The organism is Nocardia caishijiensis NBRC 108228, from assembly GCF_001612825.1.
GTDB lineage: Bacteria > Actinomycetota > Actinomycetes > Mycobacteriales > Mycobacteriaceae > Nocardia > Nocardia caishijiensis.
Window position 1 is genome coordinate 115344 of the sequence record NZ_BDBE01000029.1, and the last position, 230686, is coordinate 346029.

Genomic DNA, 230686 nt, shown 5'->3' on the forward strand with positions numbered 1-230686 from the left:
CGCACCACGAGCACCGACGCCGTGCTCACCGGATACGCCGCCCAGGTGGCACCGCTCGGCCGCATGTACGACCAGATCCTCGGCCCGCTGCCCGCCATCGCGCAGCGCACCATGTGGATCGTGCTCCGCCTGGACCCCCTGGCCAACGCCGAGGCCATCGCCAACCGGGGCAGCGGCCACGAGGGCACGCTGCGCGCGGCGATCATCGCCACCCTGCGCGTGACCAACCGCCTCGCGACCAACGGCATCAAGGCCGCGATCCTGACCTCGGCCGACATGAGCGTCGCGATCAGGGAACTCAGTCGCGGCATCGCGATCGACCAGTTCGACGAACGACCCGACTCCCTGGAACAAGCAGACGTCTATCTGACGAGCTACCAGATCGGCGACGAACTCATCACCGCCGACGGCTTCGCGCGGGTGTGGGCGGTGCCGAGCCTGGCGACGACGGTGATGGTGCGGCTGCTGTCCGGTGACGACACCCGTGGCCGACTCGGTCAGCGGCGCAAGATGATCGAAGTCGACGCGCGAGTCCGCTACGACACCTACACCGAATTCGAGGAAACACCGCTGGCCGGGTTGCGACCGCTGCCCCGACGCCAACTCTGGGCCTTGGCCGACAGCCTGCCGATCGGCAGCCGCGACACCGGGGCGGTCGGCTATCGCGGTGGCCTCGACGCCCTCGCCGACCTCAGCATCCCCACCACCGGTTGCGGGCAGCTGATCGGTGCCGACCGCTCGGGCCGGGGCGTGGCCATTCCGCTGGTCGGTGTCGGCAGTCGCCGGATCGAGATCGTCGGCAATCTCTACCTCGCCCAGCAGGTGATCCTGCGGGCCATCGCGCTCGGGGCCGGGGCGATCGTCCACACCGATCGCCCCGCCGCCTGGCACACCATGGTCGCCAATGTCGGTGCGCCGAGCGCGCTGACCGTGGCCCCGCGCAATGCGGGCGCCCGGGTCACGCCCGCGGGCGGCGGACCGCAGGCGCCCGCGATCGTCATCGTGTTCGACGGTGTTCCCGCCTCCGCACCGCCCGGATCCGCGACCGTGGTGAACATCGCCCGCGAATTCACGTCCGCACCCCGGCCGGAAGTCGACGTCACGATCATCCAGGATCCGCAGTCGCCCACCACGATCACCGTGCACACCCCGACTTCCACGGCGACCGCCACCCTCGTCACCACCCCCACCGAGCAGCACTACCTCGGAGTCTGAGCCGGTTACCCAGAGACGACAGAGCCCGTCCGGCCTGATCGGCCGGACGGGCTCTGGCTGTCGGACGATTCAGCTACCGGTGGGCAGCGAGTCGTACTTCGTGAGGGCCGCTTGCTTGGACAGCGTCGCCCCCGGCACCAGCTGGCCGACGATCTCCCACGGCGCCAGCTTCGGGGTGCGTCCCAGGCCGAGTACCTCCGCGGTGTCCAGATCCGGTATGCCATACCGGATTCCGTTGTCGGCCACATAGAACAGGCTGCCCCGCCGTGGGCTGCCCGAGCTGATGCCGGTGATCTGGATGAACTCCCCTGACGACGGCGGGATGTAGGCGCCGTCGATCCGGTCGCCGGTGCCGTCCGAGGTGGCCACAGTGACGGCCTTCGCCGAATCCGGCAGCGGCAACCGGGTTCCGGCCAGCAGCGTGACGACCGCCCGGTCGGCGGGTGCCTCGGTGGCGTCCGGCGCTTTGGTCGGAATCGCTTTCGTCTTCGTCCACGACAGGCACGCCACCGGGGCGTCCTCACCCGTGAGGATGTTCGGGATCTCGTCGGGGAACTCGTTGATCGGCAGACCCGACACCGTCGCCATTCCATCCAGAATGTCCGGTGGCATCGACTTGATCTCCGACATCCCCTGAGAATTCGCGTTCCGGATCACCTGCGCCGTGAACGGCGAAATCCGCTGCACGCCACCGGCCTGCACGACATACAGTGCGTCTCCCTCGGCGGTGGACACCTTGATCACGCCGCCGATCGGCACCTCACTCAACCGTCCGGGCCCCGGCTGGCCCGCCAGCGGAATAGTCGGCGGGGTCAATACCGGAACCTCGCGCGCGGAATCGAGCAGACCGGCGCTCACCGCCCGCGGCTGATACTCCGAAAGCCGCAGCGTCCGTGCGACCGCCGTGTTTTTCGTGTCGATCTCGGCCCGCTTGCCGTCATAGATCAGGTAGGTCTTCTCGCCCCTGTTCACCAGCAGTGCCGCCGCCGGTTCGGCCTCTCGGATCACCGCGTTCAAGTGCGGCCGACCGGCAACCATCGTGGTCACCACACCGGGCGACGAGATCGCACTACCCGACTTCGACAGCTGCACCGTGTCACACAGCGTCCAATCGGATCGTTCGCTCTGCTTCGAGGCAGGCAGCGCGCCCGGCGCGCCGGGCAAACCGAGAATGGGCCCCCGTGGCGCCGAATCCAGCTTGCGATCCTTCACCGAAGTAGGCGACTCACTGCTACCGGTGATCAACCGCGCCGACGCCAGGTTCAGCACCGGATGCAGCGCGGTGATGTTCTTGTTGTTGTTGTCACGCACCACGACATAGAGCGCACCACTGTCTTTCCCCATGACGATATTCGCGTCACCGATCGCCCCCTGCGGGCGCAGAAACGCCATGATCGCCGCCCCGGCGACGATCAACAACGCGAGGATCGCACCGGCAACCAGCGAACGCAACTGAGAACGCATGGGGTCGTGCAGCATTCGCACGTCACGCCGGATCAGGGCGTGGTCGAGCCTGCGCAACAAGAAGCGATAGCCGTTGACCTGCGCGCGGGTGGTCAGCTGGGCAGGCACTGTTCCTCCCTACCTTCAGACGAACGCACCCCTTCCGGAGTACCCGGGAGGGGTGCGCTGGTCGCAGAATTCTTACCCGATACCGGCGAATCCGTCGCCGATCTTTCCGTCGGTCCCCAGAGCGCGGTTCAGACCCGACTCCACGGCCTTGGCGACCTGGTTCAGGACCACCTTGGTGTTACTGAACTCCTCCGCCCACGACGCGTAGACCGCATTGAAACTCCCGATCGCAGCGCCTTCGTCGCCCTGACCAGCCCAACCAGCCTGCATCTGCGCACGGCCCTTCTCCATGAGGTCCGCACCGGCTTCCAGCTTCGCCCACTCCTGGTTGAGAGTGTCGTACAGTGCAGAAATTTGCGCCGGGTTGTACAGCATTACATCTGACATATTATTCTCCGTTTCAGGTCGAATGGATTGGATTAGGCTTTGTTACCGGGGTTGAGGTGCACGTAGTTGGAATTCGCCGTCGGCCCCTTGTAGTCGTCGGCGTTATCAGTGTCGGCAAGCGAGTACTGCTTCTGGCCGTCCTCTACGTTCTGGTGAACCGCATCGAGCTTCTGGTTCAAACGCACCGACTCCTCGTGCCATGCGAAGGCCGCGTCATAGAACGCATTGGCCGCAGTACCCTGCCAACCGCCGCCCACGCTTTCGACCGCGTCGGTGATCCGCTTCAGCGTGCCGCGGATGTCGGAGATCGCGCCCTCCATCGTGTTCGCTGCCGCGGCGGCTGCCGCCGGATCCTGAAAAACGATTCCCATTGTTCATACCCTTCTCATGCTGTTTCCGGAAATTCCGGACGGTGCTGCGCACCGAGAGTGTTCCGACCAAATTGGCTCCAGCTGTCACCAGGTTGGAAGCCAACTCCCCCCCGGCAACGAATCAACCAACCCCGAAATCGCCTGAGCGATCCGGTGATCGGTCCCCGATGTGACTGTGGACCACACCCGCTGGTCCGGGGCTGAACCGGGAGCGGCCGCGATGCGACCGTGCGCGGTGTCGTAAACGACAACGGCTCCCGGGGAGCTTGTAGTGACGCCGTCCTCGTGCGCATAAGCGACGATTTCGGCGAATGAGCGGCACGAACCGAACGCCAGTCCGTACGCTGTGGCGTCACGCGATTGCACACCGAGGGCATACACCGCGTCGGCGTAGTCGGATGACTCCGTCGCGCCGTCGAGTCGTTCGGCGATCTCGGCCGCCGGGGCGCTGAAACTGACCACCTGGGCGGCCTCACAGCGCCCGAGCGCCTCGAGGATCGGGCGCGCCAGCGCGGCGCCTGATCCGTCGTTCCACATGGATGTGATCTCGAAGTGTTCGCCGCGTCGAACAGCGAAAGCGTGTTGCTCACCACGCCGGACCAGGCTCATCCGCACGATTTCGCCGCCGCCGTATACACGGACGACCAACTCACGTTCGGGATTAGCGAGCGCGACCAGCGAGTCGCTCAGCTCGGGCGAGACCTCGCCGAAGTCGTCCACCGAACCAGCGGATTCCAATGCGGCCAACGTCTTCGCCTGTGCTTGCCGCAGCTCGTCGTATGTCTCCCACTGCGGCCACACCGCGAGCACGGTCGGCAACGTCTGCACGCCGAGCCGCTCGGTCAACGTCAGCAACCCATCGGTGGTCAGAGTTGTCACGGAGTCGCCTCCTCGACCTGGGTGACGACCTGCACGCTTGCCGAGGAACCGCCGAGCACGGCGGGCGCGGCCTGCACTCCCGCATCGTCGAAATCGGCCTCGCCCACGGAAAGCAAGCCTGCTCGACTCGTGTGCTCATCGTCCGTCTTCGACACCAGAACACCGCCCGGCGACATCGGCACGGCTCCGTGGGGCACGGACACCGGCGGTGCGGTCGTCGCGATCGGTGTCGCGACAGTCGTAACCCCGGTCGTCACCACGCGACCCCGATAAGCCGTCTGCCGCACCGGAACCGACAGCGCGCCGATGCCGAGCGGCATGCCGACGCTCCCGACCGGAACCGCCGCAGGCGCCGGCGTCTGCGCTGATGTTTCGGCGTTCAGCGCATCAGCCGTCGCGATCACCGGTGGCTGGGGTTGTTCCCAAGGTGTCGCCAACGGTTCGGTGACGACCTCGTAAGTTCGCATCACCCGCGCGGCTGTCGCCTTCGCGAGATCCGATTCGCCATCTATCTGCGCGGCTTTGGCCAACATCGGCGCACCGAGCGAGGCGCTCACCGCTTCGAGTGCCTGCTGTGCCGACTGGATCGCGGCGATCGCACCGGCGTCGGGCATCGCCAACCTGGCCACCTGATACGCGGCGGCGTGCGCTTCGGCCTGTGCCGCGTTGGAAGCGGCGGCCGTGGCCATGTCGAGGAACCAATGCCGCAGTGCCGAGATCTTTTCGACCGCGGCCCTGGCGCCGTCGGACTGCCAGGCACCATCGATGCCACCGAGGATCTTCTCGAATTCCACCACCGCGAGTCCGAAACTGGCTCCGAGCCGCGCCCACGCCAGCCCGGTCTCGGCCGACGGCTGCGCACCGGGACCGGTGGTCAGGTCCCGGGACAGGTCCTGGGGGGCTTTGGCCTCCCAGACCTGACCGGTGAAACCCGGAGGTGCAGGTTCGAGCATCAGCGAATTCCCGTCAGGCGTTCCGCGAACGGAGCTCGTCGGCAGTGATGTCCTCGTTCTGGGTGACCTGATCGGATTGCGCGCGCAGGTTCGCGGCGATCTTGCGTAGCTCCAGCACACCCTCGGTGACGTTGCGATGAAACGATTCGCCGACGGTGGTCAGCGTCTGCGCGGCGCGCACAGACACCGCGTCGCTTCCCGCCGGGGCGGGAGAGAGGGTGTGCTCCTCGAGCCGCAGGTCGTTTTCCAGTCGCTGAGCGAGCGTGTCGAGCTGCGCCGCAGCATGGACCGCCGCGACCGAATCGAACCGGATTCCGCTCGACTCGCCCCCGACAGACGCGTTTGTGTCAGTCCCCATTGCCACTGCTCCTAATTGCGAACAAAACTCCGCCGCGAAATTGTTCGCAGCGGTAACGAATACGATCGAACGTCAGCGAACCCTCTGGGCATCCATTACAGCGGCGCCGACCTGTTCATCGAGCTGGATCGCGCCGACGGCTTGTGCGGAAACAAGCGCAGTACCCGCGTGCACGGCCGCGATCTCGGTGACCGACGCCAGGTTATTACCCTGCGCCACAGCGAACGCGGCAAGAAAATCCTGCCCGATCAAACCGAAGATCGGGACCGCGGCAGCCATCGAAGCGCCGGCATCGGCGGCTCCGGCAGCAGCTACCTGCGTAGCCATCGCGGCATTGGTCGCGCCGTAGTTGGAAATTACACTGGCGTCGGTACGAATCAAAGCGGCCATCGTCCCCTCCGAAATATCTGATGGTCGAGATCAGCATACATCGCTGAATTATGTTGCGCTACTGGGCTTTAAGGGAATCATATGCGGCTCGAAAGTTAACGAGACATTACCGCGCGACCTCGGCGTTGAACTCCTCGATCAACCGCGCCCGGCGCGCGAAGGCACTGGCCGCGGCTGCGGCGGCGGTAGCGACAAGGGTCGACTCGAAGCCGCCCGGCGTCATACCGTTGACCGCGTCCGAGAAGTCCAGCGCCGTCATGGCACCATTTCCGTCGACCTCGACCGTCATCGCCTCGTCCTCGGAGGCCTCACGCGCCCTGATCCGCGCGAGTTGGTCATGCAGATCGCGCATACGATAGACCTGTCGCTGCACCCGATCGACCAACTCGTCCATGGAATCGACCACGATTCCCCCCTTCCATCTCGTCATCTACCGACGAGACTCCAAACCTGTTGTTACAAGTACCATCTCATCCCCGAAAGCGCCATAGATCATCGCTTTTCTGTCACGATCGGCGGCAAACCGTTCAGCCTGATCGGTCGAAATATGCGTACAGAGTTCCCGTATTTCGATATGCGCCGAACGAGGACCTGTCAATCAGGAATCACATTTCGCCGTCGATATTTCGATCCCCGCACAGCGAGTCATTCACTTCGCGAGCTCCCCGGCGACCACTCGCGTCAACCAGACCCGCCAGTGACAGCTGATACCACGCACCATCGATGTCGGCTCGTGAACCGAACGCCTCCGTCAAAAGATCGCGGGTCACCGCGCCCCCCTCCGCTGCCGAGACCAACACGGCCGCAGCCGGCCGCCGCACCGCGCCGAAACCAGAAGCGGCACCCGCACACACGGCATCAACTACCGCCTCGGCAGTTCGGATCCCTGGCATCGCCATCGTCAACTGCTCGACCTCGGCCGACTCACCTCGATACCACCGCCCGCGATCCCACCAGAAGCAGAACGAGAGCAGCCCGTTCGCAGCACGAGGATTGAGCACCTGGTTCGCCACCCACTCGGGCGCACCAGCGTAGTAGTCGGGTAGCACCCCTGTGCCGTTGTAGGCCGCCTCCAAATCCGGAGCGTTCCAAACACCGCCGGACAGCACGGCCCGGTCGCCAGGCAACAGGTACAACGTCGACCCGCTACGCCGATCCCCCTCGAAGATCCCCATCGATGGGAACACCCGAGGGCCCCACTCCAACCCACCCGCAACGAAAGCGGCCGAGAGAGCAGCCCAACGCGCCCACATCACCGCCAATTCGGGCAGCCCGTCCGCGGCCCGCGCCGCAGCCACCCCAGTCGCACGCGCCCGCGCGGCCGCCTGCCGCGCTGAGCGCCGCTGCGACTGTTCCTGCCGAACGTAGGCAGCCAGCCATACCGGCACTCGTGCGCGCGGAAAAGCTTGCAGGTCAGCCAGATACGCCTGCGGCAAGAGCAACTGATCGTCCGGAAACGGTTCCTCGCCGTAGTCATACTCGAACTCGGATCCCCCCTCGGCTGTTGCCCGTACTATCAACCGCCACCACGGCCCCCGCACGTGCTCGGATTCGCGAACCCGTTGTTCACGAACAAGATCGAGCACATCCTCGGGCAGGTCGGACCGCAGTGACTCACCCTGCCTGTCGTACCAATCGACCCGAGCGACGCCACTACCGACCGCCAGCGCAATGACCGCCTCACACCGCACCCATCCACGCGGGCCGAACCTGGCCAGCGCACCGATCACGGCATCCCTCCAAGCATCGGCGCGCGGCGCGAGCACGCGTTGTGTCTCTTGCGCTACCTCATCCGCGAATCGATCCGGCGACACCGATACTTCCACCGGTGCACCCTCGGAAGCTGTGTTTCCACGCGGCGCATTTTCGATCCCATCGGCACTCATTGTGAACTTGATATCCGATGATCCGAGGCCTTCGATAGCGCGCCCCGTTTCGTCCCGAGCAACCTGTACCTTTGGATTCGACATCCCGGTCATCGCCGCTCATCCCTGATCACTCTCACTATTGATGCAATATGCGCATTGAGCATCGATACGAATTGCCCAGAATCGACAGGAACCGCAACGGGCGGACGACCGTCTCTGATGATATATCGGCCATCGTCTTCCAAATCGCGCCAACTGAAACGCCGTCGGGTAATCCCTCGCGGGCCGAAGACCGACCGACCCTGAATAACCTCGATCTCACCTTCACCACTGGTCTTCGAGCGCAAAAATTGTGCTGAACGACGACTGTCCGGTTCGTCGAAGGAGTCGATCACCGCCGAGCGACCGACATCGAATTCCCGGTCTGCCGATGCCGAATAGGCAGTCAGCGGCACCTCCCCGACCCGGCCGGCATCGTTCACCGGCAAACCGTCCACAATCATATCTGCCAATCCAACTGCTTCACACCATACGATGGAGTATCCAGCACTGCGCCAAAACGAATCTCCGGGCAGTTGAGTGATGACATAGCCGTCGGACTCACGCCGCGCGGCCAACATACGGAGGTGCTTTCGCCCGGCGTCAGGACAGTTGACTGATCCCTGAACAACCACGGAAAGATCCGGATCTGCTGCGAGGCCGAGTATCTGGCGCATCTTAGTCGCGCCCCTTAGCCGATCACGCACCTTGATTACTTCCCGTTCGAGATCGTCCTGAGTTTTGATGTCACTGACAAACAGAAACGGGTCAGGAAGCACATCCTTCGTCATGTCCGTCCACAGCACATAAAATTCCAGTTCGGAGAGGCTCCAGGTTCGCATCACCGCTCCACAACCGGCCTCACCACGACGGGTGCTTCCCCGAGAACCTCATCCAAGTTTTCCGAGGAGCGCAGATACTCAGGCCGCTTGTGCTCCTTGCTCTGCCCCTGCCCCGCGCCTGCGGCACCGGGACCCATAGCTCCGGGAGTCCCTGGCGTACCGACACCAGCGATTCCAGCTCGGGATACAGCAGACCCGACATCGGCTGCCACGACCGCAGACCTGGGGAACAATCGCGACTGGTTGCCATCACGCGCAACCATCGGTAAGCCGCTCGCCGCGCCCTTTGCACCTCCACCTCCACCGGCGCCGCCAGCTTTGGCCGCCATTTCCGTCGAGCTCAGTCCAGGGATTCCGGCCAGTGGCATCGCCGATTGCTGGAGCGTCTCCTCGGACGATTGCAGTCCCTGTTCGAGAGCTTCCTGCGCGGCCTGCAACCCTTGTGACAGTGCATCTGGACCTTGCGATAGAGCATCCTGCGCAGCCGCAGAGCTGTCCTCCGCAGCCGCTTCAAGGGAATCGAGACCAGTCGACGCTTCCTCCGCCGACGACTGCAGACTTTCGACCGCTTGTTGGGCTGTATCCAGTGCCTGTTCGGCCGCTTCCTGCAGTGCTTCCTGTGCATCCTCCGCAGCCTGCGCCGCCGCCTCCTTGGCAGCGTCCTCCTCAGCCTTCCGCTGGGCTTCCTCGATTGCTTTTTGTTGATCTTCCAGCGCCTTCTGAGCCGCCGCCGCCTGCGACGTATCTCCGCCGCCGCCAGCGCCGGTGCCGTTGGTACCTGCGCCACTCCCATTTGGATTCACCACGGGTAGTTGCGGCGGCTGCGCGTTCACCGGACTTGCGGCTTGCCGGAGAAACGGGATGGAGTCGCTGGAATCCCGGACACTCTTTACATATATTTCATCCCACGCCGACTGATACAACTTTGTGTTCTTGGTAATTACGGATTCCTGCTTACCGGCGCTCGGCTCCCGTGGTGTCCGCATCTGAAGATTTGCGATCCAGGTGCACGCATTCGCCAGATTCTCGTTGATGAGACGCATTGAGTTTGCCATCGCCTTTGCATCCCCGATGTAGGCATTGATGGCGTTTAACGCACGAGTAGGAGCCTCTCCTTTCCATAATTCACTGTCATTCGACAACAGCGTCGTCATTCCGTTTTCAAATTTTCCGATTTCCGAGGAGAACAACCGTTCCGCACCACCCCAAACGAAGGTGCGATCGCGGATCATCTGCGCATTTCCCTCCATCAGCAGATGATTGTAATAGAAATCGTCCCAGAGGAACGAGACTCCAGCTTCCGGAGCAACCGGGTCGGTATACTTCCCATCCTGCTTTGCTGCAACAGCCTTGAGCCCGTCCCCAGGTGCGCGATACCCGTCCTTCACGTTACTCGAGACAGTGACATTGGCCGGGGAAACACCACCCCCGGCGAACTTTATCTCGTCCTTCAGTCTGGAGTCGAGTCCGGTGCGTATCCGAGCGAAAGCAGCCGTGCTACCCTGTTCGTTGCTTTGAATCAGCTTACCAGCCGAGACGAACGCTTCTCCGAGATCATTGACGATTGCCTTGTGTTCTTTGAGTCGATCGAGAAGATCGCGCCCCGCACGACTGAATTTGGCAGCCAATGCCTCACCCGACGGTTGGTTACTGAACCAATGCATCTGACGCACCGAGTCTGCGGACGTTTCAATCTTTTCGATTCCGTAGAGCAAGGAAGCGCACATAGTCGCAAGCTTCCCCGACACCACGGGATCAAATTTGAAGACATTGGCGGCCGCGTCATTCTTCAATCGGCCGACATCATCGGAAATTCCCAACTCTATCTCTCCAACCAATGGCTAGGTGACGACGAATTCGGATCGAGTCGTGAGCTATCGGACGCCTCGGTATCCAATTTCGCGGTGACAATCGGTGTGCGACAGTCGGTCGTCGATCAGCCTGTTCGAATGGTGACGACCGAAGCCGTGCATGTCGCCAAGATCGGCGGGCCCGCATCGGAATCCGACCGAGCCACAACCCCTCCCCCCTTGAAGTCCTACCCCTCACAGCATTCCGCAAGGGTGCCGTGTAGGCAACTGAGGCAGGTGGCTTCAGTCAGCATCGGCGGGGCCAGCCGCTTGGCCTGCTGTCTGCCCGGCAGGCCGCGACGAGTCCGTCTCACAACCGAAGGTCCTGCTCCATGTGAACGGTTGTCCCTTCGTTTCTTTTGTGGCACAGTCGACTCGACGAGGTTGCGCGATACATAGGTGTCGACAGCTGGCGGGGTAACGACCCCTGGACCACTTTGCAACCGGTTCGAACGAAGTGGGGGAATCCAATGACAGGACCGGTCGAAGTCAATACGACCAAGCTGGCGCAGGTCATCCACGACATCGCCGCGATCGCGGACCAGCTGAATACGATCGCCACCGCCGGTAAGACTGCTGTCGCACCGGGATCAGCAGCGTGGGGCGACGACCGTTTCGGCAGCAAGTTCGCCGACGGTGCGGACGGTTTCAAAGCCGGGGCGGACAACATTGTCGAGAGCACGAGCACCCTGTCGACGTCGATGGGCAACCTGTCCAGTGGGATCTTGGCGAGTAGCAAACGCAGCGATGAGGGTGAGCAGGCAAACGCCGACGGCTTCCGAAGGTAGACCACGATGGACAACAACGAGGCTGAAACCGCCGCGCTCCTCGATGCTTTCAGTCAGCAGATCAGCGCTATCGCGGAAGTGGCGCAGAAGCGTGCGCTACTGACCGGCACGGGGTTCACCGGTGACAAACGTGTCACTGTGACGGTGAACGCCGACGGTGCGGTGATCGAGACGAAGTTCTCCTCCGACATCGATGAACTCACCTACGACGAGATCGCCAAGGGTGTGACGACTGCCGCGCAACGTGCCCTCGAGGATGTCGGTCGGCAGTCGCAGGAGCTGATGCAACCGGTCACCGATCAGCGCGCGGCGATGCCGAAGCTGCACGAGCTCATCGACAACCTTCCCGACCTCGACAGTCAGGCGCCTACGCTGCCTGCCGCCTCACTGGCACCACCCAACTCCCCGGAGCGCACCGGCACCGAGGATGCGGCGCCGACCTTCGATGATGCCGAGGATCACGCCAGGTGGACTGCCGAACGGCGCACGGGCGTGACGGATTCGGGCTGGTAGCTGAACTGTTGTCGCAAGGTGCGGTGTCCTACAGTCGACCGCGAACCGTTCCCACCACCGAGTCGGCGCCGAGAGGACAGCAGTGATCGACGAAGACGAGGCGTGCCGCTTCTGCGGCCGATTCGTGTTGGAGGTGGACGGGTGGGCGGAGATCATCCAGCCGTACCACCAGATCCGCGCCTCGTGGGACGCGAACACGAACTTCTTCTGGGGTCCGTTCCACCTCGGGTGCGTTCGAAACTTCCCCGAACGGGACATGTTCCGGAGTGAGGCAGCCACCTGGGTCTCGACGGTCGAGGATCTTGTGCAGATCCGAGGCGGCGACGGGGTGCTGCGCGAGGTACCTCGGCGCGGCCTCGGCTATACGGATCTGGTGGCACAGCTGCCCAGCGGTGTGGTCTACGAGAATCCGCGATTCGACGAATGGGCCTATGTCGAGGAATCCGGGCCCCTGCACTTCATCGATATGAATCGCGCTCAGGCGCTCCGTCGAGGTGAACGTGTGCGTGGCAGCGATGGTGGGCGGTCCATTCTCTTGAGCGGTGATCCCCAGGTCGATGTGTCGAAGTGGGATCTGCCGCAGCTCTTGGACTTTCTCGATGTGCGAGATCTGTACCAGGACATGCTGGATACGCTCGAGCCGAGGTACCGCTACCTGGACTCCGGACGGAATCGCTTCGGCCTGGTGCTCGATTACACGCTGTCCTGCGTTCAGCCGTACCCGCCGGATCTCGTGCGCTTCTTCGGCGAATACCTGGCCGCCTATGTACCGAAGCGGCTAGAAGACGCTTGAGCTCGCCAGGGTCCGCCCGTGACCCGGCGCCTCAGCTGTACCCCTCCACCTCGACGAGCGCGAACCGTCGCTGATGACGTCTGGACATCTCCGCTGAATCGTGCGTGATGATGCAAGCAGCTCGAATCACTCGGAAACAACGCCGAATAGCTGTGTTGTGGTTCGTATCAACTTGTGGCACAGTCGAACTCGCGACGACATTACAGCGTCGGCAATGTGAACGTTTGGTTGCGTCAGCCGTGGGGGGCTTCGATGACAAGGGCTGTCGCCTACCCATATCTGCCGTTGGTCGCGCGGGTGTCCCGCATCGAATTCCGGTAGGCCGTCATGGCTTTGGGATTTCCCTCCTGGCTCGAACCCGTCGAATGGCTCGTCGGAGCCGACTGGCCACACGGCAACGAAGACCTCATGTGGCAAATGGGCAAAGACCTCCAAACCGCCGCCGACGACGCCCAAGCCCTCGTCCCCGAACTCGAAGCCATCGTGACAACCGTCAACGCCGCCTACCCCCAAGGCCGCGGCGGCGAATCCATCCTCCAATGGATCCAACCCCTCATCGACGGCCAAGGCCCCGACAAAAACGGCTCCCTGGCCCACCTCGCCAACCACTGGACCAAACTCGCCACCGCCGCCGACTCCGGCGGCGACCAACTCCAAGCCGCCAAACTCAACTTCTACATCGCAGGCGCCTGGCTCCTCACAGAACTCGCCTGGGCCGCCGCCGCCGGACCCGGCGCACCACTAGCCCACGCCATCGTCATCTCCCAAGCCCGCACCCTGTTCCAGTGGATGGGCAAAAAGCTCATCAACGCGATCGGCCGCACCGTCGCCCGCAACGTCACCGACGAAGTCCGCGAACGTATCGCCGTCAAACTCGTCTACGAAATCGTCCAAGAAGCCCTCGTCGAAACCGGACAAGGCACCAGCCAAGAACTCGCCGTCCAATACATCCAGAACCAAACCGGACACATCAACGGATACGACTGGAAAGCCGTCGGACTCAACGCCGGTATCTCCGCCATCGCCGGTGGCGTCGGCGGCGGCACCGGTTTCGGACTCGGCCGCAAACTCCCCACCACCAACGGCAAATGGGAAGGCGCCCGCAACGGCGCCCTCACCGGCGCAGGCGCAGGCCTCGCCGGAGCAACCGCCGCCTACCTCGCCACCGGCGCCTTCACCGGCCAATGGGACTTCGACCCCCGCTCCTTCACCGGCGGCGCCGCCTCCGGCGCCGGACCCTCCGCCATCCACGGCTACCGAGGACACACCGACCGCGCCGGACCCATGAACTACACCGGCGACACCCCGCGCGCAGGTACCCCCAGCGAAACAAACACCTCCGAAACGAATGCGGCTTCGAACAACCGAGCCGGGGACAGCCAGAACAACGGCGCGAATACCGGGAGCGACACCGAGGGCGGTACAACCGCTACGGACCAGAACACAGGAGCAGCCGACACCACAACCCAGGAAGCCGAAGCCGCTACCTCGGAGCATTCGCCCAGCACACATGAGGCGAATCAACCCGCTGAACAAGCCGATCCCGGGGCCGAGGCCCCCACCACACAATCCACGAGCGACCTCAGCTCCGCGAATACGACCGTCGACACCGCGAATAATCCAGCGGGCACCGCGATCGATGCGGCATCGACAGGCGTGGAAGCCCCCTCGAGCACTGCGAACGAGAGCTCTCCTTCGCCTACCACCGAATCCACCGCGCAGGCCGACCCGACGACGCCTCAGCGCGGCGGCACCGAAACCGATGCGGCTGTGCCGCAGTCGGATACCGCTCGGGAGTCGCAACCTGGGGTCGGCGATCCGGCCACAGTCGTGCCAACCACACCCACTTCTTCGCCTGCAGTGGATACCGCGACATCGGCGGACCAGACCACGACCTCTCCAGCAGCCAACGCGCAGGCGGCTCCATCGACCCCAGCACCCGTCACAGCGACACCCGTCACAGCAGCAGGCGCCACGCCAACGGCTACGCCACCGACGCAGGCGTCCACTCCGGCCACCACCCAGCGAACCCCCGCGGAGCCAACCGATTCCGAACGGCGGGCACCGGCAACCGAGAACGCCGCGCCCACACCACGAGCAGGCCAACCCGGGCCGTCGGCCCCACCGGCAACCGGCCCGCGGGCCGCCGTGGACTCTCATTCACCGGCGACGACCGCGTCGGTCCAGGCGGCCAGCACGAATGTCGCCGCGCCGACGACGAATACGGCGGCGGACACTTCGCGCCGTCAGCAGACGGCTCAGCCCCTGGACACCGCAGCCGACGACACCCGGGAGATGGCCAAGAACTACAAGGCCAACTCGCGGATGCCCGGCGGAGAGATCGCCTTCGGCGAGCTGTCACCGAAGGCCAAACAGCTGGCCAACGCCTTGGCCACGAACGAGAGCGTCCCGATCCGGCCGGGCGAGGTGAATATCAGCCACCTCGCCGAGCTGCAGAAGTTCGCGGACAACGAACACGCGGTCATCCAGAACGCCGACGGCGAATTGCGGCTCTTCCGGGGTGGCAGGGTGCGTACGGTGATCCCGCCGAGTTTGGCGTCCACCTACAAATTCATCCTGCACACGCATCCGGAAGATCGGCTACCCGGTCCGCCGTCGCCGGAGGAGCGTCGGCTCCGTCCCGACTGCGTCAACAGCATGCACCAGGATCTCCGGAACAAACGGACCCCGCATGTGGAAGCCGTAGTGAGCCGGGACGGCCAGGTTCGCTTCTTCGACAACGAAGGCGTCTTCGACCTGCCCCCTGGGCAGTATCCGAGCGGTGGCCCGATCAACGACCGCGGCTACGTTGTCCCCGTCGCAGGTTTGGCGCCACCGACCACAACCGGCCCCGGCAGAGCCATCTCCGGGGATCCCGACCAGGAGGTCCACGATGACAGACAACAGCGTTCCACCCCTGACGCAGGCTCAGCGCCAAGCGTTCTGGCGGCGGCGGGGCTGGAAACCGGACCTACCGACAGACAAGCGGACAGCGATCGAGCAGTACTGGACGGACGAGATGATCGAGGAAGCGCAGGCCCACGGGTTCTGACCGATCCCGGCGAGGTCGGTCCGCTACAGATCAATGGGCGCGAGATCACTCCACTCGGAGTGAGCACGCTGTCCACCGCCGACGCGGAGCGCCTCACCGAGCTCGGACACAGCACACCGGACCTGTACGAGCTGGCCCCGGCCGACGCCGACTTCTTCCGCCAGCAGATGGTCCTGCTCACCGAGAACAATCGTTTCGCGGCATCGGTGCACGTCTACAGCACCGAGGAATACGGCGCCATGCGGTTGTTCGTCACCGATGACGGTAAAGCGGGCATCGCGCTGAAGGGCGACGAGATCGTTTCGGTCTTCGCCCACCGCGACACCCGCTACCCGGGTGTGTCGATGGCGATGCTGACCATCGCGATCGATCAGGGCGGTCGAAGGCTGGATTGCTTCGACACGGTCTTGCCCCGGCTCTACGCGGAGGCTGGATTCGTTCCGGTGGCCCGCCTCGCCTGGGACGACGAATACGCGCCGCCCGGTTGGGATTACGACACATTCGCCAAACACAACGGTGGTCGGCCCGACGTGGTTTTCATGGCCTACGATCCGGCGGCGGTCGGGTCGGAATACCGCCCCGGCGCAGGTCGAACGGTCACCGATTACGACGCGGGCATCGACGCGGCACGCAACCACGCGCGGACCGACCAGACGACCGACAGCGATCCGCCGGTCGAAGACGACGCGCGCGCCGCTGAGCACGGCGTCGATGCCGAGTTGCCGGTCCGGCACCACCCGCACAGCACCACCCTCGGCACCGACCCGACCTCGCACCGTGTCACCGAGAACCTTCGCAACGAGGGTGCGCACGACGTCGTAGTCCACGGCAACGACATCGGCCGCCCGATCGACGACCTGGGCAACCCTGTCGATCCGCAACGGGTGGTCGAGGCCGTTCGCGCCAATCCCGACTACGTCCCGGGTACTCCGATCCGCCTGGTTTCCTGCCACAGCGGCAACGACGCCGGATGGGCACAACACATCGCGAACGAACTCGGTGTGCCCGTCCACGCACCGACCGATGTGGTCGGCGTCCGGCAACGCCCCGACTCCCCCGCCGTGGTTCAGAACGATGGCCATTGGCGCACTTTCCACCCGGCGGACGCCGACGGCAATAATCGGGCACCGACCGCGCTCCCGGTCGATTCGGCACACGCGGACACCAGCACGCACGGCGACTTGGACCTCATGGCCGACGAGTCATCGGCCGCGGAGCCACTCACACCCGCCGACATCGAATCGGTCTACGGCATTCCGATCCGGAACCAACGCCGTATCCAGGGATTCATCGACAGGTTCAACCTGATCATCCAGGTCCGGCCGACCAATCCCGATTCGGTGCCGCACCTGAAAGCCGGTTCCGCGCCCAAGCCGATGGCGATCAAAGACAAGACGATCAACGATCTCGATGTCGCGTTGGGCGCCCCGGCCTCCGCCAAGGGGCTGGTCGGGCGGTTCGGTCCGGGGATGTTGCGCATGCCCGACACCACCGGCATGTCGGACGCGCGCGTCGAAGCGCTCGAGCAGCGGCTTCGCGCCCGTGCGAGAGACTTCGACGAGTATGCGGCGGATATGGCCAAGCTCGGCGACAGGTTCGTGGTGACCGACGGCATCGTCCACCAACTGATCGATGGTCGCGAGGTGCCGGTCACCGGTGACCACGACATGTTCGAAATCCTGCACGCGGACGGTACTCGCTTGACCCCGGCCGAACTCAGCCTCTACGAGAGTCGACTCGCCGCGATCGGTGCCGGAATCATGCACGGGCCGCACGTCTACTGGGATCCGCAGAGTTCCTTCCAACGGGCACGCAATTACGAAAGCATCATCGACCAGCACCAGTTCGACCCGACGCCGAACTCGAAGAACGAGCCGCTCATCGAGTTCAAGCCGGGTTCACAACCGACCGTCACCTGGGCGTCGAAGACCCTGCGGGAAGTCGATCACGAGATGACACCGTGGCACGTGGCCGCGGTCATCGACGGCATGGAAGGTGCTCGGCGGGCGAGCATTCCCGGGTTGATCGACGCACATTTCGGCGATTCGGAAGTCGACGTCCAAGACCGCGAACGGTACGCCGAACAGCTGCGTCGACAGATCGAGACCGAAGCCGACAATCTGCGACAGCGCGCCACCGAACTCACCACCGACCCCGACTTCGACCTCGCGATATTCCACGCCTGGGCCGATCAGAACACGAAGACGCCCGCCCCGGACGGGCCGGACGGTCAGCCGATGACGGCCATCCGCACCGAGCCGGATCGCCCGCCGGTGGTCGTGCCGACCCAGTCGCCCGAACACGAGTTGGCGGTGATCAAGAAGCAAGCCGCCGCCCTACACCAGCTCGCCGATCGGCGAGACGAGACCTTCACTCGCAGTGAGCAACTCGCCGCCGAACGCGGCGAACGGACGCGCGCGGGCATCGCCCATCACACCGACGACCCGGCTCGCGCCGACCATGCTCGCCAGGTACCCGCGGTGCCCGGCTACTTCACCGCCGACGTGCGGCTGTCCGACGACGGCCACGCGCTCGTCGGCGACCACGCCTACACCCCCACCGAATACGGTGACCTGTTGCGGGCCCACGGCTGGGACCACGCCACCCCGATCCGCCTCATGGCCGACAACGCGTCCACCAGCGGCTTCGCCACCCACCTCGCCCAGCACCTTCGTGTCGGTGTCCTGGCTCCCACCGCACCGATACGCATCGATGCCGACGGAAACTGGAACACACACCACCCCGACGGCAATGTCACTTCGCTCCCCTGGGACGAACAGGTCGGCGCGCAGAGCCCGTCGGCGACAACCACTACCGCGGAAACCCGCCAGGCTCCGACCACGAGCGGACCACAGAATCTGCCCCAGCCGTGGCCGACCGACCCGGTGACCGGCTATGTCATCCAGGCTCGTGACCTGGAGTTCCTCGGTCTGACCGAGGAACAGGTCCGCCAGTGGATGGCACGGGAAGCCCCGCTGGGCATGACCCCGCAGCTGTACCAGCAATGGCGCGACTCATTCCTGCAGGCGCTACGACGCGACGGTGTCTCCGTCGATCAGGTCGATATCAGGCTGCGAGGATCGGCGGCCGACTTCTTCTCCGGCGTCCACAAACAGCTACCCACCCTCGAGCAACTCGCCGACCAGCCCGAAGCTCAGGCAAGGCTGCGCGACTGGCTCGGCGACGACCCCGACCGACCGCTGAGCCGCCCCTTCGACTCGATGCACCGGCTGGGGGTGGAGGAGCCGAGCGACTTCGACATCAACATCTCGTCGGCGCAGATGTTCGAACAAGCCGCTGCCGCATGGGATCCGGAAGTGTACGACGGCGTCCTCACCAAGGACCACGGATACCTGAACAAGTCCGTCGTCGCGCACGAGTACCCACACCTGCGCCAATGGGCAGCAGAGTGGAACGCACGTACCGGCCGCGACATGTCGTATGCCGTGTTCGACGCCACCGGGCCGAAAGACTCGTCCGCACAAGGCTTTTACGTTCATTTCCGAGACTCTGATTGGATCGTTCACGGGCCCGTCCCGGACTCCGGGCACACGACGACCCAGCCGAGCCATCAACCGCTGCCGCCGGGACCGGCCGAGGCCATCGCACCCGAAGCGGTCGCCGAGCGAGCCTGGTCGCAGGACGTGAGCAACAAGATCATGACCGCGGATGGGACGATCACTCGCTCGGAGACGGCCAAGACCAATGTCATCCGGTCGATCACCGACCAGATGACCGCACCGCTCGACCGGCTGATGGAAGCGGGCCGGATGCCGTTCGTCGATCCGGCGATGGCCACGCACCTCGGCGATCCCGACTATGTAGTCGCACTGCGCAATCCGGAGTACCCGTCCATGGGTGGCGTGCTTCTGCCCCGATCGCAGATCGACCCGAGCAACCCCGCGCATGCGCCGGATCACCTGCTGTCCATGGATTCTCCGGTGGCGGAACGCACGCTGCGCGAAATGGCGGTGAGCGAGCTCGTCATGTCCTGGGCACACACCTCCAACGGAACCAATGTGAAGTCCCTCGCGATTCAAGAGGCGGCCATCACCGAGTTCGGGCTCCAGGATGTGCAGTCCTGGCGGATGACGCCCGAATTGCGCGCGGAGGTGGAGCAGGAGGTTGCCCGCTACGGCGACATCCATCGGGAACTGCTCCGCATCCAGTACGACCAGACGCAACGATGGCTCGCCGCCGAAGGCGTGAACAACATCGTGTTGTACCGCGGCTACTCATGGGCCGAAAACGAGTTCCCCGACTGGGCGCGGGGCACTTCGGGTACCACCATGGAAATGCCGTCGCAGCGGCCACTGTCGTCCTGGACGGGTGAGCGGCGGATCGCGTCGGACTGGCTGACCGAACACGAGTTGCCGGGCGTGATCATCGCGTCCCGATTCCCTCGGGAAGCCGTGGTGGCCTTCCCGCAGACCGGCATCGGCTGCCTGTGGCAGGTCGAATTCGTGGCGCTGGCGGGTTCGGGAACGACCACCCTCGATGTCGTCCACCGTCCCGAAGCGACTTCGGTCGTTCCGGCGGTCGACCCCGACCCGATTCCGGCCGACACCGGGCCCACCCAGACCCCCGCGACGATCAGCACCGCACGCTACGACTTCCGGCAGACCGTCGACGAGGACGGGCGTCGGACGACGGAGGTGACGGTTCGTGCGTATCTCGAGCAGACGCCGGGTGTCACGGCGGCGCAGATGCAGGCGGTCGCGCGGACCATGATCGAGGCGAGTGCCCAGCTTTTCGGTGACCCGGCGAAGGCGCCTCCGGCTGCCCTGTTCCCTGAGAAGTCCGGGCAGAACAGGCCGTCCGCACCGCGACACGCCTTGCTCAACGGTGACGCCTTGCGCGTGGATATCGAATTCGTCAACGATCCGGACCAGGCGCACCTGCGGGCGGCTGTAGCGCCGACCACCGAGGACGACGGACGGCGTTGGGCGCCGGATGTGGCGGCCGAGACGGTGATTCGGGCCATCGGTGAACACGTCGGCCTCACCGACGCGACCACCGGTGTGGAATCGGCGGATATCCAGCGGATCAGCCACGACCTCGCCGAGGCGATCGCCGCGACGCCACCGTCGCCGCTGGCAGGTGTCACCATCTCGCACGGTACGCACAGCACCACGATCGGTTCCGATCCCGCGACGCGACGCGTCACCGAGAATCTGCGCAACGAAGGCGCGCACGATGTGATCCTGCACGGGGACGAATCCGGGCACCCGATCGACGACAACGGTGCCCCGCTGTCGCCTCAGCAGGTCGCCGACGCGATTCTCATCAATCCGAATTATGTTCCCGGAACGCCGGTTCGACTCGTGTCCTGCTTCAGTGGCAGTGCGGTCGGCTGGGCTCAGCAGATCGCCGATCGGCTCGGTGTCCCGGTCCACGCGCCCACCGATATCGTCGGTGTCCGGCAGCGGCCGAACTCTCCGGCGGTGGTCCACAACGACGGCACGTGGCTCACCTTCACCCCGGGAAGCGACACGCCGGGACAGCCCGAGACGACGCCGGGTGAACGCACATCGGACCGAGCCACCACAGACGGGCTCGACGGCTGGGACTTCATGGCCGACGCATCCAGCGACCCGCCCGCGATCGAGGGTCTGTACGCGATACCCGACACAACCATCGATGCCCGCGGCTCGAGTCCAACTTTGCCGGATCCGCACGTGGGACCGGTACCGACCGGCATGGTCCTCGGCAACGACGGACTGCTCCACAAGCCCGGTGATCGAGCCGACAGCTACCGCACCGAAGACGGGCGCTGGCACCATCACCATGACGATCCGGGGACCTTTCGGGACAAGAATTTCGCGCTCCACGGGGGCAACCGTTTCATCGACGATCACCTGACCGCACAGGATCTCGTGCACAAAGCGCAGAAGGAGGCCACCGAGATCTACGAGGTTCGCGACGAGACTGTTCGCGAAGCACTGGAGCAACATGCACTCGAACGCCAAGCGCAGCAGGTCGAAAGAGACGCGGCGGGCGCTGTGGTCAAGGGTCACATGGCGGAGTTCGCGATCGACCGGATCCACGACCTGAAAGCCGCCGAACTCGACAAGGTCATCGAGGCCAAACGTGCGGCCGTGCTCGCCGACAGCCGTCTCAGCGACGCGCAGATCGATGCGAAACTCGATCGCCTCGATGAACTGCGCGACAACGCCGAAATCTACAACCGCCTGGGCAACGAGATGGTCGCCACGTCCAAGGCGATGGGCGAGCTGGGCGGAAGAACGTACGCGGTCGACAGCGAACTGCGCCCCGGCGCCGTGCTGTTCACATCCTTCGTCGGCGCCTTCGATGGAAGCAAGGTTGTCGACGAGCTCGCTTTTGTACCCGGTACCGAGAACACCCCTCCGACAGCGTTGGCTGTCGAGAGCAAGGGCGTCGGCTCGCCATTGGGTGACGCGCTCACGGAGTATGGAAAAGCAGAGCAGGGTTCGACCGAATACGGGCTGCACACGCTGTACATCGACCAGAATCTCGGACGCGTCCTGAGCGAGACCCGCGATGAGATGCATGCGCGGGGGGTTGACCCCGACAGCCCGGAGGGCAAACGGTTCATCGAGGCTCGCGAGGACCTCACCCGCGCGCTGCACGACGGAACACTGCGCATGGAATACCACTATGTGCATGCCCGTATGGACGGCACCATCGAGGTGGCGAGGTTCATCGTCGACGGTGGCCCGAATACCTCCATCGCGGCGATCGGTGGAATGGTGCGCGATGCCGAGTACCCGTTCCGCAGTCGCACCGAGTTGGAGCACGTGCTCGCCAGGGAACTCGACCGGGCGAAGGATGGACTGCTACGCGGTCTCGACAGCCCTGACCTGCTACGCGCGGTCGAAGAAGCCGTGGGTTTCAGTCACGGAGCGCGCGACGACAGCACCATCGGCAAGTACGTGGAGATGGCAGCCCAGCTTTCTGCTCAACAGGCCGAGATCGGCCGCGCCCTGGAACTCGGATCACCCCCGGATGCGGTCAGCCGAATGATCGTCGCCGCTCAGGAACAGGCTGCCCGCCTGCGGGAAATGGAAATCCAGAGCAGAATAGCGGTATTCAAGGATGTCGAACTCGGGCAGTACCGCGACATTGTCGAGCAATTGATCCGCCTCGATGTCGACAGTCGGGCGATACCGCTGACCACCGAGATCAAATACAACGAACGCATGATGCTGCGGGACGCGAAGGCTCTCGCGATCAGATTCCGTGAACACGAGGACCCCGCACGGGCGAAATTCATCGAGCACATGCTCGATCTGACCCGCGAGATATCCGCGGCCCGAGGCAAGGGCATTGATCTCGAACTCTCCGAACTGGCCAAGGAATACAACGCGCTCGAACAGGTGATCCAGATCGAGCGAGCCGCCGAGGCTCGCGTTGTCGAGAGTCTCGGTCTCGATCCGAGGCATGCCGAACAGCTGGCCAAGTTGCTCGATATGGACCGGGCGAACGACTTCGGCCGTCCGCTGGAGACACTGGGTCGCGAGATCGTCAGGCAGGGCACCGCCCGGGCCGTCGAGGCCCGCGAGCTGCCCGCACTGGAGCGAGGGCGCGTGGCCGAATTGGCACTGACCCGGGTTCAGGAGATCGAGCGCACGCTGGAGCAAGGCCGCGAACCCGATCCGCAGCTGGTGCGCGAAACCATGGACACGCTCAGCGGACTCGTGCGAGACGAGCGGGCAGCCGAATCCCGCTCGCTCGAAGCACTCGGACTGAGTCGCGAGCACCGAGAAGAAATCGGGAAAACCCTCGAGCTGGAACGCACCGAACTTCTCGGTCGTTCGATGGAAGTACTGGACAAAGAATTGGTTCGGCAGGACCACAACCGAACCGTAGGGGACTCCCAATTCCGGATCGGACCGGAACTCGCGAAGAATTTCGATGCCCGCGCCTACCGGCAGGTATCCAATGGTATGGGGCGCGCAGTGGAGGATAGAACACTTGATGTCGGCGATAAATCACGACAACCACCCGTTCTCGAATTCGATTCTCATGAACGTCGATTGGCGATCGCCGCAGCACTGCTCAGCAAGGGGGTTTCGCTCGAGCTGACGGAGGTGAGGATGCTGGTGGAAATGGGCCAAGGTATTTCTCCGGATCGCGCCATCCGGTTGCAAAGTGAGACGCAACACAGGACGCTGGTGCGCGAGCGGGAACGCGCCCGCGAGCGTGAGGCACGGGGAATGGAACGTGGCCGGTGAGCTACTCTGACCGAATGCGCAGGCAGGGGAGGAACAGGACGCGGATATGAAACGCTGGGAAACACTGTCGGAGAACGAAATCGCCGAGCTGGCCACCCGCCTGCGGAACCTGGACTGGTCCTGGCAGATGACCGACGTCGACGCGCTCGCCGCGGATTTCGGCTGGGAAGTCCAGGCCACCCGCCCGGACTCGGTGCGCCTCGACGTCGGCTTCGGACGAGGCAGCGGATCGGTGCGTGGCTATCGCGGTGCGGCGACCAAGATCGACCTGGCCGTCACCGCGTTCATCGGCGAGACCACCGACACCCGAACAGCTGTCCGGGACACCTTCGCCGCGATGGTCACCGCGATCACCGGCGCGATCGGCGCACCGACGAGCAGGTTTCCCGGCGAGTACGCCGAAGTCCGCTGGGCGGGTCAGGACACCACGCTCCGACTGGTCGAGATGACGAGCAACATCCACCTGTATCTGCACACCAACACCGACTTGGCCGCTCACGACGAAACCGTGCGGCACCAAGAGCAGGGATTGCCGTGACCGACTGGACCGACTTCGCCGACGGTCTCGCACAGCAACTGATGCTGCTACCGGCTGGTGCTTTCCTCGTGATCTGCGCACCACATCCACCCCACGATGCCCGCGAGTTCGTGCAGTTCGCACAGACCGATGACGAGCTCTACGGCCAGCTCGCGGGCGACGAGTGGCTCGACGAGAGCGACCGCCGCACTCCCGACGAACGTCGGCTGCTCATCGAAACCGGTTGGCAGCAACCCCATCCCGATCATGTCGACAACTGGTGGGTCGAACTTCCGTGGCCCGCGCCCTCGACCGGCTATCGGAAACTGGCATCCATGGCGGTTGTCGGCTTACGCGATGTCTTCGGCATCACCGCACCGGAACTGCTCACCTACCGGGCGTGGAACGGCAGGGCGGGCAACAGGGCGCTCGACCTTCCGCTGCTCGGTCTGGACTCCACGAACTCGGGCGACGACGCAGAGGATTCATCGCGACAATGAACGACGGCACTTTCGAGTCGGAGCGTAGAAATCTCCTCGACGCGGGAAACCGGATAGTCGAGCTGTACAAATCCGCACCCGACACCGAAGAAGGCGACGCGATCATCTACGACGCCTTCGAATACTTCGAACGATACGTCGAACTGCTCCCCGAAGTGGTCATCTCGCGGTGCCCGTTCACCAGGGCGACCGTCCGCTGGCCGATGGACGACGTCGATCTCGACGGCTGGTACTGGGAGTACGACAAGCCCCACCGCCGACGGCTCAGCAGCGTGCCACGCACGTGGCTCGCCATGGGCGGTGCGGTCCGTCTCGCCGAACCCATTGCCCCCGCGCCCTTCACCCGCAGGCCCGGCCCCGACGTTCCGTACGTCCTCCCCCCGATCCTGAACCGCCCGACGGTCCGTGCCGTGGTCACCCAGATCGCCATCGGTCCACACACCGGGTGGGCGACCACTTACTACAGCACCACCCGCGATCTGGGAATTCCACTCGAAAATACTTGGGGCACCGATAGATACGACACGTACGACGAGAGCGGGAGCTGGCGCGGCTGGGATGAACACACCTGGGCGGACAGTGATCACGACTTCGACCTACGCCCCTGGCTCAACATCGGCAAGTTGCTCTGGATCGCCCCCGACGACCCCACCGCGACACTGCGCGAAGGGGTAGCCGACTGCCCCTACCTCGACCTTGGGGGAACCCGGCGGCGTCAGCGGATCGACGGTGGGACCGTCACCAGATACTGACCACCGCTACAACAGTTCGCGATCACCGCGACTGATCATGGGCGAGGAAGGCTTCGGCTTCTTCGCGAAGACCGGTCGGGGCAGGCTCCCAGGTCGGACTCGCCATGAATTTCCTGAGTGCTTCCCGTTTCTCATCGTCGGATGCGGTGGTGACCTGCAGGACCGACCACAGCTCGGGCAGCGTTCGGGCCGGTAGATCCCACCGCATCGTGCGCAACCAGTCCTCGTTGCGCGTTTCGGTGGCAACACTGGGACGTTGCGCGTGGAACACCCGGCGCTCCACGACGTCGAAACCCACGGCGCGGGCCGCTTCCTCGGCGAGTTCCTGCCAGTGGGAGATCTCGGCGGAGGTCAGTTCGGTATCGGCGGAGGTATCGAGGTAGATGGACCACTGGTCCTGCTCGATCCGCCACAGTTCGAGCTGGGCGGCCCGGCCCTCGGCCAAGCGCACCTCCCGAACTCCGAACTCCGCGTCCTCACGATCGGTCAACCGGCCGACCCGGCTCAGCCGCAACGTGGCTCGTAAGGTCTCGAGACCTGCCTGGTCCAGGCGCCCCGCCAGCCGAAGCCGCAGATGCCGTGTGCGTTTGCGCATCAGTCTCCGATCCTCTCGAACGAATCCCACCGGGCGCGGATCAGACCACGAGGCTGCCCGACGATTCGTCGAACGTCTCCTCGTCCGCGCCGATCACCGGCATCGACGTACCGCTCACAGCACCGACGAGCTCGTCGCCGTGTGAACCGGCGACCAATCCCGTGCGTTCGGGGTCGTGTGTTCCGGCGTCACCCGCGCGACGTGCGGCGCCCGCGCCTGGAACCATACCGCCCGGTGCACCGGCCGTCGTCTGGCGTGCGGAGTCCGCGGCCTGGCCTGCTGCTGCCACGTCGATGCTCTGTCGGGCGGCGAGCGGGGTGCTGCTGAGCGGGGAGCTGCTCGGTGGCATGCCGCCGAGTCCGCCCATGCCTCCCATACCGACCATGCCCATGCCGCCGCCACCGCCGCCCGCCCCGGCGGACGCGGCGCTCGGGTCGGTGGCCGGCGCGGTGGTGCTGCCGTCGTCGGCGCCCGTGCTCGCGCCGAGGTTCTCGGTGAGACTGTTGGCTTCGGACAGTTCGGAGGACACCGTTTCGCCGAGTTGGGTGGCCGCGTCGGTCAGGGAGCTCACCACATCGGCGCCGGTCGACACCGCTTCGGTCGCGGCGTCGACGCCTTCGCTGACCGCGCTGGTCGCGCTGCTCGCCAGACCCGACAGCGCTTCCACGCCGGTCGAGGCCATGCTCAACAGCGGGGTCGCCACATTGAGCGCGGTGGTCAGACCGGAGATGACGTTGGGCGCCTCGGTGACGGCGATCTTCTGGCCCGCGGCCGTCATCTCACCGGCCTTGGTGGTCAGCGCCGCTTGGGTTTTCGTGACGATCGCGACGCCCTCGGCGATGCTCTCGTTGGCCAGCGCGATCGCGGCGGCCTGCCCGGGCGGAGTCCACAGAACCGGTGCGAGCGCCGTGATACCAGCGACGAAACGGGCGATGACGGCGTTGATCTCGGCCAGGCCCGTGCTGACATCGGCGGCGCCCGCCGCGACCAGCTGGTTCATCTTCTCCGCCTGGGCGGCGGTATCGGTGGTGTTCTGGGCGACCTCGGTGGACTTGGTCGCCGCGGCATCGGCGCCGGTGCCCTCCCACAGCGCGGTCGCCGCCGACAGCGCGTCCTTGGCCAGGTCGACCACTGTCGAGAGGGTGTCGGTGATGCCGGACAGCGCCGAGGTGGGATCACTGCTCGAACCGCCGGTGGAACCACCACCGGACCCGCCGCTCGAGCTGCCGCCGGACCCACCGGTGTTGCCGGTGCCGAACGCGGACGCCAATTCCAGCACCGGCTCGATCAGGCTCGACAAGGGGATCGCGGAGGCGGCCTCGGCCACCGAGGACAGGTCGGGCAGCTGGGGAAGCTGCAACGAACTGAGCGCGTCCGGGACCGACATGTCGAGCAGCGATCCCAGCCCGTGGGCTTCCAGCAGCTCGCGGATGATCTCTTCGACGGTCTGTGGTGTCTCGCCCTCGGCGGTCTGGGTGGCCGCGGCGGGATCGGCGACCATCCCTTCCGCGGGCGCGCTGTCTTCGGTCGCCATGGCTACGGCATGACCGTGGTGAAATCGGCCGCCGAGGAGACTTCGGTGGTCTGGTACGCCCCGGCGGCGCTGAGCGCGGCGGCCGAGGTGGCGGCGTGCACCGCCGCGATCTCGCCGATGGTGCTCAGGTGGTTGCCGGAGGCGACCGCGAACGAGGCGAGGAAGTCCTGGCCGATGAGGCCGAAGATCGGCACCGCCGCGGCGACCATGCCCGCGGCACCGGCACCGGCGCTCGCGACCTGACCGGCGAGAGCGGCGTGCTCACTGCCGAATTGGGTGATGGCGGCCTGCGAGGTCTGCAGCACCTGGTCCATGGAATTCTCCTTCAAGCGTGGATGAACAAAGTCGACAAGGTCAGGATGTGGTCGCCTCGGTGAATTCGGCGATGATCCGGTTGTGTTGTTCGAGTGCGCGTTTCGCGCCTGCCTCCGCCGCCGCGACAATCGCGGTTTCGAACTCGGCGGCCGTCAGCGTGGAAATGTCCTCGGTCAATTCGAGATCGACCAGCGCGCCGGTGCCGTCCATCACGACGATCACCGCGCCGTCGGCGGCGCCGACGCGGACCCGGATCGCCGCGAGCTGATCACTCAGGTCTTGCAGCCGGTAGGCCTTGCGCATGACCCGATCCATCAATTCGTCCATCGAACGAACCATGATCGCTCTCCTCAGTTCGCCGGGGACCAGATCTGCGGATCGGCACCGTATCGCTGTTCGTACTCGAATTCGGCCCGGGCGACCTGCTCGCGCGTCGGCATACCGATGACCGCGAGCGCTTGCGCACTCATTCCCGCGGCTTCCAGCTGCGCCCGCCTGGCGAGGGCACCCCGGTCGGCGGCGCGACGGCACAGCGCGACGATCTCGGCGGCGAGGTCGTCGGGCTGTCGATAGAGTTCGTCCTGACGGATCCGTAACCGCACCGGCTGGCCGCGTTCGGTGGTCCGCACCGCGATCGCTCCCGACGCGGAGGTCGCGGTGAAAGTCGGCAGATCGGACTCCGGCGCGCCGGAATCTGGCTGAACCACGAGATTTCCCCCCTGAAAGATCTTGCTCTGTACAGCATTCCGCATATTTCCCGAATGGGCAACCTTTGCCGCGACATCGAGCGACCTCGCCCGTGCGCCCCGAAATGGTGGCTACGAAAATGCAAGACCCGAACTGCCACAACGGGTTCGAGCCCGGAGCGAGTTATGCTCACGAACGCATCGACGATCGCCGGAGCAACCACGGACTTCCACCGTGGAAACAATGGGGAAATTGCTCCGTGAAAGGAAGCACATGCTGGAACTCAAGCCGGTCGGCATCTACCGCGAAATGTATCGCAGCGGTCATGCCGACCTACCGTCGCTGCGCGAGGCAGGGGCCACCGGGCCCCTCGACGACCGTGGCCGGATCATCGAATACATGACGGCGGCCACGCCGGTCTTCGACGTCATGGGCAGCGTCACCGACCTGTTCGACGCGAATGCTTCGATCACCAGCGGACAATCCCTGATCTCGGACGGCACCTGGCTGTGGCGGGTCGACTCGATCCATTATCTGACGCGGTACGACCTGGAGATTCCGGCGGAATTCGTCGACCATGTGCGCGCACGGAACTACCGGCCCGCGGCGGATGTCGATCTCGCCGACGAGATCTACGACGCGGCCATCACCGCCTACTTCTGACCCGGCGACGGTGCCGGTTCACACCACCCTCTGGATGGCGAACCGGCACCGAGACAGCATCACACGGAGAGGTCGACCTGCGTCGATCGGGGTGCGCGCTGCGCGGCGGCGCCGACCACCGGCTGGGCCGTATCGGCGATGTCGCCGATGACCTCGTCACCGTGTTCGCCGGTGACGAGGTTGGTGCGCAGGTCGAGACCACTGCTCGCATCGCCCGCCCGGGCCGCGTTGGCCATGCCTGCGAGCGGCATCATGCCGGGACCACTGGTGACAGCGCCGCGACCGCCGCTCGACGCACTGGCGGTGGCCGCCTCGGTAGCGGCACCGGTGGTGGTGGTACCGCTGGTGGAGCTACGGCCACCGTTCCACGCGCCGAGAGCCGGTGCGACCGCGCCCAGCCCGCCGATACCGCCGACCGCGCCACCGCCTGCGCCCATACCACCGGCACCCGCCGAGACACTCGAATCCTGCTCGAGCACTGGTTCTTCCACCGTGGTGGTGTCGGTGGTCGTCTCACCCGTCAGCGCGGAGGTGAGCTGTTCGGACACGGTGGTAGCCAGGGAGAACAGCGGCGTGATGAGGCTGGACAGCTGCGACAGCAGATCCGAGGAATCCATGCCGGACGGTGCGCTCGTGACATCCACCTTGGTGCCTGCCGCGTTCATCGATGCGGTGTGCGCGGTCAGTTCCGCCCGGGTCTGCGCGACGACCGCCAGCGCTTCGGCACCGGCCTCGGCGGCCAGACCGAGCAACGCGGCCTGACCACCGGGGGTGGCCACCAGCGGAGCCGCGGCCGTCGCGGTGGCGATGAACCTCGCGGTGATGGCCGTCAACTGGGCGAGTCCCTTGGCAACCGAGGCCGCCGCCTGGGTGACGACCGACTTCTGTTCGGCGCTCTGCGCCGCGACCTCGGTCGAGTCCTGCTGCACCGCCTGGGCTTTCGAGGACGCGGCGTCGGCGCCCTCACCTTCCCACTCCTGCATGAGCGTCTGTAAGGCGCTCACCCCGACTTCCAGCGCCGCCTGCACGATGGTGCCCGCGTTCGACAACGCCTCGGTGGGATCGAAGGCCGTGCCGGTCCCGATCTGCCCGGTGCCGAAACCGGCGGCCAGGTCGGTGAGCGGTTGGACGAGCGCCGACATGTCGATCAGGGGCAGCGCGGGCAGATCCGGCAACGCGGGCAACGCCGGAAGTTGCGGCAGGGCAGGCACTCCCATGTTCGCGAGAGCCGAACTCACCGGGAGATCGAGCGCCGGACCGATCGCGCTCGCACGCAACAGCTCCATGGCCGAAGGCTCGGTGGCTACCGTATTCATGACAATCTCCTAGTGATAGATCACACCGACCGCAGCCAGCTGTCCGGCTCGGTGTCGTAGTCCTGCTCGGCGACGACCTCCGCAGCCGCCACCGACTCCGGCGTCGGCAGACCCAACGAAGTGAGGACATCCGAGCTCACCCCGGCGGCGGACAACTCCGCCCGCCGCGCCAGGGCCGCGCGACCGGCCGACTGCTTGCACAACCGCAAGACCTCGGCGGCCAGCTCACCCGGCGGACGACGCAACTCGTCCGCTTCGATGGTTACCCCGAGCGGCAACCCCTGTTCGGTGGTACGCACCTCGATCGCCCCCGTTCGCGACAGCGCGAAGAACACACCTGCGTGCGACGTCGACTCCCCATGTGCTGACATCGATCCTGCTCCCCTTCGAATCCCCACCCGAGCACTGTTACGCACAGCGTTTCACGCCGACGATACCGCGATTATGAGCCGTAACATAGTGCGTGGCAGAAGATTTCATCTACTCCTCGAGCAGCGGGGTCGCGCGCGGCGTGATCAGAGTGGTGGCAGGTCGGCGATCTGCACGAGTTCGACACCGAGACTGCGCGAGACGAGGGTGCCTCGCCCGGGTGGCATCTTGCTCGGGCGCACGTCGCCGATCAGCTTCCCCTCGTCGCGTGAGCCGCTCATGATGAGCGTCTGCACCGACATGTTCTTCATGCCGCCGAGTACCGAGTCGAACAGCGCGCGCGAGGCGCCGCCGATGCGCCGGGCCACGATCAGGTGCAAACCGATGTCGCGGGCCTGGGGCAGGTATTCGAGCAGGGGTGAGAAGGGGTTGGTCGAACCGGTGACCACCATGTCGTAGTCGTCGACCACGACGAAGATCTCCGGGCCCGACCACCAACTGCGGTCGCGCAACTGCTGCTGAGTGATGTCGGCACCGGGGATGCGCTTGCTCAGATAGCCCGCCACCTCCGAGATCATCGGCCCACAGGTCTGCGACGAGGTGGAGTACCCGGCGAGCTGGTCGCCCTCGAGCACACCGAGCATGGTGCGCCGGTAGTCGATGAGGATCACCCGCGCCTCCTCGGCGGTGGACTGTTCGGCGATGCTCATCACGATGTTGCGCAGCAGGGTTGTCTTGCCGCATTCCACGTCGGCGAACGCCATGAAGTGCGGTTCGACGGCGAAATCCAGGACCAGCGGCTGCAATTCGGATTCGCCGAGCCCGACGACGACCTTGCCGCGGTCGAGGGTGACGCCCTCGGCCCTTGCGGCGGCGACCACCTGGTCGCGGGGCACGCTCAGGGGGAGCATGCGCACCTCCGGCGCCCGCCTGCCCGGATACAGGGCGGTGAGTTCCTCGCGGGCGCGGGTGACACCGTCGGCGATGGTCGTCGGGTCGGAGTCGGAATCGAGCCGGGGCAGGGCGATCAGCATGTGCAACTGCTCGGGCGTGAGACCTCGGCCCGGCCTGCCGACCGGAACCTGATGGGCGGTACGCCGATTCATCTCCGAGTCGCCGGGGTCACCCAGGCGCAGCTCGAGTCGGGTGCCGATCTGGTCCTTGACGACCGGGCGGATCTCGGCCCAGCGGGACGCACCGATCATCAGGTGGATACCGAAGGAAAGACCCTGGGTGGCAATGGCGTTGATCTGCGGTTCGAGTGCCTCGAACTCCTCGCGGATGGCGCTCCAGCCGTCGACGACGAGGAACACGTCGCCGAACAGGTCCGCGGCCAGCGGATCGCCCGCCGGGGCCTTCGTCCCGTTGATCTGGCGGGCCTCGAGCGCGGAGAATTTGCGCCTGCGGAACTCGGCCATGGATTCGATGCCGAGTTCGGCGAAGCGCTCCTCACGCTGACGCATCAGCGAGGTGAGTTCGGCGACGGTGCGGCGCACCCGGTCGCTGTCGAGTCGACCGGCGACCGAACCGACATGCGGAACGCCGACCAGACCGGCCATACTGCCGCCACCGAAGTCGAGGCAGTAGAACTGCACCTGTTCGGGGGTGTGGGTCGCGGCGGCGGCCATGATGATGGTGCGCAGCGTCGTCGACTTGCCCGACTGCGGACCACCGACCACGGCCACATTGCCCTGGGCACCGGCGAGACTGATGGTGAGCACGTCGCGACGCTGCTCGTAGGGCTTGTCGACCACGCCGATCGGCATCCACAGCTGACCGTGCCGGTTCACCGGCGACCGCCAATCGGGGTCGGGCAGCAGCATGTCGGCGGTGGGCGACTCGTCCAGCGGCGGCAACCACACCTCGTGGGCGGGGCGGCCGTGGCCGGTGAGCCGCTTGACGACGACGTCGAGCAGCGAATCGGGGATGCCTTCCTCACCGGTGGCGGCGCCGCTCGGCGGCGGGGGCGGCAGTTCGGGCATGCCCTGCTGCGCCGGTGCGTCGACGTCCTCGATCGCGGCCTCGGCGACCTCGACCGGCGCGGCGGTGAACTCGACCAGCCGTTGCCGACCGACCGGGGCGCCGTCGTCGTCCACCACGGTGCCCGCGGGTGCGACGTAAGGGCCCGACACATAGCTCGCGTTGAACCGGAGTGGTTCGGACGCATCGCTTTTCAGGTAACCGGCGCCGGGCACGCTCGGCAGGTGGTAGGCGTCGGTGATGCCGAGCACCGCGCGGGATTCGTTGGCCGAGAAGGTGCGCAGGCCGATCCGGTAGGACAGGTGCGACTCCAGGCCGCGCAGTTTGTTCTCCTCGAGCCGCTGCGAAGCCAGCAGCAGGTGCACGTGCAGCGAGCGGCCGAGGCGGCCGATCATCACGAACAGTTCGGCGAAATCCGGTTTCTGCGAGAGCAGTTCGGAGAACTCGTCGACGACCACGAACAACGCCGGTAGCGGATCGAGCGGAACGCCCGCGGCCCGCGCCTTCTCGTAGTCGGTGACGTTGGCGTAGTTGCCCGCCGAGCGCAACAGTTCCTGGCGGCGGTTCATCTCACCGGCCAGGGCGTCCTTCATCCGGTCGACCAGCGAGAGTTCTTCCTCGAGGTTGGTGATGACCGCCGCCACGTGCGGCAGCGAGTCGAGGCCGAGGAAGGTCGCGCCACCCTTGAAGTCGACGAGTACCAGGTTCAGCGCGTCGGGCGAATGCGTGGTGACCAGCGAAAGAACCAGGGTGCGAAGGAATTCCGACTTGCCCGAGCCCGTGGCGCCGATGCACAGACCGTGCGGGCCCATGCCGTTCTCGGCGGATTCCTTGATGTCGATCTCGACGGGTGTGCCGTCGGGAGTGATGCCGATGGGCACCCGGAGACGTTCGCGCGCCGTGCGCGGCCGCCACACCTTCGACGGGTCGATCTGCGCGGCATCGGGAATCTTGAGCAAGGCCATCAGCCCGGGGTCGGCGGTGGTCCCCTCCCCCAGGCTCACGATCTGGGCCGCCGTGGCCAGCCGGTACCTGGCCAGGGTGCGCGCGAAGGACTCGGCCTCGGCGATGCTGACGGCATCGGCGGTGGCGAACCGCTCCACGCCGGAGGCGCTGCGCGCCGACACCTCGCCCGCCTCGGCGACCAACTGCAGGCCGCGGCGCGCGGCCAAGCCGTTCTCGGGGGCGGTGAGGTCGAGGACGGTCACCGAGTCCAGGCCGGATTCGCTGATGAGGCGTTCGTTGCCGCTGACGTACCCGTCGTCGATGATGACGACCAGATGCAACCGTCCCTGGGTCGGTTGCGGATTGCGCATGAAGCGGCCGCGTTCCATCAGCTCCGAGGCGAGCGCGGTCTCGAGTTCACCGAGCGAGGTGTACATCATCCGGGCCGAGCCGAGACCGTCACGCTGATTCGGATGTTGCAGGTGCGGCAGCCATTTCGCCCACGCCCACGGCCCGTCGGGGTCGGCGCAGACGATGGCGACGGCGAGGTGGTCGGGGCCGTGGAAGGTGGCCAGCTCCATCAGCATGGAGCGCACGAGCATCCGCGAATCCTCGGTGGGACCAGCGATATTGATGGCCGGGAAGGCGCGCAACGACACCGCGGTCGGCAGCTCGTGCACCACGGAGTGGGTGCGCACGAAGCGACGAAGGGCCACGGTGGAGACGGGTTCGAGGTCTTCGAGGGGGCCGGTCTCGGGGCGGGCCAGTTTGGTGGCGAGCCGATGGCTGCCGACCCCGACCCGGACGTGGCCGAAATCCGGATCGGCCGGTCGGCGCTCCCACATCCGGCGGCCACCGATCAGCGAGGGCAGGTCGGCGGGCTCCGGATGACTCCAGCCCAGCGCCTCGAGCTGCTTGCCGCCCGTGCGCCGCACATCCTTGCGCACCTGGTCGAGGTAGCGGAAGTAGTCCTTGCGCTCCTCGTTCAGTTCGACGGCCCGCTTGCCGCCGCCACCGCGAACACCGGCCATCATGCCCGCCATCGACATGATCATCATCATCGGGAACATCATCGACATGGGGTTGGCGAGCATGTTGCGCCCCATGGTCGCCATCATCGCGATCATGCCGATCACCGCGACGATCATCACTACCGGCATGATCTTCATCATCAGCGGCGCGGGCAGCGCGCGCGGCACTTCGGGCGGCGCGGTGAGTGCCACCTCGCCACCCGGCGCGCGCGGCGGCGCGATCCGTGGGCGACGGACGAAACCTTCGGTAGCCATGGTTCCTTTCGATTACGGCTCGAGCTCGAGCTCGGCCCGCTTTCGTCGGTAGGGGTAGGCGAGGCCGAGCCCGATGACCAGGCCACCGAGCGCCACGGTCGTGCCGATCACGGCGATGCGGCGCGCGCGGGGGTCGGGGCCGGGCGGCAGCACCGGCGCGGCGACCAGGTGCGGTACGTCGGCGCCCGCGGCGACCGGCTGGTCGGGCAGTTGCGCGGTGAGGGCGGCCAGCGGGTCGATCAGGCCGTGGCCGATGCCGTCGTCGCGGCCGTTGCCCGGTCCGTGCGCGGTGCGGGTGATGCGGTCCATCACCTGCTGGGCGGTGAGCTCGGGAAAGCGTGCACGGACCAGTGCGGCAAGCCCGGCCACGTACGGCGCGGCGAAGCTGGTGCCCTCGATGGGCCGGATGCCCTCGGTGGTCTGTACGCCGTCGACCAGCCCGGTTCCGCCCGGCTTGCTGTCGAGGGAGACGATGTTGCGCCCGATCGCGGCGACGCTCACCCACGGTCCGCGCAGCGACAATTCCGACGGCCCGCCGTCGGCGTCGACCGAGCCGACCGTCATCACATAGGGCGCGAACCAGGCGGGGCTGGCGACGGTACTCACCGACGACCACCCCGACGACTTGTTCTGCTCTTTGCACGCCCCGTCGGTCTGGACATTGCCCGCCGCCGCCACGACGACGACATTGCGGTCGTAGGCGTATTTCACGGCGGCACCGAGCGAGGCGTCGGCGGTGTCGGAACCCGCTGGGCTGCACGCTACTTCGGAGATGTTGATGACGGTCGCGCCCATGTCGACGGCGCGGACGACGGCGGCGGCGAGGGTGAGCACACTGCCGTACCCGTCGTTGCTGATCTCACCGGGGTCCTGGCCGCCCTGTTTGTTCACCGGCTCGAAGGCGAGGCTGAGCTGGCGGATGGACAGGATCTTGGCATCGGGCGCCACGCCGACGAAGGCGTCGTCGGGGCTGGGGTCGGCGGCGATGATCCCGGCGACCAGGGTGCCGTGCCCGTCGCAGTCCTCGGTGCCGTCGGAGCCGGAGACGTAGTCGCCGCCCGCCTCCAAATCGGGTAGTCGCGGATGGCGTTGCACGCCGGTGTCGATCACCGCGACCTTCTGCCCCGCACCTCGGCTGAACTTCCACGCCGAGGCCAGGTTGAGCACCTGCTGGGAGATGGGCGGTTCCGACGGCGCCGGACCGGTGAGCAGCGGTTCACTGCACAGCGCCGACGGTTCGGTGGGTTCCAGCGGCGCCGGGCGACCGCTGAGGGCCGCGGCCGCACCGAGCGCGCCACCGTCGATCTGCGGCGGCGAAACGGCCCGGGCCGGACCAGCGAAGCCGAGGCTGGCACCGAGAATCAGACTGGCACAACCGAATCGGAGCGCCCGGCGACCGGAGCCACTCATATGTTCCTGGCCATGGAGTACACCCCCATGATCCACAGCACGAGCGGAATCAGCGCGATGATGAGGATGTACTCGAAGATCTCGATGGCGCGCCTGGTCACCGGCGACACCTCGATCGTCGGTCCGATGACGCCGAAGCCGATCGTGCCCGCCGCGAAGGCCAGCAGGCCGACGGCGAAGATCTCGATGCTGCCGCCACCGAGCGCGAGTCCGACGATCAGCGCGACGAACGCGACACAACCGCCCGCGATCAGGGTGGCCGCCTGCACCAGGTCGGCGAAGGAGCGCCCGCGCAAGCACAGGATTATCGCGGTGGCGATCGCCAGCACGATCCCCTGCCAGCGGGCCGAACCGAGCGGGTCGGCGGCACCGAACGCGCCGAGGGCGGCGGTGGCGGCGCAGGCGATGACGAGCCCGGACTGGTACTGGTTGGCCGCGCGCGCCCGTTCGCCGAGGCCGCTGGCCGACGGCAACGCGGTGGCACCGATCGCGCCGATGCCCTCGATGGTCGGGCGCGGTTCGTGGTCGGCCGGGTCGATCGCCGCACCCGCGGTCGGCACCGGCGGCACCGGGAGCCGACCGAGCAGGGCGGACATTCTCGGTGCCATGGACAGGATCGCGATGCCCGCGAACAGCAGGGCGGCCGAGAGTTTCGGCAGCGCCGGATGCCAGATCAGGTACACCGCGCCCGCGACACAGCCGATGATGCCGAGCGAGGCCGCGGCGGTGAACACGGTGAGCCCGCTGGCGGTGACCCGGTAGCCGACCACGGCGGCGACGATCGTCACGGCCGCGCCGAGCAGCAGGTGCGGACCGCCGAGCGTGCCGGGTACGAAAAGGGCCGCGCCGCCGAACAACAGCAGTAGGGCGTCGAGCGACAACCAGTCGGCGGTGAGCCGGTCACCGTACTTGCGCGCGGCGATACCGGCGACGGCGAGCGCGAGCACACCGAACCCGGTGAGTCCGAAGGCGGGGGCGAGCGGGTCGCCGTCGCCGCGCGCGATCACCAGCAGCACCAGTGCGGTGAGCACGGTGACGGTCGACGCGACCAGGCCGAGCCAGCGGGCCGCTACTCCGGTCCAGCCCCGGAACTCCTCGGTGGTCAGGCGCGAGACCGCGTCGATCACGTCGTCGAACAGCGCGGGCGCTTCCTTGGCCGACACCGAGCGGAGCACGAGCAGTTCGCCGTCGTAGACGTCGGCCTCGGAGAGGGTGCGGCTCGGGGCGATGGCGTCGCGGCCGATCCGGGCCAGGGTCCAGTGCTTGGCCCGCAGGGCGCCGGGTTCGTCCTCGGAGTCGGTGGGGTCGGGGTTGCGCGACTCGATGAGCTCGACGAGGTCGCCGATGAACCCCGCGATCGGAACCGTCACGGGCAGACCGACATCCACCTGGGTGTTGCCGCCGATCACCGACACCCGGCACAGATCGGGTTCGAGTGAACGCTGATTCGCCGCCGGTGCGTCAATCACGGTGCGCACCCACCGTCCACGAGTTGCCGTTCGCCCGTTCGATCCCGAAACACCGCACGAGGCGGAACACCCCCTGAGTGAACAACTCTGACACCAGCCAAGAACTCTCACACGTAGAAGACAGTTTGCGTTGCGACCTCTCGGCAGCTGAACCTAATGTAACGGACAGACCAGACCCCCGCGATCGGTAGTCTGGGTAATAAGTGAACAGCGCAGAAACCACAAACCAAGACTTCGGGGACTCGACAGAAATGACCGGCAATCGCCAAGCTCAGCGTGCCTTCGACGCCGGAATCCTGTCGTTGGGTCTGTCCATCGAGGGACAGGAATCCAAACGTGATGTGGAGTACGCGAAACTCGCGTTCCAGCGGGCGACGGAGTGGGATCCCACGATGTCGGACGCCTGGCTCGGCCGAGCCGCCGCGGGCGAGGTGACCAAGGACGTCCTGTTCAACCTGTACAAGACCGCTGGCAGCAGTCTGTACCGCGAGCAGCGCAGGCTCGGGCTGGCGCCGCGCGCGCTCGCCGGTCGCTTCCTGCCCGGTCTCTACATCGACTATCCGCTGGCCAGTTACACCGAGGTCGCGCTGGCCTGGGCCGCGCAGCTGATCGCCGACAAGGACTACGACGAGGCCGAGCGCACCCTCGACGAGCTCGCCGCCCACCGCGCCGGGCTGCTCTCGGACCCCGACAAGGACGTCGACAACCGGATCAGCGCCTACATCCGTGGCGTGCTGCACTACAACACGCAGCGCTGGCCCGATGTGATGACGGTGCTGGCCGGTTCGGCCGAATGGGACGACCCGTATCTGGCGGCGGGCGCGCACGTGATGGTCGGTACCGCCTGCGCGCAGCTCGGGCTGTTCGGCGAGGCCATCCGCCGGATGGAGGCCGCCGAGCAGGGCCCGATCCCGATGGCCCGCTCCACCGCCATGTTCTGCCGCGGCTTGTGCCTGCGCGAGACCGGCAGCGAGGACGACGCACAGGCGCTGTTCGAGAAGGTGTATTCGCAGGCACCGGATTTCAGTGCCAACACCGCCGCCATGCGCGACCGCACCTACCGCATCACCGTCACCAGCCGCGAGTCCATCGACGCCCGCACCGACAAGTGGGATCCCGCGACCGCGCCGTCGCTGCAGGCCATCGAGCAGGCCGAGACCGAGGACCGGGCCAAGCGGGTACTGGCCGAGGCGCGCGCCGAACTCGACAACCAGATCGGTCTGGTCTCGGTGAAAACCCAGGTGGCCAAGCTGCAGTCCTCGGCGCAGCTGGCCAAGATCCGCGCCGAGAAGGGACTGGCGTCGGCGGCTCGCGGCCAGCACCTGGCCTTCACCGGTCCGCCGGGAACGGGTAAGACCACCATCGCCCGGGTGGTCGCCAAGATCTATTGCGGTGTCGGCCTGCTCAAGACCGACAAGGTCGTCGAGGCCAAGCGGGTGGACTTCGTGAGCCAGAACCTCGGCGGCACCGCCATCAAGACCGAGAAACTGATCGACACGGCCATGGACGGTGTGCTGTTCATCGACGAGGCCTACACGCTGATCCAGACCGGCCTGTCCGGCGGCGACGCCTTCGGCCGCGAAGCCGTCGACACCCTGCTGGCCAGGATGGAGAACGACCGCGACCGCCTGGTGGTGATCATCGCCGGATACGACGGCGAGATCGACCGCCTGCTCGCCGCCAACGACGGTCTGGCCTCACGGTTCTCCAAACGCCTGCAGTTCCCGTCCTACACCCCGGAGGAGCTCGGCCAGATCGGGCAGGTGATCGCGAAGAAGCGTGACTCGCAACTGTCCGACGACGCCGCCGCGCTGCTCGTCGAGGCCTGCGGGCACCTCTACGCGCAGGAGAGCACCGATCAGAGCGGGCAGCCGCGCCGTGGCGTCGACCTCGCCGGTAACGGTCGCTTCATCCGTAATGTCATCGAGGCGGCCGAGGAGGAACGCGAATTCCGGCTCGCCAACGACGATTCGATCGATCTCTCGGCGGTGGACGAATCGGTGCTGATGCGCATCGAGGAACCTGACATGCGTACCGCGCTCACCAGCCTGTTGAGCACATTGAATGTGAATTGGCCTGCCTGACAGGCGAATTCAGGGCCGGGTGCGAGGCATCCGGCCCTGTTCGTTTCAGCGACCGGACGGCAGCGAGTCGTAGGAGGAGAGCGCTTCGGTCGGCGAGAGCGTCGGGCCGGGAACCAGCTGGCCGATGACCGACCACGGCGCGAGTCGAGGGCTGCTCCCCAGGCCGATGGCCGTCGCCACCGCCATGTCGGGCACGCCGTAGCGCACCCCGCTGTCACCGACGTAGAACAGGCTCCCCCGGCGGGGGCTGCCCGGTTCCATGCCCGTCACCTGAACGAATTCGCCGGTGCCCGGGGGCACGTAGACCCCGTCGACCCGGTCGCCGGTGCCGTCACCGGTCGACAGTTCGACGACCTTCGCCGATTCCGGGATGGGCAGCCGGGTGCCTGCCAGCAGCGACACCACCGCGCGTTCGTTGGGTCCGTCGCCCGCTTCCGATTTGCGTTCGGTCGGGCTGGTTCCCGGCGTCTTGGTCCACGACACGCACGCGACGGGCGCGTCCTCGGCGGCCAGGATCTCCGGGGTCTGCACCGGGAAGTCGTCGACGGGCAGCGGGCGCACCACGGCGACCTGGTGGAGCACGTCGGGCGGAAGCGTCGGAATCTCGCTCACCCCATGGGAATCCGCGTTGCGGATCACCCGCGCGGTGAACGGGCTCACCGGCTGCACGCCGTCGGCGAGCACCACATACGTCTCGGCTTTGGCCGTGCGGTCGGAACTGGCCACCTCGACGACGGCGCCCACCGGGAGCTTGGCCAGGGGGCCCGGGCCGGGCTGGCCCGCGTGGGGGATGACCGGCGGCGCGAGCGCGGGCACTTCGGCGGTCGCACCGAGCAGACCGGGACCGATCGGGCGCGGGCGATGCGTGGACAGCCCGAGCGAACGCGCCAGCACCTTGTCCTCGGGGTCGACCTCGGCGTGCTTGCCGTCGTAGACGAGGTAGGTCTTGTTCTCGTGACGCACGAACAGCGCGGCGGCAGGGTCGGCCGTGCGGATGCGCTCCCCCAGTTCCGGTTTGCCCGCGACCACCGCGGTGGTCGCGCCGCTCGCCGAGGCCGCGCTGCCGCCCTGGGACAGCTGGATGGTCTCGCACAGCGACCAGGTGGAGCTGTCGCCCTGACCGGAACCCGGCAGCGCGCTCGGCGCACCGGGGATACCGAGCATCGGGCCGCGCGGCAGGTCGTTGAGCTTGCTGTCCTTCACCGCGTGCGGTTCGGCGTTGCTCTGGGTGATGAGCCGGGCCGAGGCCAGATTGAGCACCGGGTGCAGCACCTTGTCGCCCTCGGCGGTGTGGCGGACCACGTACAGGGCGCCCGTATCCTTGCCGGACACGATCAGGGCATCCCCGATCGCGCCCTGGGGCCGCAGGAATCCCAGAATCGCCGCACCGGCGACCACCAGCAGACCAAGGGCCGCCCCCACCCACAGTGAGCGAACCTGCGAACGCATCGGATCGTGCAGCATCCGGACGTCTCGGCGCACCAGCGCGTGATCGAGACGACGCAGCAGGAAGCGGTAGCCGTTGACCTGGGCCCGGGTTGTCAGCTGTGCCGGCACTCGGCCTCCATCGAGCTATCCATCACCATCTCAGCCGACACGGTACCTTAAATCCGACATTGCCCTGAACCAACTTTCGAACGCACGCCGAGCTGGGACAACGATGGGGAACGACACGATGAACGGCCGGACAACCGGCGCCGGAACCCTTCCCGAGCGGGAACGGAATCAGGCCGAGGAGCGCGACACCGGGCAGCCGAAACCCGTGTCGCCGTACGACACTCTGCGCGACCCCGAGTTCTGGCTGTTCCGGATCTTCCCGCTGCCCGCGGTGGTCGGCGTCGTATTGGTCGCGGCGACGGTGGCCTGGGTGGTGCTCGTGCTGTCGGACTCGGTGTGGGGTGCCGTCGGCGCGGGTGCGCTGATCGGGCTCATCGGGCTGGTGCCGGTCCGTGGGACGACCTTGGCGGGGCGGATGGCGACCGGCTTCGGCAGGGGGCGCGGGCGGGGCGCCACCGAGCGGCTCGCCCAGGCGCCCGCCTTCGACGTCCCCTTGGCCGAGGGCGGCAACTGTGGCGTGCGTTGGGACGGCGATCTGCTGCTGACCATGCTGCGGATCGACCCGCCGCCGGACACGTTGACCCTGCTGCGGCACGGCTCGCTCAGCACTGACCAACTGCTGCCGCTCACCGAGATCGCCCGCTGTCTGGACCAATTCGACATCACCCTCGCGGGCATCGACCTGGTGTCGACCGGTGCGCGCACGGCCGGTACCGGTGTCGCGTCCTACCTCTACGACCGCATCCTCGGCCCGCTACCCGCCGTCGCGCACCGGACTCTGTGGCTGGTGCTGCGCATGGACCCGCTGACCAATGCCGAGGCGGTCGACAAACGCGGCGGCGGCGCCGAGGGTGCGCTACGGACCGCGATCATCGCCACCCGCCGGGTGGCCAACCGGCTGGCGGCCCGCGACATCGCCGCGTCCGTACTCACCTCGGCCGAGATGAACAGCGCGGTGCGCCAACTCACCCACGGCTTCGAGATCGATCAGCTCGAGGAGACGCCGACCGCGCTCACCACGCCGAGCCGTTGCCTGACCCACTACCAGGTGGGCGCCGAGCTCATCACGCCGCGTGGACTGGCCGACATCTGGGCCGTGCCGAGCCTGTCGACCACGCTCACGCTGCGGTTGCGCCCGGGAGCACCACGTCACGACCAGCGCAGCGACCACGCGGGCACCGTGGTGCTCAACGCGGTGGTGCGTTTCGACACCCTGGTCGAACCGACCGAGATTCCGATCCGCGGTCTGCGTGACATCACCGGCGGGCATCTGCGCACGCTGCTCGACACGCTCCCGGTGGCCTCGCTCGGTCGCTGGTCCGACGACGACGGGTACCGGGGCACCCTGGCGGCGCTCACCGACATCGCGGTGCCGACGGCGGGCTGCGGCCAGCTGATCGGCGCCGACGAACGCGGCCAGGGCATCGCGGTGTCGCTCATCGGTGACGGCACCCGCCACCTCGAGGTGATCGGCAATCTCGACCTCGCCCAGCAGGTCATCCTGCGCGCCACCGCGCTCGGGGCCCACGCCATCGTGCACACCGCACGGCCCGAGGCATGGCATTCGATGATGGCCAATCTCAACGCACCGCAAGTGCTTTCACTCGCACCACGCTCCGCGGGCGCCAGCTACCACCCACCCGGGCCGCCCCCGATGCCCGCCGCGCCCTACCCGAGCACGACGGTGCTGGTGTTCGACGGGATCGAACCGACCACCCATGCCGGTGGCGCCACCATCGTGCACGTGCGCGCACCGCACGAGCAGAGCGGCGGGATCGACGCCGACGTCACCCTCATCCAGGATCCCGCCGCACCCAACCGGATCACGGTCCGGACACCAGCCGCGACAGCGACGGTGAACATGGTGACCACCCCGGAAGAAATGCACTACATCGGCGAATCCCTAGCCGCCCGCTGACAACCCCACAAAACGACGAACGGCCCGACACAAACCGTCGGGCCGTTCGCCTGATCCAGCAAGAACATGGGTAACTCACCGGGAACGGGCAAACGCTCCCAGCCCCCAAAGTCTTACCGCGTCAACAACTCCCCCCCGCACCTGAGTCTGGCCAAAAGACCCGGAGAGGCGGGAAAGCTCAGAAGTCGGCGAAGCCGTCGCCGACCTTGCCGTCGGCCTCGATGGCACGACCCAGCGCGTTCTCGACCTTCTTGCCGAGGTTGTCGAGCTTGACCAGGGTGTCGTCGAGCTCGTTGGTGACGTTCGTGTGCGCGGTGTTGAAGTTCTGCACCGCCGAATCACCGTGCAGGCTCTCGCGGAAGGCGTTGGCGGCGTTGTTGAGCTCATCGATCTGAGCCCGCATATTCGAGCCGTAGGTGTTGAGGTCCGAGACCATCTCGGTGATCTTCGGCGAGTTGTACTGAATCGTCATGATCTGTTCCTTGTCTGTCGTGAACGGCTACTCAGCGCGGCGGGCTACAGGCCCTCGGAGTCGGAGGCGACGATCGTCTGCTTGCCGGAGGTGACGGCCTGCGACAGACGGTCCAGCTTCTCGTTGAGCCGGGTGACCTCGTCGTGCCATTCGGTGGCAGCGGTCTTGAACTGACCGTGCGCCTCGCCCGACCAGCCGGCGGCGACGGCCTGCACGGAGTCATCGATCTGGTTGATGGAGGTCTTGAGCGTGGAGATCGCGTCCTCCATCCGGCTCACGACATTGTTGATGCCGCCTTCGTCGACACCGTAGTCGCCCGAGCCGCCACCGAGGTTGGTAAGAGACATATTTCAGAACCTTTCATCAGAACTTGTGTGTGCGCGAGGATCCGATCGATCGATCTCGCTGAGCTGGACGCAGACCGACGCTGCGACGCGGAACTACGGCGGCATCCACCTCCCCCCGGGCAGTCCCTCGATCAGCGCCGCGACCGCTTGGGTCACCCGGTGATCGGTACCCGTGGTGAGCGTCGACCAGATCTGTCGATCCGGCGAGATCGTCGGGGCGGCGACGATGCGCCCGCGCCCCGTGTCGTAGACGGCGACCGCACCCGGCGCGCGGGTGGTCGAGCCGTCCTCGTGGCTGTAGGCGACGATTTCCGCGTGCCCCGTGCAGGAGGCGAAGGCGGCGCCGAGCACGGTGGCGTCGCGCTCGGTGGCGTCGAGCGCGTAGAGGCCGTCGGCGAATTCCGCGGCAGTCGCGGCACCGTCGAGTCGTCGGGTCAGTTCGTCGGCGGGCGCGTTGAAGCCGCCGAACTGGGCGGGCTCGCGGTGGCCGAGCGCGGCGAGGACCGGACGGGCCAGCTCCTCGGCCGAACCGTCGCACCACACCGAGTTCACCTCGAAGGTGTCGTCGGTGCGCACGGCGACCGCGTGTGCGCGGCCCCGGCGGACCACGCAGACCCGCTTACCGCCTTCTTCGCTGTGAATCCGCACGGCCAGTTCACAATCCGGTTGCGCCAGGACGAAAAGCGCGTCGGCGAGGTCGGGGTCGACCTCACCCTCGGCATCGATCAGACCGCTGTCACGCAGCCCGGCGAGCGCCAGTTCGTTGGCGCGGCGCCACTGTTCGTAGGAGTCCTGCTGCGGGCCGACGCGCAGGGTGAGCGGCAGGGTCTGCACGCCGAGCCGGTCGGCCACGGCGAGCAGGGCGTCGTTGGTCAACGTCGTCACGACTCACCTCCCGGCTCCGCACCGGCCTGTTCGGTGCTCGCGGCCCTGGCCGCTTGGGCGTGATCGCCAAGCACCGCTGGCGCGGCCCGGATCTCGCCGTCGAGGCCGAATTCCTCGGTGTGCTCGGGCAGGCTCGCGCGGGGGAACCGCGCGGTGTCCTGGGTGGCGGCCTGACCGACCGGGCCCGGCGCGATCGGCGCGGCCTGTGTGCCCGTTGCGGGTGTGACCACCGGATTCGGTCGGGCGGCGACCTCGGCGGTCGTGGCCGACTGCGCGTACACCGGCGCGTTGTAACTGGTCAATGTGCGCGGAATCGAGTGCAGCACAGGCATTCCCGGAATTCCGCCGAGACCGGGAACGGCACCGGGCGACGTCGCGCCCGGTTGCGGGACCGCGGCCCGCTCCGCGGCCAGCGCCGTGGCGGGGGCGATCGGCGGCGGCTCCTGGTGCTGCCAGGCCGTGGCCAGGGGCTCGGTGGCCTTCTCGTAGTTCTCCATCACGCGCGAGGCGACGGCCTTGGCGACATCGTGCTCGGCGTCGGTGTCGGCGGCGACAGCCTTGATCGGCGCGCCGAGCATGCCGCTCACCGACTCGAGCGTGCGCTGCACCTGTTGGATGGCCTCGATGTCAGCGGTATTCGGCATCGCCAACCGCGCCACCTCGTAGGCGGCGACCTGCGCCTGGAATTTCGCGGCGTTCGCGGCCGCGGCCGTCGAGGTCTCGAGCAGCCACTCGCGCAGCGCCGTGACCCGTTGCACCACTTCGTCACTGCGCCCGGACTGCCAGGCACCACGCAGGTCGGCGAGCACCTTCTCGTATTCCAGTACGGCCGCGCCGAACGACGCGGCCAGTTGCGTCCACGCGCCGATCGCCTCAGCCATGGGGACAGACCCCGCCCCCGTGGTGAGGTCACGCGCCAGCTGCTCCGGCGGACGCGCCGACCACACCACGCCGGTGAACCCTGGCTGTGGTGGTTCGATCATTGCGGCGGAGTACCTCCGAAGTCCGCCGTGTTGTCGCTTTCCATCCCGCTGAAGCGGTTCGCCTGCAGGCGAAGCGTCGCGGCGAGCTTGCGCATCTCCTCGACACCCGACTGCGCGCGGGTCAGGTACGACGAGGCCACCTCGTTGGCGGTCTGCGCCGAGCGGCCCGACACCTCGTCGGCGCCCGCGGGGGCGACGGTCAGCGCGTGCTCGGCCGCCTGCAGGTCGGCCGCGAGGCGGTCGGCCAGCGCGTCGAGCCCGGACGAGGCCTGGCTTGCGGTGGCGACGTCGAACTGCACGCCGTCGTAGATCTCACCTGTCACGTCGGCCATGGTGAACCTCCTGTGTGCGAACGCGAATCCTGTGTCATAGCGTGAGTTCCTTGTCGGGCGGCGCCTCCGAGGTCGAGGTGTCGGCCGCGCCGACCACCGGCAGCGAGACGCCCTCGATCTGGCCGATCACCTCGTCACCGTGTGAACCGGTGACGAGCTGACCGCGCACCGCGTCGTCGGTGGACGACTCGCCGTCGCGCGCGAGACCGGCACCCATCGGGCCGCCCATCGGCATCGCGCCGGTGCCGGTCGCCGCGGACCCGCCCGAGGTGACCGCCGCGGCCGACGTGGTCGACGCGGCCGCCGCGCCCATCGCGCCGGGTAGCGTGCTCAGCGCGCCGCCGACCGAACGGGTGTTGGGGAACGGGCTCAGCGGTGCGCTCGCGGCGGCGATCGCACCGACGGCGCCACCGGCTCCACCGCCGATCCCGCCGCCACCCGCGCCGCCCGCCTCGGCACCGTCGACGGTTTCCCTCGCGGCGGTGGTGTCACCCTCGGTCGTGGTCTTCGGCGCCGTCAGCGAGGTGTTCGCCGCGGCCAGCTCACCGAGCGACTGCGCCACGGTGGTCGCCGTTGACATCAGCGGGGTGATCATGCTCATCAGCTGGGTGAGCTGTTCGGTCGAGTTCACCCCGGTGGGGGCGTTGGTGATCGGCACCTTCTCGCCCGCCGCGGTCATGCTCGCGCTGTGCCCGACCAGCTCGGTCTTGGTCTTGGCGGTGATCGCCAGCGCCTCGGCGGTGGACGAGGCGGCCGAGGCGACCAGGAAGGCCGCACCGGCGCCCGAGCCCATCAGCAGCGGCGCCATCGCCATGGTCGCGGAGAATTTCGCGATCACCACCGACATCAGCCCCGCGCCGGTGGCGACGCTGACTGCCCCGTTGGCGAGAACCGCCTTCTCCTGGGTGCTCTGGGCCGCGAGCTTGCCCGCGTCGGTCTGCGCCTCGCTCGCCTTCTGCGCCGCTTCCATCGCCGCGATGCCCTGCCACACCGACATCACCGTCTGGATGGCCGTCGAGCCGAGCGACATCACCGTCTGCATCACGGTGCTCACGTTCGACAGCATTTCCGTGGGGTCCGTCGTGGTTCCCGTGCTGTCGCCGGTGGAGTTGGTACCGAGCTGGCCGGTGCCGAACGCCGACGCCAGATCGGTGAGCGGACGCATCAGGGCGCTCAGGTCGATCGTCGGCAGCGGCGGCAGTTCGGGCAGCTGCACGAACTCCGGCAGCTGCGGCAGGGCAGGCAGCCCCATCGAGCCGAGGACGTCGTTCACCGGCATGTCGAGCATGGGGGCAAGCGAACTGCCGCGCAGCAGTTCCAGCACGGTCGGATCCAGTGGATCCGCGCCGGGCGGCGGGGTCGCTCCTGGGAAACTCATGACTGGGTGCGAACCGAACCGATGTCCATGCCCGAGGCGCCGTCGACACCCTCATACGTGGCGGCACCCTGGTGCGCGGTCAGCGCGGTGCCCGCGTGCACCGCGGCCAGTTCGGCGACCGAGGACAGGTGGTTGGCCTGCGCGAAGGCGTACGAGGCGAGCAGCTCCTGACCGATCAGTCCGAATACCGGCACCACGGCGGCGACGGTCGCGGCCTGATCGACCGCAGCGGCCGAGGCGACACCCGAGGCCATCGCCGCGGACGCGCTCCCGTAGGCGCGCAACGCATCGGGAACAACTTCGAAGTGGCTCATGTCAATCGTCCAATCTCGAAACATACCTGGATGTTTCGTAGTCAACCTTAACCAGCCGAGGCAGCGCGAGACGATCGCGCGAGGGTAAACAGTCGGTGACTAACCCGCACTCTCCTCATTGAACGCGGTGATGAGCTCACCGCGTTGCGCGAAGGCGCGGTGCGCGGCGGTGCGCGCGGTATTCACGACCGTCTGTTCGAATTCGGCGGGCGTCATCTTCTCGATGCCCGGCGCGAGACTCAGGCCGACCAGTGCCGCGTTGGCGTCGACCTCGACGGTCACCGTGCCGTCCTCGGACGTCTCGGTCACCAGGATGGCCTTGGTGGCGTCCTGGAGGTCGGTGAGCCGGTAGAGCTGTTTCTGTACCCGAGCGATCAGCTCGTCCATCGTTTCGACCATGTCGCCTCCCCAATCCGCGTGCCGCTCAGACCGATCGCAGCCAGCTCTGCGGTTCGGTGTCGTAGTCCTGCTCGTCGAGGATCTCCTGGCGTGCCACCTCTGCCTCGGTCGGCAGGCCGGTGAGTGCCAGCATCTCCGGGGTCATGCCCGCCGCGCGGAACTGTTCGCGCCGCGCCATGCCCGCCCGATTGGCCGACTGCTTGCACAGTCGCAGCAGCTCGGCGGCCAGCGCCGCCGGATCGCGACGCAGCTGGTCTGGCTCGACCCGAAGACCGAGTGGCAGACCGTTTTCCGTGGTCCGCACCGAGATCGCGCCCGTCACCGACGTGGACACGAACTCGGTGGGGAATTCGTCCTGTTGCGCTGTCATCGTCTCGCCCCCTCAGACTCGTTCATCTTTGATGGCCCGCACCACTTCCACGATGCGCTGATTGATCAGGTCGGTGAAGCGCTTCGCGTCCGCCGCCACCGCGACCCGCGGCACCTCCTCGGCGATCACATAGCGACCGTCGTCGACCACGTCACGCCAGGTCAGCTTGTGCCGGGTGACACCGCGCGGGCCGAAGCGCGAGCGACCCTGGATCACCTCGACCTCACCGGCGCGCAGCAGGGGCGCCGCTTCGAACTGCTTGGCGCGCAACGGAGCCGGGTCGTGGAAGGAGTCGTGGACGGAGGAGACGGAGTAGGAGTAGTCGAGCTGTGCCGTCCGGTCGGCTGATTCGAGCACCAGGTCGGCTTCGCGGCCGGGTTCGTTCGCCGGGAGCTCACGGACCACGTAGTCGGCCAGACTCACCGCGTCGCACTCGGTGACGACGTAACCGCCGCTGTCCCAATAGGTGTCGCCCGGCTTCTGCCGCACCACGTAGCCCCGGTCGCCGCGCCTGCAACCCATCACCCGCACCAGCGCGTCGACCTTCATATCGTCCGCGCCGTCGTGGCCGTGGACGATGATCTTGATGTCGGGGTCGAGCAGCGCTTCGAGCACGAAGCTGACGAACTCCGGCTCGTCGCGCCGCAACCCCGCGAGCGCGTCGGCCTTCTGCCGGTCCAGTTCATCGGCGTCGAGGGTCCTGGTCCGGCAGAAGAACGGCCACGGCACGAAGTCGGAGGTGGCCCACTCCCAGAGGGTGAACATCTCCAGTTCCGTCAGGTTCCACGTGCGGTTCATTGCTCGACGACCGGCCTCACCACGGTCTGCGCCTCGCCGATCGCTTCTTCCAGGTGCTCGACCGAATCCAGGTAGTCGGCCCGCTTGTGGTCCTTCTGCTGACCACCGGCACCGGCGCCCGCGCCACCGCCGCCCATGGGTCCACCCATCGGCATGCCCGCTCCGGCACCAGCGGCACTGGCCAGACCGGCCCGGCTCGCCATGGCGGCGAGATCGGTGGTTGCCGTCGCGCGGGGGAACAGTTTCGACGCCTTCTCGAGGTTCTGACCCTCGGCCTTGGCGCCGAGCCCACCCCCCGCACCGCCGCCACCGCCGCCCTTGGCACCGGCGAGGCCCATCTTCTTGGCTGCTTCGTCCAATGCCGCAGCGCTGGTGGGGATGCCACTCAGCCCGGCCATACTCGCCTGCTGGGCAGCCTGGGCCGCGGCCTGCTCGGCAGCGGCGGAGATCTGCTCGCCGATTTGCGAGGCTTGCGAGGCGGCCTGGGTGGCGAGCTGCTGCAAGGCCTGGGAAGCCGTCTCCTGCGCTTGCTGCTGTTGCTGCTGCGCGGCCTTCTGCGCGGCAGCGCGTTCGGCGTCCTTGGCGGCCTGCTCCTGGGCTTTGCGCTGCGCCTCGGCCTGCTGCAGGGCAGCGAGCTGTTGCTGGTGTGCGGCGTCCTGCTGGGCTTTCAGCTGCGCGGCCGTCGCCGCGTCGTTGTTCTGCGACCCGCCGCCGCCACCCGCGGGATTTCCGGGACTACCGGGGTTGGTGGGTTTGCCGGGCGGCTCCTCGGTGACCCTCGCGGTGCCCGCTGGTCCGGGCAGTGCAGGCAGGGCACCGATCGCCGCCGCGTACCCCGGGCGGTACCAGTTGTTGAAGACGGTGCGCGCGTGGTCTTCCCACGTCTTGCGCTCGTGGGCATTGAGTTGGTCGGCCGGTTTGTCCGGCATGTTCGCCTGGGTCGTCTGGGCCCAGTTGTAGGCGTCGAGCAGCAGTTCACTGACTCGGTACATGGTGCGGGTCAACTCGAGACCCCGCCCGGTGTACCGGTGGACGGCGTCGCGCGCGTCCCCGGCGCCGCGGCCGGTCCAGCGTTCCTTGCTGTCGACCAGAGACCTGATTCTGGTGTCGTAGTCGCTGAAGCCGCGGCTCATCTGCGAGGCCATCCGGTGCCAGTCCGACGACATGTCGCGCAACCAGCTCGATCGCCGCAACGAAATGCCGAGGTTGTAGAAGTCCGTGTAGTTCAGCGTCGATCCCGGCTCCGCGGTGTGCGAGGCCGACACCGTCTTCAGGCTCTCCTTCGGGGTGTTGGCACCCGACGGAAGGCCGCCGTACTGACCACTCTTGTCCGTATCGGTCTTCTTGTACTCCCCTGGTTCCCGACCACGTGTGTTGTCGATCCAGGCGGTGTCACGCGGATTGATCTGTCCCACGTGCTGTTCGGCGTGGACGATGCCCTCGGCCGGATTCCGGGTGGACAGAATCCGGCTCAACTCATCTTTCGAATCCTGGTCCTTGTTCTTGTAGTTGTTCCCGGCGATGAGGAACGACAAGGCCATGTCGTTGAGGACTTGCTTGTGGTCCTTCAAGACGTCGTCGCGGAACTCGCGCCCCAGTGTGTAGAACTCCTGTGTGAGCGCGCGACCTGAGGTGAGGTGACCGAGGAGGTTCTCGGTTTGACCGGCCCCGGTCGTGTCGGGCGAGATGATCTCACCGACCTTGCCCTCGACCAAGGCGATGATGTCGAGCACATCCGCGCAGTATTCGGCGGCTTCCGTCGCCGCGCCGTCCTCGAGCTTGAGCGACCCCGAGTTGCGGTATCCCCGCCAGTCGTCCATCGGTGTGCCCACGAGGTCACACTCCCACTGTCTCGACGGTGCGGTTCCTCATCCGTAGACGCCCCTCCTCATCGCTGGCACACCGGCCGGTCGTGCCCCAGCAAACATGGCAGCCGAGTCTTACAACGCGGCAACACCATTCTTAAATCACGCTAACGAGTATAGGGTTACCGGTGCGTATCCGCATCAGGACGAGATGACCGAACGGTGCCGTTCGTAGAAACTTTCCGCGAACTCGGCCGCGAAAACCTCGGGTGCCACCGCCGACGAAGAGCGATGCAGCACACCGTCATCGGCGACGTAGAAGGTCGCCCGACCGACCGCGATCTCACCCGGTAGCACGGGAACGAACACCATCCAGCCGACGTCGATGCGATCGGCGTGCAGCTGGTCGAGCGGGTAGAGCTCGGGGTCGGCGGCAGTCTCCATCAGGTGCGCGCGCACCATCGCGACGGCGTCCGCGCGCGGCATCGGGTCGGGGGTGCGGGCGGTCACCCCGGCCATGGTGAGCTGGAAGTACGCGGCGTCGGCGTCGAAAAGCTCGGCGTCGTCGAAGACTTCGACAACGGTGTCGCGAGTGACCACACCGGCCTGCGCCGCCTCGACCAGGACGGCGGCGCCCGCGCGCTGATGCTCGGAGGCGCGGTCTCCGAGCAGATCGGTCACGATCCGCGCGACCGTCTCGGCACTCCAGAAGCCGGGCACGGCCGCGGCGATGGCGTCGGCGTCCGGTGAATCACCGTGGTACCAACGGCCGTTGGACCACCAGTAGCAGAACGAGAGCATCCCACCGGCCGCACGGTGATTGAGTACCTGTGCCGAAACCCAGGACGGCGCACCCGCGTACAGCCCGAGCGGCGGTTCGCCCTCGGCGTAGGCCGCCGCGAGCTCCGGCGCGTTCCACACACCACCCGAGAGCACCGCGCGATTGCCGGGCAGCAGATACAGCGAACTGCCGCTGCGGCGCGACCCCTCGAACCAATTCAGCGAAGGCAACGAGCGCGGGCCGACCTCCGAACCGACGGCGACGAAGGCCGCCGACAGCACCGCCCAGCGCGCCACCATCAGCGGCAGCGGTGGCAGGCCGACGTCGGAATCGTCGGCGCGCAGACCTCGGCGCCGATCGGCGAGTTCCTGGGCGGCGGCGGCACGCGGCGCGCGGATCTGCTTGTCGTCGTGCGCGACATACGCCGCCAACCACACCGGCACCGACCGGCGCGGGAACGCCGCCAGATCGGCACGATAGGAGTCCTGGGCGAGCAGGTGCTCGTCGGGGAACGGCTCGTCACCGTAGTCGTAGTCGACGTCGATCTCGCCCGCGCGCGACAGACTCAGCACCAGGCGCCACCACGGGCCGTCACCGAGTTCGGCCGACAGCGTCCGGTGTTCCCACACCAGGTCGACGATCTCCTGCGGCGGTGTCACCTGCACAGGTTCGATGGTGTCGCCGGAGAACACGGCGAGCGAGGAATGCTCGAGAACCGTGAGCGCGAAGGCCGCGTGCAGACGCTGCCAATCCGGCGGGGCGAGCGAGGCCAGATCGCGCGCCACCTGGTGCATGATCTTGCGTGCCCGTTCGGTTGGGTCATCGGGCTCGGGTTCGTCGTCGGCCAAGGTGAAACCGACGTCGGGCTCTTCCTCGGCGACCGCTTCCACCTCGGCCGGTACGGAATCCGGTTCGGCGGGAACAGATTCGGTGGATTCGTCGTGGTCCGGTTCGGTGGTGTGCTCGTCGAGCCGGTCGCCTCCGCTGGTCATGTCGGGCGGAAATCCCCTCATCTGGTTCATCGGTTGATCGGTCAGGTCGCCAGGGGCAGCCCGAGCTGTGGCAGCTCGATCAGGCTGTTGCCCCGGCGTTCGTTCCAGGCGTCGTAGGTGAACGAATCCGGGGTGGCCACGCCGAATCCGTCGCGCAGTCCCGCGACGACCATGTCGGCCAGGCGCCGGTAGTCGGCGGCGGGCGCGGGCCAGGGCAGGTGGGTCCACCAGTTCTCGTGATGGCGGTCGCGCGGCTGCCAGCCGAGCTCGCGGATCACCGCGTTACCCGCCCGGCCCGCGCGAAGTTCGGCGGCCAGGTGGTCGTCGTCGATGAGCTCGGCCGTCAGTTCGGCATCGGTCTGCAGGAACTGGGCGAACCTGGACGGGCGTTCCGCGCGTGCTTCCACGAGTTTCACGATCGCGCCCGCGGGCAGGGCGGCCAGTTCCCCGGCCAGTGCCGTCGCGACATCGTCCCAGGTCACCGGGACTCCTCCGCGGCCAAGGCGTCGGCTTGATCGCCGAGCGCGAGCCAGCGGTTGTCCATCAGGGTGAGCTGTAGTGAACCGGCCACGTCGCGCAGGATCAATGTGTCGGCCTCGCCCGCCCAGCGCAGTGCGGACACTTCGCCCGGAATGCGTGCGGTCGGCGGGCCGAACAGATCGGTCAGCAGGGCCGCCAGCCGGGCGAAGGTGTCGCGCGCCCAGGCGCGACCTTCGTCGTCAGCGGGCACGCCCTTGGTGAGCCACAGGGTGATGTCGACGATGCGGCCGTCCTCGGCGAACACGCGACCACTGGTCGGGCCGAAGCCGATATCGAGGCGGGCGCGGTCCGCGCGCGGACTCAGTACCCGCCAGCCGAAGCGGGCGGCCAGGTCGGGCAGCGAATCCATCGGCTCGGCACCGCCGAGCGCGCGCAGGCCGGTGGCGATCTCGGTGAGCTGTTCGTCGGTGAGGATCCGACGGCGGTCCTCGCTCACGCCCGCACCTCCTCGCTCATCGACGCTTCTTCGCCAGCTCGGCGAGCCTGCGCTGCCGGGCCAGGTCCGCTTCGCGCGCGTTCGACCCGTCGAGTTGCCCGGCGAACGCCGACCGCGCGGCCCGGACCAGGTCGTCCGAGGCGTTCGGGTAGGCGCGGGCCACCTGCCACAGCGCGTCCTCGGTCTTCATGTCCAGCCCGGTCTCGGAATGGATACCGCCACCGCTGAGTACCGAAGCGAGCATCTTGTCGAAGTTCTGCCGAATCTCGGCCTCGGTCGGTTCGGTCTCTCGCACCGCCTGCCTCCTCACATCGTCGCGGCCTGAGCGTCATCAGGTGAAAATCGTGGTCCGGCGCTGATCGTCGTGCACCACCGCACGGATGTGGGCACCGAGGTCGAGCTCCGGTGGCAGCGCCCGATACATCAGCTCACAGACGACAGTATCGCCGATGACGATGGCGAACCGATTCGTCCGCCAGGCGACGGTCCCCCAGTCGACCCGGGTGTCGTCCTCGAGCGAGAACGTCCGGTCACCCACCCGCACGGCCAGCCCGTCCATCGATCGGTAGAAGACCATCTTCACCCCGTTCAGCTCACCGTAGACACCGCTGTCACGGCCCGCCGACTGCCCGGCTTGCAGGGCGCCGGTGATCGGGTCGAACAGAGAACGGACACCGTAACCGGCGAAGGGTCGTACGACCAGGCCGTCGGTGATGGTGCCGCGCGAGTAGCCGCGGGCGGAGTGCCCGTTCGTTCCGGCGGCGGGCGGGGGCGCCGCCATCGGCATGCCAGGTGGGACGCCGAACGTGGGCTCTTGGGTGTGGGTCGGGTGGGACGGCAGCTGGTTCACCGTTGGGGCGGCGGGTGGCTGTCCGACGCCCGGGTACTGGGCGAGCGGGGGTTGCGTCACGGGGTACCGGGGTCGCGGCCCTGATTCCTGTGGACCCGGAGCCGCAGGAGGCTGTCCTTGCGGGCCCGATTCCTGAGGATGCTGCCCGTACATGGGTTGTGCGGTCGGGTGGTTTCCGTTCCCTGACGGGTACCCCCCTTGCGGACTCTGGGCAGTCGGGTACTCGGGCGACGTGCTCTGTGATGACCCGTGCACGTTCGGGTGCAGCCCTGTCTGACCGTTCGCCGGAAGGCCGGATCGGTCCTGACCGGCCGGGTACTGGAACTGACCTTGATCGGCGCCGAGCTGCGGGGAAGCAGGGTACTGCGCGGACGCGGGTCCGGCGTCACCCGAACGTGCTCCGAACGACCCGTTCGTTTCGTACCCCGGTTGTACCCACGGGTTCGGCGAACCATCCACCCGGAAGGACGGACTCTGAAGTCCCCGAAGGAAATCCGGCGCGTCAGCGGCGCCAGAACTTCCGGACTGCCACGGCCGCAATGCATTCGAACCATCCGAGGTCGCCGGATCAGGAAGGTGCGACCCATCGGATGACCCCGGAACGCCAGGCGGAACCTCGAACCCAGGCGTCGGAACACCGGGCAGCACAGGCTGATCCGGCGCGTCCGGGGGCATCGGAATCTGAGGCGTCGGCGTATGCGGAGGCGCCGGTATCCCAGGCGGGTCCGAAGCATCCGGAGGTCCCGGAAGATCTGGCTGCGAGGGACTACCCATTCCCGGCGGCATCGGGAAGTCAGGTCGGCCCGGAACACCCGGCGGCACCGGCATATCCGGCGCCGTCGGAAAGTTCGGCGGCACCGGCAAATCCGGCAGAGTCGGCGCACTGGGCGGTGCGGGGACACCCGGAGGGATGGGAAGGAGCGGCGGGGTCGGCGCATCCGGCGGAACCGGCACACCAGGCGGCGTCGGCACGCCCGGCGGCACCGGCACGCCCGGCGGAACCGGAACGCCCGGCGGCGTCGGCACACCAGGCGGCGTCGGCACACCAGGCGGCGTCGGCACATCCGGCGGGGTCGGCACGCCCGGCGGGGTCGGCACGCCCGGCGGGGTCGGCACGCCCGGCGGAACCGGCACGCCCGGCGGAACCGGCACGCCCGGCGGAACCGGCACGCCCGGCGGAACCGGCACGCCCGGCGGCGTCGGCACACCCGGCGGCGTCGGCACACCCGGCGGGGTCGGGGTCGGCGGCGCAGGAGGGGTTGGGGGCGCAGGTGGGGTGGGGTCGGAGGGGGTTACGTCGAAGTCGAGGGGTGGGGTCGGGGAGATGGGTGGGGGGACGGGGAAGTCGAAGTCGTAGTCCTTCGGGGGGTGCGGGATTCGGGAGCGGGTGGGGCCGACCGGGCGGTTGGTCGGCTGGCGTGCCGAGGGAGGTGTGGGGGTCGGGTCGGTCGGCGTGGCATCGGCCGAGTGGCCGCCGTCGCCTGGGGAGCGGGTTGCGCCGTCAGCCGGGTTGTTTCCGGCACCGTTGGTGCTGGACTGCCGGTTGCCGGGGTCGTTCGAGCTCGGGTCTGTGGCGCCGGTCTCACGCGAACCACCCGCGTCGGAGTCGTGGTCGACGGACGCATCCCTGGCAATGCCACCGAGCGGCCGATTCGCGCCTGCACCATCGTCGACGGACTCAACTTCGCTGGGATCGCCGTTGTCCGGAACATTTGCATCGGGGTCGGCAGTAGACCCGTCATCACTGCGGGCGTCGGCCTCGGACCCCTCCGCACCGGAGTCGATGTCGACAGGCCGATTCGCAACACCCGGTCGGCCCGCAGTGTCTGAACCGGACTCGTTCGTGGCGGAATCACGCCCGTTCTCCACCGGCACAGTGCCCACGTCACCGTTGCCGGTGCCATCAGCCTCACGGCCGTCCACAACCAGACTCGTAGGCCCGTCTACCTGCCCGTTCTCCACAGGAGCGCGGTCGGTGGGACCGACTGCTTCCGCTGAGTTCGTGCTGTCGTCCCGCTCGACCTGCCCATCCGGTGCGGCCGCCGTTTTGTCGGGGTCGCCTGCGCCCAACTCGTTGGCGGGAGGTTGAGCGGAACTTCCGGGGAGCGTCCCGAGCGGCAGGTGAGCGGAGGGGGCGTGGGCCGTGTTGTCGGGGTCGCCTGCGCCCAGCTCGTTCGCGGGCGGGGCGGAGCGCCCGGGGAGCGTCCCGGGTGGCAGGTGAGCGGGGGTGGTGAGCGCGGTGTCGAGGTCGGCCAGGGTGTCGCGTGCCTCGTCGACGCGTCGGCCCGCTTGTTCCAGTGCGGTGAGCCGATCTTGCCAAGGCTGTTGTTCGTCGACACGCATTGTGCGGGAGCGCAGTTCGGCGATGGCGTCGGCGCGGGTTCGGGGGTCGACCAGGTCGGACTCGTTGATCGGGAGGCCCCGGCGCGCCTGTCCGAGCGCGGTTTCGGCTTCGGCCAGTTCCCTGGTGACCTCGGCCCTGTGCGCGAGGAGACGTTCCATCTCGAGGTCGGCGGCACGGTTCAGCAGATCGGTGAGGTCGGTGAGGTCGGCGGCTCGGCGTGTCACTTCACCGCGCAGCTCGGCCTGTACCTCGGCGAGTTGCTCGGGGGTCAGGCGTTCGTGCTGGTCGATCTTGCCGTCGCGGTAGATCTCGTAGACCTCGGCCCAGCGCTGGGCGGTGGCGTCGGTGAGGTCGAGACCGAGGATGCGGACGAAGTCGCGGCTCGCACCACGATCCGGGCCGGGCGCGATCTCGGTGCGACCGTCCAGCAGCCCGAGCAATTCGGGCACGTCGACCAGCGCGGAGGGATCGCCGACCAGGTCGAGAAGATGCCGAACCGCCTTGTCGTGCACGGGGAATTCGGCGTCGGGCACCCGCGGGTCCACGGCGTCGTCGCCATGGGCGCGCGGATCGAAATGGTCGATGTCGGCGAGTTCGTCCGCGTAGTCGGTGAGGGCGTCGACCAGTTCGTCACGAACAGTGTCGCGATGCACCAGATCAGCCACCGCCTCGCCCAGCTGCTTGATCGAGGTCACCACCGGCTCGTCGGTACCCGGCGGCCTGCGCAGCGCGTCGAGCCGTCGGACGAGCCGGTCGTCCGCCGCGGCGACCCGGTCGGCATCGACACCGCTGAGTTGCTTCGCGTACTTCACCAGCGCCTCGGCCTGCTGCTGCCTGCGCGCGTTGCGCTGCCGCTGGTCGGCGAATTCCTCGGCGAGCCTGCGCGGTGTCATCGCCTCGGCGTCGAGACCGAGCCGGTGCGACACCAGGTGTCGCGCGGCCTCGACCTGATGGAACGTATCGATGTCCCAGGCGGTGCGGGCGTAGTCGATGATCGCTTCGATCTGGCCGGCGCGCACCGCGTTCTCGGCCCGCAGGGCGGCGAGCTTGTCCGCCAGCGCCTGCGGCGAGGACAGGTCGGCCTCGGTGATACCGAGACGATCCACGAGATCGTCGACAGCCGTGCGGATCTCCTCGGGCGAGCGAGGTTCGGCCCCACGATCGGGATCGATCGCCGCGACCGCGTTGTCGACCGGTTCGTCGGGGACCACCCGCCACCCGGCACCGTCGTTCACGGCGGTCACCTCGACCGAGCGGCCGTCGACCACGCCGCTGTAGTGCCGCACGTCGCGCGGCCCTCGGTCGAGCACGAGGATGCGTTCGGGAGTCACCTGCCCGTCGGCGTGGGTCCGCCCGGGCCGCACATCGGTGCCGAGGTAGCGCACATCGACCACACCGTCGTTGACGGCCTGCGCGAGATCCGGGTAGCGGCCGAGCGCATCGGCGAGCACCCGATCGTGTCCCGTCGGCCCGTCGAGCACGACCAACCGCAGCGAACCCTCGGAATCGCCTGGGATGAGCCCGATTCCGGTGCCGTCGTCGAGCATCGCACCACCGCGTGAGAGCACCCAATCTCGGGCTGCCATGTCACCGATCAGGTCGGCGAGTTCGGCCGCCTCGCTGTGCGCGCGCAGGAACGCTTCGGCGTTGCGGGCGAAATCTGTTGCCAGCGCGTCGTGTTCACGAATGCGATCCATTTCCGCGGTGAAGACGTCGCGCAGGTCACCCGCGTCCAAGTCGGCCAGGTCGGTCTGCAGCAACTGTGCCCACACCGAGCGCTCGTCGCGAATCTGGTCGCGCCGCAACGCATTCTCGAAGTACTCACGCAGGCCCTGGTCGAGGCCCGGCTGATCGGAGTAGGCGAGGTCGCCCCAGTCGCGGCCTGGCTCACCACCGTTGTTCACGCCCTGCCAGTTCAGCAGGGTCGGGTCGCCCTGGTTGGCGCGGACCACTTCGATCAGGAACCGAGTCATCGGGTCGGCGTCGAAGAAGTTGATCTCGTCACTGAACGGGATGCGCTGGTGTTCGGCGGCGAAGCGGCGGGCGGCCTCGGCCATACCGGTGAGCGCACCGATGCGGCGCAGCTGCTGGTAGCGGATCTGGTCGAGCGCGCGGCGCACATTCTCCGGCGTCGGGTCGCCGAGGGTGACCTCCAGGTCGTCGGCCGCGTCGGTGAGCAGGTCGGCCAGGTCGTCGCGCACCGCCGCCGCTTCGCGGAGTTCTCTTGTCCAGCTGTCGATCTCGGCGGTCGAGCGAGCGACTTCCGCGCCCTCGGGGAGGGTTTCCGGCTGCGCCGTCAACTCCGGGGTCTGCCTGCCCGCGGCGAGTTCACGGGCCTCGGCATCGGCTTGCCGCTTCAGATCCTCGAGTTCGACACCGAGTTCCCGGCGGACCAGATCCGGGTCGGCTTCGTCGAGGGCGTACCGGTATTCGGAGCCGTCACGCAGGGTCGGCGGACGGTTGTCCGGGGCCGCCTGGTCGGCGATCCGCGACGTGAGGCGCTTGAAGAACGGCACCAGCTCGCGGCTGCGCCACATCGTGATGGCTTCTTTGAGGATGCGCACCGGGCTGAACTTGGTGCTCAGGACATCGTATTCGTCACCCGGCGCCGGACTCGGATCGCGCTGGCTGGTGAGCGGCAGACCCGCCTGGTGGCCGAGCACCGACTGTCCCGCGCTGTCGATGCCGGAACCGGACGGGTACTTGGGCGTATGGCCCTCGTATCCGAAGTTCACGGCGTCCCACAGGCGGCGCAGCAGCGACTTGCGCGGGGCGGGTTCGTCGGCGGTGCGGGCAGGGGACGCGGCGGGCGGGTCCAGGCGTTCGGCCTCTTCGACCCGCCAGCGCGAGTCACCGTCGGGCACGAGCCGCGCGGGCACCCGGTCGCCGTCGACCCGGATGTTGTAGCGGCTGTCGTCGGTGACCCGCACCGCGTCGGCGAGGTCGAGGATGTCGTTCGCCTCGCGGCGGACCTCGGCGCGGGCATCGGCGATCGCGCTGTCCGGGTCGCGGGCGAGCGTGTCGGGATCGACGCGAAGCCTGCGAGCCCAGCCGTCTCGCGCGCCTTCGGCTTGGGCGCGCAAGGCGGGATCGCTGATTCCGGCGACGCGGTCGGCCGCCGCCGTCATCGCCTCGACCATGGCCGCGCGCAACACGTTTCGATACCGCAGGTGGGCTACGGTGTCGCCGAGGCGAGCGAGATCGGCGTCGCCGAGACCGAACTGGCGGACCAGTCGTTCCCGGGTCTGCTCGACCGATTCGGGCGTGGGCACCTGGTCGGCCGTGCGGGTCGGGGCCGACGCGAGGATCGGCGCGCCCTCGACGGGCGGCAGCTGCGGTGTCGGCGTGGACGGCTCGTCCACCGGCAGACCCGCGCGCCGCAGATCGTCCTGAACCTCGCTCAACGCGGCGTCGTCGGCCTCGGTGAGCCAGTACTGCTCGTCACCGTAGACCTCGGTGTCCGACAGCGGACCGAAGTCGGCGGGGTACCGCATGGACGGCCCGTCGACGTCGTCGAGGAACCCACGGGCCCGCGCCAACTCGGCGAGGTCGGCCAACGCCGCCAACGGCTGACGCAACCCGGAGAACCGCTCCCCCAGCCCCAGCGCCTCCCCCAGCGCCCGCGCATACGAAGCCGCCTCTTCCGACAACGGCGCCGCATCCCGCTGCCCCGGAAGATCGCGCTGCTCGCGCAGGAACTCGGCCACATCACGCAACGGATCGCCACTGCGCGCCGCGGAGCTGTCCCCCGAATCCGAGGTGCCCGCAGACGGAGTCGGCGGTGGCGGCGGGGATGCCGGAGCGTCAGGCGTCGAGGGTGACTCCGGTGACGACGGCCCATCTGGTACGGAAGGCGCTCGAGACGGTGAAGAAGGTACCTGCGGCACAGGCGAGGTCGGCGAGGACGCCGGTGTCGATGGAGCCGGGGGTGCCGATGGCATCGGCGGAGCGGACGGCATCGGCGGTGCCGACGGCATCGGGGGCGCCGACGGCATCGGCGGAGCGGACGGCATCGGCGGAGCGGACGGCATCGGCGGAGCGGACGGCATCGGGGGTGCCGATGGCATCGGGGGTGCCGATGGCATCGGCGGTGCCGACGGCATCGGCGGAGCGGACGGCATCGGGGGCGCCGACGGCATCGGCGGAGCTGGGCTGGGGGTCGGTTGGTGAACCGCGCCGGGGGTGGACGGGGGTTTGGAGGGGGTGGGGTCGGGGGACGCTGGGAGGCCGTCTTCGTCGGGGCCGTCTTCGTCGCGGCGGTCCAGTTCGTCGAACTTGGCGGCGATTTCCTGGCGGGTTCGGTCCAGGAGTTGTTCCAGGTGCAGGGTTCTGGCCTTGGCCAGGAGGTCGGCGGCGAGTTGTTCGCGGTCCAGTTCGGTGTCGACGGAGCGATCGTCGAGTTCGCGGCGCAGTTGGGTGATCTCGTCGAGGATGTCGCGGATGCGGCTGTCCGCCGTCGGCCGGGTTTGCGGCTCGGGTGTGGGAGCGGACTCGTCGGGTCGCGGTGCGGAGGACTCGTCCAGTGCCTGCTCGAGTTCCCGCTGAATCTCGGTCAACCGCTCGAGCGTCTCCGCGAGGCGCGCATCGGCGGCCTCGTCGTGGCGATCGAACACCGCATCCGTTGCCGCGAATTCTCGGCGGCCCGCGTCGTCGAACGGATCGTCCTCGCGCCCGGCATCTTCCGGCTCATCGGACGACGTCCGAGGCGGCCGCCCGGGCGGCTTCCCCGCCCCACCGTTCTCGGGACCAGGCCCCTCCGACGGCTCATCGGAATTGCGTTGTCCGGGCTCGCTCTCGCCCGGCACCACCACATCCGGCCGTTGTGGCTGCGCGCCCTCGCCGGGCGGCTGGGTGCGCGGTGGCGGCGTAGTGTCGCCCGGCGCCCCGCCGAGGTGGTTGTCGAACGAACCGAAGTAGTCGTGCACCAACTGGCGCAACGCCGTGAGTTTGGCTGCGCGCTCGGCGATCTCGTTGCGCAAGGCCCGGACCTCCGCGGCCATCTGCGCAGGCTTGAGACCTTCGTGCTTTTCGATCTTGCCGTCGCGGAAGGCCTCGTAGATCTTGGCGTAGGTCGCGCCGTTCGCACCGGCCAGGTCGACACCGACGAGTCGCGCCCAATCGCGGCTCGCCGAGGGCCGGTTCGTATTCCCGACGTCACCGGGAACGGTCAGATCGAGGGTGCCGGCAGCCTCGGCGACCGCGCGAGCGAAGTCCGCCACGTCGACACTGCCGAGCGCGTCGGCGATCACCCGGCGCATGGCGTTGATGCTGTCGGGCCCTTGCAGCGGCATCGACTCGCGGACGAGCCTCGGGTCGGCGATCTCGTTGCCGTCCGACCGCGTGTCATCCGACAGGACGACATTCTTGCTGTCCTTCGGCGCGACCGAATAGTGGTCGATGTCGCGCAGCGCCCTGGCGAATTCGGTGAGCGCCTCGCGAACCAACTCGCCGTTGCCCTGCTTTTCGTGCATCCGCACCAGCTCGAGCAGCTTCTTCGCGCTCAAACCCTTGGGGTCGAGGGCGAAGACCTTGTCGTCGTCCGGGTGCCCGCCCGGCCGCGGCACCCTGCCCGGCGGCAGCAACGCCGCGACCCGATGATCCACCCCGGCGAGATCGGCGAACCGCGCGAGTCGCTTCTGCTTACGGGTCGGCCGCTCGGTCGTCGCCGGACGTTCGTCGGCGGGCAGCGAGTCGTGCCGGTGCGCCGGATGGATATGACTGTCGGGCACGAGGCGGTCGGCCAGCCGCTGACGCGCGGCGTCGATCGCCTTGGTGTCGATTTCGCGAAGGCTGCCGACGTAGCGCTCGAGGTCGTCGAAATTCTGCGCGCGCAGGGCGCGCCGCCGAGACGGGTCGGCGAGCAGCTCGCCGAGCGTGCCCGCGGTCATCTGTTCCTGGGTCAGGCCGAGTGCGGTGGCGAGTCGACCGCGCGCGTTGGTGACGGTGTGGAAGTCCTCGACGAGGTTTCCGGTGCGCAGGAAGTCGGCGAGACCCTCGACCTGCGCGGCGCGCACCGCGTTGTCGAGTTTGAGTTCGGCGATCCGCTCATCGATATCGGCTGGCAGCAGGTCGCCGGGCCCGAGGTGGAGGTCGCGAGCCAGGTCGACCAGGTCGGCGAGCATCTGCTCGCGGGTGCGGCGCACCGTCACACCGTCGCCGGGAACCACCTCCGAACCGATGATCGGGCGCCACGCGCCGTCGCCGTCACGCAGCAGGGTGATCCGCACATCGCGTCCGTCGACGGTTTCGGTGTGGTCGCGGACCCGCGGTGTGTCGACCGGTTCGAGGTGGGTCTGCCCACGGAAGTCGGTGAGCACCTTGCGGTAGTCGACCACCAGATGCCCGTCGCGGATCTGCGCGGCCAGATCCGGCTGGGAGGCAAGCACATCGGCGAGAACCTGGTCGCGATCGCGCGCACCGTCGGTGATGACGAGCCGGTCGGGCGCACCGTCACCGCCGGGCAGCCGCGCGACCTGGTCGCGAACCGGCTCGCCGAGGGTCGGCCCGTCGGTGTCCGGCGGTGGCAGCCGATCCTGCACCGCCGCGACCAGTTCGGCGAGCCGCTCGGCCCGGATCTGATTGATCTCGAACAGCCGCTGGACGAACGCGTCCACGGTGTCCGGCGTGAGCTGGTGCGGCCCGAGCCCGAATGTGCCTGCCCACGTGTCCAATTCGTGGGCCAGTTGATCACGACGCAGCGCGTGCACGAAGAAGTCGCGCAGACCTTGATCGCGTCCGAGCGCCTCGGCGTCGCCGAACATCGGCAGTGGTTCGGCGCCGTTGTCGATCCGAGTGGAGTCGAGCAGGCTGGGGTCGCGACCGAACGCGGTGAGGAATTCGATGAGGAATCGGCCCATCGGGTTCTGGTCGATCATGCTCACCCGTCCGCTGAACCGGACCGGAGCTTGCGATCGGCCATCGGCGGCGGTGTAGGGCGCGTTCTGCTCGGTGTGCGCACGGATGAAGGCGTCGCCGAGTCCGACGATGGCCGCGGTCTGCCGCATCACCATGTACTGCTGCCGGTCGATTTCCCGGTGCAGCGCGCCAGGTTCGTCGGCGACGTCGACACCGAGCAGCCGATCGAACATCTCGCGCAGCGTTTCGCCGCCGGGCGGTGGCGGATCGACGGGCGGCGGCAGCGGCGGCAGCGGATCGGGCTGCGGCCGGTTTCGCAGTTCGTCGGTTTCGCTCTGGGTGAGCAGGTCGTTGGCGACCATGTCGCGCAGGATGCGCGCGCGCTGGCCACGTCCGGCGTGCTCGAAAGCCTCGAGCAGATCGTTGCGTGCGTCCTCGGGGGTGATGCGATCGACCCGCAGGTCGCTGATGATCTGCCTGCGCACCAGGTCGGCGTCGGCGTCGCTGAGCTCGGGACGATATTCGGACCCGTCCTCGTTGCGCATCGCCGGATACGCGCCACCCGAACTCCGCACTCGTCCAGACATCCTGCCGAAAAGCGGAATGTGCTCGCGGTTCTGGATCCAGACCGGGAGTTGCTGGCCGATCCGCAGGAAAGTGGGGTCGGGACCGGGCTCGGCGGTCGGACCAGGGTTGGTCGACGGCGGCGAAGCGGGGTTGGTGATCATGTCGGCGATACCGACAACCCCGTCACGGATCGCGGCCTGGCCCGCGCTGTCGCCGATATTCGGTGCGCCGGACGGCTGCTTGAGGATCGGGAAATGGTTGTTCAGCTGGTGGAGCGCGCGCTTCAGGAACGACCTCGGCTCGGCCTGGCGCAGGGAGTCCTGTTGCGGAGCCACCCGCCAGACACCGTCGTCACCGCGATACAGCGGGACGAGCACCTGTTCGCCGTCGATGTCGACGAACACACGGCGTTCCGGTTCAGCCGGGAGGGCCGGTTGCTCCGAACGCCACCACCGGCGTCGCCGGGGCGGCTCCTCGGGGGTGTTGTTCGTACGCGACGAATCCGACGGGGGGTCGGTGCGTGGTTGACCCGTGTGCACACCGTCGCGCGCGGCGGGCAGCTCGCTCTCCGGGCGCGAACGGTCCGGCTGCCCAGCCTCCGGTTCGGAACGATCCGGCTGCCCAGCCTCCGGCTCCGAGCGGTCGGGTCGCCCTGGTTTCGGTTCCGCTGGGTCGGGCTGTCCCGCCTCCGACTGTGAGCGGTCCGGCTCGGAGCCGTCCGGGTCCGACCGGTCTGAATTCCCCTCGCCGGGTAGTTCCATGTGGTCGGAGCCCTGTTCGGGCAGTTGGTGCACGTAGTCGCCGGTCGGGTTCCGCGCCTCCCGCATCAATACGTCGTAGAGCGCGCGGGCGGGCCCGCTGGCCTGGTCGCGGCCGACCATGAGCACCTGCGTGAACGCCTCGGCGAGTGCTTCGCCCGGGTTCAATCTCCCGTCGGGGCCACTGCGGCTGTAGCCGGAGAGCTGGCGACGCCACGAGTCCGGATCGGGGTACCCGTCCGGGTTGTCGTGGAACGCGTGGTCGAGCGTCTCGTCGGCCTCTCGCCGAGCCGCGAGCCGCCCGGCCGCGTCGAGGGCATGACCGTATTCGTGCGCGGCGATCGCGTACACGGGCCGGTCGAGCACGCTCGGGTGGAAGTGGCCGGTGCCGACCGACTCCTGCATGGCCGCCCGCAACCGCGCGGCACTGACCGCGTAGTCGTAGCCGAGGGTGATGGCGGTGTAGGGCAGCCCCGTGGCCGGGTCAGGAGTCCGCGCCGTCTGGCCGAGCACACCCGGGTCCAGATCGTCGATACCGACCGCACGCAGGTCGGTATGGGGGAACGCGGTGTACAGCTCGATCATCGACCGCGCGTATTCGCGGACCACCGAGGGGTCGAGGCCGACCAGGTCGAAGCCGAACACGTCGAAGTCCTGGTTGCCGGTGGCGTCGCGGAGCACGTCGCGCAGGCGATCGCCCACCTGTTCGGGCGAGAGATTCGACCATTCGTCGTCTTTCGGCGCACCGAGGTCGTAGGGGTCGGGGGCGTCGTCCTCCCACGGTGGACGCAATTGCATGTCGTCGGCGCCGCGGTCCACCGTCATCGCGTCGGCACGGGGCACGCCCGCCGCGTCGGCCAGCAGGTTGTACATCACCCGAACGGCTGGGCTCACCCGTTCCGGATGCAGCGTGCCGTTCGCGTCGCGGGTCGCTTCCATCTCCCGGAACGCTTCCGCGAGCGCCTCACCGGGATTGAGCACGGGCGGCCTGCCCGTCATGCTGTAACCGCTGAGTTCGCCCGCGAGCCAGCGGTTGTAGGACGCGGTGTCGGGTGCGCCGAGGTCGTTGCGGAAGTAGTGGTTGAACAGGTCGACCCCCGCGCGCTTACGGGTGCGGTCGGCGTCGCCCGCGTAATCGAGGGCGTGTCCGAACTCGTGCACCGCGAACCCGTAGACCGGCCGCTCCCACATGCTCGGCGTGTAGAAACCGGGTTTGCTGTTGCGCACCAGGTTCTCGAACAGTCCGGGATTGTTCGCGAAGTACTGACGGCTGAACGTGATCGACGCCGTGCGCCTGCCGCCCCTCGGGTCGGGTTCGGAGGCCGCGCGGGCGATCTCACCCGGCCCGGTCTCGCCGATCCCGACGCTGCGCACATCCACCTGTGGGTAGCGCGTGTGCATGTCGACCATGGCGCGAGCCAGTTCGCGAGCCATCGCCGGATGCACACCGGGCTGGTCGAACCCGAATGTGCGGAAATCGCGCCCGGTGATCTCGCGGATCCGCTCGGCCAGGCGCTCGCCGACTTCGGCCGGGGAACGATCGGACCATTCGTCCTCGATCGGGTCGACGAGGATGTCGCGGTCGGCGCGGTCGGGTATGTCGTCGGGTTCGGCGGCGCGCTCGGCGTCCTCCGACAGCGGCCAGGTGACCGATTCCGGTGGGCGCGCGGCGATGTCGGTGACCAGATCGTGCAGGGCGCGGACCGGTTCCGGACTGGTGTCGTCGCCGCCGAGGGTGCGCAGCATCTGCGCCGCGAAAGCCTCCGGCACGGCCTCCCCGGGACGCAATCTGCCGTCGCCGTCGAAGCTGTAGCCGCTGAGTTGCCGCAGCCAGTCCTCGTAGGACTGGGCCGGGTCGCGGGTGGTGTCGTCGGCGTAGCGCTGGGTGAGCACGTCCTCGGCCTGATGGCGGGCACTCTGCTGACCGGCGTAGTCGAGCGCGTGCCCGTACTCGTGGGCGAGCACCGCGTACACCGGTCGCCGCAGCACCTCGGGCGCGAAGCGGTTGTTGTCGACACCGATCTGCATCCGCTGCCGGAAGTACTCCGCGCTCTGCGCGTGGTCACGGCTGAGCACGATGGATTCGGTGTAGAGCCGACCCGTCGCCGGGTCGATCCTCGGCTGCGACAGGCCGATCACCCCCGCAGGCAACTCGCCGATGCCGACCCGGCGCAGGTCGACGGTGGGGTTGCGGTCGAACAGGTCGACCATCGCGCGGGCGTACTCGCGCGCCACCTCCGGGTTCACGACGTCGGAGTCGAAGCCGAACACCTCGAACTCGGGATTGCCGGTGACCTGGCGCAGATGATCCCGCAGGCGTTCACCGACCTCCTCGGGGCTGCGATTCGACCATTCGTCGGCATCGGGGGCACCGAGTTGATCGGCGTCGAAGCGCGCGGCCTCGTCCGGATCGGTGGGACGGACCGGCGCGTCGTCCTCGCCGCGCGGCACGCTGTCGTCGGCATCGGATCGCAGTGTGGGCGAATCGAATCCCCCGATGTTGTCCATCCGGACGAGGGTGCCGTCGCGCACCAGATCGAACTCGCTGACCGTCACCTTGCCGTTCCGGTCGGCGTGCACATGGTGGTACTCCAAACGCAGCGTGCCCGCACGGTGGGCCTCGAGCAGGTCGTTCCTGGCGCGGATCAGCGCCTGTCCCTCGACCGAATCTGGATCGATGTCGCGCTGACGCATCTGCTCGGGCGTCTCGGCGAGGATACGGTGCAGGTTGTTGTCGATGCGCAGGGTGCGACGGTAGTACTCGGGCGAACCCTGTTGCGCGCTGGCGACTTTCGAGCCGCCGAGTGTCGAGCCGACACCCTTGGCCTCGTGCGAGATCAGCGCGGGCGGCGCGCCGTCTGTTCCCGGCACGTAGACGACCACGTCGAGCACGTTCGCGCCGTCGATCACCGGGCGACCGTCGATATCCCCTTCGAACGGCGACAGCAGTACCGCACCGGGGAATTCGGTCGGGTCGAGACCGAACGCGCGGGCAGCGAGCTCGCCCAACGCCTTGGAGTGGGCCACGAGTTGGGGACGCAACCGATTGAATTCGGCCGCGGCTCGTTCGAATTCATCGAGCCGGTCGAGCTTTTCGATGATCTCGTTCTCGCGGTGCGCCAGCGCAGGATCGTCCGGGCGGTCCGCCAGGTCGCGCTGTAGGTCGTCGTAGGCGTCCTCGAGCTTGCGCCGCTGCTCGGCGACGACCTTGTCCAGCTTCTGCGAGCTGGCGATATCGCCGAGCTTGGCCACGCCGAACTCGCTCGACAGCCGGTTGACGATCTTCAGCGCGTCATCGCTGCGCTTCTGCACCACCGCGCGGTCGGCCGCGATATCGGCCATCTGCCGGGCGATCTCGGCATCGGCGACGGTGTAGGTGCGCTTGGGGCCCTCCTGGGCGAGATACCGGAACTCACTGCTGGTGAGCGGATCACGACAGAACCCGTTGGCATCGTGCAACCGGAAATTGACATCGCGGAAGGTCCCCGCCGGGTCGAGCACATGGTGCCACTTGCCGTCGGCCGACTGATAGACGTCGTTCTCCAGCCCTTCCTCGATGTCGTCGGACTCGGCGAGGAAGTCGGGGGTCTCGTCCAGCGGTGGACGCCGCGTGAGATCCCGAACGTCCTCCGGCCGCACCGAACCGTCGACCTCGCGATCGCGCCCCGTCGAATCCGAAGTCCTTGCCGGAGAATCGGTTCCGTCGGTTTCGGGACCGCGCCGCATGCGGTCCACGTCCGAATCGCGCTGCGGTGCGGTGTTGTCGGCTGCGCGCTGCGATTCGGTTTCCGGCGTGCGCTGCCGTTCGGCCCCGGGCGTGCGCTGAGCCGCGGCGGCGGGGGCATCGCGGCGCGGGACGGTGGATTCGCCGTCGAGCTGCCGGTTGGTGTCCACCTCGGGGCGACGCGGAGCCGCGTTGTCGGCATCCGCGATACGCGGGCGAGCATTGTCGGTGCCCCGGTTGCGCTGCTGCGCCGGATCCGATTCTGCGGTGCGCGGAGGAAGACCTGCGGCCTCGGGTGTCCGCGCAAGGCCCACATCCCCATCAGCGGCGCGCGATGGAGTGGCATCGCTGACTGGCCTGCGTGGCGGTGACGCATCCGAGTCAGGCGCGGGCGTCGTATCGGAGTCCGGTCTGTGCAGCGGAGTTGTGTTCGCGTCCGAGGGGCGAACCGGCGGCTCCTCGGGCTCCGAGGAACGTACCGGCGGCACATCTGAATCCGAGGTGCGCGGCGGCGTAGCGTCCGAGTCCACGTTGGCCGGGGAGTCCGGGGTTCGCGCCTGAGTCGAGTCCGAGTCCGGCGTGCGCGCCGGAGTAAAGTCGGAGTCCGGCGTCCGAGGCTGTGTGGAGTCCGCGTCCGGCGTGCGTGCCGGAGCGGAATCGGAGTCCGGCGTCCGAGGCTGTGTGGAGTCCGAATCCGGCGTGCGTGCTGGAGCGGAGTTCGAATCCGGCGTGCGTACCGGAGTGGAGTCCGGCGTGCGGGGGGACGGGGTTTCGGGGCGGCCGCCGATGACCTTCCATTGGGCGTTGGCGTTCTTGCGGAAGTTGTTCGCGTCCCATTCGGCGCGTTTGGCCTCGCGGATGAGGTTCTTGCGGGTGTCCCTGTCGAGGGTGTCGCCACCGGCGGCGATGAGGGCGCGGAGGGCGGCGGCGCGGTCGGCTTCGCGGGTGGCGAGTTGGTCGGAGCGTTCGGCGCGGATGCGCCAGTTGTGCTGCTTGGGGGTCTCGCCGTCGCGACGGCCTTCGATCGTGCCCTCGCGGGTGTAGATCGTCCGCTCGTGGGCCGGGCGCACGCGGGAGTCGGAACCGCTGGGGCGCACGGCTTTTCCGTTGCCGTTGAACAGGACAGCCGTCACGTTGCGTGCTTCGCTCGGTACAACGGTATCCGGGCGGGTGCCGGAGGGGACCACATCGAAGCCGCCGTCGTCGTTGGGGCGCACGGTGAGAACGTAGGCATCGGCGCCGACACCGCGACCGTTCACCACGTGTTCGGCGACAACGAGGGCGCGTGGCAACTTCCCCTTCGCGATATCGCGCGCACTCAGCCCCTCGGCCATCCGCACCAACTCGTCGGCGACACCTTGGTGCCTCGGCTGGTCGGCAGTGCCCGCCGGGAACTCGTGCATCCGCCCACCGGCGGCGGCCTCGATATCGCGCAGCGACATCCCGGCCTCCCCGACCGGCCCCTTGGGCGGCTTGATCCGCCTCGTTCCCGTGGCCTCCTTGATCTCGCGCAACGCCTCCTGCGCGGGATTCTTCGGCCGATCGTCATCGGAATCTCGCTGCGGGGCATCCCCATCCGGATCCGGAGTCGAGTCACCGTCCGCATCCCGACGCCTCGAACCATCTCCATCCGCCGTCCGGCGCCCCGGCCGCCCGTCCCCGTCGCCCCCGACCAGAGGAACAACAAGCAGACCGTCATCCGACCGACTCGCATCCCCGTCCTCATCGGCCTCACCCGCCCGAGGTCTGGTGCCGTCACCCTCACCACCACGAGGAGCGGGCGCGTCCGCATCGGACTCTCCCACGCGCGGCCTGATGCCGTCTCCATCGCCAGCACGAGGTGTGGGCCCGTCCGCATCCGACTCACCTATACGCGGGCGTGCACCATCACCATCGGACTCATCCGCACGCGGCCGCGCATCGTCACCATCGGACTCACCTGCACGAGGCCTGGTCCCGTCACCCTCACCGTCGCCCGCGCGCGGAGCAGGAGCGCCCGCATCAGAATCACCCACACGCGGGCGAGCGCCGTCGGAATCGCCTGAACGGGGCCTGGTTCGGTCACCCTCACCATCACCCGCTCGAGGAGCGGGCGCGTCCGCATCCGCCTCGCCTGTACGCGGCCGTGCACCATCGCCATCGGCCTCATCCGCACGCGGCCGCGCACCGTCACCATCGAACTCACCCGCACGAGGCCTGGTCCCGTCCCCATCACCCGCGCGAGGAGCGGGCGCGTCCGCATCAGAATCACCCACACGCGGCCGCGCACCGTCGCCTTCGTCCGAGCGAGGGTGCATCGCGTCCGTGTCGGACTCATCCGCACGCGGCCGGGTGTCGGACTCACCCACGCGAGGCCGGGCACCATCACCATCGGACTCACCTGTACGAGGGGTAGTCCCGTCAGCGTCGGGCGTACCCGCGCGCGGCGGCGCACCGTTGCCCTCGGGCGAGCCGGTGCGCGGAGTGGCGTTGTCGGCATCCCCGGAGCGCGGCATGCCGGGCCCGTCCGGCGCGCCCGCCCGGGGTGCGGGTCCCGCGTCCGGAAGTCCCGGATCGCCCGTCACCTGCAGAGTGTCCGTCTCCGACTGGCGTGAATTAGCTTGGTGGACTTGCTCACCGGTGGGCGCGGCGTGGACCGTCGGATCGCCCGCGCTGGGCGCCGGGGTCGAATCCGCGACACCTGCGCGGCTGGGGGTGGCGTCCGGCTTGGCGCCCTGGGTGCGCGGTTCGCTGCCGCCCGCGGAGCGGGTGTCGCCGGAAGTGGGGCTGGACTGGGACGGCGAAGCGGCGGGAGCCGAGGCGGCGGGGGCACCTGCGGCGGGAGCAGCGGCAGTCGCCGGAGCGGCAGCCGTCGGGGCGCCTGCGGCAGGAGCGCCCGCGCCCACCGGAGCCGCTGCCTGCGGCGTGCCCGCGACACCGTCAGCACCGACGGGCGCACCACCCGACAGCGCACCATTCTGTTGTGCGGCAGCGATATTCGGATCGCCCGCAAAGGACGAACCGCCGTTCTGCGTGCCGTTCTCCCCGGCAATCCCGGCGCCACGATCGGACTCACCGGCAGAGGAACGGTCGCCGGACCCGCTCTCCCCGTTCGACGACTTGTCGCTCGACGACTCCCCCGAAGTCGAACGATCGCTCGACGAACTCTCACCCGACGAAGACCGATCACTCGACGCGGCACTATCCGACTCGGAGGAACTACCCTCCTGCGAACGGGCGCCGCCACCACCCGAACCGGACTCGCTCTGCGCCGAAGTACTCGAATTGCTCTGCGTCCCACCAGAACCCGACGACTGCGAAGCCGCCTGATTCCCACTGCTCGCGGCGGCAGGCCGAGTCTGCGAGCCGGGACTGCTCGACCCGTCTCCGGCCACGCCCGCCCGGCTCGGCGAGTTCGACCCACCACCGGTCCCGGCCCCGGGGTTCGCACCCGTCCCCGTGGGATCGGCACCGACCCTCGGCCCGCCCACATCACCGAACAGGCTGTTCATCCGGGTCGCGAGGTCGGGGCGACTCGACAGCACCGGCGCACCCTTTTGCCAGGCGTGACTACCGGAGGTCCGCGCCGCACCCGTCAACGAGCCGCTGAGGCCACCCGCCGTCAACATCCGGTAGTCGAACGGGCCCGCACCGAACGGAACGGTGACCGCGTACCCGGCGAGGGCACCCGCCAAACCGGCGGAGATACCGGTGATCTGGCTGTTCATGTACTGCCGCGCCCACGACGGATTGTCCACCCCGCGCATCAAACGCTTGTTGATGAGACCGGCCAACGGCCCCGCCACGGCGCCGCCTGCCGCCGAACTCAGCGCGGTGAGACCGACCTGGTTCCAATTGACCTTGTCGCGATGCCCCTGGTTCACCTGATGCTGCTGAATGGCGAATTCCTGCATCGTACCGATGACGGTATCGATCATGATGTGCCGGAATACGAATTTCACCACCGCATTCGCGGCAATCCTGCCGACCGCGCGAATAATCGAGGCGAGCAACCGATTCGCGATGAGGCGCACGGCGATACGAGTCGCACCGATTGCCAGCGCATCGAGTCCGAGTTTGAAAGGACCAGCCGCGAACGAGGCCGCCATCTCCGCCGCCAGCAATGCCAGCGACGAAATGTACATCAGCTTGGCGTATTCGATTTCGGTACCGGCGTCGTAGGTGCCGTCGCCGGTTTCCCGGAAATACTTGGCCAGCGTTTTCAGCGACCGGTCTTGTTTGGGATCACCACCGGAACGAAGCAGGCTGTCGAACGAATTGACCATCTCGGTATATCCGTCACCGGCCGGATACGCCTTGATGGAGGCGGCCTTCGCCGCCTCGACATCGCTGATGACCTTTTCCAGCTCGGCGGCGGCGGTACGCCAGTCCTCACCGAGCTGCCACATCTGGTCTTCGTTGCCCTCGGGCCATTCCATGCCCGCAAGGATTTCGAGGTGTTGGAGCCACCCCGGGATGGTGATCGCCATATCCGATTACCCGTGAAAGTCCGCGCTCACCAGCTCGAGTCGGTGACCGAGCCACCTCGATCGCGGCCGGGACCGGGGTCGACGGTCCCGGAGAACTCCATCGGCTTGTCCGCGTCGGCGACGCGCGTCGGCGAATTCGGGGCCGTGGTCGGCGCTTTCACCTGTTCCGGCACCGTGATTTCGGGCATGCCCTCCACCAGGTCGGACAGTTTCGGCATGCGGGCGCGCTGGGTGTTCAGCGGCTCGAGCAACTGGCTCGTCTGGCGCGCCATGTCGGCCGATGCCTGCTTGGCCGCCTCGGTGACCGCCTTGGCGATCTCGGCATAGCTCAGGTCTTCGACATCGGGGCCGAATTTCGTCTCGATCACCACGTTGTCCGCGTTCACCGTCACTGTGACGTGTCTGCGCACGGTGGCGGTCGCGGTCAGGGTCGCGCGTTCCTGCTGGAGCCGGGCGATGGTGCGCATCTGTTCCTGCACACCTTCGAGAATGTCGGCCATGTCGGCTCTGGCCTGCTCGTTCACCATTGTCGCGAATACCAGCTCAGCGCAGTCCGTAGCGGTTGTCGAGGTCCATATTGTGCAGGAACTCCGCGGTTTCGGTCTGCGACTGGGACATGTTGGCGAAACCGTCGGCCACCGCGTCACCGTTGTCGGTGAGCAGCTTGCTCGACTTGGTGTAACCGCCGGAGCCGTCCTGACCATTGGCGAAGGTGTTGCCGATGGTGTCGTGCCCCCAGCAACCGTGATGGCTGTCGACCGAGGCCTTGAGGGTGTCCATGATGCTGGTGACCCGGTCGTTCACCAGACCGGTCTTGGCAGCCGCACCGCGAAACAGATGCTCATCGAATTCGACCTTGTCTGCCATCTCGACGCTCCTCCACCCTCGGGTAATACCTCTCGAGTATGCCACGGCGAGCACCCGGATGCAGGCCTCCAGAACGACAGGCGCACACCGGCACTGGCCCTCTCCTGCGGTTTCGCACCCGCTTGTCACCAGGAGTTCATCACCTCGACAGTCACCTACACAGCTGAGCCACACGCCGGGGACAACTGTGGCAGACTCGGTAGACCACAACCTGGGTCGGTGCGCCGACCTGCGCAGCAACGATGATGGGGCTCGAGATTGACGTCGCGACGGAACCGCTCATGACCGACCTGAGCGGCCTCGAACGGCGCGTTGCCGCCGATCGCGCCAACAGCCGCAGCCAACAGGCCGAGGACTACCTCCGGCTGGCCGGTTCGCTCACCGAACTGGCACAGGGACTGCTCACCACCCGCGACGACCCGTCGGGTCGCGACCGCACAGCCGAGGCGCTCGAGCCCGCGCAGGAAGCGGTGGCCATCCGACTGCACTGGCTGGTCGAGGGTTTCGTCTCCTACGAGTACGCGGGCGCGCTCCAGGACGCGTTGCGACTGTTCGAGCAGGCCACGCGGTTGGTGGGGCACCGTCAGCTCGCGACCAACACCATCCGCAGTGCGTGTTCGGCGTATCGGCAAGTGGCACAGGACTATCCGGATGTGCAGGCGATGTGCGCGGACGGGTTGTCCAAGTGCGGTGTGTGGCTGATGCGGCTCGATCACGAGGCGGCGGTGGCGGCCACGGAGTCGGCGGTACGAATCCGGGCGGCGATGTACGCGCGGGCACCCGAGCAACCGGGCAAGTATCTGGCCAGCCTGAGCACGCTGTTGCGGACGCTGATGGTCGGACGTTCCCGCAAGCAGGCCATCGCCAGCTATCGCGCGCTGTACTCGCAGGTCACCACCACGGCGAGCACGGCTCAGCTGCGCGAAACCCGGATCGAGGACCTCGACCTCACCCTCAAGACCACCCAGGCACTGCACAAGCTCGGCGCTCCGACGCTCGAGCGCGCGGGCCGCTTGACGCAGCAGCAGATCCTGTACCAGTCGGGCGGTGACCTGGCGACCATCGACGAAATCAATTGGCGTCTGGCGCTTGTCGGGCTCAAGCCGCTCGCCGCGGGCGCCATGCCCGAACCGCCGTCACGGCCCGTCGAGATCACCGCGACCTACGGTGCGATAGCGGTGCGCTGCTCGGCGCCGGACGCACTCGAGCAGGTCCGTGCCGCTGTCGGCGCCGCCTACGCCACCCACGGTGCCACGCCGGTCGACGCGGGCCGGTTCGCCGGTGTGCACGAACGGCATTGGGGTGTCAAAGAGCCGAAGGTGAACCCCGACACCGAACTCGGCGCCGACGTCGTGCTCGTTGAAAGAGCTTCGGGCAGCTGGGTTTCGGTGAAGAGCCTGAACTGGGAGATCGGCGCCCTCGGCAAGCACCCGTTGGCTGTCGCCTTGTCGGCGAAGTGGCCGGTGCTCACCGTCGCCACCATCGAGAACATCTCCTACGAGCTGTGCCTCTACGACAACGGCGTGGCAACCCAGTACGCCGCCCTCGGCCGCCCCGCGGGCCAAGCACCCCTCGACGCGCCCCTGGCGCCCCTCGATTTCGCCACCCTGGCCGACTACGGCGCCGACTACGCCTCCGAGACCCAGGTGCGCGCAGCCTTCGGCAACGCGGCCATGTTCGCCAAGGTCACCGAACTCCCCGGCAGCGGCATCCGCCAAGCCGCCGAAAAACGCCCCCTCACCGACTACGGCCCCGACATCCTCTTCTTCGGCAAGGACTGACGCTGCCAGCGGCGGGTCGGTGGTCCGGAGATCACCGATTCGCCTCACCCGGCATGATGGACAGCTGTGCGAATATTGCTGCAGCGTGTGACCACCGCTCAGGTGACGGTCGACGGCCAGGTCGTCGGGCGGATCGATCCGGCCGCGGCCGGTGTGCCACACGGTCTGCTCGCCCTGGTCGGCGTCACCCACACCGACACCGAAGAAACCGCGAAGTCCCTGGCGGACAAGACTTTTCGTCTGCGCGTCCTGGACGGTGAGCGGTCGGCCGCCGATCTGAACGCGCCGATCCTCGTCGTCAGCCAGTTCACGCTCTACGCCAACACCGCCAAGGGCCGCCGCCCCTCGTGGAACGCCGCCGCGCCCGGCCCTGTCGCCGAACCGCTCATCGACGCCTTCGCCGGGGCGCTCCGTGACCTGGGCGCCACCGTGGCCACCGGGAAATTCGGGGCGCACATGCGCATCGATCTCACCAACGACGGGCCGGTCACCGTTCTGCTCGAGGGCTGACTAGTTGTCGCCCGGCCGGTACGGGATGCCGTCGGCGGCGGGGGCGACGGCTTTGCCGACGAATCCGGCGACCACGACGAGCGTCACCACGTAAGGCAACATGCCGAGGAATTCGGTGGGGATCGGATTGCCGGGCATGGTGTTGAGGAAACGTTCCAGGGCGCTGGAGAAGCCGAAGAGCAGGGCCGCGAGCAGGGCGCCGACAGGGTGCCACCGGCCGACGATCATCACCGCGAGTGCCACGAAGCCGAGCGCCGCGGTCATGTTCTTGCTGAAGGCCACATTGTTGGCGATGGTGAAGAAGGCGCCACCGAAACCCGACAGCGCGCCCGCGCACGTGACGTTCCAGAACCGCAGCCGGTTCACATCGATACCGGCGGCGTCGGCGGCCGCCGGGTGCTCGCCGACGGCCCGGGTCCGCAACCCCCACCGAGTGCGGAACAGCAGGTACGACAGCCCGAAAACGCAGGCGAGCGCCACGTAGACGAAGAGGTTCTGGTCGAAGAGCACCGGCCCGAGAATCGGAATGTCGGTGAGGAAGCCCAGACCGATGTCGTGCAGGAAGCCGCCGATGCGCGGCACCGTGCTCGGCTGGTTGAGCGAGTGGTCCATGCGCATGAGCCGCTCGAACAGGAACCCGGTGAGCCCGAGCGCGAGCAGATTCAAGATCACACCGGTGACCAGCTGGTTCACCTCGAATCGGGTGGCCAGCCAGGCCAGCAGCAGCGTGGACACCATGCCGCTGAGGGCCGCCGCGAGAATACCGACGTAGGGATTGCCGGTGATCGAGGCGAACAGCACGGCGGTGAAGGCACCGGCCAGGAACTGTCCCTCGATACCGAGGTTGATCACCCCGGACCGCTCACACACCACCCCGGACAGTGCGCCGAAGATGAACGGCAGTGCCAGGAACAGCGTGGTGGCCAGCACGAATTCCACCGGGAACCCGACACCGGGCGTCACCACCCACGACAGCGCCGCGATCACCAGCGCGGCCGCCGCCACCCCGATGATCACCCCGTGCGTGCGCGCGCTCACCGCTCGCGCGAGCAACGCCACGCCCGACAGGACGGTGACCAGTGCGAGCGTCACCACGATCCCGAAAGTGTTGATCGTCCAACTGTTCTCGACGGTCTGGTCGAGCCGGAAGGTGGTCGCCCGCCCGTCGGGCATCCACACCAGCGCCGCCCCGGCGAGCACCACACCGAGTACGACGAGTAGGACCCCACTTCTCGGGTGACGCGCGGTTTCGGTCCCGACGACCGGTTTCGTTACGGCGACAGCGGTACTCACCAGCCCCTCGCTTCCAGCGTGTTGAGCCCACCGCGCGGAGTGCGCAGGTGCAGCAGGGTTTTCACCAGGGCGGGCGCGGCGATGAACAGCACGATCACCGCCTGCAACAGCGTGGACATCTCGACCGGGATCGCGGGCTGCATGTGCAGCGTGCCCGACTTCAGCGCGCCGAACAGCAGCGCCGCCGCGACGATCCCGCCCGGATGGGCTCGCCCGAGCAACGCGACGGTGATGCCGTCGAACCCGAATTCGGCGACCGTTCCCGGATTCACCGTGTACGGATTCAGGCCGAGCACGAGCGCCCCGCCACCGATCCCGGCCAGCGCGCCCGACACCGCCATCGTGGTGATGAACGTACGGCCCATGTCGATCCCCGCCGTTTGCGCCGCGTGCGGATTCGCGCCGACCGCTCGGATCCGGTAGCCGAAGGTCGACCTGCGCAGCAGCCACCAGATCCCCGCCGCCAGCGCCACGGCGATCAGCAGGCCGACACTCACCCGCAGGCCCGACCCGGCCCAACCCAGGAGCCGTGGCAGCCGCGCCGAGATATCGGCCGGTTTGGACACCAGTTCCTGCGAGGTGAGCGAATGGATGAAGGCGGTGCTCAACGCCCACAGCAGGAAATAGGTGGCGATATTGTTCAGCATGATCGACGAGATCACTTCGTGCGCACCGGTTTTCGCCTTCAATACACCGGGGATCGCACCGAAGAGACCACCGGCGAGCGCACCGGCCAGCAACGCGAGCGGCACGTGCAACAGCGGTGGCAGGTCGAGGGCGAAACCGACGATCAAGGCACCGAGCATCCCGAAGATGAACTGCCCGTGCCCACCGATATTGAACAGTCCGGCCCGGAACGCCAACCCGACGGCGAGCCCGGTGAAGATCAACGGGGTGGCATAGGTGAGCGTCTCCGAGATCGGGCGAAGCACTTGGGCGAGGGTGGCCGTCCCGTCGAAGAACTCACCGAGGCGGCCGATGTCGAGGATGGCGCCTTCGAACAGATCACGGTAGGCCGTGCTCACCGCCTGCCAGGAGAAACTCAGCGCGTCGGCGGGCCGATTCAGGAAGTATCCCCAGGCCCGGCGCACCGACGGATCGGAGACGATGATGAGCAGCGCGCCGATCGCGAAGGCGAGCAGCAGCGAATAGACCGTCACCATCACGCTGTTGGCCTCGGTCAGGTACCTGGTGAAGGTGCGGCCGAAACCCGGCTTGTCGGGCCGGGATCCGGTCTCCGGCGCGGTGGTCGTACTCGGCATGGGAATCCTCGAGGATGTCGGCGCCAGTTCAGCTCGGGGTGGCGGAATCGGTGGGACGGTGACCTGCCATCAGCTGACCGATGACCTCGCGCGGGGTGTCCGGGCCGACCTCGCCGACGATCCGGCCGTTGTGGATCACCGCGATCCGGTCGGACAGCGCGAGGATCTCGTCCAGTTCGGCGGAGATGAGCAATACCCCTGTCCCGGAATCCCGTTCGGCGACCAGCCTGCTGTGAATGAATTCGATGGCACCGACGTCCACCCCACGGGTGGGTTGCGCGGCCACCAGCACCGCACGGGGACGGGAGAATTCCCGGGCGATCACCACCTTCTGCTGGTTGCCGCCCGACAGCGCGGACACCGGCTCGCCCGGGCCCCGCGTGCGGATGTCGAAGTCGGCGATGGCCTTGTCGGCCAGGGTGCGCACCGCGCCGTTGTCGAGCACGCCTCGGTGCGACAGCGGTGGGTCACGGTACTGGTTGAGCACGAGGTTCTCGGCCACGGTGAAGTCGGCGGCCAGCCCGTCGCGTCCCCGGTCCTCCGGGATGTAGCCGAGTCCGGCGACGATCCGCCGGTAGGGGTCCCACGAGGTCACCGGCACCCCACCCATCTCGACGGTCCCCCGGTCCGGGCGAACGGTTCCGAGCACGGCCCTGGCCAGTTCGGTCTGGCCGTTGCCCTCCACCCCGGCCAGCCCGACGATCTCGCCGGATCGCACGGTGAGGTCGAGTCCGTCGAGCACCGCCGTGCCCCGCTCGCCGAGCACCGTGAGATCGCGTACCGCCAGCGCGACCGCCCCCGGTTCGGCCGGGGTGCGCTCGACGGTCAGCGTCACCGATCGCCCGACCATCGCCGCTGCCAGCTCGGCCTCGCTGTCCTCGGGCGAGGCGTGGGCGACCACCTTGCCACGGCGCAGCACCGTGATGGTGTCGGCGATGGCCTTCACCTCCTTGAGCTTGTGGCTGATGAAGATCACCGACATGCCCGCGGCCGTGAGATTGCGAATGATGCCGAGCAGTTCCGCGACCTCCGGCGGGGTGAGGACGGCGGTCGGTTCGTCGAGAATCAGCAGGTCGGTGTCGCCGGAGAGCGCTTTGACGATCTCCACGCGCTGCTGCACACCGACCGGCAGATCCTCGCAGATGGCCGCCGGGTCGAGCGCGAGGCCGTATCGATCCGACACCGTGCGCACCGCGTCGCGCGCGGCGGCACGGTCGAGAATCCCCCGTCTGGCGTGCTCTCGACCCAGCTGCACATTGTCGGCGACGCTGAACGGGCCGACGAGTTTGAAATGCTGGTGCACCATGCCGATTCCGGCGGCGATCGCGTCACCGGGCGAGCGGAAACGCACGGGCTCGCCGTCGATGAGGATGTCGCCGCTGGTCGGCTCCACGATGCCGTAGAGCATGTTCATCAAGGTCGATTTGCCCGCGCCGTTCTCCCCGAGAATCGCGTGCACCTGGCCGGGTTCCACCACCAGGTCGACATCGTCGTCGGCGAGGAAGTCGCCGAAAGCCTTGGTCAGTCCCCGTACTTCGAGTCGCATGTCATGTCCTCAGGGCGTGGGGGCGGCCGGTGAATCGATCACGATCCGGCCCTCGACGATCTCGGTGCGCAGGGCCGTGAGCTCCTGTTTCAGTCGTTCGGGAACGGCACCGTCGAAATCGTGGAACGGCGCCAGCCCCACCCCGCCGTTGCCGAGCGTGCCGACATAGCGGCCGTCCGTCGGTCCCTCGGCGAACGCGTTGTCGATCGCCACCCGCACCGCGGCGGAAATGTCCTTCATCGACGACGACAGCATGATGTCCTGGTATTCGGGCACCGCCTCGTACCCGTCGGAATCGACCCAGACCATGCTCACGCCCGGCGAATCGCGCACCGCCGACGCCCCACCCATCCCGACGGGTCCGGCCACCGGGTGAATGATGTCGGCGCCCTGGGCGATGAAATTCTCCGTCAACGAGCGGCCCGCGCTGGTGTCGTCGAAATTGCCCGTGAACGAGCCACGTTGCTCGGCCACATTCCAGCCGAGCACCTCGGTGCCGGTTCGGTGGACCTGGTTGTATCTCGCCACCCCGGCCGCGAAACCGTCCATGAAGATCGTCACGGCCGGGATCTGCATGCCGCCCCAGGTGGCGACCCGCCCGGTCTTGGTCGTACCCGCCGCGAGATAGCCTGCGAGATAAGAGGATTGGGCGGCGTTGAACTCCATCGAATAGACGTTGTCCAACTCCACGTGCGCGTCGACGATGGCGAAACGCTGATCCGGGTACTCCCCCGCCACCTGCGCCACCGCCTCGGCCATCAGCCCGCCGACCCCGATCACCAGATCGCAGTCGTCATCGGCCGAGGCCCGCAGATTGGGCTCGTAGTCGGCGGAACTGTTGGACTGTCGGTAGGAGCCGTGGACACCGGGGTTGGCGTCGACCGCCGCCTTCACCCCGTTCCAGCCGGACTCGTTGAACGATTTGTCGTCCACCCCACCCGCGTCGGTCACCATGCAGGTCTCGAACCCCGCACTCGCCGAACCATAGGTATTGCCCGACCCCGTATAACGCGACTCCACGGGCGGCTCACCGCAACCGCCGAGCGACACCGCCGCCGCACACCCCGCGACGACGGCGATCACCGCGATGCCAGATCTCATCACTCAGAGATACAGGATCACCCCGGCTCCGAGCCGGATTCGAAACATTACTTCACCGAAAAGTCGCGAACGACTTTCCCGACATCATTCCGGGCGGAGGGTGAGGATGCGGGGGCCGTCTTCGGTGACGGCGACGCTGTGTTCCCAGTGGGCGGCGCGGGAACCGTCGGTGGTCACCACGGTCCAGTCGTCGTCGAGGGTGGTGGTTTCGGTGGTGCCGAGGGTGAGCATCGGCTCGATGGCCAGCACCGATCCGACGACCAGGCGCGGGCCCTTACCGGGGGCACCCTCGTTCGGCAGGAACGGGTCCATGTGCATCTCGCGGCCGATGGCGTGGCCACCGTACCCGTCGACGATGCCGTACTTGCGGCCGTGCACTTCTTCGGCGGCGCGGGTACCGAGCTCGATCGCGTGCGACACGTCGGTGAGCCGGTTCCCCGGAACCATCGCGCCGATGCCCGCCTCCATCGACCACTTGGTGGCCTCGCTCAGCAAGCGGTCGGCTTCGATGATGGCGCCGACGCCGAAGGTCCAGGCGGAGTCGCCGTGCCAGCCGTCGAGGATGGCACCGCAGTCGATCGACACCAGGTCGCCCTCGGCGAGGATGTCGCTCGCCGAGGGGATCCCGTGCACCACACGGTCGTTGACCGAAGAACAGATCGAGCCGGGGAAGCCGTGGTAACCCTTGAACGACGGAACCGCGCCCGCCTCCCGGATCACCTGCTCGGCGACCTCGTCGAGCTCCAATGTCGACACGCCGGGCTTGGCGGCGTCGCGCACGGCGACCAGCGCCCGCCCGACGATCGCGCCCGCCGCCGCCATGGCATCGAGCTCGCCCGCCGTGCGGAACGGCACGACCTTCTTCTTCCGACCGAATGCCATTACTGGCCGAGGGCCTTCAGCGCTCGCGCGTTGACATCGTCGACTTCGCCGATGCCGTCGACGGTCACGACGAGACCGTCGTAGTACTCGAGCAGCGGCTCGGTCTCCTCGCGGTAGACCCGCAGCCGGTTGCGGATGACGTCTTCGGTGTCGTCGGCGCGGCCACGGGCGAGCATGCGCTCGACCACGGTGTCCTCGGCGACCACGAAGCACAGCACGGCGTCGAGCGCGCTGCCGTGGTGCTCGAGGATCTTCTTCAGCGCGTCGGCCTGGTCGACCGTGCGCGGGTAACCGTCGAGCACGAAACCGTTCGCGGCGTCCGGTTCGGCGACGCGGGCTTCGACCATGCGGTTGGTGACGTCGCTTGGCACCAGGTCACCGGCGTCCATGTACTTCTGCGCCTCGCGACCGAGCGCGGTCTGCTGGCTGATGTTCGCGCGGAAGAGGTCTCCGGTGGAGATGTGCGGAACGCCCAGCTTTTCCGACAGCAGGACGGCCTGAGTACCTTTGCCGGCACCCGGCGGACCGAGCAGAACAACTCTCACTTGAGGAACCCTTCGTAATTTCGATTCATCAGCTGGCTCTCGATCTGCTTGACCGTGTCGAGACCCACGCTGACCATGATGAGCACCGCGGCACCGCCGAAGGCCATGTTCGCGGACTGGCCCGTGCTACCGGCGCCGAGGAACAGGCTCGGGAGGACGGTGACCGCACCGAGGTAGATCGAGCCGGGCAGGGTGATGCGGCTCAGGACGTGATTGAGGTAGTCGGCGGTCGGCTTACCCGGACGATAGCCCGGAATGAAGCCACCGAACTTCTTCATCTCGTCGGCGCGTTCCTCCGGGTTGAAGGTGATCGCCACGTAGAAGTAGGTGAAGAAAACGATCAGACCGAAGTAGATGGCGATGTAGACCGGGTTGGTCGGGTCGACCAGATACTTCTGGATGATCTCCTGCCACCAGCTCGGGTCCGTCGTGGTGCTCGACGAGGTGAGCTGCGAGACCAGGTTGGGCAGGTAGAGCAGCGAGGACGCGAAGATCACCGGGATGACACCGGCCTGGTTGACCTTCAGCGGCAGATAGGTCGACGAACCGCCGTACATCTTGCGACCGACGACGCGCTTGGCGTACTGCACCGGGATCCGGCGCTGACCCTGCTCGACGAAGATCACGGCGACGATGATCGCCACGACGGCGACACACACCAGGCCGAAGACGAGACCACCACGGGTATCGAGGATGGCCTTGCCGTCGAGCGGGATGCGCGCGGCGATACCGGCGAAGATCAGCAGCGACATACCGTTGCCGACACCACGCTCGGTGATCTGCTCACCGAACCACATCACCAGCGCCGCACCGGCGGTCATCACCAGCACGATGACGATCATGCCGAAGATGCCGGTGTCCTCGAGAATGTCTTCCTGGCAGCCCTGCAGCAGCTGTCCACGGGCGGCCAGCGCGACGAGACCCGTGGCCTGCAGGATCGCCAGAGCGATCGACAGGTAGCGGGTGTACTGCGTCATCTTGGTCTGGCCTGCTTGGCCTTCCTTGCGCAGCTCTTCGAAGCGCGGAATGACCACGGTCAGCAGCTGGATGATGATGCTCGCCGTGATGTACGGCATGATGCCGATCGCGAACACCGAAAGCTGCAGTAGCGCACCACCGGAGAACAGATTGATGAGCTGGTAGATACCGGCGGAATCGCCACCGGAGACCAGCTTCACGCATTCCTGGACGTTCTGATAGTTGACGCCGGGGGACGGCAGCGCGGCACCCAACCGGTACAGCACGATCAACCCCAGCGTGAAGAGAATCTTCCGCCGTAAGTCCGGAGTCCGGAAGGCCGATACGAAGGCGGAAAGCACAGATCCTCCTGGCGAACGACATGGTCATGCCATGCGACTGAACCAACACGGCGTCGTGGTGGAGACGTCAGCCGATGACGAGCTTGGCAGACAACACTTGTTGAGACTCTACAGTGACACCGGACGAGCGCTCGACTCGTCCGGTGTCACTGCGACTACAGTACCGTCAGGCCAGTTCGGTGACGGTGCCACCGGCGGCGGCGATCTTCTCCTTGGCGGAGCCGGTCACCTTGTCGGCGGTCACCTGCACGGCGACGGAGATGTCGCCGTCGCCGAGGACCTTCACCAGTTCGTTCTTGCGAACGGCACCGGCCGCGACGAGCTCGGCCTTACCGACCGTGCCGCCCTCGGGGAACAGCTCCGCGATGCGGCCAACGTTCACAACCTGGTACTCCACGCGGAAGCGGTTGGTGAAGCCCTTCAGCTTCGGCAGGCGCATGTGCAGCGGCATCTGGCCACCCTCGAACGCCGCGGGGACGTTCTTGCGGGCCTTCGTGCCCTTGGTACCACGACCAGCGGTCTTGCCCTTGGAACCCTCACCGCGACCCACACGGGTCTTCTCGGTCTTGGAACCCGGCGCAGGACGCAGGTGGTGCAATTTGATGGTCATGTCAGACCTCCTCAACTGTTACGAGGTGGCGCACGACATTGATCAGACCGCGGTTCTGAGCGTTGTCCTCACGAACCACCGACTGGCGGATCTTCCGCAGGCCGAGGGTACGCAGGCTCGCGCGCTGGTTCGCCTTGGCACCGATCGTGCTCTTGATCTGGGTCACCTTGAGATCAGCCATGGTCAGGCTCCCTGTCCCGCACGCGCACGCAGCATGCCCGCCGGAGCGACGTCCTCGATCGGCAGACCGCGACGCGCGGCAACCTCTTCGGGACGCTGGAGCATCTTGAGCGCGGCAACCGTCGCGTGAACGACGTTGATCGCATTGTCGCTACCGAGCGACTTGGCCAGAATGTCGTGAATGCCAGCGCATTCGAGCACGGCACGCGCCGCACCACCGGCGATCACACCGGTACCGGGCGAAGCCGGACGCAGCATGACCACACCGGCCGCCGCCTCACCCTGAACCGGGTGGGTGATGGTCGAGCCGATCATCGGGACGCGGAAGAAGCTCTTGCGAGCCTCCTCGACACCCTTCTGGATGGCCGCGGGAACTTCCTTGGCCTTGCCGTAGCCGACGCCGACCAGACCGTTGCCGTCACCGACGATCACGAGGGCGGTGAAGCTGAAGCGACGACCACCCTTCACGACCTTGGAGACGCGGTTGATCGCGACGACGCGCTCGAGCTGGTTCTTCTCGGCCGCGTTGTCCCGACGGTCGCCGCCGCCGCGACGATCGCCGCCACCGCGACGGTTGCCCTCGGGGCCACCGCTGTTGTTGTTGTTCTGTCCGGCGGGTCCGTTGCCGCCGTCACGCCGCTGACGTCCCGGCATCAGACGTTCCTTCCGTTCGAAATAACAGTCATCAGAACTTCAGCCCACCTTCACGAGCGGCATCGGCCAGCGCCGCGATGCGGCCGTGGTAGTCGTGACCACCACGGTCGAACACGACCGACTCGATACCGGCGGCCTTGGCGCGCTCGGCGATCAGCTGACCGACCTTGGCGCCCTTGGCGGACTTGTCGCCCTCCAGCGCACGCACATCGGCCTCGATCGAGGACGCGGCGGCGATGGTCTTGCCGACCGAATCGTCGACGAGCTGAGCGTGCAGGTGCCGCGAGGAGCGGTTGACCACCAGGCGCGGACGCTCGGTGGTGCCGACGACCTTCTTACGCAGACGGAAGTGACGGCGGGTCTTCGACAGACGACGCTTCGTCGATGCGTCCTTGCCCAGCGGAATCCGCTTGGCCTTCTGGTTAGCAGTTTGCGCCATGATCACTTACCCGTCTTTCCGACCTTGCGGCGAACGACCTCGCCGGCGTAGCGGATGCCCTTGCCCTTGTACGGGTCGGGCTTACGCAGTCCGTGGATCACAGCGGAGATCTGGCCGACCTTCTGCTTGTCGATCCCGGACACCGAGAACTTGGTGGGCGATTCCACCGCGAAGGTGATGCCTTCCGGGGCCTCGATCGGCACCGGGTGGCTGTAGCCGAGGGCGAACTCCAGGTTCGAACCCTTGGCGGCGACGCGATAACCGACGCCGAAGATTTCCATCTTCTTCTCGTAGCCCTTGGTGACACCCTCGATCATGTTGGCGATCAGGGTGCGGGAAAGGCCGTGCAGCGAACGGTTGGCGCGCTCGTCGTTGGGACGGGCGACCTCGAGCTCGTTACCCTCACCCTTGGTGACGGTGATCGGCTCGGCCACGGTGTGCGACAGGGTGCCCTTGGGCCCCTTCACCGTGACGACCTGGCCGTCGATGGTGACGTCGACGCCTGCCGGAATCTCGATGGGCTTCTTACCAATACGCGACATTAGTCCTGACCTCCCTTACCAGACGTAGGCGAGGACTTCGCCGCCCACGCCCTGCTTGGCCGCCTGACGGTCGGTGAGCAGACCGGTCGACGTGGAAATGATCGCCACGCCGAGGCCGCCGAGGACCTTGGGCAGGTTGGTGGACTTGGCGTACACGCGCAGACCCGGCTTCGACACGCGACGCAGGCCCTGCAGGCTGCGCTCACGGCTGGGGCCGTACTTCAGATCGACGACGAGGGCCTTGCCCACCGGCGCGTCTTCGGTGCGGTAATCGGCGATGTAACCCTCGCGCTTCAGGATCTCGGCGATGTTCGCCTTGAGCTTGGAGTGCGGAGCCTTCACCTGATCGTGGTACGCCGAGTTGGCGTTGCGCAGACGTGTCAAGAAGTCTGCGATCGGATCAGTCATGGTCATGGTTAGACCTCGACACCTTTCTCGCTGCGGTTCCCATGCAGCATCTCCCCGCTTGCGCGAGGCGACCGTGGGCCTACAACAATTCGGCTGGTCCGGGCGGCACTTACCGACCGGATGAGTACTCTTCACGAGCGCTCGGCGCCCGGCATGGTTCGCCCACGGCAAGCGTGGAGCGGACACAGATCTGCCCAGGCAACCGCTCTAGTGTAGGCAACGCCGTGGTCAGGACAAAATCCGGGGTCAGGCCGCAGGCTCGCTCGTCCGCGAGGTGGCAAGGATCGCCGACGCCGAGACGCCGGTGGCCACGATCAGCATCATCTCGCCGCCGACCAGCATGCTCATCACCCCGCCGAGCAGCGCGCCCGTCGCGAACGCCGCGTACTGCAGGCCGTAGCCGAGCCAATCGCGCACGCTGCCGCCGCTGACATGGCTCTCGATACCCTGGCCCAGTTTCACGACGGTGCCGGTGACATAGCTGAGCGGCACACTGACCTCGCCGTTCTTGACGAAGGCGGTATTGAGCGCACCGACCGCGAACGCGACGAACATGATCGGGATGAAACCCAGTTCCTGTCCGCCGGTTCGGCTGACCACGTAATCGACGACCACGGCGGCGGCCAGCGCGATCGTGGTCACCACCGAGGCGCCGTAGTGGCCGTTGCGCCAGACCCGCCGCCGCAGCAGCGAGGCGACGAAGACGCCGAGGCCGAAGGCGAACAGCAGGGATATCGCCCCGACGGCCAGCAGATAGTCGCCGTCGAACCAGCCGAGCAGGGCCCGCTCGGTATTTCCCGTCATGAATGTCACGAAGTATCCGGCGGAATGTGTATAAGCTGCCGCTCCGATGAATCCCGCCAATATCGAAAGAAAGGCGACCATCGTCATCGAACCCGTCGGAATACCACGCAGTGGTCGACGGTTGCCCAGGTCACGGTCCCTTTTTGCTGTGGTCACAGTCACAATCCCACATCCTTCGCATCGCATCGAATCGGGGATCGACTTTGACCCTTCCCGCTGTCGTGACAACTCCGACGGTAGCGACGAGTGGAATTGTGGGCCAGTGCGCGGATCACATTCTCGGAGAAGACACAGGATTATCAGGTTCCGGTAATACCCGGGTAACCCGCCAATTTTTCGTGAATTCTGGGTGACATTTTCGCGGTCGTCGCGTGCCGCGGTGCGCCGACCGAAAATCGTTCGGCGGCAACCGATTTCCCCAGGTAGACGTGTGGTAGCTTCACGGGGTTCGTCGGACGTGTGCAGGAGGCTCGGCAGGTGTTTTCGCGCTCTGTGCGCCGTGGAACTCGCCGAGGCGGATTCTGCGCGCTGGCCGTACTGCTCGCCGTCGGCGCGTTCGTGGTCCCGTCCACCGCGCGGGCCGCCGATACGTATGTGGACCGGCTCGCCGAATCCGCGACGACTCCCGCGTTGGCCTGGTCGGAGTGCGACGACGGTTTCCAGTGTGCGCTGGCGCCCGTGCCCCTGGACTACAACCAACCGGCGGGAGCGCAGATCGAGCTGGCCACCATCCGGCTGCCCGCGAGCGATCCGGGGCGGAGGCTGGGCACCCTGTTCGTGAACTTCGGTGGACCCGGCCCGTCGGGGGTCGACCGTCTGCGGGAACGAGCGCGCTGGCCGTGGCTGTTCTCCGAGGAGCTGCGCGCGCGCTTCGATCTGGTGTCGTGGGATCCGCGTGGCGTCGCGCGCAGCGCGGGGGTGCAGTGCTTCGCGAGTGCCGAGGAGCAGGCCGAGTACCTCGGCACCTTCCCCGGGACGCCGACCGACGCGAGTCAGGAACCGGAGTTCTTCGCGCGGTCCGCCGACCTCGCCGCACGCTGCGGTCAGGCCGCAGGCGAGATCCTGCACCACGCGTCCACCGCGAACACCGCCCGCGACCTGGAGTTGTTGCGGCGCGCGGTGGGTGACGAGGCGCTGACCTATCACGGCATCTCCTACGGCACGCAGGTCGGCGCCGTCTACGCCAACATGTTTCCGCGCCGGGTGCGCGCGATGGTGTTCGACGGTTCGCTGGACTTCGAGGGCAATGCCGACGGACACGGCGCGGAAGGTACGCACCTGCCCCTGGACACCAGGCAGGGCGTCGCGGTCGGCATCGCCGAGACCTTCGACGCGTTCCTGCGCGAATGCTCGGCGGCCGGTCCGCGCTGCGCGTTCTCGGCAGGTGATCCGAAGGTGAAGTGGATCGCGCTGGCCGAGCGCGCCCGCCACGCGCCGATCGTGCTCGACGGAACACCGTGGACCTTCTCGCAGGTGGTGACCGCCGCGGGCAGTCTGTCGCGCCCCGACACCTACGCCGATCTCGCGACTTTGCTGCAGCAACTGTTCGACGCGGCGACCGCCCCCGCCCTCGTTCCCGACTCGCTGTTCGGCCCCGGCCACTCCGCCAACCGCGTCGAAGCGTTCTACGCCATCCAGTGCACCGACAGCATGGTCCCGACCGAACCCGCGGCCTACAGTCGCGTCGCCGCCGTCGAAGACCTGCACAACCCGTACTTCGGCCGCACCGCCGTCTTCAACGCCATGCCGTGCGCCTTCTGGCCCGCCCGCGACCCCGACCGCTACACCGGCCCCTGGAACCGCCCGACCGCCGCCCCCATCCTCGTGATGAACAGCCGCTACGACCCGGCCACCCCCCTGCACGGCGCCTCCGCGGGCACCGCCCAACTGTCGACCGCCCGACTCCTGGTGATCGAAGGCGCGGGCCACAGCAGCATGTACGTCCAGAGCACCTGCGCCGAAACCGCCAAACGCGACTACCTCTTCACCGGCCAACTCCCACCCGAAAACCTCCACTGCCCCACCGACCACTCCCCCTTCGCCTGACCCGTACCTATCATTGCGCCATGACCAACGCGCATCCTCAGCGCCCCGACCTGCCCGAGCACATGACTTGGGAAGAGCTCGAGCAACTCCCCGAGGAAATCGCTTCCTGCATCGAGCTGTGGGACGGGCGGGTGGTCTGGGTGCGACGCGGCCCCGGCGAACACCAGGAAGCAAGCAACCTGCTGTGGAGCGCTCTTCGGCGCGACAGCAAGCGCGCGATGGCCTCCGAACCCGAGCAGTGTTGGCAGGTTCGCACCGAGACCAACGTCTTCTTCGGCCGACACGGCAGATCCGATTTCGTGACCCCGGATTTCATGATCCACCGTTGCCTCGACGAGCCATACGCCTACGTGCGCGGTGACGACGCCGTCCTGGTCGGCGAGGTGCTCTCCCCGTCGAACACCGCCGCAGAAATGGAAGCCAAGAAAGCCAAATACGCGGCTGCCGGTATCCCCTGGTATTGGGAAGTGACACTGCATCCACGCCGCAGCGAAATCGCCTACGTGCAAGCATTCGGCCTGGAGTCCGAAACCGGGACCTTGCCGGAGGGTGTGTCACCGCTGCACAAGGCCAACTACCTACTGGTCGGCGCGTGGTCGCCTGGCGATTCCACCGAAATCACCATCGGCCACCCATTCCCGATCACCATCCCCTGGCGAGACCTGACCCTCTGAGCGAGAACGTCAGGTGCTCACCGTGATCCGCCACCGGGTCACTGCCTCCCTTGGTCCTGCCTGGCGTAGTGCGGTGCCAGCGCCTCCATCTGGTCGATAACCAGCCGAATCGCCTCAGGCTGCTTGTCCGGTGGGTACCGGTACTTGATCAACAGTCGCTTGATGGTCGAGCGCAGCTTTGCCTTGACGTCGTCGCGGACAGTCCAGTCGGTCTTGGTGTCGCGGCGCATGATCGTGACCAGCTCGCGAGCGATCTGGCCGAGCACTTCCTGGCCCATCTGCTCCACGGCGGAGACGTTCTCGCAGACCGCGTCGTAGAAGGCGAGTTCGTCGTCATCGAGGCGGGGACTGAAGGCGTTGCCGCGGTCGCGTTCGGCGGCTGCTTCGCGAGCGAGCGCTATGAGTTCGGCGATCACCTCCGCCGAGGTGAGCTGCTGGTTCGTGTACTTGTTCATGAGGGTGCGGAGCCGTTCGGAGAAGGCGCGCTGGCGAACGAGGTTGTTTCTGGTGCTGCGGCGCACCTCCTCGGTGAGTACCGCACGCAAGGCTTCGATGGCTAGGTGCGGATTCTCCGCCAGGAGGGCCTTTTCCTTGAAGTCGGGTGTGAGGTCGGTCAGGGCCGGTTTCGGGATCCCCGCCGCAGCGTAGATGTCGACGATTTCACCGGAAGCCGTGCTGTCGGCGACGAGGTTTTCCAGAAGACGGGCGATCTCGGCGGGTACCGGCCGCCCCTCGGCAGTGCGCGTCGCGGCGTCGTACTTCGCCATCCAGACACGTACTTCTTCGTAGAACTTCACCGCCTGCACCACCGTGGCGGCCGCTACCAGCGACGACCCCGAGCTCACCGCCCAGGAGCGGGCAAGTTGATTGGCCAACGCCCGGAATCGGTTCACCAGTTTGTCGCCGTCGGCCTCCACCTGGTTGCCCGGAGTGCGCGGCGACCGCACGTATTCGGCCAGCCCGGTCGCGGCGATTACCCAATCCCGTTTGCCACCTTTGAGTTTGGATCGCCACGGGTATCCCTCGACCAGCCGGTCGAGCGCGGCCAGCACCTCGAGTACGAGTGCCGCGATCTCGTCCGCGTTCTGCCCGACGGGCTTACGTTCCTGGTCGGTCACGGTGTACTCGGCCAGCGCGCGTTCGAGGTTCTCCGCCAGCGGGGCGTAAGCAACGACCAAACCGTCTTGTTTACCCTCGAAGGTCCGGTTGACCCGGGCGATCGTCTGCATGAGCAGCGCACCTTTGAGCGGGCGGTCGAGGTATAGGGTGTGCAATGGCGGTGAGTCGTAGCCGGTGAGCATCATCGACTGCACGATCACCAACTGCAACGGGTCGTTCGGGTCCTTGAGCCGCGCCTGGATCAGCTTGTTCTCACCTTCCCGGCGGACATGTTTGGCGACCACGCCCTGATCTTTCGCCGTCCCGGTGTAGACGACCTTGATCACACCTTCGGTCACCGCGTCGGCATGCCATTCGGGGCGCAGCTCGATGATGTATTCGTAGAGGTCGGCGCAGATGTCGCGGGTGCCCGCAACGATCATGGCTTTGCCTGGGCCACCGATGAATTCGACCATCGTCGCCGACCGCTTCTCCCAGTGCGCGACGAGATCCGCCGCGACTTTGCGGAGCCGGGCAGGCGCGCCATAGATGGCATTGATCACCGCGACCGAGCTCTCGACCTTGGCACGCTCCACATCGTCTAGCCCGGCTACGACTTCGTCAGCGGCGTTGTCGATGTCGTCGTCGGAAACACCCTCGACCACCCGCACTTCCGGCAGTCGCGGTTCGAAGATCACCCGGACCGTCGCACCGTCTTCGACCGCGCGGGTGAGGTCGTAGACATCGATGTCGTCACCGAACCGGGCGCGAGTATCCCTGTCCTCGAAGGAGATCGGGGTGCCAGTGAAGGCGATGCGGGTGGCGCCGGGGAGCGCGTCCTGCAGATGCTTGGCGTAACCATCGAGGGTGTCGTAGTGGCTGCGGTGCGCTTCGTCGACGATGACGATGACATTGCGCCGATCGCTGAGGAGCGGGTGCTCGAGACCCGCCTCCTTCTCTGCTTTCGAGAGACCGAATTTCTGCAGAGTGGTGAAGTAGATCCCGCCGGTGTTGCGCTCACTCAGAGCGGATCGCAGCTCGGCCCGACTTGTGATCTGGATCGGCTTCTCCGCCAGCAGCATTGACCTGTCGAAGGTTTGGAACAGCTGCCCGTCGAGCTCTGTGCGATCGGTGACCACGACGATCGTGGGATTGCGCAGGCGCGGCTGCTTGCTCACCATGTGCGCGTACAACTCCATCTCCATGGACTTGCCCGAGCCCTGCGTGTGCCAGACCACCCCGGCCCGACCGTCGCTCTCCGCCGCGGTAACCGTGCAGCCGACAGCCTTGGTGACGGCGAAATACTGGTGCGGCTTGGCAATCCGCTTCACCAGCCCGTCGCCGGTGGAGTCGAAGGCGACGAAGTTCTGCCGGATCTGCAGAAACCGTTCCGATTGCAGCACCCCGGCGATCAAGAACTCCAGCTCGACACCCGCATGGTCCTCGTCGCGAGCTTCACCCAGCCGCAACGGTTTTCCGCTGCTGTCGACATTCCAGGGCGCGTAATGGTTCAGCGGGGTGAATGGTGTTCCGTACCGCGCGAGCTGCCCGTCGCTGATTACGGTGAGCACCGCGAACCGGAACGCCATCGGGAACTCACGCAGGTACGTACCGAGCTGAGCGTGCGCCGACGCCAGATCCGCCTGCGCCGAACCGGCCTTCTTCAACTCGATGATGCCGACCGGCATACCGTTGAGATAGAGCACGATGTCGAAGCGGCGCACATGTTCCCGCGACCGCACAGTCACCTGACTCACCGCGAGCAGCTCATTGTCCTCCACCCGAGGACCGACCAAGCGGATCGTCGGATTCTGTTCGACCCCTTGATGATCCACGTAGCTGATGCCGCGATACCCCTCGGTGAGAATCACATGCAGACGATGGTTCTCAGCGAGCGCATCCTGCGACTTCGGCGCGAGAATCTCTGCCCGCGCCTGATCCAGGAATTCCCCAGGAACCTGCGGATTCAACAACCGCATCCGCTCCAGCAGGCGCCCCGGAAGCACAATGTCGTCCCAGTCCGCGCGCCCACCCTCCTTACCTGGCGCAATCGCGCTGCCGGGCAACGGTTCCCACTCAACTTCAGCAAGTTCGTCCAACGCGAACTGCTCCCACTGCGCTTCGCTGAAACCAACGTCTTCGGCCATCAGACTATCTTTTCTACTATCTGCTCAGCATCTTTGACGCGGAGTTTTCCGGACATGAGGAGGGGAAGGAGTTCGTCGCGAGTGTCGGACAGTTTGCCATTCTCCGCGCCCAGCGCATGGAAGTAGTTCATAAGCACGGTGAGTCGAGAACTCAGACCGTTCCGGATGGCCTCGTCACCCCACGGCATCTCGAGAGCGCCGACATCCTTGAGGTTGATGTACGGCGCCATGTCGCTCTTATGCATTACGTTCGCCATCTGCCCCCGTGCATTGGCGCTTCGTAGCCACGCCGCAACGTAACTGGGCGCGATTACATCTGGACCAGACACTCGGATATAGCAGAGCTGAGGGCTGTAAACGTTACCCTCGACTCCGGCGAGAACGACCGCTACGCGCCCAACGGTTCCTTTAGTCGTGATGACCACATCATTGACCGCAGACGCTTTGCCGCCTATTTTCGCCCTATATTCCTCCGCCACAAAATCTGGGCCGCTGGAGAACACGCGGTTGTCGCGAATGTCCCCGGCGCGCAGGATCCGCAGGCCCGTCGCATCCAACTCGGCACGTTTAGTACGGTAGCCGTCACTGAACTCAAGCAACCTTTTCTCCGCAAGCTGCTTGATAGTCACAGAGTCGCCATGACCGCGTTCGATGACCCGACGGAACAGCGAATCGCTCAGTTCAATCGCCAGAGATGCGGCTCGATCATTAGCTGCAATCTTGTCGTCGAGCGCCCCCAACACCTCCGCAATTGCCAGCTGCTGCGGCAATTCTGGGGGGACTTCTACCGGAAAGTTTCTAATATCGGCAACGTTGAGATGCGCAACGGTAGATCCCTCCGCTCGAGCCATCAGCTCCGCTTGAACCTGTGGCGAGATAAGGTAGTAATACATGTACCGAGGATCAACTATCAACGCATTCGGACGAATTAGGACTGTCCTCTGACCAGGCGCCACGTTCTCTTCCACAGGGATACGAACAACTGGCCCAACAGGCGCCTCGCGTGCTAGTAGCAGATCTCCAGCCTGCGGCCTGAGCCTCGAAGTCCATTCCTTGAATGTAATCTCGTTGATCTGCCGCGCTTCCGACAAATTGATTATGTTACCGCGCATTGCGGGAGTACCGACTGCGTAGTATTTTCCGGTCGGGTCGATCGGCGCCGTCTTGTGTGCACAATCCACGATCCGCGCACACAGTGCATCCAGAATCACTTGATGCGCTCCATCTGACGGCGAACCTCTTGCGACAAGTGATCAGATTCGTCTAGCGCAGCAGCTAACTCGCCGGTCAAGCGAGAAATCTTTTCATCCAACGGCTCACTATCAGCGACACCTTGCGTAGCGCCAACAAATCTTCCCGGAGTCAACGTGTAGTCGGCACCTTTGATTTCATCAGCGGTCACTGACTTGCAGAACCCCGCCAAATCCTCATACGTCAACTGCTTCCGCGCCGCCGAATCAGTCCCCCGCCACGCATGATACGTATCTGCGATCCGCGCAACGTCTTCTTCGCTGAGCGCCCGCTCGGCCCGGTCCACCATGTACCCGAGTTCGCGTGCATCGATGAACAGCACCTCCCCCCGGCGATCGATAGCGCCGCCCTTACCTGCCGACTTGTCCTTGGCGAAGAACCACACGCACACAGGGATTCCGGTGGAGCGGAACAACTGGGTTGGCATCGCGACCATGCAGGACACCAGGTCCGCCTCGACAATCCGAGCGCGAATATCACCTTCTCCGTTGGAGTTCGACGACATCGACCCGTTCGCCATCACTACGCCAGCACTACCGTCGTCCTTCAGCTTGTACAGCACATGCTGGATCCACGCGTAGTTGGCGTTGTTGGCAGGCGGCACCCCGTAGACCCAGCGCGGGTCGTCCGTATTGCGGGTCCAATCTTTGATGTTGAACGGCGGATTCGTCATTACGTAATCCATCCGCGTATCGGCGTGCTGGTCGCGGGCGAAGGTGTCGCCCCAGCGGGCGCCGAGGCCCTTGTTGTCTATGCCGTGGATGGCGAGGTTCATCTTGGCCATGCGCCAGGTTTCTTCGTTGGCTTCCTGGCCGTAGACGGCGATGTCCTGGGGGTCACCGTTGTGGTCCCAGATGAACTTCTCCGACTGCACGAACATGCCGCCCGAACCGCAGCATGGGTCGTAGATCCGGCCCTTGGTCGGCTCGAGCACCTCGACGATCGTCTTGACAACGCTTGGCGGAGTGAAGAACTCGCCGCCGCGCTTACCTTCGGCGCGGGCGAAGTTGCCGAGGAAGTATTCGTAGACCTCGCCCATCAGATCGCGGGCTTTGTGCTCGCCCTGGCGACTGAAGCGGGCGCTGTTGAACAGGTCGACCAGTTCGCCGAGGCGGCGCTGGTCGATATTGTCCCGGTTGTACAGGCGGGGCAGGGTGCCGCGCAGCGATTCGTTCTCGTGCATCACCGCGTCCATCGCCTCGTCGATCAGCTGACCGATGGTCTTGGTGAGCGAACCATCCGGGCCGACAAGACCTTTGGCGTTCTCGGCGAGGAACTGCCAGCGCGCCTGCCCGGGGACGAGGAACACACCGTAGCCCTGGTACTCCTCCGGGTCGTCGATGATCTGGTCGATCTGGTCGTCGTCCCAGCCCTCGGCCAGGTGCTCGGCGCGGATAGTTTCCCGGCGTTCCTCGTAGGCGTCAGAAACGTACTTGAGGAAAACCAACCCGAGGATGACGTCCTTGTACTGGCTCGACGACAACGAACCACGGAGCTTGTCGGCCGCCTTCCACAGCGTGTCCTTCAACTCCTTCATCGTCGACGGCGCCGTCGACTCCTGCCTCTTCCTCGGTGGCACCCGGGGGCTCCTCTCCTCGTTCATCAGACAACAACCTGTTCCGGCGCGCGCAAGCTGACCGTGCCGTTCGCGATGCCGTGGATCAGCGCGGCACACAGCTCCGACGTCGCCGTCAAACCCGCACGCAGCTGCGACTCGTACGCGGCGGCACGGCCGAGCGTATCCTCGAGCTCCGACGTCTCCGACCCGCCCAGCCACGGCACGCTCCAAGCCTTCCATTCGCGGCCCTGCGCAGGCATCTGATTGATCAGTGCGGCCAGCGCCCGCGGACCGACGCCCGCTTCGGATTCGCGGTCGAGGCGCAGTATCCGGGAGGGGGATGCGACCAGCGCGCCGCCGGTCTCGTCGACCCGCGCGAGCGGGCGCGGGCGCTCGGCGAAGATCACATCGCCGGGGCGGGTACGCACTGCTCGACCGTAATACCGCTCGGCATCGATCGGATCGAGAGTCATGCCGTCGGTGCTCTGGTCCGCCGAGAGCACCGGTACGGACGCCCCGGCGGTCGCGTGGGTGGGGTCGATGCGGCTGCCGCGCAGCATCCGCACCAGTTTTCGCTCGGCCAATTCGGCCAGTGACCAGTGCCGCACCTGGACCGTCCCCTTCGCCGGCACCACAAGGACGTCGAGCGGTTCCATCGAACGGGCCGTTACCAGAGTGGCCGCGCGGATACGGTCGATGTCGTCGGTAGCGTCGGTGACGCGCAACCGGTCCGCACAGATTCCCTGCGGCACCATCGCGCCCCCGGCCAGGATGTCGGAGCGGCGACGCGGGCGGGCGTATCGGTAAGCGCGCCGCGCCGAGGTGGTCATGGCTCCGACAATGTCGGCCGCCAATGCTTCGAGGTCGAGCGGCCCAGCGGCGGGCGAACCCAGGTCCGACACGAGCGGCTGCTCGATGTCGGCCCCACCACGCACGATCCACACGCCCATCGCCTGCCGGTGCGCGTCGCGCCACAGCCCGCGCGGCAGCCGCAAGGCCATGGCCACCCCACCGAGCCGCACCGTGCCCGACCGCTTCGGTTCGAGCTCGCGGCCCAACTTCTCACACAGCACGGAGGCCGCGCCGACCACGATCGCTATCTCGCCCGGCTCGAGCGCGACCAGCACATCGTCGATCCGCTCCAATGCTGAGGCGGGGTCGTCACCGATCACCGACATCAGACGCACGGCGGGTACCTCGACCTGGTCGACCAGGCGAGCTTCGCGGATGGTCGCCCTGCGGCGCAAGCCCCGCGCTCGCGCATCGTCACCGACGACAGTCAGGTCGGCACGGTTACCGATCAGGTCGAGGACGAGGCGAGGCAGGTCGCCGTCCGAGACCAGGCAGCCCATGTCGGAATCCTGGAATTCCAAACATGTTTCGACGATGCACCGCAGCAGGGCGAGCCCGGACTCGGAGAAATCGCGGGCCTCCAACGCCCGTCCGGCGCGGCCTGCTTCCAGGCGTTCCAGTGCATCCGCGGGGCCGAAGGCCGATTCGATCAGGTCGTCGATATAGACCAGGGTCTTCGGCTCGATCGTCACCGCGCCGACCTCCGCGACCAGCATCGTGTTCTCGGGGTCGACATCGTGGGCCAGGGCGATCAGCTCGACCGCAGGCAGGCCGGACAACTCCCGACCCGACGCGGCCGCCAAGCACAGCAGCGTGACCAGGTGCTCGAACTCGACGCCGTCGGGGACGCTCATCGCGGGAGCATCGAGCCGGTGGGCGGTGTTGTTGCCGCGGCCGGTCCGCTCGAGCCAGTCGATGATCTCGTCGCGTCGGAACCGCTCGACCCGATCCACAGTGGCCACCGGCGCGGGAAACGGCACGAACTCCCCGCGCGCCACCGGCCGCTTGCGCCACATGGACACGACAGGCCGATGGACCTGCGCCAGATCGGCGATGTCCTGCATCGTCAGCGTCGGCTCGTGCTGCTGTTCTGCCATCCCCTGCTCACATTCTTCGGTCGAACGTCGTGCATCGAGATTAGGACCGGGTGTCCGCAATTCAGAGTCGAATCGTCGATAAGCGCCCTTATCAGTATTTTGCGTCGCCAAACCGAGGGTTGGGCCTTCAAGGTGTAGTCAGCACGCCAACCTGGTGCACAGCGGTTCAGCTATCACGGATTCGCTTGGTGCACCGGCTAATTCAGCAGAGCACAGACAGGAGACAGACATGACCGAGCACACCCGCCCCGAATCCGCCGGCGCCTTCTTCCACGACAACGCGCAGGCCGTCCTCATCGAACATGTCCTCGTCCACGACGCGGACGTCGCACGGGAGGCCCGCCACTGGACGAACGGCTCCCGTGGCCCCGCCATCGAGGATCCCGAACAGCTCGAGGCAGCCGACCTCGAAGCCTTCGTGATCGAGGCGGTGAAGATCGGTGCGCATGCCTTGGCCGCCACCGGCCAGGCCGTCGAATCCCGCGCACTCGAGCAGATCGTGCGCGAGCTCGGCGAGAAGGCCGCGCAGTCGTCGAGCGCCGCAGCCGAAGTCACCGAGCAGTCCGCCGTGAAGGCCGCCAAGACTGTCAGCCAGGCAGCCGACGACGCCAAAAAGGCGATCACCGAGGCCGAGAAGAACGGGCGCCGGGAGTTCGTCACGGCGGTCACCACCGCAAGGGAGCAGCTCGACACCGAGCTTCGCCGCCTCTTCGGCGGGGACAATCCGGAACTGCTCGACCGGATCAGCCCCTTGCTCACGAAGTTCGGTGGCGAACTCGACGCCAAGGTCGGCCGCAGCGTCGACGAATTGTTCAAGACGGCGGTGAAGCAGTTCGACCTCGATGATCCGACCTCGCCGATGGCCAAGCACGCCGCCGGCTTGGAGCGTCGTCACGACCAGCTCGCCAAACATCTTCAGCAGCAGCACACCGAACTCACCGCTAAGTTCGACCAGCTCACCCGCGAATTGCAGCTGCGTGCTGCCGAACAGCGGGTGGCTAGCGTGACGCCGATGAAGGGCGACATATACGCCGACCCGCTGCACGCACTGCTGCGAGAACTCGCCACGGGTCTCGGCGATGAGTACACCGACACCAGCCGGACGACCGGGAAGGTCTCGGATTCACGAAAGGGCGACGGCCTGCTGGTAGTGGCGGGCGGTGCCGCTCGAGTCGTGGTCGAGATGTCGGATTCTTCGCGGAAAACGTGGAACGAATACCTGGATGAGGCCGAACGCAACTACGGCGCCCACGCTTCGCTCGGACTCGTCCGCTCGAAGGAACGCAACGACGGTCACGCCGTGCGCGCGTTCGGACCGCGCCGCATCGTGCTCGCGTTCGATCCGGAGACCGACAGCCCCGATCTGTTGCGCATCGTGGTGCAGTTGCTGCGCACCGGAGCACTCGCAGCAAACTCACGTTCCGACGCCGCCCAGATCACCACGGCCGAGGAGAAGATCAACGAGGCCATCGCGCGGCTGAACGGGGTGGACGGCATCAAGAAGTCCGCGAGTGCCATCTACAAGCAGGCGCAGAGCATCGAAAACCAGTGCAATACAATCAGTTCAGGGATCGAACGGTTGCTCAACGCGGCACTCGCCGCACTCACCGCCGCCGGAGCCGACGGCACCGCCTCCACCCCCGGCGCGGCGGCCTGAGGCATCGCCGAAAACTGCGGGCGCGATAACCCGGCTTATCACCGGCAACTCTCGACATCTGCACAGGGCGCGTGGTCGAGTCGTCCACGCGCCCTCGAATTCCCCTCTCCACCAAGAGAAATCAAGGAAGACATGAAATTCAAGAAGTTCGTCCTCGCCACTGCGCTCGCCATCGCCGCGATCGGCGTCGTCGAGACCACCGCGGTCGCGTCACCCCCGGCGACGACGCAGGAGGCGCTGGCCGCTCTGCCCCCGAGCGCGAGCGGGGTCGACCACGGCGTCGGGTACGACGCGGCGCGCGACGGCAACACATTGACCACCACGCTGACCGGCGGAACCTTCCGTGTCACCGACGACGCCATCGAGGCCTTGGCGGCCGACGGCACACTCCTCAGCAGCACTCCGCGCGTCATCGCGTTCGAACAGAACGTGGTCACGCTGGCGCCGCGCCTCGAGGCCAACGGCACCCGCCTGATCGCCGACGTCGCCGCGCGGGAGATCGGCTACTGGCGCAAGACCTCTCCGCGCCAGCGCAGCACCGAAGCGGGCATGGCGATCGGGTCGGCGATCGGTGGCATCGGCGGCGTCATCGTCGGCCTGGTTCTCGGCATCGCCACCGGCGGGCTCCTGCTCCCGATCACCCTTCCGGTGGCCCTGATCGTCGGCGTTCTCGGCGGCATGGCCATCGGCGGTGCGGCGGGTGCGTCCATCCCCAACTCCGACGTCCCCGACCAGTGGGAGTACGAGGTGGAGTGCCGGGGCAGCGGAGACTACCGTTTCTGCTGGTAGGCCTGGCATCGAATGAAGGGACGGAATTCTCCGACGGGTACCGTCCCTTCATCCGATGCGGCGACAGCGGCACCCGAGGAGTTTCGATGGCACGGAAATCGGTCGAAATCGATGGCGCCACACTGGCCGAGGCGGCTCGATACCTGGAAACAGCTACCGACAGCGACACTGTCGAGGCTGCGTTGCGAGAGGTGATCGATCGTGGACGCCGCATCGAGGCGATCGCCCGGATGCGCGCCCTGATCGTCGAAGGCGAGATCAATTCAACCGAAGCCGACGACCTCGAGGCATTCGAAGATGCTGCGGCCCAATCGAAGACGAGCGAAGCCGAGATCATTCGCGAGGCGATCCGCCTGGCAGAGATGCGATTGCGTCGACGTTCCGAACCGATGCGCTTACGCCGATTCGCCAGCGAGGACCCGAATCTCGCTGCCCGATCTGCGGAGAACACTCCTGTCAGCCGGTCGCACCCGGCGGCCGGACGACCGGAACCACGGTGAGCATCGCCTCCAGACCAGCGAAGTCCTTCGGATTCGTCGTGAACAAGGGAAGCCCGTTACTCGCCGCAGTAGCCGCGATCATCAAGTCCGAACTTCGGCGACGTGGACTGCGGCCGATGGCATAGACCTGAGCGCAGAGCGAACCGAATACGCGAGCGGCTCGCGTGTCATAGGGCAGCGCCTCACCGAATTCCGCCTCCACCCGCTGCAGTACGGCGATCCGGTTGGCCCGCTTGATAACGTCGTCGGTCGCGTGCGGCTCATGGGACAGCTCGCCCAGCGTGACAGCCGTGATGGCCGACTCGACGGGGAGATCAGCGACATCGAACAGACCGAGGGCCGCGACGATGCAGGTGTCGAGTACACCCCGCTGGTGGCGACTCACTCGTCCACCGGCCAAGGGTCGTCGGCGAGTTCGTCATCCATCATCGTGTCGAGGTCGCGACGCAATTCATCCGCGTCCAATGCCGGAATCCCGGCGAAGGCCTGCTGCGCCCTCGCGGTCGAAACGAAGCGACTCCGACGAATCGGAATGACGTCGGCCAACGGCTCGCCGTTCATCGTGAGTACAAACCGCTCGCCGTCGCGAAGGCTCCTCGTCATTCGCCCGGAGTCGTTGACGAACGCGCGCACACTTATTTCGGGAGGGGTCTGCTCGGGAACGGCCATACCTCATCGTACCACCGTGTACCACACTGTGGTACTGAATCGCGCAGCCGACCCATCACGACGCGTTCGCCGTCGGTAAACGCACGAAGACACGGACTTCGCTCGGAAGTCCGTGTCTTCGTGGGGTATTCGCCTAGGTGGTTGCGCTCACGAGGAGCGCGGGATCACCAGGAGCTCTTGTGCACGCCCGGGAGCTCACCGCGGTGGGCCATTTCGCGCAGGCACACGCGGCACAGGCCGAACTTGCGGTAGACCGCGTGGGGGCGGCCGCAACGCTGGCAGCGGGTGTAGGCGCGGACGGCGAACTTCGGCTTGGCCTCCGCCTTGATGCGCAGTGCTTTCTTAGCCATGTGCTCAGTTCTCCTTGAACGGGAAGCCGAGGTGCTTCAGCAGCGCGCGGCCTTCTTCGTTGTTGGTCGCGGTGGTGACCACGGTGATGTCCATACCGCGCGGGCGGTCGATGGAGTCCACGTCGATCTCGTGGAACATCGACTGCTCGCTGAGGCCGAACGTGTAGTTGCCGTTGCCGTCGAACTGCTTCGGCGACAGGCCGCGGAAGTCGCGGATACGGGGCAGCGCGATGGACACGAGACGGTCCAGGAACTCCCACATGCGGTCGCCACGCAGGGTGACCTTGGCGCCGATCGGCATGCCCTCACGGAGCTTGAACTGCGCGATCGACTTGGTGGCCTTGCGGACCTCCGGCTTCTGACCGGTGATCAGCTCGAGGTCCTTGATGGCACCGTTGATCAGCTTCGCGTCACGGGCGGCGTCACCGACACCCATGTTGACGACGACCTTGACGACGCCCGGGATCTGCATCACGTTGGCGTACTCGAACTCGCTGTTCAGCGCGTCCTTGATCTCGGCGCGGTAGCGCGCCTTCAGCCGGGGCTGAGTCTGCTCAGAGGTGGTCATGTCAGATGTCCTTCCCGTTCTTACGGGAGATCCGAACCCGCTTGCCGGTGGTTTCGTCGGTGCGGTAGCCGACGCGAGTCGGGTTTCCGTCGGAGTCGACGACCATCACGTTGGAAACCTGAATCGGGGCTTCCTGGGTCACGATGCCACCCGAGGAGGCGCCACGCTGGTTGGCGGAATCCGCGACGTGCTTCTTGATGCGGTTCACGCCTTCGACGAGAACCTTGCCAGTCGCCGGGTAGGCCTGGATGACCTTGCCCTTGGCGCCCTTGTCCTTGCCCGAGATGACGAGCACGGTGTCACCCTTGTGCACCTTCATGTCAGAGCACCTCCGGGGCCAGCGAAACGATCTTCATGAAACGCTTGTCGCGCAGCTCACGGCCGACGGGGCCGAAGATGCGGGTGCCGCGCGGATCGTTGTCCGCCTTGATCAGCACAGCAGCGTTCTCGTCGAACTTGATGTAGGAACCGTCCGGACGGCGGCGCTCCTTGACGGTGCGCACGACGACAGCCTTGACGACGTCGCCCTTCTTGACGTTCGCGCCGGGGATGGCGTCCTTGACGGTGGCGACGATGATGTCACCGATACCGGCATAGCGACGCGACGAGCCACCGAGCACGCGGATGCAAAGGATTTCCTTCGCCCCGGTGTTGTCGGCGACGCGCAGTCGCGACTCCTGCTGAATCACTTCAGCACCTCCTGGACCTGGATGTATACGTACGCCGGATTGCCGACCCGACGCACATGGTCAGTCACCCACCGGACGCGCGCCTGCCAGCGGTTTTGTCCACCACTGGGGGTTCACGGCCGGATTGCGAGGGCACAGCTCCCGCAGGCAACCGGTCTAGTGTAGGTGAATCCCCAGGTCGACCCAAATCGGGGGTCGTCGGTCAATTTGAAGTGAATATGTTTCAAACCACCGTGCGCCGGGGCGTCGCGTTGTTACGGTCCCCCTGCTCGTCGCGGGGACGAGCCGAGCAGGAGCCACCATGAAACTCACCCTTGCCGCCACCGCCTTCGCCGCCGTCCTCACGGTGCTCGCACCGCAGGCCGCCGCCGGACCGGTCGTCGACATGCTCACCGACACCCTCACAGTCGGCTGCACCTCGAAGATCGACGTGGTCGGCCTCGACGACTACGTCGGCGCCCAGGTCGACTTCGTCGCCAACGGCAAATTCTTCGCCAGCGACACCGTCGACCTCGAGGTCACCGTCGGCGGCGTCACGGTCGCCAAGGCCACCGCGTTCTACCACGTGGAATCCGAGGTCGAGGTGCAGCTGACCGCGCTGTTGCACGCCACCGGCATGCCGCTGGTCTCCAAGCGCATCCCGACCGTCATGCGCATCATCAACGCGGGCAGCGGGCTGGCCTGCGACCTCGCGACCGGCAGCGCGGGCAGCTTCTCCTGACGGCAACGGCCGAACGACGCCCTGATCAGGGCTTCGTTCGGCCGCTTCGCGATCGACTCGGTGTCAACCCTTCACGGGCGCCAGTTCCCATGAACCGTCACCCGCGAGAGTGAGCACCTGGGTGTGGTGCTGATCGACCGTGCTGCGGTGAGCCACCGACACGACGATGGTGTCCGGGACCTCGGTGCGGATCAGGTTGTAGAGGGAGTACTCCAGACCCTCGTCGACGGCGGAGGTCGCCTCGTCGAGGAACACGACCTTGGGCCGGGTCAGCAGGATGCGAGCGAAGGCCAGGCGCTGCTGCTCGCCCGGGGACAGGATCTTCGCCCAGTCGGCCTCTTCGTCGAGGCGGTCGACGAGATGCCCGAGGTGCACCTTGGTGAGCACCTCACGCAGCGTGTCGTCGGTGATCCCCGTCGACTCGACCGGGTATTCGACCGCGGTGCGCAGATCGCCGAGCGGGAGGTAGGGAAGCTGGGACAGGAACAGCGTGTCGGTGCCCGCCGGGCGACCGAACTCACCGTCGCTGTACGGCCACATCTGCGCGAGCGCGCGCAGCAACGTCGTCTTCCCACTGCCCGAAACACCCTTGACCACCAGTGCTTCGGTGGGAACCAACCGCAGGTTCAGGTCGTCGATGAGCACCTCGCCGTCGGGCTTGCGCACATCGACCTTGTCCAGGCGCACCGCGTCGTCGACATCGACGGTCGCGAGCCTTGGCAGCTGCCGCGATTCACCGCTCGCGATCAGCAGGCCGTCCAGACGGATGAGGGAGGCTCGGTACTCGGCGAAGTCGTCGTAGGAGTCACGGAAGAACGACAGCGAATCCTGGATTTCGCGGAACGCCGTCGCCGTCTGGTTCATGCCACCCAGGGTGATCTGCCCGCTGAAGAACCGGGGTGCCTGGATGAGATAGGGGAACAGGTAGGCGGACTGGGTGACGACGAAGTTCCAGCCCACGAACTTGAGCATCCGGTAGACGTAGGCCCACTGCACCCGGATCACCTCGGCGAAACGGCTGAGCAGACCGGCTCGCTCGACGTTCTCACCCCGGTAGAAGGCGACGCTCTCGGCCGCGTCACGCACCCGCACCAGTGCGTAGCGGAAGTTGGCGTTCGTGCGTTCGCGCAGGAAGTTGATCCGAATCAGGGGTCGACCGATCCAGAAGGCGATCACCGTCGACACGAAGACGTAGGTCAACACGATGACCAACGCGGCGCGCGGGATGGTGACGCCGAGAATGGTCATCGGCCCCGACAGATCCCACAGCACCTTGGTGAACGACACGACCGAGACGATGGCCGTCACGGCGCCGAGCGCCAGTGTGCGCGACTGCTCGGTGAAGGTGATGGTGTCGGCCTGGATTCGTTGGTCGGGGTTGTCGATCGTGTTGTCGATGAACCGGGACCGGTAGAAGGCGACGCCGTCCATCCAGTCGGTGGTGACGTGGTCGGTCAACCACACCCGCCAGCGGATGTCGAAGGCCAGTTTGGCGTAGAGGTAGACCAGCTCCTTGACCGTCCAGATGGCGATCAGCAGTGTGAACAGCTTCGCCGAGTCCCAGAACCCGGTCTTGGCCTGCGACAGCGACTCCGCGTCGTCGGACTGCAACGCCGAGGCGGCGAGCTGGAACGAGGCGAACATATCGTTGCCCCAGTAGCTGAGCAGCACGCTCAACCGGACGGTCAGCAACGCCATCAACAGCAGGGCGGCGACGAACAGCCAGGTCTTCCACGCCCCAGGACCGCGGTAGTAGTCACCGCTGACGGACCAGAACTGCCTGCCCCACTTGGTGAATCGCAGCAACAAGGCGGCGATGACCACGAAGGCCACCGCAGTGATGAGGAAGGCGATTCCGAGCCACTTGGCGCTCTCGAACCACTCGACGCTCCAGTCCCTAGACGTCTCCACGCACGCTTCCCATCCCACGACCGCCGAAATTCGGCGCAGTCTAACCCGGCCCGCGCCCGTTCGCCCGGCACGCGCCCCCATCGATTGCCGAGCGAAAGCCTACGTAGGTTAGCCTTGGCTGACTTATGCTGGATCGAGCCTTCGGGCCGAATCGAGGACGACTCCTCGAGCTAGGGAGGACGCAACGATGATTGCTCGGACTTCGCGCGGCTGGCGGCGCGCCGCGACGGCCGCGCTCGCCGGTGTGCTCGCCTTCGGCGTCGTCGCCTGTGGTTCCACCGACGACGAGGCGGGCTCGGGCGAAGCGGTGACCATCACCCACGCCCGCGGCGAGACCACCGTCACCGGTACCCCGAAAAAGATTGTGGCCCTGGGTAATCAGTGGCTCGATTCCACGCTGGCGCTCGGCGTCGTGCCCGTCGGCTACATCGACAACGTCTCGGCGCTGTCCAAGAGCACCCCGCCGTGGACGCCCGAGACCCTGAAGTCCGCCACCGCGCTCAACACCCAGGGCAGCGTCGCCGAGCAGGTCGCCGCGCTGGAACCCGACCTGATCCTGGCCGATCCCTTCATCGCCGATCAGAAGACCTACGACGACCTGTCGAAGGTGGCGCCGACCATCCCCGCGCTCACCAAGGACGCCGTCACCCCCTGGCAGGACCAGGTGACGGCGCTGGGCAAGGTGCTGCACAAGGAGTCCGACGCGACCGCGACGATCAAGAAGGTCGACGACAAGATCGCCGCCATCACCGCTGCCAACCCGGGCCTGAAGGGCAAGACCTTCGCCAGCACGTGGCTGGCCAGCCCGGCCCAGCTGATGGTGCTCACCGACCCCAACGACGGTTCGGCGAAGGTGTTCACCCAGCTCGGTATGTCGATTCCCGCGAACCTGACCGCGCAGCCCGCCAACCAGGGCCGCCTGGCGTTGTCGCCGGAGCGGGTCGACGAGCTCACCGCCGACCTGCTGCTGGCCGGTTACTCCCCCGGTCTCGATGAGAAGTACCGCCAGTTGCCCGGATACTCGGAGCTGCCGTCGGTACGCAAGGGTTCGGTGGTGTTCCTGACCACGCAGGAGATCAGCGCGATCAACCAGCCGAGCGCCCTGTCGGTGCCGTACATGCTCGACAAGCTCGCACCCGCGTTCGCCGCCGCCGCGAAATAAGCTCCACCACAACACGAGGATTCACCGTGCTCGCCTCTCCCTATCCCGCCCAGACTCGGTTCGCCCTCCGCGCGGGTGTCACCTGTTTGACCACGCCCGCCGGTGCGGTGCTGCTCAATCCGCCGCGCAACGAGAAGCTCACCGGTCTCGGCGCGGGAGCGTTGCAGGCGTTGAAAACCTTGAACCAGGGCCCGGCGACGGCCGCGGAGATGGCCACCGCGGCCGCCGGTGACGACATCACCGGCCTCATGCGCAAGCTCACCGACGGCGGCTGGCTCGCGGTGACCGTGCGCGACGGCGGCCGCGACCTCTACAGCATCCGCCCCTTCGCCCAGCCCGCGCCCCGGCCCGAGGTCGCGCTGCCGACCTGGTCGGCCACGCTGTCGAAGTTCGCCGTGTTGCATCGGGACGCGCAGGGTTTCGTGCTCGAACATCCGCGCTCGTGGTGCGATCTGCGCATCCACGATCCGCGTCTGCTCGCGCTGCTCGACGGCCCGCTGGCCGCCGATTCCCCGGTCGCGGCCGCGGTGAAAACGCAGTTCATGGCGGATCTGCAGTGGTGTGGCTTCCTCGTCGACGGTGACGAGGAGGAACACCGGTTCGCCACCCGCTCGTGGAACGCCCCCGACCTGTGGTTCCACCGCCGCAGCACGCTCGGCGCCCGCACGGTCACCTGGGACGATTTCGGGCCGACCCGCTGGGCCGAGGGCAAGTTCCCCGAATTACCCGCTCGCCGTGCACCTTTCGCCGGTGAACCGATCTTCCTGCCGAAGCCGGATCTGGTCGCGCTTCGCGTCACCGACCCGAGCCTGTCGGCGGCTCTCGAGGATCGCGTGTCCACCCGCGCTTTCGACGAGAGCGCGCCCGTCACCGCCGCCCAGCTCGGCGAACTGCTCTTCCGCAGCGCCCGCACCCGCGAAGACGGCTCCCGCCCCTACCCTTCCGGCGGCGGTGCCTACGAGCTCGAGGTCTACCCCGTTGTGCGCAACGTGGCGGGCTTGGAAAGCGGCATGTACCACTACGATTCGGTCGATCACGCCCTGCGCCCCGTGGCCGTCTACGACGCACCCGCCGTCCAGAAACTGGTGAAGTCCACCTCGGCCACCCTGGCAGGCGGCGCGGAACCCCAAGTGGTACTGCTGGTTTCGGCCCGTGCGGGCCGGGTGATGTGGAGCTACGAACAGGTCGCCTACGCCAACATCCTCAAGCACGTCGGCGTCCTCATGCAGACCGTCTACCTCGCGGCCACCGCCATGAACCTCGGCGTCGTCGCCCAGGGCTTCTCCGACACCTCCGCCTTCGCCACCGCCACCGGCCTCGACGAACTCGAGGAATGCAACGTCGGCAGCATCATTGTCGGCTCGCCCGCACGCTGAGCCCCGCCACCTATGTGAGAGCTACGTCACACGATGCAACCCGCGGCGCGGGTCGTGCGTCCTAACCATCGACGTGCTTTCTATCGGAGCGAGGGTTTCATGAACGACGAGTGGTCGGCGCCGACCCGTGCGGAGAACAACGCCCTGCGCGCGCAGATCGATTCGATGCTGGAGATGTTCGAATCGGAGAAGTCGGCGCTGCTCGGAATGCAGTCACGAGCGGCCGAACTGGTGAGTGTGTGGTCCGAGGACGGGCTGGTCCGCGCGTCTGGGAACATCGCCGGGGTGTCGGAGGTGCACATCGAACCCGATGCCTTCAAACGATCCACTCCCGAATCCCTCGGCCGCTCGGTCACCGAAGCACTCACCGAACTCTCCCGGCAGACCGCCCGCACCCAGGAAGACGCCCTGAGCCCGATCTCCGCGTCCATGCCCGACCTGTCCGACCTGGTGCCCGGCGCACCGAGCCTCAAAGACCTCATGGCCGAACTGGCCCCACCCCCGCCGCCAACGCCCGAACCGGTCGTCGAGGCGCCACGCGGTCTCATCGACGACGAGGACGACGAGGACGGCTACTTCCGCAACCGAACCTACCTGCGATGAGTGCGCTCAACGTCGATCCGGACGGCCTGCGCAACACTCAGCCCGCCTTCACCTCGGTCGCCGCCACGATCACCACCGCGGCCGAGCAGTTGGCGGCCGTGATCGCGGCCGAGGGTGAGTGCTGGGGCGGGGACGAGATCGGTTCCGCGTTCGCCGAGAACTACACGCCGGGAGTCGAACCGGGCCAGAAGGCGGTCACCGGCCTGGCCACCACCATGACCCAGCTCGGTACCAACATGGTGACCATCGCCGACACCTTCCAGACACAGGACACCGGGCACGCCGGGCAGATCGCCCAGGCCGAGGGCGCCCTGTAATGGGCATCGAGATCCCCGACGAACTGCAGTGGGTCGCCAAATACATTCTTGGAGCAGGTGATTGGCCCGACGGCGACGAAACCGCCATGCGTCGGGTCGCCGACGGGTGGACCGCGGTCGCCACCACTCTCGACACCGTCGACGACGCGGCCGCGCTGGCGCTGAACGCCGCGCTGACGGCGATATCCGAGGGTGAAACCCACACCGCCATAGCCACTTTCCGCGACAAGCTGCTGTCCGGGGACCAGGCGACGATGACGGCGGTCCGCAAATGGTGTGAAACCCAAGCCACACTGCTCGAAGACGGCGCGAACGACATCGAGCACACCAAGCTGGTGATCATCGGAACGATGATCGTCACGGCGGTCGAACTGTCGGTGGCGTTGGCGACGTCCTGGACGGGTGTGGGTGCGGTCGCCGGTGTCGCCGCGCGCGTCGCGGGCCAGATCGCGGTGCGGATGGCGATCAAACAACTCATCGCCCGCATGCTCACCCGGGGCGCGGCCAAAGCAGCCGCCCGGCTCGCCCTGCGCGGCGCGGCCTTCGAAGCGCTGGAGGAGGGCGGCGTCGACCTGGCCGCCCGGCTCATCCAGGTGTCCAACGGCGACCGCACCGCCGACAAGTTCGGCTGGACCGATCTGGGCCTCGCCACCTTCGGCGGAGCGGTCGGCGGCGCGGTGGGCGGCGTATTGGGCGGCGGCACAGGCGCTCTCGCCGACACCGCTGGTTCCACCGTCGGCAAACTCGCGGGCAAGGTCGTGGGTGGCACCGTCACCGAACTTGGTGCCGACATCTCCGCGCAAGCAGCGGCAGCCGGAGTCGGCGCCGCCTTCCTCGGGCAGGAATTCAAGCTCGACATCGGCGTCGACACGTTCACCAGTGCCGGTGCGGGCGGTGTGCAAACCGCCCTGGAATCCGGCGGTTCCTCACCTGGTCAGGCACCGACGGTCCCCGACCTCGGCACCGACCTCCCCGGCGCAACCACCCCCGCCGCTGCCACCGCGCCCGCCTCAACCGGCGATCCGGCGGCGTCCGCACCCGGCAACGGCTCTCCGACCACCTCGGTACCAGGCGGCGACAACGCACCCGCCTCGACTGCCCCGGCGGCGACCGGCGATCCGGCGACGTCGGCACCAGCCGCCACCGGCGACCCCTCCCAGACCGCACCCGCCGCCACCGGCGACCCCGGAATATCAGCACCCGCCGCCACCGGCGACCCCTCCCAGACCGCGCCCGCAGCAACGGACGACCCCGCAACATCAGCACCGACAGCCATCGAAGACTCCGCTAGTAGCAATTCGACCGACGCCCCGCCCCCGGCATCAACCGAGCCGCCGGTCACGTCCGGTGCACCCGTCTCCACCGAGGTAGGCGACCCACCTACATCGGCGCCGACTACCGATGACCCTGGCGCCGCGGGCAATCCGCCGCCCACCGACACCCCGCCGACTGTCGAAGCTCTTCAGTCGAATCCCGCCGCCGACACACCTCCGACCGCCGAGACCGCGCAATCAACGGACGCGCCGACGCTCGACAACGGCGCGCCCGCAGACAACGACACCTCCGTACCATCCGCCACCACACCGGACACTCCGGTTCAGCCAGCGCCGATCGCCACCGACACCTCGACCCTCGACCTCCCACTCCAACAGTCACCGACTGCCGTCGCTCCGGAATCCGAGACGTCCCCACCGCCACCGGCGCAACAGAATCCGGCTACTCCGGCACCGAGCACGGTCTCTGAGTCGACACCTCAACAAGCGCCGACCGCGACCGTCCCCGCTGCTGCGCCGACAGCTGTCGGCGGCACCCCGTCACCGATTGTCGATCGCCACAGCTCACCCGCTTCCACCGAAACAGCGGCAGCCACCACAACCTCTGCTCCGGCGGCGACGACGAATGCGGTCTCCCAGGCCGGAACCTCCACGCCGTCTACCCTTTCCTCCGTCGGCCCCACACCGGGCTCGTCCCCGTCACAGGTGCCTCCGGCGCCGATCGGTGCAACCCCGTCGCCTTCGCAGCCATCGTCGCGAACGAGCGTTGCCCCTGGTGTCGACACATCTCGACCCGACTCGCCCCGCCGCTCGACTACGGAAGCCGCGGCACCATCCGCCCCCGCAGCGCCCACGACAGCCCAGCCCCTCGGTAGTAGTCCCATTCCGAACGGCTCCGTCAACAGCAATCCAGCTTTCGGCCCGACACAGACACCAGGCGTCTCGCCCGGCCCGCAAGACATGGGCCATTCTGTCCAGAGCCAAGCGCGCACACTTCGCGAAAGCCTTCGCGGCCAGCCGTCGCAGGACGGCCGGACCGTCCCTGTCGACGCCAACCGCAGCCCATTCCTGCAACGCCCCCCGGCGTATTCGATCCGCCGGTTCCACCTGGGTGGAAACCAGTGGGTTGCCGTCGCGACCATCCGTGCGCATATTCCTCACGCGGACCAGATGTCGCCCAGCGAACTCCGTCAGGCGGTCGAGGGCATCCAGGCAATCGTCGACGCGACCTTCAACAACGGCAGTCGATTGCTCAGCGGCGATCAATTCCTGGTCGATGTCGAGATCGCCTCGGATCCTGCCGCCGCCGACATGACCGTTTCCCCGGAGCAGTCCGCATATTCCGTCGCCAACACACTGCGGGACCACATGGGCCTCTTCCCGGCGCCCGCTGGGCAGCAGTTGAGTCCCGACGATCTCCGCGAGGTCAGCAACGACATCGCCCGCGCGAATACCCCTGCGCGATTCAGTGATCCGGCGAACTCACGCGTCGTCGACCACCGCCACCTCACCGATATCGAAGACCCCGTGCATCAGAACCGAGTCGAGGACTCGCTGCGCGCGGGCAACGGGTTCGTCCGAGGTGCCGACCCTCGAACCCATCCGTACGGGCGGTTGACCAACGACGGTGGTCGCACCGTCCCCGGTCGCGGCAACAACTGTCTCGACTGTTCTCTCGCGGCGTTGTCGTCCTTCTTCGGTCTTCCACGTGTGTCCGCGCCACGGTGGCCGGACCGGTTGCCGAACGGCGAGTTGGACAACGTATCGGGCGAGTGGAACGGCCCCCAACGTGTCGAGGCCTGGCTGGGTGCGGGTCTTGCGTCGTTTTCCGGCATGCCTATCCCGGATCAGTACCAGGCTCTGCACAACTACATCGCCGCGCTCGGCCCGGGTTCGGCCGCATTCGTCGGAACCATGTGGCACGCACGGGATGCGAACGGCAACAAGCGATACCTGCCGGACGGTTCGCCTGTCTTCAACGGCGGCCACGCTACGGTGATCGTCTTTCCACCGGGAGCCGCTGGACCGGTGTGGTGGGACCCGCAGTCGGGGGAAACATTCGACGGCCCGCCGCCCTCGCTGGTCCACAACTCGGCAGAACTCAGATGCATTCCCATCGACGCGAACGGAGGGCCGCCCCATGGCGGAACCGATAACCAGCCGGGAACAGGCCAGACATTTGCTGGCGCAGGTGTTCGGCCCGGACCAGCAGTACAGCATCCTGGAGGGGAAACACGGCTGGGTTTGCCAGCAGATGTTGTCCACGGAGGAACAAGCCCAGCGGGGAATGGGCTTGGGCAACTACGTGATCAACAAACATACGGGGGTGATCACCGCGCATTCGAGCATGGCGATGCCGGTGATCGCGGAGGAATTCGACCGAACGACGGAAGCGGGACTGCCGCCCCAGGGCTACCAGGTGTATCCGAAACAGCGCCGAATCCAGTTGACTCGGATCTCGGAGGACCCGAACTCGATCCGGTACCGGGTCCACCTGACGTTCCTGGCTTCGCCGGAGGACCCGGGCATCACCCAGGAGGTCGAGATCACCAAGAATCCGATCCGCCACCGACCAACGGATCGAGTATCAGCAGTCGCGACATCGTGGGCGTACGCGCAGAGTCGCAGCTCGGGAACCTGGCCGACGGAGGGGACCTTCGAGGAATAACGCCAGCTGGCAATTCGCCGACGCCCCAGCCACCATCTTCACAAGAGGTGAACGGCGCGAACCAGTCTCGCGTCGCCCGCGAGAATCTGCGTCAGCAGCGGCCGGACGGTGGAGTTCGGTCGGTCGCGGATTCGGGTGGCAACCGCCGCTTCACCGTGGCGAGATTCATCCGTGCGTTCGGTGAGCCCGTGTCGGTACTTCGGCTCGGCCTACACTTATCAGGGCAGGACCGCCTCGATCCGGCGCTGGTCCAGGCGTTGGTCGAGCGAGCCCAATTTGCCGTCGATCTCCGCTTCAACCAAGGCGCTCGGCTTCCCTCGGGCGACTGGATGATGGTCGACCTCGTTCCGATCAGTGATCCCGGCACAGCGGACATGCGGATCGACCTCGACCCGGCGAATCCACGCAGTACATCGACCGCCGCCGACCTCGACAGCCTTACCGCCTTGCTGCGGGACCAACTCGGGCTGGGTCCAGCGCAGGCAAGCGGGCTGTCGCACAATGACCTCCAGCGAATCGGCAGTCGGATCGACCAGGGCGCGCCGACTGCTCCGACCGACCTCCAGCCGAATTCTCCGGCAGGCCCCGCCGATATCCGCAGTCACATCCCCGCTCGGCTTCCGGACCATCGTGCGCCCGCGTCCATTCCCCCTCCCCCGCCTGGACCCGCACCGACATCGCCATCAGCTGGCACGAATTTCCAGCCGAACCCCGTCGGGGCCGACCGTGGGCTCCAGACACCTCAGTGGCATCAGACATGGGCCGACCCGAGCTTCGCCGATCAGCGAAGCGCTCAACGGGAGCCCGGGCCGATTCGCCGATTGGTCCGGAAGCTTTTCGGGGTCCAACCTCGCCAGAGCACCTTCGCGCCGCCACCGGCCGCGCCGCCGGTGCGTGCGCGAGCGCCGATCGCACCGCCGCCACCTGTCACGAACAGTCACCAGCAAGCGTCGGCGCGAGAAGATTTCTCGGACCTTCCGTTCAGCGCAGGCCCGCCTTATGCAACGCAGGAAATGAACTCCACCTATCGCGGAGAGCACGAGGTTGGAAACTCGGTATGGGAACACCCCTTGCGGGTTGCCTATCTGAACGAATTCGAACGCCAGCGTCTTCGGCTATACGTGCGGGAGGGAAGAATCTACGACGCGGACGGTAGATTGTTCGATACCCGCTCCGGCACCACTGCTTGGGGTGGCGCGGGACGTGCGATCTTCGTCATGGATGAGCACGGTAACCTGTATGCCTCGAACTATCATGAGCGCGGACTCTTTCACCACTCCAGTTTTCTCGCCGGTGCGAACATCGCCGCAGCCGGCGAGCTGGCTGTAGTCGACGGCGAACTACAGATGGTGACCGACTCGAGTGGGCACTACCGGCCCTCCCGCGGGCACACCATGCAGGCGATCAACCAGCTCAGGAACCTGGGCATACCGCTAACTCCGGGCCAGGTCCGGTTCGAAGCTCCACCACAATGAAGGGAACGGCGTGAGCTGGCAGGGTGTTGTAAACGCGATCTTGTATTCGGTGCAGTTCGAGAAGGAGCTCGACAACAGCGTTGTGGACAGGATCGCGTATGCGTTGTTGACCGAACCTCTCGGGACGTTCACCCAGGAGGATGAGTATCGAATACTGACCGATGGCCTGGCGGCCGGTACTCCCATTCCTGAAGTGGTGTCGATGCCGGAAGGTGCCGCAGAACTCCGAGAATTCTTGAACCGAATTGTGGCGCGGATGGATGCTATGCGCCCGTGGCCATCGCTGCCCTATCATCGTTTGTCGGCGGACAGCGTATCGGCCTTCAAGAACGCTGTGCCGATTGCGCGTATCTCGACGAGCGTCAACGATATCGAGGCCAGAATCTCCCGGGGGTTCTATTGGGGTACAGATTTCGGTACCTTCATTCCGCTGAAGATGAAGTCCGGCCGGGTGCTCGGAATGTTCACTCCGTTCTGGGACGACAGTGACGACCTGGTCCTCGTCACCGCTACCGATGAACCCGAACCGAGCGCAGCGATCGAAGAACTGCTGTCGGCGACGCGGATAGACCCCGCCCAGGTCGTACCGCTGTCGGCGAATGATCTGGAGCCCTTCACCGAGCGGTGATGCGATAGTCGCCGATTCCAGCGTGCCCAAGCGGTGGTCTGACTCGCTGAGTGAAGTGACGGCGGAGCAGGCATCCGGCATGGAACATGGACATGCGACGATCTCAAAAGCTTTGGCCTGGAACCTTGTTCGAACGTTTCTGACCACCGAGCAGTTCAGTCTGATCGGGTTCGATTTCGGCTGGCGTGTGGTGCCCGGGGTGCGGAATCGCGGGGCGGCGACGTTGGTTGTGGAGCGAGAAGCGGGAGTGCTCGTGCAGTTTCCTTCATCCGTTCCGCCGGGGCGGATCGAGTCGGGCTACGTCGGTATCCGGCATCTCGGTCACGTGTGCGAGCGTGATTCTCGGGAATCGCACAGGGCAGACGCGCCCGGCTAACTCGGTCCGGATCGCGAGCGCGAAACTACCGACCACCTCGCCGCGAGCTCCGGTTCACCGATCTGCTCGCGGCGTGGACGGCGCGTTAGGGGTCAGGCGGGGGTGCCGTCCCAGGTGACCAGCTTCCAGCCTTTTGCGGGGCTGCCCTTCACGGTGACGCGGCCGGTGTTTCGGATGGGGTCGGTCTGGAGTTTGCTCAGGTCGGGGTCGGTGACGGTCATGAGGGTCCAGACCATGATGGAGCCGCCGTGGGAGAAGATCGTCGCGCGCTTGTGGCCGCGGTCCTGGATGTCCTGGATGGAGTCGTCCATGCGCTTTTTGAATTCGTGGCCGTTGATCGAGCCGGGGATGCGGGCGTCGAGGTTGCCCTGCATCCACTGGAGCGGCGCGGCGAAGTAGTTCGCCATCGCGTCCTTCTCGGGCGTGCCTTCGTAGATGCCTGCTTCGATCTCGTGGAAGCCGTCCTCGACGATCACCGGACGGTCGCACAGTTCCGAGGTGGGCAGGGCGGTGTGTTGGGTGCGGATCATTGTCGACGCGTAGATGCCGTCGAATTTGCAATCCGCCAGGCGCACAGCGGCCGCGGCGGCTTGTTCCCCGCCCGTTTCGGTGAGTTCGGAGCCGGGAACGGAGGTGTCGATCAGGCCGGAGGCGTTGCCTGCCGATTCGGCGTGGCGGACGAAGGTGAGTGTCATTTCGCCGGTTTGCGGCGCGGCGACGGCGCTGCCGCCGCCGAAGGCGATCAGGCCGACCAGCGCGATCGTCGTGGACAGGCGTGACGCAATGTGGGGCATGGGGACTCCTCGCGTACCGATGTGGGCCACGCTGTGCGACCCGGTCCGGGACGGTAGGTTCCGCCGATGGACAGCGGCCATGTCATCTCCCGATGAATGGCACACTTTCGAGGGGTGGGGGCCGACCTCACCCTGCTCGGATCATTTTCCGCGCAGGCCGAAGGGGTTGCCGTCGGGGTCGGTGAGGGTGCAGATCCTGGTGTCGGGGGCGACGGTCTGGGGTGCCGATTTCTCGGTGGCGCCCGCTGCGAGCAGGGCGGTTCGGGTGGCGTCGAGGTCGTCGACGTCGGTCATGGCTATCGGGCCGGTGGCGCGGTCGCCCTGGGGGTTGAGGCTGATTTCGAAGCCGTTGACGTTGTAGCCGACGTAGTAGGGCTGGTCGGTGTGAGGCTGCCCGTAGAGGGCCGTGTAAACCTTCTTGGCGGCTTCCAGATCGGACACGGGGATGACGACGGCGCCGACAGCGGGACTCATAGTGCTTCCTTCCGAAGAACAGCAGGACTGCGTCGAATGGAAAACGGTCGGCAACCAGCGTAACCAGTGATCAGGCCGAAATGCGGTAGGCGAGCTCGTGCACATGCCCCGGCTACTGTCCGGGCGCGGGTGCGAGGCTGCCGCGGTCGATGATCAGTTCCGTATCCGGTGTGAGGAAACCCTTGGTACCGAATTCGATCAGGGGTTGCGGATGGAACCACTCGACGCGGTCGACCGGGCGAGTGCCGACGAGGAACAGGGAATTCGGGTAGTGGACCCTCTCGTAGAAGGGGTCGAAAGTCGGGATGCCCTTCACACACATTTTCGGATCGTCGATGCCCGCGGCCGCGAGGATCTTTTCCGGGGCTGCGCCTGGTCGGAGCGGGATCATGCGGTCCCATTCCGACGACCAGCCTGCGCGACGGCCGATCTCGCGCATAGTGATCGGTACTGCACGCGCGGTCACCACTTCGCGAACCCGGTTCTGCAGCGCGACGAAGTCACCCAACTCGCGTTCGGTCGTCCGCACGTTCAATGTTCCCGACGGGCAGTGCGGCTCAGCTCTGCCGACGACGGCGCACGACGTGAGCAGCAAGGACAAAGCGAGAACTCCCGCGACTTCGCGCACCACGTTCCTCCCCCGATCACGTCACGTCTACTCTACCGGCCCACCGGCATCGACGATCGGCCCGTTTCGGTCTGCCGAAACGGGCCGGAAGTGTCGACCGGATGCTCAGAGGGCGGCGGCCAGGAGTCGCACCGCCTCGGCCCATAGTTCGGCGAGGCGGTTCGCTCGGGCTTCCGTGAACAGGGCGGCACTCCAGCGGAAGTTGGTGGTCAGTGCGGGGCCTTCGGGGGTGGTGCCGATTCCCGCGATGACGTCCACCGCGTAGCGGAGGGGGAGGTCGGGTTCGGGGTCGAGTGGGAGGGCGGTGTCGTGGGCGCCAACGAGCAGCGACCACGGGTCGTTGTTGTTGCCGCTCAAGTCGATTCGGCCGAGGTAGTTGAATTCCACCTGGGGTTCGGTACCGAGTTCGGGCACGCGGGCGACGTAGCGGAGCAGGCCGTAGTCGAGTCCCTGGTTGGGGATTTCGCGCAGATGCTCGGTGACCGAGTCGAGCAGCGAGCGTGCGGCACCCGGATCGGCTTGGGCGCGGGTGATATCCACGCAGTGCTCGCCGACGCCGAGACGAACCGGGAACACGCTGGTGAACCAGCCGAGGGTGTTGGCGGTGTCGGTGCCGAGTTCGGTGTCGGCGCGGCCGTGGCCCTCGAGGGCAATCAAAGCGCCTGCGGCGGGGTCGTTTCCGTTCTCGGCGTGCAGTGCGGCCATGGTCATGGTGAGGGCGGTGAGCAGGAACTCGCGGACGCCCTCGTCCTTGCCGGTGCGGTCGAGGAGGCGCCGGGTCACCTCGACCGGGGTGGCGACGGTGCTCACGCGCAGGCTCGACCAGGTGTCGGAGGCCGGGGCGGGGCGGCGGGAGCCGAGGGGCGCGTCGGGCCCACGCACCTGGTCGACCCAATAGTCGCGCTGGGCCAGCACTTCCGGGGTGCCGGCCCGCTGCCACATGAGCTCGGACCACTGCCGGTAGGAGGTGAACTCCGGGAGCATCTTCGGGGTGACGCCGGACTGGATCTGCTGCCAGGCGGCGGCGAGACCGTCGATCATGATGTGCCAGGACACCACATCGACGGCCAGGTGGTGCACCGCGAGCAGGAGTATGTCGCCGGAACCACTGTCGGTGTCGCCCCCGGAATTCTTCGCGTCGCCCGATCGCTGGTCGACTTCCGACGAACCCGGTGCGCCCGCGAACCACACCGCGCGCACCATCTCCCCCGACCTCGGGTCGATCGCGTCATTGGCGAGACGCGCGAATTCGGTGATGGCGGAATCCAATTCGGACCCGGCGAGGCCACGCGGCGCTTCGATCACCACGTCGCCCGCGGTAACGACACCCGGTGCGCGGGTGACCATGCGTGGCCCGTCGGGCGTATCGGTGAGCACGGCGCGCAGGGTGTCGTGGGCGTCGAGCAGCGCCTGGAGTGTGGATTCCAGTGCGGCGCGGTCGATTCCGGTGGGCAGGCGTAGCAGCGCGGTCTGGGTGAAGCGCCGGTAGTTGCCGTACTCGTACATCCACGACACCACCGGTAGCGGCGGGACCACGCCGTAGGAGTCGGCACCGGCCTCGGCGGCGACGGGCGCGTCATCGACGGCGGCGGCCAGTTCGCGGATGGTTGGGCAGGCCAGCACCATGCGGGGGTTCAAGGCCAGACCACGACGACGAGCCTTGTTCACCAGGGAGATCGCGACAATGGAGTCGACGCCGAGTTCGTAGAAGTCGGCGTCGATACCGGGCGCACGGCCGTCGAAGAGTTCGGCGAAGACCTCGCTCAGCGCGATCTCGGTCGGCGTCTCGGCGGCGGCGTTGCTGTCGGCCGACGACAGTGCCTGTTCGGCGAGCTCGTTCAGCGCGTGCCCGTCGAGCTTGCCGTTGACGTTCACCGGGAGCTGATCGAGGACGACGATGCGCGCGGGAATCATGTACGCGGGCAGACGCTGCGCGAGATCGGCGCGGACCCGGCTCACCACCACGGCGCGCCCGGCCTTGCCGACGACGAACCCGACCAGCGACGCGCCACCGGCACGGCGGACCACGGTGACGGCGGCGGTGTCGATATCGGCCGAGCGACGCAAGGCGGTCTCGATCTCGCCGACCTCGATGCGATAACCGCGCACCTTCACCTGCGCGTCGGCACGGCCGAGATAACCGAAGCGATCGCCGGGCAGGCGGCGCACGAGGTCACCGGTGCGGTACATGCGCTGCCCGGGGCAGGTCGGGTCGGCGACGAACCGGTCGGCGGTGATGGCGGGTTTGCCCAGGTAGCCGCGGGCCAACTGCACCCCGGACAGGTACAGCTCGCCGACGATCCCCGGCGGCACCGGGCGCAACCGCGAGTCGAGCACGTAGCCGACCATGCCGCCGTTCGCGGTGCCGATCGTGGGGATGTCCGAGGTGGCGACCGGGGCGACAACGGCTTCGACGGTCGTCTCGGTCGGCCCGTAGCAGTTGTACACAGCGGTCCCCGGGAGGGCGCGCAAGCGCGCCCACAGGGCGGTGTCGATGGCCTCGCCACCGAGAGCGAGGACCGACAGCTCGCGGTCGAGCAGACCCGCCGCCGCCAGCTGGGCCAGCATCGACGGGGTGGTGTCGATCATGTCGATGTCGAATTCGGCCATGCCCGAGACGATTCGGTGCGCGTCGCGCATCTCCTCGGCGTCGAACAGATGCAGGGCCTGCCCCGCGAAGAAGCCGACCATCGGCTGCCAGGAGGCATCGAAGCCGAGCGACCAGGCGTGCGCGATGCGCAGCGGTCGGCCGAGTTTCGCCATCGCCGGGCGGTAGAAGCGCTCCAGGTGATCGGCGAAGTATCCGGCCAGGGCGGCATTGGTGCCGACGACGCCCTTGGGTTCGCCGGTGGAGCCGGAGGTGAAGATGATGTAGGCGGCGTGGTCGAGTTCACGGAGGACCGCGGGAGCCTGTGCCGGGCGATTCGCGATCCGATCGACAACCACGGCGTCATCGACCGCGAGGACACACACAGCACTCGGATCTACCGAGGCGGCCGCCGACAACTCCGCGCCGAGCGAGGCCGACGCGGATTCCGTCTCTGATGTAGGCGCGGCGCCGTCGGATCGAGGCGCCCCGGCGATCGACCCGTCGGAACCTGGGAGCACGCCCTGTGGCGCGATTCCGGCGAGCAGGTGACGATCCGTGTCGAGGACCACGGCCAGCACCGGGTTCGACTGGCGCAGAATGGATTCGATTCGACCAACGGGCAGGGTGATGTCGACCGGGACGTAGGCGGCACCGGCGGCGAACGTGGCCAGAATGGTGATGATCGCGTCGGTGCCGCGCGGGAGCATCAGGGCGACAACAGTTTCCGGGCCGACACCGTTGGCGGCGAACTCCGCGCCCAGGCGGCAGGCGTTGTCGTGTAGCTCGCGATAGGTGAAGTGCTCACCCCCGGTGGTGGTGAGGGCCGTGGCATCCGGGGTCGAGGCGACTTGCCGTTCGAACAGTTCCCAGGGCGTCGCCGACGGCGCTGGGGTGCGATCCGCGGCAGCACGGGCGAGTTCGGCATGTTCGGCTGGCGTGAGCAGGTCGATGGCGTCGAGGGTCGCCTCGGCGTCGAGAGCGGGCAGGGTGCGCAAGATGGCGACCAAGCGGGCGCCGAGGTCGGCGGGGTCGAGGTGGCCGAGCAGCGCGGGCACCGCCTCGACCAGGACGAGCAGTTCACCCTCGCTCAGATGCGACACCACCGTGAGCGGGTAGTGGGCCAGGCTCTCCATCTCGATGGGCCGGAACTGGGCGCCGTCGGCGGCGGTGACAATCTCGAGCGCGTCGTCGATCGGAGCGTTCTCGAACACGAACAGGGTGTCGAACAGTGCGCCCTGGCCTGCCGCACGCTGCAGCGTCGACAGGCTCAGATAGCCGATGTCGCGCATGGCCGACGAATCACGTTGCAGCCGAGCGCATTGCGCGACGATCGGCTCACCGGCCGCCAGCCGATGCACGACGGGAACGGTGTTGATGAACAGCCCGACCATGCCTTCGACGCCGGTCAGCTTCTCCGGGCGACCGCTGATAGTGGTGCCGTAGACGACATCGGTGCGGTCGGTGATCCGGCCGAGCAGCACCGTCCAGGCGAACTGCACGGCGGTGTTGAGCGTCATGCCGTTGGCGCGGGCCCATTGCTGGAGTAGCTCGGTTTCCGGCGCGGACAGGCGCAGTCGCGTGGTCTCGGGCACCGAGGAACCGCGCGTGCCCGCACCGTCGGCCAGCACCAACGGGGCGCTCACCTGACCCAGATACTCGGCCCAGCGCCGCGCGGCGGCATCGTGGTCCTGGGCGCCGAGCCAGCCGATGTAATCGCGGTACGGACGCGGAGCGGGCAACCCGTCGAGGCGCCCACCCGCCTGGTACACGGCGAGCAGTTCGGTGAAGAACACCGCGACCGCCCAGCCGTCCATCAGGATGTGGTGGGCGGTGAGGATCATCCGCTTGCGCGGCCGCTGCGCGTCGGTGACGTTCAGCAGCAGGATGCGCAGGGCCGGACCGCGGCTCAGGGTGAACGGCACGCGCCGCTCCGACTCCGCGATGGACTGGAATTCGGTTGTCGTCGCGTCACGTTCGGCCCAGGGCAGCTCGGCGTGGGACGGGATGATCTGCACCGGCTTGGGTACGTCGGTGTCCCAGAACGCGGCCCGCAGGTTCGGGTGACGGTCGAGCATGGCCTGAGCGCTGCGGCGCAGTAGGTCCGGGTCGAGCGGTCCGTCGATGTCGACGACGAACTGCATCGTGTAGAGGTCGATCTCGGCCCCGGCCATCCGCGACAGGGAGAACAACCCCTCCTGCAGGGGGCTCAACGCGAGTACGTCTTCGATCTGCGGCGCACTCATGTTGCGTCCTTTCCTAGTGGTCGGGTCGTCGGACAGCCGACACCCGGTCGACATCCTTCGTCGCACCGCGCCGAGCGGTGCGACGAAGCCGTCGGATGATTCATCCCTGTGCGGACCAGGCCGCCGTGAGGGCGGACAGGGCCTCGGAGTCCAGGCCGGACGCGCTCATCGGCGCGTGCGTGACCTGTTCGGGCTCTTCGGTTTCCGCCTCCCGAGGCGCGGCGTCGACAGCGGCGGCCAGCTCGGAGATGGTGGCGCATTCGAACACCATCTGCGGCGTCAGCGGCAGCCCCTGAGCGGCGGCGCGGGCCGACCACTGGATGGAGATGACGCTGTCGCCACCGAGGGCGAAGAAGTTGTCGTCGCCCGTGACGTCGTCGATCTCCAGGAGCTCCTCGATCAGGGTGATGAGCGTGCGCTCGGTGTCCGAATCGGCGGCTCCCCCGGCGGCGGCCACGGTGGTGACGGGCGCCGGGACGGCGAGCAGCCGGTCCAGATCGTCCTGCGGCAGCACCCGCAGGTCGGCGATCGGCTGATCCGGGTTCTCGGCGAAGGCACGCAGGGTTGCGGCGAGGGCGTCGGCGACGAGCGCGGCGGTGGCCGGTTCGTAGAGGTCGGCGTTGACGACCACGCGCACGTCCATGCCACCCTCGGCGGTCACGTTCAGGCTCAGGTTCAGATCCAGGAACGAGACGTCGAAGTCGGCGGGCAGCACGGTGACGGTGCTGGCCCCCGAGCTCGCGAACGGCAGGGTGGTCGGCGCCCAGTCCGCGCCACGGAAGTGGATCATGCTCTGGAACAACGGGTTCCGCGAACGCGAACGGCGCGGGTTGAGCGCTTCGACCAAGCGCTCGATCGGCAGCTCCTGGTGCGCGTTGGCATCGAGCACCACGTCGCGGGCGCGGATCACCGTGTCACGCAGGGTGGTTACGCCCGAGAGATCGTTGCGGAGCACGACCATATTGGCGAACAGGCCGATCAGGTTCGTGGTCGCCGGATCGGTGCGCGCCGCGACGGGCGTGCCGAGGGTGATGTCGGTGCCGCCGCCGAGAGTGTGCAGCAAGGTTGCGACCGCCGCCTCGCACACCATGAACTCGGTGGCGCCACTGCGCTTCGCCAGCGACTCGAGGCCGGAGCGGATGCTCGCGGGCAGCGAGAAGGTGACCACCTCGCCGCGCTTGCCGAGCACCGGCGGGCGCGGACGGTCGTGGGCCACCGAGATCTCGTCGGGCACCCCGGCCAGCGCGGTGCGCCAGTACTCGATCTGGGTCTGCGCGAACTCACTGGGCGAGGCCTGGTCGAACAGCTCGCGCTGCCACAGGGCGTAGTCGGCGAACTGGATGGGCAGCGGCTCCCACGCGGGGGCGGTCCCCTGTTCGCTGCGGGCGCGGTAGGCGGTGGTCAGGTCGTCGAGCAGGACGCCGAAGGAGGCGTGGTCGGCGACGATGTGGTGCACCAGCAGCGACAGCACGTGCGCGTCCGCGTCCAGGACGAGGAGTTCGGCGCGCAGCAGCGGCTCGCCGTCGAGGGTGAAGGCGTAGCGGGCGATCTCGGCCAGCTCGGCGCGCACCTGGTCGGCGGCGACTTCCCTGGTCGGCAGCGCGACCTCGGTAGCGGGGTGAATCACCTGGTAGGGCACGCCCTCGTGCTCGGGGAACGTGCTGCGCAGGGATCCGTGGCGGGCCACGACATCGCCGAGCGCGGCACGCAGAGCGGCGATGTCGAGCGGGCCGTCGAAGCGCATGGCCAGCGGGAGATTACCAACGGAACCGGCGCCTTCCATGCGGTACTGGAACCACATGGCGAGCTGCGAGTACGACAGCGGGATGCGCTCGCCGCGCGGTCGGCTGCCGATCGCCGGACGGGTGGTGGCCGCGGGAGCGAACCGGGGCCGCGCGGCACTGCCGGTGTTCGCCGGACCACCGGTCGCGCTGACGCCGGCCGCATCCGGCTGCGCAGCGCCGGTCGTGGAGTCTGCGCTGGTCGCGGCAACCGCACCGGTCGCGGATTCAAGGCTGGTCGAGGCAACCGCACCGGTCGCAGCGTCGGCGCCCCTCGCGATGTCATAGCCAGTCGCGGCAGCGACGCCTGTCACGGCATCCGGCCCGATTGCCGGGTCGGCGGCGGCCGGTTCGGTGTCCTCGAAATCGGAGTCGACCGCGTCCAGGTCCATGTCGAACTCGGCGAGGAACCGGGCGACCAGATTCGCGGCGAGGGCGGCGGGAGTCGGGCTGTCGAAGATGACGCGCACGTCGAGTTCGATGCCGAATTCCGCGCGGATCTGGGCGACCAGGCGGGCGGCGAGCAGGGAGTGGCCGCCGAGTTCGAAGAACGAGTCCTCCGCGCTCACCTCGTCGAGGTTGAACAGGCTGCCGAACAGGGCGCACATCTTGCGTTCGGTGGCCGTGGCGGGGGCGCGGTGGGTGCGGGCGACGGCCGGGGTGGCGGCGGGCAGGGCGCGCTTGTCGAGCTTGCCGTTGACCGTGAGCGGGACCTCCGGGATCACCGCGAACGCGCTGGGCACCATGAAGTCGGGCAGGCCCGCCGCGGCGAACGCGTGGACCTGCTCGAGGTCGATGAACCCTTCGGCGGGCACCACATAGGCGGCGAGCATGGCGCCGATGGCCGGGTCCTCGGTGACGACGACCACGCACTGGGCGACCGACGGGTGCGCGGCGATGGCGGCCTCCACCTCGCCGAGTTCGATGCGGAAACCACGCACCTTCACCTGCTCGTCGGCGCGACCGACGAACTCGAGTTCACCGAAGTTGTTGCGGCGCACCAGGTCACCGGACCGGTACAGGCGGGCGCCGGGGTTGAACGGGTCGGCGACGAAACGCTGGGCGCTCAGCGCGGACCGGTCGAGGTAACCGCGGGCGAGCTGGTCACCACCGAGGTAGAGCTCACCGACCACACCGTCGGGCACCAGGTGCAGCGCCTCGTCGAGGACGTAGGTGTAGACGTTGCGGTTGGGCACGCCGATCGGCACCACGCCGGTGCCCTGCGGCCCGTGCACCGGCATGTACGTCGAGCAGACCACGGCCTCGGTCGGCCCGTAGTGGTTGCGCAGCTCGGCTTCCAGGGTGTTGGCGAAGCGGTCGGCGACCTCACCGGGCAGCGCCTCGCCGCCGACGGGCACCTGGCGCAGCGACGTCCACTCGCTCACCTCGGGCAGCAGCAGGAAGGTGCTCAGCATCGACGGGACCATGTGCAGCACGGTGACCTGGCGACGGGTGATGAGATCGGCGACGTAGCGAATATCGCGGAACGGCTTGGGTTTCGGTACGACGATCTGCGCGCCGACCGACAGCGGGATGGCGATATCGGCCAGTGAGGCGTCGAAACTCACCGACGACGACTGCATCATGCGGTCGGCGGGCGTCATGTCCCACTCGGCGGAGAAGCACACGATGTGTTCGGCGATCGCGTTGTGCGGCACCGGAACACCCTTGGGCTTGCCGGTGGAGCCGGAGGTGTAGATGACGTAGGCGAGGTTGGCCGGGCGCAGTGGGCGCAACCGGTCGGCATCGGTCGGCGCCGTGCCCGGCAGCTCGGCCGCCGTCTCCTCGGCAGCGGCCAATTCGACCGCACCGAGCAGCAATCGGGGGTTGGCATCCTCGATCAGGTACTCGATGCGCTCTTCGGGGTACGCCGGGTCGATCGGCAGGTACGCGCCGCCCGCCTTCAGCACGGCGAGCACGGCGACGATGAACTCCACCGACGTGCCGAGGCGCAGGCCGACGATGTCCTCGGTGCCGATGCCCTGCCCGATCAGCCAGTGCGCCAGGCGATTCGCGCGCGTGTGCAGCTCGGCGTAGGTGAGCTCGGCGGTATCGGCGAGCAGAGCGGGCGCGTCGGGCGATGCGGCGGCGGCCGTTTCGAACAGTGCGACAAGGGTGGTCGCGGGCTGGTCGACGAGCAGACCGTGTGAGCGGTCGAGCAGGGCGGTGCGCTCGGCGGCGGCGAGCATCTCGAGGTCGCGCAGCCTGCGCGTTGGTTCGCGCAACGCGCTGTCGAGGAGCACGCCGAAGTGCACGAGCAGCTGGTCGACGAGGGTTTCGGGCAGCACATCGGTCTGGTACTCGGCCTCGACGACCGCGGTGCCGTCGGTATCGAGCACCACCGCGAAGGCCAGCGGCACCTGCGCGCTCACGGCGCCGAGTTCGAGCAGGGTGGAGGTGACGCCGTCGATGGCGAAACCGTCGGCGCTCTTGCGCACGCTGAAGCCGAGCCGAACCAGCTGGTCCAGACCGTCACGACCCGCGACACGATCCGGGTTCGCTTCGCGCACAACACGATCGATGCCGACGCCGCGACGAGCGAATGCGCCGGTACAGGTTTCGCGGACGGCGGCGACGAGGGTGGTGAAGTCGTCGCCGGTGCCGATGCCCGCGCGCAGCAGCAGGGTGTTGCCGAAGTAGCCGATGAGTGCTTCGGTGCCCGCGGGGCGGTCGGTGACGGGGATGGAGACGAGGAAGTCGTCGGCGGCGGTGTAGCGGTGCACGAGGGCGTCGAAACCGGCCAGCAGCACCATGAACGGGGTCGCGGCCTGTTCGCGCGCGAACTCTTCGGTGCGGGTGACGAGGTCGGCCGGGAGCCGGTGGGTGCGGCGCCGCGCCTGCCTGCCGGGGGTGGCCGAGGCGGAGCCGGGCAGCTCGAGGGGTTCGGGCAGGGGGCGCAGGGCGTCGCGCCAGAAGGCGACGTCGTCGTCGGCTGGTTCCGCCGTCGGCGCGATCGCCGCGAACTGCACGGTCGACTCGCTCGACACGACGCCGTGCCCGACCGAATCACCCTGGCTCACCTGCGAAACCGCATTTCGGTAAGCGGCATTGAGCTCGGTGAAGAACACCGCCCAGGAGTCGTCGTCCCAGCAGATGTGGTGGATGGTGACCAGCACCACGTGCTCGGTGGCGCCCGTGCGGATCAGGGTGGCGCGCAGGGGCAGTTCGGTGCCGAGGGCGAACGGGCGGCTGAACTCGCGCTGCGCCAGCACCTCCACCCGCAGGTCGCGGCCGGATTCGGCGAGGTCGGTCAGGTCGTGGGTTGTCCACTCGGCGCGCGCGTCGGCGGTGAAGACCTGGAACGGTTCGCCCTCGGCGTCCACGCCGTAGGTGGTGCGCAGGATGTCGTGCCGGGCCACGACGGCGTCGAACGCGGCGTGCAGGCGATCGGCGTCGAGCGGGCCGGTGAGGCGGTAGCCGACGCAGATGTTGAGGGCGGTGTCCTGCGGGTCACGGGTCTGCAGGAACCACATGCGGCGCTGGCCCGGCGTGAGCGGACGGCGCTCCCCCACCGCGACGCGCGGCACGGCGACGGGCGTAGTGGACGCGGCCATGCCGCGCTCGCGCAGTTTCTGGTGAAGTAACTGCTTGCGGCGTTCCGCGACGGACAGGGTGGCTTCGGTGTCTGACATGTTCTTTCGGCCCCTAGCCCTGGTTGGTGTTCTGTGCCATCAGCAGCACGACGTCGTCGAGCGACGCGCCGCCGAGAATCGCCGCGACCGGTAGATCCCGGTTCAGCTCCGCCTTCACGCGCTTGCGGAAGTCCAAGGCCTGCAACGAATCCAGGCCGAGGGCGACCAACGGCATGGTGGCGTCGATGGATTCGGCGCTGTCGCCTCCGATCACCTTCAGCAGTTCGGTCCGCACGCGCAAGTCGAGCGGGGCGCTGTCGGCCGGTGCGGGCGATTCGAGCTGCACCTGCGGCGCGGGTGGAGCCGAAAATGCTTGCTTCTCAGCCGAATCCGAGCCAGCACTCGCACCGGAAGTCCCGGATTCCAGACCGGTGAGCACACTGTCCTGACCGAACGCGCCGAGTACCTCGCGCAGGAAGTCCCAGTCGGCGGCGATGATCATGCCGTCGCGGACCGGCGCCGCGAAGCCCGCGTCGATGGCATCGCCGGGAACCATCGGGAAAACGCCAGCCTCTTCCACGCGGGCGAATCCGGCTTCGTCGAGCGGACCCGCCACGCTCCACAGCCCCCATTGCAGGCTGGCCGCCGCGATGCCGCGAGCGCGCAGCCTGCGGGCGGCGACGTCGAGCATGCGGTTGGTGACCGCGTACAGGATCTGACCACGTCCACCGATGGTGGCGGCCATCGACGAGCACAGCAGCACACGACAATCGGTGGTCAGCGGCACGGTGTCGATCAGGACGTCGAGGCCGTGCGGCTTGGCGCGGGCGGCGGTGCGCACGGCCTCGGCGGTGATCTGGTCGAGTTCGGCGTCGACGTAGTTCACCGCGGCGTGGATAACCAGGTCGGCGGGGCGATCGGTGATTTCGGCGCCGAAGGCCTTTGCCGACTCCGGATCGCTCACGTCGCACGAACGCACCACGATCTCGGTGGCACCGAGACCACGCAGACGTGCCACTTCCATTGCTACCGCGTCTGTTTCGCCGCTGCGGCTGAGCAGGGTGACCCGGCCGGTGCCGGTGCGGGCCAACTGATCGGCGAAGCGCAGGCCCAGTTGACCGGTGCCGCCGACGATCACCACATGATCGAGATCCTCGGCCAGCGAGCCGGTGTCCTCGGTCGAGTCGACGACCAGACGCTTCACGAAGAGCTTGCCTGCGCGCAGCGCCAGTTCGGCCTCACCACTGGAGTGCACCGCGCCGACGATCCGGGCCGCCTGCGCGATCGGGTCCTCGTCCGCGGCGAGATCGAGGTGACGGAACAGGGTGCCGGGTTGTTCGATTCCGACGCTACGGAATCCGGCTGCGACACCGGACTGGAACAGACCGGGGATCGGATCGCTGTCGTGCACGGACTCACCACCGACGGTCAACAGCCAGCATTCGCCGCCGGGACGCAGGGCGGAAAGTGCCGGGGTCCAGCCCTTTTCGGCGTAGAACGAGGTGAGTGCGTCGACGGCGGTCGTGGTGTCGTCGGACGCCACGGGCGGCAGCAGGACAACGACCGAATCAACCGCACCCGGCCGCTCGGTCTGTGCGGTCAGTTCGGTCGGGCCGACGACACGGGCCTCGGCGCCGTGGCGGTCCGCGGCCGTGACCAGAGCGGCGGCCAGAGCCGCGCACTCGCCGGTGTGGTCCACGATGAGCAGGCTGCGCGGCGCGGTCAGGGCGCGGCGCTGGAGCGGGGTCCATTGTTCGACCAGCCGTTGGGGTTTCGGCGTGGCGATCACGAGTTCGGGCGGGGTCGCCGACTCGTCGGGAGCGGCCCAGAGCCGCTTCGGGGCCGTGACGGTGTGCGGGAAGTCGCGCAGCGGCAGGGTGACGGTGTCGTCCACGCGCAGCGCGTCCCACCGGTAACCGGCATCGAGCACCGCCACCTGGGCGAGGTTACGGGTGAACTCCGCGAGTCCCTCGGCGGTGCGCAGCGATGTACCGAGAACACGGAAGTCGCGCTGCGGCAGGCCGGGACGCGTCGGGACCAGGCCGAGGTTCTCCTGCAGGGCCAGCTGCAGCACCGGGTGTTCGGCCACCTCGATCAGCAGGTCGACGCCGTCGCTGCCCGCCGCGATCACGGCCTTGTCGAAACGCACGCGGTTGCGCAGGTTCCAGTACCAGTAGTCCTGGTGGGTGAGGTCGGTGTCGATCTTGGCTCCGAGAGTCGCGCCGTAGCAATCGATCTCGGACGCGGCGAAGTGCGTGCCACTCATCTCGTCGCCGAGCATGTCCACGAAGTCGGCGCGCAACTCGGCCACGATGGAGGTGTGCGCGGGGTAGGCCACCCGGATCTCACGGGCGAACTGGCCGCGCGCGGTGGCGGTGGCGACCAGGTCGACGATGGTCTCGCGGTCACCGGAAATGGCCAGAATGTGCGGCGAGTTGACCACCGACAGCTCCGCCCAGCCCGAATGCCTGGCCAGCAACGCCTCACAAGACTCGCGGTCCATGCCGAGCACGGCCATCGAATAGCCGCGCGGGGAGATGCGCTCGACCAGGTGCGCGCGGTGGGTGACGGCGAGGACCGCGTCGCGCAGCGTCATCACACCCGACACGGCACCGGCGGCCAGTTCGCCCTGGCTGTGCCCGATCGTGGCCTGCGGCGTCACCCCGGCGGCCTGCCACAGCGCGGCGAGACCGGTCATGTGGAACATCAGGGCGGGCTGCACTTCCCACACCGTGTCCTCGTACTGCCCCTCGTCACCGAGCAGGTAGTGCAGCGGCTGGGAGTGGCCGAACCGTTCGAGATGGATGGCGGCGCACTCGTCGACGACGGTGCGATAGGCCTGCGACCGCGCGTAGAACAGCGCGCCCATACCGGGTCGCTGACTGCCCTGACCGGGGAAGACGAAACCGATGCGGCGAGAGCTCGCGGGGACGTCACCGAGCACAACGGTGTCGTCCTCGGCGCCGGTCGCGATCGCGTTCAGCGAGTCGCGCAGCTCACTCGACGACTCGGCACCGTTTCCGGGCAGGGCGGCCTGGTCGCCCGCGCCGCCGACGGCAGTGGGCCGGGCCAGGATCAGCGCCCGCCGACGGCGCGGCGTCCGGGTGCGGAACAGCATGTCGGCCAACCGTTCCGGTGTCACCTCGGGGTGCGCGTCGACGTAGTCGCGCAGGGCGGCGGCCTCGGCGCGCAGCCCGTCGGCGGTGTCGGAGGACAGCAGAACCGGGACGCTGCCGTCGGGCAGACGGTACTCAGCCATGATTGGTCTCCTCCAGCACCGGCAGGCCGACGATGGCGTGCGCGTTGGTTCCCGCGACGCCGAACGACGAGACGGCGGCGTAGCGCAGCCCGTCGGGGCGCGGCTTCCATTCGGTCGCCTCGACCGCCAAGCGCAATGTCGTTGCTGTCCAGTCGATGTCGGTGGTCGGCTGGTCGGCCCACAGGCTCGGGGCGATGGTGTCGTTCGCACCGCAGAGCAGCACCTTGATGAGCCCGAGCATGCCCGAGGCCGCCTGCGCGTGCCCGGCGTTGGACTTCACCGAGCCCAGCAGCGGACCCGCGGCGCGATCAGGGTTGCCGTACGTCGCCGCCAGCGCGGTCAATTCGAGCGGGTCGCCGACGGCGGTCCCGGTGCCGTGGCCCTCGATCAGGTCGATATCGTCGACGCTCACCCCGGCCGCGGCCACCGTCGCTTCGATCAACCGCTGCTGCGCGGCCGCGCTCGGCACGGCGATCGGCGCACCGGCGCCGTTGTGGTTCACCCGGGAACCGAGCAGGTGTCCGTAGATCCGGTGGCCGAGCGCCTTGGCACGCGACTCACGTTCCAGCACGATCACGCCCGCGCCCTCACCCCACAGGGTGCCGGTCGGGTCGGCCGCGTAGGAACGGCAGTGACCATCGGTGGCCAGGGCGTTGTTCTTGGAGAACTCGTAGAACGCGCCGGGCGTGCCCATCACACACACGCCACCGGCCAGCGCCCAGTCGCACTCCCCCGCGCGGATCGCCGACGCGGCCTGATGCACGGCGGTGAGCGACGACGCGCACGCGGTGTCCACGCTGATCGACGGGCCGACCAGGCCGAGACCGTGCGAGATCCGTCCGGCCACCGCACCGAGCGCGGTTCCGGTGCCCCGGTACCCGCTGTACTCGTTGACACCTGCCGCGCGCGGACCGTATTCGGTGATCGACACACCCATGAAGACACCGGCCGCATCACCCTCGAGCGCACCGGGATTGACGCCCGCGTGCTCGAGCGCACGCCACGCCACCCGCATGGCCACCCGTTGCTGCGGGTCCATCGCGACCGCCTCGCGCGGGGTGATGCCGAAGAACGTGGCATCGAATTCCGTGGCGCCGTCGAGGAATCCACCGGCGTCGCGGACGGGCGCCCAGCCGTCGAGGCGGCCGAGGGCGAACAGTTCGGCCAGCGGCCAGTCACGGTCGCGCGGGAACGGGCCGATCAGTTCACGGCCGGTCGCGAGCGCGGACCAGAAGTCCGGCAGGGTCTCGATGCCGCCGGGGGCCTCGATTCCCATCCCGACGATGACGATGGGATCGAGGCTCATCGGGTCAGCGCCTGTCCGGCCAGCACCTCGGCGATGCCGTCGATGTTCTCGTCGACGTAGAAGTGTCCGCCCGCGAAGAGGTTCACCTCCACCTCGGCCGTGGTTGCCTGGTCCCAGCCGTAGAGGTCGCGCGGGCCGACGAACGAGTCGTCGTCACCGCCGAGTACCAGCACGGGTGCGGCGACGCGCACGTCGGCACCGCAGGAGTAGGCGTCGAAGGCGCGGTAGTCGGCCTTGAGCACGGGCAGCGCCATCCGCATCACCTCACGGCTGGCCATCACGTCCGCGCCGGTGCCGTTGAGCGTGGCCATGTGGTCGAGCAATTCCTCGTCCTCGGTCGGATGACCGGGCAGCTCGGCGATCCGCTGCGGGGCAGCGGCCGCGGAGACCACCAGCAAACGCACGGACAACCCGGCGGCTTCGGCGAGTCGAGCGAACTCGAAGGCGACGATGGAGCCCATGCTGTGGCCGAACACGGTGATCGGGGCGCCGGTGTCGCGCGCGGAACCACGGAAGGCGTCGAACGCGCCCCGCGCCAGTTCGGGAAGGGTCTCGGCGGCCGGTTCGCGGAGGCGGTCCTGACGGCCGGGGTACTGCACGATCACGGTGTCGAAGTCATGCGCCATACGCTTGGCGAACACCCGATACGCCGATGCGCCCGCGCCCGCGTGCGGGAAGACGATCAGCGGCGGTAGGGAATCGGTCCGGGGGGCCTGGAATTGCCTGATCCAGCCGAGTTCTCTTGCCATGTCGTTCTCCCTCACCGACCGCGCCTAGCTGCGGCCGTTCAGCTCTATCTCTCGCCGGGCCCGGATACGGGCCACCCGGCGCAGACGTCCGGGACCGGGGCGAATGTTGTTGCCGCCGAGCCCGAACCAGCTCCGGGCGCGCTCCGGCAACCACCGGGCGATCGGTCCGGCAACAGTAGCATCAACCCATTAGTATAGGCTAGCCTTACCAATCGAGGTGACCAAGGTAACGATGGAACGGAGCACCCAGCAGATGAACCCCGCCGGGACCCCCACCGCGCTGCCCCGCGAGCAGACCGACCTGCCCGCTGACGTAGCCGCCGCCCCCGCGCCGAACCTGCCGGTGTTCGAGGCGCCCTTCTCGCTGCGGATGGCCGACCCCGACGGTACCGACCCGGACATGCTCGAAGAATGGATGGCCCGCCCGCACCTGCTCGAGTCCTGGGAGCAGGACTGGGACGCGCGGCGCCGCCGCGAGAACTTCCGCACCCAGCTGGCCGGAACCTATTCCCGCCCCTGCATTCTCAGCCTCGATTTCGCCGTGATCGGTCAGCCGGAGAAGGGCGTGGTCGACGTCGCCTACATCGAGTTCTACCGGGCCGCCAAGGACGAGATCGGCACGCTCTACCACGCCGATCCCGGCGATATCGGCGTGCACATCGCCACCGCGGAGACTGCGGTGATGGGCAAGGGCATCATGTCGGCCTGGTTCTCGCTGCTGGCCGCCGCGATCTTCGCGACCAACCCCGACTGCAGGCGCATGATGGGCGATCCCGATCATCGCAACAAGCCGATCAAGCGCACCCTCGAGAAGGCGAACTGGCAGAGCCTCGGGGAGTTCGACATCCGCCCCGACCGCCGCATCGGCCTGTACACGGCCCCGCGCACCCCGGACGACGTACCCGCTCTTCGCTGACCCGAGCCGTTCACGCAGAGAGAGGGCGGCCCTACCTGCCTACATTCAACTCGCCCGTGTACTCTTTTGTATGAATTTTGTCAAACAATCGAGTACAGGATGCAGTGAACTCGGTTGTAGAGTCTGTCGGGGAGGTTGGAGGGTTGCCGTGACGATCTACCGAGATTTCCTACACCTGCTGAACCGCTGCGGCCTACGAGTTCAAGGCCCGCCTGCCGGACACCACAACGACAGCAACTTCGACCTGCTAATCCTCACCCCCGACGGGCATCGCAGACCCACCAGCGTCAAACTCTACGCCCACAAACTGACCCCCTCAGACGTACGCCGCCACCGCCCCGACCGGAATCTGGAGTTCCAGCTCTACGGCACCGACACCGCACCCACATCGATACTGGCTGCCGCCCTCGCCGGAGAGTTCGATCTGGTCACAACTCGCCCGCCTCGGGTCATCCTCGAGGGGAAAGTGTTGCTGGAGCAGCACCCCACTGCCGACCCCCGCCACGACCGGCGCAGGGTGCCCTGGCAACGGCTCGCCGTGCAGAGGCTGTTGGCAATCTGCGAACAGCCGATGACCCAAAACGACCTGGTCACCGCTACCGGCGCAACCCAGCAAGCGGTCTCCGTCGCGACCCGGAAACTGAAACACGTTACGCGGTCGCTCGACAATCACAAGTGGATCGGCACACCCCGCCTGCTCGACGACTGGTACACCGCCTATCCCAGCCCACGTGGCCTGCAGCAACATTGGTACGGACTGGACGACGCCGCGGTCCAGTACGACACGGCGCGAGAGCTGCTCACCGAGCTCGATGTGTGGTCGGTGCTTTCCGGCGATCTCGGTGCCGACCAGTACTCGCCGTGGATGCGACCCTCGACTGTCCGGCTCTACGTCGGCGAAGTCGTCGATTTCACGGGCGTCGGGTTCTCCCCCACGGATGCCTCCGCCGCAACGCTGACCATCGTGGTACCCCAAGATCAATCGATCCTGCCCGCTGCCCGCTATTTCACCACCGATCCAGCCACTGATCCCAACCGCGCCCCCCACCTCGTCGCCGACCCGGCGATGATCTGGTGGGACCTGCAAAACACCAGCACCGACCCCACCGCGATCGAAGCAGCCCAGCACCTGCGGGCCACCATCGAGCAACGGCGGGCAGACTAGTGCTCAACGGGTCACCCATCACAGTCACCATCGCGTCCACCACCAACGCCGACGACCTGAGCTACCTCGCACTTGCCGACGTCGCAGCCGTTGGCTCCCGGCTCGCCGACCCTGTTCCACAATGGCGCATCATCGGCGGGCACATGGTGCAGCTGCTTATCCACCTCTACCCAACGGCTCGTGCACAGCTCCGCGGCACCATCGACGCCGACACCGGCGTCAGCACCGAAATCGCAGCCAGCCAGCACTTCCACGACCGGCTACTCGAACGCAACTATGTTGCACGATCCGGCAACAACTACGAACTCGAGCACGACGGTCAGGGCAAACGCGCCGTCGACATCCTTGTACCACTCGGTGCCCCCGGCACCATAGTCGAGATCGGCGGCCGGGGATTCGATCATGGGCCAGGATTGAGCCTGGCACTGTCGGCGCCCCCGCTCCACGTCCGCGCTCAGATACGCCTCACCGACGGGCAGCACCTCGAATTCGTGGTTCCAACACCCGACATCGAACCCGCGGTCGCGCTCAAAGCGCTGGCGTGGCGGTCGCGGCGCGCAGACAAAGATCTCACCGACCTGGCCTCGCTGTTCGAGATCGTCCAGGAGCACCGGACTTCACTGGGCAGGTGGCGGCTGAATCAACCACCGCTACACGGCATCCGGCTCGACACGGCGCGAGCGTTGAGTCAACTGTGCACCACCCTCGACCGGGGCAGCATCGCCCGCACTGTCCTGTTGGGCCAGCCACCGGCCCGCCTCGCGACTCTGATCCGCGCTCACGTCACACTCCCCTGACCACTTGCGCCGCCGCCACAGGCTGACTGCTCAGCGCGATACCGCTTGTGCCGCGGAAACGTGGCTGCGCGCTGGAACCGTGCGCAGCACTCGATCGGACAGTTCGCCCAGGCAGCTGAGGTTCGGGAAGCCGGGGCCTTGCGCCATCGCCGCCATGTTCGGCAGGTAGAGCTTGCTCGCCAGACCGTTGACGGCCAGGTCGTAGCCGATCGATGACTCGATGCGGTGCTGCGTGAGCGGGCCGCCCACCGCCAGTTCCAGCTGATCGGCGGTCTGCTGATCGAACATCTCCAGGAACCACAGCGGCTGACCGCCGGTCGCGTCGACGACGAGGTCGAAGTTGTGCACCTGGTCGGCCCGCAACTCGTTGGTCAGCGTGAGCGCGAGCGATTCACCGGACGGCACGACCTTGGTGACGCGACCCTGCAGATGATGGACCCGGCTGTCGCCGAGCAGGCTCTCCTGCACCCGCACCGAGAACACACCGCGGTCGGTGCGCCGGATCACGTCGCGACGCTCCTGGATGCTCAGCGCGTTCCACTTCACCGGGTCGCTGAACAGCGAGTTCTCGAAATAACTTTCGCCACGGGTGTAGATGGTCGCCATGGGCGAGATCACCGAGATGGTGAGCATCTCGTGGCGCACGAGTTCGTCCAGCGCCGAACCCGCGGTCTCGCCGCCGCCGATCACCGCGGCCCGCGAGGCGGCGGGCAGAGCGCGCTTGCCCGCCAGGTCCCAGAACGTCGCGATGCTCAGCACGCGCGGGTGCTCGGCCAGCGCGCGGCTGCTGCGGCCGGGGCCGGTGATCATCAGGCCGTCGGCGCTCAGCTCGGTGTCCGCACCGTCGGCGTCGACGACCCGCACCTGCCAGCGGTCGTCGTGGCGGACCTGCTCGACGCGCCCGATCACCAGCTCGAGATCGATCGACTTGGCCACCCACTGCAGGTATTTCGCCCAGACGTGGTGCTGCGGGCTCGGCCTGCCACGGTCGATCCACTCGGCGTAGGTGCCGTGCTCGATGAGGAACGAGGTCCAGCTGTAGGCCGACATGGCCCGGTCGATCTCGCGGTTGCGGCCGCGTGCCCAGGTGGAGTGGTACGGGAACCCGATGTCCTTCTCGGGGCTGGTGCCGAGCCGGTGTTGCCCGTCGGTCCAGCCACCGGTGGGCAACCAGTTCCCGCCCACCGCGTGCGCCTCGACGACGACCACGCGCGGCGCGGGCAGACCGAGCGAGCGCAGGACATGCGATTTGGCCGCCACCGCAAGGGCTTTCGGGCCAGCACCGACCACAAGAAGGGTTTGCACCGGTTCGTTCTCCACTCTCTCAAGCACGGCCCATGGTTGCATAGGCTTACCTTAGTTATCCACCGGGGGCAGACAAGTAGGTGTCGTTAGGCTAACCTAATGTCCATGGGTAAGGGATTCAACGGCCTCATCGTGAAGGCTTGGGGTGGCTCGGACTATCGCCTCACCGTGACTGCCAACGAGCAGATCACCGACAACTTCGTACGGATCAGCTTCACCGCGGGCGGGCTACTGGCCGACAACCCGGTGCATCCCACGCAATGGATCCGGCTGTGGATCCCGGATGAGCACAGCGACAAGCTGCACCACCGGGGCTACACCCTGGTCAACCAGAACCCGGCCGAGGACACCGTCTGCATCGACTTCGCGCTGCACGACGGACCGGCCGCCAACTGGGCCCGCCGCGCCAAGCCCGGCGACCCGCTCGACGCCAGCGTCCTCGGCTCCGACTTCCAGCTGCCCGAGCAGACCCCGAGCGAATACGTCGTCTTCGGCGACACCGCCTCGCTCCCGGCTATCAACTCGCTACTGGACGCCATCGGCGACACCCCCGCGCGAGTGTGGCTGGAATGGCAGTACGAATCCGACACCACGATCCCCGTGCACAACAAGCCGCACCACACCGTCACCTGGGTGCAGCGCATCGATGACGGCCGACTGCTGCGCGAGGCCGCCCACGAGATGACCTGCCCCACTGATGCTTTCGCGTGGGTCGCCTGCGACGGCCACACCACCCGGACGATCGTGAAGACCCTCAGGACCCACCACGGCCTGCCCAAGACGGCCATCAAGTACCAGGCCTACTGGAAGTAGGAAATCATCCTGCGGGATGAGGAGCGTGCGCCCGTCGGCTGATGCGGGCGCACGGTGTCGTGCGGCACGCTGGTTCGATCACGCCGGGCGATCCCGTACCCGGCCCGATCGAAACGAGCGCCGCCGTGTCCGTGATCGATGCCGTGATGCTGGGCGCGCCCGTGGCCGTGGCGATCCTGCTGGTCGTCGCGCCGCGACTCGGCAGGCGGGTCGGCATGGTCGCCGTGTCGGTGCTGATCCCCGGCCACGCCCTGCTGTGGCTGTTCGAGCCGTATCGGCAGTGGTGGCCGCTGTACCTGCTGCTCGTCGCGATGCTCGTGGTCGTCGCGACCACCGGACGGGAACTGCTGGGACGCATCGGTATCGGTGTGCTCGCCGCGATCTCGGCGGCCGTGTGGCTGGTGCCGCCGGTGCCCGAACTACCGGAACCGACCGGCCACTATGCCGTCGGGTCGGAGATCTTCCGCTGGGTCGACCCGGCGCGGCCCGAACCGCGCACCGAAGCCGACGACCGGCGCAATGTGGTCGTGCAGGCGTGGTACCCGACCGAGTCCGCCGCCGGGCGACGCTGGGTGTACCTCGACGGCCAGGACGCGCTGCCGTCGCAGGTGGCCGGGGTGCCGAGCCTGATCATGGGCGCTTACAGCCATATCGACACCCACGCCTTCGCCCAGGGTCCGGTTTCGCGGGCGCGGCAACGCTGGCCGGTCGTCCTGTTCTCCCCGGGCTACGGCGCACCGCGGGCGTACTACTCCGGGCTGGTCGCCGACCTCGCCAGCCGGGGTTTCGTCGTGCTCGCCGTTGACCATCCCTACGAGTCGGCCGTCACCGAGCTCGCCGACGGCACCATCGCCCACACCGTCGAGACCCTGCCGGTCGACGATCCACGCTTCATGGTGGAGCGTCAGGAGATCCGCACGGCCGACCTGCGATTCGTCCTCGACCGGATCGGCGCCGGCACCGATCTCGGCCCGCTGACCGATCGGCTGGACCCGACCCACATCAGCGCCGTCGGCCACTCTTTCGGCGGCGCCGCGGCCTTGTCCGCCCTGTCCGAGGACCGAAGGCTCACCGCCGCGGCCAATCTCGACGGCACGCTCTACAGCGACCTGCCTCAGCGCACGATCGACCGTCCGGTGCTGATCCTGGAAAGCGACCGCGACATCACCGGCCATTCGGCCCGCTACCTCGACGGCAATGCCGACCTGCTGCGACGGCTGCGCGCCCCCTCGTTCCGCTACGAGATCGACGAGGCCGACCACTTCGGTTTCACCGACGCATCGCACTTCGTCTCCGCGCCGGTGCGTTTCGTGGCGACACTGTTCGTCGGTGGGTCACGCGGACCCACCGACACCCAGTGGCTCACCAACGACATCCTCACGCCGTTCCTGCTGGGCGACCACCCCGGGATCGCGACGGCGGCGGCACGTCATCCGGGTGTCAGCGCGCGGTAGCCACCTCAGGCGGGCACCGGCTCCAGCCGCCAACCCGAGGCCCGCTCACGCTCGTTCCAGAACGCCGCGTACCGACCGCCGAGGGCGAGCAGTTCCGCGTGCGTGCCCTGTTCGACGATGCGGCCGCCGTCGAGGAACAGGATCTGATCGGCGTGCGCGATGGTCGCCAGCCGATGGGCGACCACCAGCACCGTTTTGTCCCTTGCCAGCTCGTGGATGCCACGCACCACCACGGCCTCGCTGTGCGGGTCGAGTGCGCTGGTCGCCTCGTCGAGCAGCACGATCGGGGCGTCCTTGAGCAGCGCGCGGGCGATCGACACCCGCTGGCGTTCACCGCCCGACAGGGATGCGCCGCCCTCACCCACCGCGGTGTCGAAACCGTCGGGCAGCCGGTCGACGATCTCGTCGACGCGGGCTGCGCGCGCCGCGCGCAGCACCTCGTCCTCGCTCGCGTCGGGCTTGCCGATGCGGATGTTGTCGGCCACCGACCGGTTGAACAGGTAGACGTTCTGGAAGACCAGCGCCAGCTGATCGAGCAGGGTGGCCGAAGGCTGTTCGCGCACATCGTGTCCGCCCACCGAGACCGCGCCGGAATCCACGTCGTAGAAGCGGGCGGCCAGACGCAGCAGAGTGGTCTTGCCCGAGCCACTCGGTCCGACGATCGCGGTGGTCGTGCCCGCGGGGACGGTGAAGGTCAGGTCGCTGAGGACGGGCTCGCCGGGGCGGTAACCGAAGCTCACGGTGTCGAAGACGACAGCCGGGGCACCGGGAGTGACCGGCTCGGTCGGCATCGGCAGGGTCGGCTCGGCCAGCAGTTCGGTGATGCGGTCGGCGGCCGAGGCAGCCGATCGCAGCGCGGCGCCGAGCTGGGCGGCCTGGTTCACCGGTTCGATGAAGCGCGAACTCACCGCGATCAGGGCGATGGCGGCGGCCGCCGAGATGGCGCCGTCGGTCACCTGGACCACCGCGAGGTAGGTGAGCACGAGGAACACCGCCTGCACGAACAGGGCGAACACGATGAGCCCTGGCACGGTGGCCACCATCATTCTCAGCACCGCGCCACGCTGACGCACCAGCGCCGTCTCCAGCGCCTTGTTGCCGGTGCCGACCGCGCCGAACGCGCGCAGCACCGGCTGGGCCTGCGCGAATTCGACCACCCGCGAATCGGCTTCGGCCGCCGCCTCGTGCAGCCGGGCGTCGGCCCCGGTGTAGGCGCGGTTGGCCACCGCGTTCACCAGGTACAGCACCGGCCCGGCCAGCAGCATCGCAGCGCCGATGCGCCAATCGATGAACAACATGCCGAGCGCGACGACCACCGGAACGATGACGCCGGAGAGCACCTTGGTGAGCAGGTAGGCGATCAGGCCCTGCATCTCGCGCACCTGCTCGACCATCACCCGCGACAGCGGCCCGGCCTCCCGGCCTTCGAACCAGCCGAGCGGCAGTTCGTTGAGCTTGTCACCGAGGCGGGTCTGCAGCCCACGCTGCATGCCGAGGCCGATGCGCAGACCGACGACGGCCTGCAGGTACCCGAACACCACCACGCCCGCCACGGCCGCGGTCATGCCGAGCGCCCACGTCCACGCCGTGCTCAGATCGTCGCCGAACAGGGCCTCGAGCAGCGGAACCAGCAGCAGGTACGCGATGGCCTGGCACACGGCCTGCAGCACGATGGCGGCCAGCAGGCGCGGGAGGAGCGGGGCGAACTCGTCGGGGACGAGGCGGAAAACCTTGCGGATCATCGTGTTTCCTCCACCAGGGCGAGCGTGCCGAGCGCGGCCTCGTTGATGTCCCACAGGCGCTGATACAGCCCGCCCGTGGTGCGCAGTTCGTCGTGGGTTCCCTGCTCGACGAGGGTTCCGTTGTCCAGCACCAGGATTCGGTCGACACCGGTGATGGTGTGCAGACGGTGGGCGATGACGAGCACGGTGCGACCGGCCACCAGCGCGGCGAGCGCGTCCTGCACGGCGGCCTCCGATTCGGGGTCGGCGAAGGCCGTCGCCTCGTCCAGGACGAGCACCGGGGTGTCGGCCAGCAGTGCGCGGGCGATCGAAAGGCGTTGCGCCTCACCACCGGACAGCGTGGCATCCACGCCGATCTCGGAGTCGTACCCACGGGGCAGGGCGGTGATCCGGTCGTGGATCTGAGCGGCCCGCGCGGCGCGCTCGAGCGTGGCGTCGTCGGCACCGGGGCGGGCGAGCAGCAGGTTCTCGCGGATCGAACCACGGATCAGACGAACATCCTGGAACACGAAACCGACTGTGCGATACAGCGCTTCACTGCTGAACTCGCGAATGTCGCGGCCGTCGACGGTGATGCGGCCCGCACCGACGTCGTAGAAGCGTGGCAGCAGTTTGGCGAGGGTGGACTTGCCGGAACCACTCGGACCGACCAGCGCGGTGATGGTGCCCGGCGTCAACTCCAGATCGATGCCGTTCAGCACGTTGTGGCCCGTGCGGTAACCGAATTCGACCCCTTCGAAGCGGACGACCCCGCGTTGCACCGGCTCATCGCCGGTCGACTCCGCGATCTCGAGTTCCGGCGTCTGGCGCAGCTCGTGCAACCGCAGCGCGGCCGCCCCACCGGCCCGCAGCGCCTGCGACCCGTAACCGAGGCCGAGCAGCGAACTCCCGATACCGAGCCCGACCAGCAGGAACGGCAGCAGATCGAGCGGTTGCACCCAGCCCGCGCCGACGAACGTCAGCCCGGCGAGCACGACGACGAGCATCACGAACACCGGGGTGACGACGATGTCGGAGGCCGACTGTACCCGGATGATCGGCATCTTCAGCCGGTGCGCGGCATCCACCTGACCGTCCACCGCGGCCTGGAACTCGCTGTGCGCCTTGCCCGCTTGCCCGAACGCGCGCACCACCTGGATGCCGTCGACGAATTCGATGGTGGCCTCGGCGGTGCGCCGCTCCCACCGGGTGTAGACGGCGAGCCGGTCGCGACCCTCGCGGTCCATGATGCGGCCGAACAGCACGAAGTAGGCGATCAGCGGGATCAGCAGGACCAAGGTGAGTCGCCAGTCGACGGTGAACAGGTACCCGAGGGTGACCAGCGGGACCACCAGCGCGCCGACGAACTCGAGCCGTGCGTGCGCGACCAGGTAGTGCAACGCCTCCACGTCGTCGCGCAGATAGGTCTTCACCTCACCGGAGCTGCGTTCACCGAACCAGCCGAGCGGCACCCGGGTGAGCTTGGCCGCCAGCAGGCGGCGCAGGGTGAGTTGATAACCGGCGTCGGCCGCGTGCGACCAGGTGAGCGCGACGGCCTGCAGCAACGCCCGCACGACGAGTACGGCGACGGCGGCGCCGAACAGCCACCACACGCGGTCGGTGTCGACCGGGCTGGCCAGCAGTTCGCGACAGGCCTGCACGATCAGCAGGAACGGCACGACGCCGCACACCGAGGCCACCGCGACGATCAGGCTCGCCACCGTGAGCATGCCCGACACGGGAGCGAGAATGTCCTTGCGCGCCTGCGCTTCTCGCTGCTTCTGCGCTTTCGCGGCCGCCTTGGACGGCCGGTTGCCCGACTCCGCCCCCGGCGGCGGCGCCACCTGCACCGTCATACGTTCTGCCCTCTCGACCTGTCCACAGCAAGTGCTGCCGATGTAGGTTAGCCTAAGTTGAGTGCTTGTGGCCGGGTGGGGAAGGTTGTGTGAACTGCCAGTCAACCCCGGCGATATCGCGTCGAATCGGGCGTACTTTGCTCCCTACCTTGTTGTTCATCGAGGCGGTGGGAGTACGAAAATGTTTGTCACGTCAATTATTTCGGCGATTGCCGACTGCCGGACCGATCCCGGAAATATGACCCACGAACAAGCGCATCGGGCCATGCAGATACACCTCGAATGCAGCGTCGATCTGTGCCGGGTACGGCGGCGTGCGCGCCAGATTCTGGTCGAGGCGAAATTGATGGTTCTGGATCAACGCGCGGGCTGAGGATTGACACTCGAATTTCGGGGCATGCACTCTTCGTGTTCACACACCTGCCCTCATCGGCCGCCTGGCTCCAACACCAGGCGCGAACCGGTTTCGAAGTAACGTATTTCAGCGACGGTGATCGTGGCGTGCTCGTCGAAGGGTGCGCCACCGGAACCGAGGACGGCGCCGTCTGGGTGATCGACTACCGGCTGCGGCTCGACGGCAGCTGGCACACCCGCTCGGCGCAGATCACCGGTCGCTATCCCGACGGCAGGCGCACGCTCACCGTGCAGTCCGACGGGCTCGGCCGCTGGCAGGTCGACGGCGCGACCGCACCCGAACTCGACGGATGCCTCGACGTCGATCTCGAGGCGTCGGTGTTCACCAACTCGCTGCCGGTGCGCAGGCTCGCCCTCGACATCGGCGACTCGGCCGACGCGCCCGCGGTCTACATCCGCGCGGCCGACCTGAAGACGGTGCGCCTGCCGCAGCACTACCGTCGGGCCACCGACGGCGACGACGGGCCGCGCTTCGACTACACCTCCTCGGACTTCGACTACCGCGCCACCCTGTCCTATGACGGAGCGGGCCTGATCGTCGACTACCCAGGTCTCGGGCGGCGCACGGTCTGAACCGAGGGGCTGTGGCGCGTGCCGGGCGCGCGGCGGCGAGACTGTCGGTATGCGACGCAGGCAGCAGCCGCCGCTGCCCAAGCGGCACGGCCTCGACCCCGCCCGGCTCCGGCTCCCGGAGGACGGGCACTGGGCGACCGTGCGCGATCACCTGGTCGAGCGGCTGCCCCGGGTCGACCCGGCGCGCATCGACGAGATGTTGCGCGCGGGCGAGATCGTCGACCTGGACGGACCCCTCGCGCCCGACGCGCCGTACGTTGCCGGCGGCGCGGTCTGGTTCCATCGCGACCTGCCCGTCGAGCGGGAGGTGCCGTTCGAGATCGGCATCGTATACCGCGACGAGCACATCCTCGTCGTCGACAAACCACACTTCCTCGCGACCATTCCGCGTGGTCAGCACATCCTGCAGACCGCGCTGGTCCGGTTGCGGCGCGAACTCGACCTGCCCGACCTGATCCCGGCCCATCGCCTCGATCGGGTGACCGCCGGGCTGATCCTGTTCGTGGTGAATCCGGCCGTGCGCGGGGCCTATCAGACGATGTTCGGGCACCGGACCGTGCGCAAGGAGTACGAGGCCATCGCGCCCTACGATCCCGCGCTGGCGCTGCCGAGGGTCGTGCGCAGCCGGATCATCAAGGAAAAGCATGTCCTCGCCGCGCAGGAGGTGCCCGGCGTGCCCAATGCCGAGACCCACGTGGAACTGGCCGAACATCGCGGCTCGCTCGGCCGGTACCGATTGCGGCCGCACACCGGGCGCACCCACCAACTGCGGCTGCACATGAACAGCCTCGGTGTGCCGATCCTTGGCGACGATTTCTATCCGGTCGTCACCGACAAATCCGTCGACGACTACACGAGGCCACTGCAATTACTGGCGGCCACCCTCGAATTCATCGACCCGATCAGTCGCGTGCCCCGGCGGTTCGAATCGCGGCGAACTCTGCAGGCGTGGCACGATTTGCCCGGTTGGTCCGGGTCGGCTGTCGAGTAGCTCACGGATCGTTTCCCTTCTGTAATAAATCCGTACACTCGACCGGGTGCCCGTCTCCGCCGAACCCCGACCCGGACTGCACGCCTATATCGATATCGCCGTCGTGGTGATTGTGCTCGCCGGAACCAATCTCATCGCGCATTTCACCACCGCCTGGGCCAATATCGTCACCGTGCCCGTGGCGGCCTTCCTGCTGCTCGCGCTGATGCGCAAGCGCGGACTCGGCTGGGCCGAACTCGGACTGTCGCCACGACACTGGCGACGCGGAACCGGCTACGCGCTCGGTGCGGTGGGGATCGTGCTCACGGCCGTCGCGATCGGAGCCCTGCTGCCGATCACCAGGCCGTTCTTTCTCGCCGACCGGTACGCGACAATCTCCGGGGCGCTCATCGCGTCGATGATCGTCATCCCGTTGCAGACCGTCATTCCCGAGGAACTCGCCTTCCGCGGCGTCCTGCACGGCACCCTCGACCGGGTGCTCGGCGTGCGCGGGCTGTTCGCCGCGGGCTCGCTGCTGTTCGGCCTCTGGCACATCGCCTCCTCCCTCGGCCTCACCGCGAACAACACCGGCCTGTCCGGCATCGTCGGCGGTGGCGTCGCGGGCCAGGTCGTCGGTATCGCCCTCGCCGTGGTCGCCACCGCCGCCGCGGGCGTGGTCTTCACCTGGCTGCGCCGCCGCAGCGGCAGCCTGCTCGCCCCCATCGCCCTGCACTGGTCGCTCAACGGTGCGGGCGCTCTCGCCGCGGCCCTCGTCTGGCACACCGCGCTGGCCTAGCATCGGTCCGGTGAAACGTGTACTTGTCGGATTGGTAGTCGCCGTGACCGGTGGGGCGGCGGGGATCGGGCGGGAGATCGCCCGGGAACTGGGCGAGGCAGGTGCGCTGGTGTGCATCGGCGACCTGTCCGGCGACGCGGCCCGAGCCGCGGCGGCCGAGTTGCCGGGAACCGTGCACGGGTGCGAACTGGACGTGACATCGGAGCGGTCGTTCCACGATTTCCTCGCCGTCACCGAGGCGCTGCTCGGGCCGGTCGACGTGCTGGTCAACAATGCCGGAGTGATGTGGGTCGGCGCGTTCGACGACGAACCCGACAGCGCCACCCAGCGGATGCTCGCGGTGAACCTGCACGGCGTGATCCGGGGTGTGCGGCTGGCGGCACCCGCGATGCGCGCCCGGGGGCGCGGACACATCGTCACCATCGCCTCGGTGGCATCGAAGGTCTCCCCCGCCGGGGAGGCGACCTACGCGGCGACCAAACACGGCGTGCTCGGGTATCTGACGGCGGTACGGGAAGAGTTGCGTGGCAGCGGCGTGCGCCTGAGCGCGATCATGCCGGGAGTGGTCGACACCGAACTCGCCAAGGGCACCGCGACCGGCGCCGCGGCCCTGCTACAGCCCGACGACGTGGCACGAGCCGTTGTCGAGGTGATCCAACATCCTCGCTTCGAGGTGACGGTCCCGGGATCGCTCGGCCCGATGCTGCGCTTGGCCGGGGCACTCCCCCAATGGGCACGCGATTTCGTCCTGCGTCGAACGGTTCCGAATCAGCTTGCGGCCGTTAAGGGTTCGTCCGCACGATCCGATTACGAAAAGCGCTTACTCGACGGCGAATCCGGAGTATGACGGGTTTCGCCGTCTCAGTTTCGCACCATGATCGTTGACCGGGGCACGGTCGGCGTTTACGCTCTCTGCAATCACACATATGTTCGATAGTCCATATGTTCGAGTGACGCGGAAGGCGCGAGATGTCCGACGATCGGTCGATCGAGAATGCCGATACCGAGATCACGGCGCTCGCCAAGCAGGTCGCCACCGCCAGGGACAAGCTGCCGCTGCAACACGACACGGCACTCTACGAAGCGCTGTCGGAAAACGAGATCCGCGCCGAACGCGAACTGGCCGAATGGATTCGGGCCCAGCGTCGCAAACAGCGGCGCCTCGCCGTCGTCGACGAGCTCGCCGCCGAGAAACGTGACCGTCGCACGGGTGCGCTGATCCGGCGCACCGACGAAGCCGACGCCCGTTGGCACCGCAAAGCACTGGCCGCGCGACGCCGGGTGTCGAGCGCCGATGCCCGGCTCGCCCAGCTCTACCGCCGCGCCGAATGGTCATCGCGAGCACTGATCGGCGTGGTGCTGCTCGGCATGGTGTGGGCCGGGGTGAATGTGCAGCACAACCTCGTGCCGAGCGGGGACATGAGCGACCCGCTGTACTGGCTCAGCTTCGGCATCGAGGCGATGATCTCGATCCCGATCATCGTCATCATGACCGCCGCGACGACCGCTGCCCGCTGGGGGCGCGAACTCGAGCGCGGCAAGGTCATCGTGTTCGAACTCGCCCTGCTCGGCACCACCGTCGCCCTCAACGCCGGGCCGCACCTGGCGGCGGGCGCCTGGGGCCGTGCGGCGGAGTACTCGATCGCACCGGTGATGGTCGGGGTCGTGATCTGGCTGCACGCCTGGGTTTCGGCGCGGTACGCGATGTTGATCGAGAGCGCGTCGGTGGAGCTGCCGGGCGACTACTCCTCGGTTGACCGGGTGAATGCTGTAGCTACCCGGCAGGATTCGGTGTCGGCGATGGACAGCGGTCACGTCTCGGGTGCGGCGGTGCTCGCTGGTGCGGCTATGTCTGTGAACGGCTCTGGTTCGAGCCAGGATGCGGCGTTGGTTTCGAAGGGCCCAGCCGATGACACTGGACTCGCCGCGAAGTCGTCACCCGACGCGGGTCTGGCCGACGGTACCCAGCATGCCCACGAAACTCCGCCCCGCGGCGCCACACACCTCGGCCACGCTGATGCCCTCGCCGCCCGAGCCACTCACGGCACCGGACGTGACGACACCGTGCACAACAGCGATTCCCGGCTCAGCAATACTGATTCGCCCTCCGCACGTACCGCTCACGACATCGGTGCCGGAGACGAGACCGTGTACGACGGCGATACCCGGCTCGGCCGTGCGGATTCGCCCATCCCACGAGTTGATCACTACATCGACGCCCGAAACAATGAGACCGCGCACGACGGCGACGGGTGCCTCGGCGACGACGCCGGTGACAAGGGCGCACGGCTCGGCAGGAGTACCGCGCACGCTGCCGAAACCATGGTCGATGGCGATGCTCGGCGCGACTTCGAGGCCGCGCCCAGTGACGAGGTGACCCACGACGAGAGCACTCAGCACAGCGACGCGGTGCGCAACGACAGCCATGCCTCCGGCTCAACGGCTGCCATCGACAACGTGGCGCCGGTGACCGGTCACCGCACCACCGTGCGCCGTGCGGTGACCGAAAAGCACACCGCCCCGGGCACTCTCGAACTCATCCACCGCGCCGCCGCCGACCACCGCCGCAACGGCCACACCGACACCAACCGTGCCACTCCCTCGTTGCGGCGAATACCCGTCACCGCCGCCGCCCAGCCCACTCCCGGCGACTCGACCGGCACCGACCCCGTTCCCGAGGCGACGGCACACGCCGACACCGTCGCCCGTGACCACAACGGCGACACGTCTGCCCCCACTCCGGCGGTAGCGCAACACAATTCACCGGCCCCCGCCGACGAGCCCGAACAGCTCACCCTCACCACGGAGCCAGCCGAGCAGATGCTGCTCGAGACCGACCCCGCCCCGATTACCGCACCCACCGCGCACGTTCGCGAAGCCGAACCGGCCGCACGGCTCGAGTCGCCCGCCCAGAATCCCGAGCCAGCCACACGCATCGACCCGCTCGCCCACAAGTCCGGCCCAGCCGCACAGGTGGGGTCCGCACAAGAGCCCGAGCCGACCGCACAGGTCGCGCCGACTGCCCGAAAGCCCATGTCGGCCGCACAGGAACCGCTCGCCCGACAGTCCGAATCAGTCGAGTCGCCCGCCGAAGACGCTGAGCCCGTAGCGCCGATCGCCCTGTCGGCCGACAGCTCAGCGGGCGACGAGCCGCTCACCGCCCTGGACTCCGCACCCGAGGAGGACCTCCTCGAAGACAACCCCATCGACGACTTCGACTACGACGACACCGAGGTCCGCGCTCTCGCCCGCCGCATCGCCACCCACAGCCCCCTGCGCCTGACTCTCGAACAGATCGAGGAGATCCTCGAACTCACCGACCAGTCATGGTCAGCCCGCAGCATCGGCGCCGAGGTAGGCGTCCCCGGTAAAACCGTCACCAATGTCGTCGAATTCGCCCGAAAGATCCGCCACCCCTACGCCTTCACCGGCTGAGGGCACACTCGATCGCTCAGTCGGCGTCGTCCGGAAGCACACGAAATGCCGGGTAGCCGTTGAGAGGTCGGAGTGCGCGAAGATCGCGACGGTCCAGTGAGAGGATCGCGTCTGTATCGAACTCGGCCGCCAGGACCACACAGACGGCGTCGACGAGGTCGAGATCGAGGCCATCGTAGTTCGCACGAACCTTTATTGATGTCGCAAGCTGGATGGCATCCACCTCCGCGAGGACGATACGCGACGAAGCGACGCGCTCGGCGAGTAGCTCGATGATGCGATCAGCAACCTTGCGACCCGCGCGAACGCTCGCGACGTGATGCACCTCGGTCAACGCCATAGGACTCACCACAAGCGCACTCGCTGAATCCGCCGCGCGGCGCACAGCGAAGTGCTCAGGGTCGGAGCGGTTGAACATGGCGAGCATGCCGGAAGTATCGGCGACGACGATCATGCGGACCGGTTCATTACATCGCGAATATCGTCCTTGCTGATGGGCCCACCCAGGTCGAACGTCTCATCATCCGTCAACAGCGGTGTGTCCCACACACGATTCCGCAGAAGATAGGCCCTCAGCGCATCGCGCATGATCTCGTTCTTGGAGCGACCTTCACCGTCGGCCTGAGCTGCCAACGCCGCTTCTTCGTCATCGGTCAGCCGCATCGTCCATGCCATCAGCCCATGGTATCAAGCATGACACCAGGCAGGCCACGGAAACGACGAAGGCCCGCTTCCCCAGCGGGAAACGGGCCTTCGTGGCAACGATCTCGATAGACCGAGGAGGGACCTTACTTGGCCTTCTCCAGGACCTCGACCAGACGCCAGCGCTTGGTGGCCGACAGCGGACGGGTCTCCATCAGCTGAACGCGGTCGCCGACACCGGCGATCTCGTTCTCGTCATGCGCCTTCACCTTGGAGGTGGTGCGAATGATCTTGCCGTAGAGCGGGTGCCGGTGACGGTCTTCCAGCTCGACGACGATCGTCTTGTTCATCTTGTCCGAGACGACGTAGCCGCTACGTACCTTGCGGCTGCCGCGCTCTTCGGTGTTCTCGCTCATGCCGCATCTCCCTTGCCAGCGGGCGCCGTGGCCAGGCCGAGCTCGCGCTCACGCATGACCGTGTAAATGCGCGCGATCTCGTGGCGGACAACGCGCAGACGACGGTTGTTGTCGAGCTGACCCGTCGCCATCTGGAAGCGCAGGTTGAACAGCTCTTCCTTCGACTCGCGCAGTTTGGCCACGAGCTCTTCTTCGTTGAGCTCGCGGAGCTCTGCGGCCGGTGTTCCGGTAGCCATCAGAACTGCTCCTCCCTGGTCACGATCCTGCACTTCATGGGGAGCTTGTGCATCGCGCGGCGCAGGGCCTCACGAGCGGTCTCCTCGTTGGGGTAAGACATCTCGAACATGACCCGACCGGGCTTCACGTTCGCGACCCACCACTCCGGCGAACCCTTACCGGAACCCATGCGGGTCTCGGCAGGCTTCTTGGTGAGCGGGCGGTCGGGGTAGATGTTGATCCAGATCTTGCCGCCACGCTTGATGTGGCGGGTCATCGCGATACGCGCCGACTCGATCTGACGGTTGGTGACGTAGGCAGGCTCGAGAGCCTGGATGCCGTAATCACCGAACGCCACCGCGGTGCCGCCCTTGGACATGCCGGAGCGACTGGGGTGGTGCTGCTTGCGGTGCTTGACCCGACGGGGCATCAGCATGCGTCAGCCCTCCTGACTCTCTGCCGGAGCCTCCGCCACTGCGGTGGCGGCGCGCCCGACCTCGGTGCTGGTCGCGGTGGTGCCGGTGGCGCCGGACCGACGCGGGCGGCTCGGACGCTCGCGACGCGGGCGCTCCGGAGCAGCGGCGGCGGCGGTCAGTTCACGACGACCACCGACGATGTCACCCTTGTAGATCCAGACCTTCACGCCGATGCGACCGAAGGTGGTCTTGGCCTCGTAGAGGCCGTAGTCGATGTCCGCGCGCAGCGTGTGCAGCGGGACGCGACCTTCACGGTAGAACTCCGAGCGCGACATTTCGGCGCCACCGAGGCGGCCCGAGCACTGCACGCGGATGCCCTTGACGTTCGGCGAACGCATGGCCGACTGGATGGCCTTGCGCATCGCGCGACGGAACGCCACACGGTTGCTGAGCTGCTCGGCGACACCCTGAGCGACCAGCTGCGCATCCGACTCGGGGTTCTTGACCTCGAGGATGTTCAGCTGGACCTGCTTCTTGGTGAGCTTCTCCAGCTCGGCGCGGATGCGGTCGGCCTCCGCGCCACGGCGACCGATCACGATGCCGGGACGCGCGGTGTGGATGTCCACACGGACGCGATCACGGGTGCGCTCGATCTCGACCTTCGAGATACCGGCCCGCTCCATGCCGGTGGCGAGGAGCTTGCGGATCTGAACGTCTTCCTTCACGTATTCCGCGTACTGCTTGTCCGCGTACCAACGCGACTTCCAGTCGGTGGTGATACCGAGGCGGAAGCCATGGGGGTTGATTTTCTGTCCCATTTACTTTGCCCCTCCCTTCCGGCGGCTACGAGTGGCAGCGCCGGCAGTGGGCACGCTCTCGACCTCGATGGTGATGTGGCTGGTGCGCTTGCGGATCCGGAACGCGCGGCCCTGGGCCCGCGGCTGGAAACGCTTCATGGTGGCACCCTCGTCGACGAACGCAGTCGAGATGACCAGGGTGGCCGGGTTGAGGCCGAGGTTGTTCTCGGCGTTCGCCGCGGCCGAAGCCACGACCTTGGCCACCGGCTCGCTGGCGGCCTGCGGGGCGAACCGCAGGATGGCCAGCGCGTCCTCGACACGCTTGCCGCGGACCATGTCCACGACGCGACGCGCCTTCATCGGGGTGACCCGCACATGCTTAGCGGTCGCGCGGGCAGTCGGGTTCTGAACCGTTTCGGTGTTGGTTTCAGTCATCGCCGCTTGCTCTTCCGGTCGTCCTTGACGTGGCTCTTGAACGTCCTGGTCGGCGCGAACTCACCGAGCTTGTGGCCGACCATGTTGTCCGAGACAAACACCGGGACATGCTTGCGACCGTCGTGGACGGCGAAAGTGTGGCCGATGAAATCGGGAATGATGGTCGAGCGACGCGACCAGGTCTTGATGACCTGCTTGGTGCCCTTTTCGTTCTGGACGTCCACCTTCTTCAGGAGGTGGTCGTCGACGAACGGGCCCTTCTTGAGGCTGCGTGGCATTTCTTACCTCCTCCTTTAGCGCTTCTTGCCGGTCTTGCGACGGCGGACGATGAGCTTGTCGCTCGGACGGTTGGGCTTGCGGGTACGGCCCTCAGGCTGGCCCCACGGGGAGACCGGGTGGCGACCACCGGAGGTCTTACCCTCACCACCACCGTGCGGGTGGTCGACCGGGTTCATGACGACACCACGGACGGTAGGACGACGGCCCTTCCAGCGCATACGGCCGGCCTTGCCCCAGTTGATGTTCGACTGCTCGGCGTTGCCGACCTCGCCGACGGTGGCGCGGCAGCGCACGTCGACACGGCGGATTTCACCGGAGGGCATACGCAGGGTCGCGTACGGCCCTTCCTTGCCAAGCAGCTGGATGCTCATGCCTGCGGCACGGGCCATCTTGGCGCCACCGCCCGGACGCAGCTCCACGTTGTGGATCGTGGTACCGGTCGGGATGTTGCGCAGCGGCAGGTTGTTGCCCGGCTTGATGTCGGCCGTGGGGCCGGACTCGATCGGGCTGCCCTGCTTGATGCCCTTCGGCGCGATGATGTAGCGCTTCTCGCCATCAGCAAAATGCAGGAGTGCAATATTCGCGGTGCGGTTGGGGTCGTACTCGATGTGCGCGACCTTGGCCGGGATGCCGTCCTTGTCGAGGCGACGGAAGTCGATGACGCGGTAGGCACGCTTGTGACCGCCACCGCGGTGACGCGTGGTGATGCGACCGTGCGCGTTACGACCACCGGACTTGGTGAGCGGGCGCAGCAGCGACTTCTCCGGCGTCGACCGGGTGATCTCGGCGAAGTCCGAGACACTCGAGCCACGACGGCCCGGTGTAGTCGGCTTGTATTTACGGATTGCCATGAGTTCTTCTCTGCTTTCTGGATCGCCAGCCGCTTACGCGACCGGGCCTCCGAAGATCTCGATGGGCTTGCTGTCGGCCGAGATGGTCACGAGCGCGCGCTTGGTGTCCTTGCGCTTGCCGTAACCGAAGCGGGTCCGCTTGCGCTTGCCCTGACGGTTGGCGGTGTTGACGCTGGTGACCTTGACACCGAAGACCTTCTCGACGGCGATCTTGATCTGCGTCTTGTTCGAATCCGGGTGCACCAGGAAGGTGTAGGTACCTTCCTCGATCAGTCCGTAGGACTTCTCCGAGATGACCGGTGCGAGCAGGATGTCGCGGGGGTCGGCGATGGTGCTCACTTGCTCTCCTCCTGGGCCGCCTCGGCGGGACCGTGAACGAACGCGTTCAGGGCCTCGACGCTGAACACCAGTTCGTCGCTGTTGAGGACGTCGTAGGTGTTGAGCTGATCCGGGGCGATCGGCAGCACGTTCTGCAGGTTCGCCACGCTCTTCCACGCGGCGACGTCCTCGCGACCGACGACGACGAGGAACTTCTTGCGGTCCGACAGCTCGGACAGGAAGCTCTTCGCGGCCTTGGTCGACGGGGTCTGACCCGAGACCAGTTCGGTGATCACGTGGATGCGCTCGTTGCGGGCCCGGTCGGAGAGGGCACCGCGCAGGGCGGCGGCCTTCATCTTCTTGGGGGTCCGCTGGCTGTAGTCGCGCGGCTGCGGGCCGTGGACGGTGCCACCACCGGCGAACTGCGGCGCACGGGTCGAACCCTGGCGGGCGCGGCCGGTGCCCTTCTGGCGGTACGGCTTCTTGCCACCACCACGGACCTCACCACGAGTCTTCGTGGCGTGGGTGCCCTGGCGAGCGGCGGCCAGCTGCGCGATGACGACCTGGTGCATCAGCGCGACGTTGGCGGTCACGTCGAAGATCTCCGCGGGGAGGTCGACGGTGCCTTCGGTCTTGCCGCCTGCAGCCTTAACGGTCAGCGTCAGGTTGGCCTTCTTCTCGAGGCTGGTCATGCGTGCGCACCACCCTTCACGGCGCTCTTGACGATCACGACGTTGCCCTTGCGGCCCGGGATGGCACCCTTGACCAGGAGCAGGCCGTTCTCGGCGTCGACCTTGTGAACCGACAGGTTCTGCGTGGTCACGCGGTCGTTACCCATACGGCCCGACATGCGCATGCCCTTGAACACGCGGCCGGGAGTGGCACAGCCACCGATGGAACCCGGGCGACGGTGCACAGCCTGCGCACCGTGCGAGGCACCCTGGCCCTTGAAGCCGTGACGCTTCATGGTGCCTGCGAAGCCTTTGCCCTTGCTGATTCCGGTCACGTCGACGTAGGTGCCCTCTTCGAAGACGTCGGCGGAGAGCTCCTGGCCGATCTCGAAGGTGGAGGCATCCGCGACGCGGATCTCGGTGACGTGGCGGCGCGGGGTGACACCGGCCTTGGCGAACTGGCCGGCGTCCGGCTTGTTCACCTTGCGCGGGTCGATGGCGCCGAAAGCGATCTGGACGGCCGAGTAGCCGTCGCGCTCCACGGTGCGGATCTGGGTGACCACGTTCGGGCCCGCCTTGATGACGGTGACCGGGACGACGCGGTTCTTCTCGTCGAAGACCTGGGTCATGCCGAGCTTGGTGCCCAGGATGCCGGCCGCGGGCCGGTTCTTGTTGTCAGTCATTTCTCGAGTCCCCGTCACTGGATGTTGACGTCGACGCTGGCCGGCAGATCGATGCGCATGAGCGCGTCGACCGTCTTCGGCGTCGGGTCGAGGATGTCGATGAGGCGCTTGTGCGTACGCATCTCGAAGTGTTCGCGCGAGTCCTTGTACTTGTGCGGCGAACGGATGACGCAGTACACGTTCTTCTCGGTGGGCAACGGCACAGGCCCGACCACACGGGCGCCGGTGCGGGTCACCGTCTCCACGATCTTGCGCGCAGACGCGTCGATCGCCTCGTGGTCATAGGCCTTGAGCCTGATGCGGATCTTTTGTCCCGCCACGCTAAGTGTCCTTTTCTCCGCTTTCCTTCGTGGTCACAGGAGCAAGCTCCCGCACCACCCTCATTTGCACAGCCCGAACACACGTGAGGTTTCGAGATCGCCACCGGGCACCGCCCAGTCCTCGCCGCTGTTCATCTGTCATGGTTCTCCGGTCCACGCGGTCGGGCGTGTCGCCCTTTTTGCTACAACGTGGTCCCGAACGTATCCACACCGGCGAACCGGTGGGATACACAACTGCTGCCTGCCCTGCTCGACCCGTCGGCCCCGAAGAGCGACGATCCTGCGCAAGGCAACCCGAACAGTATGCACCATGCCGACAAGGCTCTTCAAATCGGGGGGCATGAGGCATCGGTCACTGATCGGACTGCGCTCGACCATGGTAGCCGGCCGGTCACCGGCGCTGGTCAGGAGGGCTTCCGACCTATCTTACTTTTCAGTAAGATACGGGTATGGCACAGGAAACCGCGACGTACCGCGGCTGGAAGAAGCTGCCCGACAACCGCATCGGGCACGCGCTGTTCTCACTCGGGATGGTGGCCCGGGTCCCCTACTTCGGCACGGTGCTGCCACAGGTGGTTCGGCTCGAACCGGGACTGTGCGAGGTGACCTCGCCCAAGTGGTTCGGCATCCACAATCATCTCGGCACCTTCCACGCCATCGCCGCGTGCAATCTGGCCGAGGTGGCGATGGGCATGCTCAGCGAGGCGACGGTGCCGACCACCCATCGCTGGATCCCCAAGGCGATGAACGTGCAGTACCTGGCGAAGGCCGAGTCGGGGTTGCGGGCGGTGGCGAGGCTGGCCGAGGTCCCCGATTTCGCGGCGATCACCCAGGGGCAGGAGCTCACTATCCCGGTGTCGATCTTCGACAAGGACGGCGTCGAGGTGGTGCACGCCGACATCACCACCTGGGTCACCCCCCGGTAATCCCTTGGCCCGGTACGGTTGTGACCACGACGACAGACGGGGAGTTTCGATGCTGGAAGTCGCGCACGTGGTCCGCCGGTTCGGTGACAAGGTCGCGGTCGACGACGTGTCGTTCACGGTGCCGCCGGGGGAGCTCACCGGTTTCGTCGGCGGGAACGGTGCGGGCAAGACCACGACCATGCGGATGATCATGGGAGTGCTCGCCGTGCAGTCCGGCGAGGTGCGCTGGGACGGACGGCCGGTCACCACCGTCGACCGCCGTTCTTTCGGATACATGCCGGAGGAACGCGGGCTCTACCCCAAGCAACCGGTGCTCGACCAACTCGTCTACCTGGCGCGATTGCGTGCTGTGCCCGCCGAGGAAGCCAAGGCCCGCGCGCTCGGGCTACTCGAACGGTTCGGCTTGGCCGACCGAGGCAAGGACAAACTCGAATCGCTGTCGCTCGGCAATCAGCAGCGGGTGCAGATCGCGGCGGCGGTGATCGCGGAGCCGTCGGCGCTGATTCTGGACGAACCGTTCTCCGGGCTCGATCCGCTGGCTGTCGACTCGATGGTCGAGCTGTTGCGGGAGTACACCGCGAAGGGCGTCCCGGTGCTGTTCTCTTCACATCAGCTCGATCTGGTGGAGCGGTTGTGCGATCGGCTCGTCATTCTGTCTGCCGGTCGGGTGGTCGGTCAGGGGTCGGTCGATGAGCTCCGGTCGGCGGGCGGGGTGCGCTATCGGCTCGTCGTCGACGGTGACGCGGAGTGGCTACGGTCCCGTCCCGACGTTCGATCCGTCGAAATAGACGGTGGGCGTGCGATTTTCGAGGCGTCGGAGACCGATGCCATCGTGAAAGAGGCGTTGTCGCGTGGATCGGTGCGTGAGTTCACCGAGGTCAGGCCGACCGTGGCCGATATCTACCGAGAGGTGACGGCGTGAACGGGGTGTGGCGGATCGTTTCCGCGCGCGAGATGGTGGTGAAGCTGCGGGATCGCAATTTCGTGATCTCGACGGTGGTGACCATTGTGGCGATCATCGCCTCCGTCGCGGTGAGCGGGTTTCTCGGTAGCAGGCCAGAACGGGTCGATATCGTCGCCACCGGCAACGGGGCGGGCGAAGTACTGAGCCTGGCCAACGAGCTGGCTGCCCGGTCGGGAACCGATCTCAGTTTCCGCGGGTATCAGGCTGCCGACCGGACCGAGGTCGAGCAGAGCGTTCGCGACGACGGAGTGGAAGCCGGTCTCGTCCCCACACCCGACGGGTGGGAGCTCATCGGTAACTCCGCCGAGAACGACGACGCGACCACCTACATCACCGCCGCCGCACAGCAGCTGGCCTTGGAGCGCAATGCCGCGGATTTCGGGGCGACCATGGAAGACCTCACCCGTGGCGCGCAGGTGAGCTACACGTTGCTGGACAAGAGCGCGATCGATCCGGGCCTGGCCAAGATCGTGGCGTTCGTCTTCGCCTTCCTCTTCTATCTGGCCTCGGTGCTGTTCGGGATGTCGATCGCGCAGAGTGTGGTCGAGGAGAAGCAGAACCGCATCGTGGAGATCCTGGCGAGCGCGATCCCGTTGCGGCAATTGCTGATCGGCAAGGTGGTCGGCAACGCGGCGCTGGCGTTCGGGCAGCTCGTGCTGTTCGTCGGCGCCGGGCTGGGCGGGTTGGTGTTCCTCGGCAAGGCGGACCAGCTGGGCCGGATCGCCGGTGCCGCGGGGTGGTTCATCGTGTTCTTCGTCGTCGGCTTCCTCGCCCTGGCCAGCCTGTGGGCGGTGGCCGGTTCGCTGTCCACCCGCAGCGAGGACCTGCAGTCCACCGCCACTCCCCTGTCGATGCTCATCATGATCGTGCTGTTCGCGGGCATCTTCCTCACCGGAACCGCCCGCGTGATCGCCTCCTATGTCCCCATCACCTCGATCATCGCCATGCCGAGTCGCCTCGCCGAGGGCACCGCGGCCTGGTGGGAGCCGTTCATCGCGCTGGCGCTGATGGCGGTGGTCACCTACGCGATCGTCCTCGTGGCCGAGAAGATCTACCGCCGCTCGCTCATGCAGACCCAGGGCCGACTCACCGTCCGCCAGGCCCTCGCGCTGGAGGACTGACACGGGGACACCGGTCACGTCTCCTTGCGCCCGCGCGCCGGGTGTGGATTGAATGCGGGGGTGAGTGTGCGGGAGTTCGATATCTGCGTGGTCGGGTTGGGCCCGGCCGGGCGGGGGTTGGCGCATCGGGCTGCCGGGGCCGGGTTGCGGGTGGCCGCGGTGGATCCTCGGCCGGAGCGGCTGTTTCCGCCGACGTTCTCGTGCTGGGTGGACGAGCTGCCGGACTGGCTGCCCGAGAGCGCCGTCGCGCAGCGGATCGCGGCGCCGACGGTGTGGACGAAGACCGAGCACCGCATCGAGCGCGCCTACTGTGTGCTGTCGAAGGCGGGGTTGCACGCCGCGCTCGCGCTCGACGACGCGACAGTGTTCGCGCAACGCGCCGGGCGGGTCGACCAGCACGAGGTCGAGCTGGCCGACGGGACCGTGATCTCGGCGGGCACCGTGTTCGACACCCGTGGCCTGCCGACGCTCGGCAAGCGGCGGGCCGCCTCCGCACACGGGATCTTCGTCGATGCCGCGACCGCCGCGCCGATGGTCGGTGACGGCGAGGGCCTGCTGCTGGATTGGCGTCCGGAGAACGGCGCGGGACCGGACGAGCCGCCGTCGTTCCTGTACGCGGTGCCGCTCGGGGACGGGACCGTCATCTTCGAGGAGACCAGCCTCGGCCTGCGCGGCGGCATGCCCCAGCACGTCCTGCGCCAACGTACGTTGAATCGTCTTGCTGCCCACGGCATTCGGTTGCGCGGCGACGAACCGCACGAGGCCGCCCACTACCCGCTCGACCAGCCACCCCCGAAGAAGGGTGCCGCCGCGGCGATCCCGTTCGGTTCCCGTGGCGGGATGATGCACCCGTGCACCGGCTACAGCGTGGCCGATTCACTCGCCCTCATCGACACCGCCGTGACGGCCGTGCGACAGGGCACCGACCCGGTCGACGCGCTGTGGCCGTGGCAGGCCCGCGCGGTGTACTGGATGCGGATGCGCGGCCTGTGGGGCCTGGGCCGCCTCACCACCGACCAGTCGATCGCCATGTTCGAGGCGTTCTTCACCGAGTCCGAACGCGGCCAGCACGCTCTGCTGTCGGCGCACGCCGACTACACCGCCCTCGGCGCGGTGCTGTTCAACACCGTCGCCCACACCTGGCCGTTCCGCTGGCGCTACGACCTGGTCGGCTGGACCAACCGCGACCGCTGGGTCGACTACCCGTTCGTTCCGACCGCCGAGACCGACGAACAGCCGGTCTGACCAGGAGCACCTCGCCGGACGGTCGGCCCGCGAAAGCACCTGCTCACGCGGTCTCCGCCGCCTTCTTGTATCCACGGATGGCCGGGTAGGCGAACACCGCGATCATCCCGACGGTCCACAACACGGTCTTGAGGAGCGGGTCCGCGACCGGTCCGCCGTAGGACAAGCCCTTCATCGCGTCGATCGCGCAGCTCATCGGCTGGTTGGCGACCACGGTCTGCAGCCAGGTCGGGTAGGCGATGATCGGCACGAAACCGGTGTTGAAGAACATCAGCAGGGTGTTGAGGATGCCGATCAGGCTGATGAGCATCACGCCCTCGGTGATGGTGGCCAGTGCCGTCACCATCACCGCGAAGCCGAGTCCGAACAGGATCGGCACGCAGACAAGCGCGATATTGGTCAGCGGGTCCTCCATGAACAGGAAGCCAAGCGGCACCGCCACGAGCAGCACGATCACCGTGGTGATGAGAATGCGCAACGCCTCCGCGAGCAGCCGCCCGGTGAGCAGCGACGCCTTGTTCAGCGGCATCGTGTAGAAGCGGCTGAGCAGACCGGACGCCTTCTCGCGTTTGAAGCCGAGCGCGCTCACCACCGCACCGGTCATCGCCGCGACGAGGGTGAGCAGCGCGGCCTGACCGTAGATGCTCGGTGTCCCGGTCGCCGCGGTGATGGAGTCACCGAGGACGATGCGGAACATCAGCAGCGTCACGGCCGGGTAGGCGATGGTCTGAATGGTGGTCGACGGGTCGCGCAACCACACCATCAGCAACCGTTTGGTCTGGATGAGGCTGTGGCTGAACCACACCGACACCGAGCTCTCCGGCTTGGCGTGCACCACGGGCAGCTGAGCCGCCGTCTCCGTTGTCGTCATGATCGCCTCACACTCGCCCACACCGCCAGTGGGAGGAAAACAACAGCCGCGATGCCGAGCCACACCAGCGACACCCAGGTCCCCGCCCACGACAGATGGCCCTCGGCCATGTCGCTGAGCGTCTGCGCGAACTGCGAGATCGGCTGGTTGCGGGCGAACCCGCGCGCCCAGGTGGGGAAACTGTTCTCGGGCACGAACCCGGTCGACATCATGCCGAAGATCAAAATCGGCAGGGTGAGCGCCTGGCTCAGCGCCTCGGGGTTCTTGGTGAGACTGCCGAGCGCGTCGGCGCCGAGGGTGAGCACCACACCGACCGCGAGCGCGAACCCGCAGAACGCCAGGGCCTGCACCACCCCGCCGGTGAACCGGAAGCCGATCAGGTACCCGTAGCCGACGGTCGCGATCAGCGAGACCACCGACCGCACGAGACCGGCGCAGATGCGCGACAGCAACGGAACCAACGAGCCGATGGGCATGGTCTGCAACCGGGTGCTCAACCCGGTGAGCGCCTCGAACGCGGCGAGCTGCGCGTTCGACATCATGGTCATCGCCATGGTCTGCAGCACGATGATGGGCATCACGTACTGGGCGTAGTCGATGCCCTGCACCTTCATCACATAACGCAGCGGCAGGTAGAACGCGACCGTCACCACCAGGGGGGTGAGCACGGCGACGATCAGTTCGCCCTTGGTCGCCATGGTCCGCACGATGCGACCGGTCAGCGCGCGCCACTGCGCGAAACTACTCTGGTGCACCTGGGGTAGGTCGGCGAACAGACCCTTCGCCGCGGGGGTCGACACACTCACTAGTGGCCGCCCGAATGCCCGGTGATCGACAGGAAGACGTCGTCGAGGGACGGGCGGCGCAGGGCGATGTCGGCCAGGTCGACGCCCGCGTTGTCGAGCCTGCGCAACGCCTCGGCGAGGGTGGCCGCGCCGTCGGGTGCGGGGATGGACAGCTTGTCGGCGCCCGCGATCTCGGCGGCGACGGCGGCCGGGACGAGGTCCCCGAGGGCCTGTACGGCGGCGGCGATGCGGCTGAGGTCGAGCGGGACGATCTCGCAGTAGCTGCCGCCGGTCTTGGCCTTGAGCTGGTCGGCGGTGCCTTCGGCGATGACAGTGCCCTTGTCGATGACGATGATGTTGTCGCTGAGCACGTCGGCTTCTTCGAGGTACTGCGTGGTGAGCAGCACGGTGATGCCCTGGTTCTTCAGCGCCGTCACCAGGTCCCACACGCCCTGACGGCTGCGCGGGTCGAGGCCGGTGGTCGGTTCGTCGAGGAACACCACCTCGGGGCGGACCACCAGCCCGCAGGCGATGTCGACGCGACGACGCATACCGCCCGAGTAGTTGCGCACGGCCCGTTTACCGGCGCTGACCAGGTCGAATTCCTCGAGCAGCACCTCGGCCCGCTTGCGGGCGGCCGACTTGGTCAGGCCCATGAGGCGACCGAACAGTTCGAGGTTCTCGCGGCCGGTGAGGTTCTCGTCGAGCGCGGCGTACTGGCCGGTCATCATGATCGAGCGGCGTACGCCCGCGGCGTCGGTGAGCACGTCGTGCCCGGCGACGACGGCGGTGCCGGAGTCGGGGCGAAGCAGCGTGGACAGGATCTTGACCGTGGTGGTCTTACCCGCGCCGTTGGGCCCGAGGATGCCGAGCACGCTGGCCTTCTCGGCCTGGAAACTGATGCCTTGCAGGGCGTGCACGTCGCCGAAGGATTTGCGCACGTCGGAAACGAGCACGGCTGGCTCACCGCCGTGCGACGCGACGCCACCCACGGGCGAATCCACTGAGATAGAACTCGGCATCAACTCTCCACCATCGGCCGCAGCGGCGCCGATCGAAGCCGCGCGCCACGGAATTTTCTTCCCGGTAAGTGATCCATACCGTTCGGCGCGATGTTACCGCTCCGGCGATTTTCCGGGTCGGTACTGAGCAGGCAGGTGGCGATTCCGGCGGATTCCTTGTCGCCGCGACAACACGCCCATACCCTGGCATCCGGGTAGAGGGAGGTGACCATGGCCGAATCGGCCGCCGCATTGCCGGGCCGTACCGATCTGCTGATGTCGTTCGATCCGCGCACCGGCGAACAACTCGCGCAATATCCGGTGCAGGGCGGTGCCGAGGTCACGCGCGCGGTCCGCACGGCCAGAGCGACGCAGAACTGGTGGGGTGAACTGGATTTCGGCGAACGCCGGAGCCAGTTGTTGGAGTGGCGCGGCCATATCGCCAGGCACAGTGGCGAATTGGTCGAGATCCTGCGCGATGAGACCGGTAAACCGGAGGCCGATGCCGCGCTGGAGGTGATGCTCGCGGTCGAGAATCTGGACTGGGCCGCCCGCAACGCCGAACGCGCACTCGGTCGTCGACGCTTGCGCTCGGGCTGGTTCACCCGCAACCAGTACGCATCGGTGGGGTATCTACCGCTCGGCGTCGTCGGCGTGCTCGGTGCGTGGAACAACCCGGTGTTCACCCCGATGGGTTCCATCGCCTACGCGTTGGCCGCCGGGAACACGGTGGTGTTCAAACCGCACGAGATCACCACCGGCGTCGGCCTCTGGCTGGCTGCGAGCTGGTCGCGCGTGGTGCCGGATCATCCGGTGCTGCAAGCCGTTACGGGTGACGCGCGCACCGCGACGGCGCTGTGCGGCGCGGAGCTGGACAAGATCGCCTACGCCGGGCCCGAGGCCGGTGGCCGCGAGGTGATCGCGCAGTGCGCCCGCTCGCTCACCCCGGTCGTCGTTGAGCACAGCGGCAAGGGCAGCATGATCGTGCACGTCGACGCGGACCTGGACGAGGCCGCCGAGGCCGCCGTCTTCGGGGCCATGGCCAATTCCGGTCAGAACGCCACGGGCATCCAGCGCTGTTACGTCGCCGACTCGGTCTTCGACGACTTCCTCGCCCGGGCCGCGGATCGGGCCGCGAGGCTGCGTCCCGGCGCCGACAATCGCGCCACTTACGGCCCGATGATCAATGCCGACCAGATCGACGTGGTGCGCACCCAGGTGCGCGATGCCATCGCCCGAGGTGGGCACGCCGTGCTCGGCGGTCTCGACTCGTTCCGCGACCCGTATGTGGAGCCGATCGTGCTGGCCGAGGTGCCGGAGGAGAGCCTCGCGATCACTGGTGAGGGCATCGGTCCGGTGCTGGTGGTGAACCGGGTCTCGGATCTGGCCGACGCGGTGACCCGGGTGAACGCCGCGGGCAACGGGATCGCGGTCACCGTGTTCACCCGCGACATCGTCAGCGCCGAGTTCATCGCCGCCCAGCTGAAAGTCGGTGTGGTGACGGTGAATTCGTCGACCGCCTTCACCGGCATCCCGGCGTTGCCGTTCGGCGGGGTCGGCGAGTACGGGCAGGGGCACAGTCACGGCCAGCAGGGCCTGCACGAGTTCAGCCGGACGATGTCGATCGCGCGCAGGCGCTTCCGCGCGCCGGTGCGGTTGTCGACATTCGATCGCAGGCCGGGCCATCTGCGCCTGGCGAAGGCGGCGTTCTGGTTACGCCACGGGCGCTGACCGCCCGCCCAGCAGCACCGCGCTGGTGAGCGCGCCGAGCCGGGCGAGTTGTTCGGGCCTGGAGTCGAAGCGCAGCAGCCTGCCGACGTCGATGATCTGGCCGATCGCGGCGTGCACCCGGAACCGCGCCTCGATCGGGTCGCCGTCGAGCAGGTTGGCCCATTCCAGGATGTTCTGTCGTTGGATCGCGCGCAGCCGATGCTGTTCGGCCTGGGGCAGATTGCTGAATTCGGCGTAGTACACCGGCATGATCTCCGGTGTCGAGAAGGTGAGGCGGGCGTGCTCGTCGGCGATGCGGCGGGCGGCGTCGCCTCGGTCGGACGACTGGGCGAGTGCCTCGCTGATGGCGACGGCGAGGCGGTCACCCGCACGATGGAAGGCGGCCGCGAGCAGGTCGGCTTTGCTGTCGAAGTGGCGGTACACACTGGAGGCGTTGATGCCGACGGCGGCACCGATCTCCTCGATGCCCGACTCGTGGTAGCCGTTGCGGCCGAAGATGCGGATCGCCTCGGTGAGCAGCTGTTCGCGTTTCGAGGTCACCGGCAGCCCACGGTTCTGCTTGTCCGGTTCGGCGGGGGCGGGCGCGGGCGGCAGCTCGGCACGCACGATGGACCAGGCCATGTCGAGTTGCAGGGCGAGCATGCGGGAATGCGAGAGCGTGGTGCGATGCGCGGCGATGCTCGCCAGGGCGCTGAGGGCGCCGACGGCGAGCAGGGTGATGTCCTCGGGGCCCGCGTCCGGCCGCAGTTCGGCGATCGGAGTGGCGACGATCGTCTCGAGTTCCCGGTAGAACGCGCGGATACGGACCCGGTCCTCGCGCTCGAGGTAGCGGCGTTCCCAGCGGTACAACCCGGCTTCGCGCCGGATGTCGATATTGTGCTCGGCCACCGCGGTGAGCAGCGCGTCGAGACGGTCAGGCGGGCTCAGCGCCGGGTCGTCGGCGGCTTTCGCCACATCGCGCAACCCACGCGCGCCCTCTTCGGCGGCCGCGACGAGCAGGGCGTATTTGTTGGCGAAGTGTCGGTAGAGCGCGGGCCCGGAGATGCCGACCTCGGCCGCGATCTCGTCGACGCCGACCGGGTAGTAACCGCGTGCGCTGAACGCCCGTGCGGCGGCACGCATGATCTGCATCTTGCGGTCCTTCGGCCTGCGCCGGACCACCTTGGCCTGCGCGGTCGCCTGCTCGGGGCCGCGGTGGGACTCCCTGCGATCGGCGACCATGTACGTTGCTCACTTCCCGTTGCGCGAACCGTCGTCGACGGCTCGGCGCCGCCCGGCAACGGCGCTGGACCAGTCAACCTAAGTTAACCACAATTCGCAAACGGCGTGAGGAAGTCGGACAAATGCGAACCGTCCCGCTCGCACGGATGCGGGCGGGACGGTTCGGGCGGAATCGCGGGGAACGCTACAGGCCGAGACCCTTGGCCAGAGTCGGCCACGACAGCTTCAGTTCGTCCTGCCAGTAGCCCCACGAGTGGGTGCCGCTGGGCCGGAAGTTGAAGGTGGCCGGGATGTTCAGTTCCTCCAGGCGCTTGGCCAGGTTGTGGGTGCAGTAGTTGGTGCCCGCCTCGATGATGCCGCCGATGACGATCTGGTTGGCCAGACCGTAGGCGCCGGGCAGGGCGTACGGGCCGTTCAGGGTGTCGTACGGGCCGGGCAGACCGTTGCCGGTGGAGACGTAGAGTTCCAGCCCGCGCAACCCTTCGGCGTTCACGTACGGGTCGTTCTTGACCCATTCCTCCGAGCCCTGCGGACCCCACATGTTCATGGTGTCGCCGCCGCCCCAGGTCTCGACGGTGAGCTTCACGAATTCCGAACCAACGGGATCGGAGGTCTGCGCGCAACCGCTGTAGGCCGCGGCCGCCTGGTACAGGCCGGGCTTGGCGATCGGGAGCGCGAGCACGGTGGTGCCGGAGGTGGACAGGCCCGCGATGGCGTTCACGCCGTTGGTGCCGAGCGCGCCGTCGACGAGCGGGGGCAGTTCCTCGGTGAAGAAGGTCTTCCACTTGTTGCGGCCGACGACCGGGTCGTCGTTGATCCAGTCGGTGTAGTAGCTCCAGGAGCCACCGATCGGCTGGATGACGTTGACGTTCTTGTCCGACAGGAATTCCAGCGCGTCGGTCTTGGCCACCCAGGACGCCGAATCCTCGCCGCCGCCCGCGCCGTTGAGCAGGTACAGGGTGGGGCGCGGGACCGAGGCGTCGGCGGGGCGCTGCACGTCGATGATGATGTTGTGATCCATCGACGCCGAGAACACGTGCAACCGCAGGCTGCGCGAGTCCTTCACCTCGGCCTTGACGATCTTGGAACCGTTCTCGGAGACCGGGTTGGCGAGCAGGCTCTTGGAGTCGATGATCGGGTCGGCCGCAGCCGGTGCGATGCCGAGGCCGGACAACAGTCCGGCGGCCACTGCCGTTGCCGCGATCATCGCCGCGGCTCGGAGGCCACGACGCCGGGTGTGCCGACGGATCACTTTCGCACCTTCGCTTCGTCTCGAATTCCGACTCGGTCCGCGCCCGGTCGCCCGGGGCGTAGTTGCACCACGGCAGAACCATACGGGTTATGCACTCGATACAACAGTAGTAATCGTTACAACAGCGCGGTCACATCATGCCGCATCCGCCACAGCGGTCTCACCGCACCCCGCTCGCTCGGTCACCCGCGTCGAGCAGCTCGGCCAGCCGTGGCCCGATCTCGGCGAGCGCCTGCGGTGAGGTCATTTGATCGTGCACCACCGCGATGGGTCGATCGCGGATTTCGCCGTCGACATACCGCGCCCAGTTCGCGGCCGCCCGCTCGTGCCCGAGAGCACTGAAATACTCGAGCCTGCCCCGGAATACGGCGGGGCGGTGCTCGGCGATCAGCTCGGCCGAGCGCACCGCGCTGCGATAGATGCGGCGCACCCGTTCCGGGGTGAGCACGGCCATGTTGGCCGGGATGATCGCGTGCAGCGCGGCCAGCGCCTCGTCGCTGAGCTCACGCACCCCGGTGGTGGCCACGGCGGCGCTCAGGTCGACACCGAGTTCGGCCAGCGCGTCGCGCACGGCGGTGTGGAAATCGGGGACGTCGATGTCGGGGTGCGAGTCGAGCATGGCGAGCATGCTCACCTGTTCACCCACCGCCTGCAGTTCCGTGGCGACGGCGTGGGCGAGGACACCGCCGAGCGACCAGCCCATGAGCCGGTAGGGGCCCTGCGGCTGGACCGCCTTGATCTCGGTGACGTAGCGGCGGGCCATCTCGGCGAGGGTGCCCGGCAGGTAGCCCGACTCGCTGAGCGCGGGCGACTGCAAGCCGAAGATCGGCCTGCGGGCCGGGATGTACTGTGCCAGCCCGGCATAGCACCAGGCCAGGCCGTACATCGGATGCACACAGAACAGGGGGCCGCCCGCTTCGGTGCCGTGCGGTACGCGGTTGCGGATGGGCAGCAGCACGCCTAGGGCGTCGTCGGATTCCAGGTCGTAGTCACCGCTGCCCGTCTGGGTGGCGTCGATGCGTTCGGCGAGGGCGGCGACGGTGGCGTCGTTGAAGAACCACTGCACGCGCACGTCGGCGCCGACGCGGGTGCGCAGCCTGCTGATGGCCTTCGTCGCGACGAGCGAGTTGCCGCCGAGCTCGAAGAAGTCGTCGTCGAGGCCGACTTTGCCCGCCCCGAGCACCTCGGCGAAGACCTCGGCGACCGCGCGTTGCAGCGGCGTGGTCGGCGGCCGGTAGGGCCGGGTGGTCGCCGTCGGCGCGGGCAGTGCTTTGCGGTCGAGTTTGCCGCTGGCGTTGAGCGGCAGGGCGGCGAGCACGACCAGGGTGGCCGGGACCATGTACGACGGCAGCGCGGTGCGGGCGTAGGACAACAGCTCGGCCTCGTCGAATACCGGTGCGGCGGCGCCGCTTTCGATGGAGTAGCCCGCCGCCGGGGCGGCAGCGCCCGCGATCCCGGCGCGCGTCTCGACGGGGACGACGTAGCCGACGAGGCGGTCACCGGTCGGACCGCTGACCAGCGCGACGGCGGCGTGCCGCACCGCCGGGTGCCCGCGCAGGACGGCTTCGACTTCACCGAGCTCGATGCGCTGACCCCGCAACTTCACCTGGAAGTCGCTGCGCCCCAGGTATTCCAGCGTCCCCTCGGCGCCGAGACGGACGACGTCGCCGGTGCGGTAGAGCCTGCCGCCCCCCGGATGCGCGACAAACCGTTCGGCGGTGAGCGCGGGCGCGGCGAGATACCCGCGCGCCAGTTGCACACCTTCCAGATACAGCTCGCCCGCGGTGCCGGGCGGCACCGGTCGCAGGTGCCGGTCGAGCACGTGGACGCGCGTGTTGGCGACCGGCGTGCCGATCGAGATGTGCTCTCCCGGGGTCACTTCGGTCGAGGTGACGACCGTGGCCTCGGCCGGGCCGTACCAGTTGACGAGGTCGGCTCCTGGCAGCACCGCACCGAACCGTTGCGCGGTCGGTGCCGACAGTGCCTCACCGGCCGCGAATACCCGGCGCAGCGAAGGCAGTTCGCCCGCGCGGCGGTCGGTGAGGAAGGCGTCGAGCATGGACGGCACGAAATGCACGGTGGTGACCGAGTGTTCGGTGATGACCTCGGCGAGGTAGTCGGCGTCGCGATGTCCGTCGGGCCGGGCGATGACCACGGCCGCGCCGGTCTGCAACGGCCACAGCAGTTCCCAGGTGGAGATGTCGAAGGTGACCGGCGTCTTGTGCAATACCACGTCGCCGGGGCTGTGCAGGTGGGTGCGTTGGGCCCAGCGGAACTGGGCGACGAGCTGACGGTGGGTCAGCATGACGCCCTTGGGTTTCCCGGTGGAACCGGAGGTGTGGATCACGTAGGCGAGGTTGTCCGGCGCGGGCACGGCCAGCGGTGCGGACGCCGGGGCCAGCGTGTCGATCTCGACGACCTTCGTGCCGCTCTGGAATCCGGTGCCGGTGGTGGTGAGCACACACAGCGGTGCGGCGGTGGCGAGCACGCGTTCGGTGCGTTCGGCCGGATGATCCGGGTCGACCGGGACGTAGGCCGCGCCGGTCCGCAACACCGCGTAGACGGTGGTGAGCAGGTCGATGCCGCGCCGCATGGCGATCGCGATCAGCACCTCCGGGCCTGCCCCGAGCGCGCTCAGCGCACCGGCCAGTTTCCGTGACCTGGCGTCGAATTGCGCGTAGGTGTAGGTGTTGGTCCCGTCGATCACCGCGACCGCGTCGGGCGTGCGGGCCACCTGGGCGTCGAACAGCGACAGCAGCGTCGCCTCGTCGAGCAGTTCCGGCGCGTCGGTGGCGTTGAGCGCGGACAGGGTGCCGTGTTCGTCGGCCAGCAGGACGTCGAGTGCGCCGAGGCGGGCCTTCGGGTCGGCGGTGAAGCGGGCCAACAGCAGCGAGAACCGTTGGGCCAGCACGTGTGCGGCGTAGGCGTCGAACACGTCGCGCAGGTACTTCACCGACACGCGCAGTCGCTCACCCGCCACCACCTGCACGGTGAGCGGGTAGTGGGTGCCGTTGGTCGCGTCGAGACCGGTGACCGTGGCGGACCCGGTGGCGGCCCGGTCGATCGCCGCGCGGTCCACGGGGAACGACTCGAACACCACGAGCGAATCGAACAGCGCGTCGACGCCGACGATCTCCTGGATCTCGCCGAGGCCGAGGTAGTGGTAGTCGAACAGGGCGGCCTGTTCGTCCTGCAGTGCGCGAAGCAGCTCGGCGACGGTGTGGTCGGGCCGCACCCGCACCCGCACCGGGATGGCGTTGAGGAACAGGCCGACCATGCGTTCCACGCCGGGCAGCGCGGCGGGCCTGCCCGACACGGTGGCGCCGAACACCACGTCGTCGCGGTCGACGAGGCGGGCGATGAGCAGCCCCCAGGCCGCCTGCACGACGGTGTTCACGGTGACCCCGAGGTCGGCGGCGAGACGGGTCAGTGCGGCGGTGTCGGACGGGGTGAGCGCGAAACCGGTTTCGCCGGTGCCCGAGGCGATTTCGCGGCCCTGGTCGACCGGGGCGAGCGGGGTCGGCTCGGCCAGTCCGGCGAGCGCGCCGCGCCAGGCCTGCCGGGCGGCGTCGAGGTCCTGTTCGGTGAGCCAGGCGAGGTAGTCGCGGTAGGGCACCGGTTTCGGCAGGCGGCGGGTGCGCCCGACGGTGTAGGCGGCGAGCAGTTCCTGCAGCAGCAGCGGCATCGACCAGCCGTCGATGAGGATGTGGTGGCTGGTCACCAGCAGGTGGGCGTGCCTGGGCGTGCGCACCAGGGTGAAGCGCAGCTGCGGCGCGGTGGCCATGTCGAAATGCTTGGCCAGGTCGGCGTTTCGGATCCGCTCGTAGGTGGTGTCGTCGGCGTCGATCACCTGCCACGGCACGTCCACGTCGTCGAGGACCACCTGTAGCGGGGTGCCCGACGGGTCGGTGACGAAGGCGACGCGCAGGTTGTCGTGCCGGTCGAGCACGGTCTGGGCGGCGGTGTGCAGGCGGTCGGTGTCGACGGCCGGGTCGAGTTCGAGGACGAACTGGGTGATGTAGGGGTCGACCGAGTTCTCGGCCAGCAGCGCGTGGAACAGCATGCCGGACTGCAGCGGCGTCACCGGCCAGATGTCGCCGAGCAGCGGGTATCGGCGCACCAGGCGGTCGAGTTCGGTCTGGCCGAGCCGGACCAGGCCGAAGTCCGAGGGCGTGAATCCGCCCGCGTCCGGGCGCAGGCCGTGTTCGGCCAGGCCGCCTAGGGCGCGGATCCAGTGCTCGGCGAAGGACTTCACCGCATCGGCGTCGAGAACGCTCGCGGCGTAGTCGAAGCGGGCGACCATACCGTCGTCGGTGGCGTCGACGGTGAGCACGAGGACCAGATCGTCGACGGCCACATCGGTGTGGACGCGGGCGGGACGCAGGTCGCGCAGCCGCACCGCGAAGCGACCTCGGTCGACGGTGCGCACGGTGTCGGCGTGGTCGGTGTCGAGGTAGCGCAGCAGCCCGAAACCCGCCCCTCGGGCGGGCACCGTGCGGCACAGTTCCTTGATCTGGGACAGGGCCGTGCCCGCGGCGGGACCGCCGACGAGCGCGTCGGCCAGGTCGACACCGTCGAGGCGAAGGGCGAGCGGGTAGTCGGTGGTGAACCCGCCGACCACGTTGTCCGCGTCGTATCGGGCCAGGACCCGCTGGTCGGCGCGCAACCGGACGATTCCGCCGATCGCACGGACGGCGGCCGTATCGGCGGCGGTCTGCGACGCGAGGGCGGCGGCGGTGAGCAGCACCTCGTCGACCGTGGCGCGGTAGGCCTCGGCGACGGTGCCGACGGCGGCGGTGCCCTCGCCGGTGATCGTCAGCGATACCCGGCGGCGCTGGCGCAGGTCGCCGGAATCGGCCGTTCTGGCGCGGACGGCGCGGTGCCAGTACTCGCGCTCGGCGCGGGCGGCCGGCGAGGACGGGTAGTCGGCGAGGAGGCGGATCAGATCACCGAGACCCGCGTCCGGCGCCGAGGGCGCGGCGTGCCTGCGCCTGCTCCACGCGGTGGTGAGCTGGTCGACCACGGCACGCCAGGACACTTCGTCCAGCACCAGCGCGTTGGCGACCACGATCAGCGTGGACGGGCTGTCGCCGGTGAGGATGAAGTGGATGTTGCGGCCCTCGTCGGGGTCGAGCGCGGCGGCCGCGGCGCCGACGATGTCGTCCACGGGCAGCGAGGCCTCGCCGTCCTCGGTGGCGAGCCGTCGGAAGGCGCCACCGGTGCGCTCCTCCGGTGCGGGGATGCGCAGCACCGGGTCGGCTTCGGTGCGGTCGAGGACCGCCCACAGCATGGGGTGCTGGTTCATCACCGCGGCCGCGACGGCGGCGACGGCCTCGTCGGGGCAGTCCGCGGGCACGTCGAGCAGCAGCGCGCGTGGTTCGACGGCCCGCTCCCCCGCCTCGAGGAGCTGGGCGGCGGTGGCGGTCAACGGCAGGGCACCGGTGCGGGTGGTCGCCTCGGCGGTGAGTTGCGCTCGCTCGGCGAGCGCGGCGACGGTGCGCGCGGCGAACAGATCGCGCGGGCGCAGGGTGACACCCGCGTCGGCGGCCCGCGACACCACCTGGATGGCGGTGATGCTGTCGCCGCCGAGGGCGAAGAAGTCGTCGTCGAGGCCGACCCGGTCGTGGCCGAGTACCTCGCCGATCACGCGGGCGACGGCGCGTTCGGCCGAGCTGCGCGGTGCACGGAACTCGCGGCGGTGCAGGACCGGATCGGGCAGGGCGGCGCGGTCGAGTTTGCCGCTCGGGGTGAGCGGCAGGTCGTCGAGCACGACGATCGCGGCGGGCACCATGTAGTCGGGCAGTGCCGCGGTGGCGGTGGCGGTGAGCTCGGCGGGGTCCAGGTCGGTTCCGTGCGCGTACGACACGAGCATGGTCGATCCGGCGCCGTTGTCGCGCCCGAGCGTGGTGACCCAGCCGACGCCGGGTGCCGCGGCCAGCACGGCATCGATCTCGCCGAGTTCGATCCGCAGGCCGCGGATCTTCACCTGGAAGTCGTTGCGGCCCACGAACTCCAGCACGTCGCCACGACGGCGCACGAGGTCACCCGTGCGGTAGAGGCGCGCGCCCGCCGGGCCGTGCGGATCGGCGACGAAGCGGGCGGCGGTGAGGCTCGGGCGCTGATGGTAGCCGCGCGCGAGCTGGACACCGCCGACGTACAGCTCACCGGTGGTGCCCTCGGGCACGGGGTGCAGGCGCGGGTCGAGGATCAGGGCCCGGACGCCACGGATCGGGCCACCCATGTGCACGTCGGCACCACGCAGCGGTGCGCTGATCGTGGCAGCGATGGTCGCCTCGGTGGGGCCGTAGGCGTTGTGCAGGTGGCGGTTCGGCAACGCGTCCCAGCGGGCGGCGAGGTCGGCGGGCAGGTGCTCGCCGCCGACGATCAGGACGCGCAGGTCGGGCAGGCCCTCGGGTTCGAGGGTGGCGAGCACGGTCGGGGTGAGGAAGGCATGGGTCACCCCTTCCGTCCGGATCAGTTCGGCCAGGTCGGTACCACCGACGCTGTCGGCGGGGGCGACGACGAGCGTGCCGGAGCCGCCGACGGCGAGCAGCAGTTCCAGCATGGCCGCGTCGAACGACGGCGAGGCGAAAGCCAGTGCGCGCGTGGACTTGTCGAGGCGGTAGCGGTCCACCTGTTCGGCGCGGAAGTTGGCGACACCGGCGTGAGTGACCACGACGCCCTTGGGCAGACCGGTCGACCCGGAGGTGTAGATCATGTACGCGCCGTGCTCGGGGCGGGCCGTCCCGAGGAGTTCGATCTCCCGCAGTGCGACACCGGGATTGGCCGCGACCTCGGCGGTGAACGCCCGGTCGTCGAGCGCCACCCAGCCACCGGCGGCGGGCAACGGCGGTAGCTCGCCGAGTTCGGCGGCCAGAGTGACGCCAAGTGTCGCACCCGAGTCGGCGACCATGTGCGCGATCCGGTCGACGGGATAACCGGGATCGATCGGCACGATCATCGCACCGGTGCGGGTGATGGCCCACACCGCGAGCACGGATTCGACCGATCGCCGGATGGCGACGGCCACCGGCACTTCCGGGCCCGCGCCGCGCGCGACCAACGCGCGGGCCAGCTGGTTGGCCGCCGCGTCCAGGTCGGTGTAGGTGAAGCCGCGCCCGTCGCCACGCAGCGCGATACCCGACGGGTTGGCCCGGACCGCGTCGTCCATGAGCTGGGCGAGGGTTTTCGCGGGCGCGGCGGACGGCCCGGCGAAGGTGGTCTGCGCGCCGAGTTCCTGGTCGTCGAGCAGGGTGATGTCGCCGACGGGAACGGTGGGGTCGGCGGTGACGGCCGTCAGCAGCCGGGTGAACCGGGCGCCGAGGGTCCGCACCGTCGATTCGTCGAACAGATCTGTGGCATAGGTGAATTCGGCGACCATGCCGCTGTTGCGCTGCTGTTCGCGCACGGTGAGCAGCAGGTCGAACTTGGCGTCGGCCGTGCGGGCGTCGAGGGCCCGCACGGTGAGGCCGGGCAGGTCGACGGTCACCGGGGCGAGGTTCTCGAACGACAGCGCCACCTGGAACAGCGGGTGCCTGCTGGTCGAGCGGGCCGGTCGCACCGCCTCGACCACGCGCTCGAACGGGACGTCGGCGTGGGCGAAGGCGCGCAGGTCGGTGTCGCGGGTGACGGCGAGCAGCGCGGTGAACGGTTCGTCGCCCGCGATACGGCTGCGCAGCACCAGGGTGTTGACGAACATGCCGACCAGATCGTCGAGTTCGCGCGCACCACGCCCGGCGATCGGGGTGCCGATGGCGACGTCGTCGGTGCCGGACAGGCGAGCAAGGAGCGTGGCGAGCGCGGCCTGCACCACCATGAACACGGTGACGCCTTCGCGGCGTGCCAGCGCGGCGACACCGGCGTGCAGATCGGCGTCGATCTCGAAAACCGTTGTGGCGCCCGCGAACGACTGCAACGCCGGGCGCGGCCGGTCGGTAGGCAGGTCGATCTCGTCGGGGAGGTCGGCGAGTTCGGTGGTCCAGTAGGCGAGCTGACCCGCCGCTGTCGACGCCGGGTCGGCCTCGTCACCGAGCGTGTTCCGTTGCCACACCGCGTAATCGGCGTATTGCAGCGGCAGGGGCGTCCACGCGGGTGCGGCGCCCGAGGTGCGCGCGGTGTAGGCGAGCACCAGATCCCTGGTGAGCGGGCCCATCGAGAACCCGTCGGCGGCGATGTGATGCGCGACGAACACCAGGACGTGCTCGTCGGCGCGCAGCCGCAGCAGACGCAGCCGGACCGGTGGGGCGGTCGTGACATCGAACCCGGTGGAAGCGGTGCACCTGACCTCGGCGAGCACGTCGTCGGCGGTGACCGGGACGGGCGTGAGGTCGAGGTCGACCGCTCCCGGCGCCAGCACCTCCTGCACGGGCCCGAGTGGCGCGGCGGTGGCTTCACCGGCGGTTCCCGAGGCGGGCGGGGCCGCCGGGTAGCGCGTGCGCAGGACCTCGTGGCGGGTGAACAGGTCGCGGACGGCGGCCTGGAGGGCGGGCAGGTCGAGGGTGCCGGTGAGGCGGATGGCGGCGGGGATGTTGTAGACCGTCGCGTCCGGGTCGAGCTGGTTGAGCAGCCACATGCGCTGCTGGGCCAGTGACAGCGGCACCCGCGTCGGGCGCGGTCCCGCGACCGGGCGGGCGGCCGACAACTCGTCGGCGCGGTGCACCCGCAGGGCGAGTTCACCGACCGTCGGCGCCTCGAACAGCAGGCGCACACCCACCGCGCGGTTCACCGCGTCGCCGATGCGCGCGGCCGCCCGGGTCGCCAGCAGTGAATTACCGCCGAGGGCGAAGAAATCGTCGTCGGCGCCGACCTCGTCCGCGCCGAGGATGTCGGCGTAGACCCCGGCGATCAACTGTTCCGTCGGCGTCGACGGCGCCCGGAACGCGGCCGCCTCGAACACCGGGGCGGGCAGCGCATGTCGGTCGAGTTTGCCGTTGACGGTGCGCGGCAGGGCCTCGAGCACGACGAACGCCTCGGGCACCAGGTACGCGGGCAACTTCGCCCGCAGCGCGGACTTCACCTGTGCGACATCGAGTTCGGGCCGAGCGACCGCACCGCCTGCTACGCCGCGTCGGTTCCGCGAGACGCCCTCGGGTGCTCCGGGAGCCTCCTCGTGCGCGACATTCTCCGACGCGGCGGTGCCGACGGTCGCGCCGGTACGGGCGACTGGGTCCGTGCCAGCGCGCTCGGCCGCGGCGGTGCGGTCCGGGTCGGTGTGTGTCGTCGGCACCAGATAGGCGACGAGACGGTCGCCGTAGTGGGAGTCGCTGCGCGCGAGCACCGCGGCTTGGGCGACCTCGGGCAGGGCGAGCAGGGCTGATTCGACCTCACCTGGCTCCACCCGGAAGCCACGGACCTTCACCTGGAAGTCGGTGCGGCCCAGGTAATTCAACGCGTCGTCGGCGGACCTGCGGGCGACCAGGTCGCCGGTGCGGTACATGCGCGCACCGGGCTGGAAGGGGTCGGCGAGAAACCGTTCGGCGGTGAGCGCGGGTTTGCGCAGGTAGCCCCTGGCCAACTGGACTCCGCCGAGATACAGCTCGCCCCGGACACCCGGTGGGACGGGCCGCAGACGCTCGTCGAGGACGTAGACGCGGCTGTTCCACTCGGGGGTGCCGATCGGGACCGTCTCGGTGTCGGCGGCGCTCACCCGGTGGTCGGTGATCGACACGGCCGCCTCGGTGGGCCCGTAGAGATTGTCGATCCTGGTGTCCGGCAGGGCGTTCAGCAGTCGCTGGGCCAAGGCGGCGGGCAGCGTTTCACCGATGGCAAGGACGCGGCGCAGCGGTGGCGCACTCGCCTCCCAGTACCCGACGAGGGCATCGAGCAGCGACGGCACCGCCGTGAGCGTGGTGACGTTCGCGTCGGCGACGAGCGCGTCGAGGTAGGCGGGGTCGCGGTGACCGTCTGGTGCGGCGATGACCAACCGGCCACCACAGACCGCCGCCGACCAGAACTCCCACACCGACAGGTCGAAGGTGGCCGGGGTCTTCAGCAGGAAGGCGTCGGCTTCGGTCGTCGCGAATTCGGCGCGCAGCCACTGCAATTGGTTGACCACGGCCGCGTGCGGAACCGCGACACCCTTGGGCCGACCGGTGGACCCGGAGGTGAAGATGACATACGCCGTGTTCTCCGGGCGCAGCGGCGCGCGACGATCCGCGTCGGTCACCGGCGCCGGATCGGCCGACTGCACCGCCGGGTGGTCCACCCGGACCACAGGTGCCGCGTCGGTGCGGAAACCGTTGGTGAGCACGCAGATCGGCGCGGCGGTGTGCAGGATGTAGTCGGTGCGGTCGGCGGGCTGATCGGGGTCGATCGGCAGGTAGGCGCCGCCGGAACGGGCCACCGCGTACATGGCGACCACCAGGTCGACCGAGCGGGGCAACGCGAGCGCGACCAGCGTTTCGGGTCCAACACCCAGCGAGATCAGATGGCGGGCAAGGCGATTCACCCGGGCTTCGAACTCGGCGTAGGTCAGTTCGAGGCGTCCCTCCGGCAGATCCGCGACGAGGGCGATCGCTTCGGGACGGGCACCGGCGGCCAGGTCGGCCAGGGTACCCGTCGGCATCGCGAGATCGGCGGCGCCGCTGACGATCTCGCTCTCCCGCTCGGCGGCGGTGCGCAGGTCGACATCGCCGACCACCCGGGCCGGTTCCCGCACGATCGCGTCGAGCAGCAGGTGCAGCCGCTCGGCGAACCCGGCCACGGTGGCGGCGTCGAACAGATCGGTGGCGTAGGTGAAGAAACCCTCGATCCCGGTGGGGGTGCCGTCCTCGGCGTACCCGTCACCGACGATCAGGTGCAGATCGAACTGCGAGACGGCGAGATCCGCCGCAACCGGGGCGATGCGCAGACCGGGCAGTTCGAGGCTGGCGTGGTTCACGTTCTGGAAGGACAGGCCGACCTGGAACAGGGGGTGCCGCGCCGTGGATCGCGGCGGGTCGAGCACCTCGACGAGCCGTTCGAAGGGTACGTCGGCGGCGGCGAAGGCGGCCAGGTCGCGAGCGCGCTGGTCGGCGAGCAGGTCGGTGAACCCCGCGCCACCGTCGTACCGCGTGCGCAGCACGACGGTGTTGACGAACATGCCGATCAGATCGTCGAGTTCGCGTTCCCCGCGCCCGGCGACGGGCGTGCCGACAGCGACGTCGGCGGTCCCGGCGAGGCGTGCGAGCAGCACGGCGAAGGCGGTGTGCAGCACCATGAAGACCGTCGAACCGGTCTGCCCGGCGATGCGTGCGAGACCGGCGTGCGTCGCGGCGTCGATGCGCACCGGCATCCGCTCGCCCGCGAGCGACGCCACGGCCGGGCGCGGCCGGTCGGCGGGCAGTTCGAGCAGGTCCGGCAGGCCGGACAGTTCGGCGCGCCAGAACGCGACCTGCTGTGCGGCAAGCGATTCGGCGTCGCTCTCGGCACCGAGTCGATCCACCTGCCACAGCGCGTAGTCGGCGTACTGCACCGGCAGACCCGTCCAGTCCGGTGCGTGACCGGCCGCGCGCGCGAGGTAGGCGGTGGTCACATCGCGCACCAGCGGTGCCATCGACGAGGCGTCGGCCGCGATGTGGTGCACGACCACCGCGAGCACGAATTCCCTCGGTGCGTCGGGTTCGGCGCCGGTCACGTCGAACAACCGCACCCGCAAGGGCACCTCGGCGGTCACGTCGAACGCCGTCGAGGCGAGCGTGGTGATCGCTTCCACCAGCTCCTCGACGGGCTCGGGGCGAGCATCGGAAGGCGCCTGCCCGGCGAAACCCTCGAAGGACCCGGCACCGGCGGGATGCACGATCGGGAGCTTGGTGGTCGCGAAGGGGTCGGCGGGTTCCCCGATGCGGTGGACCGTGATCGCGAGGTCGACCTCGTCGGCGGGCAGGATCCGCTGGACCGGGCCGTCGCCGGTGTCGGGGTAGACGGTGCGCAGCACCTCGTGGCGGGCGAGGACGTCGTACAGGGCCGTGGTGAGGGCCGCGACGTCCAGGTTGCCGGTGAGGCGGAGGGCGAAGGGCAGGTTGTAGGCGGCGGTGCCCTCGCCGGTGACGCCCTGGTCGAAGCGGTTGAGGAACCACATGCGGCGCTGCGCCGGAGACAGCGGCAGTTCGGCCGGGCGGGCCAGGGTACCCAGGCGCGAGCCGGTGTCGACCGTTTCGTCGACGACGGCCGGATCGAGGGTGGCGGCCAGCGCCGCGACCGACGGGTGTTCGAACAGCGTGCGCACGGGGATGCGACCACCGACGGCGACGCCGAGGCGGGCGACCAGCCGGGTGGCGACCAGCGAGTTGCCGCCGAGCGCGAAGAAGTCGTCGTCGGCGCCGATATCCTTGCGGCCGAGCACTTCCCCGTAGAGACCGGCGACCAGCTTCTCCGCCGGAGTGGCCGGGGCACGGAAGACCCGGGTGCTGAAATGCGGTGCGGGCAACGCCTTGCGGTCGAGTTTGCCGCTCGGGTTGAGCGGCAACTCGTCGAGCACGGTGATCGCGGCCGGAACCATATAGGCCGGAAGCGTTTTCGAGACGAGGGTCAGCAGCCGGTCCGGTTCCGCGGTTCGGCCGGGCGCCGGGACCACATAGGCCACCAGCTGATCGCCGAGTTCGGTCGCGGCGACAACCGCCACCGCCTGGCTCACGGATTCGTTCGCCAGCAGCGCGGTTTCGATCTCACCGAGTTCGATGCGCTGGCCACGGAACTTCACCTGGAAGTCGACCCGCCCCAGGTAGTCCAGCCGCTGCGGCGCGCCGCCGGTCGGCCTGCGCCACACCACGAGGTCGCCGGTGCGGTACATGCGGGCACCGCCCGGCGCACCGAAGTCGGCGGCGAACGGGTCGGCGACGAACCGGTCGGCGGACAGACCCGGCCGCGCGACATACCCGCGCGCGAGCTGGTCGCCCGCGAGATAGAGCTCACCCGCGACACCCGGCGGCACCGGACGCAGTCGCTCGTCGAGCACGTAGACGCGAGTGTTCCACTGCGGCAGGCCGATCGGGACCGTCCGCTCCCCCGCCCTTGCGGGCCAGTAGGTCACCGAGACCGCCGCCTCGGTCGGCCCGTACAGATTGTGCAACCGCGCCGGACACACCTCGGCCATGGCATCGACGGTCTCCGGCGGCAACGCCTCACCGATGACGAACACGTCGCGCAGCGTCGACAAGCTGACCGGCTCGGCATCGCCGGTCGGGCCCGGTAGCGGATTGGCGAGGGTCCGCACGGCCCGCAGCGACCAGGCGGGCGGCTCGCTCTGCGCGTTCTGGCCGGACGTCGCGGCCAGCGCCGAACGCAACAACCGCTCGCGGGTGACACGGTCCCCGACGGCCCCGGACGGCGCCGCGGACGCCGGACCACCCAGCCCATGTGCGGGCGGTGACGTCGAATCATCGACCGACCCGGTGGAATTCCCGGTTCGGCGGGAGAGCGGAGCACGCGTCGAGCCGGTCCCCGAGGACTTGTCGCCGCGTACCGACCCGCTCGACGGCGCGGACTCGGTTCCCGGTCGTCCGGCGCGGGCCTGGGCCGCGAACACCGTGAGCATCGACGGGACGAAGTCGGTGACGGTGACGCGGTGGGTGTCGATCAGATCGATGAGGTAGGCCGGGTCGCGGTGGCCGTCGGGAGTGGCCAGCAGCAGGGTGGCGCCGACACGCAGCGGGAGGAAGTAGCCCCAGAGGGACACGTCGAAGGTCGTCGCGGTCTTCTGGAGATAGACGTCGCCCAGCACCAGGGGGTACTTCGCCAGCATCCACACCAGCTGGTTGTGGATGGCGGCGTGCGAGACCAGCACACCCTTGGGTTTGCCGGTGGAACCGGAGGTGAAGATGACGTACGCGGGGTGCTCGGGGCGCAGGGGCGCGCGGAGTTCCTCGGGCCGCACCGGCTCGGTGGACACACCGGTGGTGTCGAGTTCGTCGACCAGCACCACATCGATCCCCGACGGCAGGGTGGCCGTGTCGGCGCGCGTGCTCACCACGCAGGCGGGGCGCGCGGTGTCGAGAATGTAGGCGACCCGGTCGGCCGGGTGGTCGGGGTCGAGCGGCACATAGGCGCCACCGGCGGTGACCACCGCGTACATGCCGATCACCAGCTCAGGCGAGCGGCGGACAGCCAGCCCGACAAGGCTTTCCGGTCCTACCCCGGCCGCGATCAGCACGCGGGCCAGCGCGTTGACCCGCTCGTCGAACTGCTGATAGGTGAGCTCGGCCCCCTCGTACACCAGGGCGGTGGCCGACGGATGTGCCTGCACCGCACGGCGATAGGCGTCGAGCATGAGCTCCGGCGCCACGGGGTGCGCGGTGTCGTTCCACGCGACGATGCTCTGATGCCGTTCGTCGTCGGTGAGCAGGTCGATCTCGGCCACACGCGCCGAAGGCTCGGCGGTGACCGCCGCGAGCAGCCGGGTGAAACGCCCGGCCAGCCGCTCGACGGACTCGGCGTCGAACAGATCGGTGGCGTAGGTGAACAGTGCGGCCATCGGTTCGTCCGGATCGGTGCCGGGCACGATGGTCAGCTGCAGATCGAAACGGGCGACGGTGCCACCGAATTCGACCGGCGCCACCTCCATGCCGGGCAGCCGCAATGTCGGCAGGTCGAGGTTCTGGAAGAACAGCGCCACCTGGAACAGCGGATGATGCGCCTGCGAGCGCACCGGGTCGATCAGTTCGACGAGCCGTTCGAAGGGCAGGTCGGCATGGGCGAACGCGGCCAGATCGGCGCGTTTGGTCGCCCGCAGCAGCTCGAGGAAGCTCGCGCGCTGATCCACCTGGGTGCGCAGCACGAGGGTGTTGACGAACATGCCGATCAGGTCGTCGAGTTCGCGGGCACCGCGCCCGGCCACCGGGGTGCCGATGGCGATGTCGTCGGTGTGCGCCATCCGGCTCAGCAGCACCGCGAGTGCGGTGTGCACGACCATGAACTCCGAGGTGCCGGTGCGTTGGGCCAGGTCGGCGAGGGCGGTGTGCACCGTGGCCGGGATCTGGAAGCCGAATTCCGCACCGCGACCGCTGAACACGGGCGGGCGTGGCCGGTCGGTCGGCAGGTCGAGACGATCCGGCAGGGCCGTGAGCGTATCGCGCCAGAAGGCGATCTGGGCGGCGGCGAGCGAGCCGGGATCGTCCTCGGCGCCGAGCACTTCGCGATGCCACAGCGTGTAGTCGGCGTACTGCACCGGCAGCGGCGCCCAGCTGGGCCGCGACCGGTTGCGCCGGGCGAGGTAGGCACCGAGCAGGTCACGCAGCAACGGGGTGATGGAGGCACCGTCGGCGGTGATGTGGTGCAGTGCGATGGCGACGACGTGCTCGCGCGGGCCGAGCTCGGCCAACGCCACCCGCAGCGGCACCCCGGCCGCCACGTCGAAACCCGTTGCGGCGAATTCGGCCAGCCAGAGCGGCAATTCGTCCTCGGCGAGGGTGTCGACGAGCACCTCGGGCACCGCCTCGGCGGCGGGCAGGATCACCTGGTGCCCGACGCCCTCCGCTGCGCCGTCCCCCGTGAACACCGGGTACCAGGTGCGCAGCGATTCGTGTCTGCCGACCAGATCCGACAACGCCGCGTACAGCGCGTTCGCGTCGAACGGCCCGGTCAGGCGCAGGGCGAACGGGATCGTCTCGGCGGTGGAGTTCGGGTCGAACTGGTTGAGGAACCACATCCGCTGTTGCGCGGGCGAGAGCGGAATCAGTTCGGGTCGACCGCGCCGGGTCAGCGGTGCGTGCCCACCGGCACCTTTGAGTGGTTCGAGCAGCGCGGCGAGTCCCGCGACGGTTGGGCTTTCGAAGACATGTCCGGCGGGCACCCGGGTGGACAGTTCGGCACCGAGCCGGGCAGCGACCCGGGTGGCGAGCAGGGAGTTGCCGCCGAGGGCGAAGAAGTCGTCGTCGGCGCCGATCGGGTCGGCCGGATGCAGCAGGTCGGTGAAGACCGCCGCCACCAGCTCTTCCATCGCACCGGATGGCCTGCGGAACTCGGCGGCACGCAGGGTCGGGGCGGGCAGCGCGGCACGATCGAGTTTGCCGACAGGGGTGAGCGGGATGGTGTCGAGCACCGTGAGCGCGGTCGGCACCATGTGCGCGGGCAGACCCGCCTTGGCGTGGGCGAGCACCGCGTCGACGTCGAGCACGGCACCCGGCGCCGGGTGCACGTAGGCGGCGAGAATCGTTGTCCCGTTGTCTAGTTCGTGGCCCACGGTCACCGCGAAGTCGACGGCCTCGTGCGCCGTGAGCACGGTGTCGATCTCGCCGAGCTCGATGCGGAACCCGCGCACCTTCACCTGGAAGTCGTTGCGCCCCACGAACTCGACGGCACCATCGGGCCGCCTGCGCACCAGGTCGCCGGTGCGGTACATGCGCCCGCCCGCCGGGTCGAAGGGGTCGGTGACGAACCGCGACGCGGTGAGCGCGGGCCTGCGGTGGTAACCCCGCGCCAGCCCGCTGCCCGCGATGTAGAGCTCGCCGATCATGCCGTCGGGCACCCGGACCAGGCGTTCGTCGAGCACGTATTCGGTGACCCCGCGCAACGGCGCACCGATGTTCACAGTGTCGCCGAGCTCCAGTGGCGCACTGATATTGGTGACGATGGTGGTTTCGGTCGGCCCGTAGCAATCGTGGAAACGGCGGGTGCCGGTGGCCCAGCGGCGGATCAGGTCCGGCGGACACGCCTCACCGCCGGTGGTGACCACGGCCAGCTCGTCGAGCCCGGTGGGATCGAGAGACGCCAGGGCGGCGGTGGTGATGAACATGTGCGTCACCGACTCGCGGCGCAGCACCTCGGCCAACTCGGCGCCACCGAGGATGCCCGCGGGCGCGATCACCATGGTCGCGGCGGCGCCGACGGCCATCAGCAGTTCCAGCACGGCGGCGTCGAACGACGGCGACGCGAAATGCAATGTGCGCGAGGTGGGTTCGATGCCGTAGTGGGCACGCTGCTCGGCGCAGTAACCGGCGAGACCGGCGTGGGTCACCACCACACCCTTGGGCAGACCGGTCGACCCCGACGTGTACACCACGTAGGCCGGGTGCGGTAGGCGCAGCGGGCGTACCCGGTCGGCGAAGGTCACCGGGTCGCCGGAGTGCTCCTCGGCGGCGTGGCGCACCGAGGGATCGTCCAGGCACAACCATTCGACGGTGGCGGGCAGCCGGTCCACGGCCGCCGACATCGACAGTCCGACCACCGCGCCCGCGTCGGCGAGCATGTGCGACACCCGGGCCAGGGGGTAGTTCGGGTCCACGGGCAGGAAGGCCGCACCGGCCTTGGTCACCGCCCACATGGCGAGCACCGACTCCGGGGAGCGGCCGATCCCGACGGCGACCACGTCCTCGGGACCGACTCCACGCGCGATCAACAACCGCGCCAGTCGGTTGGCGCGCTCGTCGAGTTCGCCGTAGGTGAGGCCAACCGGTGCCGACACACCGTCGGACCAGCTCAGCGCCAACCCGCCCGGGTTGGACTCCACCGCGACGGACAGCAGTTGCGGCAGGGTTTTGCCCCGCTGCCTGGCTCGGGCGCCGGACGCCCGCGACGCCCTGGTCACGACAGCCCCATCCGATCGCCGGAGTCGACTCGCCGCTGCCCGGTCATGCACGCACCTCGTACCTATCCATCCATCCCAGCCACCGCACGCCGCTGCTGCGACCGACCGGCGGTGCCGATCATCTCACTCAACGCGACGATCGTCGCACCGGCACCTTCCCCTGGTTCGGCGACGGCGACCGCCGATTCGGTGAACACATGGCTCACCTCGTCGGCGCCGTCGTCACCGGAGCCGAGAACGACCGCCGCACCGGCGATTCCGGCGGCAACCAGTTCGAGCACCCCGGCCACCGAATCCGGCCTGCCCGCCGTGCGGGTCCGCGATTCGAAGTTCAGGCCCGTTCGCTGCGCGACCCGCTCGGCCGCGCCTGCCAGTTCGTCGTAGTCCAGCACCCGGCCACCGCCGACGAAGGCCACGTCGTCGCCGCGCAGGGCGCGGGTGCGGTGGGCGTAGCCGATGGGGCGTGGCGACTCGGCGGCCAGCTCGGCACGAAGGGCCGGGTCGGCCAGGTCGTACCAGTCCAGACCGTCGGGCGGGTCGAGGATGTCGAGACTCAGTCCCAGCTTCACCTCCAGCCCCTCGGGCAGCGGCGCGTCGATGGTGATCAGCGGTACCACCGCCGCACCGGCCTTGAGCACCGCCCACACGGCGATCGCCGACTCGGCGCCCCGGTCGAGTCGGATCGCGACACCGTTGCCCGGTCCCGCACCGCGCGCGATCAGCGATCGCGCCAATTGTGATGAGCGGGCGTCGAACTGGTGGTAGCTGAGCTCGGCGTCGCCCAGGTCGAGGGCGGGCGCGTCGGGGTCCTCTTCCACGGCGGCGGCCAGTTCCTGAGCCAGTGCGGCACCGTTGGCCGACGGGGCGGGCGCGAAGGCGGCGGCGGTGAGTTCGCGTTCCTTCTCCCTGGCGTCGCGCAGATCGATATCGCCCACCCGCACCGCCGGGTCGGCGGCGACGGCGGTGACGATCTCGGCGAAACCGCGGGCCAGCGCGGCGACGGTGTGCTCCTCGAAAAGGTCCGTCGCATAGGTGAACACGACGCCCACCTCGTCGGGTTCACCGGTGGCGGTGTGCGTGGGTTCCACGTTCACCTGCAGGTCGAACTTGGCCGAGCGGGCGGCCGAGTCCACCGCCTCGATGGTGAGGCCGGGCAGCCGAAGAACCGGTGTCTCGGTGTTGTGGAACGACAGCACCACCTGGAACAGCGGGTTGTGCGAGACGGCACCGGTCGGCGCCACCTCTTCCACGATCCGCTCGAACGGCAGATCGGCGTGGGCGAAGGCGGTGAGGTCGACTTCGCGCACGGTCTCGACGAATTCGGCGAAGCCACGCTGGGGCGCGACCTCGGTGCGCAGGGTCAGGGTGTTGACGAACATGCCGACCAGGTCGTCGAGCTCCGGTTCCCCGCGACCGGCGATGGGCGTCCCGATGGCGATATCGGTGTCACCGCTCACCCGCGCGAGCAGCACGGCCAACGCCGCGTGCACCACCATGAACAGCGACGCGTTGTGCTCGCGGGCGATCTCGGCCAGCCCGGCGTGCACGTCGGCGGGCAGGGTGGTTCGCACATCGGCGCCGCGCAGCGAGGCCTGCGGCGGGCGTGGATGATCGTGCGGCAGCTCGATGGTGCCGGTCCGTCCGGACAGGGTGGTCCGCCAGAACGCGAGTTGACGTGCGGCGGTGGAACTCTCGTCGCTCTCGTCGCCGAGCACCGCGCGCTGCCACAGCGCGTAGTCGGCGTACTGCACCGGCAGCGGCGCCCAGCTCGGCGAACGTCCCTCCACCCGGGCCCGGTAGGCGATCACCAGGTCGCGGGCGAGCGGGGCGAGCGAGGCGCCGTCGGCGATGATGTGCTGCACCACCACCGCGAGGACGTGCTCCTCCTCGGCCAGCGGATCGGTCTCGGGCACGGTGAACAGGCACGCGCGCAACGGAACTCGCTCGGTGACGTCGAAACCACCGGCAAGCAGCCGCATCACCCGTTCCGCCGGGTCCTCGCAGGTCTCGATCGGCAGCCCGTTCGGCAGCACCGCGCTCACCGGCAGGATCTCCTGGTACGGCAGCTCGCCCGGCGCGTCGGCCGGGAATCGGGTGCGCAGCGCCTCGTGCCGTTCGAGCACGTCGGCCACGGCGTAGCGCAGCGCCGAGGTGTCGAGCGCGCCGCGCAGGCGCAGCACCAGCGGGATGTTGTAGGCCGGGGAATCCGGGTCGATGCGGTTGAGCAACCACATGCGCTGCTGGGCGGGTGAGAGCGGGATGACGCCGCGCACCTGGGCCGGAACCAGCGGTGGGCGCGGGTTGGTCACCGCGCCGGGACGCACTCGTGCGGACAGCGCGGCCACCGTCGGGGCTTCGAACAGGTCGCGCACCACCAGATCGGTGGCAAGGGCGGCGTCGATGCGGGCGATGGCCCGGGTCGCCAGCAGCGAGTTGCCGCCGCGATCGAAGAAGTCGTCGTCCAGGCCGACCTCGGGCACGCCGAGCAGGGTGGCGAACACCTCGGCCACGCTCTGCTCGATCGGGGTGGTCGGCGCGCGGAACGTTGTCGCCGAGGTGAATTCGGGGGCGGGCAGGGCGGCCCGGTCCAGCTTGCCGTTCGCGGTGAGCGGCAGACCGGCCACCACCATCACGGCGTCGGGAACCATGTAGCCGGTGAGGAATTCGGCCACGGTCGCACGGACGGCCAGCGGGTCGAGGTCGGCACCCGCCACCGGGACCACATAGCCGATCAGCCGGTCGCCCGCGTGTTCGTCGGCCCGAACGACCACGGCCGCCTGCCCGACACCGGCGACGCCGAGCAGCACCGCCTCGATCTCGCCCGGCTCGATCCGGAAGCCGCGCAACTGCACCTGTTGGTCGCCGCGACCGCCGTATTCGAGGGTCGGCGTGCCACGGAAGCTGACCCAGCGGCCGAGGTCGCCGGAGCGGTAGCGCCGCGATCCGGGCGGGCCGTACGGGTCGGCGACGAACCGGGTGGCGGTGAGCCCCGGCTTGCCGAGGTAGCCGCGCGTCACCTGGTTGCCCGCGATGTAGAGCTCACCGGCGACGCCGAAGGGCACCGGACGCAGCCGGTCGTCGAGCACCGCGACCGACAGGCCGGGCAGGGCCCGCCCGATCACGCTGCCCGCGGTCGCCGACGGCTGCGGCGGCAGGGCCAGGTGCGACACGTGCACGGTGGTCTCGGTGATGCCGTACATGTTCACCAGTTGCGGCGCGGCCGGGCTGTTCGCGTACCGGTCGTACCAGCGGACGAGTTTGCGCGGGTCGAGCGCCTCGCCGCCGAAGACCACGTAGCGCAGCGCGAGCGGGGCGGCACCGGCCGCCTGGGCGGCCCGGTCGGCCTCGTCGAGCTGGGCGAACGCGGTGGGGGTCTGGCTCAGCACCGTCACCTGTTCGCGGGCGAGCAGCGCCCGGAACTCGATCGGCGAGCGGGAGGTGACGTGGTCGACGACCACCACCGCCGCGCCACCGGCCAGCGCGCACCACAGTTCCCACACCGAGAAGTCGAAGGCGAAGGAGTGGAACACCGTCCACACGTCGTCGACGTCGAAGCTGAACAGCACCTGTGTGTTGGCGAACAGCTCGAGCACGTTGCGGTGGCTCACCGCGACGCCCTTGGGCAGTCCGGTGGAACCGGAGGTGTAGATGACGTAAGCCAGGTGATCCGGGCGCAGCGGGGCGCGGCGCTCGGCGGAGTGCAGCGGGGCGTCGGAGTGCAGGGCGCGCTCGTCGAGCAACACCACCGGCAGCGCCGAGGCCCAGTCGTGTCCGGCCGTGCGCAGGATGTCGTATTCCGACGAGTCGGCAAGCAGCACAGCGGGTTTCGCGTCGTCGACCACGTACTCGAGGCGTTGCGCCGGATACCCGGAGTCGATCGGCAGATAGCCAGCGCCCGACAGCAACACCGCGAGCAACGCGACCGGCAGCTCCTCGGTGCGCGGGACGGCAACGGCGACAAGCGTTTCCGGCCCGGCACCACGGGCGATGAGCGCGCGGGCCAACGCCGAGGCCTGCCCGTACAGATCGGCGAAGCTCAGCGACCGCTCCCCCGCCCGCACCGCGACGGCGTCGGGCCGCTGCCTGGCCTGGGCGCCGACGAGGTCGACCAGTGTCACCTCGGGAACCGGGATGCCGGGCGAATTGCCTTCGCGCAGTACGAGTTCACGCTCGCCGGGAGCGAGGACGTCGATGTCTCCGACGGGCAGCGCCGGATCGGCGACCACGGTGGCGAGCACGCGCGCCCACCGATCGGCGAAGTCGCTGACGGTGCCACGATCGAACAGGTCGGTGGCGTACCCGAAGGACACGGCCATGCCCTGCGGTGCGCCGTCGTCACCGATGTGTTCGGCGACCTCCACCTGCAGGTCGAACTTGGCGATCGGCACGGTGAAATCGCCGCTGCTCACGGTGAGTCCGGGTAGGGCGAGGTCGGTGCGGGCCAGGTTCTGGAAGGTGAGCATCACCTGGAACAGCGGATGTCGTGACGTCGAACGGACCGGCTCGAGCAGTTCGACGAGGCGCTCGAACGGCACGTCGGCATGGCCGAAGGCGGCCAGGTCGCGGGCCCGGACATCGGTGAGCAGTTGTCGGAACGACACCGCCGGATCGATCTCGGTGCGCAACACGAGGGTGTTGACGAACATGCCGATGAGCTCGTCGAGCGCCTGCTCACCGCGCCCCGCGACGGGGGTACCGATGGCGATGTCGCGGGTGCCCGACAGCCGCGCGAGCAGCAGCGCGAGCGCGGTGTGCACCACCATGAACACGGTGGCGTTGTGTTCGCGGGCGAGGTTCTGCAGACCCGCGTGCACCGAGGCGGGCACCTGGAGGTGGTGCAGGTCGCCCTCGTGACTGGCGACGGCCGGTCGTGGTCGGTCGACGGGCAGTTCCAGCTGTTCGGGCAGGCCCGCGAGGGTGTCGCGCCAGAACGCCATCTGGGTGGCGAGCAGCGAGCGCGGATCGTCCTCGCTGCCGAGCAGTTCGCGCTGCCACAGCGTGTAGTCGGCGTACTGCACCGGCAGCGGCGGCCAGTGCGGCGCGCCGCCACCACGTCGTTCGGCGTAGGCGGTGAGCAGGTCCCTGGTGAGCGGGGCGAAGGAGAAGCCGTCGGCGGCGATGTGGTGGATCACGCACGCCACCACGTGTTCGGACTCGGCGAGTTCGAACACGCGGATCCGCACGGGCGGGGCGGCGGTGACGTCGAACCCGGTGAGCACGGTGTCGGCGACGGCGGCGGACAGGTCGGCCTCGTCGATCGCGACCAGCTCGAAATCCGCCGCGGCCCTTGGATCGCCGGGCGGCAGGATCAGCTGGTGGCCGTGGCCTTCCAGGACCGGCCCGTCGATGCCCTCGATGGCCGGGTACACCGTGCGCAGCACCTCGTGCCTGGTGGCGAGGTCGCTGATCGCGGCTTGCAGGGCGGGCAGGTCGAGGCGTCCGGTGAGGCGGATGACGAGCGGGATGTTGTCGACGGCCGAGGCCGGGTCGAAGCGGTTGAGGAACCACATCCGCTGCTGGGCGTAGGACAGCGGGATCTGCTCGGGTCGCGGCCGGGCGCCGAGCGCCAGCGCGCCCGCCGAGGTTCGCTGCTGTTCGGCGCGCTGGGCGAGCGCGGCGACGGTCGGCGCCTCGAACACCGCCTGCACCGGCACCCGTACATCCAGTGCGGCGCCGATCCGGGCGACGGCCTGCGCGGCCAGCAGCGAGTCGCCGCCGAGGTCGAAGAAGTCGTCGTCGGCACCGACCCGGCCCGCGCCGTCGCGCAACAGCAGGGCCGCGAACACGTCGGCGACGGCCTGCTCGGCGGGGGTGGCGGGCGCGCGGAAACCGCGGGCGGTGAACACCGGGGTCGGCAGCGCGGCCCGGTCGAGTTTGCCGACGGCGTTCAGCGGCAGCTGGTCCAGCACCATGATGACGGCCGGAATCATGTACGCGGGCAGTGATTCGGCCAGGAACTCGGCCAGCTCACCGGTGTCGACCGCGCGGCCGACACGCGGCAGCACATACGACACCAGACCGGTGGCGCCCGACGGCATCGACTTGCCGAGGGTGACCGCGTAGTCGAGGTCCGGGTGGGCGGTGAGCGCGTTGTCGATCTCGCCGAGTTCGATGCGGAACCCGCGCACCTTCACCTGGAAGTCGGTGCGACCCAGGTATTCCAGGGTGGCACCGGGTTCCACGCGACGCACCAGGTCGCCGGTGCGGTAGAGCCTGCCCGGCCCGAACGGCGAGGCGATGAACCGCTGCGCGGTGAGCCCCGGCTTGCCAAGATATCCCTGTGCCAGCGCCGGTCCCGCGAGGTAGAGCTCGCCGACCACGCCCGAGGGCACCGGTCGCAGCCGTGCGTCGAGGACGAACAGGCCCATGCCGGGCACGGCGGTGCCGAGGGTGATCGGCTCGTGCGGATGCAGCGCGGCGGTGCTGGTGGCGAGGATGGTCGCCTCGGTCGGCCCGTATCCGTTGTGGAAGTCGCGGCCCTCGCTCGCCCAGCGGCCGAGCAGTTCCGGCCCGAACCGGTCGCCCGCCACGACCACGGTCCGCAGGTCGGGCAGTCCGGCCGGGTCGACCGATTCCAGGGCGCCCGGCGTGATGAGCAGGTGGGTGACGCGGTCGCGACGCAGCAGGTCCGACAGTTCGAAACCGCCGAACACGCGCGGCGGCGAGATCACCAGCGTGGCACCGGTGGCGAAGGTGAGCAGCAGCTCGAGCACCGATACGTCGAAGTTCGGCGAGCACACGTGCAGCACCCGCGAATCCGGGCGCACCCCGAAGTTCTCGCGTTCGGCGGCGACCAGCGAGGCGAGACCCGCGTGGGTCACCACCACGCCCTTGGGTCTGCCGGTGGAACCGGAGGTGTAGATGACATAGGCCGGATGGGCCACGTCGATCTGACGCACCCGGTCGGCGTAGCTCACCGCGTGCGCGGGATGGGCCGCGATCCGCTCGGCCACGACCGGATCGTCCAGCTCGATCCAGTACAGGCTGGTGCCGAGGCTCGCCCGATGAGCGGCCGTGGTGAGGCCGAGGGCGGCGCCGGAATCGGTGACGATGTGCGCGATCCGGTCGCTCGGGTAGGCCGGGTCGACGGGCACGTAGGCCGCGCCGGACTTGGCGATCGCCCACACGGCGAGCACCGATTCGACGGAGCGCGAGATGCCGATGGCGACCACGTCACCCGCGCCGATCCCGCGACCGATCAGTTCCCTGGCCAGGCGCGAGGAGCGTTCGTCGAGCTCACGGTAGGTGAGCACCTGTTCGGCGCCGGGCATGCCCGTCGGGTTGTAGTGCAGCGCGACCGCATCGGCTGCGGACTCGACAGCAGCCGTGAGCAACTGACCGAACAGCGCTTGACCGCCGGTTCGACGTCGTTCACGGCCAGCGCGGCGGGGGCTTTCCACAGACCAATACACCTCTCGCGTCCGACGAGGCCGAACCGCACACAGCATAGACCGCTACATTGCACCGCCGACCGTCGCCGAGGTGTGCGCCATGACACACCGACTCTCTGGCAACAGAATCGTAATCTGCCGCCCGCCCGTTACGTGGTGCTATGCCGAGAACCGCTGATCACCTGGTCCAGAACCGGTCCGATCACGGCGGGCGCCGGGTCGGTGAGCATGAGCTGATGCGTGGTCTCCACGGGGTGATCGACGATCACTCCGCTGATGTGCCGCCGCCACCGCGACGCGCCGCCTCGGTCGATACCGCCGGTGTTCATGGCGGTGAAATAGGTGAGCGAACCGTCGAACCGGTCCGGGACGAGTTCGGTCACCAGCGCGACCGAACGCAGCGCCCCCCGGTACATCGCCACGAAGTCGGCCCGGGTGATCGGCAGATCGGCCGCCAAGGTGGTGTGCAGGGCGGCCACCGCGTCGTCACCGAGGTCGGCCAGGTCGTCGGCCGGGGGCAGCTTGTCGTCGGGGATCCCGAGGTCGAGCAGGGCGTGGCGCAGTTCGGCACGGAAGTCGGTCAGGTCGGCGCCCGGCACGCTGTCGAGCATCGTCAGCGAGGCCACCGTCTCCCCCGCTGCTTGCAGACGGGTCGCGACGGCGTGGGCGAGCACACCGCCGAGCGACCAGCCGAGCAGCTGGTACGGGCCGTGCGGCTGGACGGCGCGGATCTCGGCCACGTACCGGTCGAGGAGTTCGTCGGCCGTGCCGGGCTGGAAATCGGGCTCGCTCAGGGCAGGCGACTGGACGCCGACCACCGGTCGGTCGACGGGCAGGTACGGAACCAGCGACGAATACGCCCAGGCCAGACCGGACACCGGGTGCAGGCACCACAGGGGTTCCTGGCTCGAGGTGCCCGCGTCGGCCCGCCCGTCGTGGCGGCCGGACCGCGTGCCGGTGCGAGCGGCGTCGTTCAACGGCAGGACCACCGACAGCGCGGCCGCCAGATCCTGTTGCCCCGCACCGCCGAGGCGTTCGGCGAGACCGCCGACGGTCGGGTCGGCGAAGAACGCGGCGACGGTGAGCGCGGTCCCGGTGCGTTCGTGCAGCCGGTGGACCACGCGGGTGGCGAGCAGGGAGTTGCCGCCGAGAGCGAAGAAGTCGTCATCGAGGCCCGGCCGCTCGACCCCGAGCACCTCGGTGAAGACCTCGGCGACCGCGACCTCGTCGGCGCGCTCCGGTGCCCGGTACCGACGCGGTTCGATGACCGGTGCGGGCAGGGCGGCGCGATCGAGCTTGCCGTTCGCGTTGAGCGGCAGCCGATCGAGGACGACGAACGCCGACGGCACCATATAGGACGGAAGCACCTGCGCCACCGCGTTCTTGGCGACGGTGGCGGTGAGTTCGGCGCCCGGGGCGGGCACCACGTAGGCCACCAGCCGGTCACCCAGCTGTGGGTCGGTGGTGGCGAGCACCGCCGCCTGCACCACCTGTGGCGCCGCGAGCAGAGCCGACTCGATCTCCCCGAGTTCGATGCGGAAGCCACGGATCTTCACCTGGAAGTCGGTGCGGCCCCGATAGTCGAGCTCGCCGTCACCCGTCCAGGCGACCAGGTCGCCCGTGCGGTACATGCGGGCGCCCGGCTCGAAGGGGTTGGCGACGAAGCGGTCGGCGGTGAGATCGGGACGAGCGAAGTAGCCTCGCGCGAGCTGCTCGCCCGCCAGGTACAGCTCGCCTGCCACACCAGGGGGCACCGGCCGCAGTCGGGCGTCGAGCACGTAGACGCGGCTGTTCCATTCGGGTGCGCCGATCGGCACCGACGCGCGATCGGCGGGGGTGACCCGGTGGTCGGTGATCGAGACCGCCGCTTCGGTCGGGCCGTACAGGTTGTGCAGCGCGGCATCGGTGGCGACGAGGAACCGCTGGGCTGTGTCGGCGGGGAGAGCTTCACCGATGGCGAGCACGCGGCGCAACGAAACCGGAAGCGCGCCAGCGCTTTCGGTGAGCAGGGCGTCGAGCATGGACGGAACCACGTGCAGCGTGCTCACCCGCTGCTCGGTGAGCACCCGCAGCAGGTCGGCCGGGTCGCGGTGCCCGTCCGGTGCGGCGATCACAAGTCGGCCACCGGTCACCGCGGTGGTCCAGAACTCCCAGACCGAGAGGTCGAAGGTGGCGGCGGTCTTCAGCAGCACGGAATCGTCGACCGTGAGCCCGAAATGCTCGGTCTTCCACAGCAGTTGGTTGACGATGGCGCCGTGTGGCACCGCCACACCCTTCGGCTTGCCGGTGGACCCGGAGGTGAAGATGACATAGGCGGTGTTGCCCGGTCGCAGGTCGCCGTGCCGCTCCCGCGCCTGGATCGCCGACGCCGGATACCCGGCGAGGTCGAGCGTGTCGATGACGAGGGCATCAGCGAAACCGTCACGCGCGGTGGTCAATACGCACACCGGCGCGGCGGTGTCGAGGATGTGACGCACCCGGTCGGCAGGTTGATCGGGATCGAGCGGAACGTAGGCCGCACCCGTCTGCGCCACCGCGTACATGGCCACGACGAGGTCGACGGACCGCCGGATGGCAAGGGCCACCCGGTCCTCCACGCCCACGCCCCGCGAAATCAGATGTCGCGCCAACTGATTCACCCGCACCGCGAAGGCCCGGTAGGTCAGCTCGGTTCCGTCGGGGGCGACCAGCGCGACCCGATCGGAATGCCCCGCGACCGTCGCGTCGAACAGCGCGGGCAGCGTGGTCGACGGGCACGTGTGCCGGGTGTCGTTCCAGGCGTGCAGGATTCGGATGCGCTCGCCCTCGGACAGCAGCTCGATCTCGTCGACGGGCCACTCGGGCGCGGCGGCGATCCCCGCGAGCACCCGCGCGAACCGGTCGGCGTAGGTCCGCGCGGTCGCCGGATCGAAGAGGTCGGTAGCGTAGGTGAGTACGCCGTTGATGCCCTGCGCGGCGCCCTCGCTGTCGTAGGCGTCGGCGACGATGGCGTGCAGGTCGAACTGTGAGACCGCCAGGTCCACATCCACGCCTTCGACGTCGGTCTCACCCAGCTCCAGCCCGGTGCGGGCGAGGTTCTGGAAGGACAGACCCACCTGGAACAGCGGGTGCCGCGCGGTGGAGCGGGCCGGGTTGATCGCTTCGACCAGTCGTTCGAACGGCAGGTCGGCGTGGGCGAACACCTGCAGGTCCGTTTCCCGTTGCCGGGCGAGCAGATCGGTGAACGGCTCCCCCGGCTTCAGGGTGGTGCGGAAGACGAGGGTGTTGACGAACATGCCGATGAGGTCGTCGAGCGCGGCCTCGCCACGACCGGCGATGGGGGTGCCGACGGCCAGATCGTCGGTTCCGGCCAGCCTGCCCAGGGTCACCGCGAGCGCGGCGTGCACGACCATGAACAGCGTGGCGCCCTGCGCGCGGGCGAGGGCGAGCAGGGCCCGGTGGGTGTCGGCGTCGATCTCGATCGGCACCCGCCCACCCGCGAGCGACTGCACGGCCGGGCGCGGCCGGTCGGCGGGCAGGTCGAGCTGATCCGGCAGCCCGGCCAGGGCCGTTCGCCAGTAGTCGAGCTGGGCGGAAGCCAGCGAATCCGGATCGTCCTCGCTACCGAGCAGTTCCCGCTGCCACAGCGCGTAGTCGGCGTACTGCACGGGCAGCGGCGCCCAGTCCGGCGCGGTGCCCGTCGAACGGGCACCGTAGGCCAGCATCAGATCCCGGCTGAGCGGAGCGAGCGAACTGCCGTCACCGGCGATGTGGTGCACGACCACCGCGAGCACCGATTCCTCCGGACCGAGCTGGAACAGCGCGACCCGCAGCGGCACCTGACCGCGCACGTCGAAACCGAACGAGCCGAGTTCGCGCATGGCCGTCGGCAAGTGGTCGGCGGTGAGGCTGCGCACCTCGAGCCGGGGCGTCGCCTCCGACGGGTCGAGGATGCGCTGAACGGGGCCTTCGTCGGTCTCGGGGTAGATCGTCCGCAAAGTCTCGTGCCTGGCAACGAGGTCGGCGACGGCCGCGTCCAGCGCGGCCACATCGATGGCGCCGGTGAGCCGCACCGCCATCGGGATGTTGTAGGCCACCGATCGCGGATCGAACTGGTTGAGGAACCACATCCGCTGCTGCGCCAGCGACAGCGGAATCCGGTCGGGCCGCTCGCGGGCCACCAGCGGCGGGCGCGCACCGGCACCGGCGGATTCGGCGAGTCGACGGGCCAGCGCCTCCACCGTCGGCGCCTCGAACAGCAGCCGCACCGGGAACTCGGTGTCCAGGGCGGCACCGAGCCGTGCCGCCACCTGGGTGGCCAGCAGCGAGTTGCCGCCGAGGGCGAAGAAGTCGTCGTCGAGGCCGAGCTGGGTGTCGGCGTCGAGCACCTGGGCGAAGGTGCCGGCCACGATCTGCTCGACCGGCGTGACGGGCGGCCGGAATTCGGCGTGCTCGAGCACCGGCGCGGGCAGTGCCCGACGGTCGAGCTTGCCCACCGGGGTGAGCGGAATGGTGTCGAGTTCCATCAGCACCGTCGGCACCATGTGCGCGGGCAGGCTGCGCTCGGCGAACGCGGTGAGCTCGGCGGTGTCGACGGCGGCGCCCGGCGCGGCGTGCACGTAGGACACCAGAATCGTGGCGCCGGTGTCGAGTTCGTGTCCGACGGTGGCGGCGAAGTCGAGGCTCTCGTGCGCCGAGAGCACGGCGTCGATCTCGCCGAGTTCGATCCGGAAGCCACGGATCTTCACCTGGAAGTCGTTGCGCCCCACGTACTCCAGCGCGCCGTCGGCGGTCCAGCGCACCAGGTCACCGGTGCGGTAGAGCCGGGAACCGGCGGGCTCGAACGGGTTCGGCACGAATCGCGACGCGGTCAGGCCCGGCCGGGCGTGATAGCCGCGGGTGAGCTGAGCACCGGTGATGTACAGCTCGCCGGTGACACCCGGCGGCACGGGGCCGAGCCGGTCGTCGAGCACGTATTCGGCCACCCCGGCCAGCGGCCCACCGATGGTGAGCGGGTCACCGGGCTTCAGCGGCACGCTGATGTTGGTGACGATCGTGGTCTCGGTCGGCCCGTACACATTGTGGAACTGCCGCAGACTGCCGTCGGCCAGCGGAATCGCCCAGCGGCGCAACAGATCCGGCGGGCACGCTTCGCCACCCACCGCGACCACCCGGAAATCGTCGAGACCGACCGGGTCGATCGAGGCGAGCGCGGCCGGGGTGATGAAGGCGTGGCTCACCCGCTCGCGACGCAGCAGCGCGGCCAGTTCGTCGCCGCCGTACACACTCGGATCGACGATCACCATGGTCGCGCCCGCACCCACCGCGAGCAGCAGTTCGAGAAGGGAGGCATCGAACGAGGGCGACGCGAAATGCAGTGTGCGCGAACGCGCTTCGACGCCGTAGTGCTCGCGCTGTTCGGCGCTGAATCCGGCGAGTCCGGCCTGGGTCACCGCGACACCCTTGGGCAGGCCCGTCGAGCCCGAGGTGTAGATCACGTAGGCGAGGTCCTCGGCGCGGATCTGGCGCACTCGGTCGGCATTGGTGACCGGCACACCGGAGAACTCGTCGAGCCGCGCCACCGTGGCCGCGTCGTCTATCGCCAGCCACTGCACCTGCGTGGGCAGTCGCCCGGCCGCATCGGCGACGGTCAGACCGAACACCGCGCCGGAGTCGGTGACCATGTGCGCCACTCGATCCGGCGGGTAGTTGGGGTCGACCGGCACGAATCCGGCGCCGGTCTTGGCCACCGCCCACACCGCGAGCACCGATTCGATCGACCGAGGGATCCCGATGGCCACCAGGTCGCCCGCGCCGATCCCACGCGCGATGAGCAGCCGCGCGATCCGGCTGGACCGCTCGTCGAGTTCGGCGTAGGTGAGGCTACCGAGCGTGCGGGTGGCGTCGGCCAGCACCACCGCGACACCGTCGGGAGCGGTCTCCACGGCGGTGGCCAGCAGCTGGGGCAGCGCTGTCACCCGGGCGCGGCGTGTGCGCACCGGGCGGGTGCGTACCGGTCGTGTCATCGCGAATCCACCTCATCCGTCACCGAAACTCGTTGTGGCGCTGCCTCGGTCATGGTTTCAGACCGCGGCGGCGCTCAGCTCGGCGAGTACCAGGACCACCTCGGCCCGGCCCGCGTCACCCGGAGCGGCGTCGTCGGCGATCACCGCACGCAGATCCTCGAGCTCACCCGTATCGACCGCGTCGAGACCGGCCCGGTCGCCGAACAGATGACTCACCCACTCCTCGGCGAGCGCGGCCGACGGATCGTCGGTGACCAACACCATCGACGCACCGGCCACACCGGCCGCGACCGGTTCGACGACCGCGGCGAAGGTGTCGGTCGCGGTGGCGAAGGTGCGTGATTCGAAGGTGAGCTCGGCCTCGGCGCGCACCCGCGCACCGGCCGTGGCGAGGTCGTCGTAGCTGCGTACCCCGTCGGCACCGACGAAGGCCGGGTCGCTGCCGCGCAGGGCGCGGGTGCGGTCGGCGTAGGTCACCGGGCGGGCCGACTGGGTTGACAGCTCCGTGCGCACGGCTGGGTCGTCGAGCACCAGCCAGTCGAGGTCACCCGAGGACGCCGTACCGGTGGTGATGCCGATCTTGGCCGTCGGCTCGGCGGTCAGCTCCCGTGCGAACGGCACGATCGCCGCGCCCGCCTTGAGCACCGCCCACACCGCGACGGCCCAGTCGGTACCACGCGGAAGATCCAGCGCCACACCCGAACCCGGACCGAAGCCGCGCCCGATCAGCAGGCGGGCCAGGCGGGAGGAACGGGCGTCGAGCTGTTCGAAACCGAACTGCTCCTCACCCCAGACCAGCGCTGGACCGTCCGGATCGTCCTCGGCGGCGGCCGTGAACGCCTGGGTGAGCGTGGTTCCGCCGGTCGCCGTGGTCGGCACGGGCGCCTGCGCGGCACCGGCGAGCAACCGCGCGCGTTCGCTCTCGTCGAGGATGTCGATATCGCCGACGCGGACTTGCGGGTCGGCGGCCACCGCCGTGAGGATGCGGGCGAAGCGGGTACCGATGGACCGCACGGTCGCCTCGTCGAACAGGTCGGTGGCGTAGTTGAACAGGGCGACCAGCTCGTCGGGCGCGCCCTCGTCGGTGTAGCGCGGCTCCACGTCGACCTGCAGGTCGAACTTCGCCGACACCCCGGTGTCGAGCGCGGCCACGGTGAGGCCGGGCAGTTCGAGCGCGGCGGTCTCGTTGTTGCTGAAGGTCAGTGCCACCTGGAACAGCGGGTTGTGGGCGCTGCCCTTGCCCGGCGCCACCACCTCGACGACCCGCTCGAACGGCAGGTCGGCGTGGGCGAAGGCACCCAGGTCGGTTTCGCGGGCCAGGTCGACGGCCTCGTCGAACGAACCGGCCGGGTCGAGGGCGGTGCGCAGCGTCAGCGTGTTCACGAACATGCCGACCAGCTCGTCGAGCGCCCGCTCACCACGACCGGCCACCGCGGTGCCGATCGCGATGTCGGTGCTGCCCGACAGCCGGGCGAGCAGCACGGCCAGCGCGGCGTGCACGACCATGAACAGCGACGACTTGTGCTCGCGCGCGAGCTTGTTCAGCTGCTCGTGCACCTCGGCGGGCAACCGCAGCTCGGTGGTCGCGCCGCGCAGGCTCGGCACCGAGGGCCGCGGGCGGTCCTGGGGCAGTTCGAGCAGCGGCGGCATCCCGGCCAGCTGGGTACGCCAGTAGTCGAGCTGCGCGGCGGCGGCCGAATCCGGCTCGTCGTCGGCACCGACCACCTCGCGCTGCCAGAGCGCGAAGTCCGCGTACTGCACGGGCAGCGGCGTCCAGGCCGGGCTCTGTCCGCCGGTGCGGGCGACGTAGGCGGTGATCAGGTCGCGCGCCAGCGGGGCCAGGGACGCGCCGTCGGCGGAGATGTGGTGCACCACGAACACCAGCAGCCAGTCCGACGACCCGTCGGTGAGCAGTCGGGTCCGCACGGGCACCTCACGGGTGACGTCGAAACCGGCGCCCGCGAGTTCGGCGACGCGGCCGAGCACGTCGTCGGTGGTCTCCACCACCAGGCCGTCGGGCAGCACCTCGCCGACCGTGACGATCTCCTGGTACGCGCCGGTCTGTTCGGCGGCGGGGAACCGGGTGCGCAGCGACTCGTGCCTGCCGAGCACGTCGGCGATGGCGGCGTCGAGTGCGGCCACATCGAGCGCGCCGGTGAGACGAAGCGCGAACGGCAGGTTGTAGGCGCCCGAGGCGGGGTCGAGCTGGTTGAGCACCCACATGCGCTGCTGGGCCAGCGACAGCGGGATCCGGTGCGGCCGGTCCACCGGGACGAGCGCCGGGCGCGCGCCCGATCCACTCGCGCTGATCCGGGCGGCCAGGGCGGTCACCGTCGGTGCCTCGAACAGGTCGCGGATGCTGATGTCGGCGTCGAGCGCCTCGTTGATCCGGGCGACCGCGCGGGTGGCCAGCAGCGAGTTGCCGCCGAGAGCGAAGTAGTCGTCGTCGGCGCCGACCCGGGCCATGCCGAGCAGTTCGGCGTAGACGCCCGCCACGATCTCCTCGGTCGGCGTGGCCGGTGCCCGGAACTCGCCCGCGGTGAAGGTGGGGGCGGGCAGCGCCTTGCGGTCGAGTTTGCCGCTGGGATTGAGCGGCAGTTCGTCGAGCGCGACCAGCGCGGCGGGAACCATGTAGGACGGCAGGGTCTCGCCGATCGCGGCCAGCAGCGGAACCTGTTCGATCGAGGCGCCCGGCTTGGGCACCACGTAGGCCACGAGCTGTTCTCCCGCAGGCGAATCCGCGACGATCGCCACGGCCTGGCTCACGCCGGGCTGGGCGAGCAGCGCGGTCTCGATCTCGCCGAGCTCGATGCGCTGGCCACGGAACTTCACCTGGAAGTCGGTGCGGCCCAGGTATTCCAGCGCGCCACGGCCGTCGGGCTGGGTGCGCCAGACCACCAGGTCGCCGGTGCGGTACATGCGCGCGTTCGCGCCGAAGGGGTTGGCGACGAACCGGTCCGCGGTGAGGTCCGGCCTGGCGACGTACCCGCGGGCCAGCTGATCACCGGCCAGGTACAGCTCGCCGACAACGCCCGAGGGAACCGGACGCAACCGCGAATCCAGCACGTACACCTGGGTGTTCCATTCCGGTACACCGATCGGCACCGAGCCGCGGCCCGGGTCGTCGGCGGGCCAGTAGGTCACCGAGACGGCGGCCTCGGTCGGGCCGTACAGGTTGTGCACCCGGGCCTGCGACACCGCGCGCATCGCGGCGACGGTCTCCGGCGGCAGCGCCTCACCGATCGCGAACACGTCGCGCAGGGTGGGAATGCTGCCGGAGGTGGTGTGCGCGGCGAAGACGGTGAGCATCGACGGCACGAAGTCGGTCATCGTCACCTGTTGTGCCGCGATGGTTTCGGCGATGTAGGCCGGGTCGCGATGGCCGTCGTGGGTGGCGACGACCAGCTTCGCACCGGTGCGCAACGGCATGAAGTAGCCCCACAGCGACACATCGAAGGTGGTGGCGGTCTTCTGCAGGTACACATCACCGGGGGCGAGCGGGTATTCGGCGAGCATCCAGGCGATCTGGTTCTCGATCGCCGCGTGCGACACCGCGACACCCTTGGGCCTGCCGGTGGACCCGGAGGTGAAGATGACGTAGGCGGGATGCTGCGGCAGCACCGGGCGCGCCAGCTCCGACGGCGCCACCGGGGAGCCCGAGAACTCCTGCAGCGCAACGGTGTCGATGGTGATCACCGGCGTCCCGGCGGGCACCTCGATCACGTCGGCGGTGGTGGTGAGCACGCACACCGGTCGCGCGGTGTCGAGGATGTGGGCGATGCGCTCGGCCGGATGATCGGGGTCGAGCGGCACGTACGCGCCACCGGCGGTGACGATGGCGTACATGCCGACCACCAGGTCGAGCGAACGACGCACGGCCAGTGCGACATACGATTCCGGGCCGACGCCGTCGGCGACGAGTTTGCGGGCCAACCGGTTGACCCGCTCGTCGAACTCGCGGTACGTCAGCTCGGTGCCCTCGTAGGCGAGCGCGACCGCGTCCGGGTGCTCGGCCACGGCGCGACGGTAACCGTCGAGCAGCAGCGCGGGCGGCAGTTCGTGCCGGGTGTCGTTCCAGCCGAGCAGGATTCGATCCAGCTCCGCGGACTCCATCAGCTCGTGCGCGCCGAGCGGGGCCGCCGGGTCGGCGACGATCGCGGTGAGCAGGCGAACGAACCGGGCGGCGATGCCTGCCACCGTCGCGGCGTCGAACAGATCGGTGGCGTAGGTCAGGCCGACCGCGATGCCGTGCGGCGCGCCGTGGCGATCGGTGTCCTCGACCATCTCGAACTGCAGGTCGAACTTGGCGAACGGGATGCTCAGGTCCACCCCGCTGACCGTCATCCCGGGGAGCTCGAGGGCGGTGCGCGCCATGTTCTGGAAGGCGAGCATCACCTGGAACAGCGGATGCCGCGCGGTGGAGCGGGCCGGGTCGAGCAGCTCGACCAACCGCTCGAACGGCACGTCGGCGTGGCCGAACGCGGCCACGTCGGTGGCGCGGGCCTGGGCGAGCAGCGCCTCGAAGGTGTCGGCCGGGTCCACCTCGGTGCGCAGCACGAGGGTGTTGACGAACATGCCGATGAGGTCGTCGAGCGCGGCGTCACCACGGCCTGCGACCGGCGTGCCGATCGCGATGTCGGTGCTGCCGGACAGCCGCGCGAGCAGCGCCGACAGTGCCGCGTGGACCACCATGAACAGGGTCGAGTTGTGGGCGTGCGCGAGCTTGTCCAGTCCGGCGTGCACCTCGGCGGGAATGCGGAAGTCCACGGTCGCGCCACGGTAGGTGGCCACCGAGGGGCGCGGGCGATCGGCCGGAAGGGCGAGCTGGTCGGGCAGACCGGCGAGCTGGGTGCGCCAGTACCCGATCTGCTGGGACAGCACCGATTCCGGGTCGTCCTCGGTGCCGAGCACGGCACGCTGCCACAGGGTGAAGTCGGCGTATTGCACACGCAGCGGCGGCAATTGGGGTTCGGCGCCCGCGCTGCGCCGCACATAGGCGGTCATCAGGTCGCGGGTGAGCGGGCCCATCGATACGCCGTCACCGGCGATGTGGTGGACCACGCAGATCAGCACGTGCTCCTGCGCGGTGAGCCGCAGCAACCGCAACCGGATCGGCGGCGCGAGCGACACATCGAAGCCGACTCCGACGGTCTCGGCGACGAGCCCGGGCACCTGCTCCTCGGTGACCTGCTCGCACGCCATCTCCGGCACCGCGCGCGGATCGGACACCGGCAGGATCAACTGCTGACCGGCCCCGTCCACCTGCGGGTACATGGTGCGCAGCACCTCATGCCTGGTCACCAGGTCGCGCACCGCCGCGCGCAGGGCGTCGACGTCGAGCGCGCCCGACAACCGCACCGCGATCGGCATGTTGTTCACGGCACTGGCCGGGTCGAACCGGTTCAGGAACCACATCCGCTGCTGCGCGAACGACAGCGGGATGATCTCGGGCCGCTCCTGGGGCACGAGTTCCTGGCCGGAACCGGTGCCGATGTGGCGTTCCACCCGTTCGGCCAGCGCCGAGACGGTGCTCGCCTCGAACAGCACCTGCACCGGCACCCTGGTGTCGAGCGCGGCACCGATACGGGTGGCGGCCTGGGCGGCGAGCAGCGAGTTGCCGCCCAGTTCGAAGAAGTCGTCATCGGCGCCGACGCGGATCTCCTCCTCGCCACCGGTGGTGAGCAGGGCGGCGAACACCTCGGCGACGATCTCCTCGACCGGGGTGGACGGCGCGCGGAACTCGCGTGCGGCGAACACCGGCTCCGGCAGCGCGTTGCGGTCGAGCTTGCCGACCGGGGTGAGCGGGATCCGGTCGAGCACCATGATCGCGGCCGGAATCATGTAGCCGGGCAACGATTCCGCGAGGAACGTGTCGACGGCGGCGATGTCGAGGGTGGTGCCCGCGCGCGGCAGCACATACGACACCAGCGCCGTGACCCCGGAGGGCAGCGTCTTGCCGAGGGTGGCCGCGAAGTCGATGTCGGGGTGCGCGGTGAGGGCGTTGTCGATCTCGCCGAGTTCGATGCGGAAACCGCGGATCTTCACCTGGAAGTCCGAGCGGCCCATGTACTCGATGACGCCGTCGCCGGATTCGCTGCGGCGCACCAGGTCACCGGTGCGGTACAGCCGGGCGTTGGCGTCGCCCGCCTGCGCGCCGAACGGGCTCGCGACGAAACGTTCGGCGGTCAGCGCGGGCCGGTTCAGGTAGCCCTGGGCCAGGGCGGGACCGGACAGGTACAGCTCGCCGATCACCCCGGCGGGCACCGGGCGCAGCCGCGAATCGAGCACGAACGCACCGATTCCGGCGATCGCGGAACCGATCGTCACCGGGGCGGCGGGGTCCATCGGCGGGGTACTGGTGGCGAGAATGGTCGCCTCGGTGGGGCCGTAGCCGTTGTAGAAGCGACGGTCGCCGACGGCCCAGCGGCCGACCAGTTCCGGGCCGAACTTGTCACCGGCGACCACGACGACCCGCAGATCGTCGAGATCGGTCGCCTCAACCGATTCCAGGGCACCCGGGGTGATGAGCATGTGCGAGACGCGCTCGCGGCGCAGCAGGTCGGCCAGTTCGAAACCACCGAACACCTGCGGCGGCGCGATCACCAGAGTGGCGCCCGCCGAGAAGGCCAGCAGCAGCTCGAGCACCGACACGTCGAAGTTCGGCGAGCACACGTGCAGCACCCGCGCCTCGGCGGTGACGCCGTAGTGCTCGCGTTCGGCGGCGACCAGCGGGGCCAGGCCGGTGTGGGTGACGACGACGCCCTTGGGCTTGCCGGTGGAGCCGGAGGTGTAGATCAGGTAGGCGGGGTGCCGCTCGTCGAGCGTGCGGACGCGATCGGCGTAGGACACCGGGTGCGTCGGCTGCGCGGCGATCCGCTCGGCGGTCGCGGCGTCGTCGAGTTCGAGCCACGGCAGTGTGGTGCCGAGGACCGCGCGGTGCGCGGTGGTGGTGAGGCCGAGGGCCGCCCCGGAGTCGGACAGGATGTGGGCGATGCGGTCGGCCGGGTAGTTCGGGTCGACCGGCACGTACGCCGCACCCGTCTTCGCGATGGCCCACACCGCGAGCACCGACTCGATGCCGCGGGCGATGCCGATGGCGACCACGTCGCCGGGGCCGATGCCGCGCCCGATCAGTTCGCGGGCCAGCTGGGCGGAGCGCTGATCGAACTCCGAATAGGTGAGCTCGCGCTGATCGGCGGGTTCACCCGTTGGATTGAACCGGACCGCCACGCGGTCGGCCGACGACTCGACAGCGGCGGTCAGCAACTGCCCGAAAGTCGGACTGCTCGACCGGCGACGGCGGTTACCGCGGGCAGAACGACGGGCAGTTTCCATGCGGGTTCATTCACCTCTCATCGAGCCTGACGCGCGGCCACAACCGCACCGTGCAGATCGGGCCATCATATCGACCGTCCACACACATACCGAGATCGCGCCGGTAGCCCCCAGAATCTCGGGCCCAGAGGAGTATCGACTCCGCCCCTGGCGCTGTTGCCGCTTCAACGGCAAAGTGACGGGGTTCATACGAACCACCGTCACTCGATCGTGCCTGCTTGCGGGAGAAGTCCGCTCAGTGAGCCGACGGACCCCATTCCATGGGAACACCCTTGGCGGCCAGGTAGGGCAGCGGGTCGATCTTGGCACCGCCCTGATCCCAGATCTCGAGGTGCAGGTGCGGGCCGGTGGACTGGCCGCGGTTACCGACGGTCGCGATGACCTGGCCCGCGTTCACACGCTGGCCCTCGCTGACGAGCATGTCGTTGACGTGGCCGTAGACGGCGGTGGTTCCGTCGTCCTGCAGCACGCGCACCCACAGGCCGAAGCCCGAGGCCGGGCCCGCCTCGACGACGGTGCCGCTCATGACCGAGTGGATCGGGGCGCCGAGGTTGTCGGCGAAGTCGATGCCGCTGTGCATGGCACCCCAGCGGGCGCCGAAGCCGGAGCTGATGGGACCGGCGACCGGGCGGGCGGCCTGCGGCGGCGCGACCTGGTGCTGGATGCCCTGCAGGATGTCTTCGACCTGGGCAAGCGGGCCGGAGATCTCGGGGGGCAAGTTGCCGATGCCGAACGGGGCGGCCACCGGCGCGGCGATGGGGGCGGCGACGGCCTGCACCGGCGCGGGCGCCTCGGCGTGCGAGGCGACTTCCTGCGCGGCGACCAGGTTCACGTCTTCGCGGGCCGACTCGGGGACGACGGATTCCTCGACGTCGTCCTGGGTGGTGGGCAGCAGCGGGGCGGCGTAGGCGATGGCGGGGACGACCTGTGCGGCGGTGCCGACCAAGGCGCCCGCGGCGACAGCGGCACCCGCGGCGGCCCGCACCCGCTCGGTGCGCGAGGGCGCGGCGCGGTGCCGACTGGGGCGCCCGGCGCCACCGTCGGCCAGCAGGGCCTTGACGGAGATCGAGTCGGGGCCCATACGGTGCTGCGACAAAGTTTCGTCCTAGCGTCCGGCAACAAGGGAACGGATTTCCGGTCCATGACCGGCCGGGAGGCTTCCCGTTGCCGCACTGTGTGTAACGGTTCGGCATCCGTTGTGATGGGAACTGTACCCCGTCGTGACCATTCCGCAACCTTCCGGGGTGAAATCGCAGGTCACCGGCGAGTTGATCCGTAACGAGGCCGCCATGCGGGTCGTTATCGAGGCTTTTCGACAGGGCCGGACAGGCCACACTCGAAGCATGGTGATCGAGAGTTTGCGCGTCCCCGTCGTCGCGGCGCCGATGGCGGGTGGGCCGTCCACACCGGAGCTGGTCGCCGCCGTGTCGGCCGTCGGCGGCTTCGCACAGCTGGCCGCCGGATACCTGAGCACCGAGGCGGTGGCCGCCCAGATCGCGGCGACCAGATCGCTCACCTCGCGCCCGTTCGGGGTGAATCTGTTCGCACCCGGTCCGGTGACCGAGCCCGCGGCCTACGCCGAATACCTGGCCGAGCTCGGCGCGGAGTTCCCGCTCGGCACACCGGCCCACGACACCGACGGCTGGGCCGACAAGATCGACCTGCTCGTCGCCGACCCGGTGGCCGTGGTGTCGACGACCTTCGGCTGCCCCACCGCCGTCGAGATCGACCGGCTGCACGCCGTCGGCACCGAGGTGTGGGTCACCGTCACCGCACCCGACGAGGCCCGCATCGCGATCGACGCGGGTGCCGACGCGCTCATCGCCCAGGGCGCCGAGGCGGGTGGGCACCGCGCCACCTTCCTCGACGATCCCGCCGCCGACCCGGTCGACCCGATCGGTCTGCTGAGCCTGCTCCAACTACTCACCGCCACCACCGATCGCCCGCTCGTCGCCGCGGGCGGCATCGTCACCGGCGCCGGTGTGGCCGCTGTGCTCGCGGCGGGCGCGGCGGCGGCGCAGCTCGGCACGGCGCTGGTGCGCTGCCCGGAGGCCGGAACCAACGCCGTCCATCGCGGCGCGCTCGGCTCGACCGAACCGACGATGCTCACCCGCGCCTTCACCGGTCGCCGCGCCCGAGGCATCCGCAACCGCTTCCTGCTCGACCACACCGCGAACGCCCCCGCCGCCTATCCCGAAATCCATTACGCCACCGCACCGCTGCGCGCGGCGGGCCGCTCGGCGGGCAATGCCGATCAGGTGAATCTGTGGGCGGGCCAGACACATTCGCTGACCACCGGCCGACCGGCGGGCGAACTCGTCACCACCCTGTGGGCCGAGGCGAACGCGGCCCTGCGTCGCGCCATCCGGGACTGAAAAAGGCGGGCGCGGAACAATATCCACGCCCGCCCTTGATCAGGTCAACACACCGTCGCGGCCCGCCCGATTCTGGACTGACCGGAGGGTGCGACGAAGGAGTACCCGGAGGGAGGGAAGAATCGGGGCCCGAAGGGCCGCGACCCGAGCGCGCCAGCGCTCCGACTACACAGTGACGACGTCGAGTTCGCCTTCGGCGTACTGCGCGCGCAGACGCTTCTTGTCGAACTTGCCGACGCTGGTCTTGGGCACCTCCGCGATGAAGGTCCAGCGCTCCGGCAGCTGCCACTTGGCGAACTTGTCGGCCAGGAAGTCACGCAGCTCGACGGCCTCCGCGGCGGCGCCCTCGGCCAACACGATCGCGACCAGCGGCCGCTCGTCCCACTTCTCGTCCGGCACGCCGATCACGGCTGCCTCGGCGACGGCCGGGTGACCCATCACCGCGTTCTCCAGGTCGACCGAGGAGATCCACTCGCCGCCGGACTTGATGACATCCTTGGAGCGGTCCACCAGGGTCAGGTAGCCGTTCGGGCTGATCTTGCCGACGTCGCCGGTGCGCAGCCAGCCGTCGTCGAACTTGTCCGGGTCGACCTCGGCGCCGGAGGGCGAGTAGTAGGAGCCGGTGATCCAGGCGCCGCGCACCTCGAGCTCACCGAGGGACTCGCCGTCGTTGGGGACGACCTTGCCGTCGTCACCGACCAGGCGGGCCTCCACGTTGGCCGGGAAACGGCCCTGGGTGTAGCGGTACTCCCAGGCCTCGTCGCCCGCCACCCCGGCAGGCGGGTGCGCGACGCTGCCGAGCGGCGAGGTCTCGGTCATGCCCCAGGCGTGCAGAATGCGCACGCCGTACTTCTCCTCGAAGGCACGCATCATCGACGGCGGCACCGCCGAACCACCGACGACGGCGGTGCGCAGGTGCGAGATGTCCTGCGGCGCGGCCGCCAGCGCGGCGAGCACACCGCCCCAGATGGTCGGCACGGCGGCGGCGAAGGTCGGCTTCTCGGCGGCCATCATCTCCAGCAGCGGCGCGGGCTGCAGGAAACGGTCCGGCATCAAGATGTTGGCGCCCGACATGAGCGCCGCGTACGGCAGACCCCAGGCGTTGGCGTGGAACAGCGGCACGATCGCGAGCACGTAGTCGCCACCGTGGAAACCCATGCCGTTGGGCGAGTTCACCTGCATGGCGTGCAGCCAGTTGGAGCGGTGCGAGTAGACGACGCCCTTCGGGTCACCGGTGGTGCCCGAGGTGTAACACATCGCGGCGGCCGAACGCTCGTCGACGACGGGGAAGTCGAACTCGGCGGACTGGCTGTCGAGCAGCTCACGGTAGGAATGCACCCGCACGCCCTCGGGCGCGGTGAGCGCTGCGGCGTCACCGTTGGCCACGATCACGTGCTTGACCGTCGTCAGGTTCGGCAGGTACTGCGCGAACAGCGGGACCAACGTGCCGTCGACGATCACCACCTGGTCCTCGGCGTGGTTGGCGACGAACACCAGCTGCTCGGGGAACAGCCGGATGTTGAGCGCGTGCAGCACCGCACCCATCGCGGGGACGGCGATGTAGGCGGTCATGTGCTCGTTGTTGTTCCACATGAAGGTGCCGACCCGGTCGCCCTCGTCGACGCCCAGCCCGCGCAGCGCGTTGGCCAGCCGCGCGGAATCCGCGCCGAGCTCACGGTAGGTCATGGTGCGAACACCGTCACCGGTCCAGGTGGACACGGTGGAATCGCCCTGGAAAGTAGCGGCATAGTTGAGCAGTTTCGCCAGCGACAGCTGGTCGTCCTGCATTGTGCTCAGCATCGGTGCTCCTTCGAATCCCTCGCCGCGGAATGATCCACGTCACACCGGATGTTACCGAAAGGTTTGGGCTGAGCAACGGGTTCCTCAACCAAGATTCCGGTCTCCACCTTGTCGGCACGGACGGATGACCCGGCCGTACTGTGACCGACATGGCTGTAGACCGCATGTTGCCCACCGAAGAAGCGCGCGACCTGATCGAGCTCACCCGCGAGATCGCCGACAAAGTACTCGAGCCGCGCGTGGCCGAGAGCGAGAAGACCGGAGTCTTCCCCGAGGGTGTTTTCCCCGCGCTCGGCGCGGCCGGGCTGCTCAGCCTGCCCTACCCCGAGGAATTCGGCGGCGGTGCGCAGCCCTACGAGGTGTACCTGCAGGTGCTCGAGGAACTGGCCAGCCGGTGGGCGGCGGTCGCGGTGGCGGTGAGCGTGCACGGGCTGTCGTGCCATCCGCTGTTCACCTACGGCACCGACGAGCAGAAGCAGCAGTGGCTGTCGAGCATGCTCTCGGGCGAAACCATCGGCGCCTACAGCCTTTCCGAGGCACACGCCGGTTCCGACGCGGCCGCCCTGCGCTGCCGCGCGACCCCCGTCGACGGCGGTTACCGGCTCACCGGAACCAAGGCCTGGATCACCAACGGTGGCCGCGCCGACTTCTACACCCTGTTCGCGCGCACCGGTGAAGGCTCGCGCGGCATCTCGTGCTTCCTCGTGCCCGCCGACACCGAGGGCCTCAGCTTCGGCAAGCCCGAGGAGAAGATGGGCCTGCGCGGCATCCCGACCACCACCGCCGCCTACGACGACGCGTTCCTGCCCGCCGAGCGTCGCATCGGCGAAGAGGGACAAGGGCTTTCGATCGCCTTCAGCGCCCTCGACGCGGGCCGACTCGGCATCGCCGCCGTCGCGACCGGTGTCGCCCAGCGTGCCCTCGACGAGGCCGTCGCCTACGCCAAGGAGCGAGAAGCGTTCGGGCGCAAGATCATCGACCACCAGGGCCTGGGCTTCGTGCTCGCCGACATGGCCGCCGCCGTCGACACCGCCCGCGCCACCTACCTCGACGCCGCCCGCCGCCGCGACGCCGGGCTGCCCTATTCGCGTCAGGCCAGCGTCGCCAAGCTCGCCGCCACCGATGCCGCGATGAAGGTGACCACCGACGCCGTGCAGGTGTTCGGCGGCTACGGCTACACCCAGGACTTCCCCGTCGAGCGCTACATGCGCGAGGCGAAGGTGATGCAGATCTTCGAGGGAACCAACCAGATCCAGCGGCTGGTGATCGCCCGCCATCTCGCCGGGTGAGCAATTCGGCAACGCGCTGATCACCGACGGTCAGCGCGTTCGCCGCAACCGGTCAGTAAACTGAACAGCATCTCGACACCTCGACGGAATGAGGCGTGCGATGCTGTGGTGGCTGATCTTGATCCTGGTTCTCTCGGTGGGCGCCCTGCTGTACCTGCGCGCCGAACAGAACAAACGCACCGCCCGTGAATTCGACGAGGCCCGAGCCGAGGCCAGACTCGCCATCGAGCGCCTCGGCGGCCAACTGCACGCCCTCACCCCGGCCAACCGGCCCGCCGACCACGCCCTCGCCGACGCCACGGACCGCTACAACGCGGCGAACACCCAACTCGACCGGGCGAGCACACCCCACCAAGCCACCCTCGCCAACCGAACCGCCCTCGAAGGCCTCCATTACACCCGCGCCGCCCGACAGGCGATGAAGATGGACCCCGGCCCCGAGCTCCCCGCCCTCGACGGCCAGGACATCGCGGGCCGCGTCGAACAACCCCGCACCATCGACTACAACGGCCGCCCCATCGCCGCCTCCCCCGAACCCTCCGCCGCCACCCGCCACTATTTCCCCGGCGGCCGGGTAGCGGGCCGCCCCGTCCCCGCAGGCTGGTACTCCGAACCCTGGTGGAAACCCGCCCTCCTAGCTGGCGCCTGGGGCACCGGCTCCACCCTCCTCTTCGCGGCGCTCTTCACCGGCATGCCCGGCATCGGCTACGACGCCGAAGCCTTCGAAAACGGCACCGGCCGCACCGAGACCCCCACCGACCTCCCCGACCCCGGCTACGACACCGGCACCTACCCCGCCTTCTGACCGAGCCCAACACCCCCACCCCCACCCTCGCGTTATACTCACCTCGGCCCGCCGAGCGAGCCCCCCGCCTTCGTAGCTCAGGGGATAGAGCACCGCTCTCCTAAAGCGGGTGTCGCAGGTTCGAATCCTGCCGAGGGCACTCCAGTTCATCCAGGTCAGGCCGTTTTCTTGGCCTCACCGTCGAGCCCGTCACCCCGGCCAGTCCGCAGCCAGTCCGCAGCGAATCCGATCCGGGCAGAGTCTAGCTTGATCGCCACGTCGTCCAGGTCGTCGTCGAGCAGGGCCGCGTAGAAGTCCAGCGTGGTGCTCAGCTTGTCGTGACCGAGCATCCGCCGAAGCGCCGGCACCGAGGCCCTCGCGATACCGCGAGCGAGGCCGCACCATCGGCGAGCGAGCTGCTGGCTTCACCATTCACACCGACGAATGACTGACCGATCTCGACCTAACGCAGGAGAATCCCTACCGTGAAGGCCTCACAGCCGGTAGTGGACACAACGAAGATCCCGAATGGAGTCGCCTTACCGGGTGGGTTCAACGATGGGGCGATCACCATGACCCGCAACACCGAGTCGCCGACGACGCCGAAACCGAGCTGGTCTAACGCCACGGCAAGGGCATCGTAGAACAGCCGGGACGCGGTGCCGGTCGTGCGACCGGCACCGGTGACCGCGGCGGTTCACACCGGCCGCCGCAGCCATTTCTAATAGGTTACAACTCGAAGAGCGTTGGCACTGGCTCCTTGAAAGCATGATCAGCAATAACATGAACTTTTGCATCGATCAGTTCATTCACGTGCCGAACCACATCATCGGGGTGCTCATGTTCCCAGTTGACTACAACATCCCAGCCGTCGCTTCTCCAGTATTTCTCAGTCCTGCGATTTCGCTCCTGGTTCTCGGCAATCTTCTTTGCCCACCATTTTGTACGAGACTTCGTTGTGGCTGCATGTTCTGGACAGCCATTCCAGAAGCAGCTGTTGACCATCACGACAACTTGCGCCGCCTTTAGCATGATATCGCCAGTTCGGGGCGCACCGTGAGCCTCCGTGGTCACATCGAATGGGATACAATGCTTCCTCAGTTCCGCTTGCAAGAGTCGCGTCGCGAGAGTGTCTTGCTGGGTATCACGACGTCGGCGTGCGTAGGCGATCTCGGCGTCCGTCGACCGGTGGTTGCCCCACTGGCCGCGTATCGGCGGCTCGGGCGCTGGGTGTGCTTCGGCCGCACCGGGCCCACCGATTTGGGCTGCGATGGCGTGCGCCAGAACATGGGCAAGAAGCGGTGGAACGGCATTGCCGATCTGACGGCAGCGAGAGCCCAGCGATCCGACGAACTTGTACCTGTCGGGGAAGGTTTGAATCCGCGCCCCCTCGCGAACCGTCAGTGAACGGTTCTCGACTGGGTGGGTGAAGCAGCCAGTTGTCACATTACTGAACTGGGTCGTAATCGTGTAAGCGGGCAAATCCCTATCGAGGCGACCTAGCAAGTTCGTGCTGTCTGTACGGCGCATGCCACGGTAGCGGTCAGGCAGCAGATAGGGGGGAATATCTCGCCAAGTTCCCCCTTCGGGTACGTGCTTGATTAGATCGCGGGTATCCGGTGCCATTACCGGCACCTCATGATCACGAAGCAAGGATGAGCCTCGGCGGAGGCTTTGGGCGATCGAGGGCACGTCCTTCAGTCGCATCGCGTAGCGCCGCGCTGGCCCTTGCGTATCTCCCAATGGCGGTAGATCACCGATTGCATCCCAGACCGTGAGGTGCTCAAGAAGCCCCTCCTCACGACGCCTCTGCTCCCACATCTCTAGGCTGTCACGCCGCCAACCTCCCATGTGCGTCTGTTTCGGAAACTCGAATTCCACGTCGCCAAGCAGACCGACAATGAACAATCGCCGACGGCGCTGCGGTACGCCCCAGTCCGCAGCGAGCAAAATCTCGGGCTCATGGACCGCGTACCCCTTCTCAGCAAAGCGATCGAGAATCATTTTGCCGAACGACCCTTGTTTGAAGTAGACCATCCCGGGGACATTTTCCAGAAGGAACGCCTTCGGCTCCAGGTGTTCCACAACTTTAAACATGTGTTCCCACAAGTTGTTACGTTCGTCGCCTTCGCCAACCCATCGGGTTCGTCGGCCATGCGTACTGAACGACTGGCAGCTAGGTCCGCCAAGGACGACGTCCACCCGGCCACCTGCGAGCTCTTTGATCTCCTCGGGAGAGAAGTCGGTGATCGATGCGCACTCGACGTGCGTGCCGGGATGATTCTTCTTGTATGTCTCGCAGGAGTCTTTGTCCTTGTCAAGGGCAAAGCCGATCTCGTAGCCCGCAGCTCGGAATCCCTCGCTCAGTCCACCTGCTCCGCAGAACAGATCGATGGCACGCAGTGGAGGCGAGGGGGGGGTGATCATGATCGCATCGTACGTCAGCGAACGGCACTCGTCGAGCCATCAGGCCGCAATGTTGCGGCGACTCAAGCATGCGATCAGCAACCGGAAGATGCGCAGGCCGGGGCACACCTCAATGACCTTGTGCATGTTCAGTCCTACTAGGCAGGCGCACGGTCGGCGGCAAGCCTGCGCGGCCAAGCATTCACCATGGACTCGCTACGCGCTGCCCGACTGGAGGTCCGATGGAACGACACGACCGAAACAGCTGTGTCGTCATCCAGAACGGTAAGTACACTCCGGGCGACCGTCCATCCGGCGATCCCGACCAGTGACGTGATCGAGCTCATCCATCGATGTTCGGGATCGGCTCCGTGACAAACGGCCACCGCTGCTGCGAAGCCCGCCGTGTCCCATTCATGTATGGCGCTTATGTAATTGAACAGTCGGTTCCGCGTTGCCGCGTCCTCCGCCCGCTCGGTTGCCTTCGCATCCGCGATGAGGATGGATTGGCGATTGTGGTGTAGCCGACACACGTCTGGTCGCAGACCAACGTACAAGTCAATCTCTATCGTGTATCCAGCCAAGTCCGCAAGGCCCGTTAGAACCCCTACGCGGCTCTCGTGCAGCAATGACGGCGCGCTCACTGGTCGACTTGCCGGGTAGCGAGAAGTTCAGCCAACATCAGCCGTCGTGTCGGCACATCGAGCGCCGGGTCGCCGAGCAAATCGGCCTGCGCTGTAGCTTTATCTCGAAGGCGTTGATACTCAACTTCCTCCACAGTGCCGCGCGCCACCAAGGTCACGTACCGAACATCACGTTGTTGGCCGCGGCGGTGTATCCGATCTAGACTTTGCAGGTAATGCGCAGCCTGGTTCGACAAGGACTCGTAGACCGCGTAGCGGGCACTGTGAAGTGTAAGACCCGCCCCGGCGGCGGCAGGGTTGCCCAAGAAGATAAATACGTTCTGGTCCTCCTGAAACCGTCGCACTGCTTCTCGACGGTCCGTCGCATCGATGACCGATCCGTCGATCCGCACCAGCCCCATGTGAGCGTATCGATCAGCGATTCTATCGAGGCTGGCTCGATAGAACGACCAGATAACCACCTTCTCTTCGAGGTCGCCGATAAGGTGGTGCAGTAAGTCATCGAGCGCGTCAATCTTTGCAGGCGTTTCGGTGTATCCAGGAATGATCGGCGACGGGTCCGCACAGATTCTCAGGAGCGCGGCTCTACGCTCAAGATACGATTGTATTTCCCGCGCGAAACTATGATCATCGATGCGTTGCAGATCGAGGACAAGATCGTTCAGCGCAGCATCGTAGGCCGCTCGCTGTTGCGGGGCAAGATCGACGTCGATCTCAGTGAAGGATCTCGCGGGGAGGTCGGGTAACACATCAGACTTGACGTTGCGAACGAACATTCCGCGCTCAGCGAGACGGTCGCTCACTTGGCGTGCCGCTACCTTCTTATCCTTGTCGAGAATTAGCCCTCTAAATGTGTAGCCGAAGTCCACAAGATCGAACTGGGCAACGATATCGGAGGCCGCGTTTGGCGCTGGAGTACCACAGAGAACAAATGCGTGGGTGCACCATTCCCTAAGTTTTGATGCGGCCCGGGTCCGGCTGGCTTCTGGATTCTTGACATTGAACGACTCGTCAATTGTCAGAGTTAGCCGAGTACGGCGTGCGAGTCGCACAATATCGTCATCGAGAGCGACCAATGTTTCGAAGTTGATGACGACCACGTCGGCTCCGCTGAATAGAGCTGCCGCCTTGGCACGGCGGTCTCCTTCAGCGATCACGACGCGATAGAGGTCGCCAGTGAACCGACCGAACTCCCGGCGCCACTCACCAACCATGCTTTTCGGAGCGACGACGAGCATGGTATCCGTGAGGCCACGCTCGACCAGTACGTCAAATGCCGCGATCAACGTGACAGTCTTGCCAGTGCCCTGTTCATCGAAGACGCACCCACCCCAGGTCCCGGGGGTAGTAAGCATTGCGACATTCATAGCTTGGTGATCATCGAGCAGGTTCGTCAATCGACCATCGATGATCAGCGCCCGAGACTCTTGAGCACCGCTTGCAGGAATCATCGTGTAAGCGGCCCTGACGTCCTTGAGCGCCCGGCTCACCGCTACGCGATTGTCGACCAGCCCCCGGGCCGTAGGCGTCCATTCCAGTGGCAAATCGGAGTCCAACAACTTGACTCCCTCCCACACGTCGGCGACGACACCACCGAGTTGAGCACGCTGCCGAAAGTGCACCCCAGCTGCCGAAAGCGCCAAACGAATGGCGCCCGTGTCGGCGCCTGTCAGCCGGAGGTATCGGCCGGTGTCATCCACATCGACGGTCAGCTGGTGGAGCCCTCGCGGCTCAGCCATTGGCAGTCATCAACCGCTCGCCTCGAGTGACCAGCTCGGCCTCGATCACACCGTTGCTGGCGACGAAAACGCGTTCGAGTTCTTTCAACAGCGAGCTGTCCAGGGTCCGCCAGTTGTCCGGCGGCGCGCCACCCAGCCTCTCGACAGCCTGACGCAGCCAGCCCTCGAACCCGATCTTCTTGCGGGTCGCGGTGTTTCGGTCAGCTGTGGTGACCGCCTCCTTGATTAGGTCCAGCGCGTCCTTCTTCTCATTGCGTTCGAGACTTTCATGTGCGTCGTGCAGTTGCTTGCGGGCTTCTTCGTCGGCAACAATCTTCCAGAGGCTGCGCACCTGAGTACCGGAGTCCATGACATCGAACATAAGATCGTATACGATCTTTCGCAGATCGGCGTCTTCCTCCATCTGTACCGTGATTTTGTCTGCGGATTTCCCGGCTTGGATCTCGTAGAACCATTGGAAAACTTCGTCAGCCTTATAGCGAACCTCGGCGGCCTCCTTACCCCGCTCATCGACATGATAGGCTTCAAAGTCCTCCGCCCACTGAACCATCCGCACGTATCGCGTTACAGCAGTTGTGGTGATCGCAAATTTGTCTGCGACATCCTTTTTCAGCTTTCGATCGCGGGTCGGCGTAATGCCACCGACGACGCCAGAGCGATCCTTGCGGTACTCATCAACGACCAAACGCGCCTTGACGAACTCGGGCCACTTTTCCTTCAGGTCGTCTTCGAAGTTCAACGCTACGACGATGGCATCGAATCGGTCGTCGGTCGTGTTCGGCGGTGCCACCCAAACCTTCACCCACCGGGCCCGCTGAACCTCGTCGGGTGCAAAGTTGCCGCTGCTGACTACCCATTTGGCGGCGGCGATCCGCCGGTTGCCGTCTTTGGGTTCACCGTCTGCAGTCAGGATCGGCGGCCGTTCGACGCCTTTTCTGGCAATACTATGCGCCAACGGCGCAACATTGAAGGGATCGTTCTTGGTCATGCTAGGCAGGCGCAACTTGCCCTGGACCAGTTGCAACACCTCGTCCGGATCCGGCTCGCGATTGTTTCGCTCAGTGAACTCTTTGACCTGCAGCTCGACCCTGTGGTTCTCTTTCCACAGGTCAAGCGACATCACATCGACATACCCTTCGTACATAACGATCGGAATACCGTTGAACAGCGGGACCGGCTCCACCATATGGGGTTTGAGGCTGTTCTTCTCTACGAGATTCACATTTCCCCACGGGTGTTCGGGGATCGCAAGTTCTACCAGAAGTTCACGGACCTGGGCGGCAATCTTGACTTCCGGAGTCGAGCCGCCTTCTTGACGCAGGATACGCAGCACACGACTATACAGGCGCTCGGCAGTTGCGGGGTCGATCGCCTGCGACCTGGCGGCCACAACCGCCTCCTGAACTACGGGCCCGAAGTCGGCTGATATGACTTCCATTTCGGCGAGAAGTCCCCGGATCGCAGCCAGAAGCCGCTCGTCATACATCTCTGATATGGTCATCCTATTTCTCTCTATTTGATGTCATTTCGCGATTGCCAGCGAGCTCGACTTGCCCCACTAGTTCCCTCATGTGATTGTTGAGGAATGTCCGGATCCGCTCAAAGCCTCGTTGCTTCCAAACGCGCACGGTAGGGACAGAGACTTCTTCACCAAGATTCTGGCTGACAATCCTCGTGATCTCGTCCGCTTCGATCAGTTCTCCCGCCTCTGCGGCTTCGATGACAACCAACATCACCTCGCGTATGTTGGCGTTGGTCCAGGATCGAATCTCTAGCTTCATGGCGTTTACGGCGCGTCGGCGTAGCACGTGTTGTTCGCGAGCAACGGCTTCGTCCTCCGCCGATGGGGCAGTACTTGCCGGGCGATAGTCCTCTGGCAGCTGCAACTCAGGCAGTCGTACCTCTCGCTTCGCGAGGCCGCCTTTGAATCGCGTCAGCGCGCGGTAGGCGACTTTCGCGAAATATGACCGGACGTTCCTGATGGGTTTGCCCGCACTCAATTGCTCCACAAGCTTCACTGCTGCTTCGCACACCGCGTCCTCGATCTCTGCGGAAGCCGCGGTCGGATAGTGGCTGTGAAGTTGCGCAATTAGGCCGACGAGGAAGCCCTCACCGAACAGCTCGCCCAGCACTTGCTTCCAGTCGGAAGCCGTCCCCTCGTCGGTCACAGATAGAAGAGTCCGCTCGAGGACCTGCCATAACAGTTCGGAGCAAATTTCTTGCGCGAGGCCCCGCCATCAGGCGTAAATGCCGACGTGCCGACGATTCCGGTTCGGAAGGGGGCAAGCGCCCTCGCCTCTCTGGCAGACACGGGGCTGCTGCACGATTCGGCGCTCTGTCGCCTCATCATGCGGCAGCCACGTGCATCTGTGGCGTAGGGCCCAACACCGCGCCCCCAATCAGGCGGGAACCAGCAGCAGCCGGCGACTTACCGCCGCCCGCCCACAGCGGATATAGCGGCCTGGTCAACCAGCCTGCTTCACGAAGACCGCACGTCGTCCCGGGCGCTTCTTCGATGTGCCCTGCCGGGGACACATCGAACAAAGGAACGGATCCGGCCCGCACTGGCTGGACCAGCGTCGTCGGAAGGTACCAACGATGACCAGGCGTTTTCCAGTTGTTCATGTTTTGTGTGTCCTGCCGAGGGCACAAGCATTCGCCTGGCGCCAGGAGGATCGCGGTGTCGACCCCGTTCACCGGGTTCGCGTATTGATCAGCACTGCCGCCCTGAGGTGGGTGTCGTAGATTCGGATCCCCGACTGCCAACTGCTTTCTTGAGGGCTGTCCAAGATAGGGTGATCGCAGGACGCGACGAGTCAGGACTGTTGATGCCGAGAAACAGACGCCCCCGTGATCGGGAGGAGAAGCGTGCCGAGATCGTCGCTGCCGCGCGGCGGTTGTTCACCGAACTGGGGTACGACGCGGTTCCGGTGAGCCGGATCGCGCAGGACGCCGGGGTGGTGTCGAACACGCTGTACTGGTATTTCCGGGACAAGGACGCGGTCTTGACGGCGGTGCTGGAGGAGGTCCTTGCCGAGTCGATGGCCCGGTACGGTGAGGTTCTGGACACCGATATCGTCGATCGATTGGTGTGGGTCGTCGCGGAATTGGAGCACGTGAGCCGGTTGGTGACCACCGTGCACGCTCGCGCGAAGGAATCGGACGCTGTTCGGGAATGGCATGAGGCGTTCCACGCGTTGGCCGAGGGCTTGTTCCGGGCAGATCTGGCCATGATCGGAGTTCCCGAGAACGAGTTGGATGCGATGACCTCGATCGGAGTGTTCGTGGTCGAAGGACTTCTGATGCACCCGGTCGATGACGAGCGCAAGCGCGCGGTGATGGAAACGCTGGTACAGAGCGCCCGCGGAATGGCTTCAGCCGCCCGCTGACCAAGACAGCGGGCGGCTACGCAAACTGCGCGCCGTGGTGCGGGTCTAACTCGCGGCGTTGGCGAATTGCTTTGTCAAGAAGTCGATCTGGTCGCGGACGGCGTCTTCGAAGTAGGTGCCGAGGTAGATGTCGAAGTGGTCGCAGGGGTAGGTCTCCACGTGGACATGAGCCAGGCCCCGCGCGCGGAGCTTGGTGGTTTCGGCGGGGGCTGCGGCGTCGTTGTCACAGACGCACAGCAGGGTCGGAACGCCGGAGCGGGCCATGGCACGGCCGGGTCGGTACAGCGGTAGCCGCAACACCAGGCGGGCGGCCAGTGCGTTGGCCGCGTCGAACTCGTTGTCCGGGCCTCGGAGCACGCCCCACATCGTGTCGCGACCAACCGTGGTGGCTGGCTCATGTTCGTCGGCGGTCGGCGGTTCGATGTTGGGTGACAGCCGCGCACGAACCGACGGCAGCCGTCGCAGGAGGGCGCTGGTGCGGCGGGACAACCGGGTGCCGGGCGGTAGCAGCGCCGACGCGCCCGCGATGGCGTCGGATGAGGCCACGAAGGCGGGCATCCACGAGGTTCCGGCCATCGGCATGAGGATCGGCTTCATACCGAGCCACGAGCATGCGGTGTCGAGGATGCCCACAGCCATCAGCGCGACAGCGCTGAGCGGCCCGGTGCGCAGCCGGGAGATCAGCGAGGCCGGTCCGTCGGTGAAGGGACATTGCGCGACGATGGCCGCGACCTGCGGGTTTCCGCTCCCGACCTGCAGGACATGTCCACCACCGAATGAGGTGCCCCACAACGCGATCCGCTCGACATCGACCTCGGGCAGGGTGCGCGCGAAGTCCACGGCGGCACGCCAGTCCGCGAGTTGCCGATCGATGTCGAGGAGCTGGCGCGGCTGTCCGCCGCTGGCCCCGAGGTGGCGGTAGTCGAAGACCAGCACCGCCCAGCCGTTCGCGGCGAACCGCTCGGCGAACGCCTCCAGGCGCATCTCGCGCACCGCTCCCAGCCCGTGCCCCATGATCACCATCGGCCGAGGCTCGGACGCGCCGGGTTCGGTGTACAACCACGCCGCGCACGGAACGCCGCCGGAGAGGAACCACACATCGCGCCGCTGGATCGCCGCGGCAGCCTCACCTCGATCGATCGGCTCGTCGGTAGCCATGACTTGATTCCTTCCGCTCAGCGAAACCACCGTTCTTGAACGTCACCCAAGAACGGGGTTGCGGCTACGGTAGGCGCTTCTTGAACGTCAGTCAAGAAGCGGGACCGCCGTGGTGTGGAAGTCAGCGAGCGACAACGTCGCCGTCCGTCGGGAATACTCCGAGACCGATCCCGGCCAGTTACTGGAAATGCGACCGGAGGCGGATCTGTACCAGCTCACGCAACCCGCCCACGCCGAACCGGCGAGGCGTCGCTGTATCTCCTCGTCGTAGCGTTGTTCGACCTCCTCGCGAATCTCCATGAGCCCACCCGGGTTTCGCGCCGACACCTCGACGGCTTGCCGGATGTAGCGTGCCTGCCGTTCCAGCATGTAGATGATCGAACCGGTGCCGAGGTTGGTGTTGGGGCCGTACATGAGGAACATGTTCGGAAACCCCGGAACTGTCATGCCGAGATGAGCGTGGGCGCCATCGGCCCACACAGCACGGAGTTCACGGCCCGCACGCCCGCGCACCGTCATCGGGCCGAGGAATTCCTGGGTCGCGAATCCGGTGCCGTAGATGATCACATCGACCGCGTGCTCGACGCCGTCCGCGGTGCGTACCCCACCTGTGGTGATCTCGGTGATGCGCTCGGTGACGACCTCGACGTTGGGTCGGGTCAGGGTCGGGTAGTAGTCGTTGGCGAACAGCACCCGCTTACAGCCGATCGGATAGTCGGGCGTCAGCTTGTGCCGCAAGGCCGCCGAGCCCACTTGCCGTCGTAGTTGCCACCTCGCCGCGGCCTCGACCGCAGCGCTGATCCGCCGGTTGCCGGTGATACCCAGCGTCCACACCTCGCCCAGAGTCCACCACAGGCCGCGTTCGAGCTTTTGCAGCAGGGGCAGCCGCCGGAAAGCGCGGTGATGAATCGACCGGTACTCACCGTCGGGTTTGGGCAGAATGTAGGGCGCCGAACGCTGGAACAGGGTCAACTGCGCGACCTGCGGCTGAATTCGCGGGACGAACTGGATAGCGCTCGCGCCCGCGCCGATCACCGCCACCCGCCGTCCTCGCAGGTCGCAATCATGACGCCACTGCGCCGAATGAAACGACGCGCCCTCGAACCGCTCGCGTCCCTCGATGTCGGGCATCGCCGGACGCGACAGCTGCCCTGTCGCCGGAACAAATATCCGAGCTCGTATCGCACCGCCGTCGGCGGTGCGTACGTTCCACAGCCCGTCGGACTCCTCGAACCAGGCATCTGTCACTTCCAGGCCGTACCGAATCCGTTCCCCCAGGTCGGACGCGATATCGATCAGGTAGCTCTCGATCTGGGCCTGACCGGCGTAGCGCCTGGTCCAGTCCGGCTTCGGAGCATAGGAGAACGAGTAATACGGCGAGGGCACATCGCAGGCGGCACCCGGATAGGTGTTCTCGCGCCACACCCCGCCCGCCCGATCCGCCTTCTCCAAGATCACGAAATCGCTGATCCCGGCCCGCAGTAGCTCATTGGCCATCGCCAGCCCGGCGAAACCCGCACCGACGATGACCACCGATACCGTGTCCGCCACGCTTGTCGTCCCATCTCGCATGGTCCTCGACGCTAACCACGGACCATCGCGCGGCGTAGATCCGCGCGGCCAGAGAATTGACAATTTTGGCCAAACCCGCGCCTAGTTTGTAAACTCGCTGGTCATGACGGGATTCATCCCGGCCGCAGCCCTTTCCCACCACGATTTCCCCCGCTCGATCGCCAGCGTCGCACTGATGTCCCAGTTCGCCCGCGACCACGGCCGCACACTCGAGCAGACACTCGACGGCTCGGGGCTCACCGCGGCCCACCTCGCCGACCCCCACGCGCACGTCTCGGCGGCACAGGAACTCACCGTCGCCACCAATCTGGCCACCGCGCTCACCGAGGAGAACCATCCTGGGCTCGACCTCGGTCGCAGATACCGCACCACCACATTCGGCATCTTCGGATTCGCCTGCCTGGCCAGCCCTACCCTGGGTGACGCCCTGTCGTTCTTTCTCCGCTACTTCGACCTGACCTTCGCCTTCTGTGTTCCCCGCGTCGAGGTGTCCGAGACCGAGGTGGTCGTGCGGCTCGACGACAGCGCCCTCGCGGCACCCGCACGACAATTCCTCCTCGAACGCGACGCGGCGGCCATCCTCACCGTGAGCGAAGACCTCTTCCCCGGCCAGTTCTCACCGACGCGAGTCGAGATCCGCCGCCCACAGCCGTCCTCGCCCGCGCCGTTCGAGGAGGTTTTCCACCGGGTGCCGATCTTCGACCAACCCGAGAACATCGTCGCGTTCGACCCGCACCTGCTCGCCCAGCCGCTCCCGAGGGCCGATCCACGCACACTCGCCCAGTGCGAAGAACAGTGCCGACAACTGGTCACCGCACGCCGACACCGCCACGGCATCGCGGCACAGGTCAGAGACCTGCTCACCCACGTCGACCTGGACACAGCAGGCCCCGACGAGGTCGCCCGCGCACTGCACATCAGCACCCGAACCATGCGACGACGACTCGGCGAAGCAGGTACCAGCTACCAGATCCTGCGCGACGAGGTCCGCGAAACACTCGCAGAACAGATGCTCAGCACCGGCGCGCTCTCGGTACACGACGTGGCGATCCGGCTCGGCTATGCCGAATCCGCGAGCTTCATCCACGCGTTCAAACGCTGGAAGGGACTGACCCCCAAACAGTTCCAGATCGCCTCCAATACCCCCTCGGCACCGCCCCAGTGAGCGCACCGCGCGGCTAGCACTAGCCGGGACCTCGAACGAAACGGTCCGATCCAGGTGGCGAGATGCCGTGGGCACCAGAACTTCTCAGTCGGGCATCGCCGAGTAGGTCACAACCAGGGGCGCGTGATCGGAGAGGCGCTCGGCGGGTGACGGTTCCTTGTCGACGACGACAGACTTGGCGTGGCGGGCGAGGCCGGGTGTCGCGAGTTGGTGGTCCACTCGCCAACCCACGCCCTTGGTGAACGATTGACCCGCCCAACTCCACCAGGTGAGTGGACCCGGGCGATCGCCGTGCACCTGTCGCACCACGTCGACGAGCCTGCGCGTGCCGAGAAGCGAACTGAACCACTCGCGGTCGGCGGGCAGGAAGCCGTCCATCGTGCGGGCGGCGCGCCAGTTGGTCACATCGTGCTGGGTGTGCGCGATGTTCAGATCTCCGGTGAGAATGAACTCGCGTCCCACGCTCAGTGCGGCGAGCCGGTTGCGGTGTACTTCACGGGCGAATGCCGCGAGAAAGCGCTGCTTGCGTTCGTATCTGACCCCGCCGTCGGGCTGTTCGCGCATCGATCCCGGGCGCTGGAGGTGCGCGGGTAGACCGCCCTTGGGGATATAGAGACAGGCCACCGTCACCGGGCGGTCGGCCAGATCCACCTCGATATAGCGTCCCTGTGCGGCGAATTCACCGAGTCCGCGGGCCCTGGGTGGGTGGGTCACCCACGTCCGCACGGCAGCGGCGGGCACCCTCGTCAGTACGGCCACACCGTTGCGACCGGCCACGGAACCGACGTCCACCGCCGCCGAATAGCCCGGGAATGTTCCCACATCGGCTGCGGGACAACGTAATTCCTGCAGCGCGATCACATCCGCCGACCGGGCCGGCAGCCACTGGTCGAAACCACGTCGACGCGACGCGCGGATTCCGTTGACGTTGAACGTGGCGACAGTGAAAGAGTCAGCGACCGACGAACCCATGGCAACACAGTGCCGGAACCCCCTGCCTCCCAGCCGGGCACCTCCTGTACGCGACTTGCGACCATCCCTTTAGGTGTCGTCGGCAAACACCGATAGCGCCGGACTACAGCAAGGTTCGCCTCACCGCGAGTGACTGATCCGCCTCGGCTGCTTCCCGAAAGGTGACGACCGCCTCGCCGTTCTCCCGCGCCCATGCGGTGAGCATCCTGATGGGCTCCTCCAGGGTCCGCCCGAGGTCGGTCAGGCAGTACTCCACGCGCGGCGGCGCCTCGGCGTACGCGTGTCGTTCGACGAGCCCGTTGGCTTGGAGTCGGCGCAACGTCTGGGTCAGTACCTTGCGTGAAATGCCGCCGCTCAGCTCGACCAGCTCGCCGTGGCGCAACGGGCCGTCGGTCAGCGCGAAGAGCGTGACCATGGACCACTTGCTGGCGATGATCTCCATGGCCAGGAGAGCGGGACAGTCGGCGAGGAAGGCGATTCCGGGTCGCAGGCTCACGTCCCGAAGGTTACCTGGAGGTACCTATCGACTGCCTACCGTTGTCGAGGTGCGCACGCCCCCTACTCGCATCTCGCATGATTGAGGTTTCAGCCTTGTTCGTCTCTCTTGCCGTCGTCACCGTGTTCATGTCGGCGCTTCTCCTGGTATCGGCCGGGGCCAAGTCCCTGCGGACGCGGCACATCACCGAGCAGATGTCCACCCTCGGAGTGCCGCGGCGCATGATGGCCTTCCTGATCGGAGCTCAGATCGCGGGCGCGGCCGGTGCGATCGCCGGACTCTGGTGGGGACCCATCGGAATCGCCGCCGCGACCGGCCTGACGCTCTATTTCGCCGGGGCGGTCGCCTTCCACCTGCGCGTCGGCGACCACAAGGGCGCGTCTCCGGCGGTAGTCCTCACCATGGCCTCCGTCGCCCTGATCGTGCTGCGTACTGCCACCCTCTGACCGAGGACAGCCGGGCTGGACGATCACCGAGCACACCGGTGACGCCAGTCCGGCAGGCATGCAGGGACCTGGATCAGGAGGGCAGGCCGTCGGGGTAGCAGACGGGGCGCCAGAGGGTTCCGCAGAAGAAGTTGTCGAGGTCGGCGGAGCCGGTGGCGATCGGGGCGTTGCCGACCGGGCGGAGGTCGGTGGGCTGGGGTTGCGCGGACGCCGGGGCGACGGACAGCAGGACCGCACCACCCAGCAGTGCGCTGGCGACAAGGGCGCGATGGACGCGAATCATGTGAAGCCGATCTGCTCGAGTTCCGGCCGAGGATGTGGCCTCGCTGAGCACATCGAGCACCTGTGCGAGTTCGTTACGTGAGGAAACCTTCTGTCGCGCAAGCAGATCGGACGTCATCGTGGTCAGCGCATGGCCTTGCCGAGTTTCACGCGCGGCGCACCGTCGGTCGGGCGGCGGAGGGGCCAGAGGGTTTCGGGGATTTCGGTGCCTGCCTGGGTGCGGTAGGCGGTGACCAGGATGGCTGGGGTGTCGGCGGTTTCGGTGAGGGTGGCCGTTGCTTCGCTGCCGTCGGCGAAGACGAGGTCGAAGTGGTCGCCGGGGAGGTCGAGTTCGAGGCCGGGGAACAGGTGGGTGTAGCCGACGATCACGGGTGGGGTTTCGGGCATGGTGTTCCGCTCAGGACTGGCGGGTGATCGGGGGGAGTTCGTAGGAACCGTCGAGGACGCTCGGGTCGGGTTCGTACACGCGCAGCAGTGGGCGGAAGGGTCCGGCGGGGGTGGGGAGCCAGTTGGCGCGGACGGTCGGGTCGGTGGGCTGGTCGTGCTGGAGGGTGATGGTGAGGGAGCCGTCGGGGGCGGTGACCAGGCCCGGAGTGCGGTCGCCGATGGAGTAGCGGTCGATCGGGTTGTCGACGAGGTAGAAGTCCTCGGCGTCGTACATCGTGATCGACCAGAACGCGCCGCAGGGTGGTGGGGTGGTGAAGGTCAGCTCGTAACGCTTGGTGCCGTCCAGTGCGGCGCTGTCGCCGTCGACGTAGACCATCGCGTAGGCGGCCTCGTAGCCGTGATTGCCCCAGAGGCCACCGCGCGCCGCGGCGGTGCGCTGCGTGTAGCGGGCCGGGGTATCGGGAAGTTTCCAGTCCGGGTCGTCGAGGGCGCCGACTTCGAAGAAGTCGAGGTTGTAGTCGAAGATGTGATAGGTCAGGTTCCAGCCGTTCTGCATCGGAGCGCTGGCGTGTTTCAGCTCCGATTCCAGGTTCTTCCTACCCTCGGCCAGGCCGTCACGCAGGGCGCCCGCGAAGTCGGGATCGGCTGAAATGTACGGGGATTCGTCCGAGAGAAGCCCGATCGGGGCGAACCGCCGCTGGTATCGCCTGTCGCGTTCGGCCGGTGGGAAGGCGGCCATCGCGACGCGCAGCTGTTCGAAGAACAGCAGGTCGTCGGGCACGCCGGTGGCCGGGGTCGGCAGTCCCCTTCCGGTGCCGGTCGGGGTGAGGCGCAGCTCGGATTGCAGCGCCTTCACCGCGGGCAGGTCGGATTCGCCGTCGACGGCCCAGCGGCCGACGATCGAGACGACCGTGGTCGGGCAGTGGATCACAGTGACGTTCTCGGGGGCGTCACCGGCCCATCCGGGCGGCACCAGCAGGAACGATCCGGCTTCGGTTCCGGTCGCCCGGTGGCCCACATAGGCGAAGTTGTTCGTCCAGGCGTCCACGAATTGCATGACGTAGTAGCGACCGTCGGCGTCGGGCACGTCGAATCGCACGGGGCCGCCGCTGGTGTCGACCATCGCGCACGAGTAGATGGTGTCGTTGTTGATCGAGACGAATTTCATGTCCGGCCCGGCGAGGGCGGCCGCGTGGCCGAACTGGTTGAACGGCGCGGTGGGCACACCGACACTGGTCCCCCGCACCGAACCGGCGACTTTGTCCAGATCGGCCAGGATCGGATACCCGTAGACGAAAGCCTCGGCGGCCAGAGCTGACAGGTCGGACCTCGACATCGGTTCGGTAGCCATCGGGCAATCGTCGCCGCAGCCCCCGGCGCGATGCCTCACCCGTTCCGGGTGAGATCGCCGAACCGTCAGCCGATGCCGGTGACAGCGGGCAAAGCTGCGGCGACCCGTACCGCCTCGGCCAGCTCGTCGGCGGCGTTGCGGAGCTGGTCGGGGGTGTGTTCGGGGTGTCGTCCGCGCGAACCCCTCGCTCCCGCGGACGACACCGAATCAGTGTCCGGCCTCGACCCGACGAGACGGGATCGGCCGACGGATGCCGATCAGCAGCTGCACCGAGGCGGACGTGGCCAGGAGCCACGGCGCCGGTTCGAAGATGACGGCACACAGCAGGGTCCAGGCGATGAGACCGACGGCCAGCAGCACGGGCGGGGTGACGCCACGCCGGTCCATCCAGGTGATGAGGAAGCCGAGCAGCATCAGCGGGACACCGAAGCTGGCCGGGCCCATCCAGAAGGCGCCGATCTCGGGCGGCAATGCGGTGACGTCGGCATCGGGTGCCCACAACTCGAAGGAGAACCACTGCCCGAAATAGCGGTGGCCGAGCATTGTCGCGGCGAGTGCGTGCGCCGCGCCGAGGGTGGCGAGCGCCCTCCCTGCCCAGGTGATCATGGGCGTACTCCATTTCATGGGCATCTTCATGGGCAACATACGAAACCGTTGCTATCGAAACTGATAGTTCCGTATACTGCCATCGTGGTGAAGCCAAGACAAGCCGGGGGACGCCCCCGCGAGCAGCGAGTGGACACCTCGATCGCCTCCGCGGTCCGGGAGGTGATCGGCGAGTCCGGCTACGGCGGGCTGACCGTCGACGCGGTCGCGGCCCGGGCCGGGGTGAGCAAAGCGGCCATCTACCGGCGCTTCTCCTCCAAGCAGGAGATGACCTTCGCCGTCCTGCTGCACGACGTGGACCAGCAGTCCCCCGCCGACACCGGATCCCTGCGTGGCGACCTGGTGGCGCTGATCGAGCAGATCACCGCGCACTTGGTCAGCCCGGGCGCCGGCACCCTGTCGGGCCTGCTCGCCGATGTGCGCGCCGACCCGAACCTGCACGCCCGTTTCGACTCCACCTTCCTGGCCGTGGAACGCGCCATCATCACCGAGGTGGTCGACCGTGCGATCGAGCGCGGCGAGGTGGCGAACCGACCGGACCCCACTGTTGTGCACGCCCTGATCCTCGGCCCGCTCTTCGCCTGGCTGATCGTGCTCGACGAGGGCACCGCTGGTGTCCCGGCCCTGATCGAGCTGGTCGCCACGACGGCCGCCGATGCTCTCACCCGAGACCTGCTGCCAGCCGCCACACCGTGAGTCCTCCTTCGACGCTCGGAGCACTCGTGACGGCACTGGCTTTCGGCAAAGTCCTCGGGTCAAGCCAGCTGCACCAGAGCACAGCCCGCGATCAGGGCCGCCAGCCCGGCCAGCCGCTGGGTGGTGACCGGCTTGGCGGGCAGTTGGAACCACCCCCGATGGTCGATGGCAGCCGAAAGTAGTTGCTGCCCTGTGACCGTGAGCGCGATGGTGGTCGCGGCGCCGATGTGTGGGATCACGGTGAACGTCACGGTGACGTAGGTCGCGGCGGCCACACCACCGAGCCAGCCCCACCACGGCACCGTAGGCAGCCCGGCGAGTCGTGGGCGTGCGGTGCGGCCTGTGATTACCAGGACGACCAGGACAACGGCGATCGTCACGGTCGCGACCAGGAACGACCACAGCCCGGTGAGGAACGGGTCGTCGAGGTCGCGACGCAGGGCGGCGTTGGTGGCTCCTTGGATCGGAAGCACCACTCCCGCAACAAGTCCCAGTACCACCGCGCCGACGCGAGCCGCGCCGGACAGCTGCGCGGAACCGCCCGC

At 67.8% G+C, this 230686-nt stretch carries 164 protein-coding genes and 1 tRNA gene (2 of these 165 only partly in view); 50 read left to right on the forward strand and 115 right to left on the reverse strand.

What is annotated here, in order from left to right:
* Positions 1-1215: the 3' portion of a type VII secretion protein EccE gene (eccE, locus tag NC7_RS12010; RefSeq protein WP_236573264.1), read on the forward strand. It extends 549 nt beyond the left edge of the window; the window shows 1215 of its 1764 coding nt (coding positions 550-1764); its start codon lies beyond the left edge, outside the window; the stop codon is at positions 1213-1215.
* Between the two features lie 69 nt (positions 1216-1284).
* On the opposite strand, the gene eccB (NC7_RS12015) is transcribed toward eccE (NC7_RS12010), so the two are convergent.
* From eccB (NC7_RS12015) to NC7_RS29065, 11 genes are all read right to left on the reverse strand, one after another.
* Positions 1285-2787 (reverse strand): type VII secretion protein EccB, encoded by a 1503-nt coding sequence (gene eccB, locus NC7_RS12015; RefSeq protein WP_067982103.1) that lies wholly within the window; start codon positions 2785-2787, stop codon positions 1285-1287.
* Positions 2788-2859: 72 nt separating this feature from the next.
* Complete coding sequence (locus NC7_RS12020; RefSeq protein WP_067982107.1) at positions 2860-3162, reverse strand: hypothetical protein; 303 nt, start codon at positions 3160-3162, stop codon at positions 2860-2862.
* Positions 3163-3206: 44 nt separating this feature from the next.
* Positions 3207-3545, reverse strand: a complete 339-nt coding sequence (locus NC7_RS12025) for a WXG100 family type VII secretion target (RefSeq protein WP_067982110.1) — start codon at positions 3543-3545, stop codon at positions 3207-3209.
* A gap of 84 nt (positions 3546-3629) precedes the next feature.
* A complete protein-coding gene (locus NC7_RS12030; protein ID WP_067982114.1) occupies positions 3630-4424 on the reverse strand; it encodes an ESX secretion-associated protein EspG in 795 nt (264 codons plus the stop codon).
* The gene (locus tag NC7_RS12035; protein WP_067982118.1) at positions 4421-5377 is read right to left on the reverse strand and encodes a PPE domain-containing protein; all 957 of its coding nucleotides are present in this window, start codon (positions 5375-5377) and stop codon (positions 4421-4423) included. The genes NC7_RS12030 and NC7_RS12035 overlap by 4 nt, the downstream gene beginning before the upstream one ends.
* A gap of 13 nt (positions 5378-5390) precedes the next feature.
* Positions 5391-5735: a PE domain-containing protein gene (locus NC7_RS12040; RefSeq protein WP_084458409.1), complete on the reverse strand. Its 345-nt coding sequence runs from the start codon at positions 5733-5735 to the stop codon at positions 5391-5393.
* Between the two features lie 72 nt (positions 5736-5807).
* Positions 5808-6125 carry a hypothetical protein gene (locus tag NC7_RS12045; protein WP_067982120.1) on the reverse strand — a complete coding sequence of 106 codons (318 nt, stop codon included), beginning with the start codon at positions 6123-6125 and terminating at the stop codon, positions 5808-5810.
* Positions 6126-6231: 106 nt separating this feature from the next.
* Positions 6232-6519: a YbaB/EbfC family nucleoid-associated protein gene (locus NC7_RS12050; protein ID WP_236573262.1), complete on the reverse strand. Its 288-nt coding sequence runs from the start codon at positions 6517-6519 to the stop codon at positions 6232-6234.
* Between the two features lie 211 nt (positions 6520-6730).
* A complete protein-coding gene (locus tag NC7_RS12055) occupies positions 6731-8104 on the reverse strand; it encodes a hypothetical protein (protein WP_157101953.1) in 1374 nt (457 codons plus the stop codon).
* Positions 8101-8874 (reverse strand): ESX secretion-associated protein EspG, encoded by a 774-nt coding sequence (locus NC7_RS28470; protein ID WP_084458411.1) that lies wholly within the window; start codon positions 8872-8874, stop codon positions 8101-8103. The genes NC7_RS12055 and NC7_RS28470 overlap by 4 nt, the downstream gene beginning before the upstream one ends.
* Complete coding sequence (locus NC7_RS29065; RefSeq protein ID WP_157101954.1) at positions 8874-10694, reverse strand: hypothetical protein; 1821 nt, start codon at positions 10692-10694, stop codon at positions 8874-8876. Before NC7_RS29065 ends, NC7_RS28470 begins: the two co-directional genes overlap by 1 nt.
* 500 nt (positions 10695-11194) lie before the next feature.
* On the opposite strand from NC7_RS29065, the gene NC7_RS12065 reads away from it, so the two are divergent.
* The 7 genes from NC7_RS12065 to NC7_RS12095 all read left to right on the forward strand — a co-directional run bounded on the left by NC7_RS12065 (position 11195) and on the right by NC7_RS12095 (position 25855).
* Positions 11195-11512 (forward strand): hypothetical protein, encoded by a 318-nt coding sequence (locus NC7_RS12065; protein WP_067982133.1) that lies wholly within the window; start codon positions 11195-11197, stop codon positions 11510-11512.
* A 6-nt stretch (positions 11513-11518) separates the two neighbouring features.
* Positions 11519-12025 (forward strand): YbaB/EbfC family nucleoid-associated protein, encoded by a 507-nt coding sequence (locus tag NC7_RS12070; protein WP_067982136.1) that lies wholly within the window; start codon positions 11519-11521, stop codon positions 12023-12025.
* An 82-nt stretch (positions 12026-12107) separates the two neighbouring features.
* Positions 12108-12818: a hypothetical protein gene (locus tag NC7_RS12075; protein WP_067982139.1), complete on the forward strand. Its 711-nt coding sequence runs from the start codon at positions 12108-12110 to the stop codon at positions 12816-12818.
* Between the two features lie 327 nt (positions 12819-13145).
* A complete protein-coding gene (locus NC7_RS12080; protein ID WP_067982142.1) occupies positions 13146-24086 on the forward strand; it encodes a DUF8616 domain-containing protein in 10941 nt (3646 codons plus the stop codon).
* Between the two features lie 46 nt (positions 24087-24132).
* Positions 24133-24624 carry a DUF6301 family protein gene (locus NC7_RS12085; protein WP_067982144.1) on the forward strand — a complete coding sequence of 164 codons (492 nt, stop codon included), beginning with the start codon at positions 24133-24135 and terminating at the stop codon, positions 24622-24624.
* Positions 24621-25103 (forward strand): TY-Chap domain-containing protein, encoded by a 483-nt coding sequence (locus tag NC7_RS12090; RefSeq protein ID WP_067982147.1) that lies wholly within the window; start codon positions 24621-24623, stop codon positions 25101-25103. The genes NC7_RS12085 and NC7_RS12090 overlap by 4 nt, the downstream gene beginning before the upstream one ends.
* On the forward strand, positions 25100-25855 hold the full coding sequence (locus NC7_RS12095) for a hypothetical protein (protein ID WP_067982149.1): 756 nt from the start codon (positions 25100-25102) through the stop codon (positions 25853-25855). The genes NC7_RS12090 and NC7_RS12095 overlap by 4 nt, the downstream gene beginning before the upstream one ends.
* Positions 25856-25877: 22 nt before the next feature.
* Here NC7_RS12095 and NC7_RS12100 read toward each other — a convergent pair whose 3' ends face one another.
* From NC7_RS12100 to NC7_RS12120, 5 genes are read right to left on the reverse strand one after another with little or no spacing between them, the layout of a single operon-like run.
* The gene (locus NC7_RS12100; RefSeq protein ID WP_067982151.1) at positions 25878-26450 is read right to left on the reverse strand and encodes a hypothetical protein; all 573 of its coding nucleotides are present in this window, start codon (positions 26448-26450) and stop codon (positions 25878-25880) included.
* Positions 26451-26490: 40 nt separating this feature from the next.
* Positions 26491-27984 (reverse strand): hypothetical protein, encoded by a 1494-nt coding sequence (locus NC7_RS12105; protein WP_067982154.1) that lies wholly within the window; start codon positions 27982-27984, stop codon positions 26491-26493.
* A gap of 2 nt (positions 27985-27986) precedes the next feature.
* The gene (locus NC7_RS12110; protein ID WP_067982157.1) at positions 27987-28298 is read right to left on the reverse strand and encodes a type VII secretion target; all 312 of its coding nucleotides are present in this window, start codon (positions 28296-28298) and stop codon (positions 27987-27989) included.
* Positions 28299-28338: 40 nt separating this feature from the next.
* The gene (locus tag NC7_RS12115; protein ID WP_067982160.1) at positions 28339-28638 is read right to left on the reverse strand and encodes a YbaB/EbfC family nucleoid-associated protein; all 300 of its coding nucleotides are present in this window, start codon (positions 28636-28638) and stop codon (positions 28339-28341) included.
* An 11-nt stretch (positions 28639-28649) separates the two neighbouring features.
* Positions 28650-29006 carry a hypothetical protein gene (locus NC7_RS12120; protein WP_236573260.1) on the reverse strand — a complete coding sequence of 119 codons (357 nt, stop codon included), beginning with the start codon at positions 29004-29006 and terminating at the stop codon, positions 28650-28652.
* A gap of 253 nt (positions 29007-29259) precedes the next feature.
* On the opposite strand from NC7_RS12120, the gene NC7_RS12125 reads away from it, so the two are divergent.
* Positions 29260-29649 carry a hypothetical protein gene (locus tag NC7_RS12125; RefSeq protein WP_067982162.1) on the forward strand — a complete coding sequence of 130 codons (390 nt, stop codon included), beginning with the start codon at positions 29260-29262 and terminating at the stop codon, positions 29647-29649.
* A gap of 59 nt (positions 29650-29708) precedes the next feature.
* Here the strand turns inward: NC7_RS12125 and NC7_RS12130 are convergent, their stop codons facing one another.
* From NC7_RS12130 to eccD, 5 genes are all read right to left on the reverse strand, one after another.
* Entirely contained in the window at positions 29709-30965 is a 1257-nt protein-coding gene (locus tag NC7_RS12130; RefSeq protein ID WP_157101955.1) for a hypothetical protein, read from the reverse strand.
* A 20-nt stretch (positions 30966-30985) separates the two neighbouring features.
* A complete protein-coding gene (locus NC7_RS12135; RefSeq protein WP_067982168.1) occupies positions 30986-31336 on the reverse strand; it encodes a hypothetical protein in 351 nt (116 codons plus the stop codon).
* 144 nt (positions 31337-31480) lie between these two features.
* Entirely contained in the window at positions 31481-35545 is a 4065-nt protein-coding gene (eccCa, locus tag NC7_RS12140; protein ID WP_067982171.1) for a type VII secretion protein EccCa, read from the reverse strand.
* A gap of 12 nt (positions 35546-35557) precedes the next feature.
* Complete coding sequence (mycP, locus tag NC7_RS12145; protein WP_067982175.1) at positions 35558-36955, reverse strand: type VII secretion-associated serine protease mycosin; 1398 nt, start codon at positions 36953-36955, stop codon at positions 35558-35560.
* A complete protein-coding gene (gene eccD / locus NC7_RS12150) occupies positions 36952-38433 on the reverse strand; it encodes a type VII secretion integral membrane protein EccD (protein WP_236573258.1) in 1482 nt (493 codons plus the stop codon). The genes mycP and eccD overlap by 4 nt, the downstream gene beginning before the upstream one ends.
* A 242-nt stretch (positions 38434-38675) precedes the next feature.
* Between eccD and eccA the strand changes: the two genes are divergently transcribed.
* Positions 38676-40508, forward strand: coding sequence for a type VII secretion AAA-ATPase EccA (eccA, locus tag NC7_RS12155; protein WP_067982177.1), 1833 nt, complete (start codon positions 38676-38678; stop codon positions 40506-40508).
* A gap of 45 nt (positions 40509-40553) precedes the next feature.
* Here eccA and eccB (NC7_RS12160) read toward each other — a convergent pair whose 3' ends face one another.
* Positions 40554-42065, reverse strand: coding sequence for a type VII secretion protein EccB (gene eccB, locus NC7_RS12160; protein ID WP_067982180.1), 1512 nt, complete (start codon positions 42063-42065; stop codon positions 40554-40556).
* 118 nt (positions 42066-42183) lie between these two features.
* On the opposite strand from eccB (NC7_RS12160), the gene eccE (NC7_RS12165) reads away from it, so the two are divergent.
* Positions 42184-43983, forward strand: a complete 1800-nt coding sequence (gene eccE / locus NC7_RS12165) for a type VII secretion protein EccE (protein WP_084458458.1) — start codon at positions 42184-42186, stop codon at positions 43981-43983.
* Positions 43984-44161: 178 nt separating this feature from the next.
* Here eccE (NC7_RS12165) and NC7_RS12170 read toward each other — a convergent pair whose 3' ends face one another.
* The 18 genes from NC7_RS12170 to NC7_RS12255 all read right to left on the reverse strand — a co-directional run bounded on the left by NC7_RS12170 (position 44162) and on the right by NC7_RS12255 (position 75249).
* Positions 44162-44455, reverse strand: a complete 294-nt coding sequence (locus tag NC7_RS12170; protein ID WP_067982184.1) for a WXG100 family type VII secretion target — start codon at positions 44453-44455, stop codon at positions 44162-44164.
* A gap of 44 nt (positions 44456-44499) precedes the next feature.
* Positions 44500-44802: a WXG100 family type VII secretion target gene (locus tag NC7_RS12175; RefSeq protein ID WP_067982187.1), complete on the reverse strand. Its 303-nt coding sequence runs from the start codon at positions 44800-44802 to the stop codon at positions 44500-44502.
* A 93-nt stretch (positions 44803-44895) separates the two neighbouring features.
* A complete protein-coding gene (locus NC7_RS12180) occupies positions 44896-45687 on the reverse strand; it encodes an ESX secretion-associated protein EspG (protein WP_067982190.1) in 792 nt (263 codons plus the stop codon).
* The gene (locus NC7_RS12185) at positions 45684-46670 is read right to left on the reverse strand and encodes a PPE domain-containing protein (RefSeq protein ID WP_067982193.1); all 987 of its coding nucleotides are present in this window, start codon (positions 46668-46670) and stop codon (positions 45684-45686) included. Before NC7_RS12185 ends, NC7_RS12180 begins: the two co-directional genes overlap by 4 nt.
* Positions 46667-47002 carry a PE family protein gene (locus tag NC7_RS12190; protein WP_067982196.1) on the reverse strand — a complete coding sequence of 112 codons (336 nt, stop codon included), beginning with the start codon at positions 47000-47002 and terminating at the stop codon, positions 46667-46669. The genes NC7_RS12185 and NC7_RS12190 overlap by 4 nt, the downstream gene beginning before the upstream one ends.
* Before the next feature lie 34 nt (positions 47003-47036).
* Positions 47037-48380 (reverse strand): hypothetical protein, encoded by a 1344-nt coding sequence (locus NC7_RS12195; protein WP_067982200.1) that lies wholly within the window; start codon positions 48378-48380, stop codon positions 47037-47039.
* Positions 48377-48694 (reverse strand): type VII secretion target, encoded by a 318-nt coding sequence (locus NC7_RS12200; RefSeq protein WP_067491029.1) that lies wholly within the window; start codon positions 48692-48694, stop codon positions 48377-48379. Before NC7_RS12200 ends, NC7_RS12195 begins: the two co-directional genes overlap by 4 nt.
* 99 nt (positions 48695-48793) lie before the next feature.
* A complete protein-coding gene (locus NC7_RS12205) occupies positions 48794-49093 on the reverse strand; it encodes a YbaB/EbfC family nucleoid-associated protein (protein WP_067982204.1) in 300 nt (99 codons plus the stop codon).
* Between the two features lie 25 nt (positions 49094-49118).
* On the reverse strand, positions 49119-49463 hold the full coding sequence (locus NC7_RS12210; RefSeq protein WP_067982207.1) for a hypothetical protein: 345 nt from the start codon (positions 49461-49463) through the stop codon (positions 49119-49121).
* 12 nt (positions 49464-49475) lie between these two features.
* A complete protein-coding gene (locus NC7_RS12215) occupies positions 49476-50261 on the reverse strand; it encodes an ESX secretion-associated protein EspG (RefSeq protein WP_067982210.1) in 786 nt (261 codons plus the stop codon).
* Positions 50258-52093 carry a hypothetical protein gene (locus NC7_RS12220; RefSeq protein ID WP_157101956.1) on the reverse strand — a complete coding sequence of 612 codons (1836 nt, stop codon included), beginning with the start codon at positions 52091-52093 and terminating at the stop codon, positions 50258-50260. The genes NC7_RS12215 and NC7_RS12220 overlap by 4 nt, the downstream gene beginning before the upstream one ends.
* 174 nt (positions 52094-52267) lie before the next feature.
* The gene (locus NC7_RS12225; RefSeq protein ID WP_236573256.1) at positions 52268-53839 is read right to left on the reverse strand and encodes a hypothetical protein; all 1572 of its coding nucleotides are present in this window, start codon (positions 53837-53839) and stop codon (positions 52268-52270) included.
* Positions 53840-53880: 41 nt separating this feature from the next.
* On the reverse strand, positions 53881-54321 hold the full coding sequence (locus NC7_RS12230) for a TY-Chap domain-containing protein (protein WP_067982216.1): 441 nt from the start codon (positions 54319-54321) through the stop codon (positions 53881-53883).
* Positions 54318-54815, reverse strand: a complete 498-nt coding sequence (locus NC7_RS12235; RefSeq protein ID WP_067982219.1) for a DUF6301 family protein — start codon at positions 54813-54815, stop codon at positions 54318-54320. Before NC7_RS12235 ends, NC7_RS12230 begins: the two co-directional genes overlap by 4 nt.
* Before the next feature lie 16 nt (positions 54816-54831).
* Positions 54832-55110, reverse strand: a complete 279-nt coding sequence (locus tag NC7_RS12240) for a hypothetical protein (RefSeq protein ID WP_084458413.1) — start codon at positions 55108-55110, stop codon at positions 54832-54834.
* Between the two features lie 36 nt (positions 55111-55146).
* Positions 55147-74331, reverse strand: a complete 19185-nt coding sequence (locus tag NC7_RS12245) for a WXG100-like domain-containing protein (RefSeq protein ID WP_157101957.1) — start codon at positions 74329-74331, stop codon at positions 55147-55149.
* A gap of 77 nt (positions 74332-74408) precedes the next feature.
* Positions 74409-74909, reverse strand: coding sequence for a YbaB/EbfC family nucleoid-associated protein (locus NC7_RS12250; protein ID WP_067982225.1), 501 nt, complete (start codon positions 74907-74909; stop codon positions 74409-74411).
* 16 nt (positions 74910-74925) lie between these two features.
* On the reverse strand, positions 74926-75249 hold the full coding sequence (locus NC7_RS12255; protein ID WP_067982228.1) for a hypothetical protein: 324 nt from the start codon (positions 75247-75249) through the stop codon (positions 74926-74928).
* Positions 75250-75530: 281 nt separating this feature from the next.
* Between NC7_RS12255 and NC7_RS12260 the strand changes: the two genes are divergently transcribed.
* Both NC7_RS12260 and dtd read left to right on the forward strand, forming a co-directional pair.
* Positions 75531-77030: a hypothetical protein gene (locus tag NC7_RS12260; RefSeq protein ID WP_236573254.1), complete on the forward strand. Its 1500-nt coding sequence runs from the start codon at positions 75531-75533 to the stop codon at positions 77028-77030.
* Positions 77031-77096: 66 nt separating this feature from the next.
* The gene (dtd, locus tag NC7_RS12265; protein ID WP_067982233.1) at positions 77097-77540 is read left to right on the forward strand and encodes a D-aminoacyl-tRNA deacylase; all 444 of its coding nucleotides are present in this window, start codon (positions 77097-77099) and stop codon (positions 77538-77540) included.
* On the opposite strand, the gene NC7_RS12270 is transcribed toward dtd, so the two are convergent.
* From NC7_RS12270 to NC7_RS12335, 14 genes are all read right to left on the reverse strand, one after another.
* Positions 77541-78833 carry an ABC transporter permease gene (locus NC7_RS12270; RefSeq protein WP_157101958.1) on the reverse strand — a complete coding sequence of 431 codons (1293 nt, stop codon included), beginning with the start codon at positions 78831-78833 and terminating at the stop codon, positions 77541-77543. It lies immediately after the preceding gene.
* Positions 78830-80095 (reverse strand): ABC transporter permease, encoded by a 1266-nt coding sequence (locus tag NC7_RS12275; RefSeq protein WP_084458425.1) that lies wholly within the window; start codon positions 80093-80095, stop codon positions 78830-78832. Before NC7_RS12275 ends, NC7_RS12270 begins: the two co-directional genes overlap by 4 nt.
* A gap of 28 nt (positions 80096-80123) precedes the next feature.
* Positions 80124-81641 carry an ABC transporter ATP-binding protein gene (locus NC7_RS12280; protein WP_067982239.1) on the reverse strand — a complete coding sequence of 506 codons (1518 nt, stop codon included), beginning with the start codon at positions 81639-81641 and terminating at the stop codon, positions 80124-80126.
* A gap of 9 nt (positions 81642-81650) precedes the next feature.
* Positions 81651-82742: a BMP family lipoprotein gene (locus tag NC7_RS12285; protein ID WP_067982243.1), complete on the reverse strand. Its 1092-nt coding sequence runs from the start codon at positions 82740-82742 to the stop codon at positions 81651-81653.
* A gap of 84 nt (positions 82743-82826) precedes the next feature.
* Entirely contained in the window at positions 82827-83624 is a 798-nt protein-coding gene (gene map / locus NC7_RS12290) for a type I methionyl aminopeptidase (protein ID WP_067982246.1), read from the reverse strand.
* A complete protein-coding gene (locus tag NC7_RS12295; protein ID WP_067982249.1) occupies positions 83624-84169 on the reverse strand; it encodes an adenylate kinase in 546 nt (181 codons plus the stop codon). Before NC7_RS12295 ends, map begins: the two co-directional genes overlap by 1 nt.
* Positions 84166-85488 (reverse strand): preprotein translocase subunit SecY, encoded by a 1323-nt coding sequence (gene secY / locus NC7_RS12300; protein WP_067982250.1) that lies wholly within the window; start codon positions 85486-85488, stop codon positions 84166-84168. The genes NC7_RS12295 and secY overlap by 4 nt, the downstream gene beginning before the upstream one ends.
* Positions 85489-85654: 166 nt before the next feature.
* Entirely contained in the window at positions 85655-86098 is a 444-nt protein-coding gene (gene rplO / locus NC7_RS12305; RefSeq protein ID WP_067982253.1) for a 50S ribosomal protein L15, read from the reverse strand.
* 1 nt (position 86099) lies between these two features.
* A complete protein-coding gene (gene rpmD, locus NC7_RS12310; RefSeq protein ID WP_067491217.1) occupies positions 86100-86279 on the reverse strand; it encodes a 50S ribosomal protein L30 in 180 nt (59 codons plus the stop codon).
* Positions 86280-86281: 2 nt separating this feature from the next.
* Positions 86282-86932 carry a 30S ribosomal protein S5 gene (gene rpsE, locus NC7_RS12315; RefSeq protein ID WP_067982256.1) on the reverse strand — a complete coding sequence of 217 codons (651 nt, stop codon included), beginning with the start codon at positions 86930-86932 and terminating at the stop codon, positions 86282-86284.
* Positions 86933-86963: 31 nt separating this feature from the next.
* Positions 86964-87371 carry a 50S ribosomal protein L18 gene (gene rplR / locus NC7_RS12320; protein WP_067491072.1) on the reverse strand — a complete coding sequence of 136 codons (408 nt, stop codon included), beginning with the start codon at positions 87369-87371 and terminating at the stop codon, positions 86964-86966.
* A gap of 2 nt (positions 87372-87373) precedes the next feature.
* Complete coding sequence (gene rplF, locus NC7_RS12325; protein WP_019045067.1) at positions 87374-87913, reverse strand: 50S ribosomal protein L6; 540 nt, start codon at positions 87911-87913, stop codon at positions 87374-87376.
* A gap of 15 nt (positions 87914-87928) precedes the next feature.
* The gene (rpsH, locus tag NC7_RS12330; protein WP_067491077.1) at positions 87929-88327 is read right to left on the reverse strand and encodes a 30S ribosomal protein S8; all 399 of its coding nucleotides are present in this window, start codon (positions 88325-88327) and stop codon (positions 87929-87931) included.
* Positions 88328-88567: 240 nt separating this feature from the next.
* On the reverse strand, positions 88568-89212 hold the full coding sequence (locus NC7_RS12335; protein WP_067982259.1) for a YoaK family protein: 645 nt from the start codon (positions 89210-89212) through the stop codon (positions 88568-88570).
* Positions 89213-89602: 390 nt separating this feature from the next.
* On the opposite strand from NC7_RS12335, the gene NC7_RS12340 reads away from it, so the two are divergent.
* Positions 89603-91171 carry an alpha/beta hydrolase gene (locus NC7_RS12340; RefSeq protein ID WP_236573253.1) on the forward strand — a complete coding sequence of 523 codons (1569 nt, stop codon included), beginning with the start codon at positions 89603-89605 and terminating at the stop codon, positions 91169-91171.
* Positions 91172-91191: 20 nt separating this feature from the next.
* Complete coding sequence (locus NC7_RS12345; RefSeq protein WP_067982261.1) at positions 91192-91845, forward strand: Uma2 family endonuclease; 654 nt, start codon at positions 91192-91194, stop codon at positions 91843-91845.
* 38 nt (positions 91846-91883) lie between these two features.
* Here NC7_RS12345 and NC7_RS12350 read toward each other — a convergent pair whose 3' ends face one another.
* The 4 genes from NC7_RS12350 to NC7_RS12365 form a co-directional block, all read right to left on the reverse strand.
* Positions 91884-95090 carry a type I restriction endonuclease subunit R gene (locus NC7_RS12350; protein WP_067982264.1) on the reverse strand — a complete coding sequence of 1069 codons (3207 nt, stop codon included), beginning with the start codon at positions 95088-95090 and terminating at the stop codon, positions 91884-91886.
* On the reverse strand, positions 95090-96202 hold the full coding sequence (locus NC7_RS12355) for a restriction endonuclease subunit S (RefSeq protein WP_084458427.1): 1113 nt from the start codon (positions 96200-96202) through the stop codon (positions 95090-95092). Before NC7_RS12355 ends, NC7_RS12350 begins: the two co-directional genes overlap by 1 nt.
* Before the next feature lie 95 nt (positions 96203-96297).
* Positions 96298-97920: a class I SAM-dependent DNA methyltransferase gene (locus tag NC7_RS12360; RefSeq protein WP_067982707.1), complete on the reverse strand. Its 1623-nt coding sequence runs from the start codon at positions 97918-97920 to the stop codon at positions 96298-96300.
* Between the two features lie 23 nt (positions 97921-97943).
* Complete coding sequence (locus NC7_RS12365) at positions 97944-99848, reverse strand: helix-turn-helix transcriptional regulator (protein WP_067982270.1); 1905 nt, start codon at positions 99846-99848, stop codon at positions 97944-97946.
* 229 nt (positions 99849-100077) lie between these two features.
* Between NC7_RS12365 and NC7_RS12370 the strand changes: the two genes are divergently transcribed.
* The 3 genes from NC7_RS12370 (at position 100078) to NC7_RS29070 (ending at position 102794) form a co-directional block, all read left to right on the forward strand.
* Positions 100078-101505 carry a Fis family transcriptional regulator gene (locus NC7_RS12370; protein ID WP_067982272.1) on the forward strand — a complete coding sequence of 476 codons (1428 nt, stop codon included), beginning with the start codon at positions 100078-100080 and terminating at the stop codon, positions 101503-101505.
* Between the two features lie 132 nt (positions 101506-101637).
* Positions 101638-102294, forward strand: coding sequence for a DUF8020 domain-containing protein (locus NC7_RS12375; protein ID WP_067982274.1), 657 nt, complete (start codon positions 101638-101640; stop codon positions 102292-102294).
* Positions 102258-102794, forward strand: coding sequence for a hypothetical protein (locus tag NC7_RS29070; protein WP_157101960.1), 537 nt, complete (start codon positions 102258-102260; stop codon positions 102792-102794). Before NC7_RS12375 ends, NC7_RS29070 begins: the two co-directional genes overlap by 37 nt.
* Here NC7_RS29070 and NC7_RS12385 read toward each other — a convergent pair.
* The 6 genes from NC7_RS12385 to rplN all read right to left on the reverse strand — a co-directional run bounded on the left by NC7_RS12385 (position 102751) and on the right by rplN (position 105070).
* Positions 102751-103179, reverse strand: a complete 429-nt coding sequence (locus NC7_RS12385) for a type II toxin-antitoxin system VapC family toxin (protein WP_201449855.1) — start codon at positions 103177-103179, stop codon at positions 102751-102753. The genes NC7_RS29070 and NC7_RS12385 overlap by 44 nt on opposite strands.
* Positions 103176-103463, reverse strand: coding sequence for a hypothetical protein (locus NC7_RS12390; protein ID WP_067982284.1), 288 nt, complete (start codon positions 103461-103463; stop codon positions 103176-103178). Before NC7_RS12390 ends, NC7_RS12385 begins: the two co-directional genes overlap by 4 nt.
* A gap of 164 nt (positions 103464-103627) precedes the next feature.
* A complete protein-coding gene (locus NC7_RS12395) occupies positions 103628-103813 on the reverse strand; it encodes a type Z 30S ribosomal protein S14 (RefSeq protein ID WP_040731429.1) in 186 nt (61 codons plus the stop codon).
* A gap of 4 nt (positions 103814-103817) precedes the next feature.
* The gene (rplE, locus tag NC7_RS12400; RefSeq protein WP_019045062.1) at positions 103818-104381 is read right to left on the reverse strand and encodes a 50S ribosomal protein L5; all 564 of its coding nucleotides are present in this window, start codon (positions 104379-104381) and stop codon (positions 103818-103820) included.
* A 1-nt stretch (position 104382) separates the two neighbouring features.
* Complete coding sequence (rplX, locus tag NC7_RS12405) at positions 104383-104700, reverse strand: 50S ribosomal protein L24 (protein ID WP_067491085.1); 318 nt, start codon at positions 104698-104700, stop codon at positions 104383-104385.
* A 1-nt stretch (position 104701) separates the two neighbouring features.
* On the reverse strand, positions 104702-105070 hold the full coding sequence (rplN, locus tag NC7_RS12410; RefSeq protein ID WP_019045060.1) for a 50S ribosomal protein L14: 369 nt from the start codon (positions 105068-105070) through the stop codon (positions 104702-104704).
* Between the two features lie 301 nt (positions 105071-105371).
* Here rplN and NC7_RS12415 point away from each other — a divergent pair, with 301 nt between their 5' ends.
* On the forward strand, positions 105372-105791 hold the full coding sequence (locus NC7_RS12415) for a hypothetical protein (protein WP_067982286.1): 420 nt from the start codon (positions 105372-105374) through the stop codon (positions 105789-105791).
* Between the two features lie 63 nt (positions 105792-105854).
* On the opposite strand, the gene NC7_RS12420 is transcribed toward NC7_RS12415, so the two are convergent.
* Positions 105855-107702 carry an ABC transporter ATP-binding protein/permease gene (locus tag NC7_RS12420; protein ID WP_067982289.1) on the reverse strand — a complete coding sequence of 616 codons (1848 nt, stop codon included), beginning with the start codon at positions 107700-107702 and terminating at the stop codon, positions 105855-105857.
* A 187-nt stretch (positions 107703-107889) separates the two neighbouring features.
* Here NC7_RS12420 and NC7_RS12425 point away from each other — a divergent pair, with 187 nt between their 5' ends.
* The 7 genes from NC7_RS12425 to NC7_RS29075 all read left to right on the forward strand — a co-directional run bounded on the left by NC7_RS12425 (position 107890) and on the right by NC7_RS29075 (position 117581).
* Complete coding sequence (locus tag NC7_RS12425) at positions 107890-108864, forward strand: ABC transporter substrate-binding protein (protein WP_067982292.1); 975 nt, start codon at positions 107890-107892, stop codon at positions 108862-108864.
* 26 nt (positions 108865-108890) lie between these two features.
* Positions 108891-110240, forward strand: coding sequence for a SagB family peptide dehydrogenase (locus tag NC7_RS12430; protein ID WP_067982293.1), 1350 nt, complete (start codon positions 108891-108893; stop codon positions 110238-110240).
* Positions 110241-110339: 99 nt separating this feature from the next.
* Positions 110340-110843 carry a YbaB/EbfC family nucleoid-associated protein gene (locus NC7_RS12435; protein ID WP_067982296.1) on the forward strand — a complete coding sequence of 168 codons (504 nt, stop codon included), beginning with the start codon at positions 110340-110342 and terminating at the stop codon, positions 110841-110843.
* Complete coding sequence (locus tag NC7_RS12440) at positions 110840-111160, forward strand: WXG100 family type VII secretion target (protein WP_067982298.1); 321 nt, start codon at positions 110840-110842, stop codon at positions 111158-111160. The genes NC7_RS12435 and NC7_RS12440 overlap by 4 nt, the downstream gene beginning before the upstream one ends.
* Positions 111160-116577 carry a toxin glutamine deamidase domain-containing protein gene (locus NC7_RS28500; protein WP_084458431.1) on the forward strand — a complete coding sequence of 1806 codons (5418 nt, stop codon included), beginning with the start codon at positions 111160-111162 and terminating at the stop codon, positions 116575-116577. Before NC7_RS12440 ends, NC7_RS28500 begins: the two co-directional genes overlap by 1 nt.
* A gap of 10 nt (positions 116578-116587) precedes the next feature.
* Positions 116588-117205: a hypothetical protein gene (locus NC7_RS12465; protein ID WP_067982311.1), complete on the forward strand. Its 618-nt coding sequence runs from the start codon at positions 116588-116590 to the stop codon at positions 117203-117205.
* A gap of 55 nt (positions 117206-117260) precedes the next feature.
* A complete protein-coding gene (locus NC7_RS29075) occupies positions 117261-117581 on the forward strand; it encodes a hypothetical protein (protein ID WP_159372847.1) in 321 nt (106 codons plus the stop codon).
* Positions 117582-117673: 92 nt separating this feature from the next.
* Here NC7_RS29075 and NC7_RS12470 read toward each other — a convergent pair whose 3' ends face one another.
* The 8 genes from NC7_RS12470 to NC7_RS12505 form a co-directional block, all read right to left on the reverse strand.
* Positions 117674-118375 (reverse strand): histidine phosphatase family protein, encoded by a 702-nt coding sequence (locus NC7_RS12470; protein WP_067982314.1) that lies wholly within the window; start codon positions 118373-118375, stop codon positions 117674-117676.
* A gap of 141 nt (positions 118376-118516) precedes the next feature.
* Complete coding sequence (locus NC7_RS12475) at positions 118517-118849, reverse strand: VOC family protein (protein ID WP_067982317.1); 333 nt, start codon at positions 118847-118849, stop codon at positions 118517-118519.
* A 112-nt stretch (positions 118850-118961) separates the two neighbouring features.
* On the reverse strand, positions 118962-119477 hold the full coding sequence (locus NC7_RS12480) for a hypothetical protein (RefSeq protein WP_157101962.1): 516 nt from the start codon (positions 119475-119477) through the stop codon (positions 118962-118964).
* A gap of 105 nt (positions 119478-119582) precedes the next feature.
* Positions 119583-124310 carry a non-ribosomal peptide synthetase gene (locus NC7_RS12485; protein ID WP_067982323.1) on the reverse strand — a complete coding sequence of 1576 codons (4728 nt, stop codon included), beginning with the start codon at positions 124308-124310 and terminating at the stop codon, positions 119583-119585.
* Positions 124311-124410: 100 nt separating this feature from the next.
* The gene (locus tag NC7_RS30145; protein WP_067982327.1) at positions 124411-129723 is read right to left on the reverse strand and encodes a non-ribosomal peptide synthetase; all 5313 of its coding nucleotides are present in this window, start codon (positions 129721-129723) and stop codon (positions 124411-124413) included.
* 13 nt (positions 129724-129736) lie between these two features.
* Positions 129737-132922, reverse strand: a complete 3186-nt coding sequence (gene nbtC, locus NC7_RS12495) for a nocobactin polyketide synthase NbtC (protein ID WP_067982330.1) — start codon at positions 132920-132922, stop codon at positions 129737-129739.
* Positions 132915-134228, reverse strand: coding sequence for a beta-ketoacyl [acyl carrier protein] synthase domain-containing protein (locus NC7_RS12500; protein WP_067982333.1), 1314 nt, complete (start codon positions 134226-134228; stop codon positions 132915-132917). Before NC7_RS12500 ends, nbtC begins: the two co-directional genes overlap by 8 nt.
* Positions 134225-134977, reverse strand: coding sequence for a thioesterase II family protein (locus NC7_RS12505; RefSeq protein WP_067982336.1), 753 nt, complete (start codon positions 134975-134977; stop codon positions 134225-134227). Before NC7_RS12505 ends, NC7_RS12500 begins: the two co-directional genes overlap by 4 nt.
* 232 nt (positions 134978-135209) lie before the next feature.
* Between NC7_RS12505 and NC7_RS12510 the strand changes: the two genes are divergently transcribed.
* The 3 genes from NC7_RS12510 to NC7_RS12520 all read left to right on the forward strand — a co-directional run bounded on the left by NC7_RS12510 (position 135210) and on the right by NC7_RS12520 (position 137855).
* A complete protein-coding gene (locus NC7_RS12510; RefSeq protein WP_236573252.1) occupies positions 135210-135893 on the forward strand; it encodes a GNAT family N-acetyltransferase in 684 nt (227 codons plus the stop codon).
* Positions 135894-135963: 70 nt separating this feature from the next.
* A complete protein-coding gene (locus tag NC7_RS12515) occupies positions 135964-137058 on the forward strand; it encodes a hypothetical protein (protein WP_159372846.1) in 1095 nt (364 codons plus the stop codon).
* Positions 137059-137201: 143 nt separating this feature from the next.
* Positions 137202-137855, forward strand: coding sequence for a hypothetical protein (locus tag NC7_RS12520; RefSeq protein WP_157101965.1), 654 nt, complete (start codon positions 137202-137204; stop codon positions 137853-137855).
* A gap of 30 nt (positions 137856-137885) precedes the next feature.
* Here the strand turns inward: NC7_RS12520 and NC7_RS12525 are convergent, their stop codons facing one another.
* Positions 137886-139160 (reverse strand): SidA/IucD/PvdA family monooxygenase, encoded by a 1275-nt coding sequence (locus NC7_RS12525; protein WP_067982713.1) that lies wholly within the window; start codon positions 139158-139160, stop codon positions 137886-137888.
* A 105-nt stretch (positions 139161-139265) separates the two neighbouring features.
* On the opposite strand from NC7_RS12525, the gene NC7_RS12530 reads away from it, so the two are divergent.
* Positions 139266-139973: a siderophore-interacting protein gene (locus NC7_RS12530; RefSeq protein WP_067982716.1), complete on the forward strand. Its 708-nt coding sequence runs from the start codon at positions 139266-139268 to the stop codon at positions 139971-139973.
* A gap of 125 nt (positions 139974-140098) precedes the next feature.
* Positions 140099-141427, forward strand: a complete 1329-nt coding sequence (locus NC7_RS12535) for an alpha/beta hydrolase family protein (RefSeq protein ID WP_067982719.1) — start codon at positions 140099-140101, stop codon at positions 141425-141427.
* Between the two features lie 5 nt (positions 141428-141432).
* Here the strand turns inward: NC7_RS12535 and NC7_RS12540 are convergent, their stop codons facing one another.
* The gene (locus NC7_RS12540) at positions 141433-143169 is read right to left on the reverse strand and encodes an ABC transporter ATP-binding protein (protein ID WP_067982345.1); all 1737 of its coding nucleotides are present in this window, start codon (positions 143167-143169) and stop codon (positions 141433-141435) included.
* Positions 143166-145004 carry an ABC transporter ATP-binding protein gene (locus NC7_RS12545; protein ID WP_067982349.1) on the reverse strand — a complete coding sequence of 613 codons (1839 nt, stop codon included), beginning with the start codon at positions 145002-145004 and terminating at the stop codon, positions 143166-143168. The genes NC7_RS12540 and NC7_RS12545 overlap by 4 nt, the downstream gene beginning before the upstream one ends.
* Positions 145005-145185: 181 nt before the next feature.
* Between NC7_RS12545 and NC7_RS29080 the strand changes: the two genes are divergently transcribed.
* From NC7_RS29080 to NC7_RS12575, 6 genes are all read left to right on the forward strand, one after another.
* Entirely contained in the window at positions 145186-145377 is a 192-nt protein-coding gene (locus tag NC7_RS29080) for a hypothetical protein (protein ID WP_067982352.1), read from the forward strand.
* Between the two features lie 35 nt (positions 145378-145412).
* Complete coding sequence (locus NC7_RS12555) at positions 145413-145991, forward strand: putative glycolipid-binding domain-containing protein (protein WP_067982355.1); 579 nt, start codon at positions 145413-145415, stop codon at positions 145989-145991.
* A 49-nt stretch (positions 145992-146040) separates the two neighbouring features.
* Positions 146041-146982, forward strand: a complete 942-nt coding sequence (locus NC7_RS12560) for an RluA family pseudouridine synthase (RefSeq protein WP_067982361.1) — start codon at positions 146041-146043, stop codon at positions 146980-146982.
* A 46-nt stretch (positions 146983-147028) separates the two neighbouring features.
* On the forward strand, positions 147029-147757 hold the full coding sequence (locus NC7_RS12565; protein WP_157101966.1) for a CPBP family intramembrane glutamic endopeptidase: 729 nt from the start codon (positions 147029-147031) through the stop codon (positions 147755-147757).
* 10 nt (positions 147758-147767) lie between these two features.
* Entirely contained in the window at positions 147768-148604 is an 837-nt protein-coding gene (locus NC7_RS12570) for an SDR family oxidoreductase (protein WP_067982365.1), read from the forward strand.
* A 122-nt stretch (positions 148605-148726) separates the two neighbouring features.
* Positions 148727-151192, forward strand: a complete 2466-nt coding sequence (locus NC7_RS12575; protein ID WP_067982367.1) for a hypothetical protein — start codon at positions 148727-148729, stop codon at positions 151190-151192.
* A 16-nt stretch (positions 151193-151208) separates the two neighbouring features.
* Here the strand turns inward: NC7_RS12575 and NC7_RS12580 are convergent, their stop codons facing one another.
* The 13 genes from NC7_RS12580 to rpsJ form a co-directional block, all read right to left on the reverse strand.
* The gene (locus NC7_RS12580) at positions 151209-151646 is read right to left on the reverse strand and encodes a type II toxin-antitoxin system VapC family toxin (RefSeq protein ID WP_067982370.1); all 438 of its coding nucleotides are present in this window, start codon (positions 151644-151646) and stop codon (positions 151209-151211) included.
* Positions 151643-151867 (reverse strand): ribbon-helix-helix protein, CopG family, encoded by a 225-nt coding sequence (locus NC7_RS12585; protein WP_084458437.1) that lies wholly within the window; start codon positions 151865-151867, stop codon positions 151643-151645. Before NC7_RS12585 ends, NC7_RS12580 begins: the two co-directional genes overlap by 4 nt.
* A 113-nt stretch (positions 151868-151980) precedes the next feature.
* A complete protein-coding gene (gene rpsQ / locus NC7_RS12590) occupies positions 151981-152250 on the reverse strand; it encodes a 30S ribosomal protein S17 (RefSeq protein WP_067982375.1) in 270 nt (89 codons plus the stop codon).
* Complete coding sequence (gene rpmC, locus NC7_RS12595) at positions 152247-152486, reverse strand: 50S ribosomal protein L29 (RefSeq protein ID WP_019045024.1); 240 nt, start codon at positions 152484-152486, stop codon at positions 152247-152249. The genes rpsQ and rpmC overlap by 4 nt, the downstream gene beginning before the upstream one ends.
* Complete coding sequence (rplP, locus tag NC7_RS12600) at positions 152486-152902, reverse strand: 50S ribosomal protein L16 (protein ID WP_067491147.1); 417 nt, start codon at positions 152900-152902, stop codon at positions 152486-152488. The genes rpmC and rplP overlap by 1 nt, the downstream gene beginning before the upstream one ends.
* A 3-nt stretch (positions 152903-152905) precedes the next feature.
* Positions 152906-153700: a 30S ribosomal protein S3 gene (gene rpsC, locus NC7_RS12605; RefSeq protein ID WP_067982377.1), complete on the reverse strand. Its 795-nt coding sequence runs from the start codon at positions 153698-153700 to the stop codon at positions 152906-152908.
* On the reverse strand, positions 153701-154114 hold the full coding sequence (gene rplV, locus NC7_RS12610; RefSeq protein ID WP_067491149.1) for a 50S ribosomal protein L22: 414 nt from the start codon (positions 154112-154114) through the stop codon (positions 153701-153703).
* A complete protein-coding gene (gene rpsS / locus NC7_RS12615; RefSeq protein WP_067491151.1) occupies positions 154111-154392 on the reverse strand; it encodes a 30S ribosomal protein S19 in 282 nt (93 codons plus the stop codon). Before rpsS ends, rplV begins: the two co-directional genes overlap by 4 nt.
* Positions 154393-154407: 15 nt before the next feature.
* Positions 154408-155244, reverse strand: a complete 837-nt coding sequence (gene rplB / locus NC7_RS12620) for a 50S ribosomal protein L2 (RefSeq protein ID WP_067491152.1) — start codon at positions 155242-155244, stop codon at positions 154408-154410.
* Between the two features lie 33 nt (positions 155245-155277).
* Positions 155278-155583, reverse strand: a complete 306-nt coding sequence (rplW, locus tag NC7_RS12625) for a 50S ribosomal protein L23 (RefSeq protein WP_019045018.1) — start codon at positions 155581-155583, stop codon at positions 155278-155280.
* Positions 155580-156254, reverse strand: coding sequence for a 50S ribosomal protein L4 (gene rplD / locus NC7_RS12630; RefSeq protein ID WP_067982380.1), 675 nt, complete (start codon positions 156252-156254; stop codon positions 155580-155582). The genes rplW and rplD overlap by 4 nt, the downstream gene beginning before the upstream one ends.
* The gene (rplC, locus tag NC7_RS12635; RefSeq protein ID WP_067982383.1) at positions 156251-156916 is read right to left on the reverse strand and encodes a 50S ribosomal protein L3; all 666 of its coding nucleotides are present in this window, start codon (positions 156914-156916) and stop codon (positions 156251-156253) included. Before rplC ends, rplD begins: the two co-directional genes overlap by 4 nt.
* A gap of 14 nt (positions 156917-156930) precedes the next feature.
* The gene (gene rpsJ / locus NC7_RS12640) at positions 156931-157236 is read right to left on the reverse strand and encodes a 30S ribosomal protein S10 (protein WP_003938093.1); all 306 of its coding nucleotides are present in this window, start codon (positions 157234-157236) and stop codon (positions 156931-156933) included.
* A gap of 449 nt (positions 157237-157685) precedes the next feature.
* Here rpsJ and NC7_RS12645 point away from each other — a divergent pair, with 449 nt between their 5' ends.
* Genes NC7_RS12645 through NC7_RS12660 form a run of 4 tightly spaced genes read left to right on the forward strand, consistent with a single transcriptional unit; the run spans position 157686 to position 161492 of the window.
* Positions 157686-158162: a hotdog fold domain-containing protein gene (locus NC7_RS12645; RefSeq protein WP_067982387.1), complete on the forward strand. Its 477-nt coding sequence runs from the start codon at positions 157686-157688 to the stop codon at positions 158160-158162.
* 49 nt (positions 158163-158211) lie between these two features.
* Positions 158212-159084 carry an ABC transporter ATP-binding protein gene (locus NC7_RS12650; protein WP_067982389.1) on the forward strand — a complete coding sequence of 291 codons (873 nt, stop codon included), beginning with the start codon at positions 158212-158214 and terminating at the stop codon, positions 159082-159084.
* The gene (locus NC7_RS12655) at positions 159081-160247 is read left to right on the forward strand and encodes an ABC transporter permease (RefSeq protein ID WP_236573251.1); all 1167 of its coding nucleotides are present in this window, start codon (positions 159081-159083) and stop codon (positions 160245-160247) included. The genes NC7_RS12650 and NC7_RS12655 overlap by 4 nt, the downstream gene beginning before the upstream one ends.
* Positions 160248-160307: 60 nt before the next feature.
* A complete protein-coding gene (locus NC7_RS12660; protein ID WP_236573250.1) occupies positions 160308-161492 on the forward strand; it encodes a lycopene cyclase family protein in 1185 nt (394 codons plus the stop codon).
* A gap of 43 nt (positions 161493-161535) precedes the next feature.
* Here the strand turns inward: NC7_RS12660 and NC7_RS12665 are convergent, their stop codons facing one another.
* Genes NC7_RS12665 through NC7_RS12675 form a run of 3 tightly spaced genes read right to left on the reverse strand, consistent with a single transcriptional unit; the run spans position 161536 to position 164170 of the window.
* A complete protein-coding gene (locus tag NC7_RS12665; protein WP_067982726.1) occupies positions 161536-162363 on the reverse strand; it encodes an ABC transporter permease in 828 nt (275 codons plus the stop codon).
* The gene (locus NC7_RS12670) at positions 162360-163163 is read right to left on the reverse strand and encodes an ABC transporter permease (RefSeq protein ID WP_373861245.1); all 804 of its coding nucleotides are present in this window, start codon (positions 163161-163163) and stop codon (positions 162360-162362) included. The genes NC7_RS12665 and NC7_RS12670 overlap by 4 nt, the downstream gene beginning before the upstream one ends.
* A gap of 5 nt (positions 163164-163168) precedes the next feature.
* Positions 163169-164170 carry a daunorubicin/doxorubicin resistance ABC transporter ATP-binding protein DrrA gene (locus NC7_RS12675; RefSeq protein ID WP_067982399.1) on the reverse strand — a complete coding sequence of 334 codons (1002 nt, stop codon included), beginning with the start codon at positions 164168-164170 and terminating at the stop codon, positions 163169-163171.
* Positions 164171-164380: 210 nt separating this feature from the next.
* Between NC7_RS12675 and NC7_RS12680 the strand changes: the two genes are divergently transcribed.
* Positions 164381-165880 (forward strand): aldehyde dehydrogenase family protein, encoded by a 1500-nt coding sequence (locus tag NC7_RS12680; protein WP_067982729.1) that lies wholly within the window; start codon positions 164381-164383, stop codon positions 165878-165880.
* Here the strand turns inward: NC7_RS12680 and NC7_RS12685 are convergent.
* From NC7_RS12685 to NC7_RS12715, 7 genes are all read right to left on the reverse strand, one after another.
* Positions 165863-167101, reverse strand: a complete 1239-nt coding sequence (locus NC7_RS12685) for a TetR/AcrR family transcriptional regulator (RefSeq protein ID WP_067982403.1) — start codon at positions 167099-167101, stop codon at positions 165863-165865. The genes NC7_RS12680 and NC7_RS12685 overlap by 18 nt on opposite strands.
* A gap of 184 nt (positions 167102-167285) precedes the next feature.
* On the reverse strand, positions 167286-168308 hold the full coding sequence (locus NC7_RS12690) for an alpha/beta hydrolase (protein ID WP_067982405.1): 1023 nt from the start codon (positions 168306-168308) through the stop codon (positions 167286-167288).
* A gap of 205 nt (positions 168309-168513) precedes the next feature.
* Complete coding sequence (locus NC7_RS29085) at positions 168514-185853, reverse strand: non-ribosomal peptide synthetase (RefSeq protein WP_157101967.1); 17340 nt, start codon at positions 185851-185853, stop codon at positions 168514-168516.
* A gap of 62 nt (positions 185854-185915) precedes the next feature.
* Positions 185916-193253 carry a non-ribosomal peptide synthetase gene (locus NC7_RS12700; RefSeq protein ID WP_236573249.1) on the reverse strand — a complete coding sequence of 2446 codons (7338 nt, stop codon included), beginning with the start codon at positions 193251-193253 and terminating at the stop codon, positions 185916-185918.
* Positions 193254-193393: 140 nt separating this feature from the next.
* On the reverse strand, positions 193394-199222 hold the full coding sequence (locus NC7_RS12705) for a non-ribosomal peptide synthetase (RefSeq protein WP_067982733.1): 5829 nt from the start codon (positions 199220-199222) through the stop codon (positions 193394-193396).
* Positions 199223-199306: 84 nt separating this feature from the next.
* Complete coding sequence (locus NC7_RS12710) at positions 199307-206584, reverse strand: non-ribosomal peptide synthetase (protein WP_067982410.1); 7278 nt, start codon at positions 206582-206584, stop codon at positions 199307-199309.
* A 235-nt stretch (positions 206585-206819) separates the two neighbouring features.
* Positions 206820-207680 carry a M23 family metallopeptidase gene (locus NC7_RS12715; protein ID WP_236573247.1) on the reverse strand — a complete coding sequence of 287 codons (861 nt, stop codon included), beginning with the start codon at positions 207678-207680 and terminating at the stop codon, positions 206820-206822.
* Between the two features lie 247 nt (positions 207681-207927).
* On the opposite strand from NC7_RS12715, the gene NC7_RS12720 reads away from it, so the two are divergent.
* The gene (locus NC7_RS12720) at positions 207928-208959 is read left to right on the forward strand and encodes a nitronate monooxygenase (protein ID WP_174550222.1); all 1032 of its coding nucleotides are present in this window, start codon (positions 207928-207930) and stop codon (positions 208957-208959) included.
* 165 nt (positions 208960-209124) lie between these two features.
* On the opposite strand, the gene NC7_RS12725 is transcribed toward NC7_RS12720, so the two are convergent.
* Positions 209125-210759 (reverse strand): long-chain fatty acid--CoA ligase, encoded by a 1635-nt coding sequence (locus NC7_RS12725; protein WP_067982416.1) that lies wholly within the window; start codon positions 210757-210759, stop codon positions 209125-209127.
* A gap of 149 nt (positions 210760-210908) precedes the next feature.
* Here NC7_RS12725 and NC7_RS12730 point away from each other — a divergent pair, with 149 nt between their 5' ends.
* From NC7_RS12730 to NC7_RS12740, 3 genes are all read left to right on the forward strand, one after another.
* The gene (locus NC7_RS12730) at positions 210909-212048 is read left to right on the forward strand and encodes an acyl-CoA dehydrogenase family protein (protein WP_067982419.1); all 1140 of its coding nucleotides are present in this window, start codon (positions 210909-210911) and stop codon (positions 212046-212048) included.
* Positions 212049-212148: 100 nt separating this feature from the next.
* On the forward strand, positions 212149-212853 hold the full coding sequence (locus NC7_RS12735) for a DUF1542 domain-containing protein (RefSeq protein ID WP_174550223.1): 705 nt from the start codon (positions 212149-212151) through the stop codon (positions 212851-212853).
* 66 nt (positions 212854-212919) lie between these two features.
* Positions 212920-212992 (forward strand) — tRNA-Arg (locus tag NC7_RS12740).
* Positions 212993-213008: 16 nt separating this feature from the next.
* Here the strand turns inward: NC7_RS12740 and NC7_RS29090 are convergent.
* From NC7_RS29090 to NC7_RS12760, 5 genes are all read right to left on the reverse strand, one after another.
* Positions 213009-213200 carry a hypothetical protein gene (locus NC7_RS29090; protein ID WP_157101968.1) on the reverse strand — a complete coding sequence of 64 codons (192 nt, stop codon included), beginning with the start codon at positions 213198-213200 and terminating at the stop codon, positions 213009-213011.
* A gap of 361 nt (positions 213201-213561) precedes the next feature.
* Positions 213562-215259 (reverse strand): DNA (cytosine-5-)-methyltransferase, encoded by a 1698-nt coding sequence (dcm, locus tag NC7_RS28520; RefSeq protein ID WP_084458439.1) that lies wholly within the window; start codon positions 215257-215259, stop codon positions 213562-213564.
* 619 nt (positions 215260-215878) lie between these two features.
* Positions 215879-217621 carry a DEAD/DEAH box helicase gene (locus tag NC7_RS12745; RefSeq protein ID WP_067982422.1) on the reverse strand — a complete coding sequence of 581 codons (1743 nt, stop codon included), beginning with the start codon at positions 217619-217621 and terminating at the stop codon, positions 215879-215881.
* A complete protein-coding gene (locus NC7_RS12750) occupies positions 217614-219107 on the reverse strand; it encodes a hypothetical protein (protein WP_157101969.1) in 1494 nt (497 codons plus the stop codon). Before NC7_RS12750 ends, NC7_RS12745 begins: the two co-directional genes overlap by 8 nt.
* A 16-nt stretch (positions 219108-219123) precedes the next feature.
* On the reverse strand, positions 219124-219789 hold the full coding sequence (locus NC7_RS12760) for a sigma-70 RNA polymerase sigma factor region 4 domain-containing protein (protein ID WP_067982430.1): 666 nt from the start codon (positions 219787-219789) through the stop codon (positions 219124-219126).
* A gap of 660 nt (positions 219790-220449) precedes the next feature.
* Between NC7_RS12760 and NC7_RS12765 the strand changes: the two genes are divergently transcribed.
* Positions 220450-221010: a TetR/AcrR family transcriptional regulator gene (locus NC7_RS12765; protein ID WP_067982433.1), complete on the forward strand. Its 561-nt coding sequence runs from the start codon at positions 220450-220452 to the stop codon at positions 221008-221010.
* 45 nt (positions 221011-221055) lie between these two features.
* On the opposite strand, the gene NC7_RS12770 is transcribed toward NC7_RS12765, so the two are convergent.
* Together NC7_RS12770 and NC7_RS12775 are read right to left on the reverse strand one after the other, a co-directional pair.
* Positions 221056-222168 (reverse strand): alpha/beta hydrolase, encoded by a 1113-nt coding sequence (locus tag NC7_RS12770; RefSeq protein WP_067982437.1) that lies wholly within the window; start codon positions 222166-222168, stop codon positions 221056-221058.
* Positions 222169-222255: 87 nt separating this feature from the next.
* On the reverse strand, positions 222256-223719 hold the full coding sequence (locus NC7_RS12775) for a flavin-containing monooxygenase (RefSeq protein ID WP_255285051.1): 1464 nt from the start codon (positions 223717-223719) through the stop codon (positions 222256-222258).
* Between the two features lie 124 nt (positions 223720-223843).
* Here NC7_RS12775 and NC7_RS12780 point away from each other — a divergent pair, with 124 nt between their 5' ends.
* Positions 223844-224905: an AraC family transcriptional regulator gene (locus NC7_RS12780; RefSeq protein ID WP_067982443.1), complete on the forward strand. Its 1062-nt coding sequence runs from the start codon at positions 223844-223846 to the stop codon at positions 224903-224905.
* 84 nt (positions 224906-224989) lie between these two features.
* Here the strand turns inward: NC7_RS12780 and NC7_RS12785 are convergent, their stop codons facing one another.
* On the reverse strand, positions 224990-225877 hold the full coding sequence (locus NC7_RS12785; protein ID WP_067982447.1) for an exodeoxyribonuclease III: 888 nt from the start codon (positions 225875-225877) through the stop codon (positions 224990-224992).
* Positions 225878-225980: 103 nt separating this feature from the next.
* Complete coding sequence (locus tag NC7_RS12790) at positions 225981-226373, reverse strand: winged helix-turn-helix transcriptional regulator (RefSeq protein ID WP_167352429.1); 393 nt, start codon at positions 226371-226373, stop codon at positions 225981-225983.
* 77 nt (positions 226374-226450) lie between these two features.
* Between NC7_RS12790 and NC7_RS12795 the strand changes: the two genes are divergently transcribed.
* On the forward strand, positions 226451-226819 hold the full coding sequence (locus tag NC7_RS12795) for a DoxX family protein (RefSeq protein WP_236573245.1): 369 nt from the start codon (positions 226451-226453) through the stop codon (positions 226817-226819).
* Positions 226820-226892: 73 nt separating this feature from the next.
* Here NC7_RS12795 and NC7_RS12800 read toward each other — a convergent pair whose 3' ends face one another.
* From NC7_RS12800 to NC7_RS29570, 5 genes are all read right to left on the reverse strand, one after another.
* Positions 226893-227102, reverse strand: a complete 210-nt coding sequence (locus NC7_RS12800; protein WP_067982450.1) for a hypothetical protein — start codon at positions 227100-227102, stop codon at positions 226893-226895.
* Positions 227103-227224: 122 nt separating this feature from the next.
* A complete protein-coding gene (locus NC7_RS12805) occupies positions 227225-227488 on the reverse strand; it encodes a hypothetical protein (RefSeq protein WP_067982455.1) in 264 nt (87 codons plus the stop codon).
* Between the two features lie 10 nt (positions 227489-227498).
* Entirely contained in the window at positions 227499-228839 is a 1341-nt protein-coding gene (locus tag NC7_RS12810) for a DUF1254 domain-containing protein (protein WP_236573244.1), read from the reverse strand.
* Between the two features lie 65 nt (positions 228840-228904).
* A complete protein-coding gene (locus NC7_RS29565) occupies positions 228905-229042 on the reverse strand; it encodes a hypothetical protein (protein WP_159372844.1) in 138 nt (45 codons plus the stop codon).
* 4 nt (positions 229043-229046) lie between these two features.
* On the reverse strand, positions 229047-229445 hold the full coding sequence (locus NC7_RS29570) for a DUF6463 family protein (RefSeq protein ID WP_159372843.1): 399 nt from the start codon (positions 229443-229445) through the stop codon (positions 229047-229049).
* Between the two features lie 84 nt (positions 229446-229529).
* On the opposite strand from NC7_RS29570, the gene NC7_RS29575 reads away from it, so the two are divergent.
* The gene (locus NC7_RS29575) at positions 229530-230141 is read left to right on the forward strand and encodes a TetR/AcrR family transcriptional regulator (protein WP_159372842.1); all 612 of its coding nucleotides are present in this window, start codon (positions 229530-229532) and stop codon (positions 230139-230141) included.
* 59 nt (positions 230142-230200) lie between these two features.
* On the opposite strand, the gene NC7_RS12825 is transcribed toward NC7_RS29575, so the two are convergent.
* A protein-coding gene (locus NC7_RS12825) for a DMT family transporter (protein ID WP_067982458.1) crosses the window boundary here: on the reverse strand, positions 230201-230686 show its 3' portion. Its footprint extends 444 nt past the window's final position; 486 of the gene's 930 nt are visible here — the last part of the coding sequence; its start codon lies off the right edge, out of view; its stop codon occupies positions 230201-230203.

What these genes read in the sequence shown, in the direction of transcription:
- NC7_RS12530 (WP_067982716.1), top strand. Translation starts at nt 139,266, where the DNA reads ATGGGTAAGGGATTCAACGGCCTCATCGTGAAGGCTTGGGGTGGCTCG.
- rplC (WP_067982383.1), bottom strand. Translation starts at nt 156,916, where the DNA reads ATGACTGACAACAAGAACCGGCCCGCGGCCGGCATCCTGGGCACCAAG.
- NC7_RS12725 (WP_067982416.1), bottom strand. Translation starts at nt 210,759, where the DNA reads ATGCTGAGCACAATGCAGGACGACCAGCTGTCGCTGGCGAAACTGCTC.
- rplR (WP_067491072.1), bottom strand. Translation starts at nt 87,371, where the DNA reads ATGGCGCAAACTGCTAACCAGAAGGCCAAGCGGATTCCGCTGGGCAAG.
- NC7_RS12750 (WP_157101969.1), bottom strand. Translation starts at nt 219,107, where the DNA reads ATGTATGACGAGCGGCTTCTGGCTGCGATCCGGGGACTTCTCGCCGAA.
- NC7_RS12365 (WP_067982270.1), bottom strand. Translation starts at nt 99,848, where the DNA reads ATGGCAGAACAGCAGCACGAGCCGACGCTGACGATGCAGGACATCGCC.
- rplB (WP_067491152.1), bottom strand. Translation starts at nt 155,244, where the DNA reads ATGGCAATCCGTAAATACAAGCCGACTACACCGGGCCGTCGTGGCTCG.
- NC7_RS12720 (WP_174550222.1), top strand. Translation starts at nt 207,928, where the DNA reads ATGGTGATCGAGAGTTTGCGCGTCCCCGTCGTCGCGGCGCCGATGGCG.
- NC7_RS12035 (WP_067982118.1), bottom strand. Translation starts at nt 5,377, where the DNA reads ATGCTCGAACCTGCACCTCCGGGTTTCACCGGTCAGGTCTGGGAGGCC.
- NC7_RS12745 (WP_067982422.1), bottom strand. Translation starts at nt 217,621, where the DNA reads ATGGCTGAGCCGCGAGGGCTCCACCAGCTGACCGTCGATGTGGATGAC.
- mycP (WP_067982175.1), bottom strand. Translation starts at nt 36,955, where the DNA reads ATGAGTGGCTCCGGTCGCCGGGCGCTCCGATTCGGTTGTGCCAGTCTG.
- NC7_RS12260 (WP_236573254.1), top strand. Translation starts at nt 75,531, where the DNA reads ATGACCGACCTGAGCGGCCTCGAACGGCGCGTTGCCGCCGATCGCGCC.
- NC7_RS12200 (WP_067491029.1), bottom strand. Translation starts at nt 48,694, where the DNA reads ATGAGCCACTTCGAAGTTGTTCCCGATGCGTTGCGCGCCTACGGGAGC.
- NC7_RS12425 (WP_067982292.1), top strand. Translation starts at nt 107,890, where the DNA reads ATGATTGCTCGGACTTCGCGCGGCTGGCGGCGCGCCGCGACGGCCGCG.
- NC7_RS12800 (WP_067982450.1), bottom strand. Translation starts at nt 227,102, where the DNA reads ATGATTCGCGTCCATCGCGCCCTTGTCGCCAGCGCACTGCTGGGTGGT.
- rplP (WP_067491147.1), bottom strand. Translation starts at nt 152,902, where the DNA reads ATGCTGATGCCCCGTCGGGTCAAGCACCGCAAGCAGCACCACCCCAGT.
- NC7_RS12125 (WP_067982162.1), top strand. Translation starts at nt 29,260, where the DNA reads ATGCTGGAACTCAAGCCGGTCGGCATCTACCGCGAAATGTATCGCAGC.
- NC7_RS12245 (WP_157101957.1), bottom strand. Translation starts at nt 74,331, where the DNA reads ATGGAATGGCCCGAGGGCAACGAAGACCAGATGTGGCAGCTCGGTGAG.
- rplF (WP_019045067.1), bottom strand. Translation starts at nt 87,913, where the DNA reads ATGTCGCGTATTGGTAAGAAGCCCATCGAGATTCCGGCAGGCGTCGAC.
- NC7_RS12650 (WP_067982389.1), top strand. Translation starts at nt 158,212, where the DNA reads ATGCTGGAAGTCGCGCACGTGGTCCGCCGGTTCGGTGACAAGGTCGCG.
- NC7_RS12275 (WP_084458425.1), bottom strand. Translation starts at nt 80,095, where the DNA reads ATGCCGAGTACGACCACCGCGCCGGAGACCGGATCCCGGCCCGACAAG.
- rplE (WP_019045062.1), bottom strand. Translation starts at nt 104,381, where the DNA reads ATGACCACCTCTGAGCAGACTCAGCCCCGGCTGAAGGCGCGCTACCGC.
- NC7_RS12355 (WP_084458427.1), bottom strand. Translation starts at nt 96,202, where the DNA reads ATGCGCGGTAACATAATCAATTTGTCGGAAGCGCGGCAGATCAACGAG.
- NC7_RS12345 (WP_067982261.1), top strand. Translation starts at nt 91,192, where the DNA reads ATGACCAACGCGCATCCTCAGCGCCCCGACCTGCCCGAGCACATGACT.
- NC7_RS12335 (WP_067982259.1), bottom strand. Translation starts at nt 89,212, where the DNA reads ATGACGATGGTCGCCTTTCTTTCGATATTGGCGGGATTCATCGGAGCG.
- NC7_RS12575 (WP_067982367.1), top strand. Translation starts at nt 148,727, where the DNA reads ATGTCCGACGATCGGTCGATCGAGAATGCCGATACCGAGATCACGGCG.
- NC7_RS12175 (WP_067982187.1), bottom strand. Translation starts at nt 44,802, where the DNA reads ATGTCTCTTACCAACCTCGGTGGCGGCTCGGGCGACTACGGTGTCGAC.
- NC7_RS12540 (WP_067982345.1), bottom strand. Translation starts at nt 143,169, where the DNA reads ATGATCCGCAAGGTTTTCCGCCTCGTCCCCGACGAGTTCGCCCCGCTC.
- NC7_RS12560 (WP_067982361.1), top strand. Translation starts at nt 146,041, where the DNA reads ATGCGACGCAGGCAGCAGCCGCCGCTGCCCAAGCGGCACGGCCTCGAC.
- NC7_RS12770 (WP_067982437.1), bottom strand. Translation starts at nt 222,168, where the DNA reads ATGGCTACCGACGAGCCGATCGATCGAGGTGAGGCTGCCGCGGCGATC.
- NC7_RS12045 (WP_067982120.1), bottom strand. Translation starts at nt 6,125, where the DNA reads ATGGCCGCTTTGATTCGTACCGACGCCAGTGTAATTTCCAACTACGGC.
- map (WP_067982246.1), bottom strand. Translation starts at nt 83,624, where the DNA reads ATGGCATTCGGTCGGAAGAAGAAGGTCGTGCCGTTCCGCACGGCGGGC.
- NC7_RS12780 (WP_067982443.1), top strand. Translation starts at nt 223,844, where the DNA reads ATGACGGGATTCATCCCGGCCGCAGCCCTTTCCCACCACGATTTCCCC.
- NC7_RS12680 (WP_067982729.1), top strand. Translation starts at nt 164,381, where the DNA reads ATGGCCGAATCGGCCGCCGCATTGCCGGGCCGTACCGATCTGCTGATG.
- NC7_RS12685 (WP_067982403.1), bottom strand. Translation starts at nt 167,101, where the DNA reads ATGGTCGCCGATCGCAGGGAGTCCCACCGCGGCCCCGAGCAGGCGACC.
- NC7_RS12085 (WP_067982144.1), top strand. Translation starts at nt 24,133, where the DNA reads ATGAAACGCTGGGAAACACTGTCGGAGAACGAAATCGCCGAGCTGGCC.
- NC7_RS12040 (WP_084458409.1), bottom strand. Translation starts at nt 5,735, where the DNA reads ATGGGGACTGACACAAACGCGTCTGTCGGGGGCGAGTCGAGCGGAATC.
- NC7_RS12130 (WP_157101955.1), bottom strand. Translation starts at nt 30,965, where the DNA reads ATGAATACGGTAGCCACCGAGCCTTCGGCCATGGAGCTGTTGCGTGCG.
- NC7_RS12805 (WP_067982455.1), bottom strand. Translation starts at nt 227,488, where the DNA reads ATGCCCGAAACCCCACCCGTGATCGTCGGCTACACCCACCTGTTCCCC.
- NC7_RS12095 (WP_067982149.1), top strand. Translation starts at nt 25,100, where the DNA reads ATGAACGACGGCACTTTCGAGTCGGAGCGTAGAAATCTCCTCGACGCG.
- NC7_RS12505 (WP_067982336.1), bottom strand. Translation starts at nt 134,977, where the DNA reads ATGGCAAGAGAACTCGGCTGGATCAGGCAATTCCAGGCCCCCCGGACC.
- NC7_RS12350 (WP_067982264.1), bottom strand. Translation starts at nt 95,090, where the DNA reads ATGGCCGAAGACGTTGGTTTCAGCGAAGCGCAGTGGGAGCAGTTCGCG.
- NC7_RS12395 (WP_040731429.1), bottom strand. Translation starts at nt 103,813, where the DNA reads ATGGCTAAGAAAGCACTGCGCATCAAGGCGGAGGCCAAGCCGAAGTTC.
- NC7_RS12765 (WP_067982433.1), top strand. Translation starts at nt 220,450, where the DNA reads ATGCCGAGAAACAGACGCCCCCGTGATCGGGAGGAGAAGCGTGCCGAG.
- NC7_RS12585 (WP_084458437.1), bottom strand. Translation starts at nt 151,867, where the DNA reads ATGGCATGGACGATGCGGCTGACCGATGACGAAGAAGCGGCGTTGGCA.
- NC7_RS12645 (WP_067982387.1), top strand. Translation starts at nt 157,686, where the DNA reads ATGGCACAGGAAACCGCGACGTACCGCGGCTGGAAGAAGCTGCCCGAC.
- rpsS (WP_067491151.1), bottom strand. Translation starts at nt 154,392, where the DNA reads ATGCCACGCAGCCTCAAGAAGGGCCCGTTCGTCGACGACCACCTCCTG.
- NC7_RS12440 (WP_067982298.1), top strand. Translation starts at nt 110,840, where the DNA reads ATGAGTGCGCTCAACGTCGATCCGGACGGCCTGCGCAACACTCAGCCC.
- NC7_RS12735 (WP_174550223.1), top strand. Translation starts at nt 212,149, where the DNA reads ATGCTGTGGTGGCTGATCTTGATCCTGGTTCTCTCGGTGGGCGCCCTG.
- NC7_RS12110 (WP_067982157.1), bottom strand. Translation starts at nt 28,298, where the DNA reads ATGGACCAGGTGCTGCAGACCTCGCAGGCCGCCATCACCCAATTCGGC.
- NC7_RS12190 (WP_067982196.1), bottom strand. Translation starts at nt 47,002, where the DNA reads ATGGCCGACGTGACAGGTGAGATCTACGACGGCGTGCAGTTCGACGTC.
- eccA (WP_067982177.1), top strand. Translation starts at nt 38,676, where the DNA reads ATGACCGGCAATCGCCAAGCTCAGCGTGCCTTCGACGCCGGAATCCTG.
- NC7_RS12785 (WP_067982447.1), bottom strand. Translation starts at nt 225,877, where the DNA reads ATGGGTTCGTCGGTCGCTGACTCTTTCACTGTCGCCACGTTCAACGTC.
- NC7_RS12025 (WP_067982110.1), bottom strand. Translation starts at nt 3,545, where the DNA reads ATGGGAATCGTTTTTCAGGATCCGGCGGCAGCCGCCGCGGCAGCGAAC.
- NC7_RS12050 (WP_236573262.1), bottom strand. Translation starts at nt 6,519, where the DNA reads ATGGACGAGTTGGTCGATCGGGTGCAGCGACAGGTCTATCGTATGCGC.
- NC7_RS29080 (WP_067982352.1), top strand. Translation starts at nt 145,186, where the DNA reads ATGTTTGTCACGTCAATTATTTCGGCGATTGCCGACTGCCGGACCGAT.
- NC7_RS12470 (WP_067982314.1), bottom strand. Translation starts at nt 118,375, where the DNA reads ATGCCCCACATTGCGTCACGCCTGTCCACGACGATCGCGCTGGTCGGC.
- eccCa (WP_067982171.1), bottom strand. Translation starts at nt 35,545, where the DNA reads ATGGCTACCGAAGGTTTCGTCCGTCGCCCACGGATCGCGCCGCCGCGC.
- dcm (WP_084458439.1), bottom strand. Translation starts at nt 215,259, where the DNA reads ATGATCACCCCCCCCTCGCCTCCACTGCGTGCCATCGATCTGTTCTGC.
- rplO (WP_067982253.1), bottom strand. Translation starts at nt 86,098, where the DNA reads ATGACCATCAAATTGCACCACCTGCGTCCTGCGCCGGGTTCCAAGACC.
- NC7_RS12710 (WP_067982410.1), bottom strand. Translation starts at nt 206,584, where the DNA reads ATGGAAACTGCCCGTCGTTCTGCCCGCGGTAACCGCCGTCGCCGGTCG.
- NC7_RS12070 (WP_067982136.1), top strand. Translation starts at nt 11,519, where the DNA reads ATGGACAACAACGAGGCTGAAACCGCCGCGCTCCTCGATGCTTTCAGT.
- eccE (WP_084458458.1), top strand. Translation starts at nt 42,184, where the DNA reads ATGAACGGCCGGACAACCGGCGCCGGAACCCTTCCCGAGCGGGAACGG.
- NC7_RS12375 (WP_067982274.1), top strand. Translation starts at nt 101,638, where the DNA reads ATGAAATTCAAGAAGTTCGTCCTCGCCACTGCGCTCGCCATCGCCGCG.
- rpsQ (WP_067982375.1), bottom strand. Translation starts at nt 152,250, where the DNA reads ATGAGCGAGAACACCGAAGAGCGCGGCAGCCGCAAGGTACGTAGCGGC.
- NC7_RS12135 (WP_067982168.1), bottom strand. Translation starts at nt 31,336, where the DNA reads ATGTCAGCACATGGGGAGTCGACGTCGCACGCAGGTGTGTTCTTCGCG.
- NC7_RS12435 (WP_067982296.1), top strand. Translation starts at nt 110,340, where the DNA reads ATGAACGACGAGTGGTCGGCGCCGACCCGTGCGGAGAACAACGCCCTG.
- NC7_RS28470 (WP_084458411.1), bottom strand. Translation starts at nt 8,874, where the DNA reads ATGCGAACCTGGAGCCTCTCCGAACTGGAATTTTATGTGCTGTGGACG.
- NC7_RS12475 (WP_067982317.1), bottom strand. Translation starts at nt 118,849, where the DNA reads ATGAGTCCCGCTGTCGGCGCCGTCGTCATCCCCGTGTCCGATCTGGAA.
- NC7_RS12580 (WP_067982370.1), bottom strand. Translation starts at nt 151,646, where the DNA reads ATGATCGTCGTCGCCGATACTTCCGGCATGCTCGCCATGTTCAACCGC.
- NC7_RS12390 (WP_067982284.1), bottom strand. Translation starts at nt 103,463, where the DNA reads ATGGCCGTTCCCGAGCAGACCCCTCCCGAAATAAGTGTGCGCGCGTTC.
- NC7_RS12185 (WP_067982193.1), bottom strand. Translation starts at nt 46,670, where the DNA reads ATGATCGAACCACCACAGCCAGGGTTCACCGGCGTGGTGTGGTCGGCG.
- NC7_RS12485 (WP_067982323.1), bottom strand. Translation starts at nt 124,310, where the DNA reads ATGAGTGCGCCGCAGATCGAAGACGTACTCGCGTTGAGCCCCCTGCAG.
- NC7_RS12250 (WP_067982225.1), bottom strand. Translation starts at nt 74,909, where the DNA reads ATGGTGAACGAGCAGGCCAGAGCCGACATGGCCGACATTCTCGAAGGT.
- rpmC (WP_019045024.1), bottom strand. Translation starts at nt 152,486, where the DNA reads ATGGCTACCGGAACACCGGCCGCAGAGCTCCGCGAGCTCAACGAAGAA.
- NC7_RS12255 (WP_067982228.1), bottom strand. Translation starts at nt 75,249, where the DNA reads ATGGCAGACAAGGTCGAATTCGATGAGCATCTGTTTCGCGGTGCGGCT.
- NC7_RS12795 (WP_236573245.1), top strand. Translation starts at nt 226,451, where the DNA reads ATGATTGAGGTTTCAGCCTTGTTCGTCTCTCTTGCCGTCGTCACCGTG.
- rplV (WP_067491149.1), bottom strand. Translation starts at nt 154,114, where the DNA reads ATGACTGAAACCAACACCGAAACGGTTCAGAACCCGACTGCCCGCGCG.
- NC7_RS12020 (WP_067982107.1), bottom strand. Translation starts at nt 3,162, where the DNA reads ATGCTGTACAACCCGGCGCAAATTTCTGCACTGTACGACACTCTCAAC.
- NC7_RS12675 (WP_067982399.1), bottom strand. Translation starts at nt 164,170, where the DNA reads ATGCCGAGTTCTATCTCAGTGGATTCGCCCGTGGGTGGCGTCGCGTCG.
- rpsC (WP_067982377.1), bottom strand. Translation starts at nt 153,700, where the DNA reads ATGGGACAGAAAATCAACCCCCATGGCTTCCGCCTCGGTATCACCACC.
- NC7_RS12810 (WP_236573244.1), bottom strand. Translation starts at nt 228,839, where the DNA reads ATGGCTACCGAACCGATGTCGAGGTCCGACCTGTCAGCTCTGGCCGCC.
- NC7_RS12170 (WP_067982184.1), bottom strand. Translation starts at nt 44,455, where the DNA reads ATGACGATTCAGTACAACTCGCCGAAGATCACCGAGATGGTCTCGGAC.
- NC7_RS12065 (WP_067982133.1), top strand. Translation starts at nt 11,195, where the DNA reads ATGACAGGACCGGTCGAAGTCAATACGACCAAGCTGGCGCAGGTCATC.
- NC7_RS12500 (WP_067982333.1), bottom strand. Translation starts at nt 134,228, where the DNA reads ATGAGCCTCGATCCCATCGTCATCGTCGGGATGGGAATCGAGGCCCCC.
- rplD (WP_067982380.1), bottom strand. Translation starts at nt 156,254, where the DNA reads ATGACCAGCCTCGAGAAGAAGGCCAACCTGACGCTGACCGTTAAGGCT.
- rpsE (WP_067982256.1), bottom strand. Translation starts at nt 86,932, where the DNA reads ATGCCGGGACGTCAGCGGCGTGACGGCGGCAACGGACCCGCCGGACAG.
- NC7_RS12545 (WP_067982349.1), bottom strand. Translation starts at nt 145,004, where the DNA reads ATGACGGTGCAGGTGGCGCCGCCGCCGGGGGCGGAGTCGGGCAACCGG.
- nbtC (WP_067982330.1), bottom strand. Translation starts at nt 132,922, where the DNA reads ATGGCTGAGTACCGTCTGCCCGACGGCAGCGTCCCGGTTCTGCTGTCC.
- NC7_RS12285 (WP_067982243.1), bottom strand. Translation starts at nt 82,742, where the DNA reads ATGAGATCTGGCATCGCGGTGATCGCCGTCGTCGCGGGGTGTGCGGCG.
- NC7_RS28500 (WP_084458431.1), top strand. Translation starts at nt 111,160, where the DNA reads ATGGGCATCGAGATCCCCGACGAACTGCAGTGGGTCGCCAAATACATT.
- NC7_RS12415 (WP_067982286.1), top strand. Translation starts at nt 105,372, where the DNA reads ATGAAACTCACCCTTGCCGCCACCGCCTTCGCCGCCGTCCTCACGGTG.
- NC7_RS30145 (WP_067982327.1), bottom strand. Translation starts at nt 129,723, where the DNA reads ATGTCAGACACCGAAGCCACCCTGTCCGTCGCGGAACGCCGCAAGCAG.
- NC7_RS12520 (WP_157101965.1), top strand. Translation starts at nt 137,202, where the DNA reads ATGGTGCAGCTGCTTATCCACCTCTACCCAACGGCTCGTGCACAGCTC.
- NC7_RS12195 (WP_067982200.1), bottom strand. Translation starts at nt 48,380, where the DNA reads ATGAGTTTCCCAGGAGCGACCCCGCCGCCCGGCGCGGATCCACTGGAT.
- NC7_RS12115 (WP_067982160.1), bottom strand. Translation starts at nt 28,638, where the DNA reads ATGGTTCGTTCGATGGACGAATTGATGGATCGGGTCATGCGCAAGGCC.
- NC7_RS12225 (WP_236573256.1), bottom strand. Translation starts at nt 53,839, where the DNA reads ATGACCAGCGGAGGCGACCGGCTCGACGAGCACACCACCGAACCGGAC.
- NC7_RS12210 (WP_067982207.1), bottom strand. Translation starts at nt 49,463, where the DNA reads ATGACAGCGCAACAGGACGAATTCCCCACCGAGTTCGTGTCCACGTCG.
- NC7_RS12215 (WP_067982210.1), bottom strand. Translation starts at nt 50,261, where the DNA reads ATGAACCGCACGTGGAACCTGACGGAACTGGAGATGTTCACCCTCTGG.
- NC7_RS29570 (WP_159372843.1), bottom strand. Translation starts at nt 229,445, where the DNA reads ATGATCACCTGGGCAGGGAGGGCGCTCGCCACCCTCGGCGCGGCGCAC.
- rpmD (WP_067491217.1), bottom strand. Translation starts at nt 86,279, where the DNA reads ATGGCTGATCTCAAGGTGACCCAGATCAAGAGCACGATCGGTGCCAAG.
- NC7_RS12370 (WP_067982272.1), top strand. Translation starts at nt 100,078, where the DNA reads ATGACCGAGCACACCCGCCCCGAATCCGCCGGCGCCTTCTTCCACGAC.
- NC7_RS12105 (WP_067982154.1), bottom strand. Translation starts at nt 27,984, where the DNA reads ATGGCGACCGAAGACAGCGCGCCCGCGGAAGGGATGGTCGCCGATCCC.
- NC7_RS12690 (WP_067982405.1), bottom strand. Translation starts at nt 168,308, where the DNA reads ATGATCGCGGCAACGGCAGTGGCCGCCGGACTGTTGTCCGGCCTCGGC.
- NC7_RS12205 (WP_067982204.1), bottom strand. Translation starts at nt 49,093, where the DNA reads ATGGTCGAAACGATGGACGAGCTGATCGCTCGGGTACAGAAACAGCTC.
- rpsH (WP_067491077.1), bottom strand. Translation starts at nt 88,327, where the DNA reads ATGACCATGACTGATCCGATCGCAGACTTCTTGACACGTCTGCGCAAC.
- NC7_RS12665 (WP_067982726.1), bottom strand. Translation starts at nt 162,363, where the DNA reads ATGACGACAACGGAGACGGCGGCTCAGCTGCCCGTGGTGCACGCCAAG.
- NC7_RS12100 (WP_067982151.1), bottom strand. Translation starts at nt 26,450, where the DNA reads ATGCGCAAACGCACACGGCATCTGCGGCTTCGGCTGGCGGGGCGCCTG.
- NC7_RS12730 (WP_067982419.1), top strand. Translation starts at nt 210,909, where the DNA reads ATGGCTGTAGACCGCATGTTGCCCACCGAAGAAGCGCGCGACCTGATC.
- NC7_RS12510 (WP_236573252.1), top strand. Translation starts at nt 135,210, where the DNA reads ATGGAACGGAGCACCCAGCAGATGAACCCCGCCGGGACCCCCACCGCG.
- NC7_RS12080 (WP_067982142.1), top strand. Translation starts at nt 13,146, where the DNA reads ATGGCTTTGGGATTTCCCTCCTGGCTCGAACCCGTCGAATGGCTCGTC.
- NC7_RS12055 (WP_157101953.1), bottom strand. Translation starts at nt 8,104, where the DNA reads ATGACCGGGATGTCGAATCCAAAGGTACAGGTTGCTCGGGACGAAACG.
- NC7_RS12280 (WP_067982239.1), bottom strand. Translation starts at nt 81,641, where the DNA reads ATGCGACTCGAAGTACGGGGACTGACCAAGGCTTTCGGCGACTTCCTC.
- rplX (WP_067491085.1), bottom strand. Translation starts at nt 104,700, where the DNA reads ATGAAGGTGCACAAGGGTGACACCGTGCTCGTCATCTCGGGCAAGGAC.
- NC7_RS12515 (WP_159372846.1), top strand. Translation starts at nt 135,964, where the DNA reads ATGAATTTTGTCAAACAATCGAGTACAGGATGCAGTGAACTCGGTTGT.